Here is a 213,617-nt window from a genome sequence, read left to right as displayed (position 1 = left end):
TCGTAGGTGCTGTACCCCGTGTCCGCCCCGGCGGCGGGCGAGCTCCCGTGGAACGTCCGCGAGGCAGTCGCTGTGCCCCCCCCGCCCCCGCCCCCCCCCCCCCCCCCCACGCCGTTGTTCGTGGTGCGGCCGGTCGGTCCGGCCACTGAGGTCAGCCGAAGACGACGCAGGAGGCGGCCGGAACGGGCAGGGAGCCGGCGAGCTTGGGCGTACCGGTGGCCGGGTCCACGTCGAACCAGCTGACGTCGCCCGAGCGCTCGTTGGCGGCGTACAGCCTGGTGCCCGCCGGGTCGAGGGTCAGGTGCCGGGGCCAGTCGCCGCCGCAGTCCACCGTCTCCAGCAGTTCGAGCGTGTCGCCGTCGGCGTCGAGGGAGAGCACGGCGATGCTGTTGTGGCCCCGGTTGGCGGCCCACGCGAAGCGTCCGTCGGGCGAGACGACCAGCTCGGAGGGGTAGTTGGGGCCCGTCGCGCCCTCGGGGAGCACGGAGACCTCGGCGATCGGCTTCAGCCGTCCCACCTCCGCGTCCCAGTGACAGACGGTCACGACCGAGGCCAGCTCGTTCATGACGTAGGCGCGGTCCCCGCGCGGGTGGAACGTCAGATGGCGCGGGCCGCTGCCGGACCGCAGGCCCATCTCCCGCTCGATCTCCAGCTCGCCGGTGGCGGCGTCGAGTTCGCACACGCGCACCGAGTCGGTGCCGAGGTCCACGGTGAGCACCCAGCGGCCGGCCGGGTCCGGCAGCACCATGTGGGCGTGCGGGCCGGTCTGCCGGTCCGGGTCGGGGCCGTCGCCCTCGTGCTCCATCACGTGCCGGGTCGCGCCGAGCGTCCCTTCGCCGTCGACGGGCAGCACGCTGATCGTGCCGGTGCCGTAGTTGGCGGTCAGCAGGTGGCCCTGGTGCAGGCACAGGTGGGTCGGCGAGCCGCCGCCCACCGGCACGGCCGCGCCGAGGAGTTCGGGGTGCGACGGGTCGCTCAGCGAGAACGCGGCGGCGCCGCCGTTCTGCGGGTGCTCGACTACCGCGTAGAGGCGCGTGCGGTCCTCGGAGAGGACGAGGAAGGACGGGTCGTCCACCGCGGCGTCGGCATGCAGCGCGGTGAGCGCCCCCGAGTCGGGGTCGACGGCCGCGGTGGTCAGCCCTTTGCCGCCCGCCGAGGTGAACGACCCGATGTAAACGTGCCCGGCCACTGCCGTACCTCTTCCACTGGTTGTACGTACGGCGGCTGAGAGTAACGCAGTGGCCGGAATCCGCTCCCGTTGCCCCCGTCACACCATCGTTTCGCCGCGGGCCAGGGCGAGCGCCTGCGGGTGGTGGACGTACGCCGGGGTCCGTTCCCCGGTCTCGTAGTAGCGGTGGAACACCCCGGTGGCCGACCCCGACATGGGCGGCACGATCCACGACCAGTCGGCGGGCACGGTACGGCCCCTGCGCTCCTCGCGGTCGATGTGGGCGAGGAACCGGCGGGACTCGGTGTGGTGGTCGGTGACGGTGGCGCCCGCGAGGTCGAAGGAGTGCAGCACCGCGCGGTTCAGCTCGACCAGGGCGCGGTCGCGCCACAGCGTCCGGTCCTGGGCGGTGTCCAGGCCGAGTGCCTCGGCGACGCGCGGGAGCAGGTCGTAGCGGTCGGTGTCGGCGAAGTTGCGGGCACCTATCTCGGTGCCCATGTACCAGCCGTTGAAGGGCGCGGCGGGATAGCAGACCCCGCCGACCTCCAGGCACATGCAGGAGATCGCCGGGACGGCGTGCCAGCGCAGGCCCCACTCCGCGAGCCAGTCGAACTCCGGGTGGACGATCGGGACTTCGAGCACGGCCTCGTCCGGCAACCGGAAGCAGCGCGGCTGCCCGCCGCCGGCCCCCTGGACGATGAGCGGCAGTACGTCGAAGGGCGTACCGGCGCCGCCGGACCAGCCGAGGCGCACGGCCGCCTCGGTGATGCCGGTGTTGACCGGATCGCCGACGACGGTGCCGTCCGGCGCGCGGTGGCCCGCGTAGCGGATCAGCTGCTCGTTCCAGATCCGCGGGCCCTGCCGCTCGGGGGTGTCCGGGGCGAGGACCGTGATGACGGGGCGGATGCGGCCCCCGTTGGTGGCGGCCCGCAGATGGGCCACGGCCTCCAGGGCGACGCCCTCGGCGGTCGTGACGTGCCGGCGGTCGCGCACCTGCAGGGAGTTCCAGTACAGCCGGCCGATGCACCGGGTGTTGTTGCGCCAGGCCACCCGCGCTCCAAAAACCAGTTCCTCGCGCGTGTGCCGGTACGTGCCCGTGGCCTCGATCTCGGCGAGGACCGCGGCCAGCCTGCGTCCGGGGTCCCCCGCGGCGGGGAACTCCGCGTGGAACAGCCGGACGAAGTCCGCGGCCAGGGCGCGTATGTCGGCGTCCTTGCCGCCTTCGCCGTCCTTGTCGTGGCCGCCCGCCGGCCGGTCTTCTTGCAGGGCGGGGTGCCCCGCCGGGCACCCGGTGACCGGTTCCGGTTCCTCCATTCGTATGTGCTGGACGTCGGCGGGAGCGCGGCCAGCCCCCGCCGACGTCCGCTGATTCGTTCCTCCTGCACGGCGCAGAAACCTCAGCACGCCACGTACCCCCAAGACGGTTCCCGCGCGGCCCGTGTCCCGTGACGGGCCGCGTATCGGACGTGAGATGGAACCGGTCTACTGCGCAGGCGGAACGATCCATCCCGTCTTTCCGGGGTGGATACGCCGAAAAACCGCGCGGGGCGTCTACACGCGGACCTGACGGTGATTGCCTTGTGTCACCTCGCGACTGCAGTGCGTGTCGATACGTCTGCGGCCGGCGGGTCAGACCGGGACGGTGGTGCGCGGTCCGGCGCCCAGCGGGACGGCCAGACCCGTCAGGGCCGCTTCGAGGCCCTGGAGGTGGGCGAGCGCGGCTTCGGCGTGCGGATGGGCGCCGGCGGCGCCGGGAACGACCCGCAGCGGGGACGCGGGCGCCGGCGGGACGAGACGCCGGACGGCGGTCTCGACGCGCCCGCAGGCGGCGGTGAGGCGTTCGTCGTGGCAGGCGTGGGGGTCGGCCACGACCGCGGCGAGCCCGCGGACCTGACGGGCGCACTCGTCCAGGAGGGCGAGGACGGCGCGGGCGCGCGCCTTGCGGGACCGCAAGGGGTTCAGCGGGTGCACGAGCGGTGCCACGGACTGCCGCACCCGCGCGAGCAGGGCGTCCAGTTCGGCGACGTGGCGGGCGAGGTCGTCGGCCGGGCCGCCGGCCAGGTGCCGGGCGGCCTCGCCGGTGAAGTCCCGCACGGCGTGCAGCGCGCGCCGGATCCACGCGTCCGTGGCCGCGTGCGTCGTCACCGGCAGCACCGCCAGGACCGCCACGGCCGCGCCCAGGGCGCCGACGGCGGTCTCCGCCAGCCGGAGCGCGAGCAGCGCGGGATGGAGGATGCCGAGCAGTCCGTAGAGCAGCCCCGCCATCACGGTGACGAAGAACATCATCCAGCTGTACGAGAGCGGGGCGCTGTAGAAGATCCCGAAGACGCACACGGCGACCAGCGCGGCGGTCGGCGCGGGTGCCCCGTGCAGGGGCAGCGCGATCGCGAGGCCGCCCCCGATGCCCGCGACGGTGCCGAGCACCCGGCGGAAGCCGCGGATCAGCGTCTCGCCGCGCGAGGCGGTGTTGACGAAGATCCACCAGGCGGTACCGACGGCCCAGTACCAGCGGTCCTGCGACAGCGCCTGCCCGGCCGCCACGGCGATCCCCGCCGCGAGCAGCGCCTGGAAGGCCTGCCGTGTGGTGGGACGGCGCAGCCCGCGCTCCTGGGGCAGGACGGGCACCGGGCCGGGGGTGGTGCCGCGCTCGTAGCACCACACGCCGAAGCGGACGAGGGCGGCGCAGCCCAGTCCGAGCCCGACGGCCCCGTACAGCTCCGGCAGCAGTGCCGGACCGGCGCGCAGGAACTGGGCGAGGAAGAACATCATGAAGGCGAAGACGCCCAGCGCGTGGCCGCGCGGCCCCCAGCGCCGCGCGTAGACCCCGGCGAAGACGACGGCCAGGAAGGCCGCGTCCCGGGCGGCGGGGACGCCGTGCAGGCAGACTGCCAGCGTGAGCACGGGGAAGCCGGCGACCGGCATGAGCGCGGTCGTCACCGCCTGGCGGGCCGGCCCCGGGTCCACCACGACGAACAGCGCGAGCAGCGCCGCGAGGCCGCCCGCGACGACGGCGGGCAGCGGCAGCCCCGCCGCCGCGACCGAGGCGACGGCCGCGCCGATGCCGAGGACGGCCCGGGAGGCGGCGCGCAGCCGCACCTGTCCCGGATCCGGTGCGTGGAACATGCGCTTCACCACGGGTGCGGTCCTGCCCCCTGTCCGTACCGTGCGGTTGTCCGTACATGGCAAAGGCGCCGCGGGGACACCGGTCTCCCGCAACGCCATCGTCCGCCCCAGGGAAACATTTACCGGGCCCATGGCTCAAGCGGCTCCCTTCACACTGGACCATTGGCACAGCGGCCTTCGGCGCCCGCGGGTCCGGGGCCGGGCCAGTGGCTCATGCCGCACAACCCATTCGGCGCATATTGCCATCAAAGCCGGGCATACCGACACACAACGGTTGGTTCCCGCCATCCACGGCGCCTGACGAACCAACTCACCGGATCCGCCCCACGAGGGGTTCGAGTCGTATCCGGCCCGTCCGGAGGAGGACGCGATGAGGGACGTGGCGAGCGAGCGGGACGTGGACGACCGTCCCGCGATCATCGAGCGGGTCGTGACGCTCGACGTGAACGGCCGGCCGTACACCCTGCGCCTGGACACCCGGGTGACGCTGCTGGACGCCCTGCGGGACCGGCTGGGCCTGGTCGGCACGAAGAAGGGCTGCGACCAGGGCGCCTGCGGAGCGTGCACGGTTCACGTGGACGGCCGGAGAGTGCTGTCCTGCCTGACCCTGGCCGCCCAGGCCGAGGGCCGGGCCGTCACCACCATCGAGGGCATCGCCGGGGCCGACGGCGCGCATCCGGTGCAGCGGGCGTTCATGGAGCACGACGGCTTCCAGTGCGGCTTCTGCACCCCCGGGCAGATCATGTCCGCGGTGGCGCTGACGGCCGAGGGCCGCACCGGCTCCGACGAGGAGATCCGGGAATTCATGAGCGGCAACCTGTGCCGCTGCGGCGCCTATCCCAACATCGTGGCCGCGATACGCGAGGCGGCCGCCGGGGGAGGTCACGATGCGCAGCTTTGAGTACGTACGGGCCACGGCCACCCAAGAGGCCGTGCGGATGCTGGCGGACGACCCCGCGGCATCCTGCCTGGCGGGCGGAACGACGCAGCTCGACCTGATGAAGGACGGCGTCCTGGAGCCGCCACGGCTGATCGACATCACCCGGCTCCCGCTGCACGGCATCGAGCGCCGCGGCGAGGCCCTCCACGTGGGGGCGCTGGCCACCATGGAGGAGCTGGCCGCCGACGCCACGGTGGCCGAACGGCTGCCCATGGTGCGCGAGGCCCTGCTGCGGGGCGCGTCGGTGCAGTTGCGGAACATGGCCACCATCGGCGGCAACCTGCTGCAGCGCACACGGTGCCGCTACTTCCGCGACCCCGCGGTCGTCGAGTGCAACAAGCGCTCGCCCGGCTCGGGTTGCTCCGCGGTGCAGGGCGCGGCGCGCATGCACGCGGTGCTCGGGGCGAGCGAACGGTGCGTCGCGCTGCACGCCTCCGACCTGGCCGTCGCACTGGTGGCGCTCGACGCGGTCGTGCACATCCAGGGGCCGAGTCAGCGTCGCAGCGTGCCGCTGACGGAGTTCTACTTCACCGCCGACGAGAGCCCCGAGCGGGAGAACGTGCTGGAGCACGCCGAGCTGATCACCGAGATCGAGATCCCGCTGCCGCCACCGACCGCCCTGTCGGGCTACCTCAAGGTGCGCGACCGGATGAGTTACGAGTTCGCCCTCACCTCCGCCGCGGTGCTGCTCGTCCTGGACGGCGGCGCGATCCGCCAGGCCCGGGTCGGGCTCGGCGGAGTGGGGTCGAAGCCCTGGCGGGCCTACGAGGCCGAGCACGTGCTGACCGGGGCGCCCGTCACGCGGGCCACCTTCCTGGACGCGGCCGAGGCGACGATGCGCGACGCCTGGACCCTCCCGGGAACGGCGTTCAAGGTGCCCCTCGCCCGGCGCACCCTCGTCCGCGAGCTGCAGACAGTGTCAGGAGTGACGGCATGAGCACGGTCGAGAGCAGGCCGCTGGTCGGCGCGGGCATCAGCCGGGTCGACGGCCCGCGCAAGGTCACCGGCACCGCCCCCTACCCGATGGACTTCAACGTCCCGGGCCAGGCCTACGGCGCCCTGGTGCAGAGCACGATCGCCGCGGGCCGGATCGTCCGCATGCACACCGAGGAGGCCGAGGGGTCCCCCGGTGTGATCGGCGTGCTGACACACGAGAACGCCCCCGAGGTCGGGACAGGACCGGTGACGGTGCTCGGGGCGTCGCCGCCGCCACCGCTGCGGAACGACCGGATCATCCACCAGGGGCAGCACATCGCGATCGTGGTGGCCGACACCCCGGAGCAGGCCACCGCCGCCGCCCGCCTGGTGCGGGCCGACTACGAGGCCGCCGAACCGCTGCTGGACCTCCAGGACCCCCGGGCCGAGCAACTGACCGACCCGTGGGGGATGGACCACTCGCGCGGCGACGCCACCGCGGCGCTGGAGTCGGCCGAGGTGACGCTGCGGGCCACGTACACCACCCCGGACAACACCAACAACCCGCTCGGGCTGTTCGCCACGCTGGCCGTGTGGGAGGGCAACACCCTCACCGTCCACGACACCAGCCAGTGGCCCTCGATGGTGCGCACCACGCTCGCCATGGTCTTCGGCATCCCCGAGAGCTCGGTACGGGTCCTGGTGCCCTACGTCGGCGGGGGGTTCGGCGCGGGGCTGCGCGCATGGCCGCACGTGGTCCTCACCGCCATGGCCGCCCGGGTGCTGGCGCGCCCGGTCAAACTGGTGCTGACCCGGCCGCAGATGTTCACCTCCGTCGGGCACCGCCCGCACGGTGTGCAGTGGCTCGAACTCGGCGCCACGCGCGAGGGCGAACTGGTCGCCATCGACCACCGCAGCCTCAGCTCCCTGGGCATGGAGGACGGCGACTTCGAGCCGTTCACCTCGGGAACCGCCTTCGCCTACGCGTGCCCCAATGTGATCACCCGGGACCGGCAGGCCCGGATCAACGTCTCCATGCCGACGTCCATGCGCGCCCCCGCCGAGGCGCAGGGCAACTTCGCCCTGGAGTCCGCCCTCGACGAACTGTCGTACACCCTGGGCATGGACCCCCTCGAGCTGCGGGTGCGCAACCACACCGCCGTCGACCCCCGCAACGGGCTGCCCTGGTCGGGCAAGGCGATCCTGGAGTGCTACGAGGCCGGCGCGCGGCGCTTCGGCTGGTCCGAACGCAATCCGGAGCCGCGCTCCATGCGCGACGGGAACTGGCTCATCGGCTACGGCATGGCCAGCGCGATGTTCCCGTACTTCGCGACGCCCTGCATGGCCGATGCGACCGTCAACCGCGACGGCAGCGCCTTTGTGCGCAGTGCGGCGACCGACATCGGCACCGGCACGTACACCGTGATGGCCCAGCTGTCGGCCGAGGAACTGGGACTGCCCCTGGAGAAGGTCCGCTTCGACCTCGGCGACTCCGACATGCCCGACTCGATGATGGCGGGCGGCTCCGGCCTGACCGGGGCGCTCGGCAACGCGGTGCACGACGCGTGCCGCCGGCTGTTGCGCTCGTTCGCCGAACTCGCGCGCCAGGACGACGACTCGCCGCTGCGGGGCGTGAACCCCGACGACGTGGAGTGCGGCGACGGCCGGGTGTTCGTCGCCGGCCGCCCGGAGCGCGGGGAGTCGTACGCCGACATCCTCGCCCGGCACGGGCTGCCCCAGCTCACGGCGACCGGGAGCAGTACCCCGCCGGTCGCCGAGGACGTCGGCATGTCCTCCGCGGGCGCCTACGGCGCGAAGTTCGTGGAGGTCAGGGTCGACGCCGACCTCGGCCTGGTCCGGGTCGCGCGGGTGGTGTCCGCGATCGACGGCGGCCGCATCCTCAACGCGAAGACGGCCAGGAGCCAGATCATCGGCGGAACGGTCGGCGGCATCGGCATGGCGCTGTTCGAGGACACCGTCACCGACCCGCGCACCGGGCGGATCGCCAACGGCACGTTCGCCGACTACCTGGTCGCCGTGAACGCCGACATCCCCGAGCTGGACGTACTTTTCGTCGGAGAGCCGGACCGCGGCTCGCCGACCGGCACCAAGGGTGTGGGCGAGGTCGGCCTGGTCGGCATCGCGGCGGCGATCGCCAACGCCGTCTACCACGCCACCGGAAAGCGCTTCTACCATCTGCCGATCACGCTCGACGCCCTGCTCTGAGCCGGCCCGTGCCCGCCGACGAGCTGGACGCCCGCATCCTGGTGCTGCTGCTGGAGCGGCCGCGCACCAGTGTGCGCGAGTGCGCCCGCATCCTGGGGGTGGCACGCGGGACCCTGCAGGCCCGCCTGGACCGGATGGAGCGGGACGGGGTGATCACGGACTACCGGCCCCGGGTGTCGCCCGAGGCGCTGGGCTACCGGGTGCTCGCCTTCGTGCACCTGGAGGTCACCCAGGGGCATCTGGACGACACCGGCAAGGCGCTGGCCGCCGTGCCGGAGATCATCGAGGCCTTCTCCATCACCGGCGGCGGCGACCTGCTGACCCGCGTCGTGGCGCGCGACGCCGCGCACCTGGAGGACGTCATCCAGCGGCTGATCCAGCTGCCCGGCGTCGTCCGCACCCGCACCGAGGTGGCCCTGCGGGAACGGGTGCCGCAGCGCATGCTGCCCCTGGTGGAGGAGGTCGGCAGAGCGGCGGCCGTCCGTACGCCGTGATCGCGGGCTTGGCATGCTGGAGGGCATGACACTCCCCGCGGTGATCTTCGACCTGGACGGCACGCTGGTCGACAGCGAGCCGAACTACTTCGAGGCCGGCCGCCGGCTGCTGGCCGCCCACGGGGTCGACGACTTCACCTGGGAGCAGCACGCGCGCTTCATCGGCATCGGCACCCGCGAGACGCTGGAGACCCTGCGCGCCGAGTACGGGCTCAGCGCCTCCGTCCAGGAGTTGCTGGACGCGAAGAACCGGCTCTACCTGCGCCTCGCCCGCGAGGCGACCCATGTCTTCCCCGGGATGCGCGCGTTCGTCGACCTCCTGCACGCCGAGGGGCACCCGATGGCGGTCGCCTCGGGGTCCTCGCGTGAGGCGATCGCGGCGGTGCTGGCCGGCACCGGGCTCGGCTCGGTGCTGACCACCGTCGTCTCCGCGGAGGAGGTGGCACACGGCAAGCCGGAGCCCGACGTCTTCCTGGAGGCGGCCGCGCGCCTCGGGGTCGACCCCGAGGACTGCGTCGTCGTCGAGGACGCCCCGCCCGGTGCGGAGGCGGCCCACCGCGCGGGCATGCGGTGCGTGGCGGTCCCGTACCTGCCGGCCCAGGCGGACGACCCCGCCTTCGCGACGGCGGGGCTGCTGGTGCGGGGTGGGCAGCACTCCTTCGACGCGCGCGTCGTGCACGCCTGGGTGACCTCGTGAGCGCGTAGCCGGGGACGGCGCCCGGCCGCCGCTCGAATGGCGCGCGCGGTCCGCCGGCCTTATTGGTGGTGTGGGGACCGCGCTCGCCGCCGTTCCCGCCCGCCACGGCCCGCAGCAGGAGGAGGCGGAACGGTGAAGATTGTCGTCGACCTCAACCGGTGCCAGGGATACGCGCAGTGCGCGTTCCTCGCGCCCGACGTGTTCGAGCTCCACGGCGAGGAGGCGCTGCTGTACGACGCCGGCCCCTCGGACGAGGAGTACGACCGGGTGTCCCGCGCCGCGGCCGCGTGCCCCGTTCAGGCGATCCTCGTCGAAGGGCCCGCCCGGGTGGCCGCGGGGGTGGGTTCCCGTGACTGACCGGCTGACGGACCGGAAGGCGGAGGAGCGGACCGACCGGCGGCCGGACCGGCTCCCGCCGCCGGAGCGCATCGTGATCGTCGGCGCCTCGCTCGCCGGGCTGCGGGCCGCCGAGGTCCTGCGCGACGAGGGCTTCACCGGCTCCCTGACCATCATCGGCGAGGAGACCGAACGGCCCTACGACCGCCCGCCGATGTCCAAGGCGGTGCTCCTCGGCCACATGCCCCCCGAGCACGCCGCGCTGCCCGCCCGGCGCGAGGTGGACGCCACCTGGCGCCTCGGCGTGCCGGCCACCGGCCTGGACCTGGCCGGGCGGCGGGTGCTGCTGCGCGACGGCAGCCATGTGGAGTACGACCGCGTGCTGATCGCGACGGGCGTCCGGGCCAGGCCCTGGCCGGACGCCGAGCAGGCGGCCCTGGAGGGGGTCTTCACCCTGCGCACCATGGAGGACGCCCGGCAACTCGTGGGACGCCTGGACGCCGGGCCGCGCCGGGTGCTGGTGATCGGCGCGGGCTTCACCGGCTCGGAGATCGCCTCGGTGTGCCGGGAGCGCGGCCTCCAGGTGACGGTGGCCGAACGCGGGCCCGCGCCACTGGTCGGCGCGCTCGGCGGGGTGATCGCCTCCGTCGCCGCGGACCTCCAGCGGGAGCACGGCGTCGACCTGCGCTGCGGGATCACCGTGACCGAGCTGGTGGGCGACGAGGACGGCCGGCTGCGGTCGGCGCGCCTGTCGGACGGCTCCACCCTCGACTGCGACGTGGCGGTCGTGGCGCTGGGCGCGGTCCGCAACACCGAGTGGCTGCACGACTCCGGCCTCGGCGCCGGGCCGAAGGGGCTCGCGAGCGACGCGGGCTGCCGGGCGTTCGACCTCAACGGGGTCGTGACCGACGACGTGTTCGTGGCCGGCGACGTGGCGCGCACTCCCCACCCGCTGTACGAGTACCAGTTGCTCGCCCTGGAGCACTGGGGCAATGCGGTGGCCCAGGCCGAGGTGGCGGCGCACAACATGGTCAACTGCGGCCCGCGACGGCGCCCGCACCTGGCCGTCCCCGCCTTCTGGTCCAGCCAGTTCGGGGTGAACATCAAGTCCGTCGGGGTGCCGTCGTTCTCCGACGAGGTCGCGATCGTCCAGGGATCGGTGGAGCAGCGCTCCTTCGTCGCCGTCTACGGCTACCGGGGCCGTCTCACCGCCGCGGTGTCCTTCAACCAGAGCCGCTGGCTGGACTACTACCGCACGCTGATCGAGGCCGCGGCCCCCTTCCCGCCCGACCCCGGCACGTTCGACCGGCCGGCGGAGGTCCTGGTGCAGGCCGCCGACGTGCCGGACCCGTCCCAGCTCTCGCACGGCCCCACGGTCGCGGTCACCGGGCACCTGCCCGACGAGCGCCGCGTGGTCCGCGTCCCCCCGACCGTCCTGGAGGCCCGCGCATGACCAACGAGACGATGCTGCGGCAGATCAACGACTTCGCCAACCGGCACGATCCGTACCCGCTCTACGCCGAACTGCGGCGCACCCCCGTGGCACGCCAGGAGGACGGCGCGTACCTGGTCAGCACGTACCGCGAGATCAAGGGGCTGCTGCACGACCCGCGGATCAGCTCCGACCTGAGCCACCGTCTGCCGGGCGACCCGCAGGCCGCCCAGGCCGAGGGGCAGCCGCCGTCCTTCATCCGGATGGACCCGCCGGACCACGACCGGGTGCGCCGGCAGGCCATGCGGCCGTTCGGGCCGCCGCACACCCCGGACCGGATCGCGCGCCTGCACGACGAGATCGCACGGGTCACCGAGGGACTGCTCAACTCGATGGAGGGGCAGAACCGCATCGACGTCGTCGAGGACTTCGCCTACCCGCTGCCGGTGAGCGTCATCTGCCGCCTGCTGGGGGTGCCGCGCGAGGACGAGCACCGGTTCCGCGCCTGGGCGGACCGCATCGTGTCCTCCACCGGTGTGCGCACCCGCGGCAGCACCTTCAGCGAGGACGACGAACAGGCCCGCAAGGAAGCCATCACCGAGATGGGCATCTACATGGCGGGGCTGCTGGAGGAGCGCCGCGCCAGCCCCACCGAGGACCTGATGTCCGGTCTGGTCCACGACAACGGCCCGGACGGGCAGATGGCGCCCATGGAGCTGATCGGCAGCATGGTGCTGCTGTTCATCGCCGGGCACGAGACCACCGTCAACCTCATCACCAACGGGATGCTCACCCTGCTGCGCTACCCGGAGGCGATGGAACGGCTCCGCCGGGAGCCGGAGTTGATGCCCTCGGCCGTCGAGGAGCTGCTTCGCTTCGAGCCGCCGGTGCACATGCTGCCGCAGCGCACGCCGCTCACCGACATCGAGATCGCCGGCGTCACCGTTCCCAAGGGCTCGCCGTTGATCCTGGTCCTCGCCGCGGGCAGCCGGGACCCGGGCCGTTTCGCCGACCCCGACCACTTCGACCCGGCCCGCGCCGACAACCAGCACTTCGGTTTCGGCAGCGGCATCCACAGCTGCTTCGGCGCGCCGCTGGCCCGTCTGGAGACGCAGATCGCGCTCAGCGCGATGATCCGCCGGCTGGACAACCCGCGCCTGGCCGAGGACCCGCCGCCGTACCGGCCCAGCCCGGTGCTGCGGGGCCCCCGCCACCTGCGGATCGAATGCGACGGGGTGCGGGCCTGAGCGGGACGGTGAACGGGCGATGAAGATCGTCCGCTCCCGTCCCGCGATGGGGCAACCCGCAGGTCGGCGGCCCTATCGTGTGCTCGGTGAGAGACTCCAGGGACGGCACCGCGGCGCTCGTCGCCGGCCTGCTGCTCGCGGTGGTCGCCGCGGGCTGCGCGGTGACGCCGCCCGACACCGACCCCGTCTCGGCGCCCCGGCCGTACGCCGCCTCCGCGGGCACGACGACGGGAAGTCCGGCGCGGCACGCGGCGCCACCCGTCCCGGCACCGCCGCGCTCGCTCGCCCCGCCCGTGCGAACCCAAAACGGTGACGGCGGAGCCCACGCCGAACCGGACTGCGCGGCGCGGGACCTGGGCCTCACCGGGAACTTCTCGCGCAAGGCCGTCCTCGGCAGTCCCGGGGACGAGGCGATGGACATTTTGCTGAGCAACCGGTCCGGCGCCGCGTGTCTGCTGCGCGGCTGGCCGGGCATCACGTTCTACGGCGAGAACACCATCCTGCACTGCGACGCCGGGTGCAACGACGACGGGTTCATCGACCCGGTGTCACCGCGCCCGCTGTCGGTGACGCGCTATGGGCCCTCCCGGCCCGCTGCCGTCGATCTCGCGCCCGGGCAGAGCACGACATTCAGCCTCGTCTGGAAGTCGGCCACCGAAACGGTCTGCACCGGCGAGGACTTCTACAACCCGCCGTACGGCGCCCACGTCCTGGTCCCCGGCGACTCCGCGGCCCTGGACATCACGCCGCTCGACATCTCCCCCTGCCGGGGGAGGATCGCCGTCACCCCGTTCGGCGTCTCCGGCTGACGGCGCGGCGAGGGCCGCGCCGCCGGCCGGGGAGCTCAGGAGTCCTGCGGCGCAGGTGACAGGTGTTCGTGCACGGCGGGCCAGCGTCCCTCCTCCCCACGGCGGAAGACGATGGTCTCCCGTTCGTGAAGAGTCTCCTCGCCGGAGCGAGTCGAGATGCGCGTCTCGACGGTGTGGGTGAAGACCGCGGTGTCGTCCCACTGCTGGACCATCCGGTCGGACGAGCGGCAGCTCAGCACCCGGAAGCCGTCCTCGGCCACCCAACGGGCCCAGACGCGCCGGTACTCGGCGACGGACTCGATGCGCTGCGCAGTGGTGTGGAAGACGAAGGTCGCGTCCGGGGCGAAGGCCCGGAAGTAGTCGTCCAGCCGTCCTTCGGCGAAGGCGGCCACGAGGTCGTCGGCGGCTCGGAGTACCCGCTTCTGGTCGTCGGTCATTTCGGAGGTCATTTCGGAGGTCATTTCGGAGGTCATTTCGCAGTTGCTCCAGGGGGAGGTGGAGGGACGGTGTGATGGTGGCCGGTCGGGCGGAGTCCGCCCGGTGCTCCGGTGTCCCTAGACGGCGACGAGGAGCAGCGCTCCGGCGCCCAGGCAGAGCCCCAGCGCCTGACGGGCCGTCACACGTTCGCCGTCGACGATCAGTGCGAGCGCCACGGTGGCCGCCGGGTACAGCGACACGACCGGTCCGACCACGCTCAGCAGGCCGTGGTCCATCGCGAACAGGTAGAAGGCGAAAGCGGCCGTGTCCAGGGCCCCGGCCAGCACGACGAGCAGCCACGGCATGCGTGCGGTGGTCTCCCGCAGCCGGCCGCGCAGGACCAGCGGCGCCACGGACAGGATCGAGACGGCACGGGCGCCGAGCAGCGGCCACAGGCCGGCGCCCGGTCCCGGATGCGAGAGACAGACCAGTTGGAGGCCGAGCGCCCCGCCCGTGGCCAGCGCCAGCAGCAGCGTGCGCATCGCGACGGTGTCCCGCCTGATCCGGCCGACCTGGCTCACCAGCGCGACCGAGACCAGTGCGCAGCAGACGCCGCACAGCGCGAGCAGTCCGGGAGCCGTCTCGATGAACAGCCCGACCACCAGCGGTACGACGGCGACCGTCACCGCCGTGACGGGCGCCACGAGCACGATCCCCTCGGACGCCAGTGTCCGGTAGAGCAGCACCAGGCCCAACAGCCCGAAGGCGCCCGCTCCCAGACCCCAGGTGACGGCCGCAAGGCTCGGCCCGTGCGTGGCGGTCGCCGCCAGCCAGACGGCGATCACCGGGAGGGACAGCACCTGGGAGAAGAACACGACCACGTGGGCCGGAATGTTCCGCGACGCTCTGGCACCGCAGTAGTCCGCCGCCCCCCAGCCCAGTGCCGCCACCGTGGCCAGCACGGCGGTGATCATCGCTCGCCCAGCCGGTGCAGCAGGAGCTCGCGCCTGGCGTCGGCGATGTGGCGCGCCGCCTCGCGGGGAGTGCACACCGCTTCGCCGGCGAACTCCAGCGTCTCCGTCACCAGTGCGCGCAGCGATCCGCGCACCTTGGCCAGGGAGGCAGCCGCGCCGGGGGCGACATCGCCGAAGAGCGTCCACCACCACCAGGCGTTGGTACCGGAGTTGGCGACGACATCGGGGATGACGACGCAGCCGCGCCGGCGCAGTTCCTGCTCCGCGGCCGCCGTCACGGGAACGTTCGCCGCCTCGACGACGTACCGGGCGGCGACGCGGGCCTGGTTCGCCTCGTGGATGGTGTAGGAGGTCGCGGCCGGGACCAGTACGTCGGTCGGGAACGACAGGCAGTCGTCCCTGTCCAGGAGGATGTCGTCGGGGCCGAGCCGGCCGCGGTCGATGGACCCGAACGCCCCGCGGTGGTGCAGCATGTCCTCGACCGCCAGGCCGCGCGGGTTGGCCACCGTGCCGTGCACGTCCGAGATGGCCACCACGCGGATCCCCGCCGCGGCGAGGAACCGGGCCGTGGCCCCGCCCATGGCTCCGAAGCCCTGGACGGCGGCGGTGGCGGACGGGCGGGGAACGCCGTCCCGGTCCAGGACCGTCAGCACGGCCTCCGCGACCCCGCAGCCGCCGACCAGTTCGGCCAGTGCTATGCCGTCGACATCGACCGCGAAAGCTTCGGCAAAGCGTTTTCTTGCCGCTGCCGGATCGTCGAGAGTACGGACGACCGGCGCGATACAGCCCTCCACTCCCAATTCGCCCAGCACTTCTTCGATGAGCTCGGTGGTGGTGCCGAGATCGTCACCCGTCGCCCAATGCTGGTCCACGTAGGGCCGGATGAAGGCCAGAAAGCGGGAAAGGACGCCGCGTGCCTCGTCGCTGTGCGGATCGCAGTCGATGCCGCCCTTCGCGCCGCCCATGGGGAGATAGCGGTTCGAGGGGTCGTAATGGAGCGCCTCCTTCACACTCATCCCCGCCGCCAGATCTCTGACTTCCTCATAAGTGCAGCCTTGGCGCATGCGCAGGCCGCCGCTGGAAAGGCCCCTGACGAGTCTGTCGATGACGAGGAAGCCCTGATGTCCCGTGACGGGATCGGTCCAGGTGAGGGACGCCTCAGGGGGTCGGGAGAACGCACCGTCGGCGCGGACCGCAGGCGGGATGAGAAGGCTGCTCTTCACAGCAGTGGGCTCCTTGGAAAAGCCGATGAGGACAGGCCGCAGAGCTCACCGGGGCGGGTCGAAGACGACCGGCGTGAGCCACCTTGCGCGATCTGACGGTAGTTGGGGATACGAACGGTTGGACAGTCCCCGATCCTGGACATGGACGGCCCCTTCTTGGGGGACCCCCGGCGGACAATCCATGGATGGCTGGTGAAAACATGTGACTTGAATGCATTACTGCCCGTCACGCCTGAACACGTGTCGTTTCCGGCCGATGACCGGTGGCCGGTGGTGCACGCCATGCGCGAATCTCCTTACGAGCAGGAAAGCGTCTCCGCGAGGCCGGCGATCAGCGCTCCCCCGGTCTCGCGGCCCGGCGCGCGCCGGATGCCGTCGCGGACCTCGGCGAGGCGCTGCCTGCGGTCGTCGTCCGCGAGCAGTTCCCCGATCGTGTCGGCCAGCACGCCGGGGTCGAAGCCGTAGGTGTCCATCCGGACGCCGAAACCGAGGTCGGCGACGCGTTGCGCGTTGTCGTACTGGTCCCGGAAGAGCGGGAGGACGATCATCGGAAGGCCCGCGGAGACGCCTTCGTTGAGCGTGCTGGTGCCGCCGTGGGTGATGAGCAGATCGCACTCCCGGAGAACGCCGGGCTGCGGCAGGAACGGTTCGCCGTACATGTTCGGGCCGAGGACCACCTCGTCGTGGCACGGGCCCATCGAGACGATCGTGCGGTGGCCGGTGCGGGCGACGACATCCACGAGGTGCTGCAGCAGCCGGGTGTCCAGGGACCCGAGGGATCCGAGGGACAGGTAGATCACGGGTCCGCTGCCCGGCAGGTGGTCATCGACCCGGAACCTCCGCTCACCGGTGCGGACCACGGTGTCGAGTCGGTGCCAGCGGCGAGCGAACTCCGCCGGGCGCGGATAGTCCAGCGCGCTCGGGTAGGTGTAGAGGTTGAGCCAGGGCGATGCGTGGGAGAACCGCAGCGGTTCCAGCGGCGGCGCGCCGCGCTTCGTGCAGAAGGCGTTGAACTCGGCGTGCAGGTCGCGGTGGAGTGCCGCGTACTCGGCGCGGAAGGCGTCCCAGCCGGACCGGTCGTGCAGCGAGTAGCCGGAGTACGCCGGCGGCAGGTCCGGATCGGCCAGCTCCAGCGGGTTCGCCGAGACCGACCGCACCCACGGGATGCCGGACGCCGCGACGGAGGGGTCCGCCCCCACGTTGTCCACGACGATCAGATCGGGGCGGACCTTGTCGATGATCGCCCGCAACTGCGGATCGGCGTACTCGGCGGCCCGCGCCAGTTCGGCCCACCGCGGCCGGATCACCGTGCGCAACTGCTCCAGGGTGGAACCGCGGAAGTGCACCGCGTTCTCCCGCACCCATCTCGCCCACACCGCTGGGCCGTTGGCGGCCGGGCCCTCAGGCGGGGGCGACGCGTCGTAGACCTCCTCGTCGAAGCCGTGCCCGGCCGCGACACCGCGGAAGCTGCCGTCCATCGCGAACACGGGCCGCCGGCCGCCGTCGCGGAGCACCTCCGCCATCGCCCGCAGCGCGTTGTACGGCCCCCACGCCGCCGCGCCGGGGACGAAGAGGACCCGGGAACGCTCAGGCATCGGCCGGCTCCCGCCCGAACGGTACGTCCGGGGCCCGGCCGGCCGGACCGTACGACTCCGCGTCGTCCGCGACGGGTTCACCGGCGCGTACCGTCGCAGCCGTTTCGCGGTCGAGCGCGTACCGATGCGAGATCATCAACCACCTCTGAGGACGGGACCTGCGCCGGGAGCCCGGCACGGCCGCACTGTGAGCCGGTCGAGAGGGTACGGCCGCGCCACGGGGACAATCACAGGTCCCCGAACGGGGACCGGCGGGGTGCGGCGACGGGTCCCGGCACCGGGAGGAGAACCGCTCTCCGCCCGTATCCGTAGTCGTCGGTGAGGCGTTCGGCGACCCGCCGGGCTACGGCATCGGGGATCCGGCTTCCGCGGCGGCACCGACCTCGCGGCGGGAGCGGACTTGGAGCTTGGTGAGGATGTGCGAGACGTGGGTCTCCACGGTGCGTCGCGAGAGCAGCAGCCGGGTGGCGATGTCGGGGTTCGACAGACCCTGGGCGACCAGGTCGGCGACGCGCCGTTCGGTCACGGTCAGCGCTTCCCAGCCCGAGGACGGGCGCACGTTCGGTCCGCGGCTTCCCGGGCGCAGGCCCCAAGGGTGCAGACGGGCCGCGGCACGGCGTGCGTCCCAGACGGCGCCCAGATCCGCGCAGACCGCGAGAGCCTCGCCGAACGAGGCACGGGCCGCGTCGAGGTCTCCGGACGCCGCCTGGACCGACGCGAGGTCCTCCAGGGCGTTGCCCAGATCCGGCGGCCGGTCGGCGGCACGGTGGTAGTCGACGGCGGCGAGCAGCAGGGCCGGGTCCTGGTCGAGCAGCCCGGAGCACCAGTCGGCGGCGGCCCGTGTGCGCGGCCGCGGCTGGCGGTCGACCTCCTGCCGGGCGGCGAGCGCCGCGGCACTCGCCGTCTGCCGGTCGTCGGCGGCCAGCGCCAGCCGGACGAGGGCGGGCAGCCATTCCGGGTGGTTCCCGACGTCGTGCGCGTACGTGTCGGTCAGCAGCTCCGCGAGCACCTCCACGGCCTCGCCGAGCCGGCCCGCGCGCTCGGCGAGGAGACTGCGGGCCAGCAGCAGGTAGGCGGTGGCCACGGGCCCCGCCGACGGGGCCTTCCTGCCGGCGGGGGCGTCGAGATGCCCGGCCGCCTCCTGCCAGTGGCCGCGGCGGGCGCTGATCAGTGCCAGCAGGCCGTGGCGGGCCAGCCGCCAGAGCGGCGGGAGGTCGGTGACCTCGTCCAGCACCGCCAGCGCGTCGTCCCAGTGTCCGTGCTCGTGGTACCTCTCGGCGCTCTGGACCAGGGTCATCGACAGCCGCGTCGCCCCGACGCGTTCGGCGAGCGTACGCGCCTGGGCCAGTGCCTCCTCCGCTTCCTGGAGGCGGTCGACGCCGTCCAGTTCGGTGACGCGCTTGCCCAGCAGGATCAGGCGCAGGTCGACGAGTTCGGGTTCGTTGCCGATCTCCGCCAGCGCCTCGCCGTTCAGGGCCAGCGCTCCGGCCTGGTCCCCGTGCCAGCTGCGGATGACGGAAGCGGCGTGCAGGGCGTAGCCGACCGCGGTCGGATCACCGAGCCTCCTGCCCTCGGCCAGCGCTTCGGCCATCGCCAGGCGGGCCCGGCCGATCTGCCCCAGGAGGTGGCGGGCCAGCGCCACCAGGGCCAGCAGCCGTGCGCGCCAGACGGGCCCGAGGCGTGGGTCGGCGGTGGCGGCGCGCCAGTTCTCGACCACGTACTCGTAGCGGCCGGTCCGCATCCCGATGGTGCTGAGCAGCCATCTGACCCGGCCGATCAGTTCGTAGTCGGACGTGTGCCGCAGAACGCTCCGGGCCAGCTCCTCCGCGCGGTCCAAGGGGCCCATGCGGAAGTAGAGCGCGGCCAGTTGCGCGGTGAGCACGGGGAGCCTCGGATCGTCCGGGCGCGCGTGCCGCAGCGCGTGTTCGAGCAGTTCGGCGGCGGCGATGGGGGCCCGGACGCCCAGTCGGACGGCGTTGTCGGCAAGCCACTCCCATTCCCAGTCCTCAGCCGTTCCCAGGACCGGAAGGATCAGTTCGGCCACCCGCTCCACCGGTGCCCCGGCGGCCATCAGATCCTGCGCCGCGCGCCGGAGGAACGCCGCACGCAAGGGTTCGGGCATGGCCTCGTACAGCACCTCCTTCAACAGACCGTGGCGGAAGCGCAGCCGGGACCCCACGGACTCCAGCACGCCCGCCCCGAGCGCCTCCTCCACCACCGCCAGGAGGGAGCCCGCGCCGCGTCCCACCGCCGCCGCCAGATCCGTCACCGAGAACTCCGGGCCGAGCAGCGACGCGGTGCGCAGCACGTCGCGGGCGTCGGCCGTGAGGCCGGCGAGCCGGTCCGCGATGACGTCGCCCAGCGCGTTGAGCTCCCCCACGTCCTGGCCCGCCGCCGTCAACTCCACCCTTCCGCCCACGGAGTGCAGCGCGCCGACGCGCTCCAAGGCGTCCAGCAACTCCCTTACGTAGAGCGGATTGCCCGCCGCGGAGCGCAGCCGTTCGGTGAGCATCGGGCCGGGGACTCCCCGCGCCAGCAGCCCCGCCAGCTCCGCGACGTGGGCCTCGGGCAACTGGCCGAGCGAGATCGACTGGCCGCCCTGGGAGCGCAGATCACGCCGCAGCGGCTCCAGGTCCGCCCGCCCCGGCACCGGCCGGCAGGTGCCGATGACCAGGAGCGGCAGCTGGACCGCGGCCCGGCAGAGCCGGCGCCACATCAGCAGGCTCGCCTCGTCGGCCCACTGCAGGTCCTCCACCGCCAGCACCAGGGGGCCCGTGGCGCACAGCCGGTCCACCAGGACGAGCAGTTGCTCCGTCGCGGCGACCACGGGGTCCCCGGCGAGCAGGCGCATCGTCCAGCCGGGCGCCTGCTCGGGCTGCTCCAGGGCGAGCGCGGCCTCCGCGCGCCGTGGATCGGCCGAGCCCGTCTCGACCTCCAGCAGCCGTGTCATCACGGAGAGCGGCAACCGCTGGCCGAGCTCGTCGCACTGCCCGGTCAGCACCTCGCAGCCGGCCGCCCGGGCGCCGGACAGCGCGAGCGCCAGCAACGCCGACTTGCCGATGCCCGGTTCTCCCTCGATCAGCAGGCTCCCACCGCGACCTGCGGTGACGTCAGCCACCAGGCGGTCAAGGACGGCTCGCTCCGCGTCACGTCCGATCAGGGGATGCAGTTGTTGCCCGAGCATGTCCATGACCCTAGAGCCTCCGTATGAGGTCACCCTCTCTTTCACGTAACGCCTGGGGAAACTGAGGCTTCCACCCGGAAGCCGCCCCCCTGGCTCACTGAGGCCGACGCGGCACACGGGGCTCCGGGACCCCCGGCATCTCAGTGAGGCTCACGGATGTCTCCGTATCCGTGAGGTCGCAGGCTCGTCTCATCGGTCGGCGACGGATGGGAACAGCTCATGACCACGGCATTCGCACACGAGGCACTCACGGATCAGGCGGCCACGGACGAGGCGCTCGCTCCCGCGCTCGCTCCCGCACCGCTCCCGGCCCGCTCCCCCGGGTCCGCGGAGCAGAAGATGCGGATGATCTACGAGGTCAACAAGAACTCCCTGATACACAGTCTGCTCGGGTGGACCCAGGGTGACCGGCAGGCCGCGGAGGACCTCGTCCAGGAGACCATGCTGCGGGCCTGGCGCCATCTGGACATCCTGCCCGACGACCCGCGGGCGGTGCGCCCGTGGCTGCTCACGGTGTCGCGCAGGCTGGCGATCGACATGCTGCGCGCCCGCGCGTCGCGTCCCACCGAGGTGGAGGACGACCCGCTGGAGTCGATACCGGTGACGGCGGAACCGCTGGAACAGGTCCTGGACCGCCAGGTGCTGCGCACCGCGCTGGCCGGGCTGTCCGCGACCCATCGCGCCGTACTGACCCAGGTCTACCTTCTGCACCGGCCGGTCCGGCACGCGGCCGAGGTGCTCAACGTTCCGGAGGGCACCGTCAAGTCGCGCACCCACAAGGCGCTGCGCGCTCTGCGCGAGGCGCTGGGCGACCGCAACGGGGCGAGGCTCCGCAACCCCTCCGCGCGCCGAGGACCCGCCCTGCCCGGGCCGGTCCGGCGGCATCCGGGCAGGCGCCCGGCCCCTGCATGCGCACTGGCCCGGGACTGACCCGTGCCGGACCCGCGCTCACGCCTCCTCGCGCCGGACGTGCCGGGCGACCTCGTGGCGGGAAGAGGCCTGGAGCTTGGTGAGGATGTGGGAGACATGGGTCTCCACCGTCCTGCGGGACAGCAGCAACCGCCCGGCGATGTCAGGGTTGGACAACCCCTGGCCGACCAGTTCCGCGACGCGCCGCTCGGCCTCGGTCAGCGCCTGCCGGCCGCTCTTCGGACGCTGCCGCGCACCCCGTACGCCCGGGCGGACACCGTAGGGCCGCAGCCGGGCGGTGGCCCGCCGTGCGTCCCAGACGGCGCCCAGATCCGCGTAGACCTCCAGTGCCTCGGCCAGAGTGGCGCGTGCCGTCGCCAGGTCACCGCCGGCCGCCTGCAGGACGGCCGCGTCCTCCAAGGCGTTGCCCAGCGCCGGCCGGCGTCCGGAATCGCGGTAGTACGACGCGGCGGCCAGCACCGGCGCCGGTTCGCCGTCCAGTAGTCCGGCGCACCAGCCGAGGTCCGCCTGCCGGGCCGGTTGCCGTCGCTCAGCCGTCCCCGGCTCCGCGCGCATCCCGCTGACGGCCCGCAACGAGGCCGCGTCGCCGCACTCTTGCGCGGCCCGGACCAGGAGCGGCAGGCAGGCGGTCGGATCGACCACTCCCTCCCCGGCATCCGGGGTCAGGCACGCAGCAAGCACCTCGACGACGCGCTCCGGGCGAGCGGCGTGCTCGGCCTCCAGGGCCCACGCCCGCAGGAATGTCGCGGAGTTGACCATCCGTTCGTCCGGGGCACGGCGGTCACGGAGCTCCGCCAGATACCGGGAGGCGTCCTGCCAGTCGTCGCGGTGCCCGGCGATCAGGGCCCGCACCGCGTGCCCGGCTCCAGGTGTGCGTGCGGCCGGTCCGAGTTCCGCCAGTGCGTCGTCCCACCGGCCCAGGACGTAGCCCAGTTCGGCGACGTGGGCCCGCAGCGTGCCCAGGGCACCGCTCCGGGGGCCGGCGGTCCGCTCGGCCGGTGTGAGCGCCTCCCGTGCGGCCGCTTCCGCTTCGGTGAAGCGGTCGAGTGCGGCGAGGGCGGTAAAGCGGAGGCCCAGTACCGTCAGCCGCAGGTCGGCCAGTTCCTCGTTCCCGCCGATGAGTGACAGCGTCTCGTCCGCGAGGGCGAGGGCGCCGGTGAAATCGCGGGAATGTGTGCGCAGCAGCGAGCGCGTGTACAGGGCCTGGGCCATGGCCGGCGGATCGCCCAGCCGCTGCCCTTGCGCCTGCGCCCGCTCGGCGGCCCGCCACGCCTCCTGCCGGCCGGCCCGGCCGCCGTGGCCGGCCAGGGCGGTCGACCGCAGTGCCGCGTTGCGGACCCGCCACAGGGGCGCGGCGGTCCCGGTGTGGGTGTCGGTGTGTGTGTCGGCGTCGGCCAGGACCGTGGACGCCTCCTCGGCCCGGCCGGTGCGCAGCAGGGTGGAGCCGAGGAACCACACGGCCCGGCCGGCCCTGTCCGGGCCTGCGCCCCGGGCCAGGACACCACGGGCCGTGCGCTCCGCCTGCTCGTCCCGGCCCAGCAGGTGGGTGACGGCGAGGAACTGGTCCTCGACATCGGCATGGCGCGGATCCGTGCTGTCGAGCCGCTTCAAGGCGTGCTCCAGCAGCCGCGCCGCGTTCTCGGGAGCACGGACCGCCAGGGCCGCGGCGTTGGCCGCGATCCAGCCCGCTTCCCAGCCCTCGGTCTCCGCGAGCACCGTCAGCACCAGAGCGGCCACGCTCTCCACCGGCGCCCCGGCGGCGACCAGTGCCTTCGCGGCGTGCTGGCGCAGGGCGGCCAGCAAGGCGGAGGGCATCGTCTCGTAGAGGGAGCTCCGCACCAGTTCATGGCGGAAGCGCAGCCGCACGCCGTCGGGTTCCACCACCCCCGCGGCCGTGGCCTCGTCGACAGCGCCGGCCAGGGCGGCGCGCGGGCGTCCCACCACCGTCGCGAGATCGGTGACCGAGAAGTCCGGGCCCAGCAGGGCCGCGGTGCGCAACAGGTCGCGTGCCTGGGCCGAGAGGAAGTCCAGCGGGTCCTCGATCACCCGCGCCGGTGACGGCACGGCGTCCCGCGGAGCGTCGGCGGCCAGTTCCGCCCCGTCCGTCTCCGTCCGCACCGCCTCGGACCGGACGAGCGCGTCCAGCAACTCCCCCAGGTACAGCGGGTTGCCGGCCGCCGACGCCAGCCGCCCCACGAGCCGCGGCCCCGGTGCGGCGCCCAGCCGCCCGGCCGCCAGCCTCGCCACGTCCGGCGCCGGCAGGCCGTCGAGCCTGACGACCACTCCTCCGGCCCCGCGCAGTTCACGGCGCAGCCGGTCCAGTTCGGGCCGTACCGGCACCGGGCGGCAGGTCGCCACCAGCAGCAGGGGCAACCGGCCCGTCGCCCGGCACAGGCGCTCCCACAGCAGCAGGCTCGCCTCGTCGGCCCAGTGCAGGTCCTCGACCGCGAGGACCACAGGACCGGACGCGCACATCCGGTCCACCAGACCGAGCAGGTGCTCGATCGCCGCGCTCACCGGGTCGCCGGCGGCCGGGGCCGCCTGCGCCTGTGCCGCCGCCCCCCGCCGTGGGCCGGCGGTGCGCTCGTCGACACCGAGTGCCCGCGCCGGTGCCGAAAGCGGGAACCGCTCCGACAGTTCGTCGCACCTCGCGCGCAGCACCCGGCAACCGCTCGCGTCCGCGGTGGAGAGGCCGGCCGACACGAGCGCGGACTTGCCGATCCCGGGCTCGCCCTCGATCAGCAGCGCGCGCCCGTGCCCCGCGGCGACATCGGCCACCAGCTCGCCCAACAGGGCGAGTTCGGCGTCCCGGCCGACGAACTCCGCGGCAGATCGCACCGTCATGCGGGCAGCGTAGCGACCCTCCGCGAGACGGAGGTTCCGGCTAAGTGAACGTTTCCCCTCCGGTTCCGCTTCGCTGCCCGGCGCACGTCACGTGTCCATGGCGGTCTGGATCAAGGTGGGCGGCGTCTGGCGGCCGACGAGGACTCCGCGGCCGGGCGGGCGCTGGGCGGCGCGCTCGCTGCCGATCACCACGCCCTCACGCGGATCGCCGGACAGGACGATGCCCGCGGTGCCCAATTCCTTGATCCTGTTCAGCAGTTGCTCGGACATCTGTCCCCGGGCGCTGCCGGCGACCCGGCGGGCGACCACCATGTGCAGGCCGATCTCGCGGGCCTGCGGCAGGAAGTCCAGCAGCGGGTTCAGCGGCGACGTACGCCCGTTGGTGACCAGGTCGTAGTCGTCGACCACCACATAGAACTCCGGGCCGGTCCACCAGTCGCGCTTGCGCAGCTGGTCCATGGTCACGTTCGGCGGGGGCAGCCGCTCCGTCAGCTTGGCGACCACCTGGTCGACGTAGACCTGGGCCGAGTTGGCGTCACCGGCGTAGGCACCGATGTACTCGTCGTCCACGACCCCCATGAGGGTGCGCCGGTAGTCCACGACGACGAACCGGGCCTCGAACGCCGAGCGCCGCGCCGCGAGCCCCTTCATCCAGCCGCGCAGGAAGGTGGACTTGCCGGAACCGGCGTCGCCGAAGACCAGGAAGTGAGGATCGGCGTCGGTGAGGTCCAGGCGCACCGGGGCGAGATCGCTCTCGGCGATGCCGATCGGCACACCCGGGGCCGTGTCGTCCTCCTCGATCCGGCTCGCCAGGGCAGCTGCGGTGAGCCGCTCGGGGAGCATCCGGATCGGGGGCGCCACGGGCCCGGACCAGGAGGCCGCGATCTTGCCGATCGCCTCGTCCTGGGCTTCCGCGAGGCCGTCGGCGCTGTCCCTGCCGTCGAGGCGGGGCAGTGCCACCTGGAACTGGACGCCGGGCGGCGCCATGCCGCGCCCGGGGACGGAGAGGCCGAAGGCCCGCGCCGCGCGGCGGTTGATCTCCGAGTCGCCCGGATCGTTGAGCCGCAGCTCCAGCCGTGCCGAGATGGTGTCGCGCAGCGCCGTGCGGAGGTCGGCCCAGCGGTTGGCGGCGATCACCAGGTGGACGGCGACGCCGAGACCGCGGTTGGCGATGTCCAGGACGGTGGCGTCCACGCCTTCCATCTCACCGCGGACCGCGCCCCAGTTGTCGATCACCAGGAAGACGTCGGCGGCGCGCATGCCCTGCGGCAGCCGGTCGCTGTTGCGCATCCGGCGCAGCTCGGCGGCGGAGTCGATGCCGAGGTGGCGGAAGACCCGCTCCCGCTCGGCGATCAGCTGGAGCACCTCGGCCAGCGTGCGCCGGGCGCGGTTGAGGTCGTGCCGGCCGGCCACCCCGCTGACGTGCGGGGCGCGTTCGAAGGGCTGAAGGGAACCGCCTCCGAAGTCGAGGCAGAGGAACTGCGCCTCGGCCGGGGTGTGGGTGAGCATCGTCGACAGCATCAGGGTGCGCAGGAACGTGCTCTTGCCGGCCTGCGGGGCACCGACCACGGCGAGGTGGCCCGCCTTGGCGAAGTCGGGCACCAGCGGCTGCTGGAGCTGCTGGAGCGGTACGTCCAGGACGCCGATCGGGGTGCGCAGCCGGCCCTTGTCCAGCCACCAGTCGGCGGTCATGCCGCGCTCGGGCCGGACCGCGACCGGGCCGGTGAGGTCGTCCAGGGCCAGCGCGGAGGGCAGCGGGGGCAGCCACACCTGGTGGGCCGACTGGCCTGCCGTGCCCAGCCGTTCCACGATCACCTGCATCTCGCTCGGCCCGGCGGGCAGGGGACGCACCCGCTGCTCGCGCTCCTCCTCCGGGTCCGCGTCGGGATCCGGCGGCAGCCGCAGGGCGAAGGGCACCGGTTCGGTGGGCGGCGGTCCGGCGGCGAGTGCCCGCTGCTCGTCCGACAGATGGGGCCCGGAGACGTGGGCGACGCGAAAGCGTTCGAGGACGGTGTCGGCGACCTTGAGGTAGGCGGAACCGGGGATCGGCGGCAGCCGGTAGGCGTCCGGGCTGCCGATGACGACACGGGACTCCGCCGCCGAGAAGGTGCGCAGGCAGATCCGGTAGGAGAGGTTGGCCTCCAGGCCGCGCAGCCGCCCCTCCTCCAGACGCTGGGTGGCGAGCAGCAGATGGACGCCCAGGGAGCGGCCGACCCGGCCGATCTGGACGAAGAGCTCGATGAAGTCGGGTCGGGTGGCCAGCAGTTCACCGAACTCGTCGACGATGACCAGCAGATACGGCAGCGGCTCCAGCGGACGGCCGTCCGGCCCGGTGCCCCCGGCGGCGCGGCGCAGCTGGTAGTCGCGGACGTTGTCGATGTTGCCGGCGTCACGGAGCAGCTTCTGCCGCCGCTGCTGTTCGCCGACCAGGGCGTCCTTGACCCGGTCGACCAGGGCGACCTCGTCCACCAGGTTGGTGATCAGACCGGCCACGTGCGGCAGTTCGGTGACGCCGGCGAAGGTGGCGCCGCCCTTGAAGTCGACCAGGACCAGGCTGAGGAGTTCCGGAGAGTGCGTCATGGTCAGTCCGGTGACCAGGGTGCGCAGCAGTTCGCTCTTGCCCGAGCCGGTGGCGCCGACGACCAGCCCGTGCGGGCCCATGCCGCCCTGCGCCGACTCCTTCAGGTCCAGGACGAGTTGCCGGCCGGTGCTGTCGAAGCCGATCGGCATGCGCAGCACCTCCTCGTCCTCCGCGCCGACCCACAGCGACTCGGGGCTGAAGCTCTCCAGTTCCGAGATGCCCAGCATGCTGGGCAGCGACATGGTCTGGGCGAGGATCTCCTCGCCCTCCGCGGACAGCCGCAGCGGGGCCAGCGCCCGTGCGATGGCCTCGCACAGCGGAGGTTCGGCGCGCGCCGCGACGGCCGTGTCGACCGGCGAGCGCGTGTCGGCGCGGCGGCCCTCCAGGGAGACGATGCCCCGCGCGTCCAGGCGCACCCGTACGTCGGCGCGGGTCGGCTCGTCGTTCTCCTGTTCCACCAGGCAGATCACGGTGATCGCGCTCTGCGGGCCGGCCGCCGCGAGGAGTTCGGCGGCGAGCGGTGAACGGGCCCAGGCCGCCCGCGGAAGGTAGCGGTCCAGCACGACGACCAGGCGGCGCCGGGTGTCCGGGGCGTCCCGGTCGGTCAGGTTCAGCCGGCGGGACGGCTGCTGGGCGGCGGCCTCCAGGACCTGCTGGAGATGATCGGCGATGCCCTCGAAGTCCTCGGCGACCAGGGGTACGACGCCCGCTTCCCCGGTGGCGTCCGGTTCGTGGGTGTGCGGCAGCCACTTGGCCCAGTTCCAGTCCTCACCCCCGGTCGCGATGGCGATGCCCACGTCGTCCGGCGCGTGCAGCACCGCGATCTGGCAGAGCAGGGCGCGGACGACCTCGCGTGCCGCCTTCGACGGCCCGAGCACGCTGACCACACCGGCCTTGGCCAGGTCGAGCACGGCGGGCTGGTTGCCGACCACGGACATCGACTCGACCAGCCGGTCCGCCGCCGCCTTGGCACGGGGGTCGTACTCCACCGTCGGATCGTTGCGGGTGGCCATGCGGATGGGCGTCGACAACGGCGCGTTGCCCGCTCCGACGGACACCTTGAGGAAGTCGGCGTCGGTGACGCGGCGTTCCCACACCCGGCGCCGCTGCGCCGCGATCGCCGACAGCCGGCGCGGTGACGGGAACTGCCAGGCCGCGACGGCGCGCTGGCTCTCCGCCACCTGGCGGGCGGTCCGCCGCACCTCGACCAGGTGGTCCAGGTAGCGGTCGCGGGCGCGCATCTTCTGCTTGCGGGCCTGCCCGCGCATCTGCATCCGCACGGCGACGGTGACGCCGATGGACAGGACGACGAAGGCGATGCCCAGCAGGACCAGCATCCGCCGGCCGCCGGACATCAGATAGGCGGCCATGCTGATGCTGGACAGCAACGGCATCAGCAGCATCAGCCAGCTGGCGTTGCTGTCCTTGCCGACCGGCTGCGGCGGCGTGGAGAGCACCACCGGGTCGGTGGGCAACGCGGGCGGCACGACCCTGGCGGGCCGGTGGAAGATGATCCGGGACATCAGAGCTCCTCGGCGCTCGGGGTCTCCTTCACGGGCGCGGTCATCGGCGGGAACGGCGCTCGGGGAAGCGCGGTGCGACGGCGGGCCGCTTCTGGTTCTTCTCGCCGTTCAGCCCGGTCAGGATGTCCTGCAGGCCGCCGGTGATGCCCGACATGACCTCGACGCGCTGCTCGGTGACGGTGTCGTGCGCGTCGTCGATGGCCTCGATGAGGAGCCGGACCAGCCGTTCCGGGTTGTCGGGGTCGATCACCGACGGGTCGATGCGCAGGTCCACGACCCGGCTCTCGGACGAGACGGTCGCGGTGACCATGCCGTCCGTACTGTGGCCCGTGGCCTCGATGTTCCGCAGGTCCAGCTGTGCCTCGGCCACCGTGCCCTGCATCCGCCGGGCATGGTTCGCGAGCGCGGAGAAATTGATGTGCTCATTCTCGGGCATCCGGCAGTCTTCCGTCTGAGGGGGTCTTCCCACCGTGGGTGTTCCAACTACAGATACGGATGCGAGGCGCGATCGGGTCTCTCCGGCTTCTCGCGCCTCGCGTCCCCGTGTCAGTTCGACGGGCAGATGTCGAAGGGCTGCCGCAGGGCCCCGACGGTGAGCATGGCCCGGCGGCCCAGGCCGTTCGCGACGACACTCGCCAGCGCCATGGCCGGCAGGGCGTGGCCCTGGTCCCGCATGCTCAGATGCAGATCGAGATGGCCGACCGCCACGCCCTGCCGCGACAGTTCCGCCCGGATGTGCCCGGTCAGCCGCGCCCCCAGCTCGGCCGCGTACCGTTCGCCCGTGTCCGGGTCCGCACCGGCGAGCATGCCGGCCAGGGACTGGAGCTCCTCCGCACTCACCACGTCCTCCACCTGGAACACCCGCTTGTCGAGCACCGGCTCGATCGGCAGCCGGCGTGCGGGGGCGGGTGTGGAGGCAGGGGCGGGGGCGGTTACGGCGGGACTGTCGTCGTACGGTCGGTAGTCCGGGTTGGGGATCCACTCGCCCAGGGTGTTCGCCTCGCCTCCGGGCACGATCGCCCAGCCGCCCTTGACGAAGCGGGAGGCGACGCCGCCCGCGAAGAGGACTTCGTCCCCGCCGGTGGTCTCCTCGAAGATCCCATAGGCGCCGAGCGTCGCGGTGATGTCGATACCGCCCGGCGCGTCGACCTCCCAGACGTAGCCCTCGCTCAGCCGCTCGGCCGCCGACTCGGGCGAAGTGCCGGCGCTCACGAATCCGTGGCCGGCGCCGCCACCCAACTGGGCGTAGGCGACAAGGTCCAGTCCCGTGCCGCCGGGCACCAGCCCTTCGGTGAGGACCGTTTCGGGACGGCCGGTGTCCGCGACGAAGACCTGCCGTCCCCGGTACGGGATCGGCGGCGGGATGATGTCAGCCGCGTCCGTGGGAATCGCGGCGTTCGGCATCGGGCCCTGGACGATCTCCTCGACGGCGGAGACGGACTCCGCGGCCCGACCGGCCGCGGGCAGGCGCGTCCCGTCGTCCTCGGTGCTGTGCCCGCCCGCCGTTGTCACGACGACGGGGGCGGGTGCCGCCGGTGCGGCCGAGGCGGGGGCGACCAGACGCGGCGGGTCGGTACGGACCCATTCGGCCCTGGAACCGGACCCTTGGGGCTGCGGGGCCACGACGATGACGTGCTCGTGGGCCGCGGTGTCGTGGAAGAGAGCGAGGTCCACCGCGGGCGTGTACACGGTCCTGGCGGTGGCCGACCTGCTCGACAGGGCCTTGGCCATGGCCCGGCCGCGGCCGGTGTGCGGCACGATCGGCACGATCGCCTCGCGCACCGGGCGGCCGCTCAGCACCGGGTCGTTGGCGAGTAGTTCGGCGATCTCGTCGACAGGCACCGGGCGCCGGGAGCCGTCGGGCCAGGGCATGTCGATGTGGTCGGGACCGCCCTCGGCCAGCACGAAATAGGCGGCGGGCCGCTCGCCCGGGAGGGCTCCGTCCACACGCCACGGCGTATGACGTGTCCGGGCGTTGGTCCCGTCGGTGCCGTTGGACGAGGCGAGGTACCTGTCCGGGACCAGCGGGTCGGTCAGCGGCGCACCGGTCCAGTTGCGGCCCAGAACTTCGCCGCTGGGCGACTTGAGCAGGGTGCCCTGGGACAGGGCGTCGTGACGTTCCAGGTGGTAGGCGCCGAGCGCTGTCGGGTTGCCGGGGTCACGGCCGGCCGCGGCCGCCCCGGCCATCGTCCAGAGAAGTTCCGCACGCCGTGCATCGTCCACGGGACGGGCGGAGGCCTCCAGATGCAGGACCGTGACCGCCAGGGAATCCGCGTCGGTGGTGGCCTTCAGGCCCTCGACCGCCTTGACCGTCGCCCACAGCAGCCGCTGCCGGTGGACCGCCGTGACCGGATCGGACCCCAACTCCAGGACCTGGACGGCCCGCTGGTCAGGATCGCCCTTCGCCAGCCACGAGAGAGCCTCGTCCACCGACGCGAGCGGGACGAACTCGCGCAGCGCAACCCCGGCGGGCCGGGTCTCCGCCGCCTCCAGCACCGCGAGGATGTCCGTCGAGTCCAAGGCCGAGCCCGCGGACCGTCCGAGATGCGACCGGGCAGCGCGCTCCAGCAGGTCCATGGTGAACGGCCCGGTGTCCCGCAGTATCGGATCATTAAGGCGCATCGTCTCCAGCGCGCCGATACCGCGCAGCAGCCGCTGGTACTCCCCGTAGGCATCGTCCTTGTCGTCCTCGGCCGCGGCACCGAACACCTGTCGCAGGGCCCGCACCAGTCGCAGCGTCGCAACCCTGGTCTCGTCCGGAGCCGGGCCCGCGCCCGTGTGCAGACCCGCCGTGCGGGCCAGGTCGTCCAGCGCGGCACCCGTCGGCTCCGGCCGCAACTCCAGCCACTTGCGCCGCTCCCCCTCAGCGGTCGTGGCGATCCCGTGCCGCCTCACCCCCGCGTCGCGCGTGAGGTAGTAGACCCGATCGACCGCGAACACGGTGCGCTCGACCTCGTTGGCCACCTGCTGAGCCTCGGAGACGGTCGCCAGCGGGTCCGCGACGAAGGGGGCGCGGCCGGCCTCGCGGACGCGAGGGAGATCGTCCGCGGCCGCGCCGACCCAGCACGACATGAGCACCACGACCCCGTCGGCGGCAAGCCGCTGCAGGCTCGGGCGCCGCTGGAGGTACCCGCCGACCTGGTCGCCGCGCGCCTGGCCGTGGGTTCCGTCCATCGTCACGACAGCGAAGGCCCCCGGACTCCCGTGCAGACCGAAGTAATACGCCGGGCGGCCGGCCCAGGGCACGTTCTCCGCGTCACCGTGGTGGTTCAAGCGCACGGGATCGATGTGGACGTACTCGTTCATCGCCGGCAGAGATTCGAAGAACTTCTCCCGGTCGGACTGGTCGCGTTTGTCGAAGACGGCGCGGCCGTACGGGCGCCCGTCGGCGGCGAGGGTGTAGCTCATGATCTCGTCGTCGGGGACCAGCGTCCCGTCGATCGTGCGCACGAAGCGCGCCCCCGCCCCGGACGCGGGATCGGTGAGCCGCGGAGAGTCCGGCTCACTGGCGAACCAGCTTCCCAGCGGCTCCCGCGGGAACCGTTGGTCGATCACCGCGATCCGGGTCCGCTGCGCCAACGGGTCTTCGTACAGCTTCACCTGGCCGCTGTGCGACCACACGGTCCTGCCGGTCCGGGCGGCGGCGACGCGCGGCAGGCGCGGATTCCTGGCACCCGCGCGCGGGACGGCGAGAACGACGGGCAGCCGGCCGTCGAGCGCGGCCAGGTCCGGGTCCGCGGCCAACAGCTCGGCGAACTCCTCCAGTGGCACGCGCGGCCGGGAACCGTCCGCCAGCCGCACCACGACATGGTCGTGATCACCCTTGGCGGCGACGACGTAGGGGCGGTTGTCACCGGACCCCTGCGGCTCCCACAACGCCGTGGGGGTCGCCACGACGCTGCCCCCGCTCAACTGGTGGTAGGACGTCGTGATCATGTCGAGGACCGGATTGTCCGTCCAGTTGCGGCCCAGGGTCCTGCCGTCCGGAGCCGTGATCCGGGTCGCGTCGGACAGTGCCCCCCGCCGCCAGAGGTCGTACGCACCCAGCGCCGTGAGGCTCGTGGCCCGGCCGGCCGCGATCGCCTTGTCCACCAGTGCGTACAGTTCCTGGCGATGGGTGTCCCGCACCGGCTGCTTCGGGGCCAGGTGCAGGATCCTGCGGGCGAACGGATCCGGGTCGAAGGGCGCCTCACGCAGAGCGGCATCCGGACTGGCCAGCCGCAGCTTGTTCAGCAGTTCGACGGCCGGGGAGCGAGGCGCCAGTTCGATCTCGATGTCCGCCCGCCGGCGCAGGGCCCGCAGGCCGGCGTCGTCGGACGGGCCGCCGGCGGCGATCTTCCGTCCCTCGCTGAGGCTGAGGATCCGGAAGGCGCTGTCGTCGACACGCCTGGCGGTGGGCGGATCGTTCTGCTGGAGCAGGTACAGGGCGTTCCATATCTCGGTCCGGAACACGCCGGCGACGGCGTCCGCGCGCTCCTGGCCCGTGCGTTCGGCGCCCCAGTCGTCGCGTCCCGGAGTGAGCCACGAGCCGTTGCCGTACCCGGTGACGGTGATCCAGGGTGCCGGGAGGCCCGCGCGGACGTCGCGCAGACCCACCTCCGACACCTTGCGGGCCAGAGCGGCGATGTAGCCGCGCTGATCCGGACCGATCTCCTTGGAGCCCTCCTGGAAGGTGACCGCTCCCGTGGTCCAAGGACCCGATGGCGCGGTCTCGTCGACGGCGGCCGGATCGAGACCACCTGGACCGGTGGCAGAAGCGGCTGCATCGGCCGCGTCCGACGGCTCGGGGCCGGCACTCTCACCGGCTCCGGTCGCCGGGCCCGCCGAGGACACGGAGGGCATGGAGAGCAGCCGTTCGGGCTGGGCGGGACCGCCGGCGAGGTCCCTCCAGGAGGCGGGAGTCGGGAGCGTCACGAAGAGATCGTTGTTGTACAGGACGTTGCCGCGCAGGTCGGCGGCGATCTCGCTGAAGCCGGCTCCGCTCCACTCTTGGCTGAAAGGCGGGACGCCGTCGCCGGAGAACGCCACCGAGACCGCGTCGTCGGCCGGCCTGTGGGTGACGGTGATGGTGAGTTCGCCGGCGAGGCCGGGGCGGCTCACCACGAACGACCGGACCAGCGGGTCGGTGCCCACCTCACGGACCGTCGCGTCTTGCAGGCCGTGCCACCTGCGGAGGGAGCTCTGCTCGAATGCCCTGCCGAAGTCGCCGAACGCGGTCGCCGACGGAAGGCCCGCCCACTGCTCGGTGATCACACTCTCCAGCTCACCGACCGGAATCTGCTCCGCGCGAACCGGGATGACGGTGATGCCGTCCTCGACCCGGGACGGACCGGTGCGGATCAGCCTGGTCGGGGAGAGGGTCACCTCCCACTGGTCCTGGTTGAGCGCCGGCGCGTCATCGGCTGTCCCGGCGTAGCCGGGCGGGTAGGCCATGGCGAACTTGCCGTGGTCGGCCGGGACGTCGATCTCGAAGATCACGCGATTGCTGTTGATGCCGTGCCGGGCCCACGCAGCCTGGAACTCACGGGAATGGGAGGTGGAGGCGGGCAGCCGCTCGATGAACCGGTCGGCCTGTGCGGCATCGGGGTCCATGGACACACCGCGCCACAGGGTGACGCGCCGGTTCGGACCCGCGTGCAGCAGATCCCTGGTGATCTTGTTGAAGGTCCGGGCCTTGGCGACCAGGTCGCTGTCGCCCGCGAGGGCGCGGGGGGTGACGAAACCGCCGTAGCCCTTCTTCGAGGTGAACGCGCCGATGGTGACACCCAGCATGTACAGCTTCAGCTGGTGGTCGGTCGCGGCCGCGCCCAGATGGGCCCGGGCCAGGTTCACGGCGGCGTCCCAGCGTTCACCCTGCTCGCCGGACAAGTGTGCCGGCCGTACCGGCGGTGTGAGATCCGGTGTGGACACCGTGATGAACTCACCCGTGGTCCTGCGGTAGATCTGGTTGCCGGTCGTCGAGGCGATGATGATCTCGCCGCCATCGCCCAGTTTGGCCGGCCAGTCGGCACCGCCGGCGGGTACGTCAGCGACGTTCACGCCCGCGATCGTGATCATGGAGCCGTGGAAGGAGCCGTCGCGGAGGAGGACTCTCTCTTCGGCGAGGCGCAGACCGCCCAGGCGAGCGAACGTCCAGCTGTGCACGGCCGGACCACCGGCCGCCTCCGACTCCTGGACGACGACCCGGTTGTTCACGTTCGCCACGGTGAACAAGCCCGCGTCGGCACCGCTCCCCAGCAGCTTCGGAGCCTCGCCGCGAGGAGCCCGCAGTAGCAGCCCCTCCTGACCGGGCACCTGGACGACCGTCCGCCCGTCGACCTTCGGGAGCGGCGCGGGGAGGAGGTTCTCCTCCGTCGGGGGCACCGGCTCCTCGGCCACGGGTGCCGGCGTGGGCGACGGCACCGGGGGTGCGGGCGCGGGACGCGTCGGCATCGGGGGAACCGGCGCCGGGCGGGACGATTTCGCGGACAACGACGAGGTACGCGCCGGGACCGGGGGCGCCGGGGCCGGACGCGTCGGCATCGGGGGAACCGGCGCCGGGCGGGACGATTTCGCGGACAGCGACGAGGTACGCGGCGGCACCGGCGGCACCGGCGGTGCGGGGGCGGGCCGGGTCGGCATCGCGGGCAGAGGGGGACGCGGGGGTGCCAGGAGGCCGTTCAGTTCCTCCTCCAGGCCGTCCGCCAGCCTGCCGGTCGCCTTGTCGATCGGGAGCATCCCGAACAGGCCGTCCGGGACCTTGACGCGGACCGTTCCGTGCGGGCCCTTGATGATCGCCGTGACGTCGAAGCGGTAGAGCCGGTAGTGCCGCTGCCCTTCCTTGTTGCGCTCGTCGGTGTCACCGACGGCCGTGGTCCGCTTACGGCCGTCCATCCAGTTCTTGATGGTGATCGGCAGCCGGTCGAACATCTTGTGGTCGCCGAGCGAGCCGCCCATCTCGGGCCCGAGCGCGAACTGCCAGCCGCTCTCCTTCTCCACCTCGTGCTTGGGTTCCTCGTCCGTCTGCGTGTACGTCCGCTGCTTGACGAGGGTGCCCTCGGGCGGGCCCAGGATCTCCGCTCGATCCAACTCCAGGCCCACGACGGCCTTCTTGTCACCGACCGGGACCTCGTAGGTCTGCTTCAGCAGCTCCTTGATGTGCGGCCGCAGCATGTTGCCGCTGGTGTAGTGGTTGTAGCGCAGCCCCGCCCGGGTGGTGAAGTTCAGGCCGGAGACATGCGGCGGCGCGCTGACGTCGAGAGCGGGCGGTGTGCGGTGGCGTACGGCGGTGACAGCCGCCCAGCGCCCGATGGAGGACGCGGCGGGCACGGACCACGGGTGCAGGTTCTCCAGCAGCGCATCCGGCAACTGCGAGCCCTGGGCAGCCCCCTGCGCCGGATCGCGCTTCTCGGGGGTGCCGGGCTTCGGCGCCGGCGTCCAGGTGACCTCGGTCTCGTGGGTCCCGGTGAGGTCGATGGCCCGGGGCCACTCCTGGACCGCCGCCGTGAGGTGACGGGGCACGAGCAGCCGCACGCTGCCGCCCTCCACCAGCGGGGAGTTACCGGTTGTGCCGTCTCCCGCGTCGTACCAGGTGAACACCCCCTTGTCACGGCTCGGTTCACCGGAGAACAGCCGGGTGATCCGGCCGACGCCGCGGGCGGGCAGGCTCAGCGCCTCGGGTAGTTCGGTGGTGGTGCCCATCTCCACCCGGAAGGTGAGGTCGTGGTTGAACTCCTCGGAGGCGTCCTTGGGGTTGGCCCGGTAGATCTTGACCCTCTTCACGGCCTCCTCGTCCGCCTCACCACGGGAGGTGGAGTACTCGACACCGCCTTCCAGACCGCCGTGCAAGGACCCGGCCCCGATCCGGCCGCGCAGATCCAGGCCGCCGCTGAGCTCCGAACCGGAGGCGGCGGCCTCCGACGTCTCGTGCACCGACTCGCCCCGCAGCGTGAGCTTGATGTCGTCGCGGGGCCGCTGCCCGGCCGCCGGGCCGAGCCTGGTCGCGGTGACCTTCACCCACAGGTAGCGCGTGCTGCCGAAGGGACCCGGCACCGGGAACCAGCGGCTCACGCCCTGGTTGGTGGTCAGGGCGTGCCACTCGCTGCGCAGCGCGTCGGAGGAGAACGACGAACTCAGCGAGCGGGTCAGCAGGTTCGGACGCGGCGCGACATCCGGGCCGCGCTCCGTGGTCATGACGCCATGCCCGCGCAGCCGTCCGGTGATCGCGTCCAGAACCCCGTCGGCCCGCATCACCTCCGGGTGCCCGATGCCGGCGATCAGATCCTGGTGCAGGTAGGTACGGGTCCTGGGCGGCGGCGCGACGGACTGCTGCCGGGCGGTCGGCGAGAGCCGGCCGGGGTCCGGTACGGCGGCGGTGGCGGCCGCCGCCGTACCGGGGTCGGTCGCCGGCTGCTCTCCCTCGGGGGGTGTGACGACGATCTCCGGGAGGGCGGCGGGGGCCGCGGCCCCCGTCGAGTCGGCCGCCTCAGCCGGCGCCGGCGCCGGGTCGACGGCCGGTTCCTCGCCCTCGGGCGGCGTGACGACGATCTCCGGAACGGTCACCGGAGCCGGGCCCGTACCGGCCGGCGCAGCCTGGGCCGCGTCGGCCGCCGGGGCGCCCGCGGGCATGATGTCGGAGAGCCGGCGTTCGGGGGTGAGCAGGTCGAGGGCCTGGTCGGCGGTCAGGAACTCCGTCGTCTCGGTGAGTTCCTTGCCGCGCCAGCGGACGTACGTCACCTCGAAGACCGGTGTCGTACGCACCGTGTGGACGTCACCGCTGTACGTCGCCCGGGTGATGTCGATCCGTCCGGCCGTGCTGCCCGAACCGCCGCCCCACTTCTTGGCGGCCTCCCCGTATCCCAGGACGGTCACCCGCCCGCCGAGGCCGCTGTGGTGGCCCTCGTCCTCGGCGTCGGAGCCGAACCGGAACTGCGGCCCGAGGGAGCCGGCCAGGCCGAGGGACCACTCGGCCTCCCTCTCGGCCGCGTGGGTCGCCGCGGCCTGGGCGTAGTGCTCGACCTCGACATCCGGGCTGCGGCCCAGGTCGCTCGGGGCATGGGTGTGCAACCGCACCCGGAACGCCTGCTTGTGCTTGCCCTCCTTCGGAAGCTCGGACTGGTGCCCCAGTGCTCCGGACATGGCGCCGAACCGGGAGGTCAGGATCCCGGGGTGCGCGAGGTCCCGGATCTCCTCCGGCCAGTCCGCCGGGTTGCGCAGCCAGCTGTCGGGCAGTTGGTGCTGCTTCGCGTACATGCGGGCGGCGAGCTGGGCCAGCTCCGGCATCAGGTGGAAGACCGGGTAGAGGCCGTGGGTGCCGCTGCTGAAGTCCAACGGCCGCTCGGTGGGCGGACGTCGATCGGTGACCTCGGTCCGGCCCGCCTCCTGCGCCCGCTTCAGCGAGACGGGCTCGGTCGGCACGTGCTCGTGCGGGACGACCAGGCGGGCGACGGCGGGGTTGCTCCCGCTGAGGTACGACGGCTTCTTGCCCTCCGGTGTGACCGTCCACTGCAGGGTCATCTCGTAGCGGTGCTCGTCGACCTTGCCGGCCGTCTCCGTACGCCGGTACTCCTTGGCCAGTCCGGCGAACTTGTCGCTCTTTCCCCAAGCCCGGCTCAGCAGCCCGCGGAAGGCGCCCACGGCGAGCCGGAACGGCGGGGTCTTGATGTGCAGGGAGCCGAGGTTGAACTCGTGCTCCGGGATGGCCAGCCGGGCGCCGCCGCCGAACGCGAACCGGGCCTTGGTGCCCTTGCCGCGCTCCCCCGCGACCGTCGCGCCACTGACGACACGGGCGTTGACCTTCATCGTGTAGCTCTGGCCCAGCGGGTTGTCCTCGTTCACCGGCCCGGTCAGCGGGTTGGCCCCGGTGGCACGGTCGCCCCACCGCATCTTCGCCGACACCTTGTAGCGATGCCCGCCCACCTCGATGGTGCGGTGGATGCCCAGCAGCGCCTGGTGCGGATCGGCCTCCAGGGCGGACCGGCCGTAGAACATCGCGAGGTCCCGGTCGGCGTTCGCCCAGTCGCTCTTCGAGGCCGTCTTGGCACCGACCGCCTTGGTGTGGTGCCGCCCAATGGCGTCGCGGAGGTCCTGCTGAAGGGTCTCGGCGCCCGGCAGGGCGATCGGCATGCCGAAGCCGAGGCCCCGGCGTGAGGCCAGCGGCAGCGGCTCGCGCGGATGCGGCGGCAGCAGGCCGGGACCGGAGACGTCCATGCCGAAGCGGAACGGCGAGCGGACCGTCGGCAGTTTGCGGACCTTCCGGGGAGCGGGCAGCGCGTGGACCCGGTGCCGCCGCGCGTTCACGGCGCCGTCCGCCGGGCGCAGATCGGCGGTCCAGCCCGGCCCGACCGTACCCTCGACGAACTGTGCGGCCTCACGCTGCGGCACGCTCTGCTCGGACTCGGTCGTGACGACGACGGGGGCGACGTCGTGGGTGCTGGACTCCATGGTCGCCGTCAGCCGCAGCCCGGTCCGGTAACGGCTCTGATCGCCGAAGACGTTCAGTACCGTGTGGCTCATGTGCGCGGTGTCCAGGGAGTATCCGGCACCTCGGTCGCCGCTCACGGAGGCGCCCACGGCGGGTGCGACGCCCTTCACCTCGACCGATTCGCGCTCCGCGGTCCCGTGCCCGAGTTCGGTCTCGGGGTCGGTGCCCGCGGCCGACACGTCGGAGCCGCCGCCGCCGATGCCGGCCGTGTTGTAGCCGGCGCCGAGACCGCCGACCGACGCGCCCTTGCTGGACGCCGTACGGCTGAACCCGGCACCGATGTCGTCACGTGTCCCGACGTTGGTGTCGCCCAGGTACTGGAGGCTGTCGACCTCGGCCTGGATGCGCAGATGTCCCTGGAACCTCCTGCCCAGCGGCCCGGACACCTCGACGCTGTTGGAGACGTCCCCGCCGGCCCACCAGGCGTAGCGGTTGCGCGCGGTCGGCTCACTGAGGAAGCCCTGGGACTTGTCCATCCCCAGCCCGGACATGATCTTCTTCACGTGGGGGGCGGGGAGGCCCGCGGCCAGCAGATTGCGGTGCAGTCCCGCGATGACGGGCGTGAGATTGACCGCGTTGAGCAGTTCCCTGGCCTGGGACGGCCCGTTCTTGCGGGGTTTGGCGGGGCGTGGCGGCTCGGGGGCGTGGAGGTCCGGCCGGTACTGCCCCGCGCCGGAATAGGGGGCGGGGAGGTCGACCTGGATGCGGTCGGGCACGGTGACCAGGCGGTCCGCCGGCGTGACCTCCTCGCCGGCGACGAAGACATGCATCTCCAGCCCCGCCGTGAACCGGTTGAACCTGTTGATGAACGGCTTGCGGCCGGACAGGATCGTCTGCCCCCAGGCGTTGCTCCTCTCCTTCGAGGAGCCGACCACGATCTGCGGGGCGGCGAGGGCGGCGATCGACGCGGCGACGCTCGTCCCCAGGTTGAGCGCGGTGAACAGGATGGAGTCGGCGCCCTGGACCGTCTCGCGACTCGTCTCACCGCCGGTCTGGGTCACCGCGAAACCGACCGGGTACTCGCTGACGTCGCCCGTGCGCGGAGGCACCGGGGTCAGAGCCCGCATCATCGGACGGAGCCACACCAGACGGCCGTCGACCACCACCGTGCGGCCCACAGCGAGCACGTCGTCCCAGTGCTTGGGCTTCTCGGTCAGCAGCAGTTTGCCGACCTCTTCCCGGATCCCCGCCCGCAGCGCGTCCTGGGGCCCTGGACCGGGCAGGACGAGCGACTGGCTGACCCGGCCCGCCCAGAGCCGGGCCTGCTTCCGGGTGAACTCGATCCGCTCGACCGAGTCCGGCACGACGGCCTGGCCCATGGCGTCGAACGACAGATACCAGGGCTCCTGCTCGTCGTCGGGCGCGGTGACGACGATCTCGGGAACGGGGGGCCGGGACGGCGTTCCGGCTGAAGTGCCGTTCGACGCCGCGGCCGACGGGCCATCGTTCGCGCCGGGGTTCGCGCCGAAGGCGGCCGCGCCGGCCGGCCGGTCCGGGTCCAGGGGAATCCGGACCGCGGCGGCCCCCCGGGTCCCGGACGTTCCGGACGGCACCAGGTACATGTACGACGAGTCCGCCACGAGGGTGTGCTGCGCGGTGCCGGGCGCCGGGAAGCCGGGGTGCCCCAGCAGCTCCTCCAGGTTGTGCACCAGGCCGAGCCAGCCGGTGTCCCCGAGCAGCAGGGCTCCCGACGCCGGATGGACGAAGTCGCCGCCGAACCGCACCCAGCCGTCCGCGGACGGCACTTCGAGCGAGGGCGTCCTGACGCCGCCCATGTCGCTGACCTCGTACTCGACCGGCGGCGAACTGTGCGGACTCGAGCGCCGATACGTGAACCACCGCTCCCTGCCCTTGCCCTTGCCCGTGCCCATGGGTACGGGCACGGCCGGTACGGGCACCTCGGTGAGGTTCGGGACGCGACGCGGCCCTTCGAGGACCACCGGGGCGCCGACACCCGACGAGGTGTGACCGGCGTCGGCGTCGGCGGCGGGAGCTCCGCCGGTGACGGGGCCCAGCCTGGTATCCGTTATGGCCCGTGCGACCACGTCGGCGGCCGACGTCAGGTCCCTCTTCCAGTGCGGTGCCAGCGCGGCGTACTCGTCTGCCACCCTCGCCGTGTCCACGGGGCCGTGAGGCGAACCCAGCCGTGCCAGCTCCCTGTTCACATCGGCCCGGAGCACGGAGAGATCCGAGGCCGACAGCCCGCTCGCGTCCGGTTGCACCGCCACGGCGGACGTCGGGGTGGTGCGGGCGATACCGGCCGGGGCCTCCGGGGCGAAGCTCCAGATCACCGGCTCGGACGGGGGTGCCGCGCCCGGCTCCAGGGTCGCTCCGAGAAGGGTCAGGGCCGTCCCCAGATCGTGCCCGAGTGGGACGGCGCGCCGCTGTCCTGGGACGTTCAGGGTGAAGCCCTGACCGGTGTCGACCCGAAGGTCCACACCGCCCGCGTCGTGCGGGACGGGCGTTCCGGCGACGATCCGGGTGGGGCCGGTCTGCACCGGCTGCCCGACCGGCGTGATCACCACGGCCTGCAGCGCGTGCGCGACCGCAGCGCCGAACGACGGCACGCCGGGGGCGGGCTCGCGGCCGGCCTGACCCGCCACGATGACGACGGGCAGCCGGGCGTCCGGTTCCCATGCGGTGCGGCGCTCGACGTACTGCGCGACCTGCGCCGCCGTCCGCCATTGCCCGGCCACGTACATGCGGTTGTCACCGGCCCGGTACCGGCCGCCGACGATGACCGCGGCCTCGCTCGTGGGCAGCAGCGGGGAAGCCTGGTCTCGGGTGGGCAACTCGTCCCGGCCGACGAACCTCGCCCCGGTGAAGCCGCCGTTCAGACCGACCTCCGGCATCCCGGCGCCGGTTCCGCCGCCCGCGCCCGAGGCGTCGGCCGACGGTGCGGCGGTGCCGTCCTCGGGGATGGCGGCATTCCTGGGGGTCTCGGAATCCGGGCGACCGAACGCCGCCTCCTGGGCCGCGTTCTGCCACCGCTCGTCCCAGCGGCCGGCCTCGGCGCGGGCGGCCTGGGCCGCGGCCTCGTCGGCGGCGGCCCTGTGCTCCGCTTCTCGCGGGGCCGCGCCGTCCTCCGCCCCGGCCCGGGCCTCGCGCAGCGCCTGGGCCGAGACCCGCGCGGCCGAGGCGGTCTCCTCGACGCGTTGCCGGTTCCAGTCCGCGACCGACTGGTAGACGTCGTCCAGCGTCTGCCGCGTCTCGCCGGCCCGGTCCACGGGCCCGGAGTTCCCGAACTTCCCGGAGGGCTTGGCCGAAGGGATCGCCGGTTCGTTCCGCACGGTCCCGGAGGAGGTCACGGCCTCGTGCGTCCGCGTCGCCTCCCCGGAAGCGGACCGGTCCCCGGACGCGGTGGCGGAGGTGTTCTTCGCGACCGCCCCGCGCTGCTCGGCCGGCCGCCGGGCACCGGCCGGCTCCGCGGCCTTGGCCGCCGCGTCCGCCGCCCTGTTCATCCGGACTTCGGTCTCCAGGCGCCATTGGGCCGCCGTCCGGTCGGCCGCCGCCTCCTGGCGGAGCCGCGCCGTGTGCGTCACCGCCTCTGCGGCGGCCTGCGCGTCCGAGTCCGCCTTGCGCGCCGATTCCTGGAGGTCCGCCTTGTAACGGGTGACCGCCTCCGCCTCGCCGGGGCGGGTCTCCTCGGCCTTCGCGACGGCCGATGCGGAGGGCCCGGCTTCCGAGGACGCCGTCCTGCTGCTGTCCGCCGAGGCCGACGTGGGTTCCGCGGCGGCGGGACGGTCGCCCGCGGTGCCGTGAGCCGCCTCGGCATCGGCTGTGGCGGGGCCGGATCCGCCGTCCTCGACGCGCCCGGTTTCGCCCGGCTGTGATCCGGTGTCGGTGCGTCCGGTCTCACCCGTCCGCGCACTCTCGGCCTCGGCCCCGGCCCGCGTGGTCTCGCCGGCGGGTGCCTGCTCCGCGTTGTCGGCCGGGAGGGAGGACTTCTCGTCCAGTGTCTTCAGCATGTCGGCAACGGCCGCGGCGTACGGCGACTGCGGCAACCGCACCTCGGGCCGGTCCAGCACCGCGGCCTGTACCGACGGATTCCGGCCGGACTGCGCGGCGGGGTCCGTGGCGTTCTCCTGCCGCCCGGCGGAGGACGCGTCGGCGCTCTCGCCCGGCTCCGACGTCCCGGACTTCCCGGACCCGGGCCCGTTCGCGTCCTTCGCCGGGCGGGAGGCGCGCCCGCCGGCCATCGGCGTCACCGCTCCCGTGAGCGGGTCCTCGACGCCCGCGGCTCGCAAGCCCTTGCCCTGGCCCTGCGGGAAGCCCGCCATCGCGGCCTCGTAGTCGGCCAGCGTCTCCCTCAGCGTCCGCTCGTTGCCCGACTCCCACGCCTGGCGAAGTTCGCTCGCCCACGCCCGCGCGGCGTCCCCGGTCATCCCCGCCTTGTACGCCTCCCGGAACAGGGCTTCCTGCCGGCTCTCCGCCGCCTTGCGGAAGTTCGCCTCCCCCTCCGCCTGCCGCACGTCGGAGATGTGCGCCCGCAGCGCGTCCATCACCCTCTGCACTCCGCCCGAGCCGCTCTCCTGGTACTCGCGCACGGCCCACTCGCCCCACGCCTTGGCCTGGGACCCGAGTCCGTCCCTGGCCGGCAGGCCGCGCAGCGCGTAGCCGGCCATCAGGGTGCCGATGCGCTCCGCCGGCAGGTGGGAGTCCTGTATTGCGCCCTTACTGCCCGTCAGCAGCTTCTGCCAGGGCTCCTCCTTCGACGTCTTCGCCCCTCCGGCCCGTGCCGGCTCCGGCTGCCTGCCCGTGGCCGCATCCGCGCGCTCGGCAAGGTGGTCGGCCCGGATCTGCGCCACCTCGGCCCGGCCCACCGCGTCGCGGGCACCCTGCTCCGCTTCGGCCAGCCGGGTCCGCAGGTTCCCGATCTCCGCGGCGTGGACGTCTCCGCCCTCCTGGACCGCCTTCAGCTCCGCCTTCGCCGACTCCAGCCGCGCCGCCCTCGCCGGTGCCTCGTCGCTCTCGGCCCGCCTGGCTCCGGCGAGGCGACCCTGCGCCTCGGTCACCGCGGCGTCGGCCGCCTGCCGCCGTTCCACGCTTCTCTGACGGTTCGTCACCGTCTCCACGTCCGATCGCGGGACGTCGGCCAGACCACGCTCCGCGTCCTCCGCCGCCGCCTTGGCCTCCGCCACCCGGGTCTGTGCGGCCTGGACCTCCGGATCGTCGGCCTTCTGCGCGGCCTTCAGGTCCGCCCGCGCTGCCTGCAGCTGCTGGCGCGCGGACGCCGCCGCGTCCTGGGCCTCCGACAGCCACTCACGCGCGGACCGCGCGTTGGCGGGGTCCACGTCCGCGCGCTGCTCCGCCGCCTCCAGATCCGCACGGGCCATCTGCTCCTCACGGAGAGTGGACCGTGCGGCCTGATCGGCCTGCAGCACACGGGGCTGCGCGGCGTCGACCGCCGCCGGATCGACTCCCGCGCGCTCCCGTGCCGCCGACAGATCGGCCCAGGCCTCGTCCAGCCCCTGCCGCGCGACGCGGTCGGCGGCGAGTGCGTCGGACGCCCGCGCCTCCCCTTGCGTCGGCACCGTGTCCGCCGGACGGTTCTCGTTCTGAGTCCGCAACGCTGACTGCAGCTTCTGCCGCGCGGTCGCGGTGGTTTCCGGCGCCTCACGCACAGCCGTCTCGGCCGCGGTGAGCCGCGCCTGAGCCGCCTCCACCGTCCGGTCCAGCAGCTCGTCGAGCCTCGGCCGTGCCTCCGCGACCACCTGGTCCCGATGGACGGCGGCCGTCTCGGCCTCCTGCCGAGCGGTCTCGGTCTCCCGCCGCGCCTGAGCCGCCTGCTCCGTCAGACGCACCGGATCCGCCGCGGCGGACCGGTCGTCCGTCAGGCGCTGGGCCTGCGCCGCGTCATGCCCCTGAGTACGTGGCTGATCCGCCCGCTTGTCCGCCGCGTCGGCGAGGATCCGGGCGATCCCCGCCTCCCGCGCCGCGGGCGTGTCCCGGGGCAGCGGGCGAGCGGCCATGTCGCCCTGCGCGAAACGCAGTTCCCGCTCGGCCGCCTGTACGGCGTCCTCGGCCCTGTGCACCTGGCCGAGCGCAGCCTCGCGCAGCGACACATCGGCGGTGGGGCCGACCTCGCGCCGCAGTACCGAGCGGAATTCGGCCCTCGCCTCCACCAGCTTCTCCCGTGCCGTCGCCAGAGCACCCTCGGCCTGGGCGGCCCGCGTCTGCGCGGCCTTCAGGTCCGCGGCATCCGCCTCGCGGTGCGCGATCGCCTCCAACTCCGCCCGCGCCGCCGCGTCCTTGGCCTCGGCCTCGTAAACGGCACGGCCGGTCGCCGTCGCCCGCGCCTGGGCGGCCTCGACCGCTTCCGGCTCGGCGTTCTCCCGGTGCCGCACCGACGTCAGCTCGGCCTGCGCCGCGTCCGACTCCCGCCGCGCGGCGTCCAGGGCGTCGCGCGCCTCGGAAGCTCGCCTCTGCGCGGCCGCCTTCCCATCGGCGTCCGACTGCCGCTGCTGGGCCGCCGTCAGCTCCGCCTCCGCCCGACCTGCCGGGGCCTCCGTACCGGATCGCTCGCCCGTCTCGCCCCGTGCGGAGCCCGGCGAGGCTCCTTCGACGTGCTCCGCCGTGGGCGTCTGCCGCCCGTCGGCGCCGCGCGCCGCCGCCATGATCTGCTCGGCCTCGGCGAGCAGCCGCTCCTGGTGCAGCGCGTCCTCCGCGTCGTACACCCGCTGAAGCGCCGACTCGCGCAGATCGGCACCGTCGGCGTCCCGGACCTCCTGGAGCACCGCTTCCTTGTCCGCCCGTGCCGCCGTCAGACGCGCCGCGGCCAGATCCGCCCGGGCCGCCGCCTCCTTCGCCACGGCGTCGTGCAGAGTGCGTTCCGCCGCGGACACCCGTGCCTGTGCGGCCTCCACGGCCGCCGGCTCGGCGTCGGCGCGCTGCCCCGACTCCGCCAGGTCCGCACGGGCCTCCCGCACCTCCTGCTTCGCCGTCAGTACCGCGGACCCGGCGTACGACAGGCGCGTCTGCGCGGTCCCCACATCCGACCGGGCCTGGGCACGTTCGGCCTCGGCCTGCCTGCCGGTCACCCGGTCCGCCAGGCTCCGCGCCGCGTCGGCCTTCGCCGTGGCGGTCCGCGCGGCGTCCATGGCCTCGGCGACGGTCCCCTTGACCGACCCGAGCGCGGCAGCGCTGTCCTGCCCCCGCAGTTCCAGCACTTCCAGATCCGCGCGCGCCGCGGCGAGTTCGGCCAGCGCGTCGCTCCGGGCGGTCTGTGCCCCGGTCAGCTTCGCGCGGGCCTCCTCGAGCGCGGCGGGGTCGACGCCGCCCCCACGCTTCTGCGCCGCCTCCAGCTTCGTGAGCTTCGTGCCCACCGACCGCAGCGTCCGCTGCGTCTTCGCGTCGGTGCTCCTGGCCTCGGACAGCCGGGTCTCCGCCCTGCCGACCGCGGCGGTATCGGCGTCATGGCGACTCTGCGCCGCCTCCACCTGCGGGGCGAACTCCGACTTCACGTGCTCCGCCCGCGTCTGCGCCGCGTCGGCCTCCAGCCGGGCCTGCTCCGCCCGCGCCACCGCCTCCGCCGGTTCCACGGCCTCGGGCCGGTTTCCGGCCTTCGCCGCGGAAGACCGCCCCGAGGTCTGCTCCCGCAGGGTGGTGAGGCGCGATTCCAGCGCGTCCATCACCCGCTGCACGCCGGCGGAGCCGTAGTCGCGGTACTCCTGCGCGGCCCACTCGCCCCACTCCGAGGCCTCGCCCCAACGGCTCGGCTGGTCCAGCGGCAGCTTGCGCACCGCATACGACTCCATGCGGTGCGACACCGCTTCCGCGGTCAGATGCGCCGCCTCCAGGCCGGCCCCGTCCGTGCCCTTTCCGAACACGCTCTTCCACGGGGTGCCGGAGGCGTTCTCGGAGGTCGGCGACGGCTCCTCTCCCAGGAGGCGGTCGACCCGGTCCCGCGTCACCTCGGCCCGAATCTGCGCGACCCGTGCGGCGCCCTCCGCCTGCGTTTCCCGGCGCTCGGCCTCATGCAGTGCGGTCTGCTTCGCGGCAACGTTCTTCGCGGCTTCATCCGCTCCGGACAGCCCCTTGCCGGACGTGGCGGAATTCCCGGCAGCCTCACCGGCCTTACCGCGGGTCGTGTCGGCGGCCTTGGAGGCGAGGTCGGTCGCGTCGGCGGACTTCGCCTCGGCGGACCTGGACGTCGCGTCCGCGGACTTGGCAGTCGCCTCGGCACGAGCCCCTTCGGCGATCTCGGCCCTGGCCGCCTCGGCCCTGGCATTCGCCTCGGCGCGCTGTGCGTCCCCGATCCTGTCGTTCACTTCCCTGCGGACCGCGGCCTCGCGGCTGTTCTCGGTCTCGCGGCGCTTCACCGCCTCCTTGAGGTCCGCGACCCGCTGCCGTTCCGCCTGGGTGATGTTCGTGTCGGCGGACTGCCGGTCCGGCGTGGTCCGCCCGGTTCCGGCTTGCTCGGACCTGGCGGCCGACCGCGCTTCGTCCGCGCCCCGCTGGGCACGGGAGGTCTCGCCGGGCGCACCCGTCCGGGTCTGCCCGGACCCGTCGGACTCGGACACCGCCCTGGCCGATGCCGCGTGCGGCGTTCCGCCCGCCGGCGAAGTCCCCTCGGTGGGCTCGACGGGTGTGCTCCTGTCCTTCGCCGGCCCGGTGAGCGCGGCCGCTTCGCCGGCTTCGCCCGACATGGCCGGGCCCGCCTCCGCCCTGCCCACGGGTCGCACCTGCCGGCCCCCCAGCCCGGCTGCCGACTTGAGCGGCTCACGTCCCGCGTTCGGGACCGTGCGGGTCCCATCGGTGGCGCCGGCAGCGGGTTGCGTCTGGTCCGCCCCCGAACGTACGGCCGTGTCGGCCAGGTTGGCCCGGGTGCCGATGTCCTTCGCCGAGGCGCCGGCGTCCACCGTGCCGCGGGCGCCCTGCTCCCCGGCGGCGGACTTGGGAGCCGCGCTTCCCGCCGTCTCCGGCACTCCCGTACGGCCGCCGCCCTCGATCCGCCCGACCGACGCCTCGCGCACCGGACTGGCCGGATGGACGACCTCGGGCTTCGCCGACGGAACGGACCGCACCGGGGACACCGTCTCCCCGGCCGCCGCGTTGCGGGCCGCTGTGCCCGGCGTGGCGGCGCGGCCGTCGCCGACGGTCCGCTGCGCGTCCTGCGCCTGCTGCACCCCGGTGTCGGCCGCCTTCCCCACGCCGGGCACGGCGCTGCCGCCCGTGTCCTGCGCCCTGCCGCCGGTGGCGGTGCCCGAAGCCGGGCTCGGCGTCTGCGGGGCGGCGTCGTGCGCGGTCCCGGTGGCCGGCTGGGCGTCCAGGTTCGTCCGCACCACGCGCTCGGCGCCGGAGGCGCCCACCGACTCCTGGCTGCCCGTCGACTGCCCGACCGTCGAGGCGTCCACGGTGTTCTGGGCCGCCTGGGCGGTCCTGGCCACGCCGCTGAGGCCGGAGCCGACGTCGTGCAGGACGCTCTGGCCCGTGGAGCCGTCCGCCACGCCGCTCGTGACCCCGCTCGAATTCGCGCTCGTACTCCCGCCCGTGGTCGCCCCGGCCGTCCCGGTCCTCTGCGCGGGCTGCGCGGGCTGGGTGACGCCGTCGGAGACGGTCCTGACCGCCGAGGAGCCGCCGGGCGAGGTGCCGGCGTCCACCGGGGTCACCTTGTCCGGCACGACCGTCCCGCCGCCGGCGCTCGGGCCGTCGGCCGCGCCGGTCGTCGTCACCTTGACCGGTGTCGGCGCCGGTGCCGTGGCCGTCGACGTACGCACCGTGGAACCCGCGAGCGACCGGGGCACGGCGGAGTTGACCTCGATGACGTCCGAGGACAGCGTGAGGCCGGATTTGGTGAGCCCCTTGGACGAGTCGGCGATGGTCCCGCTGACGGAGGTGACGGACGACGACAGCGTCAGCCCCGAACCGCTCCCGGTGCCCGTCGCCGTGTTGCCCACCGAGGTCCCCGGGGCGGAGGTGCCGACGGTCACGTCTCCGACGTTCACATCGGCCTTGCCGACGGTCAGCTTGTCCTTGGCCACGTTGACCAGGCCCTTGGCGGCGGAGGCCACGGCGATGCCCACCCCGCCCCACAGCACCATGTCCGCGATGAAGCCGGGGATCTGCTCGGCGGACGTGGGGACGGGGATGATCTGCTGGGCGGTCGTGGTCAGGCCGGCGGCGGCGTTGCCCGCCGCCACCGAGGCCGCGTTGATGCCGACGAGCTCGATGCCGAAACGGGCGACGTTCCCCGTGATGCCTGCCATCGTCACCGCCCAGTCGGGCAGGGTCTCGACGATCGCGGTGACGGCGGTGTCGACGAATCTGGCGGCGTTAGCCGCCATGCTGCTGATCGCGGTCACGGCCTCGGCGACCATTTCGGAGACCCGGCCGAGCAGGCCGACCACAGCCCCAAGCAGCCCCAGAAGTTCCGGTGCCACGAACAGCAGCGCACCCAGGAACACGCCGACAAGACCGGCGATCAGCTCCGACAGTGCCTGCTTCGCGAGCGTTTCTTCCTGCTCGGTGCGGAGCATGGCGTAATAGTTGATCATTTCGCCGGTGTCCCAGAACTCCTCGATGATGTTCATCACCGTTTCGCGCTGGTCGGCGAAAGCCTGAGTCATGTACCTCTCGGCATCGCCCCGCCACGCTCCCAAGTTCAGGTTGAACTCCGCGTCGGTCAGGGCGGCGGCCTGCTCGTCGAGGAAGTCACCGAAGTCGATGAGGGCGTTACCGATTTCGTAAACGGGACTGGGGTCCCAGTTCTTGTCGGTGAAGCTGAGCGTGTCGTCGGACATGATCGGGGGCTACCTCAGAATCCGGTTTCGTTGACCGCGGTGGTGTGGTAGTTCTCGTACGGCGTACCGCTCGCCTGGTCCACTGTGTCGGTCTGCGGACCGGGGGGATTCGCGGCTTGCCATTCCGGACTGTTGGCCTGCAGCAGCTGCGTGTGGAACTGCTGGAACATCGCCTTGACGGCACCCTCGCAGTTGGCGTAGTTCTCCGCGGCTTTGGCGACGCCTCCGGTCAGGACGTTGATGACGCCCAGGGCCGGATCGGCCTCCGAGCCGTAGAGCTGTAGCGTCACCGCCGTCCAGCGCGCGTTGAAGTCGTCGGCGACTTCCGCGGCGTCGCCGGTCCAGGAAAGCCGCAGCCCGCTCAGCGAGTTCATGATGTCGCCGAGCGCGTAGCTGATGTTCTCGGCTGCCGTGCTCACCTGCTCACAGGCGGAATTGAGGGCGTTCGGATCCACCGAGATCGTGACGGCATTGTAGTCGCGGGGAATGTCGGACATGGTCTGCCGCCTCCTCAGGAGCCCTGTGAATTGGAGATGTTGGCGTTCTCGGCGGAGATGTAGTTCTCCTTGCTGGTCATCATGCGCCCGATCATGTCGATGAGGAGATCATGGAGATCTCTCATGGTCTTGTTGACCTCCGTGGCAACGTCACTGAAAGAAGTGCCGGCGGGGCCCTTCCAGGCGTCTTCGATGACCTGGTACTGACTCTGGATGGTGTTGACGTTGTCCTCGATCACCCGGGCCCGGTTCCGGACCAGGGTGATGGCGTCCCCGAGTTGGCCGATGTCGACGGCCCAGGCCGCGGGGGTCATCACCGTCTGGCCGTTGTCGAGCAGAAAGGAGCCGTCGCTCTGCTGGGTGGCGCCTTCGATTCCGTTGTCGGTGACGAGGTGGTACGAGCCGTCGGACGCGGTGAACATGCCGGTCTGGGTGTCGAGCGTGCCGGTGAGCACGGTGCCGTCCGCCAGGACGACGGTCGTCCCGTCGGAGGAGTAGAAATCGCCGCCCGACATGTAGCCGTAGAGAACCGTGCCGTCGGGCAGGGTCCTGGTCACTCCGTCCTTGAGGAAACTGCCGTCCGGAGTGCTGATGCCGTGCTCGACCTCACCGCCCGCCGAGACGTACACCGTCCCGTCCTGGGAGATCCAGCCGCCGTCCTGGGTGGCGCTTCCCAGCAACGTCTGCCCGCCGACGGTCTCCGAGGTGAGGAACTGCCCGTCGGCCGTGGTCTGCCCGTTCAGGACGGTGCCGTCGGGCCGGATCTCGACGGTGCCGTCCGCCGACACCCAGGTTCCGTCGCTCAGCACGCTTCCGTACACCTGCTGACCGTTGACGGTCCGCACCTGGCCGTTCGGCAGGAACGAACCGTCCGGCGCGGTCAGGCCGTACTCGACCTCACCCGCCGGGGAGACGTACACGGTCCCGTCCTGGGAGATCCAGCCGCCGTCCTGGGTGGTGCTTCCCAGCAACGTCTGCCCGCCGACGGTCCGCGAGGTGAGTGCGGCGCTGTCGTCAGACGCCGGGTCCTCGGATTCGGCGACCGTGGTCGTGCCGTCGTCCGCGACCGTGGCTGTGCCGTCGTCCGTGACCGTGGCTGTGCCGTCGTCCGTGACCGTGGTCGTGGTCGTGGTCGTGCCGTCGTCCGCGACCGTCGTCGAGCCGTCCACGCTCGAGGCGTCGCCGTCCGCCACGAACGATCCGTCCGACGAGGTCTGCCCGTACTCGACCTCACCGTCCGCCGAGACGTATACGGTCCCGTCCTCGGAGATCCACCCGCCGTCCTGGGTGTCCGAGCCCAGCAGATTCCGACCGTCGACGGTGCGCTCGGTCAGGAACTGCCCATCGGACGTCGTCTGCCCGTGCTCGACCACACCATCGGCACTGACCAGCGTCGTCCCGTCCTCGGACAGAAACGAACCGTCATCCAACTGTGTCCCATAAACGGTCTGACCGTCGACCTGCTGAACTTCACCGTTCACCAGAAACGCACCAGCAGGCGCCGTCAGACCGTGCTCAACCCCGCCATCGCTGGAGACGTAGACCGTCCCGTCCTGCGAAAGCCACCCACCGTCCTGAGTGTCCGAACCCCACAACGTCCGACCATCAACAGTGCGCTCGGTCAGGAACTGCCCATCGGACGTCGTCTGACCATGCTCGACCACACCATCAGCACTGACCAGCGTCGATCCGTCCGCAGACAGAAACGACCCATCACCCAAACGCGTCCCATAAACCGACTGACCATCGACCTGCAGAACCTCACCGTCTGCCAGAAACGCACCATCAGGCGCCGTCAGACCGTGCTCAACCGTTCCGTCACCGGAAACATAAACCGTCCCGTCCTGAGAGATCCAGCCGCCGTCCTGAGTGTCGGAGCCCAGCAAATCCTGGCCGTCAACGGTGCGTTCGGTGAGAAGCCCGTCCGGCGCGGTCTGCACAAAATCCGCGTTGCCGGCATCCGTCGGGGTCGTCGTCGCGCCCGCTGCCGGTGACGCCGAGTCGGACGTGGCCGACTGGAGCCCGCCCTCATGCGTGGCGGACGCCGGCTCCGACTGCGAAGTCCCGTATTCGGTGCGCGTGTTGCCGTGAGCCCACACCGTCTGGTCGACGTCCACGTGATCCGCCGGAGTGTGGCCTTCGTGGCCGCTGGGGCCTTCGTGGCCGACCACCTCGGTCTCACTGGTCGCCCGGGTGAAGAACGGCCTGTCCAGCTGAATCATCGGTCCGCCGTCGGGCGATCGACCGGCCGTATCGGGAGTGATGGGAGAGACGCCCTGGCCGTCGACCACTGGTTCCGCCAGAGCAACCGGCGTCGGCCCGTCGTCGTGGCCGGCCGACGCCGTCGCGGGGTCGAACAGCTCCCGGTCGAGGGGAATCAGCGCCTCGCCGTCGGTGTGCGCGTTCGTCATCCCGCCCCGTCTCCTCTTCCCGCCGGCGACTTCTTATTTCTCCGCACGTTAAGGGTCGTTGGGTGGCGAGGGATTTCGTAGATCCTTGTTCCTGACGAGGGGGACGTCCTGGAATGGGGACGTCGAGCCGCGCTCGTCGTCCCGGCACCATGGATAGGTCAATCAGAAGGCCGATGACCGAAGAAAGCGGGGTGTCCCATGGGCGACAGCGATGTGAGCCCGCACGCATCGGAATACCAGAGTGACCCCTGGGTACCGAACGTCGACCCGGACGCGAGCGATCACGAGGACCAGGAAGACGCGGCCGAAACCTACTCGGAGATCTACGGCGTCACGCCGACCTCCGACCCGACCGACGACTCGGACGACGAGGAACCGCCGGACGAGATGGTGACCATGCCGACGCTGAGCATGGCCTACACCACTGCCCCCGACCTGGTGCCCACCGAGCCCGGAGGCGGTTCGGGCAGCACCGCCATGCCCACCCTTCCGGACAGCAACGCCTTCTCGATCGACCTCGGCGCGCTGAGGACGACGGAGCAGACGTTTCTCGGCGTCGTGGCGAATGTGACGAGCGCGTACGAGACGCTGCGGGCCAAGGTGCAGGGCGCCATCGACGATCCCACCCTGTTCGGGCAGGACAACGGTCACTGGGAGAACTGGGGCCGGGCCGGCCTGCACTGGGTCGAGGACGAACTCGCCGAGAGCGGCGTCCAGTTCGCTGAGGCGATCAACCCGCAGCTGACGAAGGTCATGCAGGACGGCGCGGGCGGCATCGAGTTGATGGGCACCTTCACAGCGTTGCTGAACAACGCCGGCCAGACCTACGCCCAGGCCGATTCGAAGTCGTCCATGCCGGACGTGGGCCCCAGGGCCCAGGCGATGGTCATGGAGCCGGACCCGCAATCACCCTCGGCGGTGTAGCGCGCGAAGACAACGACGGCGCCCGTCCGGTTTCCGGACGGGCGCCGTCCCGCATGCCCAGCACCCCGGCAGCCGCTCACCCCGTGATCAGCGGCGGCAGATCGCCCGGCAGCAGCGTCACCAGGTCGTCCGTGGTCGGATCCACCAGCTCGACGACCCGCTGCGCGTGCCGCTCCGTCATCCGCTGGAAGATCTGCCGGGCCGTGCGCCCGTTGCCGAAGCGGTCGTCGCGTACGAGCGCGCCGAAGTAGCGCAGCAGGGCCTCGCGGGTGTCCTGCGGCAACTCGTACTCGTGCTTGGCGGCGTGGAACTCGACGATGCGGCCCAGCTCCTCGCCGCCGTAGTCGGCGAACATCAGGGTGCGGGTGAAGCGCGAGGCCAGGCCCGGGTTGATGTCGACGAAGCGCTCCATCTCGTCGGGATAGCCCGCCACGATGACGACGACGTTGTCGCGGTGGTCCTCCATGAGTTTGACCAGGGTGGCGATGGCCTCGCGGCCGTAGTCGTTGCCCTGGCCGGCAGGTGTGAGGGCGTACGCCTCGTCGATGAAAAGGACGCCGCCGAGCGCGCGTTTGAAGACGGCGGTGGTCTTGGGCGCGGTGTGCCCGACGTACTCGCCGACCAGGGAGCCGCGATCGGCCTCGACCAGGTGTCCCCGGGAGAGCAGGCCCAGGGCGGCCAGGATGCGTCCGTACAGGCGCGCCACCGTGGTCTTTCCTGTGCCGGGGTTCCCGGCGAAGACCAGGTGGCGGCTGAGCGGCGGGGCGGCCAGCCCGGCCTCCGTGCGCTGCCGGACCAGCTGCATGACCTTGACCATGGTGCTGACGTCCTGTTTGACGCTCTCCAGGCCGATCAGGCCGTCGAGTTCGGCGAGCACCTCGGACAGGCTCTCGGCACGGGTCTGCCGGGTTCCCGTGCTCTTCGCGGCCGGCGCCGCGGTGGCGCTCCGCGGGCCCGGCGCCACCGCGAGCGCGCTGCCGCCGGCCGCCTCCGGAAGGGGCTCGGCGCCGAGTCCCTCCTCCGGGATGCTGCTGATCTTGACGTCGTCGACGCGGCAGCCCTCGATGGTCGGTGAGGCTCCGTCGGCGAGTTTGAGGTCCTCGTCGGTGTCGTGGATACGGCAGCCGCGCAGCAGGGGGGTCGCCGCGCTGCCGACGTAGACGGCGGGGAATCCGGTGGCGCTGATGTCGCAGTCCTGGAAGCGGCCCGCGGCGTTGTCCGCGATGTAGAGGCCGTTCTTCGCGGTACCGGTGACGGTGGTGCCGCGTACCCGGGGTGCGGCTTTCGCCTGGACAACGAGGCCGGTGCCCTTGGTGTCGGTGATGGAGCAGTCGGTGAGCCAGGCGCCTGCGCCCTCCCGGACGAAGACCCCGGCCGCGCCGGTGCCGGTGACGCGGGTGTCGACGATGAGCGCGGCGGTGCCGGCGCCGATGTCGATGCCGACGCCGGAGCAGGAGCTGATGGAGCAGTCGTCGACGAGTGGGCGGTGCTCGGTGCGCAGGCCGATGCCGGTGGCGGCCTTGGTGATCCGGCAGCCGCGGGCGGACAGATCGCCGCCGTCCACCTCGATGCCGCACAGCTCGGTGTCGTCGATCTTGGTGTCGGCGAGGGTCAGCATGGCCTGGTCCACACTGCGCAGCCCGTGCTCCGGGGTGCCCTGGACCCGGCTGTCGCGGACCGTCACCCGGCTGCCGTCTCCGGCGTGGACACCGGTGTAGGCGGAGGCGGTGACGGCGCAGTCGACGAGGGTGAGGTGCGCGGTGCCGGAGGCGTAGACGCCGTTGGCGCCGGAGCGGGTGAAGGCTCCACCGCGCACGTCCACTTGTGCCTCGCCGCCGGCCGCGAGCCCGGAGCCGGCCGTGTCGGTGGTGGTGGTGTCGTGCAGGCGCAACCGGCCGGAGCCGGTGGCGACGACACCGGCGGCGCGTACGTCGCTGACCCGGCAGTCGATCAGCGAGGCGACGGCCCGGCCGGTCACGTGCACCCCGTCCCGGCCGGTGCGGGCGATCTCGCAGTCGCGCAGGGCGACCCCGAACTCGCCTCCGGAGGAAGGCGCTTCACCCGAGGCGTCGTCGTCGGGGGCGGCGTCGGCCCCGGCGTCCCCGGTGATCACGACGCCGCCCGCCTCGCTGTCCCCGATCCGGCAGGTGCGCAGTACGGGACGGGCGCTGTCGTCCACGGCGACGGCCGCCGCGCCGGTGTGGGTCACGGCGCACAGTTCGAGGGCGGCACGCGCGGAGCCGGTGATGCGGATGCCGTGACCGCCGGTACGGGTCACCGAGACCCGGGTCAGCGTGGGGGCGGCCCCGTGGTCCACCAGGACGCCCACGGCGTCCACGTCGCTGATCCCGGTGTTCTCGACCACGGCCCGGCTGTCCCCGCCGAGGTAGAGGCCGACATCACCGGTGTGGTGGAGCTCGCAGTCCCGGAAGACGGGTGCGGCGGTGCCGGTGACCTGGGCGGAGCCGCCGGTGATCTCGCAGCCGGAGACCTCCACCGCACCCGCGGTGACCAGCACGGCCGGTTCCTTGCCCCGTCCTTCGATCACCAGCCCGCGCACCCTTCCGCCGGGGCTCTGCACGGTGAGTGCCGGGCCGTGGGCGCCGGCGACGATCCGCACCGTGCCGCGGCCCTTCTCGGCGGCGAGGGTGATGTCGCGGTCCAGGACGACGCTCTCGGTGTAGGTGCCGGGCTGGACCGAGATCACGGCCCCCGCCTGGGCCTCGCGGACGGCCGCGACGATGGTCTTGAACGTGCCCCAGCCGCGCGGGGCGACGCGCAGGCCGGCCGTCATGTCGAGGTGCAGGTGAGGCGCAGCTGCGCGGCGGCGACGTGGACGCCCTCGGCCGTGTCTGCGCTCTCGGTCCCGGCGTCGACGAGCTTGACCGAGACCCGGCCGGTCCGCACGGTGAACGAAGGGGAGTTGAACCAGTGGCCCTGCTTGGACCTGCCGACCTGGTCGACCAGGAAGCCGCCCAGCGCCTTCTGCTGCTTCTCCGGGGCGGTACCGAACGCGTAGTCGTCGTCGTAGTAGTAGAAGTAGGCGGGCGAGCCGCCCACGTGCGCGCGTGAGGAGTCGGCGGGCACGTAGCTGGAGACCCGGCAGGACGCGACTGTGAATTTGGAGCTGAAGTCGTACTTCCACAGCGCGTAGCGGGTGGCGTCATAGGCGTCGGCCTTGCCGGAGACCGGCATGGAGATGTATCCGCCGGTGCACGCCTCGCCCGTGTAACCGCCGCTGTCCGCCTCGGACCAGCCGGCGGTGCCGTCCGCGTCGGCGCCGGTGGAGTAGCCGTACACGGCGAAGCTGGTCGAACCGTCGCTGCTCGCGGCGCAGTCGGGACCCGCGATGGCCTTCCAGACCTGTCCGGCGCTCTGCCCGCCGGCCTGGTACGGCGTCGCGTCCGGACTCGGGGCGATCGGCCCGACCTCACTCGGCAGCGCGAAGGCGGGTCCGCCCAGTGCCCCGTACACCAGCGCCCCGAGGGCGACGGCCAGGACCGCGGAGACGCTCACCACGAGCATGCGCTTGCCGGTCCGGCCTCGTGGGTCCTCCGGCCGTACGGATTCGGCGAACGCGGAGGAGAACCCGCGCCAGTCCTCGTCAATCATGCGAGAAAGCACCCCTCATTATCGTTGTGTGTCCTGGAAATCCCGGGAATAGGGACAGGACGCGAACCCGCTTTGCGATGCGCCTGCGGGCAACTCGGGCCGTAGCGCCCCTGACTTGAGTTACGTAAGGCGTCACGGGCCGGTTCACGTGATTTCTTTCACCCGGGCCGGGGCGGCGAAAGGACGTGAAACGGCGACTACTTTTCTCGTACAGGAACTCACCGGACCTGAGAATGGTAGGAGCATCATGTCCACCCAGACCTCCCGGATCGCCGTCGTCGAGCAGCACAGCCTGGTGCGCCTGGGTCTGGAGACCCTGCTCTCCGGCAGCACCCTGCTGACCGTGGTCGCGCTGGCCGCGGATCCCTCGGAACTGCCGAGCCCGGCCGCACAGCGCCTCGATGTCATCGTCTACGGCGCTCCGCCGGTGACCGGCCCGTCCTTCGCCAAGACCGTGGACGCGCTGGCCCTGAGCGGCCGGGTGCTGGTGGTCGCGGACTTCGCGGGCTGGCAGCCGGTGACCGAGGCGCTGCGCGCGGGAGCCTTCGGCTGCGTCAGCAAGCAGGCGGACGAGGAGGAGTTGCTGCGTGCAGTCGAGACGGTCGCGCTGGGCGGCCTCCACATCGCGCCCGGTCTCGCGACCCGGCTGCACAGCGAGCTGCGGCAGCCCGCGTCCACCCCCGCGCCGGCGCTCGCGCACCGGGAGCGGGAGGCGCTGCGCCTGTTGGCCACGGGGTTGACGCATGGTCAGATCGCCCGGCGGATGGGCCTGACGGAGGCCACGGTCAGCACGTATGTCAAGCGGATCAGGAACAAGCTCAACGTCCGCAACAAGGCCGACCTCACCCGGAAGGCCATCGAGCTCGGGCTGCTCCAGGACGAGGAGTTCCGGGGCAACGCCGCGCTCGCCTCCGGCTATTCGCCCGCCGCCTGACATCGCGCTGCCCCCTTCCCGCCCCTTCACGTCCCGTCCCGGGACACCGCCGGCTGGCGGGCTGCCCCGCGCCGTCAGATATGGCGGCCCAGGCCGACGATCGCGCCGAACGCGCCGAAGGTGGCGACCGCCAGGGCGACACTGCTTCCGGCGAGCACCGAGCCGAATCCGGTCAGCCACCGGGGCCGCGCCATCTCCGGCAGCCCCGGGCGGCGCATCATGCGCCGGAATCCGTAGACCAGGAGCGTGGCCGCGATCAGGGAGCTGCATGTGGGTGCCACCCAGCTCCCCCAGCCGAAGTGCCCTGGACCGGTGATCAGCAGCGTGAAGAGACCCGCCACGCCGGCCAGCACCAGAGGCACCACCTCGACGACCAGCCGGGCCGCCCCGGCGCGCAGCAGGACCGCGAGGCCCAGCAGCCCGGCCGCGACGTTGGCGTACAGGGACGTGGACGCGGCCATCGTCACCAGCCCCCCGGCGAGCGCCAGGGACAGGATTCCGCTCCATGTCGCCAGCAGGACGGTGGCGGCCCGCACTGCGTGTGCCACCTCGTCGTCGCGCGGCTCCTCCTGCACGCGCATGCTGACCCGTCGCCAGGTGTAGGACACGGTGCCGCTGACGGTCATCGGCACGATGGTCAGCAGTCCGAACGCGACCACCGCGACGACGGAGGCCGTCTGAGTGGCGCTTGCCCGCAGCGACGCGAGACCCACGCAGAGCACCGCAGCGGTCGCGGCCGTGAACAGTGTCGCCGAGGTGGTCACCGCCGGCGCGGCCACGGCGGCCAGGAAGGCGCCGAGCAGCGCGCCCGCGGCGAGGGCGGCCACCGCGAGCCCGGTCTCGGTCATGACGCCTTCCAGGCCGAGCCTTTCGGCGCCGAAGCCGGGGACGACGGACCAGGCGCACAGGGCCAGCGAGGGCACCGCGCACAGGGCCATCGTCATCCGCAGCGCGGGCGGGACGGACCAGTGGCGCTCCGTCGCGACCCACGCGAGAACGGGCAGGGCGAACCCGGCGGCCAGCGAGAGGTCGACGAGGGCGCCCGTGCCGCCCTGGTGCCGTGCGGCGAGTACGAGCAGGGTGGTGACGAGCCAGCCCAGGGCGAGCGCCGTCAGGGTGTACGTCCGGGAGCGGCCGTCCCATCTGCGGTCGAAGACGCCTTTGGAGACCTCGGCGACCCGCTCGGCGACATCGTGCACCACCGGGTCTTCCAGCTCGTCGGCGACGACATCGCGCAGGTAGAGGACCTGCCCGTCGGTGATACCCAGCTCCGAGAGGGACCATTCCGGGGCGAAGGCACTCCCGGTCGCCGCGCCCAGGGTCCAGGCCGCCGGCATGATGTCGGACTCGTCCTGGTCGCACAGACGCGCCAGGGTGTCGGCATAGCTCACGATCGGAGCGCCGGCGGGGACCGCGAGATCCACCTTCCGGCGTTCTCCGATGACGGTGATACGGCAGTGCTCATCCACGGTGACGATTCCTCAGGGTGTTCCGCCTCGGGAGGCGACGGTGGTCAGGAGTGCTGCCAGGTGCGGGCGTTGGCCCACTCCGCCTCGGAGTAGTTGTTCCAGTTGACGTGCATGGCGTTGGCGATCTCGCCGAGCACGCCGCCCGGGCCGAAGAGACCGTTCGCGGCGTAGTTCCACTCCGCTTCCAGTCCCTCGAAGTACTGCTGTGCGGCGCCGTTCCAGTCCCCTCCCGCCAGGACCGGCTGGAGCTTGGTGATAAGGGCGTGCAACTCGTCCGCGATGGTCTGGGAGACGTTGTTGATGTGCGTGCCCGCGCCGGCGAGTTCCTCCTTGACCATGAGGTTCGCGCCGTCGACATTTCCTGCCATGATCGCTCCTTGATCTGCTGGTGGCCGTGCCGGGGACCGGTGGTGTCACCGGGGGGTCAGTCGAGCTTCGCGCCCGACAGCGTGCTCTCGATGTTGTTGATCGAGGTGATGTTCTGCTGCTCGGTGTCGGTGTAGTTGACGTAGTTGCCGCGCAGGCCGCTGGCGATGTCGGTCAGCGCGTCGTTGAGCATGCGCGAGTAGATGTCGTACTCCTGCATCAGGGCCTGGAAGGTGTTCTGGGCGATGCCCTGCCACCAGCCCTCCATGTTGACCACGTAGGTCTTGAGATCGGCCAACTGGCCCTGGATCTCGGCAGCCGTGCTGTCGCACGACGTCGCGGCCTGCGACACCTGCTCCGGTGTCACCTTGAAATCGGTCACCGTACTGCTCCTTTCCGGGCGGCGTGATACCGGCTCAGCAAGCGTCGCAGCGGCCGGCGGGGGCGCACAGATCCCTCTTCCGGTGTCCTTCTTCGCGGCTGTGCCCGTAGCCCACGGCGCGACAAAGGGGCCCCGATCGCGGGGCTCGCGCTGTGAAGCGCCAGGACTGGGACAGGTCAGGGCTCATCGACATGACGCACCGTCAGGCATGAAAGGCGCCTCACGCTGCGGCCGGACCGGGGTCCCACGAAACGGGGACACCCGGGTGACCGTCACGAGGTCAGGGGCCGTCCCCCACAGGGCCGGCGCAGCGCTCCGGCCAACCGCCGGTGCCGGGCGGGGCGGTGCGGCCCCTGAGCACCTCGTCCAGCTCGGCGAGCGCGGCCCGGTCGGCGTCGCCCCATTCGGCCTGCGCGTCCTTGCCAGCGGTGGACGCCGGTGTGCCGCCCGAGGCGGGCAGCTCGCGCAGCAGGACGACCGGGGACGGGCCGCTTCGCCGGACGTCGAGGATCATGAAGGGCGTGCCGGGGGCGAACAGCACTTCGTCCTCACCCAATTGGCCGGGGTCGTCGAAGAGCCGCCGGGCCAGGCGCCCGGTCACCGACCAGATGGCGTAGCGGGGACCGCGCGGCCACCCCGCCGATCCGCCGACGACGGGAACGCCGCTCAGCGGGGCGCCGTCCCTGAGTACCGTGCCGGGCCGCAGCGGGTCGGTCTCCGGGTCCTCCTCGCGCGGCAGCGCCGAGCCCGCGCCGCGCAGGACCGCCCCCCGGTGCGTCGGCAGCCGGCGCAGCGCCGACACCAGGCAGGCGGCGAACGGGAGGAGCCGGTCATCGCGGCCGTAGCAGGCCCCGGCCAGCGCACGGTGGTCGAGAAGGCCGCCGGCGCCGTCGAGATGGAGCCTGAGCGCGGTCAGGTCCGCCTCGGCGGCCTCCCGTTCCTCGTCGGCGGACGCGGGCAGGCGGGTGAGCGCACGGGCGACGGCAGGCGCGTGACGCTCCCACTCCGGGCCCGCGAGCAGCCGCAGCGCGGCGCGCTCCGCCGCGCTGCTGCGGTGGCCGGAGCGGAGCGGGGAGCGGACGGACGCCTGCCTCGCAGGCTCCGGACCGTCCGGGCGGGTCGCGGCGGGGGAGGGCGTCTGCCCCTCCTGGGGACCGGCCGCAGGCGCGGGGCGCCGGCTGCTCAAGTGCTCCCAGGCCACGTCGAGATCCGGCCCGGCCGGCGGGTCGGGGACCAGCGGCTCCCGGGGCGCCGCGATCTCCTCCCGCCCCTGCACGAGGTGCTCCCACACGGCGGCAAGATCGGGCGCGGCGGCGGGGTCTGCCGTGGTGCGCGGCCCGGGCGACACGCCGGGCGCGGGCACAGTGCCCGCGGAATGCGCGTACGGGACGACCTCCCGCCCGGGCGGAGCCACCTGCGACGCCGCCACAGCGGGCACGACCGACGGCACAGTCTCACCACGCAGTACGGGCCCGGCCGGCGCGGTCCCGGGGACAGCCGTACCCCGAACCGGCGCCAGTGGCGGAGCCTTCGGCAGGGGCGCGACGGGCCCGGCGAGCCCGGCGGGCACATCCCGCGGAGCAGGAGCACCGGCCGGAGGGCCCTCGGGCAGCGCACCGCGTCCGGAGGTGGTCGGGGGGAACACGCGCAAGCCGTGGCGGGCCTCCAGGTCGTGGAGCACGCGAACGCCGTCCGGGGAGGGCCCGTGGACCAGGAGGGCCGCGTTCGCGCACAACTGGCGCGGCAGCGAGCCGAGGAGGCGGTCCAGCACGGGCCACACCGACTCGTCGACCGGCTCCCCCGGGACTCCGGCCTCGATGACCGGTCCTTCCGGGGCCACCGCGAGCCCCGGCCCGGGGCGGACCGCACCGTACACGCCGACCCACAGACCCGCCCGCGTCACCGTCACCTGCCAGCGGTCGGAGAGCCGGACCGCGCCGTCCCAGGTGGGGGCCGAGCCGGGCAGCGGCGACGCGCAGCCCAGGAGCGTGGGGGCGGGTTCCTCGGTGCCGCGGGAGGTGGTCAGGACCGGGTGACACAGGGCGGCGTCCACGAACGGCAGCCAGCCCGGGGCGCCGTGCGCCCCGATCACCACGGAACGGGTGTCCCGGGCGCCCCCGGACGGGCCGCCGGTGAGCAACGGCAGTCCCGTGGCCACCTCCACCGCGCCGCCGAGCCGGCCGGCCACCTGCCGGCCGAGCGGCAGCAGATCCTGGGGACCGCCGGGCACCAGCCGCACGCTGTCGCGCACCTGACCCGGGAGCGCGGACAGCAGGCCGGCGACGTCGGCCGCCAGCGCCTCGCTGCCCGGTACGCCGCCCACCACGACGGTGAGCCGTTGGGGGTCCACCGGAACGGCGTGGTACAGATCCCCCGGCGCGGTCCCGGCCGCCCCCGCGGGCCGCAGGAACAGGCCCGCGGGGATGTGCTCGACCACGTACCCGCCGGGCGTGCGCCCGGGTACCGCGTCGAGCGCGGTCGCCCATACGGGCCTGGGGAAACGCGCGCCGAGCGCCACCGGCGGCGCGCCCGGGGCGAAGCCCCGCCATCCACCGCGCCGGTCGGGGCCGACGGGGGCGTACAGCGAGCCTCCGGCCACCACCAGGACGGCCGCAACGGGGGCCTCCACCGTGACGCCCCAGGCGTCGGCTATGTGCCGGGCCAGTGCCGGCCGGTCCGGACGGTCCTCGCCCGCGCCGTCCATGACCAGCCGCACCGCGGTGCGGCCGGACGCGCGGAGGGAATCGAGCAGTCCGCTCAGGCGCGGCCAGAAGTCCGGCTCGGCCCCCGCCCGTGGATTGGAGACCAGCGTGACCGTCCGGTCGCGCGCCGACCGCAGAACGGAGACGAGGTCGCCGATGTCCCCCGCCAGCGTGTGATCCGCGGCGGAGCGGAGCAGCACCAGGCAGTCGTACTCCTCGATCCGCAGCGCCCCGTCATCCGCGTCGGCCCTGCTGGTACTCGGCTGTGCCATCCCCGCTCGCTTTCGGGTCGATGTCAAGGTGCGGCAGGAGCCCCGGCGTCGCTCCGCCCGCCGGCACCCGAGGCGACGCGGCGCATGCGGCGCATGCGGCGCGGACGCCGGCGGCCCTCGGGGCGGAGGAGACGGCAGATGCGCCCGTCACGGCGCAGCGGCCGCGACGTGGCGCCGTTCCAGGACCCGGCCGGCGTACCGGGGGCCCGGCGGGACTCGTGTGCGCCCGCACCGGTCGAGGACACGTTCATTCAAGCCCACCGGCCGATGGCCGGGCCATGTCCCCGAACCGGCGCTCCACGGCGTCCCTCATCAGTGACGCCCCGCCACAGCCGAGCGCGATGTGGGGGCCGCGGCCGCGACGGCCGGGCCGACGACCGACGGTTCCGGGGTGAGGACGCCGGTGATCTTCGACGGCCTGGGCCGCGCCGCGGGGACGAGCTCCCGCGGCGCGGCAGGCCGCGGCTCCCGCGCCGGGGCGGTGGCGGCCGCGAGGATCCGGGGCCCGGGGGCAGCCGGGTTCGTCACCGGGGACGCCACCGGGATCGGCACCACGGACTGCGTGTCCGACACGGCCGGAATCGCGTGCGCGGCGTCGAGCTGGTCCCGGTAGCGTTCGGCGGCCCGCAGCCAACTCCCGTTCGGGCCCGGCACCTTCTCCCGCAGTGCGATGATCGACGGCGCGATGCGCAGCGCGAGCGCGATGTCGCCGACGTCCCGCCAGCAGACGTCCGCGTTGGCGGCCGCCTGCTCGGCGTCGAGGTTGTCCATGCCCCCGGTCACCAACAGGCTGAACGCCACGCGCCGGTAGAGATCGGCCGCGAGGGCGCTGCGCCCGGCCAGACGCATCACGTGCGCCCTGATCTGACGGATCTGCAGCGTCGCGGGGTGCTCGGGGCCGTGGTCGACGAACGCCTGGCGTTCAAGGGACGTGGCGAGGACCGTGGCGTCGTCGTACTGGCCCGCACCGGCTGCCCCCACGATGCGGCTGATCCGCTCACGGTAGGCGGAGAACTCGTCCCGCGCGGGGGCTTCCCCGCCGGGCACGGCGGCCGGCAGCTCCGACACCACCTCGGGCAGCGCCTCCGGGTCGGCACCGGCGGTCGGCGGCCACAGCATCCGGATCTCGTGCTGCACGGCCAGCCTCCGCAGCATATGGCTCTCCCCGGCCGAGCGCCCCGGTGCGTGCAGTACGGCGCACTCGCGCGCCTCGGGGTCGAGGTAGTCGAGCACGTGGGAGAGGGCGGCATAGCAGGACTCGTCGAGCGGCTGGTCCGACGGGCCGATCTCGATGGCGAGTTGATCCGCCCGCACCGGACGCTCGGCGAGCGGCGTGTGCTGTCCGGCGAGTCCCAGAGCGAGCCCCGCCCGTGTCACGGCGACCTGCCACCGCTCCGAGAGGCGGACCACGCCCGCGTCCTGGTCGCCGGCGTCGGGCACCGGGGAGCGCCAACGCAGCAGCCGGGGACCGGCAGTCGCCTCCTCCGCCTCCTCGTCGCCGGACGCGGCGGGACGGCAGACCACGGCTTCGGCGTAGGGCCGCCAGGTCGGGCGGCCCGTGCCGTCGACGAGTACCGGCTCCGGGGCGGCGGCCTCGCCGGACGGCGCCGCGACCGGGGCTGCCGCCAGGGGCGGGCCGGTCAGCAGTTCCACCTCGATGTCCAGCGCGTCGGCGGACTGCTGGACGGCGGGCAGCAGGTCACCCTCGGCGCCGGGCGCCACGCGGACCTGCGAACGCGCCGCCGGCGGCAGCGCGGCGAGCAACGCGGCCAGGTCGTCGGCGGGGATCCGGGCACCGCCGCCGGGGCCCGGGACGCCGACCAGCACCATCGGACGACCGGCGTCGACGGGCACCGCGTAGCACAGTGCGCCGGGGACGGGAGGGGGCGTGCCGGGAGGCTGGAGCAGCACGCCGGCCGGTATGGGCCGGACGGCGAATCCCCCCGCGGTACGTGCGGGCAGCGCCGCGAGGGCGCTCTGCCATCCCGGCGCAGGATGACGCGCCCCCAGCGGCGTCGGCTCCGTACCGGGCTGGAACAACTGCCAGCCGCCGGACGGCTCAGGGGGGCCGGGGACGAAGAGTGATCCACCGGGGACGAGCAGTGCGCCGCCCTCGGGGGCGATCACGCCGAACCCCCAGGCGTCGGCGATCCGCTGGGCCAGCGCGGGCCTGTCCGGAGCACCGCTGCCCGCCCCCGACACCACCAGGCGGACGGTCGTCGTCCCGTTCTCCCGGAGCGTGTCGAATACATCCCCCAGCCGTGTCCACAGCGCGGGCGGCACCGGGCCGTCCACTCCGACGACGACGGTGGCGACGGTCCGGCCCGCCTCCGCGCCGAGCGACCGGGCGAGTTCGGCCACATCGCCGGGGCCGGGAACGGCGTGCTCCGTGGGGCGCAGCAGCGTCAGCCCGTCGTACTCGTCGACGAGGACGGGTCTGTCGGGATCCTCCGATGTGCTGCCGGGCTGCTCGCCCCGGCCCGATGACAAGCGCGTGAAGAGAGTCCCCCAGCGGGACATGAACTGCTCCTTCCGTGACCGCGTGCCCTGGGCAGGACGTACTCCTGCCGGCCGGCCGGCCGCCCTGCCGTCCGAGTGGGTGTCCACCACGGGGGCGGCTGTGCCGGCACGCTTCTGCCCCCGGGTCGGTGGCAAGGGAGTCGGCTCCACCCCACAGAGAGCTACGGATGTCCGGCGGGATCGGTTCGCGGCAGCCGTCGAAGCCGTCCCTGGCCACCCTTCCGGTCATCAGCCGGTGCGGCCACCCCGCGGCGAGGTCGGCCCACCCGACGCGCGCCTTCGACGGTGATGGGGCCCAACGGGCGTTACTTCAGCTGGCGTTGAGCCTCATCCCAGGAAGCTCAACCGCACCTGGCGGCGGGGGTTGTCCCTGTTCGTGTCCACCAGGACCACGGACTGCCAGGTGCCGAGCTCCAGCGAACCGCCGACCACCGGAAGGGTCGCGTGCGGCGGGACGAGGGCGGGCAGCACATGGTCACGGCCGTGGCCGGGACTGCCGTGGCGGTGCCGCCAGCGGTCGTCGGCCGGGAGGAGGTCGTGGAGCACCGCGAGCAGGTCGTCGTCGCTGCCGGAGCCGGTCTCGATGACGGCGACACCGGCGGTCGCATGCGGGACGAAGACGTTGAGCAGGCCGTCACGGCCGCGCGCCACGTCCCGGAGGAAGTGGGCGCAGGCGGCGGTCAGATCGTGGACGGTCTCGGTGCCGCCGGTGGTCACGTCCACAAGGCGGGTGGTGAAAGCGTCGGCCATGCGTCCATGGTGGCGCAGGGGCGGCACGAACGCGCGTCCCGGGGATCGGGGCACCGTTGACGCTCTCCGGGCGCCGTCGCTACGGTCGTCGCCATGATGCGTCCGGTTCTGCTCACCACGCGCGGTCACATCGACCTGCTGCGGGTGGCCTCCGCGGTCTGTCCGTGCGACCGCTGACGCCTCGACGCCTGTTTTCCCGGTTCACCGCGTTTCCCGCGTTTTCCGCGTCCATTGTGCGTGCCGTTTCACACAGCGCCTTTGCGCACGACAGGCTCGGGATCAGGCCGAATCCGTAGCCGGGCGCCGGGTGCCGGCCGCCGGATGCGAGCCGTCGGGTACTCCGCCGAACTCGCCACATGCGGGCCGCTGGAGAAGCCGGGCCGCGAATTCCCTGACGGGAGTACCCGCGGCGAGCGCGGGAACGGTGACCGCGGCGGTGGCCGGGTACGGCCCTCCACGCGGGCGGCCGCACCCTATTGGTCTGGACCACTTCCCCGAACCGGGATAGTGTCCCGTTGCCCGTCCGTGCGCCGAAGGGAACCCACGTGTACGCACCGCACCGCGTCGCCGCCCTCGTCGACGCCTGCCTGCTGCCCGTGCCACGCACCCGGCGCCCACCGGAGTGGCTCCGGCGCGGCCTGGAGCTGGCAGGCGCGGTCACCATCGGCGTCCCCGCGGCGCTGAGCGGCGGGCCCGCCGTGACGGAACTGCTCCGCGACGAGACCGGGCACGGCGCCGTCGTCATCAGCGAGCCGCTGGACACCGCCGAGGTCGTCGAGGGCTGGGGCGTACCGGGCGCCGCCGTACTGGCCTGGCTCTCCGGGGTCGACCTGCTCCAGCTCGGCCCCGGCTGCGACGCGGGCGTCCACGACGCCATCCGCACCGCCGCGGCACGCGCCGTGGCCGACGGGGACCTGCCGCTGTCCCGGCTGGAGGAGGCGGCGGCGCGAGTGGCGCGGCTGCGGCGCGAGACGGCGCCGGGAAGCTTCCCGGCGCCGTCGTAGTTGGTGGAAACGTGAACCACATGGACGTCGCCGGCATCACCGCCGCAGAGGTAGTCGTCATCGGAGCGGGGCAGGCCGGGCTCTCGGGGGCGTACTTCCTGCACCGCTCCGGCATGCGCCCGGACGAGGACTTCGTGGTCCTGGACCACTCCCCCGGTCCGGGCGGCGCCTGGCAGTTCCGCTGGCCGACCCTCACCTACGGCAGGGCGCACGGCGTGCACTCCCTGCCCGGGATGGAACTGGAGGGCGCCGATCCCGAGCGGCCCTCCTCGGAGGTCGTCGCGGAGTACTTCGACCGCTACGAGCGCACCTTCGACCTGCGCGTCCACCGCCCGGTCGACGTCTCGGCGGTGCGCGAGGCGGGAGACGGACGGCTGCTGGTCGAGACCGACGCCGGCACCTGGTCCACCCGCGCCCTGATCAACGCCACCGGCACCTGGGACCGGCCCTTCGTGCCCCACTACCCGGGCCAGGAGACCTTCCGCGGGCGCCAGCTGCACACCGCCGGCTACCGCGGACGCGAGGAGTTCGCCGGCCGGCACGTGGTCGTGGTCGGCGGCGGCACCTCCGCGGTGCAACTGCTGATGGAGCTCCACGAGCCGGGCGGCGCGGCCGCCACGACCTGGGTGACCCGGCGGCCGCCGGTCTACCGCACCGGCCCCTTCGGGGAGGAGCACGGCCGCGCCGCCGTCGCGCTCGTCGAGGAACGGGTCAAGCAGGGCCTGCCGCCGCAGAGCGTCGTCAGCGTCACCGGGCTGCCCATGACGGAGGCCATGCAACGCGCCGAGGAGCGCGGCATCCTCGTACGCCACCCCATGTTCGAGCGTGTCACCCCGGACGGCGTCACCTGGGCCGACGGACACCATGTGCGGGCCGACGCCATCTTGTGGGCCACGGGCTTCCGGGCCGCCCTCGACCACCTGGCGCCCCTGCGGCTGCGCGAGCCGGGCGGCGGCATCCGCCTCCAGGGGCTCACCCAGGCGGCGCTCGACCCCCGCGTCCACCTCATCGGCTACGGCCCCTCCGCCAGCACCATCGGCGCCAACCGCGCGGGCCGCAGCGCCGTCCGGGAGATCCGGGCGTATCTGCGCGCCGGCGCAGCGGCCGAGGTGGCCGTCGCGGGCTGACCCGTGCCGGGTCAGCGCCCGGCGCGCCCCTTGCCCAGCGTGGAACCCCGTACGACCAGCTCCGGCTGGAAGACGATGCGCCGGTGCTCGTGCTCCTCCGCGAGGTCGCCGGTCTCCTCTATCAGCAGATCGGCGGCGGCCCGGCCCATCCGGTACGCGGGCTGCCGCACGGAGGTCAGCGGCACCGCGGCCGCCGCGGCGAACTCGATGTCGTCGTACCCGACGAGCGCGATCTCCTCGGGCACGGCGATCCCCGCCGCGTACAGCGACTGGAGGACGCCGAGCGCCAGCAGGTCGTTGGCGCAGAAGACCGCCGTGGGCCGCTTCGCCATGCCCAGCAGCCGCGCGCCCGCGTCCCGCCCGGAGGCGACGTCGAGCCGGTCGGCCTCGATGTGCGCGAGCGCGTCCGCCGGCAGCCCCGCCGCTGTGAGCGCCGCCAGGGCGCCCGTGCGCCGGTCCTGGCACTGGGCCAGGTGCATCGGGCCGCTCACGTAGACGATGCGCTGGTGGCCGCGCTCGATGAGGTGGTCGACGGCCAGCCGGCCGCCCTCGATGTCGTCGACGGACACCGAGCACGCCTCCGCGCTCGGCACCACGCGGTCCACGAAGACGAAGGGGATGCCGTGCCGCCGGAACGACTCGATGTTCCGGCCGCTGGTGTCCGCGGGCGTCACGAGCACCCCGCGGACCCGCTGTTCCGCGAACAGCCCCAGGTACTCGGCCTCCTCCGCCGGGCTCTCCGCGCTGTTGCAGAGCATCACCCCGAGCCCGGTCTCCCGCGCGGCGCGCTCCGCGCCCGAGGCGACGTCCACGAAGAAGGGGTTGGCCATGTCGAGCACGAGCAGGGCGATGATGCGGCTGTGCCCGGCCCGCAGTTGGCGGGCGGACTCACTGCGGACGTAGCCGAGTTGCTCGATGACCGACAGCACCCGCGCCCGCGTGTCCTCGGAGACCATGTCGGGCCGGTTGATGACGTTCGACACCGTGCCGACCGAGACGCCCGCCTGCCGAGCGACATCCTTGATCCCCACCATGCGTGTCACGGGTTCCGCCCTACCGCCTTCCGAGACCCGCCGCGGGTCGCGGGTTCATGCTACGCATAGGTGACGACATCGGCGCCCACCGTGGTCGTACACCTGTCGCGCGGGTGACGCGCCGCCTTCCCGGCCACGTTCGGACGCTGTTCACGGGGGGTTTGCGGCCCACTGTGCGACCGGAGCCGTGCCGCCGCCTCACGCCAGGTGGAAGATCTCCGTCAGGGGCCGCATCGCCTCGTCGGGGCGGTCGCCCTCCAGCGCCTCGAAGAACTCCCCCATCTCCGCCTGCCAGCGGGCGTTGACGTCTGTCCGCGCCATGGCCTCCTGCGCGGCCGCGAAGTCCTCCGTCTCCAGGTAGCCCACGAGCAGCCCGTCCTCCCGGAGGAAGAGGGAGTAGTTGTGCCAGCCGGTGGCGGACAGCGCCTCGCGCATCTCGGGCCACACGGAGGCGTGCCGCTCCTTGTACTCCGCCAGCCGGTCCGCCCGGACCCTCAAGAGAAAACAGACGCGCTCCACGCTCGGTCCCGGCCTTCCCGAATCTGATATGAAAGGTTTCAATGAGATGTCAGGGACGTTAGGACACCCCGAGATGGCTCGTCAATACGCTGTGCTGTCCTGCGCAGACATCCGATCTCTGCTTCACAGCGATCGAAGGCTGCGGCAGTATGAGGAGCCTGCGGGCGGCCGCACGTACCGGGAGGAGGCCAGATGCGCGTAGCGCTCTTCGTGACCTGCGTGAACGACACGTTGTACCCGGAGACGGGCAAGGCGGTCGTCACGCTGCTGGAGCGGCTGGGGGTGACCGTGGACTTCCCCGCCGCCCAGACCTGCTGCGGCCAGCCGCAGTTCAACACCGGCTACCGGCATGAGACCGAGCCGCTGATGAGGCGCTACGCACGCGCCTTCGAGGGGTACGACCACATCGTCACCCCCTCCGGCTCCTGCGCGGCCATGGTGCGGGACAACTACCCGCGGATCGGCGACCGGGCCCGCGCCGAGGGACGCGGCGGCGATCTGGCCGCGATCGCCGAGTCCGTCGTGCCACGCACCTACGAACTCACCGAATTCCTCACCGATGTGCTCAAAGTGACCGATGTAGGGGCCTACTTCCCGCACAAGGTCACCTATCATCCGACCTGTCACGGCCTGCGCATGCTCGGCCTGGGCCGCCGCCCACTGGAGCTGCTGCAGCACGTCAAGGGCCTGGAACTGGCCGAACTGCCCGGCGCGGAGGAGTGCTGCGGCTTCGGCGGCACCTTTGCGGTGAAGAACGCCGCCGTCTCCGCCGCCATGGGCGCCGACAAGGCCCGGCACATCACCGGCACCGGCGCCTCGGCCGTGTGCACCGTCGACAATTCCTGCCTGATGCACATCGGCGGCACATTGGCGCGACTCGGCTCCGAGGTGCGTCCGGTCCACCTCGCCGAGATCCTCGCCTCCACCGAGGACCGCCCCTATGGAGGCATCCGATGAGCGGTACCTATCTGGGCATGCCCGCCTTCCCGGTGGCCGCCGAGGAGGCCGTGCGCAATGAGACGCTGCGCGGCAACCTGCGCCACGCCACGCACACGATCCGCGACAAACGCGCCAAGGCCGTGGCCGAGCTCTCCGACTGGCAGCAGTTGCGCACCGCGGGCAAGCGCATCAAGGACGACGTCCTGCGCCACCTCGACCACTACCTGGAGCGCCTGGAGGAGACGGTCACCGCCGCCGGGGGCGTCGTGCACTGGGCGGCCGACGCCGACGAGGCCAACCGGATCGTGACGGAGCTGGTCAAGGCCACCGGCGAGACCGAGGTCGTGAAGGTCAAGTCCATGGCCACGCAGGAGATCGGGCTCAACGAGGCCCTCGCCGAGGCCGGGATCGCCGCCTACGAGACGGACCTTGCCGAACTCATCGTGCAGCTCGGCGACGACCGGCCCAGCCACATCCTGGTGCCGGCGATCCACCGCAACCGCACGGAGATCCGCGACATCTTCAACGGCGCGATGGCGAACTGGGGCCGCCCCGCGCCCGAGGGCCTGACCGACACCCCGGCCGAACTGGCCGAGGCGGCGCGGCTGCACCTCCGGGAGAAGTTCCTGCGCGCCAAGGTGGGCATCTCGGGCGCCAACTTCATGATCGCCGAGACCGGGACGCTGGTCGTGGTGGAGTCCGAGGGCAATGGCCGAATGTGCCTGACGCTGCCCGAGACGCTGATCTCGGTGGTCGGCATCGAGAAGGTGCTGCCGGCCTGGCAGGACCTGGAGGTCTTCCTCCAGCTGCTGCCGCGCTCCTCCACGGCCGAGCGCATGAACCCGTACACCAGCACCTGGACGGGCACGACGGACGAGGACGGTCCCCGCACCTTCCACCTGGTGCTGGTGGACAACGGGCGCACCGACACCCTGGCCGACGAGGTCGGCCGCCAGGCGCTGCGCTGCATCCGCTGCTCGGCCTGCCTCAACGTGTGCCCGGTGTACGAGCGGGCCGGCGGCCACGCCTATGGCTCGGCCTACCCCGGGCCGATCGGGGCCATCCTCACCCCGCAGCTGCGCGGCACGGACACCGCGCTGGACGCCTCGCTCCCCTACGCCTCGTCCCTCTGTGGTGCCTGCTACGAGGTGTGCCCGGTCGCCATCGACATCCCCGAGGTGCTGGTCCATCTGCGCGAACGGGTCGTCCAGGGCGGCGAAGTGACGCGCGGCGGCAGCCGGGTCGTGCTGAAGCCCGCCAAGGGGCACGCGGCCGAGCGTGCCGCGATGCGCGCCGCGCGCTGGACGCTGGACCACCCCGGGGCGCTGCGCGCAGGTCAGCGGCTGGCCTCGCGCACACGCGGGCTGCACCCGCGCAGGCTGCCCGGTCCCGGCCGCGCCTGGACGGACACACGTGACATCCCGGCTCTCCCGGCGGAGCCCTTCCGCGACTGGTGGCGGCGCACCCGGGGCACCGAGGGCTCGGAGGGCACCAAGTGAGCACCCGCGAACAGATCCTGGGCCGCGTCCGCCGCGCGCTGGCCGACGTCCCGCGCGAGGAGGCGCCGGGCGGCGGCCCGGCCGAACACGGCTACTTGCGCGTGCACGGCGAACGGGACCCCGGGCAGAGCGCGGATCTGCTCGCCGAGAACCTCGCCGACTACCGCGCCATCGTGCACCGCACGACCGGCGAGGAGCTCCCGCTGCGCCTCGCGGCCCTGCTGGCCGCCCGCGGGGCGCGCAGCGTCGTGGTGCCGGCCGGGCTGCCCGAGGACTGGCTCGCCGAGGCGAAGGACGTCGAACGGGTCGCGGACACCGCGGCATTGACGTCCTACGAGCTCGACGCCGTCGACAGCGTCGTCACCGGCTGCGCCGTGGCGATCGCCGAGACGGGCACCATCGTTCTGGACGCCGGACCGGACCAGGGGCGGCGCAGGATCACGCTGGTGCCGGACCACCACGTGGTGGTCGTGCGCGTGCCGGAGCAGGTCGTCGACTCGGTGCCGCAGGCCCTGGAGCGGCTGGATCCGGCCCGTCCGCTGACCTGGATCTCCGGGCCCTCGGCGACGAGCGACATCGAGCTGGACCGGGTGGAGGGCGTGCACGGCCCGCGCACCCTGGAGGTCGTGCTCGTCACGCCGTGACCGTCGTGCGGTCCCGCGCGGCTGCTCACTTCGCCTCCGCGTAGGAGCGCACGACATGGGTCTCCAGTGGGAAGGACACCGGCGTCGGCCCGAACAGCAGGCGGCGGGCCTCGTCCGCCGCCTCCGCGACGGCGTTCCCGGCCTCCGCGGCGAGTTCCTCGGGGGTGTGCACGATGACCTCGTCGTGCAGGAAGAACACCAGCCGGGGGCCGTCGAGCGCGGCCAGGCGCCGGCGCAGCGACGCCAGCACGGCCAGCGCCCATTCCGCGGCGGTGGCCTGGATGACGAAGTTGCGGGTGAAGCGGCCCCAGGCGCGCGCCTGGGAGTCGCTGAGGTCCTGACGGTCGGCGGCGGGCAGCGGGGACGTACGGCCGAGGTGGGAGCGGACGACACCGCCGGCCTCCCCGGTGCGTGCGGCGGACTCCACCAGCCGCATGGCGTCCGGGAAGCGGCGCCGCAGGACCTCCAGCAGGGGTCCCACCTCGCCGGTGGTCTGCCCGTACATGGCGCCCAGCAGGCCGAGTTTGGCCCGTGCGCGGTCGCCGCCGAAGGCCGTGCGGGCCAGGGCCGCGTAGAGGTCGCCCTCGGCCGCGGCGGCCGCCAGCCCGGGATCACCGGACAGGGCGGCCAGTACCCGCGGCTCCAGCTGCCCGGCGTCGGCCACGACCAGGCGGTGCCCGGGGTCGGCGACCACGGCGGCCCGCAGCTGCCGGGGGATCTGCAGCGCGCCGCCGCCGCGGGTGGCCCAGCGCCCGGAGACGACACCGCCGACGACGTACTCAGGGCGGAACCGCCCTGCGGGCGCCCAGTGTTCACGCCAGGCCCAGCCGTGGGCGCTGTGGATGCGGGAGAGCTCCTTGTAGCGCAGCAGAAGGGCGGCGGCGGGGTGCTCCACTTCACGCAGGACGTGGGAGCGGGTCGAGGTGATGTGCACGCCGACGCGCTCGAAGGCGGGCAGCAATTGGGCGGGCGAGTCCGGGTTGACCGGACGGCCCAGGGCCTCCTGGAGGGCGGTGGCCAGTTCACTGAGCACCTTCGGCCGGACTCCCCCGGCCGGGCGCGGGCCCAGCAGCCCGATCAGCACCTCGTCGTGGGCGGCGGCGCTCCAGGGGACGCCGTCGTGGGTCATCTCCGCCGCGGCGAGTGCCCCGGCGGACTCGGCGGCGCACAGCAGGCGCATGCGGTCGGGGTGTTCCGAGAGGGCGATGCGGCGTTGCTGTTCGGCGTGGACGGCGACCACGGCCTCCAGTGGGTCGGTGCCCGGCGGGAGGTGGTGGCGGTCGGCGGCGAAGAGCACCGGCTGGTCGTCTGGCCCGCCCTCGGGAGCGTCCGCGGGCACGGGCAGCCCGCGCAGGCGGGCCCAGGCCGCGCCCAGGGAACGGGGCAGGCCGAAGCGTTCCTCCGAGCCGAGCAGCAGGGCCTCGACGAGCTTGAGGTCGTGGCACCGTGCCGGACGCACCGGCAGCCGTTCCAGCAGTGGGGGGTAGATCTCGTCCGTGGCGGCCCAGACCCAGCGGGGCGCCTGGCGCCTCTCGCGGCCGGCGACGGCCGCGGCGAGATCGGCGACCTTCTCCTGCGGGCCGGTCGGGGTGCCGTCCTCACGCAGCGCCTGGAGCCGCCCGCCGGTCCCCAGTGGATCGGCGACGACAGCGACGGACAGGCTCCTCGGCGAGGTCACACTCCGAGCGTAGGACGGGGCACTGACAACGCCCCGGGGCGGCCCTCAGCCGTCGGCGTCGCGGCTCACCTTCAGCGCCCACAGCACGAGCGGCACCTGCAGCGGCAGCCGCGCGCAGGCGGCCTTGCGCAGCGGCGCGGCGCGGTCGCGCCAGTCGCGGGCCATCTTCACGTTCGCCGGGAACACCCCGGCGAAGAAGCCCGCCGCCAGCAGCGCCCCGGCACGACGGGTGCGCGGCAACGCGATGCCGGCGGCCAGCGCGAGCTCCACGGCGCCGCTGGCGTACGTCCAGGTGCGGGCGTTGCCGGGCAGGATCTTAGGGACGATCGCGTCGAAGGGTCCGGGCACCACGAAGTGCGCGGTACCCGAGGTGGCGAGCAGCCGGGCCAGCAGCCTGGCGGAACGGTCGGAACGACCGGAAGAATCAGCACGACCAGCACGACCGGTACGGCCTGGCTCTGCCATCGGGGACCTCCTGCGGATGTCGGCGCCGCGGCTCACGTTAGCGGCGGCGCCCGGGGCCGCGCGGCGGATCACCCGTGCCCGCGTGTGCGCTTGCTCACCGTCCCAGAAGGCGAGTCCGGCGGCCGGCCGGGCCGGTGAAGGGCGGGAGCCGCGCGAAGTCGGGGGCGGCGCTCAGGGTCCGGGCGAGGTGCGCGAGTGCCGTCCGCACCCGGGTGAGCGGGTGACCGGGGAAGCGCTCGTCGTACTCCGGGGCATCGGCCCGGTGGAAGGGCAGACCACCGCGCAGGCCTGGCGCGTAGGGATGCTCCAGGAAGTAGTGCTCGGGCCCGAGTTCGGCGAGCACCTGGGCCTCGCGCATCCCGGTGGGGCCGTCCTCGAATGCCTGCACCTTGGCCACCGCGCTGCATGCCGCACGCGGCAGGGTGTAGCTGCCCAGGAAGGCCTGGCCGCGCGGCCGGTCCGGCAGCGGCACCTTGAGCACCTGGCGCAGCGTCGGAAGGCCGGCGACCCGGACGACGTCGGCCTCGATGAGCCCGCCGCCGGCGTCGGCCGTGACGTGGGCGAGCGCCTTCCGCAGCGGGGCAGGCTCCTCCAGGGGCGCGGGTATGTCCGGCGGCAGGTCGAAGAAGTGCAGGCTGATCACGTCGCCGTGGTCATCGGTCCAGGCGTGCTCGGCGACCTGCCGGTATCCCGGCAGGTCGGCGCCGTCGAGTGGTCCCATGGGCACGCATCATGCCGTAGGGGCGAGTTGCGCGTCACGGCGCACCAGGGCCGCGTACCGGCCGTCGAGGGCGAGCAGTTGGTCGTGCGTGCCGCGTTCGGTGATCCGCCCCTGGTCGAGCACGACGATCTGGTCGGCGTCGCGGACCGTGGACAGCCGGTGCGCGATGGTGATGGTCGTCCGGCCCGCTGAGAGGGCGTCGATGGCCTCCTGGACGGCGTGCTCGGTGCGGGTGTCCAGTGCGCTGGTGGCCTCGTCGAGGATGAGGACCGGTGGATCGCGCAGAATGGTGCGGGCTATGGCCAGGCGCTGTTTCTCGCCGCCGGAGAAACGGTAGCCGCGTTCGCCGACGACGGTGTCGTACCCGTCGGGCAATCCGGCGATGTGGTCGTGGATCTGGGCCGCGCGCGCGGCGCCGGTGATCTCCTCGTCGGTGGCGTCCGGCTTGGCGAAGCGCAGGTTCTCCGCGACGGAGGCGTGGAAGAGGTAGGTCTCCTGCGAGACCACGCCCACGGACGCGGCGAGGGTGTCGAAGGCGAGGTCGCGCACATCGGTGCCGTCGAGGGTCACGCGGCCCTCGGTGACGTCGTACAGGCGGGGCACGAGATAGCTCAGCGTGCTCTTGCCGGAGCCGGTGGCGCCGACGACCGCGAGGCTCGTGCCCGCCGGCACCTCCAGGTCGATGGCTTCCAGGGTGCGCTCGGGCGCGGCAGGGTCGTAGGAGAAGCCCACGCCCTCGAACCGCACGTCGCCGCGGGCCCGTTCGAGCCGGACCGGGTCGGGCCGCTCGGTGATGTCGACCGGCAGGTCGAGGTACTCGAAGATGCGCTGGAAGAGCGCGAGCGAGGTCTGCACCTGCACGCCGGTGGACAGCAGGCTCACCGTGGGCCGGAACAGGCCCTGCTGCAGCGAGACGAAGGCGACCAGGGTGCCGATGGACACAAGGGTGCCCGCGCCGTGGACGACGATGCCGGCGGCCCAGTAGATGAGGGCGGGCATGGCGGCCATGACGATGCCGATGGTGGAGAGGCGCCACCGTCCGGCCATGTTGGAGCGCACTTCGAGGTCGACCAGGCGGTCGGACTCCTCCGCGAAGGAGCGGGTGAGCGACTCGGCGCGCCCCATGGTGCGGCCGAGCAGGATGCCACTGACCGACAGGGACTCGGTGACGATGGCGGACATCGCGGCCATCTGCCGCTGCCGCTGGGTGGTGATCTTCTTGCGTTCCGTGCCGACGCGGCGGCCGATCCACACGAAGGCGGGGAGCAGGAGGAGGGACACAACGGTGAGCCGCCAGTCCAGGGCGAGCATGGCGACGACTGTGGCGACGACGCTGGTGAGGTTGGAGACCAGCGACGTCGCCGTGGAGGTGACGGTGGCCTGCATGCCGCCGATGTCGTTGGCGATCCGGGACTGCACCTCGCCGGTGCGGGTCCGGGTGAAGAAGGCGAGCGACATGCGCTGCAGCCGCTCGTAGACGGCGGTGCGCAGATCGTGCATGACGCGCTGGCCGACGGTGGTGGATATGAGCGTCTGGAGGACGCCGAAGACGCTGTTGAGGACGGCGGTGGCGATCATGCCGAGGGCCAGCAGGCTCAGCAGTCCGGTGCGGCCCTGCGGGATCGCGGTGTCGAGGATCGCGCGCAGCAGGAAGGGCGAGGCGACCGAGACGAGGGAGGCGGCGCCGACGAGGAGCCCGACGAGGGCGAGGCGGCCGCGGTAGGGGCGGAAGAGGCCCATGACGCGTCGTACTTCAGTGCGCTGGGCGGTTTTCTTGGGCGGTGGGGTCCACTGTGGGGAGTCATCGGGGTGCAAAGGGCCTCCGAGGGCGGGGTACGGCAGAACGATGAGAGTGTAGTTCATTGTTACCTATACTCACAATGAATGGCATCCTGATAACCTCGGGGCATGGAATCGCGTACCTCCGCCGCGGACACCGACGGGTCGAGCAGCCTCGCGGAGCAGCTGCTGCGGCTGACCCGCCGGCTGCACCGCGTCCAGAGACGTCACCTGGAGCCGCTCGGCATCACCCCGGCCCAGTCCCGCATGCTGCGGAGCGTCGCGCACAGCGAGGAGGCGCCGCGGATGGCCGATCTGGCGCAGCGTCTGGAGGTCGTACCGCGCGCGGTGACCACGCTCACCGACGCCCTGGAGGAACGGGGCTTCGTGCGCCGCGTGCCGGACCCGGCGAACCGCCGTGTGGTGCGCATCGAGATGACGGCGGAGGGCGAGGGCGCGCTGCGGCGGCTGCGGCAGGCCCGGCGGGAGGCCGCGGAGGAGATGCTCGCGCCACTGGACGCGGCCCAGCGCGATGCCCTGACGGCGTTGCTCACCGTCCTGGACACCGCGCCGGGTCACTGCTGAGACGCCGGCCGCGTCGGGGCCGTGCGCGCCCGCACGGCGCGGGGCTGCGCGGACCGGCCGTCAGGCGCGCCAGGTGTCGCCGAGCGTCACCTTGCCACTGGCGGGGACGGTCGCCGTGCGATTGGCACCGGACTCCCAGGTGACGGTCCCGTTCGCGTCCTTCTTGATGTACTTGTACTCGAAGGACGTGCCCGCCCCCATGGAGACGTCCAGCTTCCACACGGGGTAGGAGGCCGAGGACAGCAGCGGCGCCCCCGCGGTGTTCCAGTTGCCGAGCGCGGCATTGCTGCCCACCACGTAGACGTTCTGGCCCCACACGGTGGTGGCGTTCACCGAGAAGGAGGCGCCGCTCGCCGGGGCCGTGCCACCACCGCCGCAAGGAGCGCCCGTGTAGAGCGCGACCGCGTCATTGGCACCGATGGTGGCGGTGAAGGTGCCGTTCGCGGCGACGGTGTAGGTGGCACCGCTGTGCTGGACGTCGCAGTAGGTGCCGGCGGGCAGCGAGGTGGTGAAGGTCTGGCTGAGGGACCCGCTCTCGTGGTTGATCGCCACGAAGCCCTTGCTGCCGCGCCCGAAGGCGATGGCGTTGCTGCCGTTGGACCACCAGTTGGTCACGGCCGTCCCGGCGACCGCGTTGTGGAACCCGACCATGCCCGCGATCTGCGGCCAGGCGTGCTGGCACTTCCAGCCGTCGCTGTAGCAGGCGTTGACGGTGCCGCCGTTGGGCGGGCCCGAGTCGTTGTCGGAGAACTCGTAGCCCGAGTACACATTGGGCGAGCCGTAGGGCCACGCGAGCATGTAGACGTTGGCCAGCGTGTAGGTCGCGCCGGCCTTGTAGTTGAGGGTCGAGCCGTTGCGCTCGGTGTCCCAGTTGTCGACGAAGGTGCGCGCCTGGCCGCTCGGCAGGTACCCCGCGCCCCAGGAGGCGCCCCAGTTGCTCAGGTAGGCCAGCTTCTCGTTGCTGAAGATGCGCTTGAGGTCGTAGGCGCCCTGGAAGGCGTCGACGTCGCCCGTGCCGGTGTACTCGCCCGGCTGCACGGCCTCGCCGGCGCCGTAGATGACCTCCTGCGCCCAGAAGACCGAGGGATTGCTGAGCTTGGCCTTGATGGCCGCCAGATCGCCCGAGGCGATGTGCTTGGCCGCGTCGATCCGGAAGCCGTCGACACCGAGGGAGATCAGGTTGTTCAGGTAGGCGGCGATGGTGGAACGGACGTAGTCGCTGCCGGTGTTCAGGTCCGCGAGTCCGACGAGTTCGCAATTCTGCACATTGTCGCGGTTGGTGTAGTCGCTGATGCTGGTCCGGCAGGAGTGGAAGTCCTGGTCCTGGAAGTAGCCCGGGTAGTTGTACTTCGAGTAGGACGTCCCGCCGGTGCCCGTTCCCGAACCCGCGCTCATGTGGTTGACGACCGCGTCCGCGATCACCTTGACGCCCGCCGCGTGGCAGGTGTCCACCATGTTCCTGAAGGCCGTGCTGTCCCCCAGCCGGCCCGCGATGCGGTAGCTGACGGGCTGGTACGAGGTCCACCACTGCGCGCCCTGGATGTGCTCCTGGGGCGGCGAGACCTCCACGTAGCCGTAGCCCGCGGGGCCGAGGGCGCTGGTGCACTCCTTGGCGACGGAGGCGAATTTCCATTCGAAGAGCGTCGCGGTGACGTCCTTGCTCCCGGGCGGTGCGGCCTGCGCCGGCTCCTGCGACACGACGGCGAGGCCGGCCGTGGCGAGCAGCGCCGCCAGTCCCGCGCGCACGAAACGCGATCTCATGGTGCGGCTCCTTCGTTTTCGGGCACAAAGGTGCCCCGAAGACAGCCACGCGCCGGGCCATCGGGTGGGGGGCGGAGTTCCCGCCCGTGGGGACTCCGGACAGGAGACTGGCCCCATGGGCGGACACCGTCAATACGTCGCGTGGAAAAACTTTCAACATCTTGCGGAAACAACCTGCGTTGCGGTTCGGACAACGCAATGGCGCTGCCATGCGCGACCGCTGACATAACGTCAGGAGTTTGGGCGTAACGAAGGGCTGGTTCCCGAAGCCGTGTTCAGCCCGCCAGGGCGTCCCGGCCCCCCATCACCACCACCGGGTGCCGTGCCGGATCGAGCGTGCGCAGCAGGGACTCCGTGTCCGTGAGGGACTGCGTGACGCGCGCGGACGTGCCGCTCCCGTGGACCACGTGGAGCCAGATGTCGCCGCCCTTGGAGCGGCCTCGCGGGCGGTCCGGGCCGAGGGGCGACCGGCCGCTGATCCGGTTGTAGTCGATGGCTGTGACGAGGTCGGAGTCGCGCCAGTACGAGCGCGCCCAGGAGCGGGGCGCGGCGAAGGCGGCGGTGCGGTCGTACGGTGGCCCGGTCCCCTGACCGGGCAGGACGCCGCCCGCGTCGGACAGGGTGAAGACGCCCACCGGGCTCCTGCCGTCGTCCTCCTGGTGGGCGGTCGTCCAGCCGTGCCTGCCGTTGTGCGCCGCCCAGGACCGCTCCCGCTGCCAGCCCCCGGCGCGCCGCGTGTACAGCACAGCGATGGAGTCGGCCGACCGGGCGCTCTTCCCGTAGACGGCCGGCACCTGTCGGGAGTCGGACGGGACACGGGAGTTCAGTGCCCCGCCCACGCCCGGTATCCCCCGAGCGGGCGCGGGAGCCGACGCCGACGGCCCGCTCCCGCCGGCGCGCGCCGGGCGGTCCTGACCGGCGCGTGCTGTCGGCAGCGCGAGCGCCGCGGCCATCGCCAAGGCTCCCGCCGTGCGCACCGCCCGAACCGTCCACGTCGTACGCAGCGGTTCCCGTCCTCGCATTCCCTCGGCAATGGGGTCACGACCATGACGCGTTCCCCGTACCGAGGGAAAAAACCGGTTGAATTCACCCCGTCCCCAACGCGACCCTGGCACGTCTCCACTCACCCCCATCTCCGATGCCGGGACGCCATGTCGCTTCGTTCTCTCCCCCATGCCGATCCGGGTGTCCCCGACACCCGGTCCGGTTTCCGATTTCTGCTCTGGCTCGAGAAGTGCCAGATCCGCGCCCAGGCGACGGCCACGTTCTGGGGCACCCTCAACATGGCGGCGTTCGCGGGCATGCCCGCGGCGGTCGGCCTGGCCGTCCAGGCGGTCGTCGACCGCTCGGGAGGCAGGCTCGCACTCGCGGGCGGGCTGATCCTCGCTCTGGGACTGGTCTCGGCGGTGGGCGACACCATGCTGCACCGCGTCGCCGTCACCAACTGGATCACCGCCGCGGCCCGCGTGCAGCAGCTGCTGGCCCGCAAAACGGCCGAACTGGGCTCGGTGCTCACCCGGCGGGTGGCGGCCGGCGAGGTCGTGGCCGTCAGTACCGGGGACGTCGAGAAGATCGGCTGGTTCGTGGAAGCGCTCGCCCGCTTCGCGTCCTCCCTCCTGGCGACCGTCGGCGTGACGGTCGCCCTCGTCGTCTACCGGCCCGAGCTGGGCCTGATCGTGGCGGCCTGCGTCCCCGTGCTGGCGCTCGCGGTGCTACCGCTGCTGCCGCACGCGGCCCGTCGGGCGGACGAGCAGCGCACCAAGGCCGGCAAGGCCACCGAACTCGCCTCCGACACGGTGGCGGGACTGCGCGTACTGCGCGGCATCGGCGGCGAGGAACTGTTCCTCGCCCGCTACCGGCGCGCCTCCCAGGAGGTCCGGCAGGCCGCCGTGCGCAGCGCCCGGATGTGGTCGCTGATCAGCGCTCTCCAGGTGGCACTGCCGGGACTGCTGCTGCTCGCGGTGACCTGGTACGGGGCGCGGCTGGCCCTGGACGGCCGGATCTCGGTCGGCGAACTGGTCACCGTCTACGGCGCCGTGGTCTTCCTGCTCTTCCCGCTGCGGGGCTTCGAGGAGATCGCGATGGCGTACTCCTTCTCCAAACCCTCGGCCAAGCGCACGGCACGGGTGCTGTCGCTGCGGCGGGACACCCTCGGGCGCCCGGACGCCGGTACCGCCGACGCTCCGCGCCCCCAGGTGTCGGGGACGCGGAGGGATCTGTACGACCCCGCCACAGGCCTGCTGGCGCCCGCGGGGAAGCTGACCGCCGTCGTGTGCGGCGATCCGGACGCGGCGGGCGCACTGGCCGACCGCCTCGGCGGTCACAGCCCGGAACGCGCCGAGGAGGACCCCTCGGTGCTGCTGGGCGAGACGGCACTGGACGAGATCCCGTTGGCCGCCGCACGGGCGGTCGTGCTCGTGCAGGACAAGGACCCGGTACTGCTGTCGGGGACGCTCGCGGAGCTGCTGGACGTGCCCCGCTCGGGCGCCGTCGCAGCCGGTGACGCCCTCGCCGCGGCCCAGTGCGACGACGTGCTGGAGGCGCTGGCGCAGGCCTCCGTGGACGAATCGGGCGACCCGATGCGCACCCGGATCACCGAGCGCGGGCGGTCGCTGTCGGGCGGGCAGCGGCAGCGCCTCGCGCTGGCCCGCTCACTGATGGCCGACCCGGAGGTACTGGTGCTCGACGAACCGACGAGCGCCGTCGACACGCACACCGAGGCCAGGATCGCGCACGGTCTGCGGGCGCTGCGCGCGGAGCGGACCACGGTGGTGTTCACCTCCAGTCCGCTGCTGCTGGACCTGGCCGACCGGGTCGTCTTCGTCGAGGAGGGCTCGGTGCGCGGCTCCGGGACGCACCGCGAGCTGCTCGTCTCCGTCCCCGGCTACCGAGCCGTGGTCACCCGGGAGACCGAACCCGAACTCCACCCTTTCGAGTCACTACGGAAAGCCGAGGAACCCGCATGATCGGCGTGCCACCGCCGGACTACGATCCGGCCGCGCCGCAGCAGGCCAGCACCCTGCCGGTCGGCTCGCCCACCACCGTGCGCGGCTATGTCAGGGAACTGGTCGGCCGCCACCGGCGCGCCTTCGTCGCCCTCATCGCGCTGAACGCGGTGGCCGTCGTCGCCTCGATGGTCGGCCCCTACCTGCTGGGGCACCTGGTCGAGAGCCTGTCGGTCGGCGACAAGGACCTGCACCTCGGCCGCACGATGGCGTTCTTCGGCGCCGCCCTCGCCGTCCAGACGGTCTTCGTGCGCGAGGTGCGGCTGCGCGGCGCGATCCTGGGCGAGCGGATGCTCGCCGACCTGCGCGAGGACTTCCTCGTACGGTCGGTGGCGCTGCCGCCGGGCGTGCTGGAGCGGGCCGGCACCGGCGACCTGCTGTCCCGGATCACCACGGACATCGACCGGCTGGCCAACGCGATGCGCGAGGCGGTGCCCCAGCTGGCGATCGCCGTGGTCTGGGGCGGACTGCTGCTCGGCGCCCTGACGGTCACCTCACCCCCGCTGGCGCTCGCCGTGCTCGTGGCACTGCCCGTGCTCCTGCTGGGCTGCCGCTGGTACTTCCGCCGCGCGCCGCAGGGCTACCGGTCCGAAGCGGCCGGCTACGCGGCCGTCTCGGCCGTGCTCGCCGAGTCGGTCGACGCCGGGCGCACCATCGAGGCCCACCGGCTGGAGGAGCGGCGCGAGGAGCTGTCCCGGCTGCGCATCCGGCAGTGGGTGGCCTGGGAGCGCTACACGATGTGGCTGCGCACCGTGCTCTTCCCGGTGATCAACGCGACATACACGCTGATCCTGGCGGCCGTGCTGCTCATCGGCGGGACCCTGGTCCTGCACGGCTGGGTCTCGGTCGGCGAGCTGACCACGGGCGCCCTGTACGCGCAGATGCTGGTCGACCCCATCAATCTCATCCTGCGCTGGTACGACGAACTGCAGGTGGCCCAGGTCTCCCTGGCGCGTCTGGTGGGCGTGCGCGAGATCGAGCCGGGCGCGGGCGACACCGAGGTGACGCCGGACGGCCGTGACGTCCACGCCGACGAGGTGCGCTTCGGCTACCGGGCCGGCAGCGACGTGCTGCACGGCGTCACCCTCCGGGTGCGCCCCGGCACCCGGGTGGCCCTGGTCGGGCCCTCCGGCGCCGGGAAGTCGACGCTGGGCCGGCTGCTGGCCGGGATCTACGCCCCTCGTACCGGTGAGATCACCCTCGGCGGCGCCCAGCTGGCCCGGATGCCCGCGGAGCGGGTCCGCGAGCACGTGGCCCTGGTCAACCAGGAGCACCACGTCTTCGTCGGGACGCTGCGCGACAACCTGCTGCTCGCCCGCGCGGGGGCGGACGACACCGAGCTGTGGGCGGCCCTGACCGCGGTGGACGCCGAGGGCTGGGCACGCGCGCTGGAAGCGGGACTGGACACCGAGGTGGGCTCCGGCGGGGCCGCGCTCACCCCGGCCCAGGCGCAGCAGGTGGCGCTCGCCCGGCTGGTCCTGGCCGACCCGCACACCCTGGTGCTGGACGAGGCCACCTCGCTGCTCGACCCGCGGGCGGCACGGCACCTGGAGCGGTCACTCGCCCGGGTCCTGGACGGCCGCACGGTGGTGGCGATCGCGCACCGGTTGCACACGGCGCACGACGCGGACCTGATCGCGGTCGTCGAGGGCGGCCGGATCAGCGAGCTGGGCAGCCACCACCAACTGGTGGAGGCGGACGGCGCCTACGCGGCGCTGTGGCGGTCCTGGCACGGATAGCCGGCCGCCACGGCGCCGCGCGCCGATCCGCGGTGGGGGTGCTCAGGCGCCGAAGACCAGTGCCCCCACCGCGCCCACGCCGCCGATCACGAAGAAGATCGGGGTCAGCACCTTGATCTCGACCTTGCTGCCCGCGCGGAACCGCATGGGCTTGGGCGTGCCCAGCGGGTACCAGCGCCGGCGCCCGATGGGGATGGGCCACAGGACCGGGCAGCCCGAGACCGTCAGGGCGTCGCCGAGGCAGTGCACGATGGAGCCGAGCACGATCGGGATGCCGATCCACAGGTACTGCTGACCGGGCTCGGTCAGCAGCCAGCCCTTGCCGCTCTGGGTGCTGTCCAGGGTGTCGGCGAGCACCCAGGCGCTGGTGGCACCGAGCAGCCAGACCAGGATGTCGCTGGACATCCGGGCCTGCCGCCACAGCAGCCCCTCGACCGCCAGGACGGCGTGCACGAAGAGGATGAAGACCACGGCCCACCGGCCGCCGACCCATGCCAGGCCGGAGGCCGCGGCGCCCATCCCCACCGCCCAGAGCCATGTGTGGGTCAGCGTGCGGTGCCCGCCCTGACGTATCGGGTCACCGGGCTTGCGGGTCTTCCGGTAGGCGGCGTAGGACAGCTTGTCGATGACTTCGCACAGCCACCGGGAAATCGGGCCGAAGGCCCGGGAAATCGTGGCCGCCTTGTGATCCAGATCAGGAGCGAGAGCCGCACCGGCACAGATCAGCGCACCGACCACGAGGGTCGGCCAGGGCATCGGATGATTGAGCCCCGCGGCGACCGCACCCACTGCCAGCCAAGCTGCCGCTCCGGAGACAGAATGTGCCGGTCCCATCATGGCGTGTCCCGCCCCTTTCGACCCGCCCTGAAGCGGAGTTGACGTCCAATCGACGGCACACCATACCGTCGGGCGATCTTCGCTCGTACCGCCGGTTCATCCCCCGGCCCCCGCGGCAGGCAAGATGGGGGTGTGACCCTTATCGATCAGCTCCCTGCCGAGGCCGACCCCGACGCCCTTTTCGAAGCTTTCGCCACCTGGGCGGAGGGCCGGGGCATCTCGCTCTATCCCGCCCAGGAGGAGGCGCTGATCGAGGTGGTCTCCGGGGCGAACGTCATCCTGTCGACGCCCACCGGTTCGGGAAAGAGCCTGGTCGCGGCAGGTGCGCACTTCGCCGCACTGGCGCGTGACGAGGTCACCTTCTACACCGCGCCGATCAAGGCGCTGGTGTCGGAGAAGTTCTTCGACCTCTGCAAGCTCTTCGGCACCGAGAACGTCGGCATGCTCACCGGTGACGCCTCCGTCAACCCGGACGCACCCGTCATCTGCTGCACGGCCGAGGTGCTGGCGTCGATAGCGCTCCGCGACGGCAAGGACGCGGACATCGGCCAGGTCGTCATGGACGAGTTCCACTTCTACGCCGAGGCCGACCGCGGCTGGGCGTGGCAGATCCCGCTGCTGGAGCTGCCCCAGGCACAGTTCCTGCTGATGTCGGCGACGCTCGGTGACGTCAGCCGCTTCGAGAAGGACCTCACCCGCCGCACCGGCCGGCCCACGACGGTCGTGCGCTCGGCGACCCGTCCGGTGCCCCTGTCCTACGAGTACAAGCTGACCCCGCTCACCGAGACGCTCACGGAGCTGCTGGAGACCCGGCAGGCGCCCGTGTACATCGTGCACTTCACGCAGGCGGCCGCGGTGGAGCGGGCGCAGGCGCTCATGAGCATCAACATGTGCACACGGGCCGAGAAGGACGCCATCGCCGAGCTCATCGGGAACTTCCGCTTCACCACCAAGTTCGGCCGCAATCTCTCCCGTTACGTCCGGCACGGGATCGGCGTCCACCACGCGGGCATGCTGCCCAAGTACCGGCGCCTGGTGGAGAAGCTCGCCCAGGCGGGCCTGCTGAAGGTCATCTGCGGCACCGACACCCTCGGTGTCGGGGTCAACGTGCCGATCCGCACGGTGCTGTTCACCGCGCTCACCAAGTACGACGGCAACCGGGTGCGGGTGCTGCGCTCCCGCGAGTTCCACCAGATCGCCGGGCGGGCCGGCCGGGCCGGCTTCGACACCGCGGGGCTGGTCGTGGCCCAGGCCCCCGAGCACGTCATCGAGAACGAGAAGTCGCTGGCCAAGGCCGGGGACGACCCGAAGAAGCGTCGCAAGGTGGTCCGCAAGAAGGCGCCCGAGGGCTTCGTCGGCTGGTCCGACACCACCTTCGAGAAGCTGATCGCCTCCGATCCGGAGCCGCTGACCTCCCGCTTCCGGGTGACCCACGCGATGCTGCTGTCGGTGATCGCGCGCCCCGGCAACGCCTTCGAGGCCATGCGCCGTCTCCTGGAGGACAACCACGAGGACCGCAGGTCCCAGTTGCGCCACATCCGGCGGGCCATCGCGATCTACCGCTCGCTGCTGGCCGGCGGAGTGGTGGAGCGCCTGGAGACGCCGGACGAGGAGGGCCGCATCGTCCGGCTGACGGTGGACCTGCAGCAGCACTTCGCGCTCAACCAGCCGCTGTCCACCTTCGCGCTCGCCGCCTTCGAACTGCTGGAGCCCGAATCGCCCTCCTACGCCCTCGACATGGTGTCGGTCGTCGAGTCGACGCTCGACGACCCCCGCCAGATCCTGGCCGCCCAGGAGAACAAGGCGCGCGGCGCGGCGGTGGCCGCGATGAAGGCCGACGGGATCGAGTACGAGGAGCGGATGGAGCGCCTTCAGGAGATCTCCTACGCCAAGCCGCTGGAGGAAGTGCTCTCCCACGCCTACGGCGTCTACCGCAAGAGCCACCCGTGGGTCGGCGACCACCCGCTCTCGCCGAAGTCCGTCGTGCGCGACATGTACGAACGCGCCATGACCTTCACCGAGTTCGTCTCGCACTACGAGCTGGCCCGGACCGAGGGCATCGTGCTGCGCTACCTGGCGAGCGCCTACAAGGCGCTGGAGCACACCGTCCCGGACGACCTGAAGTCCGAGGACCTGCAGGACCTCATCGCCTGGCTGGGTGAGCTGGTCCGCCAGGTCGACTCCAGCCTGCTCGACGAGTGGGAACAGCTCGCCAACCCCGCGGAGATGACCGCCGAGGAGGCGCAGGAGCGCGCCGACCAGGTCAAGCCGGTCACGGCCAACGCCCGCGCCTTCCGGGTGCTGGTGCGCAACGCGATGTTCCGCCGCGTGGAGCTGGCCGCCCTGGAGCACTACACCGAACTGGCCGAGCTGGACGCAGAGTCCGGCTGGGACGCGGACACGTGGGCGGACGCCATGGACGCCTACTGGGACGAGTACGAGGATCTGGGGACCGGGCCGGACGCGCGCGGCCCGAAACTCCTGCAGATCGAGGAGCGTCCCGAGGAGGCCCTGTGGAAGGTGCGGCAGACCTTCGCGGACCCCGCCGGCGACCACGACTGGGGCATCTCGGCCGACGTCGATCTGACGGCCTCCGACGAGGAGGGACGCGCGGTGGTCAAGGTGACGGCGGTGGGCACGCTGTGACCCCGGTACCCGCGGCACCCGCGGCACCGGTGATACGCACGACCGCGCGGACCCGCGCCTGGAACACGAAGGAACAGAAGGAGCACGCCCGATGACCAACCCCGCCGAGCGACTCGTGGACCTGCTGAACCTCGAGAAGATCGAGGAGAACATCTTCCGCGGGCAGAGCCCCGACGAGCGGATCCAGCGGGTCTTCGGCGGGCAGGTCGCGGGCCAGGCGCTGGTCGCCGCCGGCCGCACGACGGACGGCACCCGGCCGGTGCACTCCCTGCACGCGTACTTCCTGCGGCCGGGCCGCCCGGGCGTGCCGATCGTGTACGAGGTGGAGCGGGTGCGCGACGGGAAGTCGTTCACCACCCGCCGGGTGGTCGCGGTGCAGCAGGGCAGGACGATCTTCACCCTGACCGCCTCCTTCCATGTGCCGGAACCCGGCTTCGAGCACCAGCTCCCGATGCGTGAGGTCCCGGACCCGGAGACCCTGCCGACGCTCGGCGACGAGATCCGGGAGCATCTGGGCGGCCTGCCGGAGCAGTTGGAGCGCATGGCGCGCCGGCAGCCGTTCGACATCCGCTACGTGGAGCGGCTGCGCTGGACCCCCGAGGAGATCGAGGGCGCGGAGCCGCGCAGCGCGGTCTGGATGCGCGCCGTGGGCCCGCTCGGCGACGACCCGCTCGTGCACACCTGCGCCCTCGCGTACGCCAGCGACATGATGCTGCTGGACGCCGTCCGGGTGCCGATCGAGCCGTTGTGGGGGCCGCGCGGCTTCGACATGGCCTCGCTGGACCACGCGATGTGGTTCCACCGGCCGTTCAGGACCGACGAGTGGTTCCTGTACGACCAGGAGTCCCCGGTCGCCACCGGCGCCCGCGGACTGGCCCGTGGACGCATCTACGACCGCCAGGGCAGGCTGCTGGTCTCGGTGGTCCAGGAAGGGCTGTTCCGGAGGCACACGGACTGACCTCAGGGCCGTTCCTCCTCCGAATGGCGTATCCCCGGGTGCCGTGCACATGATGGTGGCGTGAGGGCGATGTCGAGTTCTGCCTCCTCCCAGGGGCGTCTGCCGTAAGAGTGCGGGGCGCCTGTCCAGGGGGTGAGGAAAGTCGTCCGTCACTTCGGCGCGCGTGGGCACCGGCGCTGAGCAGCCGGCCACCCGCTCGCCGCCCCATCGATCACGGCACCCGCGTGTTTGCTCTGTGCTCGATGTCCGGGAAGGCATTTCTACCCAAGGAGCAGAGACATGACGTCGCACACTGTCCCACCGACTGCGCGTCTCTCCGAGCACGAAGCGGCCGTGGGGTTCACCGCGTCCCGGCAGATGTCGGAGGCCCTTCAAGCGATCCTCGTCGAGCTGGTCGAACTGCACCTGCAGGGCAAGCAGGCCCACTGGAATCTGGTCGGCCACAATTTCCGGGACCTGCACAAACAGCTGGACGACATCGTGGACGACGCCCGCGAGGCCAGCGACACGATAGCCGAGCGGATGAGGGCCCTCCACGCCGTCCCCGACGGGCGTTCCGACACCGTCGCGGCCACCACCACCCTGCCCAAGTTCCCCGAGGGGGAGCTGAGCGTGTCGGCCGTGGTGGACTTCATCACGACACGCCTGCACGCGGCGACGGCGACCATGCGGCGCCTGCACGACGGCGTCGACGCGGAGGATCCGTCCACCGCGGACCTCCTCCACTCGATCATCGACACCCTCGAAGAGCACGCCTGGATGATCAGCGCCGAGAACCGTCAGGTGTGACGACCGGGTTGTCCCACCACCGGCGACGAGCCGCTCACGCCGCCCCCAGCCCCAGCAGCCGCCGCCAGCGGCTCCTGGCGGCCCGCGGGGGCGGCTGAGGCGGCCGGGCGGATCGGGGTGGCGCCGCCGGATCCGGCGGCGCCACCAGGACCGCCGGACCCGGTTCCTGTTCGTTCCCCGGCCGGGGCGCGGGCCGGTTGGCGCGCGCCCGCAGCAAGGCGTCGGCCAGCGAGACCTGCGCAAAGGCGACCTCGTCGGGATGGTCCGCCACGATGTGGGCGTCGATCATCTCCCGCATGGCATGGGAACCGGTGTTCCCCGGCGGAATGCCCGGCCGCAGGCGGCGCAGATACGTCCGCTCGTGCGGATCGGGCACGGCCCGCGCCGCCGCCTCCGGGCCCAGCAGGGCGGCCCAGGCGGCTGCCTCATCCCAGGCGTCGGTGGCATCCCGCACCATCTCCTCCACCCGCCGTGCCCGCCAGCTGCGGGGGCGGTGGTCCTCGCCCTCGTCCAGGGCGTCCCGCAGGGCGGCCGGCAGACGGCCCGCGAGCAGGGCCGGCTGGGCGACCGCCAATTGCTTGACCTCTTCGGCCAGATAGAGCCAGACGACGGCCCGGTACCGGTTCACGTACCACCGCACGGGGCGGATGAGGCCGCCCTTGGCGAGTCTGGTGAACCGGTCGCGCGTGATGCCGATGAGTTCACCGCCCTCGACGCTCCCGACCAGCCGGAGCCGCTCGCGGAGGGTCTCAGGGAAACCCTCCTCGGACCGCAGCCGTTCCACGTCCTTGCGCACCACACGCCGCCGCCCTCGGGCCGCGGGTGTCGTGCGGATCTCCCCCACCTGCAGCGCGACCTCGAACTCCGCTTGATCCAGCCCCAGTTCCTCCCGCGCGCGCCGTACACCGAGTGCTTCCGCGACGACAAGCTCCTGCACACCCATGTCGATCCCCCGTCCTTGCATGACCGTCCGTCACTGACAGTCACCAATGTAGAACAGAGGACCGAGACCCCGCTCCGGCCTGTGGATAACTTCCTCACCCTCCGTGGTCGTAGACGGTCACGGCTGTCCCGCGGCGGACCAGCCGCTCCACGATCATCGGCTCCACGCGGGCCCAACTCCCGCCCGCCAGACCGCAGCCGATCCGCGGCATGTGCACGGATGCCCCGAGCCCGGCGGCCCGGTCCGCCACCGCCGCCAGTCCCGCGTCGATCGCCTCGTACCGGACCGGCACGCCCGTGCCGCCCCGCCGGATCCCGTGCTGGCCGATCATGTTGGCGACCCAGAGCAACGGCCCGACGTCGACGAACTGGACGGCGCCCAGCGCGAAGTCGTTCGCGGCGCGTTCGCGGTACCAGCGGCGGTAGGCCGCCTCGGGCTCCGGCCAACGGGCCGACACCGCGAGCACGAAGCCCTTCCCCCATCCACCGACGTCGTTGCAGACGTGGCCGATCAGCTTCACGCCCTCGCCCACCGGAGCGGTGGCGTCGCCCCGGACATACGTGATCTCGGACATGACGTCACGGTACGTCCGGGCACCGACATCCGGCCGTGGTCCGCCGCCTCACAGGGCTCGCAGCCCGTTGATGACGTCCTGCAGCACCCCGACGTCCGGCAGTTCGGCCGGGGGCACGGGGCGGATCGCCCGCAGGTGACCCTCGCGCAGCAGGTCGCCGAGGAGCACCCGGACCACGCCGAGGGCCAGGTCGGCCTCCGACGCGAGGTCGGCGACCGACAGCGGGCCGTCGCGGCACAGGTCGAGCAGCGTGAGGTGCTCGTCGTCGAGGCCGTCCTCGGAGACGGCGGCAGCGGCGGCATGAGTGGCATGGGCGGTATGGCCGGGACGCGAGGTGCCGGCAGCGATCATGACGGCGATCAGGTCGACGTCACCGTCCGAGTCCGGCCGGGTGCGGCCACCGGTGATGGTGTAGGCGCGCACCATCGGACCGGCCTCGTCGTCATACCAGAGCGCGCCCTCGTCATCCGGCGGGCTCGGCGTCATGCGTCATCACTCCCCAGGGGCCGCCGCGTCGTGCCGGCGCGGTGCGACACCGAGGTGCTCACCGACCCGGTGAACCATGAGGGTCATCTCGTAGGCGATCTGGCCGACGTCCGCCTGGACCCCGCTCAGCACCGACAGGCAACTGCCCTCGCCGGCGGCCGTGACGAAGAGGAAGCCGTCGTCGAACTCGACCATCGTCTGCCGCACGCCGCCCGCCTCGAAGTGCCGGCCGGCGCCCTTGGCGAGGCTGTGGAACCCCGACGAGACGGCGGCCAGGTGCTCGGCCGTCGCGCGGTCCAGGCTGGTGCTCGCCCCGGTCACCAGACCGTCGCCGGACAGCACGAGCGCGTGCCGGACGTGCGGCACCCGTTCGGTCAGATCGTCCATCAGCCAGGTGAGTCCACTGCTCACGGTCATCCCCCGTTGCCCCCGTTCTCCGCAGTCCCGTGCGGTGTCGCGGCGTCCCGACCGCGGGCGAGGCCGCGCGTGAACGCCGTCATGGTGGAACGAGCCTCTTCCGGAGATCGTTCCCTTTCCGGTCCGCCGGCCGGCGGCTCTGCCGGGCTGTCGTGCACGGAGTCCTCCCTGAGCTGGGCTACGAGACTGGCCTGCCGCACCCGCTTCGGCAAGCCCGCCCCGGTGCGCCCGTCCTCCTTGGGCCGCGAGGGCCCGCGGCGCGCCCGCGGTGTGCGCGGGGCCTTGTCGGCGCGGTCGCCACCGGGCGGCTCCGCCGCCGACCGCGGGCGCAGTACGTGCTCCCCGGTCTCGGCATCGTCCGACGAACCGTCGACCAGGACGGCCTGCGGGATCATCACCACGGCCACGGTGCCGTCGTACCGGCCGCGACGCAACGCGACCCGCACCCCTTGGCGGGCCGCGAGCCGTCCGACCGTGAACAGCCCGAGGCGGTCCGTCTCCGGCAGGTCCGTGCCGGCGGCGGCCTCGCCCATCTCGCTGTTGGCCTCCGCGAGGCGTTCGGCGCTCATGCCGAGGCCGCGGTCCTCGATCTCCAGGACGTAGCCGCCGCCGACCACCTCGCCCCGCACCTCGACCCTGCTCTCGGGCGGGGAGAACGCGGTGGCGTTGTCGATGAGTTCGGCGAGCAGGTGGAGCACGTCGGCAACGGCGGAGCCGACGAGCGCCACCCTGGGCATGCGCCGTACGACCACGCGCTGGTAGTCCTCCACCTCGCCGACCGCCGCCCTGACCACCTCCGCGAGCCGCACCGGGCGCCGCCAGGCGCGTCCCGGGGCGTTGCCGGAGAGGATCAGCAGGCCCTCGGCGTGCCGCCGCATGCGGACGGCGATGTGGTCGACGCGGAAGAGGTCGTCGAGCTCGGCCGGGTCCTGCGAGCGGCGTTCCATGCTGTCGAGAAGGGTGAGCTGACGGTGCAGCAGCACCTGGCTGCGACGGGCCAGGTTGGTGAACACCGCCGCCACCCCGCGGCGCATCCGCTCCTGGTCGACGGCCGCCTGCACCGCGGCGCGCTGCGCGGTGTTGAAGGCCCTTCCCACCTGGCCGATCTCGTCGGCGCCCAGGCGCAGTTCGGGGGCGGCGCGGGCCACGGCCGCCTCGTCGAGCTCCTCACCGGAGCGCAGCCGGTGCAGTACCTCGGGGAGCCGGGTCCCCGACAACTCCAGCGCCTCGTTGCGCAGCAGGGTGAGCCGGCGGGCGACGCCACGGCCGATCAGGAGGGAGACGACCAGGGACAGGACGACCGCGAGCAGGCCGGCGAGGCTGACCGCGCCGGTCCTGAGGAGCACGTTCATGCCGTCGCCGCGCGCCTGGTCGCCGATCTCCCGGGCGGCCTCCAGATTGATGGTGCTGAGCTCGGCAAGGGCCCGGTCGGCGTTGACGCGCCAGCGGTCGAGGGCGACGAGGTTGCCGACGTCCGCGGCACCCGCGGAGCGCACGGCGGTCTCCATGGAGTCCAGCGACCAGGCGACGCTGCCGCCGCCGAACTGGTCGAGCCGTTCCTTGGCCGCCTTGGTCAGTTCCGGGTCGACGATCGAATGCAGCAGCTTCCGGCCGTCCACGGTGCTGATGAACTCGCGGTACTGACTGACGGACATGGGCTGCCCCGCCAGTACGGCGCTGATCATGGCGTCCTCGCGTGACAGCAGCTCCCTCGCGCGCACGAGCTCGATGACCAGGCCGCCCTGATGCGCCACCTCGCCGCTCTGCAGGGCCGCCAGCGCGCCGCGCAGCCGGAAGGTGGGGTCGATCACAGACGAGTACCGGTGCAGCGCCATGGACCAGCCGAAGCTGCGCTGCCGCACCTCTGCGCGCAGCGGCCGCAAATCCTCCGCGGCGGTGACGAGTTCGGTCAGCCGTTGCCTCTGCACCCGGTCCAGCGGCGCGCCGCGGGCCTGCTCGCGCGCGTGGTCGCGGACGACGGCGAGCAGCCGGTCGGTGTCCCGCTCGCTCCGGGCGAGCTCCGTGCCGCCCTGTGCGCCGTCGGAGGCGACGTAGGTGACGGCCAGGCGTCGTTCCACCTGCAGCGCGCGGGCCAGATCGTCGGCCGGGGTGCCGTAGTAGCGGTAGGTCTCGGCGATCCCGATGAGGGCGAAGGCTCCGCGTACCGAGGTGTAGGTGCTGTACGTCCACAGACCCGCCAGCGACAGGAGCGGCACCATGATCAGTGCCACGAGTTGCGTGCGGATGGTGCGGGGGCGCAGGCGCATGCGTCAGGTCCTCGGTCGACCATGGGTTCGATACGGAAGGGCACAGTCTGGCCGAAGGCGGCCCCCTGGCAGGCGGCGACTGTGACATGTCACAGACCGGGGCGGCCGCCGGCCGTCGAATCCCGTCGAATCGGCCGGATGCGTGTTCACGCCACGCTAACGATCCGGCATTGCGGCGGAAACGCCCCCGCCGCACCCGTCCAGCGGCTCCTGAACGCCCCTTCGGCGCCCTGCCGGGGCAGGATGGGGGCCATGGGACACAGGATGACCGAGGAAGAGTGGCGGGCCTTCGTGTCCGCCGGGACGCGGACCGGCAAGCTGGCGACGGTCCGCGCGGACGGGCGGCCGCACATCGCCCCGATCTGGTTCCTGCTGGACGGGGACGATCTGGTCTTCAACACCGGTGCGGGAACCGCCAAGGGACGGAACATCACACGTGACGGCCGGATCGCCCTCTGCGTGGACGACGACCGGCCGCCGTTCTCGTACGTGGTCCTTGAGGGTCGCGCCGAGGTGAGCGAGGATCCCGGCCCGCTGCTGGAGTGGGCCACCCGGATCGCGGCCCGCTACATGGGGGAGGAGCGGGCGGTGGAGTACGGGAAGCGCAACGGTGTGCCCGGCGAGCTGCTCGTGCGGGTGCGGATCGACAAGGTGCTCGCCGAGGCCGACGTGGCCGGCTGACGCCAGGGGCGGGCCGGCCACGCCGGTTCAGCTGACCGGCTTGCCGCCGTTGGCCTTCTTGCCGTTCGCGGCGACCGCCCACCAAGTGCCGCCGACGCCGTGACCGTTGGTGTCGCCGGCCTTGGTGTCGCCCGTGTACCAGTAGACCGGCCAGCAGTTGTACGAGAGCTGCTTGGTGCCGTCGGGCCGCGTGTAGGTGCTGACGAGCTTGGGGTTGAGGCCCGCGGCCTCGGCCTCCGCCTTGGAGACGGCCTTGGCCGGCGGCCACTTCTTCAGGCAGTCGCCCGTGCAGTTCGACACCATCGGCCAGTCGGTGTCCTTGTCGAAGCGGTAGAGCGTACGTCCCTTGAAGTCGACCAGGATGTCGCTCAGCTTCGCGTCGTTGACGACCGACAGGACCGGCCACTTCTTGTCCGAGGCCTCCTCCGCGTTGTCCCCGGAGCCGTTGCTGTCGTCGCCGTAGCCGTAACCGTCGTCGGAGCTCGCGGAAGGACTCGCCGCCGACGGGTCGTCGTAGCCGTACCCGCCCGTGGTGGAGGCACCGGGCTGGGCCGACTGGGCCACGTTCTGCTGCTGGGCCGCGGGGGCCACATTGCTCGCCTGGCCGTAACCGGACGACGACCCGCTGCCGCAGGCGGTGACGAGGAGAAGGCCAGCGGCCGTTCCGGCGACTGCGGCACCGATCCGCTTGTGCATCTGAACTCCTAGCGCGATAGAGGCTCGGGGGCCGTGCGCCCCGCCTGCCCACCCGTACGCACCCCGCTCAGAAGCCTCTCAATGCACGGTGTTATCCATTTTTCACCGCACCGTTCTGCTAAGGTGCCCGCCCGCCGACGGGCCGTCAGCTCACGGAGTCCAGCAGACGGGCGGCATGCATCCGCCCCGCGTGCTCCACGAGCGCGACGAGCACGTCCCTGCTCGATGCCCGCTCCCGCGCGTCGCAGGTCAGCACAGGGGTGCCGTCCTCCAGGTCGAGGGCCCGGGCGATGTCCTTGGGGCCGTGGTCGCGCGCGCCGGGGAAGCGGTTGACGGCCACCGCGAAGGGGATGCGCCGGTGCTCGAAGAAGTCCACGGCGGGGAAGCAGTCCTCCAGGCGGCGGGTGTCCGCCAGCACGACCGCGCCGAGCGCACCCTGGGCGAGCTCGTCCCAGAGGAACCAGAAGCGGTCCTGCCCGGGCGTGCCGAACAGGTACAACGACAGGCCCGCCCGGATGGTGATGCGGCCGAAGTCCATCGCCACGGTGGTGGTGGTCTTGCGCTCGACCCCACCGGTGTCGTCGACATCCCGGCCGGCCTCGGTGAGTTGTTCCTCGGTGCGCAGCGGCCGGATCTCGCTGACGGCCCCCACCAGTGTGGTCTTGCCGACCCCGAAGCCGCCGGCGATGAGGATCTTCAGCGCCATGGGCGCTGTGTCAGAGTGCCCGGAGTCCATTGATCACCTCTCGCAGAATGCTCACGTCAGGAAGTTGTGCCGGTGGCACCGGGCCGCGGATGCGAACGCAGCCGAGCGCCAGCAGGTCGCCGAGCAGGACGCGCACGACGCCCACCGGCAGGTCGGACTCGGCCGCGAGCTCCGCGACCGACTGGGCGGTGCGACGGCACAGCGCGAGCATGGCGGTGTGCTCGGGGGTGAGCGACGGGTCGTCGGCCGCACCGGGTTCGGCGATCACCTGGGCGATCAGGTCCAGTCCCGCGCCGGCCGTGCCGGGCCGGGTCCGGCCGCCGGTCAGGGCGTACGGCCGCACCATGGGCCCGGCTTCGTCGTCGTACCAGTGGTCGCCGGGACGACGCGAGTACCCGCCGTTCATCACCCGTCGGCCCGGTCAGCCCGCGACCGGGCCGGCGGCACCGAGACGCGGCGGTGTGTGCAGGTGCTCGCCGACCCGCTTGACGAGCCTGGCCATCTCATAGGCGATCATGCCGACGTCGGCACCGGCCGTGGTGAACACCGCGAGGCAGGAGCCCTCGCCCGCGGCGGCCACGAACAGGAAGCCGTGGTCGAGTTCGACCATGGTCTGGCGGACCTGCCCGGCGTCGAAGTGCCGGCCGGCGCCCTTGGCGAGGCTGTGGAAGCCCGAGGCGACGGCGGCCAGGTGCTCGGCGTCCTCGCGGCTGAGCCCGCTCGAGGCGCCCACCGCCAGTCCGTCGCCGGACAGCACCACGGCGTGGCGGACCTGGGTGACCCGGTCGGTGAGGTCGTCCAGGAGCCAGTCCAGCTCACCGGACCGGTTCGATGCGTCGATCATCCGTGTTCTCCTTCGCGGGGTGCCCTGCCGGCGGTACGGCCGGTGTCGGTGTCGCCGTTCTCCGGGGCCGTACGCGGCCCGCCGTGGCCGCGGGCGTCGTCGGGGTCGCGCTCGGGCGGCGGAGCGGCCCGCAGGGGCCGCCGCGCGGCCCTCTCCGTGTCGCCGTCGGCCTCGCGCGGCTGGGTGCCCCCACCGCGGATCCAGCCGCTGCGGTAGGCAGCCAGAGTCGCGCGCGCCTGCTCGGGGGAGCGCTCGGGCGCCTCCCGCACCGGCCCGGTGGCCGAGGCGTCCTCCGCAGCGGGCCGTTCGAGGAGTTGCGGCGCGAGGCTGGCCCGCCGCACCCGGCGCGGGAGCGGCCCGTCCCCGGCGGGCGTCGACTCGGCCGGGGCGGGGGCCTGCGCCGAAGAGGGGGAGGGAGCGGCGGCGACGGGGACAGGCGCGGGCGCAGGGGCCGTCGGGCCGGTCGGCGCGGGGGCCCGCTCGCGTTCCGGCACCGGGCGGGGCACGGCGCCACGCGGCGGTCGGTCGTCGCTGTCGCGCGATGACGCCGCCACCGCCGGCACGGGCTCCTCGGCCAAGGTGCCGTTCCCCTGGACCGTCGGCGCCGCGATCCTCGTTCCCAGCGCCTTGATGGCGTCGGCTTCCTGTGCGCCGGTCTCCAGCAGGGCGCTGGGCAGCAGGACGACAGCGGTGGTGCCCCCGTACGGCGAGGGGCGCAGCGCGACCTTGACGTCGTGCCGGGCGGCGAGCCGGCTCACGACGAACAGGCCGAGCCGGTCGCTGTCGAAGAGGTCGAGCGCCTGGGACTGCCCGATGCGGCGGTTCGCCTCGGCCATGGCCTCCGCGCCCATGCCGAGCCCGCGGTCCTCCACCTCCAGGACGAAGCCGTTGCCCACCTGCTCGCCGTACACGCGCACCTTGGTGTGCGGTGGCGAGAACTGGGTGGCGTTCTCGACCAGTTCGGCCACCAGGTGGGTGAGGTCGGCGACCGCCGCACCGACCACGGCCGTCCGGGGCAGCCGCCGGACCTCGACGCGTGCGTAGTCCTCGACCTCCGCGACCGCGGCGCGCACCACATTGGCGAGCGGTACCGGCTTGCGCCAGGCGCGGCCGGGTGCCGCCCCGGAGAGGATGATCAGTCCCTCCGCGTGGCGCCGCATCCGGGTGCTGAGGTGGTCGAGCCGGAACAGGTCCTCCAGTTCCTCCGGGTCCTCGGTGCGCCGCTCCATGGTGTCCAGCAGGGCGAGTTGGCGGTGCACCAGCACCTGGCTGCGGCGGGCGAGGTTGACGAAGACCCCGGAGACGCCGCTCAGAAGTTCCGCGCGCTCGGCGGCGGCCCGCAGGGCCGAGCGCTGCACGGTGGCCAGGGCTTCGGCGACCTGCCCGATCTCGTCGCTGCCATGGCGCCCGAGCGGGGCCTCGGCCTCCAGGTCGATCGGCTCCCCCGCGCGCAGCCGCCGCATGGCTCGCGGAAGTTTGCGCCTGGCCAGGTCGAAGGCGGTGTTGCGCAACTCGACGAGTTCGACGACCAGGCCGCGGCCGATGCGCACGGAGATGAGCAGCGAGGCGACGACGGCGATCAGTCCGAGCAGCACGGCCACGCCGGAGCGGCTGAGGAGGCTGTGCAGGACGGGCTCCTGCGAGGGAGCCGTGCCCACCGCGATCGCCGCCAGGCCGGTGGCCACCCGGCCGGCGGTCCGGTCCCAGGCGGCGGCCGGCGCCGCGTCGGCCGCTGCCTTGCCGGGGCCGGCCGCCAGGACGGCGTCCTCGACCACCGCCAGGTCCGCGTACTCCTCCGAACCGCTGAGCCGGTCCCAGGCACGGCGGGTGTCGCCGGTCAGCCCGGGAACGGCGGTGGCGAGGAGGAACCGGCGGGCACGGACGGCCCCGCTGACGTCCCCGTAGCGCGCGGTGGGCAGGTCGTGGTCGAGGGCGGCGGTGGACAGCAGGGCGTCCTCGCAGGCCAGTTGTTCCGCCGCGCGTCCGATGTCCAGGGCGACGCGGGACTGCGGCGAGTCCGCGATGACGGCGGCGATGGCGAAAGCGTCCGCGATCGCGTCCGTGTAGGCCTGGTAGACCCTGCCCCACTCGGCGCGTGGCGCGGTGCCGCCGGGGCGCAGCGCGTCGAGCCCGTCCACGGCCCCCACAAAGGCGCGTACGCGGTCGGCGACCTCGTCGGGCAGACCGGTCCCGTCGGCCACGGTGTGGTCCTTGCCGAGGCGGAGCTTGCCGACGGCGTGGCCGGTCGCCGAGGAGCGGCGCTTCAGCTCGGCCGCGGTGACGTCCCGCGGGTCGGCCATGTAGTGCCCCGCGGCACGGCGTTCGGCCTCCAAGGCCGTGATGGTGGTGACGACCGGTTCGCGGATCGTTTCTGCAACGCGCTGTGCACGGAACTGACGGGATATGTCCTGCGCCGTGGTGACGGCCGCGAAGGCCCACAGCGCCATCAGGGAGACGACGGGCACCATCAGGAGGCAGACGATCTTCGCGCGGACGGTCCTGGGCCGAAGGCCCGGCAGGGAGGTCCGCTGCGGCCGCTCGTCGGCGGGGAGACCGGCGTGCGCGCGGCGACCGCGCTGAGGGGTCATGCGGCGCCCTCCCCGAACCGCGTGGCGGCCGCCGAGGCCCCGCGTTCCCTCGCGGTCGGGGAGAGCGCGACGAAGGCCGAGGTGAGGAAGAGGAACGAGCCGAGACCCACGATGAGCGGGAAGAGGAAGGCGGTTGCCCCGGCCCCGCCCAGCTCGGCGGCCGACGGCCGCACGTCCACCCGCACGGCGAGCATCCCCGTGTAGTGCATGCTGCTCACCGCGGCACCCATCAGGAGCGACGCACCCGCGACGATGACGGGCCGGTGCACGGTGAGCACCGCCCACAGCGCGACGGTCGCGGCGGCCACCGCGACGGACACGGACAGGGCCACCCTCCACGGGTCGTAGGAGATACCGCCGTGCAGGCGCATCGCCGCCATCCCCAGGTAGTGCATGCTCGCGACGCCCAGGCCGGTGGTGAGCCCGCCGGCGGCCAGCGCCAGGGGACGCCCCTTGCCGTAGCCGACGGCGAACACGCCGAGGCCGACGACAAGGAGGGCGACCACCAGGCTCAGCACGGTGAGCGGCACGTTGTAGCGGATCTCCGTGCCGCTGACGCGGAACCCGAGCATCGCGACGAAGTGCATCGTCCAGATGCCGGTGGCCAGCGCGCTGGTGGCCGTGAGAAGCCAGTTGCGGCGGGAGCGGCCGGTCGCCGCCAGGGCGCGGCCGGTGCAGCGCAGTCCGAGGGCCGCGCCGACGCACGCCATGGCGTACGAGAGCAGCGGCGTCAGCCAGCCGAAGGCGGCGTGGTCCATGTGTCCCATGGCCACCGGACGCTAGTGCGGGGGCGGCGTCGAGCTTCGGCCATGACGGAACCCTGCGTTAATTGACAGGGTGCTTTCCCCACGCGGTGCCGAACGATCGCCCAGCGGCCGAACCTGCACAGGGCGGAGGTGTTTCAGGAGCCGCGGGGTGCATACATGATGACCCCCACGCCCACGAGGCACACCAGTGCCCCGATGACATCGAAGCGGTCGGGCCGGTAACCGTCCGCGACCATCGCCCAGGCGAGCGAGCCCACGATGAACACGCCGCCGTAGGCGGCCAGAATGCGGCCGAATTCGGCGTCCGGCTGCAAGGTGGCGACACATCCGTACAGGCCGAGCGCGATCACCCCGGTGCCGATCCAGGCCCAGCCGCGGTGTTCGCGCAGGCCCTGCCACACCAGCCAGGCGCCGCCGATCTCGAGGAGCGCGGCGAGTATGAAGAGGGCGACGGAACGCAGCGTGAGCATGCGACCATGATGCCCCGCGCCTGCGCTGCCCCGTCCGCGGCTCCCACCAGAGGTGTCCGACATGCATTCCGACCCCGCCCATGTGCGTGAATTCTTCGCCGCCCGGGCCGCCGGCTGGGACACGCGCTTCCCTGACGACGGTCCCGCGTACGAGGCGGCGGTGGCGCAACTCGGCCCGCGCCCCGGGCAGACCGTGCTCGACGCCGGATGCGGCACGGGACGCGCGCTGCCGTTCCTGCGCCGTGCGGTGGGTCCCTCGGGGACGGTCGTGGGCGCGGACCTGACCCCCGAGATGCTGACCGCCGCGGTCCTGGCGGGGCGCGGGGCGGACGGCGCCCTGGTTCTGGCCGACTGCGCGCGCCTGCCGCTGCGCGACGGGGCCGTGGACGCCGTCTTCGCGGCCGGGCTCATCGGCCACCTGCCGGACCCCGGTGCGTGCCTGCGTGAACTGGCCCGGGTCACCCGGCCCGGAGGGCGGCTGGCCCTCTTCCACCCCATCGGCCGGGCGGCCCTGGCCGCCCGGCAGGGCCGCCGGCTCACACCTGACGACCTGCGTGCCGAGCCCAACCTGCGGGCCCTGCTCGACGGATCCGGCTGGACCCTGACCGGCTACACGGACTCCGACGACCGGTTCCTGGCGATGGCCTCGACGAAGGCGTAGGCGTTGTCGAACATGATGTTGTGACCGGCGCCGGGGACGGTGACCACCGACACCCCGGCCGCCACCAGCTCCTGGTGTCCCGCCAGTTCGCCGCTGCGCTCTCCGATCAGGTAGGTGCGCGGAACGGTCAGGGAGAGCAACAGCGCGCGCATCGTGGGTGCGGTTCCCCGCATCAGACCGATGGCACTTCGGTGCAGCGCCACGGGATCCGCGAGCCGCATCGTGGCGCCCCACTTCGGTCCGACGCGTTCCAGGACGCCCGCAAAGGCCCCGCCGTGCACGAACTCCTCCTCCGTGAAGGCGGCGATGCCGCTGCTGCCCGCCGTCTCCGGCGGGCGGGGATCCAGATTCGCCTCCGCCAGCACCAGGCCCGCGACCAGGTCCGGACGGCGTGCGGCCAGCACAATGGCGACGGCCCCGCCCATGCTGTGGCCGACCACTTCCGCGCCGGTCACACCGGCGGCGTCGAGGGCGGCGGCGACCGCGTCCGCGTGGTCCTCCAACCGGTAGCCGAAGTCCGCCGGGCGGTCGCTGATGCCGAAGCCGGGCAGGTCGATCAGGAGCGAGCGGCGCCGCGGCAACGCCGGATGCCCGGCAATGTGCGCGAAGTAGACGGCGGATGTCGCGCCCAGGCCGTGCAGAAAGACCCGCGCGGGGCCCTCGCTCGCCGACTCCGTCCAACGTATGTGCGCGCCGCCCTCGGTGAACCGTGTCTGCTGCATGGCGGAGACCATACATCGGATCCGATGTATTACCAAGACGATGTACCCCGCGGATGGTGGAGAATGGCCAGATGCTGGAGCTCGCGATCCTGGGATTCCTGTTCGACGACGCCTTGCACGGCTACGAACTGCGCAAGCGCATCGCCGCGCTCACCGGGCACGTCAAACCCGTCGCGGAGAGCACGCTCTACCCGGCCATCAAGCGCATGGAGAAGGCCGGCCTGCTGCAACGCGAGACCCGACCGGGCGCGGTCGCCGCCCCCCGTCACGAACTCACGCTCACCGACGAGGGCCGCGCCGAGCTCCGCCGCCGGCTCGCCGAACCCTCCGGCCTCGACATCTCGGACGAGAACCGCTGGTTCACCGTGCTCGCCTTCCTCCGGCACCTGGACGACCCGGCCGCCCAGGCCGCGGTGCTGCGGCGCCGCATGGCGTTCCTCGAGGAGCCCTCCGGCTTCTTCTACGAGGGCGACCGGCCGCTGCGCGCGGAGGAGGTCGACGACCCCTTCCGGCGCGGAGTGCTGACCATCGCGCGGGCCACCACGAAGGCGGAGCTGACGTGGCTGCGCGGCACGCTCGCGGAGCTCGGCGCCGGCTAGGCCCGGATCCCGGACGCCGTCGCACGCCCGCGAACCGGAAGCGCCGGTACCGCATCCACGCAGGCAGCCGCCCTACAGGGTGCGGAAGTTGGCCGTGGTGGAGGGCCGGCGGCCCGCGTCCCGGCCGGTGAAGGGTTTTCCACAGGCGCGACCCCGCTCTCGACGCGGGTCTCACCGGCTGGTTAGGGTGCGCCCACCACGGAGAACCACTCGGAAGGGGATGCCCGTGTCCGCGACGGACGACGACGCGCTGTTCGTGCTCACGGCGGCGATGCTGACGCCCGCGCAGTTCCCGAGCGTCCTGGCGGACGACTACCCGGCGGCGTGCGCCGAACTCGGCCTCGAAGCGATCACCGACGGCTACGGCCTGATCTTCGGGCAGGACGGGACCGGTGCCCGCTGGACCGTGGCCGTCAACGACACGGCCCTGGTGGCCTGCGCCCTGGCCGCCTGGGACTGCGGGCTCGAGTACGACCTGTCCCCCGACGAGCACTCGGTGATCGCCGCCCTCCCGGGCTGGCCGCTGCCGGTGGCCGTCGCCGCACCGGGGGTCGCCGCACCCCACGACCCCGACGAGAAGGAGGCGGGACGCCCCCTCTCGCCGCCGGACAGCGACCACTGGGGGCCGGCGCAGCGGCGCATGGGCGCCGACGAGATCGCCCTGCAGTGGCGCACCTGGCGTGAGCAACTGGGCGAACCCGCCGGATCCGGCGGAACGGACGGCGAGCGGGCCGCGGAGGACCGGGCGACGGAGCCGGGCACCGCCACGGGCGGCGGCCTCCATCCCGGCGTGCGCCGCGCGCTGGCCGCCGCCCAGGAGTACGTGAACACCCCTCCGCCGCCCGGCCGCATACGGTCGACCTCGGCCGGGGAGGGCGTCCGCACGCTGCGTGTGGACGGGACGGACTGGAGCCTGGTGGCCCGCACCGACGACGTCGCCTTCGTGCTGCTCGACGACGAGCCGGGCGAGGTGCTCCCGGTCGGCCGCGGGCCGGAACTGCCCAAGCTGCTGGAAGCCCTGGACCAGCTGGCCGTCCGCCCCAGCTGAGGAGCGTCGGCGCCCCGGCCCGGCTCATCCCGCCCGGGGGGCCTCGCGCGGATCGTCGTGCACCTTGCCGGCGACCTTGCGCGCCGCCACCAGGACCGGGTCCCACACCGGCGAGAACGGCGGGGCGTAGCCGAGGTCGAGCGCCGTCACCTGCTCGGCCGTCATGCCCGCGGTCAGGGCCACCGCGCCGATGTCGACCCGCTTGGCCGCCCCCTCGCGCCCGACGATCTGGAGTCCCAGCAGCCGCCCGGTGCCGCGTTCGGCGATCGCCTTGACCGTCATCGGGGCCGCGCCCGGGTAGTAGCGGGCCCTGCTGGTGGACTCCACCACGGCGGTGACGTACTGCAGGCCGGCCGCGTCGGCCTGCGACGCCTTGAGCCCGGTGCGGGCGATCTCCAGGTCGCAGACCTTGCTGACCGCCGTGCCGACGACACCGGGGAAGGTGGCGTAGCCGCCGCCGATGTTCGTTCCGACGACCCGGCCCTGCTTGTTCGCGTGGGTGCCGAGCGGAATGTGCTGCATCCCCCCCGACACCAGGTTGAGGACCTCCACGCAGTCGCCCGCCGCCCAGACGCCGTCGGCGCCCCGCACCCGCATCGCGCGGTCGGTGAGCAGCCCGCCGTGCTCCCCGAGGCGCAGTCCGGCCTCCCGCGCCAGAGCGGTGTTGGGCGCCACGCCGAGCCCGAGCACGACGACGTCGGCCGGGTACTCGCCCTGGTCGGTCGCCACCGCCCGGACCCGCCCGTCGGCGCCGGTCAGCACCTCGCGCACGGCGGATCCGGTGACGACGGTGATGCCGAGCCCCTCCATGGCCTTGCGGACCAGGTGTCCCATGTCCGGGTCCAGGGTGGACATCGGCTCCTCGGCGCGTTCGAGCAGGGTGACGCGCAGTCCGTGCCGCAGCAGGGCCTCGGCCATCTCGACGCCGATGTACCCACCGCCGACCACGACAGCGTGCCGTGCCGGGGCGTCTTCGAGCGAGCCGAGGATCTCCTCGCCGTCGTCGAGGATCTGCACCCCGTGCACTCCGTCGGCGTCGATCCCCGGGATATCGGGCCGCTTGGGGACGGCCCCGGTGGCGATGACGAGCTGGTCGAACCCGGTCCAGCCCTCCTCGCCCGCCGTGTCGCGGGTGCGCACCCGGCGCGCGTCCATGTCGATGCCGAGCACCTCGGTGCCCAGTCGCACGTCGATGCCGCGGGCCCGGTGCTCCTCGGGCGAGCGGGCGATCAGGTCGCCGGGCCCTTCGGCGTCCCCGGCGATCCAGTAGGGGATGCCGCACGCCGAGTACGAGGTACGGCGGCCGCGTTCGAAGGCGATGATCTCCAGATCGCCCGGGCTCCTCCGTCGGCGTGCCTGGGACGCGGCCGACATGCCCGCCGCGTCGCCCCCGATGACCACCAGCCGTTCCGTCATGACCGCAGCGTATGCGTACGCCCCCGGTATCGTGCGCGGCCACCCCCGTGCCGCACACTTGTGCGTCATGGACCTCCAGATCACCGCGACCTCCCCGGAGCATCCGGCCACCCTCCTCGACCTGCCGTGGAACGTGCCGCTGGAGGAGTGGCCCGAGGAGTACCTGGTGGCCCTGCCCCGCGGCATCTCGCGGCACGTGGTGCGCTTCGCGCTCGCCGGGGACGAGGTGGTGGCGGTCAAGGAGGTCGGCGAGTGGGCGGCCGTCCGCGAGTACGGGCTGCTGCGCGACCTGGACCGGATCGGCATCCCCGCCGTGGACCCGCTGGCCGTGGTCACCGGCCGCACGGACGACCATGGCACGCCGCTGGAGCCCGTGCTGATCACCCGGCACCTGGGCGGTTCCCAGCCGTACCGCTCGATGTTCGAGACGACGATGCGGCCGGGCACCGTCAACCGCCTGCTCGACGCGCTCGCCGTCCTGCTGGTCCGGCTGCACCTGGCGGGCTTCGCCTGGGGCGACTGCTCGCTGTCCAACACCCTGTTCCGGCGCGACGCGGGCGCGTACGCGGCGTACCTGGTGGACGCCGAGACCGGCCAGATCCAGGCCAACCTCTCGCGCGGCCAGCGCGAGTACGACATCGAGGTGGCCCGGGTGAACATCGCGGGCGAGCTGATGGACCTGGAGGCGGGCGGCTCCCTGCACCCGTCGGTGGACCCGGTCACCTTCGGCCAGGCCATCGCCGACCGCTACGACGAGCTGTGGCACGAGCTCACCCGCGAGTCGGTCTACCCGGTGACCAAGCGGCACTACATCGACCGGCGCATCCGCCGGCTCAACGAACTCGGCTTCGACGTGGCCGAGATGCAGATCCAGAAGTCGCCGGACGGCGACCACGTCACCTTCCTGCCCAAGGTCGTGGACGCCGGGCACCATCAGCGCCAGTTGCTCCGTCTGACCGGCCTGGACGCCGAGGAGAACCAGGCGCGCAGTCTCCTCAACGACCTGGAGACCTGGATGGCCACCCAGGACGACTACGCGCCCGGCGACCCGCTCGGCGCCCGTCCCGAGGTGCTGGCCCACCGCTGGGTCCGCGACGTCTTCCGCCCGACCGTCCGCGCCGTCCCGCGCGAACTGCGCCGCGGCATGGACACCGCGCAGGTCTACCACGAGCTGCTGGAGCACCGCTGGTTCATGTCGGAGCGGGCGCAGGGCGACGTCGGGCTGGACGCCGCGGTCGAGGACTACGTGCACAACGTGCTGCTGCAGTCGTCGCAGGCGCCGGCGGTGCCCCTGCCGCCGGACTAGCCCCGCGCGAACGCGCGGCCGGGCTGTCCGGCGCCCGTCACCCGGCCGGGCGCCTCAGCTCCGCGACAAGTGCCGCCTCGGCGACGTCCGGGTCGGGGTGCGCCCTGAGGGCGTCCAGTTCGGCCGGCCACGGTCCCGTCCACCCGGTGGCCTCCCCGCCCGCGCGGACGAGGAGCACCGCGACCAGTCCGGCCGGTGTGCCGGGACGCCCGCCCAGGGCGCGGGCCACGTCCAGGACGGCTCGGAGGGACGAGCCGTCGTCGGCGCGGGCCGGCACGGAGCGCCGGTCGTCGAAGGACAGGACGTACGGGTGCCGCTCGACCAGCCGCAGACAGCGGTCCCACCGCTCGGCCCCGGTGTCCCCCTCGCGCAACGCCGCGACCGCGGCGCCGAAGGCCGCGTCGGCGGCGGCGCGCCCCAGCCCCGCACCTTCCAGGGCGTCGGCGTACGCGTCCTGCACCGCCGCGGAACGCTGGTGATGGTTGGCGGCGAGGCGGTCAAGAAGGCGCAGCTCCGCCCGGCCGGCCGCCAGAGCGCCGAGCGCGTCGCGCAGTGCGATGGCGGCCGTCCCGGAACGCACCGCCGCCCCGGAGAGCACGTACCCCGCGGTGTAGCGCTCGCCGTGGGGACGCTCGGCGTCGCACAGTGCGACAGCCAGTGCTCCGGCGACCGCACCGTCCGCGATGTGGTCGTGAACGAACGCGCTCAGCGCACTGCAGGCGGCTTCCACGACGCCCGTGTCGCCTCCCTCGCGCACCAGGGCGGCCAGGAAGTGGGCGTGGGACTCCGCGGCCGCCGGGGCCATGTCCCAGCGTCTGCCGATGACGGCCTGGCGTACCGCCGGGTGCCCCATCCGGGCCCGAAGGCGGGCAGGGATCCCGGGCCGGTCCAGGGCCGCGGTCAGCGGCACGGCCACGACGGCGAGCACGTCGTGGTGCTGGCCCGGCGCGTCCCACGCGGCCAGCAGGGCGCCGAACGCCTGCTCGCCGGGGCGTTCGCCCAGGGCCCGCGCCGCCTCCTTCCGCGACCCGACCGGCGCCCGCGGGTCGCGGGCGATCCCGCCGAGCCAATCGACCGCCTCGGCGTCGGGAATTCCGTCAAGGAGCCGGCGCAGCGCCGCCATCGCGGCCCGGCCGCGCACACCGCCTGTGCCGGCATGCTCCAGCAGCCGGGCGAGCGCGTCGCGGTCGGCCATCCGGCCGAGCGAGGCCAGGGCAGCGGCGACGACGGGCTGCGGGACCTCCCCTTCGACGAGCCGTCGCAGGGCCGCGGCGTCACGCAACTGAGCAGCCGCACCCGCGCGTTGCCGCAGCGGCAGGTCCTCGTCGGCGGCAACCCGCTCCAAGTGCCGGGCGATCAGCGCCCGCTGCGCGGGCAGCCAGCGCCCTTCGGCGGTCCTGGGCAGCCTCGGCACCCACGGCTGTCCGGCGACCGCCGGCAGGCGCTCCAGGAGATCGGTACGGCGGCGCGTCACCGTTTCCTCCAGGTGCGGGACCGCGACGAACCGCCTGCCGCATTGCAGGAGTTCCGCGGCACGCGCCTCCCGTGTGGCGGGGTCGGCGAGCCAGACCCCGGCGGCGCGTGCGGCAAGGGCGGGATCGTCGCTCTCCAGGGCCGTACGGGCGAGGAAGGCGTCGCAGCCGGGCAGTGCGGCGGCATGACGCTCCAGGAGTGCGGCGATGCCGAGTGCGTTCCGCGCGCCGGCGCCTTGGTGGCCCGCGGCCCAGACCGCACGGGCGGCGGGCAGGTCCACATCCAGTGGCGTCGAAGGACCCGGGAACCGGAGGTCGGCGACCACCTGGGCCAGCAACGGCGCGACGGCCACGGCCCGTTCATGGTCACGGTGCGTCGCGGCGGCCACGACCACGCGCCGCAGAAGCCGTTCTGCGACCTGGAGGGTGTACGCGGTCGAGTCGTGGGACTGGACGGTGGTCAGGGCCGCGTCCCGCAAAGCCGCGTACGGGACGGCCGCGAGCAGCCGGGCGGGGGCCGCGGCCGCCTGCTCCAGGGCCGCTTGGCGCACGACGTACTGGTCGTGCCATGCGCGTTCGCAGGTGGTGAAGATGCGGGCGTACTCAGCGGGGTCGCCGTGCCGGGCCGCGGCGGCGAGGAGTCCCGGCCAGGCGGAGGCTCGCCGGTGGACGTTGACGTCGTCGGCCAGACCGCGGTAGAGGGGCTCGGCCTCGGCCGGCGGGAGGAGCACGCCGAAGCGCGGCCGGACGTCACGTCCGCGCCCCGGACCGGCCGGCAGGTCCCGGACGAATGCGGCACGATCCTCGGGCTCCAGCGCGGCGACCGCACTGACCGGCACCTTGTGCCGGTTCCCCTCGGGCACGCGTTCCCGCACCAGACGGACGCGTGTGCCGGGCGGGAGGAGCGCCAGTAGGGGGTCGGCGGTGACGGGCTCCGCCAGGTCCCGGTTCTCGTCGTCCCGCGTGCGGCACACCGCGGCCAGGGCGGCCAGTTCCTCCGTGGCCAGTCCGCGCAGTGCGCGCCGGACGCTCCTGGGCAACGGGCCGTCGGCGAGCGGAAGTTCCGTGACGCCCGCTCGGCGGACGGCGGCCAGCAGGTCCCGGGGCCGGTGCAGGGCGGCGACCACGGCGTCGTCGGTCATGAGGCGCGGCGCCTTCTCGGCGAGGAGCAGCGCGGCCCCGGGGTCCCGCCGGGCCAAGGACTCCACCAGGACCAAGTGGCGGTGGACGAGCCGGTACCACCCGTAGGTGCCCTCGGCCCGCTCGGCAGCCCGGACCAGGTATTCCGCGACCGCCCGCGGTGCGGTGCGGACGAGTGACGCCAGCACGCCGGCGGGCGCGTCGAGCCGGGGCAGCCACTCCCCCGCCGTCCCGGCGGGGCAGGCCGCCAGCAGCTGCGCCGCCTCGGCGTCCCCGTACCGCTCGCGCACCTCCGGGAGCAGCCGTGCGGCGAGTTCACGGCGCCGGGACAGCCGCAGGACGCGGTAGACGTCGCGTCGTACACCGCGGATGTCGCCCAGCGCGAGCCGCGCCAACGCGGCGTCGGGAACGGGCAGCCGGATCGCCGCCGCCAGGGCGCGGCGGCGCAGCAGGGGTTCGTCGAGCGCGGCGGCCACGGCGTCGATGTCGCGACGGACGACGGCCAGGAAGAGCGCGAGATGACGATCGTCGGGGTTCCCGTCCGCGAGGGCGGCGCGGGCTGTGCGATAGCCGTCCTCGTCCAGGGAACGGACGTGTTCCGCGACGGCCCGCATCCGGGCAGGGAAAGGAAGGTGGTCGAAGTGCGTGTACAGAGTGCGGACTTCTCTTCGGGAGTGCTCCTGGACCCCGGCTGTGGTCGTGGCCGTCCACGACCGCGGGGGCGCCCGTGCCGAGGGGCGCAGGGGTGATCGTCCCCGTCGCCCCCGGCCTCCGCAAGCCAATTACGCCCCCCTGCGGCCGCGGGAACGCGGGCGATGTCGCCGAAGAGCGCGGTGTGGTCGGGGATCCATTGCAGGGCGGCGACGTCGACGTCGGCGTCCACCGGCTCGCGCAGGTGCAGCCCGCACGTGATGTCCGCATGGTGCGGCAGCGGTAGTGCGCCGTAGTCGGTGGCGTCCCCTTCCCTCGGCATGGCATCGCACTGGACAGGGCCGTCCACCCAGTGATACCCGTGTCTCATATCGTGATCGAAAGGGGAGCGGAGATGTCTGTGGTCGAGGTGCGTCCCATCGGCCGGGTGAGCGGAGGGCGCGTCGCCGTCGAGGACGACGACTGGGGCGGGGTGGAGGCCCTGATCCGGCTGGACGCCGCGCGATTCGGACCCGAGGCGCTGTTCGGGCTCGACGCCTTCTCGCACCTGGAGGTGGTCTACCGCTTCGACCGCGTGCCGCCGGAGCGGGAGCAGACCGGGGCGCGCCACCCCCGCGGCAACACCGCATGGCCCCTCACGGGCATCTTCGCCCAGCGCGGCAAGGACCGGCCCAACCGGCTGGGCGTCTCGCGCTGCAAGCTGCTGCGCGTCGAGGGACTGGACGTGCACGTGCGGGGGCTCGACGCCGTCGACAGCACGCCGGTGCTCGACATCAAGCCGTGGATGACCGGGTTCGCCCCGCGGGGCGAGGTCGTGGAACCGGCATGGGCCGGGGAGTTGATGCGCCGTTACTACTGACGGCGGGCGGCCGGCGTGGGTGCCCGTGCGTGCCGTGGCTCCCGGCAGGCATCCGGGTGAGGCGGCGGCGGTGCGCGGCGTGTCCTCTCCGGCCCATTTGCGCATATGGGCTGATGTTCATTTATGCAGTCAAGGCATGCGGCCACGGGCTCGCACCACGGAACCCGCGGCTCGCGCCAGGGGTCGGACGGGCCGCAGCGCCACATCAAGGGCGCGCACCGGTCCGTGCGGCGCTCCCGCCGCACCGCGACCGTCCTGGTCGTCGGCACCGGAGCGATGGGTTTCGTGGCCCTGACGGCGTGGGGCGTGCACCATGCCGTCGTCCACTCCCCCTCGCCGCCCGTCCTGTACGCCCGCCCGGCCCCCACCCCGCAGGTACAGCCGTTCCCCAACCTCACCGACCGCGTCACGATGCACCGCGTCCCCGCCTACCCGGCCGTCGAACCGCGCATCGTCACCCGGGCCTCCTGGGGGGCGGACGAATCCCTGCGCCACGAGGCACCCCACTACGGCCACGCGGTGGAAGCGGTCTTCCTGCACCACACGGACAGCGGCAACGGCTACGCCTGCAAGGACGTGCCCCGCATCATCCGGAACATCTACACCGGCCACGTGCGCGGCAAGCACTGGGACGACGTGGCCTACAACTTCTTCATCGACAAGTGCGGCACGATCTACGAGGGCCGGGCCGGCGGCCTGGCCAAGCCGGTGACGGGCGCGCACGCGGTCGGTTTCAACCAGGACACCATCGGTGTCGCGGCGGTCGGCACCTTCGACGCCCCCGGCAGCGTGACGCACGCGATGACCGAGGGGATCGCCCGGCTCGCGGCCTGGAAGCTCGGCATCTCCGGCATCGACCCCCGCTCCAAGGTCACCTTGGTGTCGAGCAACGACAAGAGCCGCTTCCCCAAGGGCAAGCACGCGGTCTTCCACGTCATCGCCGGTCACCGGGACGCCTTCATGACCGACTGCCCCGGCAACGCCCTGTACGCCGCCCTTCCGGCGATCCGCGCCGAGGCGGCCCGGCTGCAGGGCCGCCCGCTGGCGCGCAAGGGCTGACCCGGTTCTACGGCTGGAACCGCGCGGACGTGAGAGCCAGCAGCGCGACGTCGTCGCCGACCACGCCCGCGTAGCCGATCAGGTCCTCCCAGACCGCGTCGACCACGTCGCGCGGCGAGGGGTGGGTGGACTGGGCCAGGCGCGCGGCGAGCCGGCCGGCGAGCGGGTAGAAGACCCCGGAGGAGTTCCTGGCCTCCGTCACACCGTCTGTGTAGGCCAGGATCATGTCGCCCGGCCGCAACTCGACCTCCGCCATCACCGGCCGCGGCAGGCCCGGCAGTCCGGTGCCCAGGGGCGGCGCGGGGTCGGCCCTCAGTTCCTCCACCGCGCCGTCGCGCAACAGCAGCGCCGGCGGGTGCCCGTGGCAGGCGAACCGCACCTTCGATCCGCCGGCGGGAAACTCCAGCAGCAACGCGGTCGCGAACAGTTCGCCGTTCGCGTCGGCGTCCAGCAGCAGGCGCCGCTCCAGGCGCGCGGCGACGCTCCTCAGGTCCGGCTGGTCGAGCGCCGCCTCGCGGAAGGCGCCGAGAAGGGACGCGACGGTGGACACCGCGGCAAGTCCGTGGCCCTGCACGTCGGCGATCAAGGCCCGCACACCGTGGGGTCCGTCCCGTACGTCGAACAGGTCGCCGCCCACCAGGGTGCCGCGCTGCGCTGCCCGGTACAGCGCCGCGCAGCGCACCGCACCGACCAGGGGCGGCACGGGTGCCAGCACGGCGTGCTGGGCGGCCTCGGCGACCGAGCCGGCCTCCACCAGACGGCCGCGGGAGCGCTGGCCCACCCCGGCGATCACCACGCTGAGGGCACCGATCAGTACGACGGCGCCGAGCTCCGAGCTGACGAGAGCGCCCGAGCCGACGACCGGGAGCATCATCACCACGACCACGGCGACCGCGATGACGGCCGTGCCCAGGACGCCGTAGGTGAGCGCGGCCAGCGGGGAGACCGCCGCGTAGTACGCGCCCAGTTCCACGTCGCCGGGCGTCACGCCCTGCGCCACGATCAGGGCGGCCAGCAGCAGGACCGGCAACAGGCGCAGCCATTGGGGCGGCGTGACGCTCTGCAGTGTGCCGTTCTCGGCGGGAACCGTCCCCATAGAGGCACGGTAACCGCGGACGGCCGCGCCCGCCGGATCAGCGGGCGGCCGCCACCTCGGCCCCGACAAGGTCCGGGTGGTGACGCCGGGCCACCTCGGGGTGGGCGCGCAGCCATCCCTTGAGCTCGTTGCGTCCGTACTCGGCGAACAGCGGATTGGCCGGGTCCTGGGTGGCGCCCGGGGCGTGGTGGGCGTGCGCGAAGGGCAGCGGCGCGATCCGCGCGTCGAGCCGCGGGTTGTAGAAGAACGGGACGGAGAAGCGCTCGCGCGCTCCGGGCGGGCTGACGACGCGGTGGTTGGTGGCCTTCAGCCAGCCGTCGGTGGCGACCTCCAGGAGCTCGCCGAGGTTGACGACGAAGGCGCCGGGCAGCGGCGGGACGTCGTGGAAGCGGCCGTCGGAGCGCTGCACCTGGAGACCGCCGACCGCGTCCTGGAGCAGCAGGGTCAGGAAACCGTAGTCCTTGTGCGCGCCGACGCCCTGGCCGTCGCCGGTGGGGGCGGTGCCGGGGTAGCGGACCAGCTTCAGGTGCAGGTGCGGTTCGTCGGCGAAGGCGTCGTCGTAGAAGTCCTCGGGGGCGCCGATGGAGGCCAGCAGTTCGTGCAGCAGGCGGTGTGCGATGCCGCTGAGCCGGTCGATCCAGCGCAGGGAGCGCTCGCGCAGCTCGGGGAGCCCGGCGGGCCACTGGTTGGGGCCTTCGAGCCACCAGTACGGCGGTTCGCCCGGGGCGGGGACGTGCCGGGGGCGCTCGGCGCCGACGTCGAGCTGGTCGCGCCAGTCCTGGCTGCCGCCGGTCCGCTCGTCGCCGATGCGGGTGTAGCCGCGGAAGTGCGGGGAGTTGAGGTTGCCGAGGGCGAGCCGGTCCGCCTCGGGGAGGGCGAAGAACGCGCGGATCACGCGCATCAGCGCGGCCGTCTCCTCGGCGGTGACGCCGTGGCCGGTCAGCTGGAAGAAGCCGACGTCGTGGGCGGCGGCGTGCAGGTCGCGGTGGAGCCGGGCGCGGGCCTCGGGGCCGCGGTCGGCGGCCGACAGGTCGATCACGGGGAGCTGGAGCGTCATGTGTCTTTCCGCAGGGTGTGTCCCGGCAGCGGCGGCGGTGGCCGAACGCTCCGCGCGGGCGCCCTGTCGGGGCGGTGGCGCGGGGCCGGGTGAGGGAAGGGAGACGAGTGGCGGGGCTCAGCCGCTGCGGCGACAGGACATGCTCGTGACGCGGACGAAGTCCACGTGTCGGCGGCGCACGAGCAGGATCATGGGCCAAGAGTACTGCTCCACGTGACGGCGCTCTGTGACCCGTGTCACCCGCACCCATGACCCGGGGCCCGAGGACGTGGGGCGGCGCCATGGTCCGGGCGCGCGGCGGCGGCCACGATGTGGCGGCAACCCGACCCCGACGTGCCCTGGAGGCACCATGCGCCCCTGGAGAGGCCTCACCAGAGGTGTCCCGAAGAGCGTTCCCCTGCTCGCCGCCGCGGCCCTCGTGCTGGGCAGCGCCGCTGTGCCCGCGGGGGCGCAGACCACCACCGCCGGCCACTGCGCGCGGCTGGACCGGGTGGCGGTCCCCGGCGCCGCCCTCGCGCAGCGCGCGTGCCTGCCGGACCTGACGACCACCGGCCTGGCCGGGACCCCGTACACCGACACCGCCGACCAGGCGGGGCTGTCCGCCGCCGGCACCCTGCGCCCCTCGGGCGTGCCCGGCGTCCAGGTCGACGGCTACTTCCCGGACAGCTCGCACTTCAACACCACGCACGGCTGGAACCACGACGCGCAGTTCGTGCTCCGGATGCCCGACCGCTGGAACGGCGGCCTGATCGTCACGGGCGCGCCGGGCACCCGCAAGCAGTACTCGCTCGACGTGCTCATCTCCGACTGGGCGGTCGCGCAGGGCTACGCCTTCGCCGCGACCGACAAGGGCAACAGCGGCCCGGACTTCTTCACCGACGGCCGCCGTCCGGGGGACGCGATCGCCGAGTGGAACCGGCGCACGACCCAGCTCACCGTGGCCGCCAAGGCCGCCGTCGCCGCCCGGTACGGCCACGCGCCGCGGCGCACGTACATGACCGGCATCTCCAACGGCGGCTACCTCACACGCTGGCAACTGGAGAACCATCCGGCGCTCTACGACGGCGGCGTGGACTGGGAGGGCACGCTGTGGACGGCGGACGGACCCAATCTGCTGACGTCGCTGCCGGTGACGGTGGCCCGCGCCCAGGGCCGGGCGGGCGACGCGGACCTGCTCACGGCCGGATTCGCGCCGGGCTCGGAATTCCTGTGGCCGTACCACCAGCAGGCGTACTGGGGCATTACCCAGAAGACGTACCGGGCGGAATTCGACCCCTCCTACGATCCGGCGTGCCCCGGGTCGAGCGCCGGAGCGACCGTGCCCGAGATCCTGGCGCCCTGCGCCTCGGACGCGGACTACGACTACGCCGCGCGCCCGGCGGCCGTGCACCGCGCGGTCGCCCGGGTCGCGCTCACGGGCCGGATCGGCAAACCGATGATCACCCTCCACGGCACCCTGGACACGCTCCTGCCGATCGCGGCCGACTCCGACGTGTACGACCGCATGATCGACGGCGCCGGACGCGGCCGTCTGCACCGCTACTACCGGGTGGCGGACGGCAACCACGTGGACGGCCTGTACGACACCTATCCGGACCGGCTGCGCCCCGTCCTGCCCTGCTACCGCGAGGCACTGGGCGCGCTGACGGCCTGGGTGGAGCACGGGCGCACGCCGCCCGGTGACCGCACGGTGCCGCGTCCGGCGGGCGGTGACGTGGTCAACTCCTGCGCGCTCGGCTGATCAGACCCGTTCCAGCCGGCGGTGCGGCCCTTCGGGCAGCTCGACGCCGACCCGGTCCCCGGGCCGCACCTCGCCGCCGGTCAGCACGACGCCCATGATGCCGCCCTTGCGGACGACCCTGCCCCGCTCGTCACGGCCGACGACCTGCTTGAGCAGCCCGCTGCGGAACCCGTCGATCTGCACGCACGGATTGCGCAGCCCGGTGACCTCGACGACCGCCTGGCCGCCCAGCCGCAGCCGGGTGCCGACGGGCAGGCCGAGCAGGTCGATGCCGCGGGTCGTGACGTTCTCGCCGAGCTCCCCGGGGGCGACCTCGTAGCCCGCCGCGCGCAGTTCGTCGTGGAGTTCGCCGTGGATCAGGTGAACCTGACGCAGGTTCGGCTGCGTCGGGTCCTGCGCCACCCTGGAGCGGTGCTGCACCGTCACCCCGAGATGCGCGTCGCCCTCGACCCCGAGTCCGGCCAGCAGACGGATGCTCTCGTGCGTCGGCTTGCTGAAGTGGTGTCCCTCGTCGCGGCTCACGGCGACGACCGTGCCGGTGGCGGCGGTGACGGTCACGAGGCGCGCTCCCTTCGTCCAGGCTGCTGCGGATCAGCCTAGCCGTCGCGTTTGTTGAGGCTTCAAGGAAATGCGCCTAGGCTGGGCGCATGCCTGTTCGCCGTCTCAACCACGCCGTGCTCTACATCCGTGACGTCGCCCGGTCCGTCGAGTTCTACACCGACGTGTTCGGCTTCAAGGTCGACGTGGAGATCCCCGGCCGCGCCGCCTTCCTGAGCGCGAAGGACACCCTCAACGACCACGACCTCGGGCTGTTCGCCATCGGCCCGGACGCGCCGGGCCCCGAGCAGAGCCGGGTCGGGCTCTACCACCTCGCCTGGGAGGTGGGCACCCTCGGCGAACTCGCCGACACCGCCCGCACGCTGACCGGACGCGGCGCGCTCGTCGGCGCCAGTGACCACGTGGTGTCCAAGTCCCTGTACGCCAAGGACCCGGACGGCAACGAGTTCGAGATCATGTGGCGCGTCCCCCGCGAGGACTGGCCCACCGCCCAGGAGGCCACCGGCCCCCTCCCCCTCGACCTCCAGGCCGCCCTCGACCGCTGGGGCCCCGACCTCGCGACCGGCGCCGCGGCCGGCTCCGCCACCTGACGCACGGAGGTCAGTCGAGGACGACGGTCACCCCACGCTTGTGGAGGACCCCCACGATGACCTCGACGTAGCCGAGCCCTCCGCCGGATCGAACACGACGTCCCCTCGGGACGGCACCCTCGCAGGGTCAGGATCTCCCGCGGCGGCGGCACCCGGTCGGCGAAGAATCCGTCGACTCCGGCACACCGTCCCCACAAGCGCTCGACGCCGTCCTCGTCCTCAGGGACCAGCAGATGGGTGACCGGGAAGTCCCTGCCCCACCCGATGTGGTCTGCGGCTCGCATTCGGTCCCTTCACCGCGCGCGCCCACCGCGACGCGTGCCTAACGGCCTATCTGCTTGCGGCCGGCACGGCGCAGGCGGCGGCGCTGGGAGGGGTCGAGGGTGAGATAGGCGGCCGTGGGGACGCCGAGGACGATCAGCAGGGCGATCCAGTTGGGGAGGAACGCCGCAAGGATCCAGAACGCCACGAGGCCGACCGCCAGGCCGCCGATGACGTACTTCGCGCGATTGGACATCTTCCCCGCCTCCGTCCGCGGCACGCGCCGCGCTCACATGGGTAAACGCGGCGCGCGCCGTGGCGGTTCCCGGCCGGACCGGGGTCAGCTGTCCTGCGCTCCGGGGTCGTCCTGGGGCTTCGGCGCTCCCGCGTCGGCCGTCCGGGGGCCGTCCTGCGCGTCCCCGGGAACGGAGGCGGGGGCAGGGGCGGGGGCTGCGGCCCGGCGTTCCTGGTCGCGGGTGGCCTCGGCGCGCACGAGCGCGCCCAGGGCGGCGTAGATGTCCACGGGCATGGTGCTTCTCCTGCGGTGTTCGTCCTGGTGCGGGGCATGTCGGCGGGCCGCGCGGCGCATTGCGGAGCGGTGCGATGCGGTCGGCGGCCGGGCGCTGTCAGCAGCGCAGGACGGTGTGCAGGTGGCCAGGGGGTCCGGCGGGAGAGGTGTGCCGGGCCGGGCCCGACACGGCGGCGGCCACGGGGTCCGCGGCGACCGCGTCCCGGGCGGCGGCCGAGGCGTGGTTCTGGGGAGCGCCACCGCGGTGCTGGGGACCCGCCTGCGGGGCGGCGCGGCGGGCGACGTGCGCCGGGTGGTGGTGCGTCTCCGCGCCCGCCCCGTCGGTGACGGCGGCCACGGCCGCCGTCCGCTCGGGCGCCGCCACGGGCACCGGTCCCCACAGGCCGCACAGCGCGTGCAACAGGCACGCCAGCGCCACGAACAGCACCGGACGGCCCGCGGGACGGAACCGGCCCGGAGGTCGCCCTGCGATGTGCGGCATGCGCTGCTCCTCCGGATGCGTACTCCTCCCTCCTTACCGGGCCGGGCGCGCGACCCCGCAGCTCACTAGGCTGATCGACGCACGCGTTCACCCTGCCGACCCAACGCCCGCGGAAGGAACCGCGCATGCACCCTCTGGAGGGCATCACGGTCGTCGCCCTGGAGCAGGCCGTCGCCGCGCCGTACGCGACCCGGCAGCTGGCCGACCTCGGGGCCCGCGTCATCAAGGTGGAGCGGCCCGGCGGGGACTTCGCGCGCGGCTACGACCGCACGGTCCGTGGCCTGTCCGCCTACTTCGTGTGGTGCAACCGGGGCAAGGAGAGCGTCGTGCTCGACCTCAAGCAGCCCGACGACCGCGCGCTGCTGGACCGGATCGTCGCCCGCGCCGACGTCTTCGTGCAGAACCTCGCGCCGGGCGCGGCCGGACGGCTCGGGCTCGCCGCGGAGGCGCTGCGCGCCCGCGACCCCCGGCTGATCACCTGCGACATCTCCGGCTACGGGCCGGACGGCCCCTACCGCGACAAGAAGGCGTACGACCTGCTCGTCCAGTGCGAGACGGGGCTGCTGTCGATCACCGGCGGGCCGGAGGCCCCCGCGCGGCCCGGCATCTCCGTCGCCGACATCGCGGGCGGCATGTACGCGTACGCCGGGATCCTGACCGCCCTGTACGAACGGGAGCGGACCGGCGAGGGCTCGGCCCTGGAGGTCTGCCTGCTCGACGCGCTCGCGGAGTGGATGGGCCATCCCTTCTACGCGCAGGCCTACGGCGGCGAGCCGGTGGCCCGCAGCGGCGCCAAGCATCCGTCGATCTCGCCGTACGGGCCCTACCGCTGCGGCGACGACGCGGTGGTCTTCCTCAGCGTGCAGAACGACCGGGAGTGGGTGGCACTGTGCGAACAGGTGCTGCGCCGCCCGGAGCTGACCCGCGACCCGCGCTTCGCCGACAACCCGCTGCGCCGCGCGCACGACGGCGAACTCACCGCGGAGCTGGAGGCGTGCCTGGCCGGGCACACCGCCGACGGCGCCATGGCCCTGCTGGACCGGGCCGGGATCGCCAACGCACGGCTGCGCACCGTCCCGGAGTTCGCCGACCATCCGCAGCTCGCGGCGCGCTCGCGCTGGCGGGAGTTCGGCTCTCCGGCGGGACCGCTGCGCGGGCTGCTGCCGCCGGTCGGGGTCGCGGGCCGGGAGAGCCCGATGCGGGAGGTGCCGGCCCTCGGCGCTCACACGGAAGCCGTACGCGGGGAGTTCTCCGGTTGACGGATCCCGCGGCCATCCGGGTGCCGCGCCCGCCCCCGCCGCGGGATCGTGCGGCACACCCGGTAGCCTCGGGCACGGCACGCTGCCGACCACGCTCGCAGTGGTGCACCGCCCCCGTGGTCCTGACCCGGACGGGGCGGGCGGCCGGGTCGCCGCCGGGGTCCGCCACAGCGGGACCGGGGCACTCGGCAACTCCGGGTCTCACGCCCCCCGGTAGCGGGTGAAGACCGGGAACGCCGCGGCGAGGCCCAGCATCGCCACCACGACCAGCACACCGCCCGCGGTGACCGCCGTCCGTGACCCGAGCGCCGAACCGGCCGTACCGTGCAGCAGGTCCGCGACACGCGGGCCGCCCGCGACGACGACGGTGAAGACGCCCTGCATGCGGCCGCGCATGTCGTCGGTGGCCACCGACTGCAGGATCGCGCTGCGGAACACCATCGACACCATGTCGGCGAAGCCCGCGAGCGCCAGGAACGCCGTCGCCCACCACAGGCTGCCGCTCAGCCCGAGGCCCGCGATGGCCACGCCCCAGCCCGCCACGGCGATGACGACCATGAGGCCGTGCCGTTTGGCCCGGGAGAAGGTGCCCGAGAACAGACCGCCCAGGACCGCCCCGATGGGGATGGCGGCGAAGAGCAGGCCGAGGGAGAGCCCCTCGCCCCAGGGGGCGTAAGTGGTCGCGGCGAGCTGCGGGAACAGGGCGCGCGGCATGCCGAAGACCATCGCGAGGATGTCGGCCACGAACGACAGGAGCAGGATGCGCTGCGCGGTGATGTAGCGGAACCCGGCCCCGACCTCGCGCCAGCCGCCGCGCCGGGACACCGCGGCACCGCTCTTGTCCAGCGGAGGCAGCGCGGGCAGCCGGAAAACCGCCCAGACGGTCGCGGTCAGCGCGATGGCGTCGAGGAGGTAGAGGGTCGGCAGGCCGAGGACGGGGATGAGGGCGCCGGCGAGCAGCGGGCCCACCACGAGTCCGGTCTGCATGACGGTCGAGCCGAGGGCCACGGCCGCGGGCAGTTCCTGCGGGGGCACGAGCCGCGCGACGGCGGCGCTGCGCGCGGGCGCGTTCATGCCGGCGCAGGCCTGCTGGGCGGCGAGCAGGACCATGAGCAGCCACACCGAGCCTGCGCCGAGGAAGGCCTGCACCCAGAACAGCAGTGAGGTGACGGCGACACCGATGTTGGTGACGAGCATCAGTTTGCGCCGGTCCACGCTGTCGGCGACGGCGCCGCCCCACAGGGCGAAGACGACCAGCGGGACGAGTCCGGCGATGCTGGAGTAGCCGACCCACGCGGACGAGCCGGTGATGTCGTAGATCTGCTTGGGTACGGCGACCGCCGTGAGCTGACTGCCCACGGCGGTGACGGTGGTCGAGGTCCACAGGCGGCGGTAGGCGGGGTGCCGCAGGGGCCGGGTGTCCATGAGCCAGCGCCGCATGCCGCTGCGGCGCCCGGGTTCACAGGGTTCGTCGTCGGCGGCGCGGGCCGCGTCCTCTATCGGGATGCCGGCGGTGTTCTTGGTGCTGTCCACGGGGCCTTTTGCTTCCTTGTACAACTATCGCTGACCCGCCGACCCTACCCGCCTCCGTCACCGCCCGGAATGCGCTGCCCCGGGCAGGCTTCCGGACAGCGGCAGCAGGGCGGAGGAGCGGGAGAGGTCGATCGTCACCGCCGGGGCGCTGCCGGGCGGCTCCAGGAGGCCGGCGTCGGTGCCGGCGACGATCAGCGCGAGCCGGTGCCCGGCCGGGACGACGTGGTCGGTGGCGGCCAGGGTGATGGTGGTCGTGTATGCGCGCCCGGGGACGAGGGGCCGGCCGTGCCGGGCGGAGGCCGCGTGCCCGAGGTCGGCCCAGCCGCGGCTGACCACGGTGTGGGTCACGTCCGCGGTGTCCGCGGCCGTGTCGAGGAAACAGGCGCTGTCGCCGGGAGCGCCGGCGCCCCAGCAGGAACGGGTGGCGAGGTCGGTGATGCCTTCCTTGGCCCCGAGGAAGTCGCGGATCGTCGCGGGGCCGAGGTCGACCACGACCGCCGACAGGTGGGCGCTCGCGGTCGAGGCGGAGGCGGTCACCGTGACCGTGCCGCCGCCGGAAAGGCGCAGCGCGCCGGTGAGGGTGCCGGTGCTGAAGACCGTCTTGTCCGGGCCGGCGGTGTCAGCGGCGGCGGCCCAGTCCTCCTCGCCGCGCCCCGGCGCGTCGGTGAAGGTCTCGGCGCTGCCCGGAGCGGCCGGCCTACGGCCGAGGACCCCGAGGCCGGGGGTGGATCCGGGGCGCAGGCTCAGCCGGGTCGGCGCGGTGCCGGCCGGCGGCCAGGCGCGGTCGGTGCTCCAGTGGTCCGGGGAGCGTTCGACGTCGGCGGCGGGCTCGCGCTCGATGCCGTTGCCCACGCCCAGCAGGTAGTGGTCGAACCAGCGGTGCAGCGTCGCCACCCAGGCGTCGCGGCGGTAGTCGAAGGGGTCGACGTGGCCGGTCTGCGACAGCCACACCTTCCGCTCCACGCCGTGGGCCGCCAGGGCCTGCCACCACTGCCCGAAGTGCTTGGTGCGGACGTTGAGGTCCTGCATGCCGTGCACGGCGAGGACGCTGGCGCGGACCTTGCCGGCGTGCCGGGTGTAGTCGCGCTCGCTCCAGAAGGAGGTCCAGTCGCCGCTGCGCGGGGCGCCGTTCACGATCGCCTGCTGCACGGCGGCGCAGCGGGTGCGGGCGTCGGCGCTCTCGACGTAGTCCGAGAGCCAGTCGGGTCCGGAGTCGTACAGGGCCGCGCCCTGCTGGAAGTAGTAGTCGTACCAGGAGCTGATCGCGCTGATCGGCACGATCGTCCGCAGCCCCTTCACCCCGGTCGCCGCGACGCCGTTGGCGATGGTGCCGTCCCAGCTCTTGCCGATCATGCCGACGTCGCCGGTCGACCATCCTGCCGCGACGGTCCGCGCCCCGGTGCGCGAGGTGTACGCGGTGGCACGGCCGCCCAGCCACTCGACAACGGCCTTGGCGGAGCCGATGTCCGAGGGGCCGCCGACGTCCACGCAGCCGTCGGAGCGGTTCGTCCCGGCGAGGTCGACCAGGACCACCGCGTAACCGCGCGGCACGAAGTAGTTGTCGTAGAACAAGGGCGCCTGGACCATGCGCCCTTGGGCGTCGTAGGTCTTGGTCTGGCTCTCGTTGCCGCGCCCGCAGCAGGAGTAGTACGGGCTCGCGTCCATGATCACCGGCACCTTGCGGCCCACCGCGGCGGCCTCCCTCGGGCGCACGATGTCGGCGGCCACCCGGTCGGTCCGGCCGTCGCCGTCGCCGTCGCGTCCCGTGTCGACCCACACCGCTTCGCGGATGGCGTCGGCATAGGAGTAGTCGGGCCGGCTGAGGCCGTCCCGGACGGTACCGCCCGGGGCGGCGTGGGCGGACGTCGCGGGGAGGAGGACGGCGGCGAGGGCGGCGACGACCGCCGCGACGACGCACATCGCACGGGCACGGGCACGGGGGACGCGCGGCAGGGAGGGCACCCGCGGACGTTAACGTTTGGCAGTGCCATGCCAAAAGCAGGTTCCCGGCCAACTCTCGCCCGCGATGCGGACCTTGAGAGCGGCCTCCCCCGCCGGGGGCGACCGGCGGAACCCGCGCAGGGCAGCCGTGGCACACAGCCCCGTTCACGCGTTCGGCGTAGCCGAACTGTCCCGTGAACACGCCACGTGATGAGCTGGTCACGCAGCCGGGTCGACGGGTGGACCGCAGGACCACCCCTCGCAGCGGACCCGGACCACGGCGCGACGGGTGGCACACGCCCCGGGGACCGCAGCCGAATCCCGACTGGCCCCGCGGCTCGGCGGGGCGCGAAAGGAACGCCGGCAATGATCGCTGCCCGCACCACCGGCCTCAGGCCGGGCCCCTCCGCCGGCCCTCCTTCCGGCACCGTGTCCGGCCGCGGGCCCCGGCGGACCCTCGCCGCACTGGGCGCCTGCGTCCTGCTGCTCACCGCCTGCGCCGCGCCGCCGCGGACCTCTCCCGCACCGCGCCCCGCACCCTCCGCCAGCGCCCCGGCGACGGACGACGCGGCCGCCGCGGCAGCGCGGTTGCATGCCTACTACGAGCAGACACTGGCGTGGAGGCCCTGCGACCAGGCCGACGGATTCCAGTGCACCACCATGCGCGTGCCCTTGGACTACGCCCATCCCGAGGCCGGCGACATCCTGGTGTCGGCCACCCGCAAGAGGTCCACCGGCGGCGCGCGGCTCGGCTCCCTCCAGCTCAACCCCGGCGGCCCCGGCGCCTCCGCGATGGACTTCCTGTGGAAGGCCTCCGCGGCGTACTCCTCGTCGGTGCGCGGCGCCTACGACCTCGTCGCGATGGACCCCAGGGGCGTCGGCCACAGCACCCTCGTCGACTGCGGCACGGGCCGGCCGGTCGCCTTCATGCAGTCGCCCGTGCCCCCCACGCCCGACGCGGCCGAGATCAGCGCGTGGGACGCCATGTACCGGAAGACCGCCGGCGAGTGCGAGCGGCACGTCGCGGGACTGCTCCCGTACGTCGGGACACCCGACGCCGCCCGGGACATGGACATGCTGCGCTCGCTCCTCGGCGACAAGCGACTGCACTACGCCGGTTTCTCCTACGGCACCTACCTGGGGGCGACCTACGCCGAGCTGTTCCCCTCACGGGTGGGCCATGTGGTGCTGGACGGCGCCCTGGACCCCTCCCTCGGCGCGCTCGACACCACGCTGCACCAGGCACGCGGCTACCAGGTCGCATGGGAGGCCTTCGCCGCCGACTGCGCGACCCGCCCCGACTGCCCGGTCGGCCGCAGCCTGCCGGGGGCCGCCCGCACGCTGGACACCCTGCGGGCCGTCCTCGACCGGTCACCGCTCCGGCAGGGCAAGGACGACGAGGTCACGGGCGACGACCTGACCGCCGCGGTCGTGGACGGACTGCGCTTTCCCGCGTGGGACCGGCTCCGCGACGCCCTGCGCGGATTGCGGGCGGGCGACGCCCACAACCTCCAGGAGATCATCGCCGAGGGCGAGGAGACGTCCAAGGAGGGCGACCAGGCGCAGCTCGCGGTCAGCTGCCTGAGCTCCACGATCGGGCCGCGGCTCAGTGCCGTCCGGGCGGCGGCCGCGCTGCCCCGATTCCTGGACGCGTCACCCCAGTTCGGCCGGGCCTTCGCCGACACGCTGGTGATGTGCACGCACTGGCCCGTCCCGTCGCAGCAGCCCGCGCGCCCGATCCACGCCCGGGGCGCCGCCCCGATCCTCGTGATCGGCACGACCCGCGACCCCGCCACCCCGTACCCGCAGGCCGTCGCGCTGGCACGGCAGTTGGACTCCGGGCGGCTGCTCACACGCGTCGGCGACGGCCACACCGGCTACCACCGGGGGAACACCTGCATCGACAGCGCCGTCGACCGCTTCCTCCTACGCGGCACCCTCCCGCCGACGGGCACGGTCTGCCGCTGAGGGAAGCCCGGTACGCCGCGCGCCGGGGAGGGCAGGTGTCGTCCCGTCCTCCCCGGCGCGTTCAGGCGGTCAAGAGCCGGTGTCAGCCGCGACGACCGCCCCCGCCGCCGAGGCCCTTGTCCAGGCCCGCGCGGCGCAGGGCGTCCGCCATGGCGCCCGAGGGCGCCGGGCGGTTGTCGCCGCCGCCGCGCGACTGGCGGGGCGTGCCGCCTCCGCGCCGCTCGGGACGGGGACCCCGCTCGGGGCGTCCGCCGCCGGCGCCGCCGTTGCCCTTGGCGTTGCCGGACCCGGCACCCGCCGCCGCGCCCGCCTCGTCGTCGAGGCGCAGCGTCAGGGAGATGCGCTTGCGGGGGATGTCCACGTCGAGGACCTTGACCCGGACGATGTCACCGGGCTTGACCACGTCGCGCGGGTCGCTGACGAAGGTCTTGGACATCGCGGAGACGTGGACGAGGCCGTCCTGGTGCACGCCGACGTCCACGAAGGCGCCGAAGGCGGCGACATTGGTGACGACGCCCTCCAGGAGCATCCCGGGCTCGAGGTGCTTGAGTTCCTCCACGCCCTCCTTGAACTCCGCGGTCTTGAAGGCCGGTCGCGGGTCGCGGCCCGGCTTCTCCAGCTCCGCGAGGATGTCGGTGACGGTCGGCAGGCCGAAGGTGTCGTCGACGAACGCGTCCGCCCTGAGCCCGCGCAGGACCGAGCCGTTGCCGATGAGCGCTCGGATGTCGGTACCGGCGGCGGTGCTCATGCGGCGGACCACCGGGTACGACTCCGGGTGCACGCTGGAGGCGTCGAGCGGGTCGTCGCCGCCGGGGATGCGCAGGAAGCCCGCGCACTGTTCGTACGCCTTCGGGCCGAGCCGGGCCACTTCCTTCAACGCCGTGCGGGTGCGGAAGGGGCCATTGGCGTCGCGGTGGGCGACGATGTTGCCGGCCAGGCCCTCGGTGATGCCCGAGACACGGCGCAGCAGCGGCACGGAGGCGGTGTTGACGTCCACGCCGACGCCGTTCACGCAGTCCTCGACGACGGCGTCGAGCGAGCGCGACAGCTTCAGCTCGGACAGGTCGTGCTGGTACTGGCCGACGCCGATCGACTTGGGGTCGATCTTCACCAGCTCCGCCAGCGGGTCCTGGAGGCGGCGCGCGATGGAGACGGCGCCGCGCAGCGAGACGTCCATGTCCGGCAGTTCGGCGGAGGCGTAGGCCGAGGCGGAGTAGACCGAGGCGCCGGCCTCGGAGACGACGGCCTTGGTCAGCTTCAGATCCGGGTGCCGCTTGATGAGGTCGGCGGCGAGCTTGTCGGTCTCGCGGGACGCGGTGCCGTTGCCGATGGCGACGAGGTCGACCTGATGGGCCGCCGCGAGCCGGGCGAGCGTGGCGATGGACGCGTCCCATTGGTTGCGGGGCACATGGGGGTAGATCGTGTCGGTGGCCACGACCTTGCCGGTGGCGTCCACGACCGCGACCTTGACGCCGGTGCGGAAGCCGGGGTCGAGGCCCATCGTGGCGCGGGTGCCGGCGGGGGCGGCGAGCAGCAGGTCGCGCAGGTTGGCGGCGAAGACCCGCACCGCCTCGTCCTCGGCGTCCTGGCGCAGCTGGACGCGCAGGTCGAGACCGAGCCGGACGAGGAAGCGGGTGCGCCAGGCCCAGCGCACCGTGTCGGCGAGCCACTTGTCGGCCGGGCGGCCGCGGTCGGTGACGCCGAAGTGGTGGGCGATCTTGCGCTCGAAGCTGGACGGGCCGTCCTCGACCGGCTCCTCGGGCTCCAGGGTGAGGTCGAGGACCTCCTCCTTCTCGCCGCGGAACATCGCGAGCACGCGGTGCGAGGGAAGCTTGCCGAACGGCTCGGCGAAGTCGAAGTAGTCGGCGAACTTCGCGCCCGCCTCCTCCTTGGCCTCGCGCACCGTGGAGACCAGCCGGCCGCGCTCCCACATTCGGGTGCGCAGTTCGCCGACCAGGTCGGCGTCCTCGGAGAACCGCTCGGTCAGGATGGCGCGGGCGCCTTCCAGGGCCGCCGCGGTGTCCGCCACGCCCTTGTCGGCGTCGACGAAGCCGGCCGCCTCGTCCTGCGGGTCGAGCGCGGGGTTCTCCAGCAGCCGGTCCGCGAGCGGTTCGAGACCTGCCTCGCGGGCGATCTGCGCCTTGGTGCGGCGCTTGGGCTTGAACGGCAGGTAGATGTCCTCCAGGCGCGCCTTGGAGTCGGCGGCGAGGATCTGCGCCTTGAGCGCGTCGTCGAGCTTGCCCTGGGACTCGATGGACTCCAGGATCGCGGCCCGCCGCTCGTCGAGCTCCCGCAGGTAGCGCAGCCGCTCCTCGAGCGTGCGCAGCTGTGCGTCGTCGAGGGCGCCGGTCGCCTCCTTGCGGTACCGGGCCACGAACGGCACGGTCGCACCGCCGTCGAGGAGATCGACGGCCGCCTGTACCTGCCCTTCCCGTACGCCGAGCTCCTCGGCGATCCTGCGCTCGACCGAGACCGTTGTCGTCACGATGTGCGACCTGCTTTCTGGCTGGACTACCGCTGCATTATTGCGGAGCCCGGCCGCCCAGCCGCGAGCCTGGGGGCGAAGCCGCGCCGGAGTCCTGGGGCAGCGGCTTCTCGAACCAGTGGCCGGCGTAGCGGTCGCCGTTGTAGTCGTCGATCTCGCGGTAGCCGAGCTTGGCGTACAGCGCCCGCGCCTCGACCAGGTCGGCCCGGGTGTCCAGCCGGATGACGTCCGCGCCCAGGTGTTCCACCGCCGCGCGTTCGGCCGCGCTCACCAGCGACGCGGCTCCGCCGGTGCGGCGGGCGGCGGGGACGACCCACACCCGGCGCAGTTCGGCGACGCCGGGGGAGAGCAGCCGTACCCCCGCGCAGCCGGAGGGGAGGCCTCCGTAGCGGCCGACGAGGAACCGGCCGGTGGGGCCGGCGAGATCGTCACTGGTGTCCTCGGCGAGCAGGTCGTCGATCTCCCGCCGGGTCATCGGCCTGCCGTAGTAGCGGCTGACGATGTCGTCGTAGTAGCGCCACAGCAGGTCCCTCGACACCGGGTCGTCAACGGCGAGCGGCGAGATCTCCCATACGGGCGAAGCGTGGATGTTCTGTCGCGGTACGGTCACGGGGCCCATTGTGGCAGTGCGTCGCGTGACTATCCTCCGGTTATTCGTTGGCTTCACAACGACACGGGGGCAGGACATGACGCGGTACGCCGCGCGCACGAGTCATCCCATCGCCACCGCGGAACAGACCGGGAACGACGTCCTCGTCTTCGACCCCGGCGCCGCCGACTGGTCGCTGGACGCCGCGGTCGCGTGGCGCTGGAAGGCGCCCGGCGGGACGGGCACCAGCTGGCAGCACCTGTCGGACGTCCGCCTGCGCCGCACCCAGGCGTACGGGCGGGTCGTGCTGGTCACGGCCCTCGGCGGGCGGGCGGCGATGGTCCGCGAGGACACGGGGGCGATCGTCTGGCAGACGATCACGCCGGCCGACACCCCGCGCGCCATCGAGCGCATCCCGGGCGGGGTGATCGCGGTGGCCTCCGCGGCGCCCGGCCGGCTGCGGCTGTACACCGACACCGAGCAGTCCGGCCCGTTCCTCACCATCCCGCTGTCCAGGGCGCACGGCGTGCTCTACGACCCGGAGCGCGCCGCGTTGTGGGCGATCGGCGAGGAACGGCTGGTGCGGTACGCGCTGTCCGGCAGGGGCCCGGCCACGATGCTGACCGAGCACAGCGTGATCCACTTCGAGGGGCAGGGCGTGGATCTGCAACCGGTGTACGGCGAACCGGGGGCGCTGTGGTTCACCGACACCAACGGCGCCTACCGGCTCGACGCCGAGACCCGCAAGTACCGGCAGGTGGACGGTGCCGACGACGTCCGCGCCTACCTCAGCCAGCCCACCGGCACCCGGATCCGCGCTCGCGGCCAGGTCTTCGGCCCACGCGCCGGAGGCGGCCCCACGGTCGACTTCCTCGATCCCGACGGCAGCAGGGCGTACTCCCGCACCCGTCCCGGCGCGGAGTTCTCCGCGGTGCGGCTGTGGACCCCGGACTTCCGCTGAGGGCGGTGGGACGGGCGCCGGGGGCGATCGGCGGGACCGGTCCCGGGCGGTGGCAGCGGGCATGTAATGATCGGAGACCACTGAGAACATTGCCCTAACCATCTATATCCGCAGCCGGTGCCCACCCGGGCGCCGAGCCGCCGGCGGGCCGCGGTGCGTACGTACCGGGCCGGTCCGGCACCCTGTACACGCCAACGGAGGCTTCGCTCCCATGGAATACCGCCATCTCGGCCGCAGCGGTCTGCTCATCAGCGAGATCGCCTACGGGAACTGGCTCACCCACGGTTCGCAGGTGGAGGCGGACGCCGCCACGGCGTGCGTGCGTGCCGCGCTGGACACCGGCATCACCACCTTCGACACCGCGGACGTCTACGCCGGCACGCGGGCCGAGTCGGTGCTCGGCGAGGCGCTGAAGGGCGAGCGCCGCGAGGGGATCGAGATCCTCACCAAGGTCTACTGGCCGACCGGCTCCGGTCGCAACGACCGCGGCCTGTCGCGCAAGCACATCATGGAGTCGATCGCCGGCTCGCTGCGCCGCCTGCAGACCGACTACGTGGACCTCTACCAGGCGCACCGCTACGACGTGGAGACGCCGCTGGAGGAGACGATGGAGGCGTTCGCCGACGTCGTCCACTCCGGCAAGGCCCTGTACATCGGCGTCTCCGAGTGGCCCGCGGAGCAGATCCGCCGCGCCCACGCGCTCGCGCGCGAGCTGCGCATCTCCCTGGTGTCGAACCAGCCGCAGTACAACGCCCTGTGGCGGGTCATCGAGGGCGAGGTCGTCCCCACCTGCGCGGAGCTCGGCATCGGCCAGGTGGTCTTCTCGCCGATCGCCCAGGGTGTGCTGACCGGCAAGTACGTGCCGGGCCAGCAGCCGCCGGAGGGCTCGCGGGCCACCGACGACAAGGGCGGCGCCAACATGATCGCGCGCTGGATGGGCGACGAGGTGCTGGAGGCCGTCCAGCGCCTCCAGCCGCTGGCCGCCGAGGCCGGGCTCTCCCTGGCCCAGCTGGCGGTGGCGTGGGTGCTGCAGAACTCCAACGTCTCGGCGGCCATCGTCGGCGCCTCCCGCCCCGAGCAGGTCGCGGAGAACGCCAAGGCCTCGGGTGTCGTCCTGGAGAAGGAGCTGATGGCGCGCATCGAGGAGATCCTCGAGCCGGTCGCCGTCACCGACCCCAAGCGGGTCCACGACAACGTCCCGGTCCGCCGCCCCTGACCGTCAGCCCCTGAACGACCCGAACGGCCCCGGCCCCGCGGTCCGCACGGACCGCGGGGCCGCGGCACGTGCTACTCGCTGTGGCAGTGCGCCCCTTCGCCCCGCGGGGTCTCCTTGGGGAGGTCGAGCGAGGGGTTGCGGTCGAAGAAACCGGTCGGCTTGAGCGTGAAGCCGCTGTGGTCGACCGGCATGACCGGCCACTCCTCCAGCCGGGGCAGGTGGGTGGGGCCGAAGGTGTGCCAGACGGTCAGCTCGGTGTTCTCCAGGCTCTCGCCGGGCTCGGTCCAGCGGGGCAGCCCGCCGCCGCCGGCGTTCTGGTTGGGGTAGTCGCCCGCGGGGAAGCGGCGTTCGGGGCGGTGTCGGGTCACCCACAGGTGCTTGGTGCCGTAGGCCGCGCGCCGCGCCACGGCCGAGTCGGGCTGGGCCAGCACGACCGGGCCGGGCTGCGGGACGAGGGTGTACGCGACCGGCCTGCCCATGCGGTTGAGCGAGCCGGGGTTGGTGATCCGCCAGCGTCGCCCGGCCAGCGGGTCGGCGAGGCGGCCGCCCTCGGCGCTGTCCGCGAGCGGGGTGACCCGGGTGGTGAAGACGTTGCCGTTGGGGTTGTCCGGGCCGTGCGGGACGGGGACGACGTCCACTTCCTCGACGGTGTTGGCGTGCCCGTCGACCGCCGCGTCCAGGCGCACGCAGAACATGTGCTGGTGGAACGGGGCCAGCAGGCCCGGGGCGACCTCGGTGCCGACCGCGTCGGCGGTGCCGGGCTCGACGGCGGAGGTCTGCACGATGCCGGTGGACTTGGCCTCGAAGCCGATCGTGCCGTCCTGGTAGAAGTACCAGTAGAAGCCGTAGTCGTAGTTGCCCACGGTGGTGATGTAGGAGACGACCAGGCGGCGGGAGCGGCGGCTGTCGGCCGTCATGCCGTTGAAGATGTCGGTGTGCTTCCACAGGAGGCCGTAGTCCTCCTCGTGGATGCAGATCGCGTTCGGCAGCGTCTCGGGGTTGCCGAGGTCGTCGGAGAGGACGGCGTCGAGGTAGGCGATCTCGCCGAGGCAGTCGCAACCCAGCTTCAAGGCGTTGGCGTTGCGCCCGAGCGAGTACTCGCCCGCGTCGAGGAAGGCGACCCAGTTGCGGTCCTCGCCCGGCTCGGCGTAGGCGACGGCCATCTCGGCGAGCGAGGCGCGGTGCAGGACGGGGCGGACGCGGTCGCCGTCCTCGTAGCCGATCTGGTGCAGGACCAGGCCCTCGCGGCCGTTGAAGTCGATGCGGAAGCGCCACTTCTGCCAGGTCATCAGCCGGCCGGTGAGGGTGAAGGACGGTCCCTCGGGCTGGGTGATCTCCAGCGGGCGCAGGTCCGTGCGCGCGGGTCCGTTGAACTCGGCCTCGTAGCGTCCGCATTCGGCCGGGATCGGGACGGCGCCGGTGTCGATGAGGCGGACGACCTTGCGCCCGATGACGTCGACGTCGGCGACGAGCCCGGCCACCGGGTGCGCCCAGGGGCTGTCGGTGGCATCGCAGCGCAGCCAGGTCAGCGAGCGCATGAGACGGGCGCCGGGGCGGTCCTCGAAGCGCAGCGGGCCCGCGCCGAGCGGGGCGGCGATGGCCAGGTCCAGATCGGTGACGCCCCGCTCCGCCATGGCCTTGCGCCAGCCCGCGTCGGCCTTGACGATCTCCTCGACGATCTCGTACTCCTCGAAGGTGACCGGCGGCTGGCCCTCCTGCTCGGTGTCGAGCGCGCGGTGGGCGACGACGACGCCCGCGGTGACGTCCACCAGGGCCTCGGCGGCGGCGCCGGTCAGGGAGTCCAGCAGGGTGACCCGCAGACGGCGGACGACGGGGTCGCCGTCGTGGTGGGCGTCGGCGGTGTGCCGGTCGGGCTCGTCGAGCAGCACCAGGGGGAAGCGGGTCGCGTCGGTGACCCTGCCCTCCTCGGTGAGGATGCGGCGGGCCGCGGCGATCTCGTCCGCGGTCAGCGGGTCGAGGGGGTGCGGCGCGGCCGGGGATGTGTCGGCGTCGGTGTGGCAGCAGGAGGACATGGGACAACTCTCTGGTGTGCGTGAGTCGTTGCGCTACGGGACGGTGCGGACACACGTCCGGCCCGCCGCTCCCCTGCCGGGGCGCGACGGGCCGGTCGGGGTCAGGAGGCGGCGGGCTCCGCCTGGTCGGCGTCGGCCGCGTTCTCGCGGGCCTGCTCGATCCGGAACGCCTCGTTGCCGAGGCCGATCCGGGCGTGCAGTTCGGGACGCGTGGAGCGCAGCACCAGGCCGTAGACCAGGCCGCCGACGACGGTGACGCCGATGACGCCGGGCAGGATCCACGAGACCGCGGAGCCCGCGCCGGCGACCAGGACGTCGAAGTCCTTGACGGCGTAGACCGCGATGACGATCAGCGCGACGCCCGCCAGCGCGGAGGCGGCGATCCTCGGCGCCTGGGTGCGCAGCGCGCCGCGCCGGACGAAGTAGCCGATGACCGCGAAGGCCGTGGTGGCCAGCAGCACGATGATGCCGAGGGCGCCGACGTTGCCGCCCCAGGTGAAGAGCTTGAGCACGGGCGCGGTCGGGTCGTGGTCGGCGGCGGCGCTGCCGTCGGTGACGGCGAAGGCGACGACGGCCACCAGCGAGATGACGGTCTGCAGCAGCGAACCGTGGGCGGGGGCACCGCTCTTGGGGTTCGTGCGGCCGAAGGCGGCGGGCAGCAGGCCCTCGCGGCCCATGGCGAAGGCGTAGCGGGCGACGACGTTGTGGAAGCTGAGCAGGCAGGCGAACATGCCGGTCACGTACAGGACGTGGAGGACGTCGGTGAAGGTGGCGCCGATGATCGACTCACTGAGGCCGAACAGCAGCCCGGGACCCTGCTTCTGCGACTGGCCGACGATCTGCGACGGGCCGGCGGCCACGCTCAGCGCCCAGGAGCTGATGGCGAAGAAGACCGCGACGAAGGTGACGGCGAGGAAGGTCACCCGGGCGACGAGCACCTGCGGCCGGCTGGTCTCCTCCGCGTAGACGGGCGGCTGCTCGAAGCCGACGAACGCGGCGATGCACAGGCACAGCGCGGTGCCGAGCCCCGCGCCGCTGAGGGTGGACGGGTCGAAGGCGTGCATCGACAGGCCCTCCTTGGCGGAGGGGTGGCCGATGGCGGCGACATCGAAGATGACGACGAGCGTGATCTCGATCAGCAGCAGGACGCCGAGCACCTTGGCGTTGAGGTCGATCTTCAGCCAGCCGAGCGCGCCGACCACGAGGACCCCGAGGAGCGCCGGGATCCACCAGGCGATCGTGAAGTCGAGGTAGGTCTCGCACAGCCCGGAGATCTCGAAGCCGAACAGGCCGTAGACGCCGAACTGCAAGGCGCTGTACGACACGAGCGCGACCAGCGAGGCGCCCGCGCCCGCGGTGCCGCCGAGGCCGCGCGCGATGTAGGCGTAGAAGGCGCCCGCGTTGTGGACGTGGCGGCTCATCTCGGCGTACCCGACGCTGAAGAGGATGAGCACCACGCCGAGGATCACGAAGAGCAGCGGCTGCCCGACGATGCCCATCACGCCGTAGGCGGTGGGCATGACGCCCGCGACGACCATCAGCGGCGCGTTGGCCGCGACCACGGACAGCAGCAGGCCGGGCAGGCCGAGCCGGTCGGCCCGCAGGGCTCTCTCCTCGCCCTTGAACGTGCTGATCCCGGTATTGCCCGTCAGCATGGCAGATCCTTTCCTCGTGGGTGACTGGGTGTGCTGTGCGTCGATGGGCGGTCCCTAGGGGGACCCGGGGCCGAGCACGGCCTCGCGCGCGGCGCGGAAGGCCTTCTTGGGGTCGCGGTCGGGGTAGGACCACGGAATGCGGGTGGCGTAGCCGCCGATGCGGTTGAACAGGGCCGCCGCTTCGGCGGTGCGGCCCTGCAAGTACTGGGCGTGGACGAGGAAGTTGAGGTCGAGGTAGAGCCGCGGATGGTCGCGGTCGTCCCATTCCAGCCACCAGTCGAAGGCCCGCTTGAGGGCCTGCCGGGCACGCCAGCCGCGCCAGTGCTCCGACTCCGCCGGGTCGGCGGGCTCGGCGCCGGCGGCGGCCAGCACCCGGTAGAGCTCGGCGTGGGCGACGACCGGCAGGACGGCCAGCGGGGATCCTTCGGGGGCGTCCCCCGCGGCCCACTCGGCGAACTCGTACACCTCGTGGAACTGGCTTCCGTCGGCCGGGGACTGGGGACGCTCGGCCAGGCAGGCGGCCATCAGCTGGTGGCCGTGGTGGTGGTCGCGGTGGCGGCCGCGCACCTGGTCGAAGGCGCGCATCCGGTCGTCGTCGCTGCCGGTGTGGCGGGCCAGGATGAGCAGGCACAGCCAGGGCGTCGGATCGGCGGGGGCCAGGGCGGCGGCGGCCAGGCAGGCCTCGCGGGCGCTCTCCGGCCGCTCCTTGCCGTCGACGGCGCGGAAGACCAGGGCGCAGCCGAGCAGGGCGGCGGCGTCGGGACTGCCCGGTTCGGCGAGTTGCCACTCCCGGGCCCAGGTGCTGCTCGCGCGGCCCTCGCCGAGCACCACGAGGCGGTGGCCGCGCCGGTCCCAGGCGTCCCCGGTCTCGGCGAGCAGGGTGCGGGCCGCGGTCCAGCGGCCCTGAGCGAAGGCGGCACGGGCGGCGGCCAGCGGTTCGTCGTCCAGCGCGGGATCGAACCGCAGTTCGTCCCGGGAACGGGAGAATCCGAACGGGGGTGGAGGAGTCATCCTCGAGGTGCCTCCACGGCGCGCACGTGACGTCCGGCCCGGGTCGGGACTTCCCCTTCGGCGTCCGGTGATCAGCTGATCACGCACAGCCAACCGGTACAGACAGGTCCGCTTCAAGAGCGGTCCCGTTGTCTCGATGTAGTCCTACGCGCCCCCGCCGACCGCCCCCGACCTCAGCCAACGGTGCATCAGGGCACGGAACGGACAGGTTCGGTGGGAACGGCTGCGCAAGGTGGCGTACGCCTGATATTCGAACGTACGAAGCGGGAACGAAGGAGTCATTCGGTGGCGGACGAGACCGCGCCCGCGCCGTCGCACCCCCTGGCGTACGTCAGGCGGAGCCATGGCTGGAGCTACCAGGACCTCGCCAGGGTCGTCGCGGAGAACGCGCGCGCCCTCGGCGTGCCCATGGCGGCACGGCGGGAGAAGGTCTGGCGCTGGGAGCACTGGGGCGTGGTCCCCGAACGGGACAGCCAGCGCGCCCTGGCACGGGCGCTCGGCGTGCCGCTGCGGGACGTGGACGCGCGGCCGTGGCCCGGCTGGCTGCCGGCACTGGCGGGTCTGCCCGAGGGACTGGGCTGGGACCGCGCGGGCGCCCTCGGCGCCCTGGAAGTGCTGCTCGACAGCGGCGGGCGCGACCCGCGGGGCTGCCCGGTCGTGGAGGGGCCGGAGTTCCGCGTCGCGATCGGGGAGTGGCAGCGGGCGGCGCTCGCGGACGCGGACGCCGTGCCCCGACCGATCGCGTCCGGCGACGACTTCGACGTGGAGACCACGGCCTGGCTGGAGTGGGGCCTGCACGGGCTGTGCCGGCTCGACGGCCGGCTCGGCGGCGGCGCCGTACGGCACCGCGTCGAGGCCGACCTGCGCATCGCCCTCGAACTCATCCGCCAGGGGCCGTTCGCGGCCGCCGACGACGTCCGGCTCCTGCGGACGGCCGCCGCTCTGGCCCGGCTGGGCGGCCGCGCCGCGGTCGACACCGGCCGGCACGGTGCCGCCCAGCGGTACTTCCTCACCGGGCTCCGGCTCGCGCACGCCGCCGGCGACGGGCCGCAGGCAGCCCGGCTGTGGGCCGAACTGAGCCTGCAGGCGGTGCTCGACGGACGCCATACCGACGCACTCGCGGGCGTGGCGGCCGCCGAGCACACCCTCCCCGCCCTTCCGCCCGCGGTCCGCGCGACGCTCGCCATGTGCCGCGCCCGCGCGCACGCGGGGCTGGGCGCGGAAGCGGCCGCCCGCCGGGCGCTGGAGGAGGCCGCCGGCCTCCTGGACCCGGCCCGGGACGACGCCGAGGCCGAACTCCTCGCCCACAGCGGCCTCGTGCTGCTCGACCTCGGCCATCCCGGCGAGGCCGCCCGCACCCTGGACAAGGCGCTGCCCCTGCTGCCCCCGTCCCACCGCCGCGACCTCGCCCTGCACACCGCGCACGCCGCCCTCGCGCGTGCCCTGTCCGGCGACCTCGACGGCGCCCGCCCCCTCGCCGCCCGCGCCGCCCGCCTGGCCCGCACCTGCCTCTCCCCCCGCGCCACCGAGACCGCCGCACGCGCCCTGGCCGCGACGGCGGCCCCCGGACAGCCGGCCGTGGAAGGCGGTCTGGACCCCGGGGACGGTGTGGACTACGGTCCCGCGCCATGAAGCGGACGGGAACGACGAGGCGGGTGCTGGCGGCTCTGGTGTGCGGGGCGGCGGTGGCGGCGGTCACTGCCGTGCCGGCGCGGGCGACGGCGGGGCCGGGCCCGCGCTGGGAGGTCAAAAAGACCGGGAGTACGGCCCGCTTCCGCGGGCTGGCGGCGGTGAGCCGGAGCACGGCGTGGGCCGCGGGCTCGGCCGGTACGGTGCTGCGGACCGTCGACGGCGGACGCCACTGGGCGGATGTGTCCCCACCGGGCGCGCAGGACCTGGAGTTCCGGGACGTCGAGGCGTTCGACGCGCGCCGGGCGGTCGTCCTGGCCATCGGCGAGGGCGAGGCGTCCCGCGTGCTGCGCACCGAGGACGGCGGCCGGACCTGGTCGGAGGCCTTCCGCAACACCGATCCTCGGGCCTTCTACGACTGCGTCACCTTCTTCGACACCCGGCACGGACTCGCGGTCAGCGACCCGGTCGACGGCCGGTACCGCCTCCTGTCCACCGCGGACGGCGGCCGCAGTTGGCGTGTGCTGCCCTCCGCGGGCATGCCACCCGCGCTCGCGGGCGAGGCGTCGTTCGCGGCGAGCGGCCAGTGCCTGGTGAGCCGGGGCCCGCACGATGTGTGGCTGGCGACCGGCGGGGCCTCGGCCGCGCGCGTCCTGCATTCCCGCGACCGGGGACTGACCTGGACGGTCGCCGCGTCCACGCTGCCAGCGGGCGATCCGGCCAAGGGCGTCTTCGCGCTGGCCTTCCGCGACGCGCGGCACGGTCTCGCGGTCGGCGGGGACTACCGCGCGGAGCAGGCGTCCCCCGAAGCCTCCGCGGTGACGGGCGACGGCGGGGCGTCCTGGACGCGGTCCGAACGGCCGCCCACCGCCTACCGGTCGGGCGTGGCGTGGCTGCTGCCGCGGGTGTCGCGCGCCGCGGTCGCCGTCGGGCCGACGGGCAGCGATCTGAGCCTGGACGGCGGCAGGACGTGGCGCACGTTCGACGACGGGTCCTTCGACACCGTCGACTGCGCGGCGGACCTGGGGTGCTGGGCCGCGGGCGAGAAGGGCCGTGTGGCGCGCCTGGGGATCGGCTCCACCGGCGCGGGCGGCTCGTGATCCGCGTCCGCGCAGCGCGTCCGTGAACCGCGGACGCCGCAAGTAGCTGAGCCGTGGCCTGGTCGCGGCGGCGATGCTGAACGACGCCGGAAGCGCGCGCCGGCTGCTGCGGCGCGGCGCCTCGCCGGAACTCCCCGACGCGGACGGTACGACGCCCCTGTACGCCGCCTCCGTCCAGGGCGCGACGGACGTCGCGGCGCTGCTGCCGGCCGCGGGGGCGCTGCCCGACACCGAGAGCGGCCACGGTGACGAGGGCACGCCGCTGTGCGCCGCCGCCTGCTGGGGCCACACCGAAACGGTGCGCCTGCTCCTCGCCCACGGCGCCGACCCCGCCCTGCGCGAGGACCACGGCACGGGACACGCGCCGCTCGACTGGGCGGCGCGGGGCCCGCACCCGGGGACCGCGCTGCTGCTGACCGCGGCGCTCTCCCGCCGTCCGGCGACGCGTCCGCGGTGAGCATGCGGAACGCGCCGGTTCGGGACCCGCTTCACAGGGGTCCCGAACCGGCGCGTCGTGGGTGTTGCCAGTGCTGCTCCCGGTGTTGTCGGCTACGCGACCTGGCGACGCCCTCGTCCGCGGGTGAGGTTGTACCCGGCCACGCCCGCGAGCGCGCCCAGCACGCCGCCGCCGGCGGTCCAGAGCCAGCGGTCGGACCACCAGCCGCCGCCCCAGCCGCCGTCGGGCTCGGTGAGTCCGGCCGCGACGGGTGAGGCGCTGGGGTCGGCCTCCTCCGCGCTCGCGTCGCTCTCCTCGGTCACGGCCGGTGAGGGCTGCGCGTTGGGGTCGAGCGTGGCGCCGGCCTTGGCCACCGGGGTGAGCGGGGCGGCCAGTTCGCCGTCCACGGCCTGCGAGCCGCCCGCGTCCTTGGAGGCGGTGCCGACCTGGACCTCCACCGGCAGGCCGAGGTCCTGGTCGGCGAGGCGGACCACGGTCAGCCGGATGTAGTAGGCGCCCGGCAGCGGGTCGTTGGCCCAAGGCTCCGACCACGCGCGGACGGTGCGCAGCCGGCAGCTGAGCTCCACCGTGGTGGCGTCCGCGGCCGCGTTGACCGTCGGCTTGCCCGCGGTGCACGCCTGGTGGCGGCGGAGCCCGTCGTAGAGGTCCAGCTGCCAGGTCTGCGCGCCGTGCCGGGTCGCGGCCTCGGGGAGCTGCACGGTCGCGGAGACCGTCAGGATCTGCCCGGCCTTGGCGGGGGTGACCCAGTACAGGTAGTCGCCGGTCGAGGCGCCGGCAGGGGTGGAGGTCACGCCCTGCCCGATGTGCCCGGCGGTACGGAAGCCCGTTCCCGGCGCGGCGGCGGTCTCCGCCGTCCCCGACGACTCGGACGAGCCCGGGCTGGGAGTGGCGTCGTCGGCAACGGCCGTTCCCGCTCCGGTCGCCAGCAGCGCCCCACCGAGCAGGAGTCCGGCCGCGGCCGTGCGGATCGTACGCGTGCTACGCATCAGTTGGTCCTCCAGACGGCGACGCGCCAGCGCGAGATCCAGCCCCACAGGATGCCGGCGACCAGGCCGGTGACGGCGAGGAGGCCCAGCAGCCACCAGCCGCGGCCGAGGCCGTAGGAGGCGACGTCGGAGGGCTGGTCGGGCGAGGACACCAGGTCGATGCTCAGCTCCACGGGCAGGCCCGGGGTGCGCTTGACGGCGTCGGGTGCGGAGAAGGAGTTGCTGACCTCCAGGCAGACGGTGCGCGCCGTGGCGGCGTCCGCGTCGTCGCGCTCGGGGTACGCATAGCGCAGACCCGCGGAGATGACGTCGGTGCGGCCGCTGCCGGCGTCGGTGCCGCGGACGAGTTCGCGGCCGCCGGGGGTGACGGCCCGGACGAGCACGCCGTAGTCGCGGTTGACGGCGCGGTCGGCGCCGACGCTGACGGACGTGCGCAGTTCCTGGCCGTCGGTGACGCTCACCCGGTACCAGCGGTGCTCCGCGAACTCCTCGCGGTCGGTGTAGATGCCGGCACCGAGCAGCGGGGCGTCGGTGCAGGAGCCCGCGCCCTCGGTGGCGGTGGGGGTGACGACGACGTTGTTGTCCGCGGCGCGGTCGACGAGCTGCTTGATGCGGTCGGTGAGCTGGTCCGCGTGGTCGACGGCGGTGTAGGTGCCGCCGGTGGCCTCGGCGATGCAGCTCAGCTGTTCACGGATCTTGGTGGTGGGGACCAGGCCGAGGGTGTCGACCACCAGGTGGGTCCCGTCGGCGGCGAGTTGCCGCGCCACCTCGCAGGGGTCGAGGGGCTGGCAGGTGTCCTCGCCGTCGGTGATGAGGACGATCCGGCGGGTGGCGTTGCCGCCCGCGAGGTCCTTGCCCGCGGCCTGCAGGGCGGGGCCGATCGGGGTCCAGCCGGTGGGGGCGAGGGTGGCGACCGCGGTCTTGGCCTCCGTACGGTCGACGGAGCCGACCGGGTACAGGGCGGCGGTGTCCGTGCAGCCGACCTTCTTGTCCTTGCCGGGGTAGTTGGCCCCCAGAGTGCGGATGCCGAGCTGCACCTCCTCCGGGACCGCGTCGATGACCTCGTTGAAGGCCTGCTTGGCGGCCGACATGCGGGATCTGCCGTCGATGTCGTTGGCGCGCATGGAACCGCTCACATCGAGGACGAGCTCGACCTTGGGGGCCTCGCGCGGCGTCTCCGGCCCGTCGTCCGCGGCGGCCGGTGCCGCTGCGGGGAAGAGCACGGTGGCCAGCGTGGCCGCGAGACCGCACAGTCCCGCCGCCAGCCGTTTGCGTATGATCATTGGCGGATCCTATGGAAGATCCGTCGTGGCCCCCAACTCGGCCCAGACCACACGCGTCGTGCCGTCCTGGCCGGTCACCACACCCCAGGCCCGGGACAGGGCGCCGACCAGCAGCAGGCCGCGTCCGCACTCCTCGCCGACGTCAGCGACCCGTACCTGAGGAACCGTCAGGCCGATGCCCTGGTCCGCCACCTCCACGCGCACGACGCCGCGTTCGACACGCACGGCGCAGGCCACCTTCTCGCCGCCGGAATGACGCACAGCGTTGGTGAAGAGTTCGGACACCACCAGGCTCACATCGTCACAGATCTCCTCGGCGATCCCCCAGTCGCGCAGCCGCGCCCTGACGCGCCGTCGCGCCTCGGCGACCGCGGCGCCTTGCGCGGCCAAGAGGAACGCGTCATGGGAGGATGCCACTCCGCTACTATGCGCGCCTGCCCGAATGCATGGCAAGGTGCAATCTGCAATGTGCAAAGCGGTGCCGACATGCTTTGCAACGTGCTGACGCCATGCCAAACTTCCCGTGGATCAGTGGGGTTGGAGGATTTCTCGTGAGCGAAGCGCGATCGTCGAGTGCACCCACTGTGCTGCGTGTCGTACTCGGCAAGCGCCTCCAGGACCTCCGGGAGAAGGCCGGCGTCTCCTACGAGGACGCCGCCCGCGCCCTCGACGTCACCCACGCCACGATCCGCCGCATCGAGAAGGCCGAAGTCGGTCTGCGCATCCCGTACGTCGAGAAGCTGCTCCAGACCTACGGCGTCACCGACCCGCCCGAGATCGAGAACTTCCTGGACCTGGCGCGGGAGGCCAACCGGCCCGGCTGGTGGCACCGCTTCCGCGACGTGCTGCCCGAGTGGTTCAGCGCCTTCGTCAGCCTGGAGGGCGAGGCCGAACTCATCCGCGCCTACGAACCGCACTACGTGCCCGGCCTGCTGCAGACCCCGCAGTACGCGGAGGCGGTGCTGCGGGCCGGACGTCCGCACGCCTCCCAGGAGGACATCGAGCGCGGCGTGGCGCTGCGGATGGAGCGGCAGGCGCTGCTGGTCCGGGAGCGGCCGCCGCTGCTGTGGGTCGTCATCGACGAGACCGTGCTGCGCCGCCCCATCGGCGGCGCCGAGGTGATGCGCGGCCAGGTCGACCGGCTGATCGAGGCCTGCGGCATGCCCCAGGTCCGGCTCCAGGTCATGCCGTTCGCCTCGGGCCCGCACCCGGCGATGTACGGGCCCTTCCACATCTTCCGCTTCCCGCTGCCCGAACTGCCGGACATCGCGTACGTGGAGAGCCTGATCGGCGCCGTCTACCTCGACGACCGCGAGGACGTCTCCCAGTTCCGCGAGGCACTGGACCGCATGAGCGCCCAGGCCCTGCCCGCCGAGCCCACCCGCGACTTCCTCCAGGACGTCCGCGACCGGCTCTGAGCGCCCCGCGGGCCTCAGTCCGCCTGCCGGAACTCCCAGCTCGCCACGGCCAGCATGACCACCCCGCAGACCGCCACGATCAGCACCTCCATCCAGACCGGCACGTGGTAGCTCCCCCAGGTCACGCCGGGCGCGTACGCCGCGCGGGCCCGGGCGCTGATGTCCAGGTGGGCGAAGACCGCGCGCCGGATCGGGTCCACGGCGTACGTCAGCGGGTTCACCCGGGTGACGAAGGCCAGCCAGCCCGGCAGACCGGACAGCGGGAACATCGCGCCGGAGGTGAAGAACAGCGGCATCAGCAGCATCTGCGTCAGCCCCATGAAGGCCTGGAAGGTGGTGATGCGGGCCGCCATCATCACACCGAAGCAGGTCAGCGTGAAGGCGAGCAGCGCCATCTCGCCGAGCAGCGTGAGCAGCAGCAGCGGGTCGTAGGGCACCCCCACCAGTCCCGCCAGCGCCAGCACAATCACGCCCTGCGCGGTGGCCGTCGTCGCGCCGCCGAGGCACTTGCCGATCACCAGCGCGGTCCGGCTCACCGGGGCCACCAGCATCTCGCGCAGGAAGCCGAACTCGCGGTCCCAGACGATGGATCCCGCCGAGAAGACCGCGGTGAACAGCACCGACATGGCGAGCGCGCCCGGGTAGACGAAGGTCTTGAAGTCCACGCCCGGCACGCCCCGGGTGAGCGAGCCCAGGCCGGTGCCGAGGACGAAGACGAACAGCAGCGGCTGGATCAGCGCCGTGAAGATGCGCAGCCGGTCGTTGGAGAAGCGCAGCAACTCGCGGTGCCACACCACGCGCACGGCGCGCAGCCCGGCGGCGAACCCGCCGCGCGGAACGGCGACGGCCGCCACGGCGGTGGGAGCGGCGGGCGCGGGCGCCGGGGTACCCGGTCGTGCGGTCATCACCGTCGCCTCCCTCGCGCCGCCATGGCCCGCATCCGGTCGGCGCCGGCGCCGCGGGTGCCGGCCTCCGCGTCGCGGATGGTCTTGCCGGTGTACGCCATGAAGACGTCGTCCAGGCTGGGCCGGGACACGCTCACGGAACGGATTGGCACTCCGAGCCCGTCGAACAGCTTGGGCACGAACTCCTCGCCCGCGGGCACGCTGAAGGTCAGCTGCCCCTCGCTGACGGTGCCCTCCAGGCCGAAGCGGTCGCGCAGCGCGGTGAGCGCCGCCCCGTTGTCGTCCGCGGTGAAGCGGACGCGGTCCTCGCCCACGGCGGCCTTCAGCGCGGCTGGTGTGTCGATGGCGACGACGGTGCCGTGGTCGATGATCGCGATCCGGTCGCAGTACTCGGCCTCGTCCATGTAGTGCGTGGTCATGAAGATCGTGATGTCCTCGGTGCGTTTCAGCTCGCCTATGTAGGCCCATATGGAGCTGCGCGTCTGCGGGTCGAGTCCGACGGTCGGCTCGTCCAGGAAGAGCACGCGGGGCGAGTGCAGCAGCCCCCGCGCGATCTCCAGACGCCGTTTCATGCCGCCGGAGAAGGTCATGACCTTGCCCCGGCGGCGTTCGGTCAGGTTCACCATGTCCAGCACCCGGTCCATGCGCGGACCGAGCGCGGAGCGCGGCACGCCGTAGAGCTCGGCGTGGAAGCGGAGGTTCTGCTCGGCGCTGAGGTAACCGTCCAAGGTGGTGTCCTGGAAGACCAGCCCGATGCTGCGCCGCACCTCCGCCCGCTCGCGCACGACGTCGTGACCGGCGACGCGGGCCGATCCGTCGGTGGGGGTGACCAGGGTGCACAGCATCCCGATCGTGGTGGACTTGCCGGCGCCGTTGGGGCCGAGGAATCCGAAGGTCTCGCCGCGGGCGACCGTGAAGTCGATGCCCCGGACCGCCTGGATCCCGTCGTAGTCCTTCCGCAGCCCCCGGACCTCGATCGCTTCCGTCATCCGGCACCTCCACAGGCTCGGACCGCCTGCCGCGGGCCGGGCTCGTGTCCCGGCCGGGCGGCACGTCGAGCGTACGTCGCACGGGCGTCGGCCACGGCGCGGAGCGGGCCGAACGGGCCGGAGGGGTCCGGCCCGCCGCCCCGGTCCACGGGGGTGCGGGTGTCGTGGTCGGTGTCCATGGGGCTCCCGTCCGTCGGGTCGGTGGTGGGAGCACCCTCACGCGGATACATGACATCCCGCGTCATGTATCCGCGTGACACTGGCAGGTATGAAGTCCGAGCGCCTGCTGTCCATCCTCCTGCTGCTGCAGACCCGGGGCCGGGTGACCGCCGGGGAGCTGGCCGAGCGGCTGGAGGTGTCCGTCCGCACGATCCACCGCGACGTGGAGGCGCTGTCCGGCGCCGGGGTGCCGGTCTGGGCGGAGCGCGGCCGGCACGGCGGGATCGCGCTGCTGCCGGGCTACCGGACGGACGTGACCGGTCTGACCCTGGACGAGGCACGCGCGCTGTTCGTGCTGGCCGGCCGCGGCGCGCACGGTGACCTGGGCCTGGCGGGAGCACTGGGCTCGGCGCTGCGCAAGGTGATGGCCGCCCTCCCCGCGCCGCACCGCCCGGCGGCCGCGCTGGTCAGCGAACGCGTCGTGGTGGACCGTACGGGCTGGATGCGCGCCCCCTCGGTGGGCGAGCACCTCGGTGCGCTGCAGCGGGCCGTCTTCACCGACCGGCGGCTGCGGCTGCGCTACCGGCGCAGCGGCGAGACCGCCGTCCGCAGCTGCACCGTCGACCCGTACGGCCTCGTCGACAAGGCCGGTACCTGGTACCTGGTGGCGGACCACCGCGGGAAGCCGCGGCTGTTCCGGGTCGAGCGCGTGGCGTCCGCCGTGGTGCTGGAGGCGGAGGCCGTGCGCCGGCCGGGAGCCGATCTGGCGGGCGAGTGGGAGCGGTTGCGCCGCCGGATCGAGGAACGGCTGGACGGGCTGCGGGTGGTGGCCCGGGTGCGCCGGGACACCCTCGACACGTTCGTGCGGATGAACGCCGCCCATCTCGTCGGGCCCCCGCCGCCCGGCGACGGCCCCTGGGCGGAGGTCCACCTGGAGTACCGGACGCCGGGCGCGGCCCGCCCCCTGCTGGCCTTCGGGACGACGGCGGAGGTGCTGTCGCCGCCGGAGGTCCGCGAGGAGCTGGCCCGCGCCGCCGCGGAGGCGGCGGCGCTCTACGCCTCCCCGGCCGGTTCGGCCGCGTAGCGGTCGCGCAGCTCCCGCTTGAGGATCTTGCCGCTGGCGTTGCGCGGCAGCCCGTCCACCAGCACCACGCGCTTGGGGGTCTTGAAGCCCGCCAGCCGTTCCCGGGCGAAGGCGATCAGCTCGTGCTCGGTGACGACCACCTGCTCGCGGACGACGACGACGGCGGTGATCGCCTCGATCCACCGCTCGTCGGGCAGGCCGACGACCGCGACCTCGGCGACCGCGGGGTGCCCGTACAGGGCGTCCTCCACCTGCCGCGACGCCACCAGCACACCCCCGGAGTTGATGACGTCCTTCACCCGGTCGACGACGGTGAAGAAGCCCTGCGCGTCCCGCACCGCCAGGTCGCCCGAGTGGAACCAGCCGTCACGGAAGGCGTCCGCGGTCTCCTCGGGTTTGTCCCAGTAGCCGTCGCACAACTGCGGCGAGCGGTATACGACCTCGCCGGGGGTGCCGTCGGGGACGTCCTTGCCGGAGTCGTCGACGACCTTCGCCTCCACGAACAGCACCGGCCGGCCGCAGGAGTCCATGCGGCCCTCGTGCTCGTCCGGTCCGAGCACGGTGGCGAGGGGCCCGATCTCGCTCTGCCCGAAGCAGTTGTAGAAGGCGAGTTCCGGCAGCCGTCCGCGCAGCCGCTCCAGCACCGGGACGGGCATGATCGACGCTCCGTAGTACGCCTTGCGCAGCGCCCGCAGGTCGCGGGTGGCGAACTGCGGGTGGTTGGCGAGCGCGATCCACACCGTCGGCGGCGCGAAGAGGCTGTCGGCGCGGCCGGCCTCGACCGCGTCGAAGACCGTGACGGGGTCGGGAGCCGCGACGATGGTGTTCTCCGCGCCGACCGCCAGGTAGGGCATCAGGAAGACGTGCAGCTGCGCCGAGTGGTACAGGGGCAGCGAGTGCAGCGGCCGGTCGGTCTCCTTGAGGTCCAGCGCGACGATGGCGCTGACGTATTCGTGCACCAGGGCGCGGTGCGTCATCATCGCGCCCTTGGGGAGGGCCGTGGTGCCCGAGGTGTAGAGCAGTTGGGCCAGCTCCTCACTGCCGATCGGCGTCAGGTCGTCGGCCGGAGCGGCGGTCGCCAGCCGGGCGAGCAGGCTCTCCCCGGTGTCGCGCAGCGCGAGGGTGCGCAATCCCGCCGGCAGCCGCCCGGCGAGCGCCGGGTCGGTGAGGACGAGGGCGCTGCCGGACTGCTCGACGAGGTAGCGCAGGTCCTCGCCCTCCAGGTGGTGGTTGACGGGGACGTGCACCAGCCCGGCCCGCGCACAGCCGAGGAAACCGATCAGGTAGGCGTCCGAGTTGTGGCCGTAGGCGGCGACACGGTCGCCCGGCCGCAGTCCCTCGGCCAGGAGCACGGCCGCGGCCGCGGAGACCGCGTCGTCCAGTTCGCGGTACGTCCAGGCCCGGTCGGCGAAGCGCACCGCCGTCCGCTCCGGTACGCGGCGCGCGCTGCGCCGCAGGACTCCGTCGACCGTGTTGCCGTGCGTCGTCGCCACCATGGCGTCAGCGTGGCATCTCCGCCAGCCTCCTGGCGAGATCCTCGACATGGTCGTGCCAGGCGTCGAGAGCGGCCGAGCGCCGACCGGCGAACTCCGCGGAGCCGGTCTGGGTGAGGATCAGCCGGGCTCCGTGGCCGGTGCCCTCGGTCAGCTCCCAGCGCACCGTGCCCCCGTGCCGGCCGTCCTGGTCCCAGGCGTAGGCCAGCAGGAGCGGCGCCCGCACCTCGGACACCGGGCCGTGGCCGAACTCCCCGGCCGCGAAGCCGCTGGGCACGGTGCCGCCGACCTCGGGCGCGACGACCTTGCCGAGCAGGGTGCGCCAGACGGTCGCGGCGGGCTGGGTGAGCTGCCGTTCGAAGCGCACCTGCCAGCCGGAGGGTGCGTAGGGCGCGCCGGCTTCAACGGTGCCCTGGTCCAGCCCGAACACTGCGACGAAGCGCTCGTGCTTGGCGTTGATGTCCCCGGGCGGGGGCGCGGGGCGGCCGTCCAGGGCGGGGTCGATGCCCGCGATGCAGGTGTCCCAGCCCGAGGCGAAGCTCGCCGCGCCGGGACGATCGGCGAAGGTGTGGGTGAGGGTGAGCACGGACCCGGAGGCCGCGGGCTCCACCTCCCAGCGCAGCAGGTCGCCGCCCCAGGTGTAGGCGAGCACCCGGGGCGGGTCGACCTCGGTGACCTCGCCGTCGAGATCGGGCATCTCGCCGTGCCGGAAGGCGAAGCGCACCTTGCCGCCGGGCCGCAGCTCCATCTCGACGTCGGAGGGGAACCAGTGCGCCAGATGGCCGGGTTCGGTCAGGGCCCGCCAGACCTTCTCCGGCGGGTGGGCGAGCCGGCGCTCCATCCGCAGGGCGGTCCGGCCGTCCGCCGTGGTGGTCAGGGTCTCGGCGGTCTCGCTGGTCATCGGGGTTCCTCCGTCTCGTCGGGCATCGCGTCCAAGTGCCGCTCCAGCGCGTCGAGTCCGTCGCCCCACAGCCTGCGGTAGGGGGTGAGCCAGGCGTCGACCTCGCGCAGCGGCTCGGGACGCAGCTCGTACCACCTGCGCTGGGCCTCGGCGCGCACCCGCACCAGGCCGGCCTCGCGCAGCACTCTCAGGTGCTTGGAGGTTCCGGGCTGGCTCAGCCCCAGCTGCTCGGTGAGTTCGCCGACCAGCCGGGGACGCTCCAGCAGCAGGTCCAGGATCCGCCGCCGGGTCGGTTCCGCGAGCACGTCGAAGGGAATGGGCACCCTTCGAACATACTCCTCCGGCTATATACGTGCAACGGCATGTATGCGGGAGGGTGCAAACCTCCGCCTGGATGCACACGGGCGAGCCCGCAGGGCGCGGAAGGCGACCGTACGCGCTCTGGTGGTGACGTGCGGTGAACGGGAGAATGTCGCGCGTGACGATCACCACCGCAGAGGCGGACAAGGTACTGGCCGACAACTTCGCCCCCTGGGTGCGGGATCTGGGTCTGACGGTCGAGGAGACCGGTGAACGCCACGCGATCCTGCGGCTGCCGTGGTCGGACCGGCTGGCCCGCGAGGGCGGCGGCTTGTCCGGCCAGGCGCTGATGGCCGCCGCCGACACCGCGACCGTGATCGCCGTGTCCGCCGCGCGGGGCGGCTTCGGCCCCATGACGACGGTCCAGCAGTCGACGACCTTCCAGCGCGCCGTGATGGGCGCCGACGTCCTCGTCACCGCCCGCGTCACCAAACTGGGCCGGCGACTGGGCTTCATCGACGTCGAGATGACCCCGGTGGGCGCGGCGGAGTCCGCGGCCCACGCGACCACGGTGTACGCCTTCCCCGGCTGAGCCGAGCCAGGAGCTACGAGCCGTCGCGGGCGGGGGGGAGTGACGGGGCGGTTCTTCACCCGTCCTCCCCGTGCGGAACCGCGATCCGGCCCTCGTGCGGCGTGGTGCACCGGCACCGTGCCGCCCGCGGGAAACGATTGACCTCCCATCAGACATCAGATGAACGGCGTCAAGCTGGGGTGACGATGAGCCGACGTTGGGGCCGGGTACGCCCGGCGATCACCGTGGTCCTGGCGCTGGGCACGCTCCTGGCGGGCGCCGGCGGCGCGGTCGCGGCAACCGGCAAGGGCGTGCGCTACGCACCACGTACGACGCTCGCACCGGGCGTGGACTACCGGAGGTTCGACTACGGCGGGTCCCACGGCACCGCCCACGGACACCTGCTGACGGTGGATCTGCGCCGCCGGGACGTGTCCGTGGACCTGCTGTACCCGGGGACCGTCGCGGGGCGCGGCACGGTGTCCCGGATGGCCGACGCCGCGCACGCCGTGGCCGGGATCAACGCGGACTTCTTCCACATGAGCGAGACCCAGCACCCGGGGATCCCGGCGACGGGCGCCCCCGTCGGCCCCGCGATCGCGCACGGCCGGCAGCTGAAGTCCGCGGTCCCGTCGAGTCAGCGCTTCGGCCCCTCGCTGCCGCCCGGCACCTCGACCGAGAACGTCCTCGGCATCGGCTTCGACCGCAAGGCCCGCCTCGACCGGCTCCGCCTGGTCGGCACGGTGCGCTCCGGCCGGAGCACGCTCGCGCTGCGCGGCTTCAACCAGTACGCGCTGCCGCAGAACAGCGTGGGCGCGTACACCGCCGACTGGGGCACCGCCTCCCGGCGCCGGGCGGTCTGCGGCAGCGACGTCCGCCGGGCCGACCCGTGCGGCAGGAACGCCTACGAAGTCACGGTCAGGAACGGCCGGGTCGTCAAGACGGGCACCACCCCGGGCCGCGGCGCGATCCCGCCGGGGACGGTCGTCCTGCTCGGCCGCGAGGACGGGGCGCGCGCCCTGCGCACGCTCGTGCCGGGCCGGCCCGTGGTCGTGCGGAGCCGGCTGCTGCCCGTCTCCCACCAGGGCGGCCTCCGCTTCGCCGTCGGGGGCTACCCCATCCTGCGCGACCGCACCCCGCTCGCGGGCCTGGAGAACGGCACGGCGGCGACCCGCACCGCCGCGGGCTTCGGCAACGGCGGGCAGACCCTCTACCTGATGGCACTGGACGGCAACGCCGAGAGCGGCGCGGGGCTGACGGTCCGGGAACTGGCCGGCCTGATGTACGCGCTGGGCACCGACTCGGCCGTCAACCTCGACGGCGGCGGCTCGTCCACCCTCGTCACCCGCTCCCCCGGCGCCTCCCGCGTCACCGTGCGCAACCACCCCACCGGCGGGGTCCAACGCGCGGTCGCCAACGGCATCGGCGTGTTCACGACCCGCCGCTGACCCACCCCCGGCAGCAGGCTCCTCCGGGCCCTCAGTCCCCCATGCCGGGGGCGCCCCACAGGGGGAACCAGCGGCTGAGGTCCTCCTCGACGCGGAGGTCGTTCTTGAGCAGACCGGCGATCTGCAACTCCAGGGCGTTGTCACGTTTCTGCTCGCCGGGGCGGACGCACAGCGGGTAGAAGGTGCCGCGTTTGTAGAGGTAGACCAGTGCCAGCGGGCGGCCGGAGTCGTCGCGGAAGCCGGCCAGCGAGCAGAGGAGCTGCGGACCGAAGCCGTGGCTCTCCAGGGCCGAATTGACCGCGTGCAGGTCACCCACCAGCGTCGGCATGTCGTCCGCGGGGTGGCGTGCCACGAGCCAGGTGTAGCCGTACGCGTCCCGAGTGGACTCGACGGGGACACCGCCCTGTCCGGTGTCGAGGTCGAGCAGGGCGCGGACGTCCTGCTGGACCTCGGCGAAGGCGCCGCCCTCGACGGCGGCGAAGCACACCGAGCCGACCCCGGTCGGCCGGAATCCGGCCCCGGCCTCCAGGGTCACGGCGGCCGACGGCAGCCCGAAGAGCTGGTCGAGGTCGGGCCTGACGGGCTTGCTGCGGCCGAGGAGCGCGTCGAACAGCCCCATCAGCGCCGCCCGAGTTCGGCGGAAAGCCGGCCGAGCTGCGCCAGCCGCTGTTCCAGGGTGGGGTGCGTGGACAGCAGCTGCGCCAAGCTCTGGCCGCCGGCGAAGGCGGGCGCGAAGTAGAAGGCGTTGAACGGCTGCGCCTTGCGCAGATCCTCCGTCGGGATGCGCGCCATCTGGCCGGTGACCTTGGTGAGCGCGGACGCGAGCGAGGAGGGACGGCCGGTGAGCATCGCGGCGGAGCGGTCGGCGGACAGCTCGCGGTAGCGCGACAGCATCCGGGTGAGCAGGAAACTCACCGCGTACACAATGGCGCTGACCAGCGGTATCAGGATGACGATGAGGGTCGTGCCGGGGTCGCGGCTGTTGCGTCCGAGGCCGCCCCACAGCCCCACCCGGGTGATCATGCCGGCGAGCACGCCCAGGAACGACGCGATGGTCATCACCGCGACGTCGCGGTGGGCCACATGGGAGAGCTCGTGGGCGAGGACGCCCTCCAGCTCGTCGGGCTCCAGCCGGCGCAGCAGGCCGGTGGTGGCGCACACCAGGGCGGCCTTCTCGTTCCGGCCGGTGGCGAAGGCGTTGGGCACGTCGCTGTCGGCGATGGCGACCCGCGGCTTGGGCATGTCCGCCAGGGCGCAGATGCGGTCCACGACACCGTGCAGCTCGGGTGCCTGCTCGGGGGTGACCTCGCGGGCGCCCATGCTGTAGGCGGCGATCCGGTCGCTGAACCAGAACTGGGCGATGAACAGACCGCCGGCCACGATCAGGATCAGCGGCCAGGCGCCGCGCAGCAGGGCCAGGAGCGCGCCGACGAAGACGACGTACAGCAGCCCGATCATGAACATGGTGACCACCATGCGGGTGGTCAGCCCCTTGTCGGGGGCGAATCGGGTCCTGTCCATGGCCCCTCCCGTGTCCTCGGGCCGCCGGCCGCGGCGTCGTGCTCCGCTTCGATTGTGCCTCCACGGAGGCACGGATGGGCGGGTCGCGACGGCGCGGCCGGAGTACGGGATCAGCGTGCCGCGTCGAGCGTCAGCTTGCCGTAAGTACGCCGGGCCCGGAGGTCCTCGTGAGCCCGGGCCACCTCGGAGAGCGGATAGACACCGCCCGCCTGCGGCCGCAGCCGGCCCTCGGCGGTCATCGCCAGCAGCTCGGCCATGGGCTCGCGGTACATGCCGGGGCGGCCCAGGCAGTGCATCAGCCAGAAGCCGACGACGGCGCGCGAGCGGCCCATGAGCTGGGCGGCCTGCACGGGCGTGGGCGGGACGCGGGAGGCGAGGCCGTAGGTGACCAGGCGGCCGAAGGGCGCCAGGGCGGCGAGGGAGGCGTCGAAGACCGGGCCGCCGGTCATCTCCAGGACGATGTCGACCTTCTTGCCGCCGTTGGCCTCGGTCAGGCGCTCCTTCAGGCCCTCGGGGGCGCCGTCCAGGGCGACGTCCGCGCCCAGTTCGAGGGCCAGGTCGCGCTTCTCCTTCGAGGAGGCGGTGGCGATGACCCGGCCCGCGCCGAACGTCTTGGCGAGCTGGACGGCGAGCGACCCGGTGCCGCCAGCGGCGGCGTGCACGACGACGGACTCCCCCTCGGCGATCCGGGCGGAGGTGCGCAGCAGGTGCCACGCGGTGAGCCCCTGGACGACCAGGGCGAGCGCCTGCCCGTCGGTGACGCCCTCGGGGATGTCGTGGGCGAGGTACTCCTCGACGACGGCCTTCTCGGCGTAGCCGCCGTTGTCGGTCAGGGCGACCACGCGACGGCCGTCCGGCGTGCGGCCCGCGACCTCGGCCCCGGGCACCAGCGGCAGGGCGGCCTTGGAGAGGTAGGAGTTTTCGACCATGTGGGTGTCGGCGTAGTTGACGCCCGCCGAGGTGACCTCGACCAGGAGCTGTCCGGGGCCCGGCACGGGGTCGGGCAGTTCCACCTGCCGCAGCACCTCCGGCCCGCCGAACTCGGTGATCTGGATCGCGCGCACCGCGACTCCCTCCGCTTGCGTACGTACGTCGTGTCGTCCGGGATCACGATATCGCCGAAAACCCGGAACACCGACCAGTCGGTATGTGCGGACAGCCCGTGTACGGGACGGGGCCGCGGCGGCGCGCCGGAACAGAACCACCACTGGCCGTCGGTCCGGTTGTCCACAGGCGTCCGGCAGGTGTCTTGACGCGCAGGTCGGATGATGGATTACTGGTCCCGCCAAAGGCTACCGAACGATCGGTTGGGAAGGGTGGGGGCCATGGGCGCCACGGGCGAAGGGTTTCTGGACGCTGCCGAACGGATGACCCGGCAGGAGCTGGAGGTCGTGCAGCTGCGGCGCCTGCAGGGCACGCTGCGGCACGCGTACGACAACGTGGCGTTCTACCGGTCGTCCTTCGACAAGGCGGGCGTCCGCCCCGAGGACTGCCGCAGCCTGGCGGACCTGGCCCGCTTCCCCTTCACCACCAAGGCCGACCTGCGGGACCAGTACCCGTACGGCATGTTCGCCGTCCCGGAGTCGCGCATCCGCCGGATCCACGCGTCCAGCGGGACCACCGGCCTGCCGACCGTCGTCGGCTACACCGAGCGGGACCTGGAGACCTGGTCCGACGTGGTGGCCCGGTCCCTGCGGGCCGCCGGCGCCCGGCCGGGCGACAAGGTGCACATCGCCTACGGGTACGGCCTGTTCACCGGCGGACTGGGGGCGCACTACGGTGCGGAGCGCCTCGGCTGCACCGTCGTCCCGGCCTCCGGCGGCATGACCGCGCGGCAGGTGCGGCTGATCCAGGACCTCCGCCCCGAGATCATCATGGTGACGCCGTCCTACATGCTCACCCTGCTCGACGAATTCGAGCGCCAAGGCGTCGATCCGCGCTCCACCTCCCTGCGCGTGGGCGTCTTCGGTGCCGAGCCGTGGACGGAGGCGATGCGCGAGGAGATCGAGGAGCGGGCCGGCATCGACGCGGTCGACATCTACGGACTCTCGGAGGTGATCGGCCCCGGCGTGGCACAGGAGTGCGTGGAGTCCAAGGACGGTCTGCACATCTGGGAGGACCACTTCCTCCCGGAGATCGTGGACCCGGTCACCGACGAGGTCATGCCCGCCGGCGGCAGCGGCGAACTGGTCTTCACCTCGCTCACCAAGGAGGCCATGCCGGTCATCCGGTACCGCACCCGCGACCTCACGCGGCTGCTGCCGGGCACCGCCCGGCCCGCCTTCCGGCGGATGGAGAAGATCACCGGCCGTTGCGACGACATGATCATCCTTCGCGGCGTGAATCTCTTCCCGACCCAGGTCGAGGAGATCGTGCTGCGCACCGCGGGCGTCGCACCGCACTTCCAGCTGCGCCTGACCCGCACCGGACGGCTCGACGAACTCACCGTCCGCGCCGAGGCCCGGCCCGATGCGGACGCGCAGGCGCGCGCAGCGGCCGCCGAGGCCATCGGGCGCGGAGTGAAGGAGGCCGTCGGCGTCACGGTGGCCGTGGAGATCACCGATCCCGAGACCCTGGAGCGCTCCGTCGGGAAGATACGCCGCGTGGTGGACGAGCGCGCGAAGTAGCGCGGGGCGCCCTCGCGGGCCCGCCGTCGTGCCGGGAATCATCGGCCCGGCGGATGAGCAGTGCGGGTGCGGGACACGTATGGTCGGGCACAGGTACGGCCGGTGCAGGGCGACGGGGGGCGCCTCACGGCGACGCGGGAGACCGCGCCAACCGGAAGGGCGATGAGCATGGTGCGGCGCATCCCAGTGCGTCAGATCCTCGCCGTGGTGCCGCTGCTGCTGGTCGCCGTCGTCGTGCTGCGCCAGTGGCCGACCGTCGACGCCGGCACCGACCGGCTGGGCTCCGCGGACCGCGAGTGGCTGCTCGCCGCGGGCGCGGCGACCCTCCTGGCCTGGGTCTGCTCGGCCGCCGCGCAGCAGGGCGCGGTCCTCGAACAGCTCCCGGCGGGACGGCTGCTGGCCACGCAGTTCGCGGCCTCGGCGGTCAACCACATCCTGCCGGCCGGCGTCGGCGGCAACGCCGTCAACCTCCGCTTCCTGCTGCGCTGCGGCCTGTCCCCCAGCCGTTCGGCGGCGGCCCTCGCGGTACGGGCGCTGGCGGCCTGCGTGGTGCGGGCGGCGTTGCTCGCGGTCCTGCTGGCGGTGTTCCCGCACGCGCTCGACCTGCACAAGGTGGTCCCCGTGCGGGCCCACCCCGTGCTCGCCCTGGCGGCCGGCGCCGCGCTGTTCGCGGTGCTCGTGGCACTGCTGTCGGTCCGCCAGGTCCGGCGGCCGGTCTCGTCCTTCCTCGGCACGGTGGTCTCCGACGTCCGTGCCGTGCACGGCAGTTCCTCGCGCGCGGCAGCACTGTGGACCGGCTCGCTGGCCTTCCCCGTGATGCACGCGGCGGTGCTCATGGCGGTCGTCCGGGCCCTGCACGCACCGGTTCCGGCCGGGCACGTCGCCCTGGCGTACCTCGCCGGGAGCGCGGCCGCGGCCCTGCTGCCGACGCCCGGCGGGCTCGGTTCGCTGGACGTGGCGCTGGCCCTCGCGCTCGTCACCGCCGGGGCGACCGGAGTGGCGGCCACCTCCGCGGTGCTCGCGTACCGGATCGTCACCGTATGGTTGCCGTTGCTGCCCGGCGTGCTGGTGCTCGCGGCCCTCGTCCGCCGGCGGGTGCTGTGACCCGTCCCCGGAAGGAAGACCAGTGCGTGTCCTGTACGGCCTGCTCGGTGCGCTGATCGTCGGGGGGACGTTCTCCTCCGTCCTGCGCACCCTGGTGATTCCCCGGCCGACCAGATCCAGCTTCACCCGCACGGTGCACGCGGTGGTGCACTTCCCGTTCCAGTTCGTCGCCGACCGCTGCCGCACCCCCGAGGCCAAGGACCGGGTGCTGGCCCCGGTGGCGGCGGTGTCCATCCTGTTCAACCTGGTCAGCTGGCTGATCGCGTTCTGGGCCGGGTACGCCCTGCTGCAGGCCTCCACCAGCGACCTCGGCGCGCTGGACGCGCTGCGGGAGGCGGGGTCCTCGCTGTTCACGCTGGGCTTCGCCAGCAGTCACCACGTGGACCTGACCGTCATCGACTTCTGCGCCGCGGCGACCGGGCCGATCACCATCGGTCTGCAGATCGGTTACCTGCCGACGCTGTACGCCGCCTACTCCCGGCGCGAGGCCGAGGTGACCCTGCTGCAGGCCCGGGCGGGCAGCCCGCCCTGGGGACCGGAGATCCTGGCGCGCTACGCCCAGATCGGCGTCACCGACAGCCTGGCGGAGATGTTCGGCAACTGGGAGCGCTGGGCGGCCGAGGTCAGTGAGAGCCACACCAGTTACATAGTGCTGAGCCGCTTCCGCTCGCCGCAGCCGAACCGCAACTGGCTGGTCGCGCTCCTGGCGGTGATGGACGCCGCCGCCATGCAGCTCGCCCTCAACCCCGGCCGCCCGCAGGCCGAGGCGCGGCTGGCCCTTCGGGGAGGCTTCGTGTGCCTGCGCGACATCGCCGACATCTGGCAGGTCCCGTACGACCAGGACCCCTCCCCGGAGGCGTCCATCCGGCTGACGTACGAGGACTTCGCGGCGGCCGTCGCGCACGCGGCCGCGAACGGCTACCCGCTGGAGCGCACCCCGGAGGAGGCGTGGCCGCACTTCCGCGGCTGGCGGGTCAACTACGAGGAACTCGCCTACCGCTTCGCGTACCTCTTCGACGCGGTCCCGGCGCCGTGGTCCGGCCCCCGCCGCACCATGGAGGAGACGCTGATGCCGATCACCCCGGTCGACCGCAGGCCGGCCGGCCGCGGCCGGGGCGCGATCTAGGCCGATCCCGACAGGCGCCGGACACGCTGAGCGGCCTCAGAAAACGAGTGGCCCGGAAAGCGGGGCGTCGCTAGCGTCGCCCCCGTGGACATCAGGGAACTGGACCGCCGTGCCCTCGCGACCATGGGAACGGTGATCGCGCGGATCGGCCCGGACCAGCTTCGTCTTCCGACCCCGTGTGCCGACTGGACGCTGCACGGCCTGCTCCGCCACCAGGTGAGCGAGAACCTCGGCTTCGCAGCCGCCGCGGCGGGCGTCACCGGTGACCTCCGGGCCTGGGACCAGGGCGACCTGGGTGGGGATCCTCACCAGGCATTCCTCGACTCGGCCGACGCCATGACGAGAGCGTTCGCCGAGGATGTCCTGGACCACTCCCTCCAGATCCGGGAGTTCGGTTTCTTTCCCGGCCGGATCGCGCTCGGCATGCATGTACTCGATTGCGTGGTCCACGGTTGGGACGTCGCGCAGGCCATCGGCGTCGCCTACGAGCCGGACGCCGACCTCGTCGGCCACTCGCTCAAGGTCGCTGCGCGGATCCCGACCGGAGCGCCGTCCGACGACCGGCCGAGGACTCCGTTCGCCCCGGCGGTCGAGATCGCCGCGGACTCTCCCGATCTGGAGCGGCTGCTCGGACTCGTCGGCCGCCGCCCGGCGGCAGGCTGAGCGACGGCTCACCAGCGGTCGTGCGCCGACTTCTCCATCTGTGTCGATGAGTTCGGGCCGCTCGACCTGCGGCCCCACCCCGGGCGGCACTGGCCGAGCGCGGCGGCACACATAAGGCCCCGAGCAGATGTTGATGCTGAACGCATCCCGCCTCGTACTAGTCGGACGTAACCGTGAGGTCACCCTGATCGCTGGTGATCTCGACACGCACAGTGGCGGGGTTGGTGTCTCCCCAGACGCGGCAGGCGAACTTGGTGCCTACCTTGACCACGACGGACAGGGGGCAGTCGACGTACGCGCCCGGTTTGTTCTGCATCTGGACGCCGGCTTCAGCCGCCACCCGCTTCTCCAGCGCTGTCTGGTCCAGCACACGCGGCGGTTCGATCGCGAGAGGACCAACAGCCACCTTAATCGTCACCACCACCGCGCAGGCGGCGAGTACGGCCAAGGACAGCGCTATGACGGTGCGCGCAAAGCTTCGATGATCAGTCACCCGAGCAGTCCTACCGAACCCTCAGCGGGCTGACAAGAGAAGCCGGCGGACGCCAGATTCTGAACGGGCACGAGATCGATGCGCTCCGGCCGGGGAAGACGCGCGGTCCCGCCCTGCCCGGACGGCGCGGGCGCGGTGACGGTCGAGGTGAGCGGGACCGCGCCGGCCGCGGGCGCCGAGGAGGTCGTGCTGTTCACCGGCATCGCCCACCGCACCGGCACCACTGATCATCGACGCCCTGGCTGCGTCCCGGTCACCGACTTCACCGCGCCCGACTCCGCCGTCGGGGGCGGGTTCTTCGGGTGACCGGCCCGCTCCGTGCCGGGCCGATGGTCACCCCGTGTACAGCGGGTGATCTTTCCACGCCGGCGCAGACCGTCCTGTCATGCGGGCTGCGCCCGCTGAGGCGAACGTTGCCCGATGCGGCCCTAGGTCGACAGGGCGACGTCGGTCGACTTCACCAGGGCGACGACCTCGGAGCCCTCGGCGAGGCGGAGTTCGTCGAGTGCCTCGCGGGTGATCACCGCGGTGAGTTCGCGGCCGCCGGCGAACGCCATCCGCACCGTCGCCATAGCCTGTCCCCGCGTCACCGCGGTCACCGTGCCGGGGACGCGGTTGCGGATGGTCAGGCCGCCGGGGAGCGGTGGCGTGGCGAGGGAGATCTCGGTCGCCTTGATCAGGACGGTCACCCCGCCGCCGGGGATGATGCCGAGTTCACGGACGGCCTCGGCGGTCACGGCGGCGGTGAAGGCGGGTCCGCCGCCGTCGAGATGCACGGTGACCACGGCCATGACCTCGCCGGTCACCACCGACTCGGCCTTCCCGGCGATCTGGTTGCGGATGCTCAGAGCCATGTGCCGCACCGTAAGCCCGCCCGGCGCCCGCCGCGGGGAACGACCCGCGCGCACGCCCCGGGCGGCGGTGTGCCCGGGGCGTGCGGGGTCCGGCGCCGCCGGGGGCCTTACACCGCGGGCACGGGCTGCGGTGGCACCGGGCCGACGTAGCGCGCGGCCGGACGGATGATCTTGCTGTCCTCCGCCTGTTCCAGGATGTTCGCCGACCAACCGACGACCCGGGCGCAGGCGAAGGTCGGGGTGAACATCTCCCGCGGCAGCCCGCACAGTTCCATGACGACGCCCGCGTAGAACTCGACGTTGGTGTGCAACTCGCGGCCCGGTTTGAGCTCGGCGAGGATCGCCTCGACGCGGGCCTCGACCTGGAGCGCGAAGTCGACCAGCGGGCCGCCGAAGTCGCGGGCGATCTCCTGGAGCATGCGGGAGCGGGGGTCCTCGGTGCGGTAGACGGGGTGCCCGAAGCCCATGATGCGGTCGCCGGCCAGGACGCGTTCGCGGATCCAGGGGTCGATGCGGTCGGGGGTGCCGATCGCGTCGAGCGTGTCCAGCGCACGGCTCGGCGCGCCGCCGTGCAGCGGACCGGACAGCGCCCCCACGGCGCCGACGAGGCACGCGGCGAGGTCGGCACCGGTGGAGGCGATGACACGGCCGGTGAAGGTGGACGCGTTGAACCCGTGGTCGACCGTGGAGATCAGGTACCGCTCGATCGCCCGCGCGCGCACCGGGTCGGGTTCCTCCCCGGTCAGCATGTACAGGTAGTTGGCCGCGAAGGGCAGGTCGTCACGGGGCTCGACCGGCTCGAGTCCCTGCCCGAGCCGGTACAGGGCGGTGAGCAGGGTCGGCACGGCGGCGCTCGCGGCCAGCGCGTCGGCCAGCCGCCGTTCGGCGTCGATGTCGTACAGCGGGCGGAAGCCCGCGGCGGCGCCGAGCAACGAGAGCGCGGTGCGCAGCCCGGCGAGCGGTCCGCTGAGCGCACCGGAGCGTGCGATGGCGGGAAGCGCGTCCCGGATGTCGCGCGGCAGCCGGCGCAGCGGTGCGACGCGGGCGGTGAAGGCGGCGCGCCCGGCGGCGTCGGGGAGCGTGCCCAGCAGCATCAGGTGCCAGACGTCCTCGAAGGTCCGGCTGCCGGCGAGTTCCACGGCCGAGTACTGGCGGTAGTGGTAGAAGCCCTCGGTGCCGCGGACATCGCCGAGCGCGGTCTCGGTGACGACGACGCCCTTGAGTCCGCGGGGTACGCGGGGCACGTCGGGGGTGACGGGCATGACGGTCACGGTGGTGTCCTCCTTCGAACGTGACTCGACCATCCATCATTGATTCAATGCACGTCAATATTGATTGAATCAATATATGATGGGATGGAGTCATGACGACCGACGAACGGCTCACCACCCGGCAGGCCGCCGAACGGCTCGGCGTGAAGCCCGAGACGGTGTACGCCTACGTCAGCCGCGGCCTGCTCGGCAGCCGCCGCGCGCCGGACGGACGGGGCAGCACCTTCGACGCCCGGGAGGTCGACGCGCTGGTCCGCCGCACCCGGCGCCCGGCGCAACAGCCCTCCGACGACGGGGCCGGGAGCGGCTTCGGCGCCATACGGACCGGGATCACGCTCATCGACGGCGACCGCTACTACTTCCGCGGTGTCGACGCCACCGCGCTCGCCGAGCGGCACCACTTCGAGGAGGCCGCGGACTGGCTGTGGACCGGGGTGATGACCCCGGGCACACGCTTCACCGCGCCGCGGGAGGCCCTCGCCGCCGCCCGCCGGGCGGTGGCCGCGCTGCCCGGCCACAGCAGCGCGACGGACCGGCTGCGGGTGGCCGTGATCGCCATGGCCGCCGCCGACCCGCTGCGCTTCGACCTCGCCCCCGAGGCGGTGGTGGGGGTGGGGCGCACGCTGATTCCCGTCCTGGTCGACGCGCTCCCCACGGCCGGGCAGGAGCACCGCGGCGAGGGACGGGCGGCGCGGCGGCTGTGGTCGCGGCTGACCACGCGGCCGACCGACGAGGCGTCACTGCGGGTGCTGGACGCGGCCCTCGTCCTGCTGATCGACCACGACCTGGCCGCCTCCACCCTGGCCGCACGCGTCGCCGCCTCCGCCCGCGCGCACCCGTACGCGGTGGTCTCGGCGGGCCTCGGCGCGCTCGACGGCCCGCTGCACGGCGCCGCGAGCGGACTGGCCCACCGCATGCTCGCGGAGGTGCTGGAGCGGGGCAGCGCGGCCGCCGTCGTCGCCGACCACCTGCGTGCCGGACGGAATGTGCCGGGGCTGGGCCACCGCCTCTATCCCCGCGAGGACCCGCGCGCGGTCATGCTCTTCCGCCTGCTGCAGGACGTGCCGCACGCCGGTCCGGCCCTCGGCGCCGCCCGCGAGGTCGTCGCGACCGCGTCCCGCGACACACCGCTGCACGCCAACGTCGACCTCGCGCTGGCCGTGCTCTCGGTCTCCTGCGGCATGCCTCCCGAGGCGGGCGAGACCGCGTTCTCCGTCGCCCGCACGGCGGGCTGGATCGCCCACGCCCTGGAGGAGTACGAGGAACGCCCCCTCCGTATGCGCCCCAGCGGCCACTACGTGGGCCCCCGGCCGCCCCGCCCGGTGCCGTAGCGGGGGGGCGGGCGGGGCGGGGCAGGGCGGACAGGGCACGGCGGCGCCTAGAAGCGCACCTCCACCCCGAGCGCGTCGCCGGACGGCGGGGCGAGTTCCACCGCGCCGGCGCGGCCGGCCGCACGGACCTCGTCGGCGACGAGCGCGAAGCGCGCGAGGGCGGCCGCCGGGCCGGTCACGACGAGCCCCGCGACATCGGCGCGCATGGACAGCCGGGCCTCGGACTTGGCCCTGCGAACGGCGGTGACGGCCGCACGCGCGGTGTCCATGACGAGGGGGTCGCCGTCGGCGGCGGCCGCACCGAGGGCGTCGGCATCGGCGTCGGGCCAGGGGGCGGAGTGGACGGAGCCCTCCTGCCACCAGGACCAGACCTCCTCGGTGACGAAGGGCAGGAAGGGCGCGAAGAGCCGCAGTTGGACGGAGAGGGCGAGGGAGAGCGTGGCCAGCGCGGAGGCGTCGCCGGCGTAGGCACGGGCCTTGACGAGTTCGACGTAGTCGTCGCAGAACTGCCAGAAGAAGCTCTCGGCGCGTTCCAGAGCGCGGGCGTGGTCGAACTCCTCCATGGCGTCCGTCACCGCGCGGACGGTGTCCGCCAGCGCGGCCAGCAGGGCGCGGTCCAGCGGCGCGGTGACGGCGTCGTCGCCCTCGACCGCACCTGGGGTGCCGGCCCCGGAAGTGAGCACGAAGCGGCTGGCGTTGAGGATCTTGATGGCCAGCCGGCGGCCGATCTTCATCTGCCCGGTGTCGAAGGCGGTGTCCGTGCCGGGCCTGGCGCTCGCCGCCCAGTAGCGGACGGCGTCGGAGCCGTGCTGCTCCAGCAGGTCCCCCGGCGTGACGGCCTTGCCGCGGGACTTGGACATCTTCTTGCGGTCCGGGTCCAGGATCCACCCGGAGATCGCGGCGTGCCGCCAGGGCAGCGTGCCGTGCTCGGTGTCGGCGCGCAGGACGGTGGCGAACAGCCAGGTACGGATGATCTCGTGGGCCTGGGGGCGCAGGTCCATCGGGAAGACCTTGGCGAACAGTTCGCCGTCCGCGCCCCAGCCGGCCGCGATCTGCGGGGTGAGCGAGGAGGTCGCCCAGGTGTCCATGACGTCGGGGTCGCCGGTGAAACCGCCCGGCATGCCGCGCTGCTCCTCGCGGTAGCCGGGGGGCACGTCGGTGCCGGGGTCGACGGGCAGCGCCGACTCGTCGGGGACGAGGGGCCTGTCGTGGACGGGCTCGCCGGCCGCGTCCAGCGGGTACCAGACGGGGACCGGGACACCGAACCAGCGCTGACGGCTGATCAGCCAGTCGCCGTTGAGTCCCCCGACCCAGCTCTCGTACCGGACCCGCATGTGCTCCGGGTGCCAGCGCAGCTCACGGCCGCGTTCCAGGAGGCGTGCGCGCAGGGCCTCGTCGCGGCCGCCGTTGCGCAGGTACCACTGGCGGGTCGTGACGATCTCCAGCGGGCGGTCGCCCTTCTCGTAGAACTTGACCGCGTGGACGACCGGTTCGGGTTCGCCCTCCAGGTCGCCGCTCGCGCGCAGCAGTTCCAGCAGGCGTTCCCGGGCTGTGAAGGCGGTGGCGCCCGCCAGGTGGGCGTACGCCGTGCGGGCCCGCTCCGAGTCCAGTCCGGACGGGGGTTCGGGCAGGAAGCGTCCGCCTCGGCCGAGCACCGGGCGGGTGGGCAGCCGCAGTTCGCGCCACCAGGTGACGTCCGTGGTGTCGCCGAAGGTGCAGACCATGGCGATGCCGGTGCCCTTGTCCGGGTCCGCGAGCCGGTGGGCGTGGACCGGGACCTCGACACCGAGGACCGGGGTGCGGACCGTCGTGCCGAACAGCGCCTGGTAGCGCGGGTCGTCGGGGTGGGCGACGAGTGCGACGCAGGCCGGCAGCAGTTCCGGGCGGGTGGTGGCGACGACGACCCGCTCCCCGTCCGACCGGTGGAAGGCCAGCCGGTGGTAGGCGCCGGGCCGGTCGCGGTCCTCCAGCTCCGCCTGGGCGACGGCGGTGCGGAAGGTGGTGTCCCACAGCGTGGGCGCCTCCGCGGTGTACGCCTCGCCGCGCGCGAGGTTGCGCAGGAACGCGCGCTGGGAAGCGGCGCGCGAACGGTCCCCGACCGTGCGGTAGGTCAGCGTCCAGTCGACGGACAGGCCGAGCCTGCGCCACAGGTCCTCGAAGGCCCGCTCGTCCTCGGCGGTGAGCCGTTCGCACAGCTCGATGAAGTTCCGCCGGGAGACGGGGACCTGGCGTGCGCCGGGGTGTTCCGGCGGGGTGAAGTCGGGGTCGTAGGGGAGGGACGGGTCGCAGGCGACGCCGTGGACGTTCTGGACCCGGCGCTCGGTCGGCAGGCCGTTGTCGTCCCAGCCCATCGGGTAGAAGACGGTCTTCCCGCGCATGCGGTGGTAGCGCGCGACGGTGTCGGTGTGGGTGTAGGAGAAGACGTGGCCGATGTGCAGGGTGCCGCTGGCCGTGGGCGGCGGGGTGTCGATCGAGAAGATCTCCTCGCGGGGCCGCGACCGGTCGAAGCGGTGTACGCCCGTCTCGTCCCAGCGCCGCGACCAGGTCGCTTCCAGCCCTTCGAGGGAAGGCTTGTCCGGGACGTCGTGATGCCGACGGGGCGAGTGCGTCATGCCCGCTCATCGTAGGGACGGATCGCCTCCGTGCCGAACGATTAAACGGCCGAACCATCCGCACCACGAACCATCCCGTTGGGGATCGGTTGGCTAGACTCGGCATCATGACCTCCCCGGCCTCCGAGCCCGCCGTATCGGCCGTGCCCGACCTCACCGGCCTGCTGCAGCACACCAGCCACGCGCTCACCAACCGCCTGGCCAACGCCCTCGGCGAGATCGGCCTCAGCCCGCGCGGTTACTGCGTGCTCCTGCACGCGCAGCCGGGCCTCATGACGCAGGCTCAGCTGGCGGAGATCTCCCAGCAGGACAAGACCACGATGGTCGTCACCGTCGACGAGTTGGAGCGGGCCGGGCTCGCCGAACGGCACCCCTCCCCCACCGACCGCCGGGCCCGGATCATCACCGTCACCGACGCCGGCCGCGCGCTGGTCGCCCGCGGGCAGCAGATCACGGCGCGGGTGCACGGGGAGGTCCTCGAAGCCCTTCCCGACGCCGAGCGAGCGGTGTTCGTCACCGCGTTGCAGCGCCTGGTGGACGGACATTTGGCCACGACCCAGGACTCCCCGCGCCCTGTGCGCCGCGCGCGGCAGCCACGCCAGTAGGCTCGGAACGTGAGCGACAAAGGGCCCTTCGAACGGGGCACCGACGGCCCGAAAGTGATCGTGGCCGGGGTGGACGGGAGCGAGTCGTCGTGGCGGGCCGCCGCGTACGCCGCCGGGCTCGCGCGACGGCAGGGGTCACTGCTGGCGATCGTGTACGTCCAGCCGGTCCTGGCCACCGGCGCGGCCTTCGGCGCACCGGTCGCGGAGGCCACCGCCGCGATCGCCGACGAGCTCAAGGCGGAGATAGAGAAGGCCGTACAGAGGCTGCGCGGGGTCTTCGCCGTGCGCTGGGAGTTCCACACCTTCCAGGGCGACGCCTTCAGCGGGCTGTCGAAGGCGGCGGACGACCTCAAGGCCGACGCGGTCGTGGTCGGCGCCTCCGAGAAGGCGGGCCACCGGATCATCGGATCGGTGGCGGTGCGCCTGGTCAAGGCGGGCCGCTGGCCGGTGACGGTCGTACCCTGACGCCGTCGCGCCGGTGCTCGGATTCCGGCGCCTCGTGCGTCACGGATCACCCTCGGCCACGACACCGCACGTTCGGTCACCGGAACCTCCCCCGGCGCGGGCCCAGGGCGCCTCTCGTGACCGGCGTCGCGGGCGGGTGAGTCGTACGGAATAGCGGCCTCACGCCTTCGGTTAGGGTCAGTGGGTTCCGACCGACGGTGCCCCGGAAGCAGGTAAGGGAAGCATGGCCACTGTTGAGCTGACCAAGGACAACTTCGACGAGGTCGTCTCCGCCAACGACTTCGTGCTGATCGACTTCTGGGCGTCCTGGTGCGGCCCGTGCCGGATGTTCGCCCCGGTCTACGAGGCCGCGGCGAAGGAGAACACCGACCTCGTCTTCGGCAAGGTCGACACGGAGGCCCAGCAGGAGCTGGCCGCCGCGTTCCAGATCCAGTCGATCCCGACCCTGATGATCATCCGCGACAAGGTCGCGGTCTTCGCCCAGCCGGGAGCGCTGCCGGCGCCGGCCCTCGAGGACCTGATCAAGCAAGCCCGCGCGCTGGACATGGACGAGGTCCGCAAGTCCATCGCCGAGGGCGAGTCCGCCCCGAAGTCCTGACACCTGACACCTGACACAGCGTCGGTCATGGTCGGCCCCCGCACGGGGCACACCAATGGCCGCCTACCGTCGTGGCCCCGTGGGCCGGCGACCGCCCCGGCGGTCGCCGGCCCGGCCGCGTGGGCGCGCTGTCCGCGCCCGGCCGGATCGTGTGGCCGGATTTCGCCCCCGCTCCCTCGGGGAAACAGCCCCCGTGACAGCGGGGACACCCGGTCTCCCCGGCGCGCCGGAGCCCGTCCCGCCCCTCGCGAAGAAAGGTGACGACGCCGGACGCCCCTGATCCCGGTCCACCCGGGCCGAAAGCGGAGGGCCATCGGCGAGATTCCGACCCCAAGGCCGTGACCTGCACATTTACCCGCTCCGGATGCGCGGATCGGGGGCCCGGTCCACCCTTGATGATGACCGGAACGCAGGAACGCCCACTTGAGCGGGCGTACCTTACGTATCTCGGACGTTCGTCGGGGCGCTCTTGAGCGGTGTGCGCCGAACGGCTTAGGTGGTACGGACACGCGGTAGACGCGAAGTACACACCACCACCTTCGACGGGAGGTACAGGCCATGCCCGCCACCAGTCACCACATGGGGACATCCGAACCGATCACCGAGACAACGGCGGAAGACCACATCCAGGGCATCTGTTTCAAGACCGGCCCTCCGCGCCACATAGGCGTGGAACTGGAATGGTTCCTTCACGACCCGCACGACCCGGCCCGCCCGGTCGGCCCCGCTCGGCTCACCGCCGCCGTGGACGGCCTGCGGACCCTTTTCCTCCGTTCCCGGCTCACCACAGAGCCCGGCGGACAGCTGGAGCTCAGCTCGCTGCCCGCCACCTCGCTGACCGCGTGCGTGAACGCCGCGGCCGCGGACCTCGACTCCGTACGCCACCGGCTCCACCAGGACGGCCTGGCGCTGGCCGGGCACGGCCACGACCCGTGGCGGCGGCCGCGGCGGCTGCTGGACGAGCCGCGGTACGCGGCCATGGAGACGTACTTCGACCGGGCCGGGCCCGCCGGCCGGTCCATGATGTGCTCCACCGCCTCGGTGCAGGTCTGCCTGGACTCCGGCACGGCGGAACCGGGCCCCTTCGGGCTCGGCAGACGCTGGCTGCTGGCCCATCTGCTGGGCGCCGTCCTCGTCGCGGCCTTCGCCAATTCGCCGCTCAGCGGCGGCCGCCCCACGGGCTGGAAGTCCACCCGGCAGGCGGTGTGGGCGGCGCTCGACCCCGGCCGGACCCTGGCGCCGGAGACCGGCGCCGATCCGCGGGTCGCGTGGACCGCGTACGCCCTCGACGCCCCGGTGCTGTGCATCCGCGCCGACGAGGGTCCGTGGACAGTGCCGGAGGGGCTCACCTTCCGGCAGTGGATCCGCAGCGGGGTGCACCGGCCGCCCACCACGGCCGACCTGGACTACCACCTGTCGACCCTGTTCCCGCCGGTGCGGCCGCGCGGCTACCTGGAACTGCGCATGATCGACGCGCAGTCCGGCCGGGACGGCTGGATCGTGCCGCTGGCCGTCGCCACGGCGCTCTTCGACGACGCCGCCGCCTCCGAGATCGCCTATCGCGCGGTCAAGCCCCTCGCCGACGCGGCCGGTCCCGGTCCCGCGCCGCGCAACCCGCTCTGGCAGCGCGCCGCCCGCCACGCGCTGGCCGACCCGGAACTCCACGCCACCGCCGTCACCTGCTTCGCCGCGGCCCGCGAGGCCCTGCCCCGGCTCGGGGCGAGCGACGCCGTGCAGGCCGTGGTGGCCGACTTCACCGAGCGTTTCGTCCTGCGCGGCCGCTGTCCCGCCGACGACCTGCTCGACGCCTTCACATCCAAGGAGAGCCACTCGTGACCGCACCCGCTCTCGACCCCGAGGCGCTGCGACGGCGGGCGCTGGACGCGCTCGTCACCGCCCGTGAGCGCACCCACGGGCTGACCGACTGCGTCGACGAGCACGAGCTCACGGCGCAGCACTCCCCCCTGATGTCGCCGCTGGTGTGGGACCTGGCCCACATCGGCAACCAGGAGGAGCAGTGGCTGCTGCGGACCGTCGGCGGCCGTGAGGCGCTGCGGCCCGACATCGACCCGATCTACGACGCCTTCGAGCACCCGCGCTCCGAGCGGCCCACGCTGCCGCTGCTGCCGCCCGCCGAGGCGCACGCGTACGCCTCGGACGTGCGCGGGCGGGTGCTGGAGATCCTGGAGCGCGCGCCGCTGCACGGCAACCGGCTGACCGACGCCGCGTTCGCCTTCGGGATGATCGCGCAGCACGAGCAGCAGCACGACGAGACGATGCTCATCACCCACCAGCTGCGCCACGGCCCCGCCGCGCTCACCTCTCCCGCGCCCGCCGCCGCTCCCGCGGACGCGGCGCTGCTGCCCGCCGAAGTCCTCGTGCCCGGCGGCCCGTTCACCATGGGCACCTCCACGGAGCCGTGGGCGCTGGACAACGAGCGCCCCGCGCACAGCCGGGACGTGCCGCCGTTCTTCATCGACACGGTGCCGGTGAGCAACGGCGCGTACACCGCCTTCATCGAGGACGGCGGCTACGAGGACGAGCGCTGGTGGACCCCGGCCGGCTGGGCGCACGTGCGGGAACACGGCCTGTTCGCGCCGCTGTTCTGGCGCCGTGAGGGCGGGGCGTGGCTGCGCCGCCGCTTCGGGGTGACGGAGCCGGTGCCGGCCGCGGAGCCCGTGCTCCATGTGTGCTGGTACGAGGCGGACGCCTACGCCCGCTGGGCGGGGCGCCGGCTACCGACGGAGACCGAGTGGGAGAAGGCCGCCCGGCACGACCCCGCGACCGGCCGCTCGCGCCGCTACCCGTGGGGCGACGCGGACCCGGCGCCGGACCTCGCCAACCTGGGCCAGCGCCACCTGCAGCCCGCGCCCGTGGGCAGCTACCCGGCCGGCGCCTCGCCGCTCGGCGTCCGGCAGATGGTCGGCGACGTGTGGGAGTGGACGGCGAGCGACTTCCTGCCGTACCCGGGCTTCGCGCCGTTCCCGTACAAGGAGTACTCGGAGGTGTTCTTCGGCTCCGACCACAAGGTGCTGCGCGGCGGATCGTTCGCCGCCGACGCGGTCGCCGTCCGGGGCACCTTCCGCAACTGGGACTACCCGATCAGGCGGCAGATCTTCTCGGGCTTCCGCACGGCCCGCGACGCGCGTCCGGAGTCGGTGTGACGGCCCCCGGGGACGGGGCGGCCGCCTGATGTGCCGCCACATCGCCTACATCGGGCCGCCGGTGGCGTTGCGGGACGTCGTGATCGACCCCCCGCACTCGCTCTACCGCCAGTCGTGGGCGCCGCGCCGCCAGAAGTACGGCACGGTCAACGCCGACGGCTTCGGGCTCGGCTGGTACGCGCCGGACGACCCGGTCCCGGCGCGGTACCGGCGGTCCGGGCCGATCTGGGACGATCCGTCCTTCGCGGACGTGTGCCGGGTGACGCGTTCCGGCGCGCTGCTCGGCGCGGTCCGCGACATCACGGAGGGATCGGCCGCCGACGAGTCCGCCGCCGCCCCGTACACGGCGGGCCCGTGGCTGTTCAGCCACAACGGCGCCCTGCGCGGCTGGCCGCACTCGGTGGCCGAGGCCGCCCGCTCGCTGCCGGCCGAGGAGTTGCTGACGCTGGAGGCGCGCTGCGACTCCGCGCTGGCCTGGGCCCTCACCCTGCACCGGCTGAAGGCCGGGGCGCCCCCCGACGAGGCGCTGGCCGACACGGTCGGCCGACTCGCCGCCCTGACCCCCGATTCCCGGCTCAACTTCCTTCTCAGCGACGGCCGTTCCATCGCCGCCACTGCCTGGGGGGACACCCTCTGGTATCTGGCGGAGCCCGGCCGCAGCGTCGTCGTGGCCTCCGAGCCGTACGACGACAGTCCCCGCTGGACCGAGGTCCCCGACCGCCATCTGCTGTACGGCGATCCCACCGAGGTCCTGCTGATCCCGCTCAAGGAGCCGCACCTGTGAGCCCCTTCACTCTCACTCGCACCCTGCCCGCGGACGCCACGGCGGCCGCCCTGCGCTCCGACGTGGCGTACGGGCTGAACCGCAGCCCCAAGCAGCTCCCGCCCAAGTGGTTCTACGACGCCCACGGCAGCGAGCTGTTCGAGGAGATCACCCGGCTGCCCGAGTACTACCCGACCCGCGCAGAACGGGAGATCCTGGCCGCCAGAGCGGCCGAGATCGCCCGGGCGACGGGGGCCCGCACCCTGGTCGAGCTCGGTTCCGGCTCGTCGGAGAAGACCCGCCTGCTCATCGAGGCCCTGGGCGCCCCCCTGACCTACGTGCCCGTCGACGTCAGCGAGTCGGCGCTCCGCGGCGCCGGGGAGGCCCTGCTCGCCGACCACCAGGACCTGAGCGTCCACGCCCTGGTGGCCGACTTCCAGCACGGTCTCGCGCTGCCGCAGACCCCGGGGCCGCGCCTGGTGGCGTTCCTCGGCGGAACCATCGGCAACCTCCTGCCCGACGAGCGCGCCCGGTTCCTCGGCTCCGTCCGCGCCCTGCTCTCCCGCGGCGACGCGCTGCTGCTCGGCACGGACCTGGTCAAGGACGAGGCGACCCTCGTGGCCGCCTACGACGACGCGCAGGGCGTCACGGCCGCGTTCAACAAGAACGTCCTGTCCGTGATCGACCGGGAGCTCGGCGCCGATTTCGACCCGCACGACTTCGAGCACGTGGCCCTCTGGGACCGCGAGCACGAATGGATCGAGATGCGGCTGCGGGCCCGCGGGAACGTCACGGTGAAGGTGCCGGCGCTCGACCTCACGGTGGACTTCGCGCGCGGCGAGGAGATGCGCACCGAGATCTCCGCCAAGTTCCGCGAGGAAGGCGTTCGCGCCGAACTCGCCGCCGCGGGCCTCACCCTCCAGCACTGGTGGACCGACGACGAGTCGCGCTTCGCGCTCTCGCTGGCCTTCCCGGCCTGATCCCGGCACCCGAGGCGGCGGTCCTGTGCCCCGGCACAGGAGCGCCGCCTCGTGCGTGCGCGGCCTCCGCGCGGCCGCACCACGGCGCGCTAATATTTCACGAGTAAAACACCTGCTAAACTTATCGGCATGCCTCCCTTCCTCCACCCCCTCCGCGACGCCCTCCGCCTCCGCGCCGCCAAGGACCTCTGGCGCCACCGGGCCGTCAGCGTGGTCGTCGCCGTGGGGATCATGGAGGGGGTCCTGCTGGCCCTGGGGCGGCTCGATCTGGTGCTCTACGCGGCGGGTGGCGGGCTGTGCGCGCTCTACGCGCACGGGCTGCCGTACGCGGCACGGGCACGAGCCCTCGCGCTGGTGGTGCTGGGCATGGCGGCCGGGGGCGCGGTCGCCCTGACGACGGCCGCGCTGACCGACTCGACAGCGGTGCGGGTCGCCGTCGCCGCCGCGCTCGCCGCCGCGCACAAGGTGGTGTGCGACGCGACGCGGATCGGGCCGCCGGGAAACGTGATCTTCACCTTCGTCGCGGCGAGTGCCGCGTTCGTGCCGCAGACCCCGGCGCAGGTGCCCGCGCATGTGGGCCTGATGGTGCTGGGCGGAGCAGTCGCATGGCTGGTGGGCATGGCGCCCGCCCTGGTGCGCCCGTACGGGCCCGAGCGCGCCGCCGTGGCGAGGGCGCTGGAGGCCCGGGCGCAGGTCCTGGCGGGCGACGGGAGCCCGGCGCGGGCCCGGCACGCGGCGACCTCCGCCCAGAACGCCGCGTGGCACACCCTGCGGGCCGCCGGGACGAACGCCCACCGCGCGGGGCTGGAACGGCTGCTGGCACGCGCCGGGACGTCCGGGCCCGACGGCGCTCCCCCGCTCACCGCCTGGGCCAGGGAACTGCGCACGACGCGGACCCTGCCGGACCCGGGCGCCGCGAGCGGTACGGACGTCCGCACCGGGCCGGCGCCCGCCCACGGCCCCACGGCGCGGCACCTGCTGCCGATCGGCCTGCGGGTCGGCCTCGGCAGCGCGGTGGCGGGCTGGATCTCCATGGCGCTCGGCGTGGACCGTCCGTACTGGGCCGTCGTGACCGCCGCGGCGGTCCTCGCCGCCAACACCACGCTGTCCTGGCAGCGGGCGCTGCAGCGCGTCCTGGGCAATCTGCTGGGCCTGCTGCTGTTCACCGCGCTCGTGCCGTTCACGACCACGGGCGCGGTGGCCCTGATCGTGACGGCGCTGGCCTGCAATTTCGCCGTGGAGGCCACCATCGCCCGCAACTACTGGCTGGCCAGTGTCTTCGTGACGCCGATGGCCATGGTCATGACCGAGTTCGCGGGCGCCCGGCCCGCGGGCCCGCTGGTCGCCGACCGCTGGCTGGACACCGTCGTCGGGGCGGGGGCCGGGCTCGTGGTGTGCTTCGCGGTGCCGAACCGGCGCGCCGGCCGGCGGGTCGGCACCGCCCTGGACCGCCTGGAGGGCGAGCTCGCCGCCCCGCTGCCCCGGGAGCCCCGGCTCACCGCGGCGCTGCTGGAACTGCGCGAGGCCGTCGACACCGCCTCCGGTGAGTGGTGGAGCGGCCCCCTGCCCGAGGAACGGATCACCGAGGCGGAACGGCGCGGCCACCTCGCGCTGGCCGGCCGCCGCGGCGGCGCCCGGTCCGTCACCCTGGCTTGACGACGCGTACGATCATGCGGACGCCGCCGGAGCCGCCGGCGGACCGAGGAAGGACATCGCGCGTGGAGGACGCCGTCGCTTCAGTGCTGCGCCAGTGGCAGGACGTGCACCCGGAGCTGGACTTCGCGCCCGTCGCCGTGATCGGGCGCCTGAACCGGTGCACCGCGCTCCTGCAGCTCGCTGTCGACGCGCCTCTGAACCGCGAGGGCCTCACCCGCCCGGAGTACGACATCCTCTGCGCGCTGCGCCGCGTCGGCGGTGAATTGACGCCCGGACGTCTGGCACGTGAAACCTTCGCTTCGGGAGCGGCGATCACCAAGCGGATCAAGCTGCTGGAGGAGCGCGGCCTCATCGGCCGCCGGGCCGACGACCGGGACCGCCGGGTCTCGCACCTGCGACTGACCCCCGCCGGCCTGGCGCTCGTGGACCGTCTGCTGCCCGAACAGCTCGCGTACGAAGAGGGGTTGCTGTCCGGACTGCCGGACGGACCGCGCCAGGAGCTGGCCGAAATCCTCGGCGAACTCCTGCTGCTGCTCGAAGGCCGCTTGGGCGCGCTTTCCGGGTGAAGCGGGCACCGAACGGCACCGCACCCCAGTGATTCAGCGAGCGCACATCTCCACGCTCCGCAAAGGACATGCCAAGGCAAGGCGCCGACGGGACAGATAGGGGTGTCCCCGTCCCCCTGACCAGGGAATCGCGCCATGACCGCTTCGTACGAACTCGCGCCCGTTGTCGACAACGTAGGCGACCGTCCCCGCTATTCGGTGAGCCTCGCCCAGGACGAGGCCGAGGTGCGGGCCGCGCAGCGTCTGCGGCACCTGGTGTTCGCCGGGGAAATGGGGGCTGTGCTGGACACGCCCGAACCGGGCCTGGACATCGACGCCCTCGACGCCTTCTGCGACCACCTGCTGGTGAAGGACGACCACACCGGCGACGTCGTCGGCACCTACCGGCTGCTGACCCCCGCCAACGCCCGCCGCGCGGGGCGCACCTACTCCGAGACCGAGTTCGACCTCGGCCGGCTCGCCCCCATCCAGCACGACCTCGTCGAGGTCGGCCGCTCCTGTGTGCACCCCGACCACCGCGACGGTGCCGTCGTCGCGCTGATGTGGGGCGGCATCACCCGCTACATGGCGACCACCGGCCACAACTGGCTGGCCGGCTGCTGCTCGGTGCCGCTCGCCGACGGCGGTTCGACGGCGGCCGGTGTCTGGGACCGGGTCTCGGCCAAGTACATGGCCCCCGAGGAGTACCGGGTCACCCCGCTCCGCCCCTGGGACCCGACGGGCCTGGCCCGACCGGCCCGCGCCGCGCTGCCCGCGCTGCTCCGCGGCTACCTGCGCCTGGGCGCGTGGGTCTGCGGCGAGCCCGCCCACGACCCGGAGTTCGGTGTCGCCGACCTGTTCATCCTGCTCTCGCTGGAGCGCACGGACGAGCGCTACCTGCGCCACTTCGGCTCGCTCGGCTCCCTCGGGTCCTCGTGATGGCCGCCACGTGGTGGTCGCCGGTCTCGCCCTGCACCCCGCAGGAGTGCGTGACCGGCGAGGGTCCCCTGGTGGGCCGGCTGAGCCGGCTGGTGCGCTACGCCGCCGCGCTCGTGGTGCTGTTCATCGGGGTCGTGCTGGCCGTTCCGGTGGCCGCGCTGTGCCCCCCGGCACTGCGTGACTCCCTGGTCCGCACCTGGATGCGGTCGGTGGCGGCCGCCTTCGGCATGCGGATCCGGGTGCCGGCCCCGCCGGCGGCGCGCGAGCCCGGCCGGGGGCTGCTGGTGGTCGCCAACCACGTGTCCTGGATGGACATCCTGCTGATCGCCGCCGTCATCCCGGGACGCAACGTCGCCAAGGCGGAGATCCGGGGCTGGCCGGTCATCGGCCCGCTGTGCGTGCTCGGCCGGACGATCTTCATCGACCGCGAGCGGTTCCGGACCCTGCCGGACACCGTCGCCGAGGTGACGGAGGCGCTGCGCGGCGGGGCCACGGTCGTCGCCTTCCCCGAGGGCAGCACCTGGTGCGGCCGCGAGGAGGGCAGCTACCGCGGGGCACTGTTCCAGGCGGCGCTGAACGCGGGTGCCGATGTGCAGCCCGTCCGGATCGACTACCGCCTGGCGGACGGGACGCGCGCCACCGCCCCGGCGTTCGTCGGGGAGGACACGCTGATGGACTCGGTGCGCCGGGTCGTGTCGGGCCGCGGCCTGACCGCGGAGGTCGCGGTGCTCCCGCCGATCACCGCGGGCACGTGGCACGACCGGCGCGCGCTCGCCCGGGCGGCGCACGACGCGGCGCTCCGGATCGAGGTGCCCGCCGCGCGTCAGCCCGCACCGGCGAGGCCGGTCGAGGTGATCGAGGTGGTCGAGGTGACGGCGCCGGTCGTCATCCCCTCCCCCGTCGTGCAACCGAGCGAGCCGGCCGCAAGTCTCCCTTAGTGACATCCGGTCCCCGAACCGGAACCGTCGCTCCCCTGGGGGACGCCATGCGCCGACACCACCGACTCGCGGCAGCCGCCGCGGGTCTGGCTCTGCTCACCGGTGCCGTGGCCGCGGTGCCCGCCTCCGCTTCGGCGGGGGCGGCCCCGGCCGCGTCAGGCACCACGGCCGTGAAGGCCACGAAGGCCACGACTCTGGTCGTGAACGCCCGGACGGCCACGCACTGCACGTACGACCGACTCGTGATCGACACCAAGGGCGCCCTGCCGCCCACCACCGTCAAGCGCGTCACGCGACTGCGCTACGACGGCTCGGGGAAGAAAGTGCCGCTCGCGGGCACGTGCTTCGTCGAGATCAAGCTGTCCCCGGCCGCCGCCCACAACGCGGCGGGCAGGAACGTCTACACCGGGCCCCGGCTGACGGCCGTAAGGCTGCCGAAGCTCAAGGGCCTCGCCCTGACAGGTGACTTCGAGGGCGTCGTCACCTTCGGCACCTCGTTCACCTCGAAGCCGTCCTGGACCGCGAAGCGGCTGCACGGTCCCGAGCGGTTCGTCGTGGACTTCGGCCACACCGACACCTGCCGCTGACCGCCCTGTCGGGCCGCGGCGACGGCGGGTCCGTCGCCACGGCCCGCTGTGCCATGCCCTCTTGTACGGGCCCTCTCGAGTCATGACAATGTGCATGCCAAAACCGAAAGAACTTCGGTCTCGAGAGGACCCCCCACATGAAACGACCTCTCAGAGGTGCCTTGGCGACTGTCCTGACCGCTCTCGCGGCAGTCGCCGGCCTCGCGTTGTCCACCGCGCCCGCCTCGGCCACGAGCCGGGACGCCACCGGTGTGCGCAGCGCCGCCCCCGCCGCGGTCACCGTGAACTTCGCCGGCACGGTGTCGCTCAGCAACTGCTCCGGCTCGCTCATCCGCTTCCCGGCCTCGGCGTCCACAGACCCCGCGCTGGTGCTGTCCAACGGCCACTGCCTCACCAGCGGCTTCCTGGACCCCGGCGAGGTGCTGCTCAACCAGTCCTCGACCCGCACCTTCGGACTGCTCAACGCCTCCGGCCGCAACGTCGCCACGCTGCGGGCCACCAAGCTCGCCTACGCGACGATGACCGACACCGACATATCGGTCTACCAGCTCAACCGCACCTACGCGCAGATCCAGTCCTCGTACGGGATCTCCGCGCTGGAGCTCTCCGCCGCCCATCCCGTGCAGGGCGCCGCGATCAAGGTGGTCTCCGGCTACTGGAAGACCGTCTACACCTGCAACATCGACGGCTTCGTGTACCGGCTCAAGGAGGGCGACTGGACCTGGAAGGACTCGGTCCGCTACACCTCCGCGTGCAACACCATCGGCGGCACTTCCGGTTCGCCCGTGATCGACACCTCGACCGGCAAGGTCGTGGCGATCAACAACACGGGCAACGAGGACGGTGCGCGGTGCACCGTCAACAACCCCTGCGAGGTGGACCAGAACGGCACCGTCACGGTCCGCCAGGGCATCAACTACGCCGAGGAGACGTACGGGATCGGCGCCTGCGTGACCACCGGGAACCAGTTCGACCTCGGCCTCGCGGGGTGCACGCTCCCCAAACCGTGATGCCGGTGGGCGCCGCTCAACGCTGATACATCGCGTCGATCTCGGCCGCGTAGGCCTCCTCGACGGCCCGGCGGACGAGCTTGCGCGACGGGGTGACCAGCCCCTCCTCCTCGGTGAAACAGGCGGCCAGCACGCGGAAGGCGCGGATCGACTCCGCCTTCGACACCCGCGTGTTGGCCGCCGACACCGCGCGCCGCACCTCCGCCTCCACCTCCGGGTCGCGCACCAGCTCCCGCAGCCCGGCCGGGGGCCTGCCGCGCAGCCGCAGCCAGCGTGCCGCCGCCTCGCCGTCGAGCGTCACCAGCGCGGTGATGTAGGGGCGGTCGTTGCCTATGACCAGGCAGTGCTCGATCAGCGGGTGCTCGCGGACGCGTTCCTCCAGGACGGCCGGCGAGAGGTTCTTGCCGCTGGTCGTGACGATGATCTCCTTCTTGCGGCCGGTGATGGTCAGATAGCCGTGCTCGTCGAGGAAACCGAGGTCGCCGGTGGCGAGCCAGCCGTCGCGCAACGCCTCGTCGGTGCCCTGCGGGTCGCCGAGGTAGCCCGAGAAGACCGTCGGGCCCTGCAGCAGGATCTCGCTCTCCTCGGAGATCAGCACCGAGGTGCCCGGCACGGGATGCCCGACGGTGCCGTAGCGCACCTTGCCGGGCGGGTTGGCGGTGGCGGCGGAGGTGGACTCGGTCAGGCCGTACCCCTCGTAGACCGTCACGCCGGCGCCCTCGTAGAACAACCCCAGCCGCCGCCCCATCGTCGAGCCGCCGCTGACCGCGTTGCGGACCCGGCCGCCCAGCGCCTCGCGCACCTTGCCGTACACCAGCCGGTCGTAGACCCGGTGCAGCACGCGCAGTGCCGCGCTCGGCCCGGGACCGGTGCCGAGGGCGCGCCGCTCGCGGGCCTCGGCGAAGCGCACGGCGACGTCGACGGCCCGGTCGAAGACACCCAGGTTGCCGCCCTCCTCGGCCTTGCCTCGCGCGGAGTTGAAGACCTTCTCGAAGACGTACGGGACGGCCAGCAGGAAGGTCGGGCGGAACTCCGCGAGATCCGGCAGCAGCGCCGCGGCCGACATGTCCGGCTGGTGGCCCAGCCGCGCACCGGCCCGGACGGCGCAGACCTGGATCATGCGGCCGAACACGTGCGACAGCGGCAGGAAGAGCAGCACCGACGGCGGCTCCGCGGTGCCGGTCTCGAAGATCGGCCGCCATTGGGCGATCACGTTGTCGCACTCGGCCATGAAGTTGCCGTGGGTCAGCACGCAGCCGCGCGGGCGGCCGGTCGTCCCGGAGGTGTAGATCACCGTGGCGACGGCGTCGGGGGTGACCGCCAGCCGGTGCCGGTGCACCACGTCCTCGCCGACCCGCTCGCCGTCGGCCATGAGCTGCTTGACGGCCCCGTTGTCCAGTTGCCAGACCCGGGTCACGGCGGGGAGGTGCTCGATCACCGAGCCGAGGGTCATGGCGTGGTCCTCGTGCTCCAGCACGCAGCCGACCGCACCCGTGTCGTGCAGGATCCAGCGCAGTTGCTCGGCCGAGGAGGTCGGGTACACCGGTACCGGCTGCGCCCCGATGGTCCACAGGGCGAAATCGAAGAGGGTCCACTCGTACCGGGTCCGCGACATGATCCCGATCCGGTCCCCGAAACGCACGCCGTGCGCCAGCAGCCCCCGCGCCAGTGCCATCACCTCGTCACGGAACGTGGCGGCGGTCACGTCCACCCACCGCCCGTCCTCCTTGCGGCCCAGCCGCACCGCGTCCGGCGTCCGCGCCGCGTCCTCGAACACCACGTCGGCGAGCCCGCCGACATGGGTCGCGGGCACCAGCGCGGGCAGACTGAAGGCGCGCACGCGAGCTCCTCGTGGGGGTTGGAGCGGGCCGGAGCGTAACGTAACGGATCTCTCACGCACTGTCCGCCCGAGGCCGGTCGGGACGGGGCTTCTTCACCAAACCTCCCCCGCCGGGCGATCACGAGAGATCATGGGATCAGGAGGTGACCTCCATGACCACCAGGATCCGACTCCACGGCGGCCCCGGGGACGGTCTGACTCTCGGCATCGCCCTGGTAGCCGGGGGGCAGCCCCCCGAGGGCATCCTGTACGACCCGATGGCGATCACCGTGCAGGACGCAGGGCTGCACCAGGCGTGGCCGGACAGCGCGTCGTACTACAAGCGCCTGGAGCACATGGCCGACGAGCCCTGGGACTACGCGTACGAGAGCGAGGCCACCGCGCCACTGGAGTGACCGCCGCGCACCGGCCGCGCGCGGTCACGCGGAGCGACCGGACGGGGCGGGAGCCCGGGACCAAAGTCCTCGGTTCCGCCGCCTTTTTGGCCGTGCGCCGCCAGGTTTCGTACAGTTCCCCAGGAAGCAGCGGGAACACACGAACCAGGGAACGACGGCGGGCATGACGGCGACCGAGAACGAGCAAGGCACGGCAACGGCGTGGGAGGGCGTCCCGGGCATCGACCCGGCACGCCTGGAGCTGTGCCTCAGCGTCCTCCGGGAGCTGGACGAGCTGCCCGTGGACCACCCGGACGCGATCACCGTCCGCAAGGCCACGGCGGGCATCTACCGCACCGTGAAGCAGCGCCGCCGCCAGGAACGGCGGGCGACCAAGACGGCCCACGACAAGTTCGTCACCGAGGCCACCGCGACCGGCTCCGCGGAGCGGATCGACGACGAGACGCAGGGCCTGCTGCCCTCCTCGTCGGTGCTCGGCGAGATCGCCGGCGTGCTGCAGCGGCCGCGCTCCTGCTACGTGTGCAAGCAGCGCTACGTCGAGGTGGACGCCTTCTACCACCAGCTGTGCCAGTCGTGCGCCGCCTTCAACCGCGCCCGGCGCGACGCCCGCACCGACCTGACGGGCCGGCGCGCGCTGCTGACCGGCGGCCGGGCCAAGATCGGCATGTACATCGCACTGCGCCTGCTGCGCGACGGCGCGCACACGACGATCACCACCCGCTTCCCCGCCGACGCCATCCGCCGCTTCAAGGCGATGCCCGACAGCGACGAGTGGATCCATCGGCTCAAGATCGTCGGCATCGACCTGCGCGACCCGGCCCAGGTCGTGGCGCTGGCCGACGCGGTCGCCGCCGAGGGCCCGCTCGACGTCCTGATCAACAACGCGGCGCAGACCGTGCGCCGCTCCCCGCAGGCGTACGCCGAGCTGGTGGCCGCGGAGTCCGCGCCGCTGCCGTCCGGCGAGCTGCCCGCCTCCGAGGTGTTCGGCACCTTCGGGAGCGGCGCCCAGCCGGCCCTGCCCGGCCCGCGCCGGGAGAGCGCGGCACGTGCCCAGGAGGTGACCGAACTGGCGCTGGTCAGCGGTTCGGCCTCGCTCGCCCGCATCGAGGCGGGCACCGCCATCGACGCCGGCGGCCTGGTGCCCGACCTGGACCCGGAGAACAGCTGGAGCCGCGGGATCGGCGAGGTCGACCCGGTCGAGATGCTCGAAGTGCAGCTGTGCAACGAGACCGCCCCGTTCATCCTGGTCAGCAGGTTGCGCCCGGCCATGGCCGCCTCCCCCGCGCGCCGCACCTACGTGGTGAACGTCTCCGCCATGGAGGGCAAGTTCAGCCGCGGCTACAAGGGCCCCGGCCACCCGCACACCAACATGGCCAAGGCCGCCCTCAACATGCTGACCCGCACCAGCGCGCGGGAGATGCTGGAGACCGACGGCATCCTGATGACCAGCGTCGACACCGGCTGGATCACCGACGAACGGCCGCACCCGGAGAAGTCCCGGCTCGCCGACGAGGGCTTCCACGCCCCGCTCGACCTCATCGACGGCGCGGCCCGGGTCTACGACCCGATCGTCCGCGGCGAACTGGGCGAGGACCTGCACGGCGTCTTCCTCAAGGACTACGCGCCGACCGAGTGGTGAGGCCGCGCGGCCGGGCGGGACGCGCCGCGCGCGACTACGATCGACGGTGTGGCTGAGCGCCGACTCGCGCCCTCCGCGCCCGAACTCGTGCTGGAGACCGCCGGGGACAGCCTGGTCCTGGTCCCGGGCAGGATGTACCGCGTCGGCCGTGACCCGGACGGCGAGATCGTCCTCGACGACCCCCGTGTCTCGTGGCATCACGCCGTCCTTCGCACGGTCGCCGGGCAGTGGGTCCTGGAGGACGCCGGGAGCACCAACGGCACCTTCGCGGACGGCAGGAACGTCCGCCAGTGGGGCGTGGGCGCGGGCAGCGTCGTCCGCTTCGGGCATCCGCTGACCGGCCCGTGGGCCCGGCTGACCCGGGCCTCGGCCGCACCGGTCTACCGGCCGCCGCCGATCGCCTCGCCGCTGGCCACCGGCACCTTCCGCCAGCCGACGTCGGTGCGGCCGCTGCCCGACCACACGATCCACATCGGGCGCGCGGCCGACAACGACCTGGTCGTCGAGGACCTGCTGGTCTCCCAGCACCACGCGGAGCTGCGGGCGCTGGCCGGCGGCGGCTACGAGATCGTCGACCTGCACAGCCACAACGGCACCTACCTGGACGGCCAGCCGGTGGAGCGGGCGACGGTGCACCAGGGCGACATCATCGACGTCGGCCACGCGGTCTTCCGGCTGGTCGGCGACAAGCTGCAGCAGTTCACCGACACCGGTGAAGTGGCGCTGTGCGTCCGCGATCTGTCGGTCACGGTGGAGGACGGCAGCAAGACGCTGCTGGACGACATCTCCTTCCCCGTCGGCGAGAAGAGCCTGCTGGCCGTGGTGGGCCCCAGCGGCTCCGGCAAGTCGACGCTGCTCAACGCGTTGACCGGGCTGCGCCCGGCGGACCAGGGCACGGTGCTCTACGACGGCCGCGACCTCTACCGCGAGTACGCCGACCTGCGCCAGCGCATCGGCCTCGTGCCGCAGGACGACATCCTGCACCTCCAACTTCCCGTCCGCCGCGCCCTGTTGTACGCCGCCGAACTGCGCTTCCCCGGTGACACCGCGCAGCGGGAGCGGGAGGCCCGGGTCGACGAGGTGATCGCCGAACTCGGGCTGCAGGCCCGCGTCGGCCAGCCCGTCCACACCCTCTCGGGCGGCCAGCGCAAGCGGGTGAGCGTGGCGCTGGAACTGCTGACCAAGCCGTCCCTGCTCTTCCTCGACGAACCCACCTCGGGGCTGGACCCGGGCATGGACCGCTCGGTGATGACGATGCTGCGCGGGCTCGCCGACGACGGCCGCACGGTGGTCGTGGTGACCCACAGCGTGCTCAGCCTGGAGGTCTGCGACCGGCTGCTGGTCATGGCGCCGGGCGGGCGCATGGCGTACTACGGGCCGCCGGACGAGACCCTGCCGTTCTTCGGCTTCCGGCAGTGGCCGGAGGCCTTCGAGGCGTTCGAGAACGAGCAGCGGCGGGACTGGGCGGGCCAGTACGAGTCCTCCACGCTGCACGACGAGTACGTCACCGACGCGATGGACCAGATGGAACCGCCGGGTCCCACCCCGCGCCCGGCCCTGGTACCGCCCAAACCGCAGCACTGGGGCGGCCAGTGGTGGACGCTGGTGCGCCGCTACACGGCGTCGCTCGCGGCCGACCGCACCTTCCTGGCGATCATGGTCGCGCTGCCCTTCGTCATGGGCGGCATGGCGCGCGCCCTGGCCGGCAGCGCGCTGACGCAGCAGAACACGCTCAACGTGCTGCTGATCCTCTGCGTCGGCTCGGTGTTGACCGGCGCCGCCAACGCGGTGCGCGAACTGGTCAAGGAACGGGTGATCTACCGGCGCGAACGGGCGGTCGGCCTGTCCCGGTCGGCCTATCTCTGCTCCAAGATCGCGGTGTTGGGCACGATCACGGTCGTCCAGGCGGTCGTCCTGACGATGGTCGCGCTCGTCGGGGTCCGCCTGAGACCCGGCGGCGGCAGCGGGGTGTTCACCAGCCCGCTGCTGGAGCTCACCCTGGCCGCGGCGCTGCTGGCCTTCACCTCGATGATGCTCGGGCTGATGGTCTCGGCGCTGGTGCGCAAGGAGGAGGTGACCATGCCGCTGCTGGTGCTCGTCGCCCTGGTGCAGGTCGTCTTCTGCGGCGCGCTGCTGAAGCTGCACGGGGTGCCGGGACTGGAGCAGTTCTCCTGGCTGGTGCCGGCGCGCTGGGCGCTGGCCGCGATGGCGGCCACGCTCGACCTGGGCGCCCTCGTGCCGGGGCGGATCACCTCCGACCCGCTGTTCCGGCCCGAGCCCTGGGTGTGGGCGCTGGACATGGGCGCGATGGCCGCCCTGTCGGCGGTCATGGCGTACATCGTCGTCCGTCTGCTGCGGCGGCAGGAGCCGGCCGTCATGCGGCGGTAGAGCGCGTCACGGGGACCGCGGGTCGGGCGGGCGGGACACGGACACTGCGTCGGTGCCGTCCGGTCCGGTCCGGCGGCGGCGCGGCCGTGCGACGAGGCTGCCGAGGAAGCCGGTGACGGCGCCCCAGCCCGCGGCGAGGCCCACGGCGGCGGCCAGGTCCGGGACGAGGACGACGGAGCCGCCGAGGCCGCCGGTGTCGGAAGGGTCGCCGATACCGAAGAGCGACAGGCCGTAATGGGCGTCGATCCAGGTGAGGAGGCCGATCAGCAGCATGGCGGCAGCGGCCGTCAGCGCCAGGCGGACCGCGTTGCGGAGGTGCCCGGCACCCGGCGGGGCGCGGCGGGCCGCGGCCCATCCGGCGAGGAGCATGGCGACGGCGGCGGCCACGAGGAGCCACCAGGCACGGCCGTCCTGCCGGGTGAGGGAGGCGAGGTCGAGGGTGACGTCGCCGTCGCCCCCGGTGCGCAGGACCCGCGCGAGCGGCTCCGGCATCGGCAGTCCGATGGCGCCCTTCACATGACCGTGCCAACTGGCGCCCAGGCCCAGCCCGAAGGCGAGCCAGGCGAGGTTCGGCAGCCCCAGGAAGACGACGGCGAGGGTGTCGCCGGCGTCCGTCCGGGTGTCGGCCGTGACGAGGGCGATGATCGCCGCCGCGACGACGTACACCAGGAGCACCGCGACCATCGCGCGGGCGGCGGGCCGCACCGTGGCCTGCGGCGGCGCGAGCCGGGGCGGCAGCGGGACCCGCCGGGAGACGGCGAGCGCGATAAGGAGGACGACCAGCAGCCACAGCAGCCCCAGGCCCACGGTGGTGCCGACGAGGGCGTGGAAGCCGACGGTCGGGGTCGTGCCCAGCAGTTGGGCGATCTCGTCGAGGTACTCGTTGCCCGCGCTGAGGCTGAAGCTGTGCCGGGCGCCGTGGACGATCAGCAGGAGGGCGACGACCCACAACAGGGCCGTCCGCAGGACGATGCGCAGCAGATGACCGCCGGACAGCACGGCGTGGGACCGCAGGGGCCGCAGGAACGCGTAGGCCGTCACCAGGGCCCCCGCCAGCGCCACGGAGAGCGGGACGACGACGATGGCCGCCTGTGTCTCGGCGATGAAGCCCGCGCCGCCGTCCAGGGCGACCCGGCCGCCGACCGCCATGACCACGGTCGCGGCTATGACGGGGACGAGGGCGCCCTGCGGCAGCTCCGAGGCACCGGCGAGCCACAGCCCGAGGGCGGCGACGACCAGCATGACCGCGAACCCGGCGACGACGACGCCCAGCGCGTGCAGCCAGCCCCGCGCCGGCCCGAGGACGGGGCGGGAGGCGGGGGGTTCATGGCGGCTCACGCTGCCAGGCTATGCAGCCGCGGCGCGCCCCGCCCGTCCGGAATGCCCCGGATCGCGACTCGCGGGGCCGCGGACCCGGTCGCCGCGCCGCCCTCGCGGCACGGTTGCGCCGCGCTCCCGACCACCCGGTGACGTCCAGGCGGGCCGGCCCGCGCCCTCAGGGCCCGGGCGGGAACCGCGGGCATGCGGTCAGGAGTGCTCCTGGAGCCGGGGTCCGTACAGGTCGACCATCCGGGCGCGCGCCGCGCCGAGCCGTTGCGCGATGGTCTGGGCGGCGGCGAGCACGACGGCCTGGCCGAGCACCGGGTCGTCCTTGAACAGCTCCCGGACCTCGGCCGCGACGAACTCGTAGGCGCCCACCGTGCCCAGCGCGTGCGCGGCGAGCTGCCAGCGGTAGGGCGGGAACATCCATGACCAGCCGACCAGTTCGCCGGGGCCGAGGGTGTCCACCGAGACCAGGCCGCGGCCGGGCACGTCCATGTCGAGCGAGACGGCGCCGGACTCCACCACCCAGAAGCGGTCGGCGAACCTGCCCTCGTCGAAGATCCGCCAGCTCTGCGGGAAGCTCACCCGTTTGGCGTGTTCCAGGAAGACCCGGCGGTGGTGCATCGGCAGTGAGTCAAGCATGGTGACCGTACTGCTCATGGGCGTCCTCCCGTGCCGTCCCGAGTCCTGGACATCAGACTACGGTCACGCGCCGGGCGTCGCAGGCAGGTGACCGGAGAACCAGTCGCGCGCCAGGTGTGCGACCTCGTCGAGCGCGCCGGGTTCCTCGAACAGGTGCGTGGCGCCCGGCACCACGTGCAACAGGCTGGGGCAGGTCAGCTCCGCCTGGGCGCGCCGGTTCAGCTCCAGGACGACGTCGTCGCGTCCGCCCACGATCAGCAGGGTGGGCGCGCGCACCGTGCGGAGCCCGGGGCCCGCCAGGTCCGGCCGGCCGCCGCGGGAGACCACGGAGGAGACCTCCGCCCCGGGCCGGGCGGCCGCCCGCAGCGCGGCGGCGGCGCCGGTGCTCGCGCCGAAGTAGGCGACGGGCAGGTTCTCCCGGCGGGCCCAGTCGGTGACCCCGGCGAGACGGTCGGCCAGCAGCTCCACGTCGAAGACGTTGGCGCGGTCGGTCTCCTCCGCGGGGGTCAGCAGGTCGAACAGGAGCGTGCCGAGCCCGGCCTGGTTCAGGGCGGCCGCCACGGCGCGGTTGCGGGGGCTGTGGCGGCTGCTGCCCGTGCCGTGCGCGAAGACCACCACGGCGCGGGCGTCGGCGGGCATGATGAGGGTGCCGGCCAGCCGGACCCCGGCGGTCTCCACCTCGACCTCAGTGGTCCGCGGACCTCTGGCCACGGCCTGCTTCAGCAGCCCGGAGACCTCGTCGTCGGCGGTCTGCGAGAAGTCGTGGTACCACTCCCCCACCGCGAAGAACACGGCCGGCACCGACAGGCACACCACGTCGTCGGCCGCGGCCCGCAGCGCGGGCATCGCCTGCGGCGCGGCCACCGGCACGGCCAGCACGACGCGGGCGGCGCCTCTGGCGCGGGCCACCTCGCAGGCGGCCAGCGCGGTGGCGCCCGTCGCGACGCCGTCGTCCACGAGGACGACCGTGCGGCCGGCCAGCTCGGTACGCGGCCGCCCGTCGCGGAAGCGGTGCGCCTGCCGGGACAGCTCGGCCTCCTCGTGCCGCTCGACGGTGTCGATGTCGTCCGGGGAGACGTGGCTCATCTGCACGATGTCGTCGCTGAGCACCCGGGCGCCGTCCTCGCCGATGGCGCCGAAGCCGAGTTCCCGGTGGTAGGGGACGCCGAGTTTGCGGACGACGATGACGTCCAGGGGGGCGTGCAGGACCTGCGCCACCTCGTAGGCGACGACGACGCCGCCGCGTGGCAGGCCGAGCACAACGGGGTTGTCGTCCTCCAGATGCCGCAGCCGCCCGGCGAGCTGCCGTCCGGCATCCGCGCGATCTGTGAAGTGCATGGTTCACCCCCGCGAGCGGGACATGCGGGACTCCTTACGGCCTACCCTGAATAGTGTCCAGCAAGCAAACGGCAGGGACCGCGCGATGCCCGTGCTCGTCGGAACGTCCGGGTGGCAGTACAAGGACTGGCGAGAGGTCCTGTACCCGCCGGAGGTCCCGCAGCGGCTCTGGCTGGAGGAGTACGCCCGGCACTTCCCGACGGTGGAGAGCAACAACGCCTTCTACCGCCTGCCGTCCCGGGAGATCTTCGCCGCCTGGCGCGAGCACACCCCCGACGGGTTCGTCATGGCGGTCAAGGCCAGCCGGTACCTGACGCACATGAAGCGGCTGCGCGATCCCGAGGAGCCGGTGCGCCGGCTGCTGACGCACGCGGAGGGGCTCGGTGACCGGCTGGGGCCCGTGCTGCTCCAGCTGCCGCCGAACCTGCGCGCGGACGGGAGGGTGCTCGACGGGTGCCTTCGCTGCTTCCCGCGGGAGGTGCGGGTGGCACTCGAACCGCGGCATCCCTCGTGGTGGATGCCGGAGATCCGGGCCCTGCTGGAGCGGCGCGGTGTCGCCCTGTGCTGGGCCGACTGGCGGGCCCGTCCGGCGACGCCACTGTGGCGCACGGCGGACTGGGGCTACGTGCGGTTCCATGAGGGCATCGCCCGTCCCTGGCCGCGGTACGGGGCGCGGGCCCTCACCACGTGGGCCCACCGCATCGCGGACACCTGGCCGAAGGACTCCGACGTGTTTGTCTACTTCAACAACGATCCGGGCGGCGCGGCGGTGCTGGACGCCGACGCCTTCACCGCGGCGCTCTCCGGGGTGGAGCGCTCGTGATCCGGCGCAGTGTGATCGTCTCCGGTGACGTGCAGGGCGTGTTCTTCCGCGACACGTGCCGGCGCACCGCGCTGGACGAGGGGGTGAGCGGCTGGGTCCGCAACCTGCCCGACGGCACGGTGGAGTCGGTCTTCGAGGGCCCAGCCGAGGCGGTCGGGCGGATGGTGGAGTGGGCCCACGAGGGGTCTCCCCTGGCGATCGTGGACCGGGTGCGCGTCCACGAGGAGGAGCCCGAGGGCCTCACGGGTTTCGAGATCCGCCCGACTCCGTGGCGCGGCTGAGCAGCAGCGACCGGCTGTGCTCGTCGGCCCAGAGGGAGTACGGGTCCACGTGGGGGCGGAGCAGATCGGTGAGCGGGGCGTCGGCGTGGCCGTTCAGGGCGTCCGAGGCGATCTTGCGCGCCACCCCGGCGAGGAAGTCGGCGAGCTGCACCCGCGGGTCGGACCGGGACTCGACGAGGGTGAGCGACGCGAGCCGGGACGGCGGCGGCAGGATCGCCTCCAGCCGGCGGACGCGTTCCGCGGTGAGCGTGTTCTGGCGGTCGTGGACGACGGCGACGGGGTGCCCGTCCCGGCCGAAGTGGGCGATGGTGCGGGCCAGGGACGGGAGCAGCGGGTCCAGTTCCGGCACCGACGGCGGCTCGTCCAGGACGCGGGCCCGGAAGGCCTCGGCGCGCGGTCGGGTGTGCCGCAGCCGCACGGCCAGAGCGGTGCCGTGCAGGGTGTCGAGCGTGCGGAAGAAGGCGTCGACGGGGGCCGGTCCGGCGTCCCGATTGCGGGTGCGGACAAGGTCGTTGGCCGACTCCAGAAAGGCGCGCCACCGCGCGGCCGGGAGGGCGCCGCGGCCCTCGCGGTAGAGCGGCGCTGCCTCGTCCCGGTCGTCGAGCAGGACGTCGGCGACACGGCGGACGACGAAGAACGCCTTGTCGGTGAGGTGCACCCGCGCATCGGACGGGAGCGGCCCTGACGGGCCGAGGAACCACTCCAGCACGGGCCGGTGCTTCTCGCGGAGCAGGTGGTTGGCCTTGTACTCCACGGCCGGGGAGCGGATCCGGTCGCGCATCTCGCGCAGGCAGGCGTGCGCCTCGGCGGGGTCCAGCCGTACGCCCGCGTGGGCGAACACGTCGGTGTTGCCGCCGATGAGGTTCTCGCCGTCCGATCCGGACTCGTCGCAGGCGATCTCCAGGAGGGGCCCCGTCGTCACCGCGCCCTCCCTGGTCGTCCGGCCGTCGCTGTCATCCTCGGTGATCCGCGCGGCGCGTTCCAGGGGATTTCCGCGCGGTGGGTCGCGGGGCGCGCGGTCCGCCCCCGGTCGTGGGTACTTCTCCTCAGCCGCCGACCGGCCGCGGGCGCCCTGGGCCGGGGGAATATGGGGCATCCTCCCGATGCCCGCGGGTCCGCGCTCCTGTCAGCATCGACAGGGCAGGCGAACACGATCCGAACCCGCGCGGGGCAGCCCTCGTGCGCGAGGCAAGCGAGGCCCCCCACCCGATGAACCACCGCACTCAGGGGGCGACATGACCCTGCCCCCGTTCCCGGTCTCCCCGGCGCGGCCCCGGACCGACGCGGGCGCCCCCGCCGCCACGTACGCCCTCCGCGCGGGACGGATGTTCGACGGCTTCACGCTGTCCGGCCCGGTGACCGTGCACGTCCGGCGCGACCGGGTCCTCGCCGTGGACCGGACGGGCTCGGTCCCCACCGGCGTGCCGCTGATCGACCTGGGAGACCACGTGTGCCTCCTGCCCGGACTGGTCGACGTGCGCGCCCATCTGGCGTTCGACGCGGGGCCGGACCCGGTGGGCTCGCTCGCCGCGGCGGACGACGAGGGGCTGCTGGCGCGGATGCGCGTCGCGGCCCGCACGGCGCTGCACGCCGGCGTCACCACGGTCAGGGACGTCGGGGACCGCGGTTTCCTCGCCTCGGCCCTGGCGGAGCAGACCGCCGCCGATCCGGCCCTGGGACCCGAGATCCTCGCCGCGGGGCCGCCGATCACCACACCCGGGGGGCACGGTCATCGCCTGGGCGGCGAGACGGTGGGCCCGCGCGCGCTGGTCGACGCCGTGCGGGAGCGGCATGCCCGGGGATGCGCCCTTGTGACGATCATCGCGAGCGGCGACGTCCGCACACCGGGCTCGGACCCGGGTCGTACGCAGTACACGCGCGGCGAACTGCGGACCGTGGCCGACGAGGCCCATCGCCTCGGCCTCCCGGTGGCGGCGCATGCCCACGCCGCGGTGGCGATCGAGGACGCGCTGGCCGCGGGAGTGGACAGCCTGGAGCACGCGTCGTTCCTCGGCGGCCACGGGGCGGTCGAGGAGCTGCGGCTGCTGGCCCTCGTCGCGGGGAGCGGGACCTTCGTCAGCATGACGCCGGTCCGGGAGCCGGGGCCGTACGCCGACGGTGTCCACGCGGCCTACCGGGCCCTGATCCGGCTCGGCGCCCGGTTCGCCGTGGGCTCGGACGCGGGAACAACGTCCGCCCGGCCGCACAACAGCCTGCCGTCCGCGCCGCTGGAGCTGGCCGCGCTCGGCGCGTCCCCGCTGGAGGCCCTCAAGGCCGTCACCAGCCAGGCGGCGGCCCTGTGCGGGCTCGGCAGCCGCAAGGGCCGCATCCGGGCCGGTGCCGACGCCGACTTCCTCGCCGTCACCGGCGACCCCCTCACCGGACTCGCCGCGCTCCGCGACGTGCGGGCCGTCTTCCGCGCGGGCGTCCGGATCCGCTGACGGCGGGCGGCGGGCGGCGGGAATCACCGGCTCGGTCACCGGATAGCGTGTCTCCGGGAGGACGGCCCGGGGTTGCACGGCGCCGCACCTCGTTCACAGACGTGGGAGGAACCGGTGACGGGCTGGCGGCGATTCGAACTCCCGCAGGGGGCCAGGAATGAGTGCCGGGAGATTCGCCAGGAAGGCATCCGCTGCTTCCTCCGCCGGGGCGCGGCAGGCGGCAGCGGCAGCGGCAGGGCGAGCACGTCCACGCTGGACGACGAACAGCACGCGAGCCGCCACGCCACCCGCAAGATCAACGAATGGCTCCTCCACGGCTGAGCCTTCTGACAGCCGCACGCGCACACGCCACGGTCACGTCCGCTCCGGCGGGCCCGGATCGCACACCGATGAGTTTCCCGCGCCGCGCCGGTCTGTACGCCGGACACCCACGGACGGAAGGCTGGGCCATGCGGAAACTGATCTACGGCATGAACCTGACCCTGGACGGCTACATCGCCGCGGCCGGCGACGACATCGGCTGGAGCGGGCCGCCGAGCCACGAGCTGTTCCAGTGGTGGCTCGACCACGAGCAGGCGAGTGGCCTGTCGCTGTACGGGCGCAAGCTGTGGGAGGCGATGAGCTCCTACTGGCCGACCGGCGACCAGCAGCCCAACGCCACCCCGGCGCAGATCGAGTTCGCGCGGAACTGGCGGGACACGCCGAAGGTGGTGTTCTCCTCGACGATCGACAAGGTCGACTGGAACACCCGCCTGGTCACCGGCGACGCGATCGCCGAGATCAGCCGGCTCAAGGCGGAGGACGGCGGCCCGATGACCATCGGCGGCGCGACGCTCGCCGGGGCGGCCATGCGCGCCGGGCTGATCGACGAGTACGCGATCGCCACCCATCCGGTCCTGGTGGGCGGCGGCACGCCGTTCTTCACCGCGCTGGACGGCTGGGTGAACCTGAACCTGGTGGAGACGCGGACGGTTCCCGGCGGCGTGGTCCTGACCAGGTACGGGACGAGGCACTGAGCAGCAGCACCCGACACGCTGTGGTCTCACGGTGATGTCGTGCACGACATCAGCGGCGGGACCCTGCAACGGAGATCACCACGCCGAACAGGCCCTAGCCGTGACGGCCGAGGCTGTCGCGGTCGACCGGCGGGAGGTAGTCGCGCACCAGGGTGCGGTCCCACCAGGTGCCCGTGGTGCGCAGGGTGTTCCAGTCGGTGAAGCGGTAGTGGTAAAGGCGGGCCCGCACATGGGTGGGTGGCGTGTGCGGGAACGGGTTGCTGCGCAGCAGGCGCAGGGTGCCGGGGTCGTTGTCGAGCAGTTTCCCGACGAACGGCAGGAACCAGGGCCAGGCGTAGGCGGAGGAGATCCCGGCGAACCACATGAGCCAGTCCAGGCGCAGGTGGAACGGGGCGAACTGGCGGGGCATCCGGCGCGGATCGGTGGGTTTGCCCTTGAAGCCGTACTCCTTCCAGACGGTGCCGGGTCCGAGCTCCGCGGCGTCGGTGCCCTCGACGACGACCTCCATGCGGACGCGGTTGACGCTGCCGAAGGCGCCGTAGGAGTTCACCAGGTGCAGCCGGTTGAAGGACACGTTCATCATCTGGCCGCGCGAGACCAGGTTGCGGGCGGGCCACCAGCTGAGCAGGACGACCAGCACGGTGGCGGCCAGTACCAGGCCCTCGTACCAGCCGGGCGCAGGGGCGGCTGCGCGCGCCGGGGGCGCGGCGAGCAGGGAGCCGTCGACGGCGGAGACCGCGAGCACGATGGTGAGCCAGTTCAGCCAGGCGAAGTTGCCGGACACGACCAGCCAGAGCTGGGTGAGGATCACGATCGCGGCGGCGATGCTCGCCACCGGCTGCGGTGTGAACAGCGCGATCGGGACGACGAGTTGCGCGAAGTGGTTGGCCGCCGTCTCCACGCGGTGCACCGGCCGGGGCAGCCGGTGGAAGAACCAGCTGAGCGGGCCGGGCATGGGCTGCGTCTCGTGGTGGTAGACCAGGCAGGTCAGGTCGCGCCAGCACGCGTCGCCGCGCATCTTGATCATGCCCGCGCCGAACTCGACGCGGAAGAGCAGCCAGCGCATCAGCCACAGGACGAGCACCGGGGGACCGGTCTCGTCGTTGCCGAGGAAGACGGCGAGGAAGCCGGTCTCGAGCAGCAGGGACTCCCAGCCGAACGCGTACCAGGTCTGGCCGACGTTGACGATGGACAGGTAGAGCAGCCACAGCACGGTCCACAGCAGCATCGCCGCCCACAACGGCACGAGGTCGGCCGCCCCGGCGGCGACGGCGGCGGACAGCGCGGCCCCGCCCCAGGCGACGGTCGCGAAGAGGCGGTCGGAGTAGCGCCAGTGGAACAGGCTCGGCGCCTGGGAGAAGGGGACCCGGGCGGTGAACCGGGGCACGGGAAGCAGGCCGTGCTCGCCGATGAGGGCGCGGAACTGGTGAGCGGCGCCCGCGAAGGCGACGAAGTACAGCACGGCCAGGCCGCGCTGGATGACGACCCGGCTCAGCCAGTACTCGGGAGCCGTGAACCACTCCATGGCGCTCCCGGCCGGTCAGGGGTGATCGCTGATCAGCGACAGCAGGCCGCCCTCGGGATCGCGGATGCCGGCGACGCGACCGTAGGCGCTGTCGATGGGCTCGCCGGTGATCTCGGCCCCCAGCTCCTTGGCGCGGGTGACCGCCGCGTCGACGTCGTCGACGGCGAAGAAGACGTGCCAGCGCGGCCGCACCTTCGGATCGGCCGCCGCCTCGACCCCGCCGCCACGGATGCCCGCCACGCTGTGTCCGTCCACGTACAGCACGACGCGGTCGTTCTCCCACTCCACCATGTAGCGGGGGCCGCGCCGGTCCCAGTGGAAGACCTCGCCGTAGAAGAGGGCGGCCGCGAAGGCGTCCCGGGTGCGCAGTTCGATCCAGGTGGGCGCCCCGTGCATGCGCAGCTTGCGCGGCGGGCCCTGCTCGCCCTCCCAGATGCCGAACGACGCGCCCATGGAGTCGGCGACGAGCGCCAGGCGCCCGGCGTCGAAGTCCAGCGGGCCGACGGCGACCGTGCCGCCGCGGTCGCGGATGTCGGAGGCGGTAGCGTCCGCGCTCTCCACGCCGAAGTAGGTCGTCCAGGCGACGGAGGTCTCCCAGTCGCGGGCGATGGCTCCGATGCCCGCGACCTCGGTGCCGTCGATCATCGCGCGTTCGTACGGTCCCCAGCGCGACGGGCCCGGTTCGAAGGTCCACCCGAGCAGCGGCCCGTAGAACGCCTTCGCCACGTCCAGGTCGCGCGCCATCAGACTGACCCAGCACGGTGCGCCGGCCACGCAGCAGATCTTCGTGGTGGACACGTCCTGGCCTCCTTGATCGTCGCCCGTTCCAAGGATGGGGGCAGCGGGTCAGGTGGGCATCTTCGACGGGTCCGCCGCACGGAGCCGGCCGCGCGGGCGGCGCGGTGGGGTCAGTGCCCGAACAGGTGCATACGACTGCGGCGCGAAGGCACGGTGGCGGTGGTCTTCCCGGTGGTGGTCGTGGCGGTGTCGGCGGTCCCCGCGTCCGTGGTGCCGGCCGGGGTCGCCGCGGCGGCCTCGTGCGCCCGTGCGCGCCGGCGCAGGGTGCGCAGCTCGGCACGGCGGCTCCGCGAGCGTCCGGCGCCCGCCATCGCCATGCCCGCGGCCACGCAGAACACCAGGCCGAGGGCGATGCCGGCGAGGAAGACGCCGAGGGTGTTCAGGGTGGCGATGTCCGTTCCGAACATCGTCACGGTGTAGTCGGGCCCTCCGGAAAGGTTGTCCGAGATCAGGAGCCCGGTGAAGGCGGCTGTCGCGCCCATGAGCAGAAGTCCCAGCAGCAGCATCGTGCTCTCCTCGATGTCCTGGCCGTGGTTCTGGTCCGTTGTCCCTCGCCTACCCCGTGCGGGGTCACGGATGCGTACCGCCGTTCTTGCGCAGAAAACGGCGCAGGCGGGTCAGGGGCCAGGTGTTGATCACGTCGTCCTTGGTGAGCCGGCCGCGCTGGGCGGTGCCGACGCCGTAGCGCATGAAGTCCAGGTGGAGGGTGGAGTGCGCGTCGCTGTCCACGGCGAACCGCACGCCGTGCCGGCGGGCGCGCAGGATGAGCTCGTCGCCGAGGTCCAGCCGGGCGGGCTGGGCGTTGACCTCCAGCGCGGTGCCGGTACGCGCGCAGGCGGCGAAGACCTCGTCGAAGTCCGCGTCGATGGCCGGCCTCCGGCCCGGCATCCGGGTGGTGGGGTGGCCGATGATGTTGACGTGGGGGTTCTCCGCGGCCCGCACCAGCCGCCGGGTGAGGGCGGCGCGGTCCTGCTGGAAGTGCGAGTGGATCGAGGCGACGCACAGGTCGAAGCCCGCCAGGAAGTCGTCGGGCCAGTCCAGGCCGCCGTCCGGGCCGATGTTGAGCTCGGTGCCGTGCAGGACGCGCATACCGCGGTGGGCACGGTCCAGGGCGCGGACGCGTTCGCGCTGGGCGAGGATCTTCTCGTCCGTCATCCGCTGCATGAACAGGTCGGGTGCGTGGTCGGTGACGGCGTAGTACGCGTAGCCGCGGCGCGCGGCGGCCTCGACCATCTCCTCCAGGCCGGCCACTCCGTCGGTGAGGTCGGTGTGGGTGTGCAGGTCGCCGCGGATGTCCCGGTCGGCGACCGGCTCGGGGAGTCCGCCCGCCAGGCCCTCCTGGATCTCCCCGCGGTCCTCGCGCAGGGTGGGCGGTATCCAGGGCAGGCCCAGCCGCGCGTAGACCTCCTCCTCGGTGCGGGAGACGATCAGCTCACCGGTTCCGGCGTCGAAGAGGCCGTACTCGGAGAGCTTGAGCCCGTGGTGGACGGCCAGCTCGCGGGTGCGGATGTTGTGCGCCTTGGAGCCGGTGAAGTACTGCATCGCGGCGCCCCAGGAGTCCGGCGGCACCACCCGCAGGTCCACCTGCAGGCCCTTGGCCGTGCGGATCGAGGTCTTCTTCCCGCCGCGAACGACGGTCTCGGCGGCGTACGGCAGACGGGTGAACGCCTCCATGAAAGGGGCGGACCGCTCGGCGGCGACGAGGACGTCGACGTCACCGATCGTCTCGCGCATACGGCGCAGTGATCCCGCGTAGGCGCAGCGCCGGCAGCCGGTGATCCCCGACAGGGCCGCGACGACCTCCTCGGCGAGCTCGGTGGCGACATCGAGGGGGACCCGGCCGCCGGAGGACCGCATCAGGCCGATGCCGTGCAGGATGTTCTCCTCGGTCCGGGGGCCGAAGCCGGGCAGGTCGCGCAGCCGCTCCTGCTCGACGGCCTCGGCCAGTTCGCGCACGGAGGCGATGTGCAGCTCCTTGTAGAGCGTCATCGCGCGCTTGGGACCGAGCATCGGGATCGCGGTCATCTCCCGGACTCCCGCCGGGATCCTGGCGCGCAGTTCCTCCACGGCCGAGACCGCGCCGGTGCCGAGGTATTCGGTCACCTTCTCGGCGACGGACCTGCCGACTCCGGGGATCTTGCGCAGCGCCTTGTCGTCGAGCCGGGAGACGTCCTCGTGGTGGCCGCCGATGGCGCGGGCGGCCTTCTCGTAGGCGCGCGCCTTGAAGGCGTCGCCACCGGTGATCCGGACGAGGTCGGCGTACTCCTGGAGCAGGGCTTCGACCTCGTCGTTGGCCCTGGCCATGCGGAACGCCTTCCCGGCCGTCGTCGCCGGCTAACGCGCGGGCCCCGTCCTTCCCCTCGCGGCGCGACGGGCCGTGAGGCACGGTGGAGGAAGCCGGACCATCCGCCCACGGTTCAGGGAGACCGATATGACCGACCACACCTACCGGGTGACCGAGATCGTCGGCTCGTCGGACGAGAGCGTCGACGCGGCCATTCGCAACGGGCTCGCCCGCGCGTCGGAGACGCTGCGCAATCTGGACTGGTTCGAGGTCACCCAGGTCCGCGGCCACTTCGAGAACGGGCAGGTCGGCCACTTCCAGGTCGGGCTGAAGGTGGGTTTCCGCCTGGAGTCGGCCGGCTGACGCACCGGCGCCGGCGCCCGTTGTCAGTCCCCTGGGGGAACATGGCGGTGCCGGTACCACCTCGGGCCGGTCGTCTCCCCGGGAGGGACTGGTCATGCTCGCGTTCCAGCTGACGATCGACTGCGCCGACCCCGCGGCACAAGTGCGCTTCTGGGCCGCGGCGCTGCGGTACAAGCCGGAGGACGCTCCCGCCGGCTTCCCCACCTGGCGGGAGTACTGGCTGAGCATCGGCGTCCCCGAGGAGGAGCTGGGCGACTCCGACTGCTGCGACTCCATCGTGGACCCGGAGGGGGCGGGGCCGCGGATCTGGTTCCAGCGGGTGCCCGAGGGCAAGTCCGGGAAGAACCGGCTGCATCTGGACGTGAAGGTGGGCGGCCGGCGCGAGGACGTCCCGCTGCCGGTCCGCAAGGAGCGTGTCGACGCCGAGGTGGAACGGCTGCTCGCGGCGGGTGCCTCCCGGCTGCGGGTGCTGTCCACGCCGGGGGTCGACCACTACGGGGTGGTGCTGCGGGACCCGGAGGGCAACGAGTTCTGCGTGGCCTGAGCCACCGGGGGATGCTCCCGGGAACGGCGGGAGTTCACCGGCCGGCGTCGCCGTCGCGACGGCGGCGCCAGAGCCGGCGGGCCACGAGCGCGGCAAGCAGCACGCCGAGGGCGATCAGCAGGTACACCTGCGAGCGGGTGACCCAGGAGTAGACCGACCCGAGCCGGGTGCCCGCCGCGTAGCCGACGCCCGCCCAGGCCCCGACCCACAGCAGGGCCCCCAGCGTCGTGCAGCCGAGGAACCGCCACCAGGGCATGCCCGCGGTGCCCGCGATGATGCCCTTCGTCTGCCGCAGGACGTCCACGAAGCGCGCGAAAACGATCACCAGGTCCGCGCGGCGGGCGAAGAACGCCTCCCCGCGCGCGAAGCGTGCCGGCGTCAGCAGCACGTAGCGGCCCCAGCGGTGCACGAAGGCCCGCCCGCCGCTGCGTCCGATGAGGTAGCCGAGGCAGTCGCCCAGCACGGCGGCGGCCGTGGCGACCGCGACGACGCCCGCGAGGTCCATCCGCCCGGTGCCCGCGTAGGCGGCGGCGACGACCAGGATCGTCTGGCCCGGCACGGGGATGCCGCAGTTGTCGAGGAGCACGAGCACGCCGACCGCCAGGTAGCCGTAGTCGTCCAGCAGCGGCGCCAGACCGGCCAGCGGCCCCGGCAGCGGAGGCGGGACGCCCACCCTCACCGCACGGCAGCACGAACGGCCGCTCCGGTCCCGCACCCGGCCCCCGCGACGCACAACTCCCGCGCCGCGGCGAGGACTCCGCTCCCGCGCACGGGCCGTACCGCTCGCGCCATGGGCACCTGCACCTCGCTCGCCGGGATCGGACAACTTCCGCGCCGCACCATGAAGCGCCGTGCCGGGGCGGCGGCCCCGCTCCCGAGGCGTGTCGGGGACCGGATTCACACCGGCGGGCTAGGACCCGCCCACGCCGGACGGCCCCCGGCCGCCGCCGCCCTCCGTGCGGCGGCACTTTCGAAACACGCGCTGGCGCACCGTCCGCGCTCCGCTCCCCCGGCCGTGCGGCCGGGGATAGTGGCTGTGTGCCCGCCGGCCTCCCCCCACGCCTCGCCGACCTCACGCGGCTCAACAGCGACCCGATCGCCGTGCAGACGGCGCGCTCGACGGTGGCCGCGGTCCTGTCGTACGCCGTGGCCGTCTGGGTGCTGCCCAACCCGGCACCGCTGACGGCCCCGCTGACGGCGTTGCTCGTCGTCCAGGTCACCCTCTTCACGACCGTCACGACGGGCATCCGCCGGGTGCTCAGCGTGGTGGCGGGCGTGCTCATCGCGGTGGGCTTCAGCGAGCTGATCGGGCTCACGTGGTGGAGCCTCGGGCTGATCATCCTGGCGTCGCTGGTGACCGGGCACTTCATCCGGGTGGACGAGTTCGTGGCCGAGGTGGCGATCAGCGCGATGCTGATCCTGGCGGTGCCGGCCCCGTCCGGGGAGGCCGTGGACCGTGTCATGGAGACCCTGGTCGGGGCGGCCGTGGGCGTGCTGCTGAACGTGGTCGTGCCTCCGCCGGCGTTCGTCGAACCCGCCGGTGAGGCGGTGCGCGAGCTGGCCGAGCACATGAGGCTGCTGATGGTCCGTATGGGTGGCGAACTGCGCGCCGGCGCGACCGCGGAACGGGCGCGTACGTGGCTGATGGAGGCCCGGCGGCTGGACAACGAGATCGCCCGCTTCGACGCGTCGTTGCGCCGGGCGGAGGAGGGCACCCGGCTCAACCCGCGGGTCAGACCGGCGGAGGGCGCGATGGCCCGGCTGATCCTGCGCAGCGGCCTGGACACCCTGGAGGTCTCCACGGTCCTGATGCGGACGCTGTGCCGCTCCCTGACCGAGATGGAGCGGGAGCGCGGGCCGCGCGAGCCGCTGTTCTCCGGGGAACTCGCGGACGGGATGGACGAACTCTTCGCCGACATGGCCGACGCCGTGGACAGCTACGGCCGGCTGATCGCGGCCCAGGTCACCGCGGGTGCCGAGCAGGCGGAAGCGCGGCTGGAGGACGCCTTGCGGCGCGGCCGGGAGGAGCGCGACCGGATCGCGGCGCTGCTGCGGGCGGAGACCGAACGGCGCTGGGAGAACTGGGATCTGTACGGGGCGCTGCTGGCCAACATCGACCGGCTGCTGAACGAGCTGGACCTCGAACAGCGCTCCCGCTGGCTGTCCGAACAGTTGGTCGCCGCCGCCCCCGCTTCGAAGGGAATGTCCGCCCGGGTGCACCGACGGGCCCGCGCCATCACCGGACGGCTGCGACGCGGCGCACCGGGCGGCGGCTGATCGCTTCGGACGGCCCCTCGTGCCGCCGGACGGGGGAGGCGGCCTCCGGACCCGATGCCGACGCGGCAGGCCCATATCACCTCACTCGAGGGGTAGTTGATTCCGGACACCGACGCTGGGAAGCCCGGCCGGCGCCGCCTGTCACCGAGTCAGGAAGGCCCCGGCCGTCTCGTGGCAGTGCGTCACTTCCTTGGCCACGTTGTCGCCCGGACGCTCCGCTCGACGGGCGGGCTCCGGCGGGGGGACGTACGACTGATCGCAGAGGCGGCGACCGCCGCCGACCACGCGTCCGAGGAGAGGACCCTCATGCGAACCAGTCTGACGCGCCGCACCGCTCTCGGTGTCGCCACCGGACTCCTGGCCACCGGCCTGATCGCCGCGAGCGCCGGCTCGGCCGCCGCCGCCGGCCACACGGTGCTCCGCGACAGCAGCAGCCAGACGCGGCTGCTCGACGAGGATGACGACAACGGCGGGAACGACAACGCCGCCGACAACTCGGTGGACAACGGCGGCAATGTCGACCCGGCCGCCGACCCGGCCGACAACGGCGGCACCCTGGCCGGTGACGGCCCGGCCGACAACTCGATGGACAACGGCGGGAACGTCGACCCGGCCGCGGACCCGGCCAACAACGGCGGCACCCTCGACGCCGCGGACCCGGCCAACAACGGCGGCACCCTCGACGCCGCGGACCCGGCCGCCGACCCGGCCGCCGACCCGGCCGCCGACCCGGCTGCCGACCCGGCCAACAACGGCGGCAACCTCGACCCCGCCGACAACGGCGGCAACCTGGACCCGGCCGACAACGGCGGCACGCTCGCCGGTGACGACCCCGCCGACAACGCGGTCGACGGCGGCAATGACCTCGGCGCCCGTGACGGCGGCAACCTCGGCGACAACGGCGGCGAGGGCTTCGGCGGTGGCAACGGCGCCGAGGGCTTCAGCGGAGGCTTCGGCGGCGGTAACGGCGGAGGCTTCGGCGGCGGCAATGGCGGAGGCTTCGGCGGCGGTAACGGCGGCGGCGGCTTCGGCGGCGGCGGCGAGGGCGGCTTCGGCGGCGGCGGCTTCGGCGGAGGTGGCTTCGGCGAGGGCGGCCGCGGCGGCTTCGGCGGCGGGAACATCGGCGCCGGCAACTTCGGTGGCGGCAACCTCGGCGCCGGCAACTTCGGTCGCGGGAACATCGGCAGCGGCAACTTCGGTCGCGGCAACATCGGCAGCGGCAACTTCGGCGGCTTCGGCGGTCGTGGCGGCTTCGGCGGCAAGGGTGGTGGGCACGGCAGGAACAACGGCTTCGGCTACAGCGTGATCCGCATTGACGACTATGGCTTTGGCGGCGGCTTCGGCCGCGGGTTCGGCTTCGGCGGCGGCGGCTTCGGCCGTGGCCTCGGCTTCGGCGGCGGCGGCTTCGGCCGTGGCTTCGGCTTCGGCGGCCTGGGTCTGGGTCGTGGCTTCGGCTTCGGCCTCGGCGGTCTCGGCCTCGGCCGTGGCTTCGGCTTCGGCGAGGGCGGCCGCGGCGGCTTCGGCGGCGGCTTCGGTGAGGGCGGCCGCGGCGGTCATGGCCACGGCGGCCACGGCGGCAAGGGCCACAAGTTCGGCGGCCACGGCGGCGGCTACGGCGGCGGGTTCGGCGGTGGCTTCGGCTACGGCCGCGGCTTCTCGAACTTCGGTCTGCTCAACGTGATCTTCTGACACTCGCCCACAACGGAAAACAACGAGGGCCGGGCGGAACATTGTGTTCCGCCCGGCCCTTCGTCGTGGGTCACTTCAAGTCGGAGGTCTTGATGTAGCCGCTGTCGATCAGCAACTTCTTGTAGTTGCCCTTGTCGACGCTGACCGGGGTGAGCAGGTACGCGGGCACGACCTTGTTGCCGTTGTCGTAGTCCGTGTCGTTGTTGATCTCCGGCTTCGCGCCGGAGAGGACCGCGCCGGCCATCTCGACGGCACGGGCCGCGAGCTTGCGGGTGTCCTTGTACACGGTCATCGACTGCTCGCCGTTGATGATCTCCTTGACGGAGTCCACCTCGGCGTCCTGGCCGGTGATGACCGGCATCGGCTTGCTGTCCGTCCCGTACCCGTCCTTCTTCAGGGCCTCGATGACACCGCGCGCGATGCCGTCGTTGGGGGCGAGGACGGCGTCGACGGTGGACGAACCGTAGTAGTTGTGCAGCCGGGTCGTCATCGTCTCGGTGGCGATGGACGCGTCCCACTTGAGCGTGGCCACCTGGCTGAGCCGGGCCTGGTCGCTCTTGATGACCAGCTGGCCGTTCTTGATGTACGGCTGGAGGACGTTCATCGCGCCGTTGAAGAAGAACTGCGCGTTGTTGTCGTCGGTGTCACCGGCGAAGATTTCCAGGGTGAACGTGTGGTCCGGGTGCTGCTTGAGGCCGAGCTTCTGGACGATGTAGTCGGCCTGGAGCTGCCCGACCTTGTCGTTGTTGAAGCTGGCGTAGTAGTCGACGTTGCTGGTGCCGAGCAGCAGGCGGTCGTACGCGATGACCTTGATGCCGGCCCGGTGCGCCTGCTGGAGCACCTCACCGAGCTCGAAGCCGTCGACCGCGCCGATGACGAGGACCTTGTCGCCCTCGTCGATCATCTGCTGGACCTGGTCGACCTGCGTGTCAACGTTGTCGTCGGCGAATTGGAGGTCGGTCTCGTACCCCTTCGCCTTGAACTGCTTGACCATATTCTGGCCGTCGGCGATCCACCGCGTCTGGGCCTTGGTAGGGAGCGCGATGCCCACCCTGACAGCGCCCCCGTCGCTCCCCGACTGGCCGCCGCAGCCTGCGGCAGCGGTCGACGCGGTGAGAGTGAGGACCACGAATATCGCGGTGCGCAGTCTGGCAGCTCTGCCAGCGTGCATGGACTCAGTTCCTTTCGGGCCGAACAAAACGGTGCTCCGCCGTCCGCTCGCGCGGACGGCGGTGTCCGGGCCCGGGCACGAGGGTTTCCGTGGCCGCCCAGCCGATCCACCGGGGCACGGAGAGCTGCTGGTACGTCAGGCCCGAGGCGTGCTGTGCGGGTACGGCCGCCGGCCGCTCCCCCACCGGTGTTCCGTCCGTGGTCACGGTGTGTACCAGGGCGGATACCTCGAAGTTGGAGCGGACAATAGCACAGCCTTCACAGGACCCCCTCAGGCCCCATACGCCACCTGCGGTCCGGCCGTGGTCTCGCTTCCCGGCACGGGCTCCGCAAGGTCCTCGCCCAGGGCAACGATGCTGTTGCCCGCGTCGACATGAACGACCTTCGGCCGCAGGTCACGGGCCTCGGAGTCGTCCACCTGGGCATAGCTGATGAGGATCACGAGGTCCCCGGGATGCACCAGATGGGCCGCGGCACCGTTGATGCCGATGACGCCGGAACCGCGCCGGCCCTCGATGACGTAGGTCTCCAGCCGTGCACCGTTGGTGACATCGACGATGTGGACCAGTTCGCCGGGGAGGAGGTCGGCGGCCTCCATCAACTCGGCGTCAATGGTCACGGATCCGACATAGTGCAGGTCGGCCTCGGTCACCGTGGCACGGTGAATCTTGGACTTGAACATGGTGCGCAGCATCGCGAAACTCCCGGACTCGGCTCCCTGCCCGCGTTATTGCAGGTCAAGGGCGACCTCCCATCATACGCCGATGGGTGCGGCGGGCGGCGGCCGCCCCCGCCCGGCACCGCGTTGCCGGAACGGCAAGGAAACTCGCCCGCCGCACGGGACCCCCGCATGATCGGGTCGTGGGCACGGAACGGCCGGAGGGCACCGTGTCACGACATGACGGATCAGTGGTCGTGGAGGGATGCATGACGCAACAGGGCAGTAGGGCAAGGCATCGTCTGGTCACCTCGCCGGCGGGCCGGATCCATCTGGTGGAGCAGGGCGAGGGGCCGCTGGTGCTCCTCGTGCACGGCTTCCCCGAGGGCTGGTACTCCTGGCGCCACCAGTTGCCGGCACTCGCGGCGGCCGGATACCGCGCGGTCGCCGTCGACGTCCGCGGGTACGGCCGGTCCTCCCGGCCGGGTGCCGTGGAGGCGTACCGGATGCTCGACCTGGTGGCCGACAACGTCGCGGTGGTACGCGCCTTGGGCGAGGAGACGGCCGTGGTGGTGGGCCACGACTGGGGTTCGGCGATCGCCGCCAACTCCGCCCTGACCGAACCGGAGGTCTTCCGCGCGGTGGGAATGCTCGGCGTTCCCTACGCACCACGCGGCGGACCGCGACCCGGTGAGGTCTTCGCGCGGATGGGCGGGGGCGCCGGGGAGGACGAGTTCTACGTCTCGTACTTCCAGGAGCCGGGCCGCGCGGAGGCCGAGATCGAGCCCGATGTGCGGGGCTGGCTGGCGGGCTTCTACGCGGCCCTGTCGGCCGGCACCATGCCGCCGCCGGGCGCCGCGAGCCCGTACTTCGTCGGCGCGGGCGGCAGGCTCCGCGACCGCTTCCCCGCCGGGCCGCCGCCCGCGTGGCTCGGTGAGGACGGACTGGACGCCTGCGCCGGGGAGTTCGAGCGGACCGGGACGACCGGGGCGCTGAACCGCTACCGGAACATGGACCGCGACTGGGAGGACCTCGCCGCGTTCGACGGCGCTCCCGTCCTCCAGCCGTCGCTGTTCGTCGCCGGCGCCCTGGACGCCTCCGTCGCGTGGATGGCCGACGCCATCGGCGCCTTCCCCGACACCCTTCCCGGCCTGGTCTCCTCCCGCCTCCTCGACGACTGCGGCCACTGGGTCCAGCAGGAACGGCCCGACGAGGTCAACCGGATCCTGGCCGACTGGCTGGCCGCGCTGCCCGCCTGAGACGGCGTCGGGGCGTGCGTCCGGGGCACCCCGGTTCCGGACGCACGCCCCGGCCGACCGGAGCTTCCCGTTCGCACCGGGACCGCCGCTTCCGCCCCACCTCTAGGCAGGTGGCCCATTGGCCGGATATCTTCCGTCCACGCCGGATCCGGGTGCGGCGTGGCACTGGCTCGGGGAAGGGGGCACCTTGCGCGAATTCGGCCTTCCGCCCCTGGCGGAGCCGCTGCGGTCGGGGGGACTCGCGGAATCGGTGTACGAGGCGGCCTGGAAGCGGCCGGGCACGCCCGCCCTCGCCCGCCGTGACGAACCGGACGGCGAGGTCTGGCACGAGGTGTCGGCCGCCGCGTTCCGCGACGAGGTGGTCGAACTCGCGCAGGGGCTCGTCGCCGAGGGGATCCGCTTCGGCGACCCGGTCGCGGTGATGGCCAGGACCCGCTACGAGTGGACGTTGTTCGCCTACGCCCTCTGGTCGGTGGGCGCACGGGTCGTGCCGGTCTACCCGACGTCCTCGGCCGAGCAGGTCCGCTGGATCCTCGCCGACTCCGGGGCCGTGGCGATCGTGGTGGAGCACGAGGACCACGCCATGACCGTGGGCGCCGTCTGCGACACCCTGCCCGCGCTGCGCCGCATCTGGCAGCTCGACGCGGACTGCGTGCGGTGGCTCGGCGCGCTCGGCCGGGCGGTTCCCGCGGTGCTGGTGGAGCAGCGGCGCTGGGAGGTGGAACCGCAGTCGGTCGCGGTCGTGGCGTACACCTCGGGCACCACCGGGCCGCCCAAGGGCTGCCTGATCACGCACGCCAACCTGGCCGCCGAGTGCGACACCCTGCTGGCCGGTTACGGCGCCCTGTTCGCGCCGCCCGGGCAGCGGGCCTCGGTCCTGGCGTTCCTGCCCATGTCGCACATATACGGCTTGATGATCTCGGTCTGCGCAGTGCGCGGCGGTGTGCTGCTGGGGCATCAGCCGGACCTGTCCCCCGCCAAGTTGCTGCCGGCGTTCGCGACCTTCCGGCCGACCATCGTCCTGGCCGTCCCGTACATCTTCGAGAAGATCATCCACGGAGCGCGGCAGGCCGCCGAGCGGGCCGGTAAGCGCCAGTTGTTCGACCGGGCCGCCGACGTCGCCGTGCGCTGGGCCGAGGCCGCGGAACGGCACACCGTGGAGGGCGGACCGGGCCCCGGTCCGCTGCTGAGGGCGGCGCATTCGGCCTTCGAGCGCATGGTGTACGGCCGCATCCGCGACATCCTGGGCGGCAGGGTGCACTACACCGTCTCCGGCGGCTCCCCGCTCAGCCGCGACCTCGCGCTGCTGTTCGCCGGCGCGGGTCTGACGATCTACGACGGCTACGGGCTGACCGAGACGACGGCGGCCGTCACCGCCCAGCCGCGGGGCAAGGTGCGTTTCGGCACGGTGGGCCGGGCACTGCCGGGCTGCGCCGTGCGCATCGCCCCTGACGGCGAGGTGCTGGTGCGCGGGAGCACCGTCTTCGCCGGGTACCACGCCAACCCCGCGGCCAACCAGGCCGTCTGGCGGCTCGGCGGCTGGATGGCCACCGGCGACGTGGGGCGGCTCGACCCGGACGGCTACCTCACGATCACCGGGCGCAAGAAGGACATCATCATCACCAGCAGCGGCAAGAGCGTCGCCCCCCTGGTGCTGGAGGAGCGGCTGCGGGCGCACCCGTTCGTCTCGCAGTGCGTCGTCATCGGCGACAACCGCCCGTTCATCGCCGCCCTGATCACGCTCGACCCGGAAACCGTGCAGATGAGTGCGGGCATGGCCGCGCGCGACCTGCGGGCCGAACTCCAGCGGGCGGTCTCGGTCGCCAACGCCGTCGTCTCGCGCGCCGAGTCCATCCGCGCGTTCCGCGTGCTGCCGCAGGAGTTCTCCGTGGCCAACGGGTTGCTCACGCCGTCCCTGAAACTGCGCCGGGACGCCATCCTGCGTGAGTACGCGACGCAGATCGAGTCCATCTACTCCTCCTCCGAACGCGGCAACAACGGCTCCGCCGGGGACCTCTAGGGAGGGGTCGACGCGGGCGCGCCGCCGACGCGGGCGGCTCCCAGCGGCCGGGAGGCCGCCTGGGCGGCGCGCCCGGACACGCACCCCCGCGCGGCCGACTCCCCGGGGGCGGCGGGGCCGGGGCTAGTCCGCGGCGGCGAGCAGGCGGTGGAGGCGGTCGAGGAAGGTGCGCTGCGCCGTGAGGATCTTGTCGCCGGCCGCGTCGAGGGGGAACCACTCGGCGCGGTCGACCTCGGGGAACTCGCGGACGTTCCCCGATCCCCTGGGCCATTCCATGGTGAAGGTGCCGGGCACGACGAGGGCGGTGTCGAGATCGCCCTCCAGGGCCCAGATGGTGACGATCTTGCCGTTGGGCTGGGTGTTCTCCCCCAGCGGCAGCAGCTCGCCGTCCGGCACCGGCAGGCCCAGTTCCTCCAGGAACTCGCGCCGGGCGGCGGCCTCCGCGGTCTCGTCCGGCTCGTACTCGCCCTTGGGGATGGTCCATCCGCCGGCGTCCTTCGACGCCCAGAAGGGGCCGCCCATGTGGCCCAGCAGCACCTCGGGCGTCGCGCCCGGGGTGCCGCGGAAGAGCAGGATTCCCGCGCTGCGCTTGACCGCCTTGCCGCCGGCCTTCTCCACTGCTGCCATCCGACCAGTGTGGACGGTCAGTCCCGGCCCAGCCACAGATCGGGGCCGAAGACCTCGTAGTGCACGGCGGAGGCGGGGACCCCGCGCTCCAGCAGCTGGGTGCGGACGGCGCGCAGGAACGGCAGCGGGCCGCAGAGGTACGCCTGGAGCCCGTCGGGCAGCGGGACGTCACCGAGGTCCACCCGGCCGCTCCGGTCGCCGGACAGGGCGCCCTGGGGGTCCTCGTACCAGAAGCGGGCGCTGCCCCGGGGCAGCTTCCCGGTCAGGGCCCGGTGGTCGGCGGCCAGTGCGTGGTCGGCCGGCGTGCGGTCGCCGTGGACGACGGCGACGGGGGCCTCGTAGCCGGAGCCGGCCAGCTGGTGGAGCATCGCGAGCATCGGGGTGCAGCCGATCCCGGCGGACGCCAGCAGCAGCGGCGCGCCCTCGTCGCGCAGGACGACATCGCCGTAGGGGGCGGACAGTTCGAGCCGCGCGCCCTCGGCCACGTGGTCGTGGAGGTGGCCGGAGACCTCGCCCGCCGGGTCGCCGGCGTCGCCGCGCACCCGCTTGACGCTGAACTGGCGGGTGGCCTCGCCCGGGGCGCCGGACAGGCTGTACTGGCGGATCTGGCGGGCGCCGTCGGGGAGTTCGACGCGCACGGAGACGTACTGGCCAGGGCCGAAGGCGGGCAGCGGGCCGCCGTCGGCGGGGCGCAGCCGGAAGGTCACGACGTCCTCGGTCTCACGGACGCGCTCGACCACCTCCCACGGGCGCCAGGTGTCGCCGAGCAGGACGCCCTTCTCGGCGTACAGCCGCTGCTCGATGGCGATGAGGGCGTTCGCCATGAGCCAGTAGACCTCGTCCCAGGCCGCGCCGACCTCCTCGGTGACGGCGTCGCCCAGGACCTCGGCGATGCCGGCGAACAGATGCGTGTGGACGACCTCGTACTGGCCGGGGCTGATGCCGAGGGAGGCGTGCTTGTGCGCGATGCGGGCCAGCATGGCGTCCGGGCGCTGGTCGGGGTGCTCGACGAGGGCGGTCGCGAAGTGGGCGATGGCCGCCGCGAGCGCCTGCCGCTGGGTGCCGTCCGCCTGGTTGCCGCGGTTGAACAGGTCGCGCAGCAGATCGGGGTGGGCGGCGAAGAGCCGGTCGTAGAAGCGCTCGGAGATCTCGGAGATCGCCGCGCCGACGGCGGGCAGGGTGGCGCGGACGGTCGCTGCGGACTTCTCGCTGAGCATGGACGGCTCCTTAATAGGCATGTGATATTCGCATTAAAGGGCGCACGAAAGGCCGCCCCGTGCGGCGGGGGAACGGACAGCGGGAGGGAGCGCCTCAGACGCCGGGACCGGACGGGCCCCGCCCGACCAGCCCCACCAGGACCGGTCCGGTCGGCGCGGCCGTCAGGTCCTCGACCGTGAGCGGGTCGAGGGAGACGTAGAAGGCCTCCTGCGCGCGGCGCAGCGCCCCGCGCAGCCGGCAGGCACCGGCCAGCGGGCACGGCACCTCCCCTTCGCAGTCCACCACGTCCCCGGCCCCCTCCAGCTCCCGCACCAGGCCACCGATCGAGGCCGTGCGCCCGGCGGCGGTGAGGGCGAGGCCCCCGCCGCGGCCGCGCCGGGTCTCGACGATCCCGAGGTGCTGCAGCCGGGCCACGACCTTGGCCAGGTGCGAGTACGGGACCCGTACCGCGTCGGCGACGTCCCGCGCGGTGGACGGCTCGCCCGTGACGGCGAGGGCCATCACCGCGCGGAGCGCGAGGTCGGTGGACTTGGTGAGGCGCATACCCCGAGGCTAGATAATGCGCATCTGGGATTCAAGTTAGGGCGGGCCGTCTGCGGCGCACGTCACAGGTGCGCCGCGAACCGCCCGCGACACACCGCCGCGGGCGGCCGGGCTCAGGACGCCGACAGGACCGGTTCCAGGAACCGCAGGACTCCCGCCGTGGCGTCGAGTCGGGCCCGTACGCCGACCGGGAAGGTCTGCATCGGCACGCCGTGGCCGATGTCGGCCCCCGTGAGCACCGGGACACCGAGACCGCCGAGCCGGTCGCGGAGCAGCCGCTCGACCTGCTCCGGCTCCCCGCAGCCGGTCCAGGTGCCGCACAGGATGCCCGCCACGCCGTCCAGGTACCCGGAGCGGCGCAGTTGGGTGAGGATCCGGTCGAGCCGGTAGGGCTCCTCGTCCACGTCCTCGAGGAAGAGGATGCCGCCCCGGGCGGGCAGCGAGGTGTCACTGCCCAGCGAGCTGGTCAGCATGCTCGCGGTGCCGCCCAGGGTCATGCCCTCCGCGACGCCCGGCACCAGCGTCCTGGCGCCGGGGAAGACGAGCTCGCGGACCGGCTCCGGATCGGTCAGCAGACGGGCGAGGGTGTCGAAGCCGTACTGGCCCTGGTGGAAGTCCCGGCCCGCGACCATGGGCCCGAACAGCGAGGCCCAGCCCAGCTTGACGGCGACCGCCTCCAGCAGGGACGTCACGTCGGAGTAGCCCACCAGGACCCGGGGCGAGGGCGTGCCGATCTTCTCCCAGTCGACCAGCTCCAGGGTGCGCTGGGCGCCGTAACCGCCGCAGGCGCACAGCACGGCGGCGTAGGCCGGGTCGGTGAGCGCGGTGGTGAGGTCGGCCGCGCGCAGGTCGTCGTCCCCCGCCAGGTACTCGCCCGCGGCACGGGCCGAGCCGAGGACGTCGGGCCGCAGGCCCAGGTCGAGCAGTGCCCGGACACCGCGGTCGAGCCGCTCCTGGTTCGGCGGGCCGCTGGCGGCGATGACCGCGACGCGGTCGCCCGCGCGCAGTCCCCGGGGGCGGACGTATCCGGCTCGGGTGCTCACGTGTTCTCCTTGTCCTCGGCCGCGGCGGAGGGGCCGCGCAGATAGGCGGCCAGCAGCGCGGCCCGGTGCAGCAGCGAGCGCACCGAGGCGTGTTCGGTGGCGCTGTGCGCGCCGCCGCCCTCGGGGCCGAGCCCGTCCGCGGTGGGGATCCCCGCCGCTCCGGTGTGGTTGGTGTCCCCGGCCCCGCCGGAGGTCCCGGTGGTCAGCTCCAGCCCCAGGGCACCGGCCAGCCGGATCAGTTCCGCGGCGAGCGGGTTGGCCGGGTCGGCGGCCCAGGCGGGCCGGTGGGACACCCGCGTGGTGCTGATCCGTGCGCCGTCGCGGAACGGGACGATCGACTCCACCGCGGCGAGGGTGGCGTCCTCGGCCTCCTGGTCGGCGAAGCGCAGGCCCAGTTCGGCCCGGGCGTGCCCGGACACCACGTTGGCCCGGGTACCGCCCTGGATCGTGCCCACGTTGAGCTCGGCGGCCGGCGGTGCCGGGACCACGGTCCGCAGGGCCCTCAGCTGGTCGACCAGCTCGTCGATCGCCGGGACGCCGAGGCCGGGGTCGAGGCCCGCGTGGGCGCTCACGCCCTCCACGTCGATCCGGATCCGGGCCACCCCGCGCCGTCCGGTCTTCAACGCGCCGCCGGGCAGCGGCGCTTCGAGGCCGAGCACGGCGACGGCCCCTTCGGCGTGCCGGGCCACCAGACGGCGGCCGTCGGGGCTGCCGATCTCCTCGTCGTTGACGACGACCAGCCGGACCGGCCGGAAGGGCCGGGAACCGGTGCCGGCCAGCAGCAGCATGGCCAGTTCGACCTCGACCAGGGACCCCTTCATGTCGAAGACCCCGGGGCCGGTGACGGTGTCGCCGTCGGGCTCCAGTCGGAACGGCCGCTCGGCGGTGGTCCCCGCGGGGAAGACGGTGTCGGAGTGACCGATCATCAGGATGTGGCCGTCGCCGGAGTCGCCACCCGGCCAGTGGCACACCAGGTGGTCGCCGTCCGGGCCGGGAACGCGCTCGGTGCGCGCCCCGACGGCCGTGTAGGCGGCCTCCAGCTCCCTGGTGACGACCTCGATGCGCGCGGCGTCGCCCGACGGGCTCTCGGCGTTCACCAGGGTCTCCAGCCGGCGCAACGCCCGCTCCCTCAACAGGGCTGCCCGGTCCAGCAGTTCGTCCATCGGTTCAGCCATAGCAGCTCTCCATGGCGGATGTGGCCACCCGGGTCACCGCCCGGAAGCAGCGGATCGCCTCGTACATGGTGGGCAGGGTGAAGCGCACCGTCAGCGGGTCGGTCTGCTCGACGCCGGGGATGTAGGTCGCGGCCGGTGCGAGGTGGGCGGCGTCGAAGGCCACCTCGTACGTGTAGCCGCCCGGCGGTGGCGCCTTGGGCCCCACGGGCTCGGGCAGCGCCCGCAGCCCCTCGCGCGCGGCCTCGGTGATCCGGGCGGCGCTGTGGACGGGCGGCAGGCAGATCGCCGCGTAGCGGTCGACGCAGGTCTTCACGACGGCGCGCGCGGCGTGCGGGGCCCAGTCCTCGGAGTCCAGGCAGCACAGGTCGTCGCCGGTCACGAGGACGACGGGCACCCCGTACTCGTCGGCGAGCAGCGCGTTCATCCGTCCCTCGGAGGCGGGGCGGCCGTCGATGCGCACCTCGGTGATGGTGTTCGGCAGATAGGTGTGGGCGAGCACACCGGGCTGCCCGGCACCGGTGTGGTAGCCGACGAGGGCCACCGCGTCGGGCGAGCGGTCGATGCCCTCCATCATGCCCAGCGGCTTGTGGGTGCCGATCAGCAGCCGTGCCCGCTCGTCGAGCCGGTCGAGCAGTAGATTGCGCTGGTCGGAGTGGGCCTCGTTGACCAGGATCTCGGTGGCCCCGGCCGCGGCGAAGCCGGCCACCGCGGCGTTGACGTCGGCGGTGAGGAACCGCCGGTGGTACTCCCACCGGGCGTGGCCCGGGCGGACGTCGTCGGGGAAGGTCACGCCGGTGGCGCCTTCCATGTCCGCGGAGATGAGGACCTTCACGGGCGGCTCCCCTCGTTCGTACGGTCCACCGCGCCGGTCCAGGTGCGCAGCGTGTGCTCGGCCACGACATGCTCCTCGACGGTGACCCCGATCCCGGGCAGGGCGCGCGGCACCTCCACCAGGCCGTCGACGGCGCGGATCGGCGGGGACACGATGTCCCTCCGGTAGTACTTGTCGGACCCCGATACGTCGGACGGCAGGGTGAATCCCGGAAGGGCGGCCAGCGCGAGGTTCGCGGCACGGCCGATCCCGAACTCGTGCATGCCGCCGCACCAGACCGGGACACCGGCCTCGGCGCACACGTCGTGCACGGCCTTGGCGGGGTGCAGCCCGCCCAGCCGGGAGACCTTGATGTTCACGACGTCGGCGGCCCCCAGCCGCAGCGCGGTCCTCAGCACCGGCACCGAGGTGATGCTCTCGTCCAGGCAGACCGCGGTGTCGAGGCGGGCGGCCAGTTCCGCGTGCGAGAGCAGGTCGTCCTCGGCGTACGGCTGCTCGATCATGAGCAGGCCGAAGCCGTCGAGCGCGGTCAGCAGATCGGACTGGCCGGGGATGTAGGCGGTGTTGGCGTCCACCTGGAGGGCGATGCCGGGGAAGGCGGCGCGCACGGCCCTGACCGGCTCGATGTCCCAGCCCGGCCGGATCTTGAGCTTGACCCGCCGGTATCCGTCGCCGACGTGGCGGGAGACCTGCTCCAGCAGCTGGTCCACGGTCGGTTCGATACCGAGGCTGACCCCGGCGGCGATCCGCTCGGCCGTCCCTCCGAGCAGGTCGGCCAGCGGCGCGCCGCGGGTCTTGCCGTACAGGTCCCAGCAGGCCATCTCCAGGCCCGCGCGGGCGAAGTTGTTCCCGCTGACCGCGGCGGTGTGGCGTGCCGCGTCCCGCGGTGTCTCCCAGGGCCGGCCCAGCAGGAGGGGGACGAGGTACTCGCTGAGGATGTGCCAGCAGCTCCAGGTCGACTCGCCGCAGTAGTACGGGTCGCTGGGCGAGGCGCACTCGCCCCAGCCCACGGTGCCGTCCGACGCGGTGGCCCGGATGAGGATGTGGTCCAGGTGGGACTTGCGGTGCGAGCTGGTCTCGAACTCGTGGACGAGGTCGAGCCGCGTCAGCGAGAGCTCGACCTCGGTGATGGTGATGGGCATGTGGTGCATTCCTAGTCTGCCCTGCGGGGCACGAACCGGTAGGCCGCGAGATCTTCGTCCAGCCGCCGGCAGGACACCCCTTCGTGCTCGGTGAGGACGGTCTCGAAGGTCTCGCACAGCCGCCGGCGCAGGTCGGCCGCGGCACGGGCGCCGTGCTCGGCCCGGTGGTTCCGCCACTGGGCGGGGACGACGACGATGACGTCCTCCCCGTCGCGGTGCACCGTGCCGGGCCGCCAGCCGGCCCGGGGGACCAGCGGCCGTACGGCCCGGGGCGGCTCGGTGAGGTGCCAGTCCACGAGGAACCGGTCGGTCACCTCGCCGGTGTCGTCACCGAACCCGTCCGGGCCGTACATGGCGGGTTTGACGGCGGTCAGCCGGCCGCCGAGGACATCGAGGTTGAAGTGCGCGTTGCGGGTCTTGACCGGGTCGAAGGTCCACCGCATCAGCGTGATCCCCTCGGCCAGACACCGGTCGCGCTGGGCGTGCTTGAGCCGCCGGCCGATCCCCTTGCCCTGGTGGGCGCGGGCGACCACGGCGAGTTGCGAGTACTGGTAGAAGCGCCAGGCGGACCTGCCGGCCGTGCCGCGGCCGTCCTCGAGACGTTCGCGGGCCAGGAAGCTGTAGGCGAAGCCGACCAGTTCCCGGCCCCGGTGCGCGTCCACCACCAGGCCGCTGTTGGCCTGGAGGGCGGTCAGCAGCCGCGGGTTGACGCCGCCGTCACCCGGGCGCAGGCCCATGACGTCGGCGTACAGCGCCATGCACGAGGCCATCTCCTCGGGGCCGTCGACGTCGTCGACCACGATGTCGTCGCCGGACGCGCCGGGCAGGGCGCAGCCCCGGACGATGGTGCCGCCGCCCGTCATCGGGCGGCTCCGCTGTCCTTGTCCCGGTCGTCCCCGGCCTTGGTGGCCCCGGCCCCCTCGTCCCGGCTCTCCCCGGCCAGGTGGCAGGCGACCTGGGCGCCGAGGGACGGGTCCGCGGAGAGCACCGGGAGGTCGTCCGTGGTGCACCGGGCGGTGCGCCGCGCGTCCTCGTCCAGTCCGGCGAAGAGCGGGCAGCGCGGGTGGAACCGGCAGCCGTCCGGGATCGCCGTGGGGTCCGGCGGCTCACCGGTCAGCAGGGTGGGACTCCGGTCGTGTCCGGAGTCCGGCAGCACCGACAAGAGCGCCTTGGTGTAGGGGTGCTGCGGATGCAGCAGCACCTCCTCCACGGTGCCGACCTCGACGATCCGCCCGAGGTACATCACCGCCACCCGGTCCGCGATGTTCCAGGCGAGGCCGAGATCGTGGCTGACCACGAGGGCGGACAGGCCCAGTTCGTCACGGAGGTCCAGCAGCAGCTTCAGGATCTCGCCGCGCACCGAGGCGTCCAGCGAGGCGACCGGCTCGTCGGCGACGACGACCGAGGGGCCGAGCGCCAGCGCGCCGGCGATCACCACCCGCTGCTGCTGGCCGCCCGACATCTCGTGCGGGTAGCGCCCTATGAAGTCCTCGGGGGGCCGCAGCCCCGCCTGGGACAGGGCGTTGTGCACGCGGGCGTTGAGGTCGCCGGTCATCCCGTGCAGACGCGGCCCCTCCGCGACCGCGTCGTAGACGGTCTGCCGGGGGTTCAGCGCGCCACCGGGGTCCTGCAGCACCAACTGCACATGGCGCCGGTGCTCCTTGAGCGCCGCGTTGGAGTGGCCCAGTACGTCGCCGCGGTACCGGACCTCACCGCCGGTGGGCTTGACGAGCCCCACCAGCGCCCTGGCGAGGGTGCTCTTGCCGCAGCCGGACTCGCCGATCAGCGCCACGATCTCGCCCTGCCCGATCCGCAGGTCGGCGCCGTCCACGGCGTGGGCCGGGCCGCGGCCGCCCCGGGGCGGATAGGTGACCTCGAGGTCGCGGACCTCGAGCGCCGGCGCCTCCGCGTCCCTCCGGGCGTCGGCGGCGGGCTCTGCGGTGGTGCTCACTTCTCGCTCCCTCTGCTGACGGTGAGGTCTGC

Annotated in this window: 173 protein-coding genes (1 of these 173 cut by a window edge); 77 read left to right on the top strand and 96 right to left on the bottom strand. The window is 73.1% G+C overall.

Going from position 1 to position 213,617, the window contains the following annotated elements:
- Window positions 1-151: 151 nt before the first annotated feature.
- The 3 genes from ACFYXS_RS17445 to ACFYXS_RS17435 form a co-directional block, all read right to left on the bottom strand.
- Window positions 152-1,189 carry a lactonase family protein gene (locus ACFYXS_RS17445; RefSeq protein ID WP_389248846.1) on the bottom strand — a complete coding sequence of 346 codons (1,038 nt, stop codon included), beginning with the start codon at window positions 1,187-1,189 and terminating at the stop codon, window positions 152-154.
- A gap of 78 nt (window positions 1,190-1,267) precedes the next feature.
- Window positions 1,268-2,482: a nitric oxide synthase oxygenase gene (locus ACFYXS_RS17440; RefSeq protein ID WP_389248844.1), complete on the bottom strand. Its 1,215-nt coding sequence runs from the start codon at window positions 2,480-2,482 to the stop codon at window positions 1,268-1,270.
- Window positions 2,483-2,797: 315 nt separating this feature from the next.
- A complete protein-coding gene (locus tag ACFYXS_RS17435; protein ID WP_389248842.1) occupies window positions 2,798-4,291 on the bottom strand; it encodes an FUSC family protein in 1,494 nt (497 codons plus the stop codon).
- Between the two features lie 370 nt (window positions 4,292-4,661).
- Here ACFYXS_RS17435 and ACFYXS_RS17430 point away from each other — a divergent pair, with 370 nt between their 5' ends.
- The 9 genes from ACFYXS_RS17430 to ACFYXS_RS17390 all read left to right on the top strand — a co-directional run bounded on the left by ACFYXS_RS17430 (window position 4,662) and on the right by ACFYXS_RS17390 (window position 13,387).
- On the top strand, window positions 4,662-5,192 hold the full coding sequence (locus ACFYXS_RS17430; RefSeq protein WP_389248840.1) for a (2Fe-2S)-binding protein: 531 nt from the start codon (window positions 4,662-4,664) through the stop codon (window positions 5,190-5,192).
- Entirely contained in the window at window positions 5,179-6,168 is a 990-nt protein-coding gene (locus tag ACFYXS_RS17425) for an FAD binding domain-containing protein (protein ID WP_389248838.1), read from the top strand. The genes ACFYXS_RS17430 and ACFYXS_RS17425 overlap by 14 nt, the downstream gene beginning before the upstream one ends.
- Window positions 6,165-8,372: a xanthine dehydrogenase family protein molybdopterin-binding subunit gene (locus ACFYXS_RS17420; protein ID WP_389248836.1), complete on the top strand. Its 2,208-nt coding sequence runs from the start codon at window positions 6,165-6,167 to the stop codon at window positions 8,370-8,372. The genes ACFYXS_RS17425 and ACFYXS_RS17420 overlap by 4 nt, the downstream gene beginning before the upstream one ends.
- 8 nt (window positions 8,373-8,380) lie before the next feature.
- Window positions 8,381-8,866, top strand: a complete 486-nt coding sequence (locus ACFYXS_RS17415) for an Lrp/AsnC family transcriptional regulator (protein WP_389248834.1) — start codon at window positions 8,381-8,383, stop codon at window positions 8,864-8,866.
- A gap of 25 nt (window positions 8,867-8,891) precedes the next feature.
- Complete coding sequence (locus ACFYXS_RS17410) at window positions 8,892-9,563, top strand: HAD family hydrolase (RefSeq protein WP_389248832.1); 672 nt, start codon at window positions 8,892-8,894, stop codon at window positions 9,561-9,563.
- Window positions 9,564-9,695: 132 nt separating this feature from the next.
- Window positions 9,696-9,920, top strand: coding sequence for a ferredoxin (locus ACFYXS_RS17405; RefSeq protein ID WP_319658186.1), 225 nt, complete (start codon window positions 9,696-9,698; stop codon window positions 9,918-9,920).
- A 70-nt stretch (window positions 9,921-9,990) separates the two neighbouring features.
- The gene (locus tag ACFYXS_RS17400; protein ID WP_389248896.1) at window positions 9,991-11,352 is read left to right on the top strand and encodes an NAD(P)/FAD-dependent oxidoreductase; all 1,362 of its coding nucleotides are present in this window, start codon (window positions 9,991-9,993) and stop codon (window positions 11,350-11,352) included.
- Entirely contained in the window at window positions 11,349-12,578 is a 1,230-nt protein-coding gene (locus ACFYXS_RS17395) for a cytochrome P450 (RefSeq protein WP_389248830.1), read from the top strand. Before ACFYXS_RS17400 ends, ACFYXS_RS17395 begins: the two co-directional genes overlap by 4 nt.
- Before the next feature lie 86 nt (window positions 12,579-12,664).
- On the top strand, window positions 12,665-13,387 hold the full coding sequence (locus ACFYXS_RS17390) for a DUF4232 domain-containing protein (RefSeq protein WP_389248828.1): 723 nt from the start codon (window positions 12,665-12,667) through the stop codon (window positions 13,385-13,387).
- Between the two features lie 35 nt (window positions 13,388-13,422).
- Here ACFYXS_RS17390 and ACFYXS_RS17385 read toward each other — a convergent pair whose 3' ends face one another.
- The 5 genes from ACFYXS_RS17385 to ACFYXS_RS17365 form a co-directional block, all read right to left on the bottom strand.
- Window positions 13,423-13,824 carry a YybH family protein gene (locus ACFYXS_RS17385; RefSeq protein WP_389248826.1) on the bottom strand — a complete coding sequence of 134 codons (402 nt, stop codon included), beginning with the start codon at window positions 13,822-13,824 and terminating at the stop codon, window positions 13,423-13,425.
- 117 nt (window positions 13,825-13,941) lie between these two features.
- The gene (locus ACFYXS_RS17380; RefSeq protein WP_389248823.1) at window positions 13,942-14,778 is read right to left on the bottom strand and encodes an EamA family transporter; all 837 of its coding nucleotides are present in this window, start codon (window positions 14,776-14,778) and stop codon (window positions 13,942-13,944) included.
- Window positions 14,775-16,001 (bottom strand): Glu/Leu/Phe/Val dehydrogenase dimerization domain-containing protein, encoded by a 1,227-nt coding sequence (locus ACFYXS_RS17375; RefSeq protein WP_389248821.1) that lies wholly within the window; start codon window positions 15,999-16,001, stop codon window positions 14,775-14,777. The genes ACFYXS_RS17380 and ACFYXS_RS17375 overlap by 4 nt, the downstream gene beginning before the upstream one ends.
- A gap of 296 nt (window positions 16,002-16,297) precedes the next feature.
- Complete coding sequence (locus ACFYXS_RS17370; RefSeq protein ID WP_389248819.1) at window positions 16,298-17,596, bottom strand: nucleotide disphospho-sugar-binding domain-containing protein; 1,299 nt, start codon at window positions 17,594-17,596, stop codon at window positions 16,298-16,300.
- Between the two features lie 343 nt (window positions 17,597-17,939).
- Entirely contained in the window at window positions 17,940-20,780 is a 2,841-nt protein-coding gene (locus ACFYXS_RS17365) for an ATP-binding protein (RefSeq protein ID WP_389248817.1), read from the bottom strand.
- Window positions 20,781-20,999: 219 nt separating this feature from the next.
- Between ACFYXS_RS17365 and ACFYXS_RS17360 the strand changes: the two genes are divergently transcribed.
- A complete protein-coding gene (locus tag ACFYXS_RS17360) occupies window positions 21,000-21,710 on the top strand; it encodes a sigma-70 family RNA polymerase sigma factor (protein ID WP_389248815.1) in 711 nt (236 codons plus the stop codon).
- An 18-nt stretch (window positions 21,711-21,728) separates the two neighbouring features.
- Here ACFYXS_RS17360 and ACFYXS_RS17355 read toward each other — a convergent pair whose 3' ends face one another.
- The 6 genes from ACFYXS_RS17355 to ACFYXS_RS17330 form a co-directional block, all read right to left on the bottom strand.
- Window positions 21,729-24,554 (bottom strand): ATP-binding protein, encoded by a 2,826-nt coding sequence (locus ACFYXS_RS17355; RefSeq protein ID WP_389248813.1) that lies wholly within the window; start codon window positions 24,552-24,554, stop codon window positions 21,729-21,731.
- An 87-nt stretch (window positions 24,555-24,641) separates the two neighbouring features.
- The gene (gene eccCa / locus ACFYXS_RS17350; RefSeq protein ID WP_389248811.1) at window positions 24,642-28,658 is read right to left on the bottom strand and encodes a type VII secretion protein EccCa; all 4,017 of its coding nucleotides are present in this window, start codon (window positions 28,656-28,658) and stop codon (window positions 24,642-24,644) included.
- 40 nt (window positions 28,659-28,698) lie between these two features.
- Window positions 28,699-29,094, bottom strand: coding sequence for a YbaB/EbfC family nucleoid-associated protein (locus tag ACFYXS_RS17345; protein ID WP_389248809.1), 396 nt, complete (start codon window positions 29,092-29,094; stop codon window positions 28,699-28,701).
- Window positions 29,095-29,204: 110 nt separating this feature from the next.
- Entirely contained in the window at window positions 29,205-49,862 is a 20,658-nt protein-coding gene (locus ACFYXS_RS17340; protein WP_389248807.1) for a lonely Cys domain-containing protein, read from the bottom strand.
- A gap of 14 nt (window positions 49,863-49,876) precedes the next feature.
- Window positions 49,877-50,359 carry a WXG100 family type VII secretion target gene (locus ACFYXS_RS17335; protein WP_389248805.1) on the bottom strand — a complete coding sequence of 161 codons (483 nt, stop codon included), beginning with the start codon at window positions 50,357-50,359 and terminating at the stop codon, window positions 49,877-49,879.
- A gap of 14 nt (window positions 50,360-50,373) precedes the next feature.
- Complete coding sequence (locus ACFYXS_RS17330) at window positions 50,374-52,770, bottom strand: WXG100 family type VII secretion target (RefSeq protein ID WP_389248803.1); 2,397 nt, start codon at window positions 52,768-52,770, stop codon at window positions 50,374-50,376.
- Window positions 52,771-52,968: 198 nt separating this feature from the next.
- Here ACFYXS_RS17330 and ACFYXS_RS17325 point away from each other — a divergent pair, with 198 nt between their 5' ends.
- Window positions 52,969-53,694, top strand: a complete 726-nt coding sequence (locus ACFYXS_RS17325) for a hypothetical protein (protein ID WP_389248801.1) — start codon at window positions 52,969-52,971, stop codon at window positions 53,692-53,694.
- A gap of 76 nt (window positions 53,695-53,770) precedes the next feature.
- On the opposite strand, the gene ACFYXS_RS17320 is transcribed toward ACFYXS_RS17325, so the two are convergent.
- Together ACFYXS_RS17320 and ACFYXS_RS17315 are read right to left on the bottom strand one after the other, a co-directional pair.
- Window positions 53,771-56,488, bottom strand: a complete 2,718-nt coding sequence (locus tag ACFYXS_RS17320) for a right-handed parallel beta-helix repeat-containing protein (protein ID WP_389248799.1) — start codon at window positions 56,486-56,488, stop codon at window positions 53,771-53,773.
- A complete protein-coding gene (locus ACFYXS_RS17315) occupies window positions 56,485-57,306 on the bottom strand; it encodes a hypothetical protein (RefSeq protein WP_389248797.1) in 822 nt (273 codons plus the stop codon). Before ACFYXS_RS17315 ends, ACFYXS_RS17320 begins: the two co-directional genes overlap by 4 nt.
- Window positions 57,307-57,553: 247 nt before the next feature.
- On the opposite strand from ACFYXS_RS17315, the gene ACFYXS_RS17310 reads away from it, so the two are divergent.
- Window positions 57,554-58,240 carry a LuxR C-terminal-related transcriptional regulator gene (locus ACFYXS_RS17310; RefSeq protein ID WP_389248795.1) on the top strand — a complete coding sequence of 229 codons (687 nt, stop codon included), beginning with the start codon at window positions 57,554-57,556 and terminating at the stop codon, window positions 58,238-58,240.
- A 74-nt stretch (window positions 58,241-58,314) separates the two neighbouring features.
- On the opposite strand, the gene ACFYXS_RS17305 is transcribed toward ACFYXS_RS17310, so the two are convergent.
- From ACFYXS_RS17305 to ACFYXS_RS17280, 6 genes are all read right to left on the bottom strand, one after another.
- A complete protein-coding gene (locus ACFYXS_RS17305) occupies window positions 58,315-59,709 on the bottom strand; it encodes an EsaB/YukD family protein (protein ID WP_389248793.1) in 1,395 nt (464 codons plus the stop codon).
- 44 nt (window positions 59,710-59,753) lie between these two features.
- On the bottom strand, window positions 59,754-60,077 hold the full coding sequence (locus tag ACFYXS_RS17300) for a WXG100 family type VII secretion target (RefSeq protein WP_389248791.1): 324 nt from the start codon (window positions 60,075-60,077) through the stop codon (window positions 59,754-59,756).
- A gap of 56 nt (window positions 60,078-60,133) precedes the next feature.
- Window positions 60,134-60,457 carry a WXG100 family type VII secretion target gene (locus ACFYXS_RS17295; RefSeq protein WP_389248789.1) on the bottom strand — a complete coding sequence of 108 codons (324 nt, stop codon included), beginning with the start codon at window positions 60,455-60,457 and terminating at the stop codon, window positions 60,134-60,136.
- Window positions 60,458-60,737: 280 nt separating this feature from the next.
- Window positions 60,738-63,431, bottom strand: a complete 2,694-nt coding sequence (locus ACFYXS_RS17290; protein ID WP_389248787.1) for a hypothetical protein — start codon at window positions 63,429-63,431, stop codon at window positions 60,738-60,740.
- 312 nt (window positions 63,432-63,743) lie between these two features.
- Window positions 63,744-65,951: a hypothetical protein gene (locus tag ACFYXS_RS17285; RefSeq protein ID WP_389248785.1), complete on the bottom strand. Its 2,208-nt coding sequence runs from the start codon at window positions 65,949-65,951 to the stop codon at window positions 63,744-63,746.
- Between the two features lie 327 nt (window positions 65,952-66,278).
- On the bottom strand, window positions 66,279-66,701 hold the full coding sequence (locus ACFYXS_RS17280) for a YjbQ family protein (protein ID WP_384283354.1): 423 nt from the start codon (window positions 66,699-66,701) through the stop codon (window positions 66,279-66,281).
- A gap of 93 nt (window positions 66,702-66,794) precedes the next feature.
- Here ACFYXS_RS17280 and ACFYXS_RS17275 point away from each other — a divergent pair, with 93 nt between their 5' ends.
- The 3 genes from ACFYXS_RS17275 to ACFYXS_RS17265 all read left to right on the top strand — a co-directional run bounded on the left by ACFYXS_RS17275 (window position 66,795) and on the right by ACFYXS_RS17265 (window position 68,832).
- Window positions 66,795-66,878: a putative leader peptide gene (locus ACFYXS_RS17275; RefSeq protein ID WP_389248894.1), complete on the top strand. Its 84-nt coding sequence runs from the start codon at window positions 66,795-66,797 to the stop codon at window positions 66,876-66,878.
- A gap of 368 nt (window positions 66,879-67,246) precedes the next feature.
- Window positions 67,247-67,705: a hypothetical protein gene (locus tag ACFYXS_RS17270; RefSeq protein ID WP_389248783.1), complete on the top strand. Its 459-nt coding sequence runs from the start codon at window positions 67,247-67,249 to the stop codon at window positions 67,703-67,705.
- A 20-nt stretch (window positions 67,706-67,725) separates the two neighbouring features.
- Window positions 67,726-68,832 (top strand): NAD(P)-binding domain-containing protein, encoded by a 1,107-nt coding sequence (locus ACFYXS_RS17265; protein WP_389248892.1) that lies wholly within the window; start codon window positions 67,726-67,728, stop codon window positions 68,830-68,832.
- Between the two features lie 11 nt (window positions 68,833-68,843).
- Here the strand turns inward: ACFYXS_RS17265 and ACFYXS_RS17260 are convergent, their stop codons facing one another.
- Together ACFYXS_RS17260 and ACFYXS_RS17255 are read right to left on the bottom strand one after the other, a co-directional pair.
- Window positions 68,844-69,866, bottom strand: coding sequence for a LacI family DNA-binding transcriptional regulator (locus tag ACFYXS_RS17260; RefSeq protein WP_389248890.1), 1,023 nt, complete (start codon window positions 69,864-69,866; stop codon window positions 68,844-68,846).
- Between the two features lie 198 nt (window positions 69,867-70,064).
- Window positions 70,065-70,385 (bottom strand): L-rhamnose mutarotase, encoded by a 321-nt coding sequence (locus tag ACFYXS_RS17255; protein WP_389248781.1) that lies wholly within the window; start codon window positions 70,383-70,385, stop codon window positions 70,065-70,067.
- Window positions 70,386-70,577: 192 nt separating this feature from the next.
- Here ACFYXS_RS17255 and ACFYXS_RS17250 point away from each other — a divergent pair, with 192 nt between their 5' ends.
- From ACFYXS_RS17250 to ACFYXS_RS17240, 3 genes are read left to right on the top strand one after another with little or no spacing between them, the layout of a single operon-like run.
- Window positions 70,578-71,342, top strand: a complete 765-nt coding sequence (locus ACFYXS_RS17250; protein ID WP_389248779.1) for a (Fe-S)-binding protein — start codon at window positions 70,578-70,580, stop codon at window positions 71,340-71,342.
- Window positions 71,339-72,823 carry a LutB/LldF family L-lactate oxidation iron-sulfur protein gene (locus tag ACFYXS_RS17245; RefSeq protein WP_389248777.1) on the top strand — a complete coding sequence of 495 codons (1,485 nt, stop codon included), beginning with the start codon at window positions 71,339-71,341 and terminating at the stop codon, window positions 72,821-72,823. The genes ACFYXS_RS17250 and ACFYXS_RS17245 overlap by 4 nt, the downstream gene beginning before the upstream one ends.
- Window positions 72,820-73,467: a lactate utilization protein C gene (locus ACFYXS_RS17240; RefSeq protein WP_389248775.1), complete on the top strand. Its 648-nt coding sequence runs from the start codon at window positions 72,820-72,822 to the stop codon at window positions 73,465-73,467. Before ACFYXS_RS17245 ends, ACFYXS_RS17240 begins: the two co-directional genes overlap by 4 nt.
- Window positions 73,468-73,492: 25 nt before the next feature.
- Here the strand turns inward: ACFYXS_RS17240 and ACFYXS_RS17235 are convergent, their stop codons facing one another.
- From ACFYXS_RS17235 to ACFYXS_RS17220, 4 genes are all read right to left on the bottom strand, one after another.
- The gene (locus tag ACFYXS_RS17235) at window positions 73,493-75,145 is read right to left on the bottom strand and encodes a bifunctional 3'-5' exonuclease/DNA polymerase (protein ID WP_389248773.1); all 1,653 of its coding nucleotides are present in this window, start codon (window positions 75,143-75,145) and stop codon (window positions 73,493-73,495) included.
- Window positions 75,146-75,190: 45 nt separating this feature from the next.
- Window positions 75,191-75,610 carry a hypothetical protein gene (locus ACFYXS_RS17230; RefSeq protein WP_389248771.1) on the bottom strand — a complete coding sequence of 140 codons (420 nt, stop codon included), beginning with the start codon at window positions 75,608-75,610 and terminating at the stop codon, window positions 75,191-75,193.
- Between the two features lie 94 nt (window positions 75,611-75,704).
- Window positions 75,705-76,331 carry a hypothetical protein gene (locus ACFYXS_RS17225; protein ID WP_389248770.1) on the bottom strand — a complete coding sequence of 209 codons (627 nt, stop codon included), beginning with the start codon at window positions 76,329-76,331 and terminating at the stop codon, window positions 75,705-75,707.
- 9 nt (window positions 76,332-76,340) lie between these two features.
- The gene (locus ACFYXS_RS17220) at window positions 76,341-78,146 is read right to left on the bottom strand and encodes an ABC transporter ATP-binding protein (RefSeq protein ID WP_389248888.1); all 1,806 of its coding nucleotides are present in this window, start codon (window positions 78,144-78,146) and stop codon (window positions 76,341-76,343) included.
- Between the two features lie 93 nt (window positions 78,147-78,239).
- Here ACFYXS_RS17220 and ACFYXS_RS17215 point away from each other — a divergent pair, with 93 nt between their 5' ends.
- Window positions 78,240-78,695: a MarR family winged helix-turn-helix transcriptional regulator gene (locus ACFYXS_RS17215; protein WP_389248768.1), complete on the top strand. Its 456-nt coding sequence runs from the start codon at window positions 78,240-78,242 to the stop codon at window positions 78,693-78,695.
- Between the two features lie 60 nt (window positions 78,696-78,755).
- On the opposite strand, the gene ACFYXS_RS17210 is transcribed toward ACFYXS_RS17215, so the two are convergent.
- Window positions 78,756-80,456, bottom strand: a complete 1,701-nt coding sequence (locus tag ACFYXS_RS17210) for a carbohydrate-binding module family 20 domain-containing protein (protein WP_389248766.1) — start codon at window positions 80,454-80,456, stop codon at window positions 78,756-78,758.
- Between the two features lie 275 nt (window positions 80,457-80,731).
- A complete protein-coding gene (locus ACFYXS_RS17205; RefSeq protein ID WP_389248764.1) occupies window positions 80,732-81,295 on the bottom strand; it encodes a hypothetical protein in 564 nt (187 codons plus the stop codon).
- Between the two features lie 312 nt (window positions 81,296-81,607).
- Here ACFYXS_RS17205 and ACFYXS_RS17200 point away from each other — a divergent pair, with 312 nt between their 5' ends.
- Together ACFYXS_RS17200 and ACFYXS_RS17195 are read left to right on the top strand one after the other, a co-directional pair.
- Complete coding sequence (locus ACFYXS_RS17200; protein WP_389248762.1) at window positions 81,608-83,422, top strand: ABC transporter transmembrane domain-containing protein; 1,815 nt, start codon at window positions 81,608-81,610, stop codon at window positions 83,420-83,422.
- Entirely contained in the window at window positions 83,419-85,200 is a 1,782-nt protein-coding gene (locus ACFYXS_RS17195; RefSeq protein WP_389248760.1) for an ABC transporter ATP-binding protein, read from the top strand. Before ACFYXS_RS17200 ends, ACFYXS_RS17195 begins: the two co-directional genes overlap by 4 nt.
- A 42-nt stretch (window positions 85,201-85,242) precedes the next feature.
- On the opposite strand, the gene ACFYXS_RS17190 is transcribed toward ACFYXS_RS17195, so the two are convergent.
- Complete coding sequence (locus ACFYXS_RS17190) at window positions 85,243-86,037, bottom strand: metal-dependent hydrolase (protein ID WP_389248758.1); 795 nt, start codon at window positions 86,035-86,037, stop codon at window positions 85,243-85,245.
- A gap of 132 nt (window positions 86,038-86,169) precedes the next feature.
- Here ACFYXS_RS17190 and ACFYXS_RS17185 point away from each other — a divergent pair, with 132 nt between their 5' ends.
- The 3 genes from ACFYXS_RS17185 to ACFYXS_RS17175 all read left to right on the top strand — a co-directional run bounded on the left by ACFYXS_RS17185 (window position 86,170) and on the right by ACFYXS_RS17175 (window position 90,430).
- Window positions 86,170-88,683: a DEAD/DEAH box helicase gene (locus ACFYXS_RS17185; protein ID WP_389248756.1), complete on the top strand. Its 2,514-nt coding sequence runs from the start codon at window positions 86,170-86,172 to the stop codon at window positions 88,681-88,683.
- Window positions 88,684-88,774: 91 nt separating this feature from the next.
- Window positions 88,775-89,641, top strand: coding sequence for an acyl-CoA thioesterase (locus ACFYXS_RS17180; protein WP_389248754.1), 867 nt, complete (start codon window positions 88,775-88,777; stop codon window positions 89,639-89,641).
- A 279-nt stretch (window positions 89,642-89,920) separates the two neighbouring features.
- Complete coding sequence (locus ACFYXS_RS17175; protein WP_389248752.1) at window positions 89,921-90,430, top strand: Dps family protein; 510 nt, start codon at window positions 89,921-89,923, stop codon at window positions 90,428-90,430.
- A 34-nt stretch (window positions 90,431-90,464) separates the two neighbouring features.
- Here ACFYXS_RS17175 and ACFYXS_RS17170 read toward each other — a convergent pair whose 3' ends face one another.
- The 5 genes from ACFYXS_RS17170 to ACFYXS_RS17150 all read right to left on the bottom strand — a co-directional run bounded on the left by ACFYXS_RS17170 (window position 90,465) and on the right by ACFYXS_RS17150 (window position 95,117).
- Window positions 90,465-91,373: a DUF6397 family protein gene (locus ACFYXS_RS17170; protein WP_389248750.1), complete on the bottom strand. Its 909-nt coding sequence runs from the start codon at window positions 91,371-91,373 to the stop codon at window positions 90,465-90,467.
- 94 nt (window positions 91,374-91,467) lie between these two features.
- Window positions 91,468-91,947, bottom strand: coding sequence for a macro domain-containing protein (locus ACFYXS_RS17165; protein ID WP_389248748.1), 480 nt, complete (start codon window positions 91,945-91,947; stop codon window positions 91,468-91,470).
- Between the two features lie 48 nt (window positions 91,948-91,995).
- Complete coding sequence (locus tag ACFYXS_RS17160; RefSeq protein WP_389248746.1) at window positions 91,996-92,433, bottom strand: DUF742 domain-containing protein; 438 nt, start codon at window positions 92,431-92,433, stop codon at window positions 91,996-91,998.
- A 6-nt stretch (window positions 92,434-92,439) separates the two neighbouring features.
- Window positions 92,440-92,850 (bottom strand): roadblock/LC7 domain-containing protein, encoded by a 411-nt coding sequence (locus ACFYXS_RS17155; protein ID WP_389248744.1) that lies wholly within the window; start codon window positions 92,848-92,850, stop codon window positions 92,440-92,442.
- Window positions 92,847-95,117 (bottom strand): nitrate- and nitrite sensing domain-containing protein, encoded by a 2,271-nt coding sequence (locus tag ACFYXS_RS17150; protein ID WP_389248742.1) that lies wholly within the window; start codon window positions 95,115-95,117, stop codon window positions 92,847-92,849. Before ACFYXS_RS17150 ends, ACFYXS_RS17155 begins: the two co-directional genes overlap by 4 nt.
- Before the next feature lie 252 nt (window positions 95,118-95,369).
- Between ACFYXS_RS17150 and ACFYXS_RS17145 the strand changes: the two genes are divergently transcribed.
- Window positions 95,370-95,798, top strand: a complete 429-nt coding sequence (locus ACFYXS_RS17145) for a PPOX class F420-dependent oxidoreductase (protein ID WP_389248740.1) — start codon at window positions 95,370-95,372, stop codon at window positions 95,796-95,798.
- A gap of 27 nt (window positions 95,799-95,825) precedes the next feature.
- Here the strand turns inward: ACFYXS_RS17145 and ACFYXS_RS17140 are convergent, their stop codons facing one another.
- The 7 genes from ACFYXS_RS17140 to ACFYXS_RS17110 form a co-directional block, all read right to left on the bottom strand.
- On the bottom strand, window positions 95,826-96,494 hold the full coding sequence (locus ACFYXS_RS17140; protein WP_389248738.1) for a hypothetical protein: 669 nt from the start codon (window positions 96,492-96,494) through the stop codon (window positions 95,826-95,828).
- Window positions 96,495-96,639: 145 nt separating this feature from the next.
- Entirely contained in the window at window positions 96,640-97,230 is a 591-nt protein-coding gene (locus ACFYXS_RS17135) for an ATP/GTP-binding protein (RefSeq protein ID WP_389248736.1), read from the bottom strand.
- Window positions 97,211-97,606 carry a DUF742 domain-containing protein gene (locus ACFYXS_RS17130; RefSeq protein WP_389248734.1) on the bottom strand — a complete coding sequence of 132 codons (396 nt, stop codon included), beginning with the start codon at window positions 97,604-97,606 and terminating at the stop codon, window positions 97,211-97,213. Before ACFYXS_RS17130 ends, ACFYXS_RS17135 begins: the two co-directional genes overlap by 20 nt.
- Window positions 97,607-97,621: 15 nt before the next feature.
- Window positions 97,622-98,044: a roadblock/LC7 domain-containing protein gene (locus ACFYXS_RS17125; protein WP_389248732.1), complete on the bottom strand. Its 423-nt coding sequence runs from the start codon at window positions 98,042-98,044 to the stop codon at window positions 97,622-97,624.
- A complete protein-coding gene (locus tag ACFYXS_RS17120) occupies window positions 98,041-100,632 on the bottom strand; it encodes a nitrate- and nitrite sensing domain-containing protein (RefSeq protein ID WP_389248730.1) in 2,592 nt (863 codons plus the stop codon). Before ACFYXS_RS17120 ends, ACFYXS_RS17125 begins: the two co-directional genes overlap by 4 nt.
- Complete coding sequence (locus ACFYXS_RS17115) at window positions 100,629-101,399, bottom strand: MHYT domain-containing protein (protein ID WP_389248728.1); 771 nt, start codon at window positions 101,397-101,399, stop codon at window positions 100,629-100,631. The genes ACFYXS_RS17120 and ACFYXS_RS17115 overlap by 4 nt, the downstream gene beginning before the upstream one ends.
- A gap of 134 nt (window positions 101,400-101,533) precedes the next feature.
- The gene (locus ACFYXS_RS17110; protein ID WP_389248726.1) at window positions 101,534-101,869 is read right to left on the bottom strand and encodes a YnfA family protein; all 336 of its coding nucleotides are present in this window, start codon (window positions 101,867-101,869) and stop codon (window positions 101,534-101,536) included.
- A gap of 61 nt (window positions 101,870-101,930) precedes the next feature.
- Here ACFYXS_RS17110 and ACFYXS_RS17105 point away from each other — a divergent pair, with 61 nt between their 5' ends.
- The gene (locus ACFYXS_RS17105; RefSeq protein WP_389248724.1) at window positions 101,931-102,530 is read left to right on the top strand and encodes a class I SAM-dependent methyltransferase; all 600 of its coding nucleotides are present in this window, start codon (window positions 101,931-101,933) and stop codon (window positions 102,528-102,530) included.
- Here ACFYXS_RS17105 and ACFYXS_RS17100 read toward each other — a convergent pair.
- Window positions 102,479-103,252: an alpha/beta fold hydrolase gene (locus ACFYXS_RS17100; protein ID WP_389248722.1), complete on the bottom strand. Its 774-nt coding sequence runs from the start codon at window positions 103,250-103,252 to the stop codon at window positions 102,479-102,481. The two genes, ACFYXS_RS17105 and ACFYXS_RS17100, sit on opposite strands and share 52 nt — an antisense overlap.
- A 71-nt stretch (window positions 103,253-103,323) precedes the next feature.
- Between ACFYXS_RS17100 and ACFYXS_RS17095 the strand changes: the two genes are divergently transcribed.
- Together ACFYXS_RS17095 and ACFYXS_RS17090 are read left to right on the top strand one after the other, a co-directional pair.
- Complete coding sequence (locus ACFYXS_RS17095; protein WP_389248720.1) at window positions 103,324-103,851, top strand: PadR family transcriptional regulator; 528 nt, start codon at window positions 103,324-103,326, stop codon at window positions 103,849-103,851.
- Between the two features lie 220 nt (window positions 103,852-104,071).
- Complete coding sequence (locus ACFYXS_RS17090; RefSeq protein WP_389248718.1) at window positions 104,072-104,899, top strand: hypothetical protein; 828 nt, start codon at window positions 104,072-104,074, stop codon at window positions 104,897-104,899.
- A 24-nt stretch (window positions 104,900-104,923) separates the two neighbouring features.
- Here ACFYXS_RS17090 and ACFYXS_RS17085 read toward each other — a convergent pair whose 3' ends face one another.
- The gene (locus ACFYXS_RS17085; protein WP_389248716.1) at window positions 104,924-106,315 is read right to left on the bottom strand and encodes an FAD-dependent oxidoreductase; all 1,392 of its coding nucleotides are present in this window, start codon (window positions 106,313-106,315) and stop codon (window positions 104,924-104,926) included.
- Between the two features lie 67 nt (window positions 106,316-106,382).
- Between ACFYXS_RS17085 and ACFYXS_RS17080 the strand changes: the two genes are divergently transcribed.
- A complete protein-coding gene (locus ACFYXS_RS17080) occupies window positions 106,383-107,621 on the top strand; it encodes a DUF4032 domain-containing protein (protein WP_389248886.1) in 1,239 nt (412 codons plus the stop codon).
- Window positions 107,622-107,658: 37 nt separating this feature from the next.
- Here ACFYXS_RS17080 and ACFYXS_RS17075 read toward each other — a convergent pair whose 3' ends face one another.
- Complete coding sequence (locus ACFYXS_RS17075) at window positions 107,659-110,847, bottom strand: hypothetical protein (RefSeq protein ID WP_389248714.1); 3,189 nt, start codon at window positions 110,845-110,847, stop codon at window positions 107,659-107,661.
- Between the two features lie 431 nt (window positions 110,848-111,278).
- Here ACFYXS_RS17075 and ACFYXS_RS17070 point away from each other — a divergent pair, with 431 nt between their 5' ends.
- Both ACFYXS_RS17070 and ACFYXS_RS17065 read left to right on the top strand, forming a co-directional pair.
- A complete protein-coding gene (locus ACFYXS_RS17070) occupies window positions 111,279-111,743 on the top strand; it encodes an SAM-dependent methyltransferase (RefSeq protein WP_389248712.1) in 465 nt (154 codons plus the stop codon).
- A gap of 123 nt (window positions 111,744-111,866) precedes the next feature.
- A complete protein-coding gene (locus ACFYXS_RS17065) occupies window positions 111,867-112,802 on the top strand; it encodes a peptidoglycan recognition protein (protein WP_389248710.1) in 936 nt (311 codons plus the stop codon).
- A 7-nt stretch (window positions 112,803-112,809) separates the two neighbouring features.
- Here the strand turns inward: ACFYXS_RS17065 and ACFYXS_RS17060 are convergent, their stop codons facing one another.
- Window positions 112,810-113,898: a PP2C family protein-serine/threonine phosphatase gene (locus ACFYXS_RS17060; protein ID WP_389248708.1), complete on the bottom strand. Its 1,089-nt coding sequence runs from the start codon at window positions 113,896-113,898 to the stop codon at window positions 112,810-112,812.
- Between the two features lie 37 nt (window positions 113,899-113,935).
- Window positions 113,936-114,955 carry an isopenicillin N synthase family dioxygenase gene (locus ACFYXS_RS17055; protein WP_389248706.1) on the bottom strand — a complete coding sequence of 340 codons (1,020 nt, stop codon included), beginning with the start codon at window positions 114,953-114,955 and terminating at the stop codon, window positions 113,936-113,938.
- 349 nt (window positions 114,956-115,304) lie between these two features.
- Between ACFYXS_RS17055 and ACFYXS_RS17050 the strand changes: the two genes are divergently transcribed.
- Window positions 115,305-116,696: a tannase/feruloyl esterase family alpha/beta hydrolase gene (locus ACFYXS_RS17050; RefSeq protein WP_389248704.1), complete on the top strand. Its 1,392-nt coding sequence runs from the start codon at window positions 115,305-115,307 to the stop codon at window positions 116,694-116,696.
- Here ACFYXS_RS17050 and ACFYXS_RS17045 read toward each other — a convergent pair whose 3' ends face one another.
- Entirely contained in the window at window positions 116,697-117,254 is a 558-nt protein-coding gene (locus tag ACFYXS_RS17045; RefSeq protein WP_389248702.1) for an MOSC domain-containing protein, read from the bottom strand.
- Between the two features lie 89 nt (window positions 117,255-117,343).
- Between ACFYXS_RS17045 and ACFYXS_RS17040 the strand changes: the two genes are divergently transcribed.
- Window positions 117,344-117,844 carry a VOC family protein gene (locus ACFYXS_RS17040; protein ID WP_389248700.1) on the top strand — a complete coding sequence of 167 codons (501 nt, stop codon included), beginning with the start codon at window positions 117,344-117,346 and terminating at the stop codon, window positions 117,842-117,844.
- A gap of 322 nt (window positions 117,845-118,166) precedes the next feature.
- On the opposite strand, the gene ACFYXS_RS17035 is transcribed toward ACFYXS_RS17040, so the two are convergent.
- The 3 genes from ACFYXS_RS17035 to ACFYXS_RS17025 all read right to left on the bottom strand — a co-directional run bounded on the left by ACFYXS_RS17035 (window position 118,167) and on the right by ACFYXS_RS17025 (window position 119,115).
- Window positions 118,167-118,361, bottom strand: coding sequence for a hypothetical protein (locus ACFYXS_RS17035; RefSeq protein WP_389248698.1), 195 nt, complete (start codon window positions 118,359-118,361; stop codon window positions 118,167-118,169).
- A gap of 84 nt (window positions 118,362-118,445) precedes the next feature.
- Entirely contained in the window at window positions 118,446-118,634 is a 189-nt protein-coding gene (locus ACFYXS_RS17030) for a hypothetical protein (protein ID WP_389248696.1), read from the bottom strand.
- A gap of 97 nt (window positions 118,635-118,731) precedes the next feature.
- Complete coding sequence (locus tag ACFYXS_RS17025) at window positions 118,732-119,115, bottom strand: hypothetical protein (RefSeq protein WP_389248694.1); 384 nt, start codon at window positions 119,113-119,115, stop codon at window positions 118,732-118,734.
- Window positions 119,116-119,240: 125 nt separating this feature from the next.
- Between ACFYXS_RS17025 and ACFYXS_RS17020 the strand changes: the two genes are divergently transcribed.
- The gene (locus ACFYXS_RS17020; protein ID WP_389248692.1) at window positions 119,241-120,374 is read left to right on the top strand and encodes a CaiB/BaiF CoA transferase family protein; all 1,134 of its coding nucleotides are present in this window, start codon (window positions 119,241-119,243) and stop codon (window positions 120,372-120,374) included.
- Between the two features lie 201 nt (window positions 120,375-120,575).
- Here ACFYXS_RS17020 and ACFYXS_RS17015 read toward each other — a convergent pair whose 3' ends face one another.
- Window positions 120,576-121,907, bottom strand: a complete 1,332-nt coding sequence (locus tag ACFYXS_RS17015; RefSeq protein WP_389248690.1) for an MFS transporter — start codon at window positions 121,905-121,907, stop codon at window positions 120,576-120,578.
- 57 nt (window positions 121,908-121,964) lie between these two features.
- Window positions 121,965-123,827, bottom strand: a complete 1,863-nt coding sequence (locus tag ACFYXS_RS17010) for a Xaa-Pro dipeptidyl-peptidase (protein ID WP_389248884.1) — start codon at window positions 123,825-123,827, stop codon at window positions 121,965-121,967.
- A 387-nt stretch (window positions 123,828-124,214) separates the two neighbouring features.
- Between ACFYXS_RS17010 and ACFYXS_RS17005 the strand changes: the two genes are divergently transcribed.
- Entirely contained in the window at window positions 124,215-125,816 is a 1,602-nt protein-coding gene (locus tag ACFYXS_RS17005; RefSeq protein WP_389248688.1) for an alpha/beta hydrolase, read from the top strand.
- Between the two features lie 82 nt (window positions 125,817-125,898).
- Here the strand turns inward: ACFYXS_RS17005 and ACFYXS_RS17000 are convergent, their stop codons facing one another.
- Window positions 125,899-128,301, bottom strand: a complete 2,403-nt coding sequence (locus ACFYXS_RS17000; protein WP_389248686.1) for a Tex family protein — start codon at window positions 128,299-128,301, stop codon at window positions 125,899-125,901.
- Window positions 128,302-128,338: 37 nt separating this feature from the next.
- The gene (locus ACFYXS_RS16995; RefSeq protein WP_389248684.1) at window positions 128,339-128,920 is read right to left on the bottom strand and encodes a GNAT family N-acetyltransferase; all 582 of its coding nucleotides are present in this window, start codon (window positions 128,918-128,920) and stop codon (window positions 128,339-128,341) included.
- Window positions 128,921-128,987: 67 nt separating this feature from the next.
- On the opposite strand from ACFYXS_RS16995, the gene ACFYXS_RS16990 reads away from it, so the two are divergent.
- Together ACFYXS_RS16990 and ACFYXS_RS16985 are read left to right on the top strand one after the other, a co-directional pair.
- Window positions 128,988-129,851 carry a DUF6528 family protein gene (locus tag ACFYXS_RS16990; protein WP_389248682.1) on the top strand — a complete coding sequence of 288 codons (864 nt, stop codon included), beginning with the start codon at window positions 128,988-128,990 and terminating at the stop codon, window positions 129,849-129,851.
- A gap of 211 nt (window positions 129,852-130,062) precedes the next feature.
- Window positions 130,063-131,067, top strand: a complete 1,005-nt coding sequence (locus ACFYXS_RS16985; RefSeq protein WP_389248680.1) for an aldo/keto reductase family protein — start codon at window positions 130,063-130,065, stop codon at window positions 131,065-131,067.
- Between the two features lie 71 nt (window positions 131,068-131,138).
- Here the strand turns inward: ACFYXS_RS16985 and ACFYXS_RS16980 are convergent, their stop codons facing one another.
- From ACFYXS_RS16980 to ACFYXS_RS16970, 3 genes are all read right to left on the bottom strand, one after another.
- The gene (locus tag ACFYXS_RS16980) at window positions 131,139-133,100 is read right to left on the bottom strand and encodes a primary-amine oxidase (RefSeq protein ID WP_389248678.1); all 1,962 of its coding nucleotides are present in this window, start codon (window positions 133,098-133,100) and stop codon (window positions 131,139-131,141) included.
- A 101-nt stretch (window positions 133,101-133,201) separates the two neighbouring features.
- Entirely contained in the window at window positions 133,202-134,755 is a 1,554-nt protein-coding gene (locus ACFYXS_RS16975; RefSeq protein WP_389248676.1) for an APC family permease, read from the bottom strand.
- Window positions 134,756-134,809: 54 nt separating this feature from the next.
- A complete protein-coding gene (locus tag ACFYXS_RS16970; RefSeq protein WP_389248674.1) occupies window positions 134,810-135,766 on the bottom strand; it encodes a hypothetical protein in 957 nt (318 codons plus the stop codon).
- A gap of 285 nt (window positions 135,767-136,051) precedes the next feature.
- Between ACFYXS_RS16970 and ACFYXS_RS16965 the strand changes: the two genes are divergently transcribed.
- From ACFYXS_RS16965 to ACFYXS_RS16955, 3 genes are all read left to right on the top strand, one after another.
- Window positions 136,052-137,398, top strand: coding sequence for a hypothetical protein (locus ACFYXS_RS16965; protein WP_389248672.1), 1,347 nt, complete (start codon window positions 136,052-136,054; stop codon window positions 137,396-137,398).
- On the top strand, window positions 137,395-138,495 hold the full coding sequence (locus tag ACFYXS_RS16960; RefSeq protein ID WP_389248670.1) for an oxidoreductase: 1,101 nt from the start codon (window positions 137,395-137,397) through the stop codon (window positions 138,493-138,495). Before ACFYXS_RS16965 ends, ACFYXS_RS16960 begins: the two co-directional genes overlap by 4 nt.
- Before the next feature lie 73 nt (window positions 138,496-138,568).
- Window positions 138,569-138,952 (top strand): ankyrin repeat domain-containing protein, encoded by a 384-nt coding sequence (locus ACFYXS_RS16955; protein ID WP_389248668.1) that lies wholly within the window; start codon window positions 138,569-138,571, stop codon window positions 138,950-138,952.
- A 92-nt stretch (window positions 138,953-139,044) separates the two neighbouring features.
- On the opposite strand, the gene ACFYXS_RS16950 is transcribed toward ACFYXS_RS16955, so the two are convergent.
- The 3 genes from ACFYXS_RS16950 to ACFYXS_RS16940 are packed head-to-tail and all read right to left on the bottom strand — an operon-like array spanning window position 139,045 to window position 141,638.
- Complete coding sequence (locus ACFYXS_RS16950) at window positions 139,045-139,938, bottom strand: hypothetical protein (protein WP_389248666.1); 894 nt, start codon at window positions 139,936-139,938, stop codon at window positions 139,045-139,047.
- A complete protein-coding gene (locus ACFYXS_RS16945) occupies window positions 139,938-141,221 on the bottom strand; it encodes a VWA domain-containing protein (protein ID WP_389248664.1) in 1,284 nt (427 codons plus the stop codon). Before ACFYXS_RS16945 ends, ACFYXS_RS16950 begins: the two co-directional genes overlap by 1 nt.
- 9 nt (window positions 141,222-141,230) lie before the next feature.
- Window positions 141,231-141,638, bottom strand: coding sequence for an ATP-binding protein (locus ACFYXS_RS16940; protein ID WP_389248662.1), 408 nt, complete (start codon window positions 141,636-141,638; stop codon window positions 141,231-141,233).
- A 134-nt stretch (window positions 141,639-141,772) separates the two neighbouring features.
- Here ACFYXS_RS16940 and ACFYXS_RS16935 point away from each other — a divergent pair, with 134 nt between their 5' ends.
- Window positions 141,773-142,639 carry a helix-turn-helix domain-containing protein gene (locus ACFYXS_RS16935; protein ID WP_389248660.1) on the top strand — a complete coding sequence of 289 codons (867 nt, stop codon included), beginning with the start codon at window positions 141,773-141,775 and terminating at the stop codon, window positions 142,637-142,639.
- Between the two features lie 14 nt (window positions 142,640-142,653).
- On the opposite strand, the gene ACFYXS_RS16930 is transcribed toward ACFYXS_RS16935, so the two are convergent.
- Window positions 142,654-143,544 (bottom strand): ABC transporter permease, encoded by an 891-nt coding sequence (locus ACFYXS_RS16930; protein ID WP_389248658.1) that lies wholly within the window; start codon window positions 143,542-143,544, stop codon window positions 142,654-142,656.
- On the bottom strand, window positions 143,544-144,533 hold the full coding sequence (locus ACFYXS_RS16925) for an ATP-binding cassette domain-containing protein (protein WP_389248656.1): 990 nt from the start codon (window positions 144,531-144,533) through the stop codon (window positions 143,544-143,546). The genes ACFYXS_RS16930 and ACFYXS_RS16925 overlap by 1 nt, the downstream gene beginning before the upstream one ends.
- Window positions 144,534-144,801: 268 nt before the next feature.
- Between ACFYXS_RS16925 and ACFYXS_RS16920 the strand changes: the two genes are divergently transcribed.
- Complete coding sequence (locus tag ACFYXS_RS16920) at window positions 144,802-145,776, top strand: helix-turn-helix transcriptional regulator (protein ID WP_389248654.1); 975 nt, start codon at window positions 144,802-144,804, stop codon at window positions 145,774-145,776.
- On the opposite strand, the gene ACFYXS_RS16915 is transcribed toward ACFYXS_RS16920, so the two are convergent.
- The 3 genes from ACFYXS_RS16915 to ACFYXS_RS16905 are packed head-to-tail and all read right to left on the bottom strand — an operon-like array spanning window position 145,746 to window position 148,493.
- Window positions 145,746-147,272: a fatty acyl-CoA synthetase gene (locus ACFYXS_RS16915; protein ID WP_389248652.1), complete on the bottom strand. Its 1,527-nt coding sequence runs from the start codon at window positions 147,270-147,272 to the stop codon at window positions 145,746-145,748. The two genes, ACFYXS_RS16920 and ACFYXS_RS16915, sit on opposite strands and share 31 nt — an antisense overlap.
- A 4-nt stretch (window positions 147,273-147,276) precedes the next feature.
- Window positions 147,277-148,170, bottom strand: coding sequence for an SRPBCC family protein (locus tag ACFYXS_RS16910; protein ID WP_389248650.1), 894 nt, complete (start codon window positions 148,168-148,170; stop codon window positions 147,277-147,279).
- Window positions 148,167-148,493 carry an ArsR/SmtB family transcription factor gene (locus ACFYXS_RS16905; RefSeq protein ID WP_389248648.1) on the bottom strand — a complete coding sequence of 109 codons (327 nt, stop codon included), beginning with the start codon at window positions 148,491-148,493 and terminating at the stop codon, window positions 148,167-148,169. The genes ACFYXS_RS16910 and ACFYXS_RS16905 overlap by 4 nt, the downstream gene beginning before the upstream one ends.
- 155 nt (window positions 148,494-148,648) lie before the next feature.
- Here ACFYXS_RS16905 and ACFYXS_RS16900 point away from each other — a divergent pair, with 155 nt between their 5' ends.
- Both ACFYXS_RS16900 and ACFYXS_RS16895 read left to right on the top strand, forming a co-directional pair.
- Window positions 148,649-149,062 carry a PaaI family thioesterase gene (locus ACFYXS_RS16900; protein ID WP_389248646.1) on the top strand — a complete coding sequence of 138 codons (414 nt, stop codon included), beginning with the start codon at window positions 148,649-148,651 and terminating at the stop codon, window positions 149,060-149,062.
- 185 nt (window positions 149,063-149,247) lie between these two features.
- Entirely contained in the window at window positions 149,248-150,489 is a 1,242-nt protein-coding gene (locus tag ACFYXS_RS16895) for a phosphodiester glycosidase family protein (RefSeq protein ID WP_389248644.1), read from the top strand.
- Window positions 150,490-150,520: 31 nt separating this feature from the next.
- On the opposite strand, the gene ACFYXS_RS16890 is transcribed toward ACFYXS_RS16895, so the two are convergent.
- The 3 genes from ACFYXS_RS16890 to ACFYXS_RS16880 form a co-directional block, all read right to left on the bottom strand.
- Window positions 150,521-151,108 (bottom strand): hypothetical protein, encoded by a 588-nt coding sequence (locus ACFYXS_RS16890; protein WP_389248642.1) that lies wholly within the window; start codon window positions 151,106-151,108, stop codon window positions 150,521-150,523.
- Complete coding sequence (gene htpX, locus ACFYXS_RS16885; protein ID WP_389248640.1) at window positions 151,108-152,010, bottom strand: zinc metalloprotease HtpX; 903 nt, start codon at window positions 152,008-152,010, stop codon at window positions 151,108-151,110. Before htpX ends, ACFYXS_RS16890 begins: the two co-directional genes overlap by 1 nt.
- A 110-nt stretch (window positions 152,011-152,120) precedes the next feature.
- Window positions 152,121-153,074, bottom strand: a complete 954-nt coding sequence (locus ACFYXS_RS16880) for a zinc-binding alcohol dehydrogenase family protein (RefSeq protein WP_389248638.1) — start codon at window positions 153,072-153,074, stop codon at window positions 152,121-152,123.
- A 303-nt stretch (window positions 153,075-153,377) separates the two neighbouring features.
- Here ACFYXS_RS16880 and paaK point away from each other — a divergent pair, with 303 nt between their 5' ends.
- The 4 genes from paaK (at window position 153,378) to ACFYXS_RS16860 (ending at window position 157,530) form a co-directional block, all read left to right on the top strand.
- Entirely contained in the window at window positions 153,378-154,637 is a 1,260-nt protein-coding gene (paaK, locus tag ACFYXS_RS16875; RefSeq protein ID WP_389248882.1) for a phenylacetate--CoA ligase PaaK, read from the top strand.
- A 162-nt stretch (window positions 154,638-154,799) separates the two neighbouring features.
- Window positions 154,800-155,741 carry a YbhN family protein gene (locus ACFYXS_RS16870; RefSeq protein WP_389248636.1) on the top strand — a complete coding sequence of 314 codons (942 nt, stop codon included), beginning with the start codon at window positions 154,800-154,802 and terminating at the stop codon, window positions 155,739-155,741.
- A 22-nt stretch (window positions 155,742-155,763) separates the two neighbouring features.
- Window positions 155,764-156,867: a hypothetical protein gene (locus tag ACFYXS_RS16865; protein ID WP_389248633.1), complete on the top strand. Its 1,104-nt coding sequence runs from the start codon at window positions 155,764-155,766 to the stop codon at window positions 156,865-156,867.
- Between the two features lie 84 nt (window positions 156,868-156,951).
- On the top strand, window positions 156,952-157,530 hold the full coding sequence (locus ACFYXS_RS16860; RefSeq protein ID WP_389248631.1) for a TIGR03086 family metal-binding protein: 579 nt from the start codon (window positions 156,952-156,954) through the stop codon (window positions 157,528-157,530).
- A gap of 157 nt (window positions 157,531-157,687) precedes the next feature.
- Here the strand turns inward: ACFYXS_RS16860 and ACFYXS_RS16855 are convergent, their stop codons facing one another.
- Window positions 157,688-158,023 carry a DUF4333 domain-containing protein gene (locus ACFYXS_RS16855; RefSeq protein ID WP_389248629.1) on the bottom strand — a complete coding sequence of 112 codons (336 nt, stop codon included), beginning with the start codon at window positions 158,021-158,023 and terminating at the stop codon, window positions 157,688-157,690.
- A 135-nt stretch (window positions 158,024-158,158) separates the two neighbouring features.
- Here ACFYXS_RS16855 and ACFYXS_RS16850 point away from each other — a divergent pair, with 135 nt between their 5' ends.
- Window positions 158,159-158,329: a hypothetical protein gene (locus tag ACFYXS_RS16850; RefSeq protein ID WP_389248627.1), complete on the top strand. Its 171-nt coding sequence runs from the start codon at window positions 158,159-158,161 to the stop codon at window positions 158,327-158,329.
- A 122-nt stretch (window positions 158,330-158,451) separates the two neighbouring features.
- On the opposite strand, the gene ACFYXS_RS16845 is transcribed toward ACFYXS_RS16850, so the two are convergent.
- Both ACFYXS_RS16845 and ACFYXS_RS16840 read right to left on the bottom strand, forming a co-directional pair.
- The gene (locus ACFYXS_RS16845; protein ID WP_389248625.1) at window positions 158,452-158,877 is read right to left on the bottom strand and encodes a molybdopterin-binding protein; all 426 of its coding nucleotides are present in this window, start codon (window positions 158,875-158,877) and stop codon (window positions 158,452-158,454) included.
- Window positions 158,878-158,984: 107 nt separating this feature from the next.
- A complete protein-coding gene (locus ACFYXS_RS16840; protein ID WP_389248880.1) occupies window positions 158,985-160,139 on the bottom strand; it encodes a citrate synthase in 1,155 nt (384 codons plus the stop codon).
- A gap of 101 nt (window positions 160,140-160,240) precedes the next feature.
- Here ACFYXS_RS16840 and ACFYXS_RS16835 point away from each other — a divergent pair, with 101 nt between their 5' ends.
- Complete coding sequence (locus ACFYXS_RS16835) at window positions 160,241-161,479, top strand: citrate synthase (RefSeq protein ID WP_389248623.1); 1,239 nt, start codon at window positions 160,241-160,243, stop codon at window positions 161,477-161,479.
- Window positions 161,480-161,526: 47 nt separating this feature from the next.
- On the opposite strand, the gene valS is transcribed toward ACFYXS_RS16835, so the two are convergent.
- Entirely contained in the window at window positions 161,527-164,091 is a 2,565-nt protein-coding gene (valS, locus tag ACFYXS_RS16830; protein WP_389248621.1) for a valine--tRNA ligase, read from the bottom strand.
- A 107-nt stretch (window positions 164,092-164,198) separates the two neighbouring features.
- Here valS and ACFYXS_RS16825 point away from each other — a divergent pair, with 107 nt between their 5' ends.
- The 13 genes from ACFYXS_RS16825 to ACFYXS_RS16765 all read left to right on the top strand — a co-directional run bounded on the left by ACFYXS_RS16825 (window position 164,199) and on the right by ACFYXS_RS16765 (window position 176,341).
- Window positions 164,199-164,696 (top strand): MarR family winged helix-turn-helix transcriptional regulator, encoded by a 498-nt coding sequence (locus ACFYXS_RS16825; protein ID WP_389248619.1) that lies wholly within the window; start codon window positions 164,199-164,201, stop codon window positions 164,694-164,696.
- A gap of 9 nt (window positions 164,697-164,705) precedes the next feature.
- On the top strand, window positions 164,706-165,161 hold the full coding sequence (locus ACFYXS_RS16820; RefSeq protein WP_389248617.1) for a universal stress protein: 456 nt from the start codon (window positions 164,706-164,708) through the stop codon (window positions 165,159-165,161).
- A 223-nt stretch (window positions 165,162-165,384) separates the two neighbouring features.
- Window positions 165,385-165,759, top strand: a complete 375-nt coding sequence (gene trxA, locus ACFYXS_RS16815; protein WP_319658086.1) for a thioredoxin — start codon at window positions 165,385-165,387, stop codon at window positions 165,757-165,759.
- A gap of 558 nt (window positions 165,760-166,317) precedes the next feature.
- The gene (gene egtA, locus ACFYXS_RS16810; RefSeq protein ID WP_389248615.1) at window positions 166,318-167,595 is read left to right on the top strand and encodes an ergothioneine biosynthesis glutamate--cysteine ligase EgtA; all 1,278 of its coding nucleotides are present in this window, start codon (window positions 166,318-166,320) and stop codon (window positions 167,593-167,595) included.
- Window positions 167,592-168,923, top strand: a complete 1,332-nt coding sequence (gene egtB / locus ACFYXS_RS16805; protein WP_389248614.1) for an ergothioneine biosynthesis protein EgtB — start codon at window positions 167,592-167,594, stop codon at window positions 168,921-168,923. Before egtA ends, egtB begins: the two co-directional genes overlap by 4 nt.
- Before the next feature lie 28 nt (window positions 168,924-168,951).
- Entirely contained in the window at window positions 168,952-169,707 is a 756-nt protein-coding gene (gene egtC / locus ACFYXS_RS16800) for an ergothioneine biosynthesis protein EgtC (protein WP_389248612.1), read from the top strand.
- Window positions 169,704-170,666 carry an L-histidine N(alpha)-methyltransferase gene (gene egtD / locus ACFYXS_RS16795; protein WP_389248610.1) on the top strand — a complete coding sequence of 321 codons (963 nt, stop codon included), beginning with the start codon at window positions 169,704-169,706 and terminating at the stop codon, window positions 170,664-170,666. The genes egtC and egtD overlap by 4 nt, the downstream gene beginning before the upstream one ends.
- A 129-nt stretch (window positions 170,667-170,795) precedes the next feature.
- Entirely contained in the window at window positions 170,796-172,322 is a 1,527-nt protein-coding gene (locus ACFYXS_RS16790) for an FUSC family protein (RefSeq protein WP_389248608.1), read from the top strand.
- 62 nt (window positions 172,323-172,384) lie between these two features.
- Window positions 172,385-172,888 carry a MarR family winged helix-turn-helix transcriptional regulator gene (locus tag ACFYXS_RS16785; RefSeq protein WP_389248606.1) on the top strand — a complete coding sequence of 168 codons (504 nt, stop codon included), beginning with the start codon at window positions 172,385-172,387 and terminating at the stop codon, window positions 172,886-172,888.
- Between the two features lie 135 nt (window positions 172,889-173,023).
- Window positions 173,024-173,806, top strand: coding sequence for a GNAT family N-acetyltransferase (locus ACFYXS_RS16780; RefSeq protein WP_389248604.1), 783 nt, complete (start codon window positions 173,024-173,026; stop codon window positions 173,804-173,806).
- On the top strand, window positions 173,806-174,744 hold the full coding sequence (locus tag ACFYXS_RS16775; RefSeq protein ID WP_389248602.1) for a lysophospholipid acyltransferase family protein: 939 nt from the start codon (window positions 173,806-173,808) through the stop codon (window positions 174,742-174,744). Before ACFYXS_RS16780 ends, ACFYXS_RS16775 begins: the two co-directional genes overlap by 1 nt.
- A gap of 47 nt (window positions 174,745-174,791) precedes the next feature.
- Entirely contained in the window at window positions 174,792-175,331 is a 540-nt protein-coding gene (locus ACFYXS_RS16770) for a hypothetical protein (protein ID WP_389248600.1), read from the top strand.
- Between the two features lie 137 nt (window positions 175,332-175,468).
- The gene (locus ACFYXS_RS16765) at window positions 175,469-176,341 is read left to right on the top strand and encodes a serine protease (protein WP_389248598.1); all 873 of its coding nucleotides are present in this window, start codon (window positions 175,469-175,471) and stop codon (window positions 176,339-176,341) included.
- 16 nt (window positions 176,342-176,357) lie between these two features.
- Here ACFYXS_RS16765 and ACFYXS_RS16760 read toward each other — a convergent pair whose 3' ends face one another.
- Entirely contained in the window at window positions 176,358-178,181 is a 1,824-nt protein-coding gene (locus ACFYXS_RS16760; RefSeq protein WP_389248596.1) for an AMP-dependent synthetase/ligase, read from the bottom strand.
- Between the two features lie 152 nt (window positions 178,182-178,333).
- Here ACFYXS_RS16760 and ACFYXS_RS16755 point away from each other — a divergent pair, with 152 nt between their 5' ends.
- The 3 genes from ACFYXS_RS16755 to ACFYXS_RS16745 all read left to right on the top strand — a co-directional run bounded on the left by ACFYXS_RS16755 (window position 178,334) and on the right by ACFYXS_RS16745 (window position 182,603).
- Window positions 178,334-178,576 (top strand): hypothetical protein, encoded by a 243-nt coding sequence (locus tag ACFYXS_RS16755; RefSeq protein ID WP_389248594.1) that lies wholly within the window; start codon window positions 178,334-178,336, stop codon window positions 178,574-178,576.
- Between the two features lie 163 nt (window positions 178,577-178,739).
- On the top strand, window positions 178,740-180,215 hold the full coding sequence (locus ACFYXS_RS16750) for an SDR family NAD(P)-dependent oxidoreductase (protein ID WP_389248592.1): 1,476 nt from the start codon (window positions 178,740-178,742) through the stop codon (window positions 180,213-180,215).
- 48 nt (window positions 180,216-180,263) lie between these two features.
- On the top strand, window positions 180,264-182,603 hold the full coding sequence (locus ACFYXS_RS16745; RefSeq protein WP_389248590.1) for an FHA domain-containing protein: 2,340 nt from the start codon (window positions 180,264-180,266) through the stop codon (window positions 182,601-182,603).
- A gap of 6 nt (window positions 182,604-182,609) precedes the next feature.
- Here ACFYXS_RS16745 and ACFYXS_RS16740 read toward each other — a convergent pair whose 3' ends face one another.
- The 3 genes from ACFYXS_RS16740 to ACFYXS_RS16730 all read right to left on the bottom strand — a co-directional run bounded on the left by ACFYXS_RS16740 (window position 182,610) and on the right by ACFYXS_RS16730 (window position 185,906).
- Window positions 182,610-183,941 (bottom strand): streptophobe family protein, encoded by a 1,332-nt coding sequence (locus ACFYXS_RS16740; RefSeq protein ID WP_389248588.1) that lies wholly within the window; start codon window positions 183,939-183,941, stop codon window positions 182,610-182,612.
- A 189-nt stretch (window positions 183,942-184,130) separates the two neighbouring features.
- The gene (locus ACFYXS_RS16735; RefSeq protein WP_389248586.1) at window positions 184,131-184,586 is read right to left on the bottom strand and encodes a Crp/Fnr family transcriptional regulator; all 456 of its coding nucleotides are present in this window, start codon (window positions 184,584-184,586) and stop codon (window positions 184,131-184,133) included.
- A gap of 45 nt (window positions 184,587-184,631) precedes the next feature.
- Window positions 184,632-185,906, bottom strand: a complete 1,275-nt coding sequence (locus tag ACFYXS_RS16730) for a phosphoribosyltransferase family protein (protein ID WP_389248584.1) — start codon at window positions 185,904-185,906, stop codon at window positions 184,632-184,634.
- A gap of 85 nt (window positions 185,907-185,991) precedes the next feature.
- Here ACFYXS_RS16730 and ACFYXS_RS16725 point away from each other — a divergent pair, with 85 nt between their 5' ends.
- Window positions 185,992-186,729 carry a DUF72 domain-containing protein gene (locus tag ACFYXS_RS16725; protein WP_389248582.1) on the top strand — a complete coding sequence of 246 codons (738 nt, stop codon included), beginning with the start codon at window positions 185,992-185,994 and terminating at the stop codon, window positions 186,727-186,729.
- Window positions 186,726-187,010, top strand: coding sequence for an acylphosphatase (locus ACFYXS_RS16720; RefSeq protein WP_389248580.1), 285 nt, complete (start codon window positions 186,726-186,728; stop codon window positions 187,008-187,010). Before ACFYXS_RS16725 ends, ACFYXS_RS16720 begins: the two co-directional genes overlap by 4 nt.
- Here ACFYXS_RS16720 and ACFYXS_RS16715 read toward each other — a convergent pair.
- Window positions 186,970-187,932 (bottom strand): DUF3800 domain-containing protein, encoded by a 963-nt coding sequence (locus ACFYXS_RS16715; RefSeq protein WP_389248578.1) that lies wholly within the window; start codon window positions 187,930-187,932, stop codon window positions 186,970-186,972. The genes ACFYXS_RS16720 and ACFYXS_RS16715 overlap by 41 nt on opposite strands.
- A gap of 313 nt (window positions 187,933-188,245) precedes the next feature.
- Between ACFYXS_RS16715 and ACFYXS_RS16710 the strand changes: the two genes are divergently transcribed.
- The 3 genes from ACFYXS_RS16710 (at window position 188,246) to ACFYXS_RS16700 (ending at window position 190,467) form a co-directional block, all read left to right on the top strand.
- Window positions 188,246-189,451 carry an amidohydrolase family protein gene (locus ACFYXS_RS16710; protein ID WP_389248576.1) on the top strand — a complete coding sequence of 402 codons (1,206 nt, stop codon included), beginning with the start codon at window positions 188,246-188,248 and terminating at the stop codon, window positions 189,449-189,451.
- A 114-nt stretch (window positions 189,452-189,565) separates the two neighbouring features.
- Window positions 189,566-189,772, top strand: coding sequence for a hypothetical protein (locus tag ACFYXS_RS16705; protein WP_389248574.1), 207 nt, complete (start codon window positions 189,566-189,568; stop codon window positions 189,770-189,772).
- Between the two features lie 128 nt (window positions 189,773-189,900).
- Window positions 189,901-190,467: a dihydrofolate reductase family protein gene (locus tag ACFYXS_RS16700; RefSeq protein ID WP_389248572.1), complete on the top strand. Its 567-nt coding sequence runs from the start codon at window positions 189,901-189,903 to the stop codon at window positions 190,465-190,467.
- A gap of 94 nt (window positions 190,468-190,561) precedes the next feature.
- Here ACFYXS_RS16700 and ACFYXS_RS16695 read toward each other — a convergent pair whose 3' ends face one another.
- From ACFYXS_RS16695 to polX, 4 genes are all read right to left on the bottom strand, one after another.
- Window positions 190,562-191,992: a lipase maturation factor family protein gene (locus ACFYXS_RS16695; protein ID WP_389248570.1), complete on the bottom strand. Its 1,431-nt coding sequence runs from the start codon at window positions 191,990-191,992 to the stop codon at window positions 190,562-190,564.
- A 15-nt stretch (window positions 191,993-192,007) separates the two neighbouring features.
- On the bottom strand, window positions 192,008-192,790 hold the full coding sequence (locus ACFYXS_RS16690) for a VOC family protein (protein WP_389248568.1): 783 nt from the start codon (window positions 192,788-192,790) through the stop codon (window positions 192,008-192,010).
- Between the two features lie 110 nt (window positions 192,791-192,900).
- A complete protein-coding gene (locus ACFYXS_RS16685; protein WP_389248566.1) occupies window positions 192,901-193,296 on the bottom strand; it encodes a hypothetical protein in 396 nt (131 codons plus the stop codon).
- 64 nt (window positions 193,297-193,360) lie between these two features.
- Window positions 193,361-195,094 carry a DNA polymerase/3'-5' exonuclease PolX gene (polX, locus tag ACFYXS_RS16680; RefSeq protein WP_389248564.1) on the bottom strand — a complete coding sequence of 578 codons (1,734 nt, stop codon included), beginning with the start codon at window positions 195,092-195,094 and terminating at the stop codon, window positions 193,361-193,363.
- Window positions 195,095-195,221: 127 nt separating this feature from the next.
- Between polX and ACFYXS_RS16675 the strand changes: the two genes are divergently transcribed.
- Window positions 195,222-195,437 (top strand): dodecin, encoded by a 216-nt coding sequence (locus ACFYXS_RS16675; RefSeq protein ID WP_384283707.1) that lies wholly within the window; start codon window positions 195,222-195,224, stop codon window positions 195,435-195,437.
- Between the two features lie 94 nt (window positions 195,438-195,531).
- The gene (locus tag ACFYXS_RS16670; protein ID WP_389248562.1) at window positions 195,532-195,981 is read left to right on the top strand and encodes a VOC family protein; all 450 of its coding nucleotides are present in this window, start codon (window positions 195,532-195,534) and stop codon (window positions 195,979-195,981) included.
- Window positions 195,982-196,015: 34 nt separating this feature from the next.
- Here the strand turns inward: ACFYXS_RS16670 and ACFYXS_RS16665 are convergent, their stop codons facing one another.
- Window positions 196,016-196,654 carry a DedA family protein gene (locus ACFYXS_RS16665; RefSeq protein WP_389248560.1) on the bottom strand — a complete coding sequence of 213 codons (639 nt, stop codon included), beginning with the start codon at window positions 196,652-196,654 and terminating at the stop codon, window positions 196,016-196,018.
- Window positions 196,655-197,019: 365 nt separating this feature from the next.
- Between ACFYXS_RS16665 and ACFYXS_RS16660 the strand changes: the two genes are divergently transcribed.
- The gene (locus ACFYXS_RS16660) at window positions 197,020-198,258 is read left to right on the top strand and encodes an aromatic acid exporter family protein (protein ID WP_389248558.1); all 1,239 of its coding nucleotides are present in this window, start codon (window positions 197,020-197,022) and stop codon (window positions 198,256-198,258) included.
- Between the two features lie 306 nt (window positions 198,259-198,564).
- Window positions 198,565-199,947, top strand: a complete 1,383-nt coding sequence (locus ACFYXS_RS16655; protein WP_389248556.1) for a hypothetical protein — start codon at window positions 198,565-198,567, stop codon at window positions 199,945-199,947.
- Between the two features lie 70 nt (window positions 199,948-200,017).
- Here the strand turns inward: ACFYXS_RS16655 and chvE are convergent, their stop codons facing one another.
- The gene (gene chvE / locus ACFYXS_RS16650; protein ID WP_389248554.1) at window positions 200,018-201,118 is read right to left on the bottom strand and encodes a multiple monosaccharide ABC transporter substrate-binding protein; all 1,101 of its coding nucleotides are present in this window, start codon (window positions 201,116-201,118) and stop codon (window positions 200,018-200,020) included.
- A gap of 270 nt (window positions 201,119-201,388) precedes the next feature.
- A complete protein-coding gene (gene panD / locus ACFYXS_RS16645) occupies window positions 201,389-201,811 on the bottom strand; it encodes an aspartate 1-decarboxylase (RefSeq protein WP_389248552.1) in 423 nt (140 codons plus the stop codon).
- 233 nt (window positions 201,812-202,044) lie between these two features.
- Between panD and ACFYXS_RS16640 the strand changes: the two genes are divergently transcribed.
- Together ACFYXS_RS16640 and ACFYXS_RS16635 are read left to right on the top strand one after the other, a co-directional pair.
- On the top strand, window positions 202,045-203,034 hold the full coding sequence (locus ACFYXS_RS16640; RefSeq protein ID WP_389248550.1) for an alpha/beta fold hydrolase: 990 nt from the start codon (window positions 202,045-202,047) through the stop codon (window positions 203,032-203,034).
- Between the two features lie 187 nt (window positions 203,035-203,221).
- Entirely contained in the window at window positions 203,222-205,054 is a 1,833-nt protein-coding gene (locus ACFYXS_RS16635) for an AMP-dependent synthetase/ligase (protein WP_389248548.1), read from the top strand.
- A 123-nt stretch (window positions 205,055-205,177) separates the two neighbouring features.
- On the opposite strand, the gene ACFYXS_RS16630 is transcribed toward ACFYXS_RS16635, so the two are convergent.
- The 10 genes from ACFYXS_RS16630 to ACFYXS_RS16585 form a co-directional block, all read right to left on the bottom strand.
- Window positions 205,178-205,681, bottom strand: a complete 504-nt coding sequence (locus ACFYXS_RS16630) for an NUDIX domain-containing protein (protein ID WP_389248546.1) — start codon at window positions 205,679-205,681, stop codon at window positions 205,178-205,180.
- Window positions 205,682-205,698: 17 nt separating this feature from the next.
- Window positions 205,699-206,898: a globin domain-containing protein gene (locus ACFYXS_RS16625; protein ID WP_389248544.1), complete on the bottom strand. Its 1,200-nt coding sequence runs from the start codon at window positions 206,896-206,898 to the stop codon at window positions 205,699-205,701.
- 94 nt (window positions 206,899-206,992) lie between these two features.
- Window positions 206,993-207,442 carry an RrF2 family transcriptional regulator gene (locus tag ACFYXS_RS16620; RefSeq protein ID WP_389248542.1) on the bottom strand — a complete coding sequence of 150 codons (450 nt, stop codon included), beginning with the start codon at window positions 207,440-207,442 and terminating at the stop codon, window positions 206,993-206,995.
- A gap of 113 nt (window positions 207,443-207,555) precedes the next feature.
- A complete protein-coding gene (locus ACFYXS_RS16615) occupies window positions 207,556-208,485 on the bottom strand; it encodes an LD-carboxypeptidase (protein ID WP_389248540.1) in 930 nt (309 codons plus the stop codon).
- Window positions 208,482-209,660, bottom strand: a complete 1,179-nt coding sequence (locus tag ACFYXS_RS16610; protein ID WP_389248538.1) for a M20/M25/M40 family metallo-hydrolase — start codon at window positions 209,658-209,660, stop codon at window positions 208,482-208,484. The genes ACFYXS_RS16615 and ACFYXS_RS16610 overlap by 4 nt, the downstream gene beginning before the upstream one ends.
- The gene (locus ACFYXS_RS16605; protein WP_389248536.1) at window positions 209,653-210,492 is read right to left on the bottom strand and encodes a M55 family metallopeptidase; all 840 of its coding nucleotides are present in this window, start codon (window positions 210,490-210,492) and stop codon (window positions 209,653-209,655) included. Before ACFYXS_RS16605 ends, ACFYXS_RS16610 begins: the two co-directional genes overlap by 8 nt.
- A complete protein-coding gene (gene menC, locus ACFYXS_RS16600; RefSeq protein WP_389248534.1) occupies window positions 210,489-211,634 on the bottom strand; it encodes an o-succinylbenzoate synthase in 1,146 nt (381 codons plus the stop codon). The genes ACFYXS_RS16605 and menC overlap by 4 nt, the downstream gene beginning before the upstream one ends.
- Window positions 211,635-211,645: 11 nt before the next feature.
- Entirely contained in the window at window positions 211,646-212,497 is an 852-nt protein-coding gene (locus ACFYXS_RS16595) for a hypothetical protein (RefSeq protein WP_389248532.1), read from the bottom strand.
- Complete coding sequence (locus tag ACFYXS_RS16590) at window positions 212,494-213,585, bottom strand: ABC transporter ATP-binding protein (protein WP_389248530.1); 1,092 nt, start codon at window positions 213,583-213,585, stop codon at window positions 212,494-212,496. Before ACFYXS_RS16590 ends, ACFYXS_RS16595 begins: the two co-directional genes overlap by 4 nt.
- Window positions 213,582-213,617: the final stretch of an ABC transporter ATP-binding protein gene (locus tag ACFYXS_RS16585; RefSeq protein ID WP_389248528.1), read on the bottom strand. 981 nt of this gene lie beyond the right edge of the window; only the last 36 of its 1,017 coding nucleotides appear in the window; its start codon lies beyond the right edge, outside the window; its stop codon occupies window positions 213,582-213,584. The genes ACFYXS_RS16590 and ACFYXS_RS16585 overlap by 4 nt, the downstream gene beginning before the upstream one ends.

This window comes from Streptomyces sp. NPDC002574 (assembly GCF_042889545.1).
In the GTDB taxonomy this organism is placed as follows: domain Bacteria; phylum Actinomycetota; class Actinomycetes; order Streptomycetales; family Streptomycetaceae; genus Actinacidiphila.
The sequence above is the reverse complement of the archived record's forward strand: the minus strand, read 5'-3'. Positions and strand labels throughout refer to the sequence as shown.

Excerpts from the sequence above, each read along its gene's own strand:
- ACFYXS_RS16700 (WP_389248572.1), top strand. The coding sequence starts at position 189,901 with ATGCGGAAACTGATCTACGGCATGAACCTGACCCTGGACGGCTACATC.
- ACFYXS_RS17365 (WP_389248817.1), bottom strand. The coding sequence starts at position 20,780 with ATGCTCGGGCAACAACTGCATCCCCTGATCGGACGTGACGCGGAGCGA.
- ACFYXS_RS16835 (WP_389248623.1), top strand. The coding sequence starts at position 160,241 with ATGACGACCGACGAACGGCTCACCACCCGGCAGGCCGCCGAACGGCTC.
- ACFYXS_RS17215 (WP_389248768.1), top strand. The coding sequence starts at position 78,240 with ATGGAATCGCGTACCTCCGCCGCGGACACCGACGGGTCGAGCAGCCTC.
- ACFYXS_RS17135 (WP_389248736.1), bottom strand. The coding sequence starts at position 97,230 with ATGGACTCCGGGCACTCTGACACAGCGCCCATGGCGCTGAAGATCCTC.
- ACFYXS_RS16610 (WP_389248538.1), bottom strand. The coding sequence starts at position 209,660 with ATGGCTGAACCGATGGACGAACTGCTGGACCGGGCAGCCCTGTTGAGG.
- ACFYXS_RS16775 (WP_389248602.1), top strand. The coding sequence starts at position 173,806 with ATGGCCGCCACGTGGTGGTCGCCGGTCTCGCCCTGCACCCCGCAGGAG.
- ACFYXS_RS17275 (WP_389248894.1), top strand. The coding sequence starts at position 66,795 with ATGATGCGTCCGGTTCTGCTCACCACGCGCGGTCACATCGACCTGCTG.
- ACFYXS_RS16920 (WP_389248654.1), top strand. The coding sequence starts at position 144,802 with ATGAAGTCCGAGCGCCTGCTGTCCATCCTCCTGCTGCTGCAGACCCGG.
- ACFYXS_RS17175 (WP_389248752.1), top strand. The coding sequence starts at position 89,921 with ATGACGTCGCACACTGTCCCACCGACTGCGCGTCTCTCCGAGCACGAA.
- ACFYXS_RS17090 (WP_389248718.1), top strand. The coding sequence starts at position 104,072 with ATGCCCGTGTCCGCGACGGACGACGACGCGCTGTTCGTGCTCACGGCG.
- ACFYXS_RS16895 (WP_389248644.1), top strand. The coding sequence starts at position 149,248 with ATGAGCCGACGTTGGGGCCGGGTACGCCCGGCGATCACCGTGGTCCTG.
- ACFYXS_RS17065 (WP_389248710.1), top strand. The coding sequence starts at position 111,867 with ATGCAGTCAAGGCATGCGGCCACGGGCTCGCACCACGGAACCCGCGGC.
- chvE (WP_389248554.1), bottom strand. The coding sequence starts at position 201,118 with ATGCACGCTGGCAGAGCTGCCAGACTGCGCACCGCGATATTCGTGGTC.
- ACFYXS_RS16790 (WP_389248608.1), top strand. The coding sequence starts at position 170,796 with ATGCCTCCCTTCCTCCACCCCCTCCGCGACGCCCTCCGCCTCCGCGCC.
- ACFYXS_RS17210 (WP_389248766.1), bottom strand. The coding sequence starts at position 80,456 with ATGAGATCGCGTTTCGTGCGCGCGGGACTGGCGGCGCTGCTCGCCACG.
- ACFYXS_RS16975 (WP_389248676.1), bottom strand. The coding sequence starts at position 134,755 with ATGCTGACGGGCAATACCGGGATCAGCACGTTCAAGGGCGAGGAGAGA.
- polX (WP_389248564.1), bottom strand. The coding sequence starts at position 195,094 with ATGGCCAGGGCCAACGACGAGGTCGAAGCCCTGCTCCAGGAGTACGCC.
- ACFYXS_RS17360 (WP_389248815.1), top strand. The coding sequence starts at position 21,000 with ATGACCACGGCATTCGCACACGAGGCACTCACGGATCAGGCGGCCACG.
- ACFYXS_RS17370 (WP_389248819.1), bottom strand. The coding sequence starts at position 17,596 with ATGCCTGAGCGTTCCCGGGTCCTCTTCGTCCCCGGCGCGGCGGCGTGG.
- ACFYXS_RS16620 (WP_389248542.1), bottom strand. The coding sequence starts at position 207,442 with ATGCGCCTCACCAAGTCCACCGACCTCGCGCTCCGCGCGGTGATGGCC.
- ACFYXS_RS17145 (WP_389248740.1), top strand. The coding sequence starts at position 95,370 with ATGGGACACAGGATGACCGAGGAAGAGTGGCGGGCCTTCGTGTCCGCC.
- ACFYXS_RS17200 (WP_389248762.1), top strand. The coding sequence starts at position 81,608 with ATGTCGCTTCGTTCTCTCCCCCATGCCGATCCGGGTGTCCCCGACACC.
- htpX (WP_389248640.1), bottom strand. The coding sequence starts at position 152,010 with ATGGACAGGACCCGATTCGCCCCCGACAAGGGGCTGACCACCCGCATG.
- ACFYXS_RS17140 (WP_389248738.1), bottom strand. The coding sequence starts at position 96,494 with ATGCACAAGCGGATCGGTGCCGCAGTCGCCGGAACGGCCGCTGGCCTT.
- ACFYXS_RS16985 (WP_389248680.1), top strand. The coding sequence starts at position 130,063 with ATGGAATACCGCCATCTCGGCCGCAGCGGTCTGCTCATCAGCGAGATC.
- ACFYXS_RS17120 (WP_389248730.1), bottom strand. The coding sequence starts at position 100,632 with ATGACCCCTCAGCGCGGTCGCCGCGCGCACGCCGGTCTCCCCGCCGAC.
- ACFYXS_RS16995 (WP_389248684.1), bottom strand. The coding sequence starts at position 128,920 with ATGGGCCCCGTGACCGTACCGCGACAGAACATCCACGCTTCGCCCGTA.
- ACFYXS_RS17165 (WP_389248748.1), bottom strand. The coding sequence starts at position 91,947 with ATGTCCGAGATCACGTATGTCCGGGGCGACGCCACCGCTCCGGTGGGC.
- ACFYXS_RS16770 (WP_389248600.1), top strand. The coding sequence starts at position 174,792 with ATGCGCCGACACCACCGACTCGCGGCAGCCGCCGCGGGTCTGGCTCTG.
- ACFYXS_RS16970 (WP_389248674.1), bottom strand. The coding sequence starts at position 135,766 with ATGACTCCTCCACCCCCGTTCGGATTCTCCCGTTCCCGGGACGAACTG.
- ACFYXS_RS16730 (WP_389248584.1), bottom strand. The coding sequence starts at position 185,906 with ATGCACTTCACAGATCGCGCGGATGCCGGACGGCAGCTCGCCGGGCGG.
- ACFYXS_RS17225 (WP_389248770.1), bottom strand. The coding sequence starts at position 76,331 with ATGGGACCACTCGACGGCGCCGACCTGCCGGGATACCGGCAGGTCGCC.
- ACFYXS_RS16750 (WP_389248592.1), top strand. The coding sequence starts at position 178,740 with ATGACGGCGACCGAGAACGAGCAAGGCACGGCAACGGCGTGGGAGGGC.
- ACFYXS_RS16955 (WP_389248668.1), top strand. The coding sequence starts at position 138,569 with ATGCTGAACGACGCCGGAAGCGCGCGCCGGCTGCTGCGGCGCGGCGCC.
- ACFYXS_RS17170 (WP_389248750.1), bottom strand. The coding sequence starts at position 91,373 with ATGGGTGTGCAGGAGCTTGTCGTCGCGGAAGCACTCGGTGTACGGCGC.
- ACFYXS_RS16925 (WP_389248656.1), bottom strand. The coding sequence starts at position 144,533 with ATGACGGAAGCGATCGAGGTCCGGGGGCTGCGGAAGGACTACGACGGG.
- trxA (WP_319658086.1), top strand. The coding sequence starts at position 165,385 with ATGGCCACTGTTGAGCTGACCAAGGACAACTTCGACGAGGTCGTCTCC.
- ACFYXS_RS16890 (WP_389248642.1), bottom strand. The coding sequence starts at position 151,108 with ATGGGGCTGTTCGACGCGCTCCTCGGCCGCAGCAAGCCCGTCAGGCCC.
- ACFYXS_RS16640 (WP_389248550.1), top strand. The coding sequence starts at position 202,045 with ATGACGCAACAGGGCAGTAGGGCAAGGCATCGTCTGGTCACCTCGCCG.
- ACFYXS_RS16765 (WP_389248598.1), top strand. The coding sequence starts at position 175,469 with ATGAAACGACCTCTCAGAGGTGCCTTGGCGACTGTCCTGACCGCTCTC.
- ACFYXS_RS16725 (WP_389248582.1), top strand. The coding sequence starts at position 185,992 with ATGCCCGTGCTCGTCGGAACGTCCGGGTGGCAGTACAAGGACTGGCGA.
- ACFYXS_RS17060 (WP_389248708.1), bottom strand. The coding sequence starts at position 113,898 with ATGGGGACGGTTCCCGCCGAGAACGGCACACTGCAGAGCGTCACGCCG.
- ACFYXS_RS16960 (WP_389248670.1), top strand. The coding sequence starts at position 137,395 with ATGAAGCGGACGGGAACGACGAGGCGGGTGCTGGCGGCTCTGGTGTGC.
- ACFYXS_RS16825 (WP_389248619.1), top strand. The coding sequence starts at position 164,199 with ATGACCTCCCCGGCCTCCGAGCCCGCCGTATCGGCCGTGCCCGACCTC.
- ACFYXS_RS17300 (WP_389248791.1), bottom strand. The coding sequence starts at position 60,077 with ATGGCAGGAAATGTCGACGGCGCGAACCTCATGGTCAAGGAGGAACTC.
- ACFYXS_RS16685 (WP_389248566.1), bottom strand. The coding sequence starts at position 193,296 with ATGCTGCTGCTGGGACTTCTGCTCATGGGCGCGACAGCCGCCTTCACC.
- ACFYXS_RS17410 (WP_389248832.1), top strand. The coding sequence starts at position 8,892 with ATGACACTCCCCGCGGTGATCTTCGACCTGGACGGCACGCTGGTCGAC.
- ACFYXS_RS17180 (WP_389248754.1), top strand. The coding sequence starts at position 88,775 with ATGACCAACCCCGCCGAGCGACTCGTGGACCTGCTGAACCTCGAGAAG.
- ACFYXS_RS17055 (WP_389248706.1), bottom strand. The coding sequence starts at position 114,955 with ATGACGCTCCAGCTCCCCGTGATCGACCTGTCGGCCGCCGACCGCGGC.
- ACFYXS_RS17190 (WP_389248758.1), bottom strand. The coding sequence starts at position 86,037 with ATGATGGGACCGGCACATTCTGTCTCCGGAGCGGCAGCTTGGCTGGCA.
- ACFYXS_RS17035 (WP_389248698.1), bottom strand. The coding sequence starts at position 118,361 with ATGTCCAATCGCGCGAAGTACGTCATCGGCGGCCTGGCGGTCGGCCTC.
- ACFYXS_RS17025 (WP_389248694.1), bottom strand. The coding sequence starts at position 119,115 with ATGCCGCACATCGCAGGGCGACCTCCGGGCCGGTTCCGTCCCGCGGGC.
- egtC (WP_389248612.1), top strand. The coding sequence starts at position 168,952 with ATGTGCCGCCACATCGCCTACATCGGGCCGCCGGTGGCGTTGCGGGAC.
- ACFYXS_RS17280 (WP_384283354.1), bottom strand. The coding sequence starts at position 66,701 with ATGGCCGACGCTTTCACCACCCGCCTTGTGGACGTGACCACCGGCGGC.
- valS (WP_389248621.1), bottom strand. The coding sequence starts at position 164,091 with ATGACGCACTCGCCCCGTCGGCATCACGACGTCCCGGACAAGCCTTCC.
- ACFYXS_RS17155 (WP_389248744.1), bottom strand. The coding sequence starts at position 92,850 with ATGACCGTGAGCAGTGGACTCACCTGGCTGATGGACGATCTGACCGAA.
- ACFYXS_RS16780 (WP_389248604.1), top strand. The coding sequence starts at position 173,024 with ATGACCGCTTCGTACGAACTCGCGCCCGTTGTCGACAACGTAGGCGAC.
- ACFYXS_RS17230 (WP_389248771.1), bottom strand. The coding sequence starts at position 75,610 with ATGGCAGAGCCAGGCCGTACCGGTCGTGCTGGTCGTGCTGATTCTTCC.
- ACFYXS_RS17250 (WP_389248779.1), top strand. The coding sequence starts at position 70,578 with ATGCGCGTAGCGCTCTTCGTGACCTGCGTGAACGACACGTTGTACCCG.
- egtA (WP_389248615.1), top strand. The coding sequence starts at position 166,318 with ATGCCCGCCACCAGTCACCACATGGGGACATCCGAACCGATCACCGAG.
- ACFYXS_RS17325 (WP_389248801.1), top strand. The coding sequence starts at position 52,969 with ATGGGCGACAGCGATGTGAGCCCGCACGCATCGGAATACCAGAGTGAC.
- ACFYXS_RS17425 (WP_389248838.1), top strand. The coding sequence starts at position 5,179 with ATGCGCAGCTTTGAGTACGTACGGGCCACGGCCACCCAAGAGGCCGTG.
- ACFYXS_RS17330 (WP_389248803.1), bottom strand. The coding sequence starts at position 52,770 with ATGACGAACGCGCACACCGACGGCGAGGCGCTGATTCCCCTCGACCGG.
- ACFYXS_RS17085 (WP_389248716.1), bottom strand. The coding sequence starts at position 106,315 with ATGACGGAACGGCTGGTGGTCATCGGGGGCGACGCGGCGGGCATGTCG.
- ACFYXS_RS16915 (WP_389248652.1), bottom strand. The coding sequence starts at position 147,272 with ATGGTGGCGACGACGCACGGCAACACGGTCGACGGAGTCCTGCGGCGC.
- ACFYXS_RS17150 (WP_389248742.1), bottom strand. The coding sequence starts at position 95,117 with ATGCGCCTGCGCCCCCGCACCATCCGCACGCAACTCGTGGCACTGATC.
- ACFYXS_RS17105 (WP_389248724.1), top strand. The coding sequence starts at position 101,931 with ATGCATTCCGACCCCGCCCATGTGCGTGAATTCTTCGCCGCCCGGGCC.
- ACFYXS_RS16755 (WP_389248594.1), top strand. The coding sequence starts at position 178,334 with ATGACCACCAGGATCCGACTCCACGGCGGCCCCGGGGACGGTCTGACT.
- eccCa (WP_389248811.1), bottom strand. The coding sequence starts at position 28,658 with ATGTCCCGGATCATCTTCCACCGGCCCGCCAGGGTCGTGCCGCCCGCG.
- ACFYXS_RS17075 (WP_389248714.1), bottom strand. The coding sequence starts at position 110,847 with ATGCGGGCCGTCGCGGAACACGTCCGTTCCCTGGACGAGGACGGCTAT.
- ACFYXS_RS17395 (WP_389248830.1), top strand. The coding sequence starts at position 11,349 with ATGACCAACGAGACGATGCTGCGGCAGATCAACGACTTCGCCAACCGG.
- ACFYXS_RS16595 (WP_389248532.1), bottom strand. The coding sequence starts at position 212,497 with ATGACGGGCGGCGGCACCATCGTCCGGGGCTGCGCCCTGCCCGGCGCG.
- ACFYXS_RS16950 (WP_389248666.1), bottom strand. The coding sequence starts at position 139,938 with ATGCGTAGCACGCGTACGATCCGCACGGCCGCGGCCGGACTCCTGCTC.
- ACFYXS_RS17430 (WP_389248840.1), top strand. The coding sequence starts at position 4,662 with ATGAGGGACGTGGCGAGCGAGCGGGACGTGGACGACCGTCCCGCGATC.
- ACFYXS_RS16945 (WP_389248664.1), bottom strand. The coding sequence starts at position 141,221 with ATGATCATACGCAAACGGCTGGCGGCGGGACTGTGCGGTCTCGCGGCC.
- ACFYXS_RS16845 (WP_389248625.1), bottom strand. The coding sequence starts at position 158,877 with ATGGCTCTGAGCATCCGCAACCAGATCGCCGGGAAGGCCGAGTCGGTG.
- ACFYXS_RS17130 (WP_389248734.1), bottom strand. The coding sequence starts at position 97,606 with ATGAACGGCGGGTACTCGCGTCGTCCCGGCGACCACTGGTACGACGAC.
- ACFYXS_RS17010 (WP_389248884.1), bottom strand. The coding sequence starts at position 123,827 with ATGTGCGTCGTCGCGGCGGTCGTCGCCGCCCTCGCCGCCGTCCTCCTC.
- ACFYXS_RS17440 (WP_389248844.1), bottom strand. The coding sequence starts at position 2,482 with ATGGAGGAACCGGAACCGGTCACCGGGTGCCCGGCGGGGCACCCCGCC.
- ACFYXS_RS16840 (WP_389248880.1), bottom strand. The coding sequence starts at position 160,139 with ATGCCCGTCACCCCCGACGTGCCCCGCGTACCCCGCGGACTCAAGGGC.
- ACFYXS_RS16625 (WP_389248544.1), bottom strand. The coding sequence starts at position 206,898 with ATGCTCAGCGAGAAGTCCGCAGCGACCGTCCGCGCCACCCTGCCCGCC.
- ACFYXS_RS17260 (WP_389248890.1), bottom strand. The coding sequence starts at position 69,866 with ATGGTGGGGATCAAGGATGTCGCTCGGCAGGCGGGCGTCTCGGTCGGC.
- ACFYXS_RS17040 (WP_389248700.1), top strand. The coding sequence starts at position 117,344 with ATGCCTGTTCGCCGTCTCAACCACGCCGTGCTCTACATCCGTGACGTC.
- ACFYXS_RS17355 (WP_389248813.1), bottom strand. The coding sequence starts at position 24,554 with ATGACGGTGCGATCTGCCGCGGAGTTCGTCGGCCGGGACGCCGAACTC.
- ACFYXS_RS17125 (WP_389248732.1), bottom strand. The coding sequence starts at position 98,044 with ATGATCGACGCATCGAACCGGTCCGGTGAGCTGGACTGGCTCCTGGAC.
- ACFYXS_RS17420 (WP_389248836.1), top strand. The coding sequence starts at position 6,165 with ATGAGCACGGTCGAGAGCAGGCCGCTGGTCGGCGCGGGCATCAGCCGG.
- ACFYXS_RS17265 (WP_389248892.1), top strand. The coding sequence starts at position 67,726 with ATGGACGTCGCCGGCATCACCGCCGCAGAGGTAGTCGTCATCGGAGCG.
- ACFYXS_RS17345 (WP_389248809.1), bottom strand. The coding sequence starts at position 29,094 with ATGCCCGAGAATGAGCACATCAATTTCTCCGCGCTCGCGAACCATGCC.
- ACFYXS_RS16670 (WP_389248562.1), top strand. The coding sequence starts at position 195,532 with ATGCTCGCGTTCCAGCTGACGATCGACTGCGCCGACCCCGCGGCACAA.
- ACFYXS_RS17115 (WP_389248728.1), bottom strand. The coding sequence starts at position 101,399 with ATGGGACACATGGACCACGCCGCCTTCGGCTGGCTGACGCCGCTGCTC.
- ACFYXS_RS17030 (WP_389248696.1), bottom strand. The coding sequence starts at position 118,634 with ATGCCCGTGGACATCTACGCCGCCCTGGGCGCGCTCGTGCGCGCCGAG.
- ACFYXS_RS16980 (WP_389248678.1), bottom strand. The coding sequence starts at position 133,100 with ATGTCCTCCTGCTGCCACACCGACGCCGACACATCCCCGGCCGCGCCG.
- ACFYXS_RS16735 (WP_389248586.1), bottom strand. The coding sequence starts at position 184,586 with ATGAGCAGTACGGTCACCATGCTTGACTCACTGCCGATGCACCACCGC.
- ACFYXS_RS17110 (WP_389248726.1), bottom strand. The coding sequence starts at position 101,869 with ATGCTCACGCTGCGTTCCGTCGCCCTCTTCATACTCGCCGCGCTCCTC.
- ACFYXS_RS16655 (WP_389248556.1), top strand. The coding sequence starts at position 198,565 with ATGCGAACCAGTCTGACGCGCCGCACCGCTCTCGGTGTCGCCACCGGA.
- ACFYXS_RS17160 (WP_389248746.1), bottom strand. The coding sequence starts at position 92,433 with ATGACGCCGAGCCCGCCGGATGACGAGGGCGCGCTCTGGTATGACGAC.
- ACFYXS_RS17095 (WP_389248720.1), top strand. The coding sequence starts at position 103,324 with ATGCTGGAGCTCGCGATCCTGGGATTCCTGTTCGACGACGCCTTGCAC.
- paaK (WP_389248882.1), top strand. The coding sequence starts at position 153,378 with ATGACCCGGCAGGAGCTGGAGGTCGTGCAGCTGCGGCGCCTGCAGGGC.
- ACFYXS_RS17080 (WP_389248886.1), top strand. The coding sequence starts at position 106,383 with ATGGACCTCCAGATCACCGCGACCTCCCCGGAGCATCCGGCCACCCTC.
- ACFYXS_RS16630 (WP_389248546.1), bottom strand. The coding sequence starts at position 205,681 with ATGGCAGCAGTGGAGAAGGCCGGCGGCAAGGCGGTCAAGCGCAGCGCG.
- ACFYXS_RS16710 (WP_389248576.1), top strand. The coding sequence starts at position 188,246 with ATGACCCTGCCCCCGTTCCCGGTCTCCCCGGCGCGGCCCCGGACCGAC.
- ACFYXS_RS17195 (WP_389248760.1), top strand. The coding sequence starts at position 83,419 with ATGATCGGCGTGCCACCGCCGGACTACGATCCGGCCGCGCCGCAGCAG.
- ACFYXS_RS17285 (WP_389248785.1), bottom strand. The coding sequence starts at position 65,951 with ATGTCCCGCTGGGGGACTCTCTTCACGCGCTTGTCATCGGGCCGGGGC.
- panD (WP_389248552.1), bottom strand. The coding sequence starts at position 201,811 with ATGCTGCGCACCATGTTCAAGTCCAAGATTCACCGTGCCACGGTGACC.
- ACFYXS_RS17070 (WP_389248712.1), top strand. The coding sequence starts at position 111,279 with ATGTCTGTGGTCGAGGTGCGTCCCATCGGCCGGGTGAGCGGAGGGCGC.
- ACFYXS_RS16675 (WP_384283707.1), top strand. The coding sequence starts at position 195,222 with ATGACCGACCACACCTACCGGGTGACCGAGATCGTCGGCTCGTCGGAC.
- ACFYXS_RS16930 (WP_389248658.1), bottom strand. The coding sequence starts at position 143,544 with ATGACCGCACGACCGGGTACCCCGGCGCCCGCGCCCGCCGCTCCCACC.
- ACFYXS_RS17385 (WP_389248826.1), bottom strand. The coding sequence starts at position 13,824 with ATGACCGACGACCAGAAGCGGGTACTCCGAGCCGCCGACGACCTCGTG.
- ACFYXS_RS17315 (WP_389248797.1), bottom strand. The coding sequence starts at position 57,306 with ATGATTGACGAGGACTGGCGCGGGTTCTCCTCCGCGTTCGCCGAATCC.
- ACFYXS_RS17435 (WP_389248842.1), bottom strand. The coding sequence starts at position 4,291 with ATGTTCCACGCACCGGATCCGGGACAGGTGCGGCTGCGCGCCGCCTCC.
- menC (WP_389248534.1), bottom strand. The coding sequence starts at position 211,634 with ATGCCCATCACCATCACCGAGGTCGAGCTCTCGCTGACGCGGCTCGAC.
- ACFYXS_RS17100 (WP_389248722.1), bottom strand. The coding sequence starts at position 103,252 with ATGCAGCAGACACGGTTCACCGAGGGCGGCGCGCACATACGTTGGACG.
- ACFYXS_RS17380 (WP_389248823.1), bottom strand. The coding sequence starts at position 14,778 with ATGATCACCGCCGTGCTGGCCACGGTGGCGGCACTGGGCTGGGGGGCG.
- ACFYXS_RS17340 (WP_389248807.1), bottom strand. The coding sequence starts at position 49,862 with ATGTCCGACGACACGCTCAGCTTCACCGACAAGAACTGGGACCCCAGT.
- ACFYXS_RS17320 (WP_389248799.1), bottom strand. The coding sequence starts at position 56,488 with ATGACGGCCGGCCTGCGCGTCGCCCCGCGCGGCTGGGGCACGTTCAAG.
- ACFYXS_RS17335 (WP_389248805.1), bottom strand. The coding sequence starts at position 50,359 with ATGTCCGACATTCCCCGCGACTACAATGCCGTCACGATCTCGGTGGAT.
- ACFYXS_RS17290 (WP_389248787.1), bottom strand. The coding sequence starts at position 63,431 with ATGGCACAGCCGAGTACCAGCAGGGCCGACGCGGATGACGGGGCGCTG.
- ACFYXS_RS17245 (WP_389248777.1), top strand. The coding sequence starts at position 71,339 with ATGAGCGGTACCTATCTGGGCATGCCCGCCTTCCCGGTGGCCGCCGAG.
- ACFYXS_RS17050 (WP_389248704.1), top strand. The coding sequence starts at position 115,305 with ATGCGCCCCTGGAGAGGCCTCACCAGAGGTGTCCCGAAGAGCGTTCCC.
- ACFYXS_RS17310 (WP_389248795.1), top strand. The coding sequence starts at position 57,554 with ATGTCCACCCAGACCTCCCGGATCGCCGTCGTCGAGCAGCACAGCCTG.
- ACFYXS_RS17020 (WP_389248692.1), top strand. The coding sequence starts at position 119,241 with ATGCACCCTCTGGAGGGCATCACGGTCGTCGCCCTGGAGCAGGCCGTC.
- ACFYXS_RS16695 (WP_389248570.1), bottom strand. The coding sequence starts at position 191,992 with ATGGAGTGGTTCACGGCTCCCGAGTACTGGCTGAGCCGGGTCGTCATC.
- ACFYXS_RS16870 (WP_389248636.1), top strand. The coding sequence starts at position 154,800 with ATGAGCATGGTGCGGCGCATCCCAGTGCGTCAGATCCTCGCCGTGGTG.
- ACFYXS_RS17005 (WP_389248688.1), top strand. The coding sequence starts at position 124,215 with ATGATCGCTGCCCGCACCACCGGCCTCAGGCCGGGCCCCTCCGCCGGC.
- ACFYXS_RS16990 (WP_389248682.1), top strand. The coding sequence starts at position 128,988 with ATGACGCGGTACGCCGCGCGCACGAGTCATCCCATCGCCACCGCGGAA.
- ACFYXS_RS16910 (WP_389248650.1), bottom strand. The coding sequence starts at position 148,170 with ATGACCAGCGAGACCGCCGAGACCCTGACCACCACGGCGGACGGCCGG.